Annotated in this window: 174 protein-coding genes and 3 pseudogenes (1 of these 177 cut by a window edge); 76 read left to right on the top strand and 101 right to left on the bottom strand. The window is 73.3% G+C overall.

Annotated elements, in window-relative coordinates:
• Window positions 1-542 carry the 5' portion of a lysophospholipid acyltransferase family protein gene (locus tag ACZ7GX_RS06150; protein WP_498773473.1) on the bottom strand. 160 nt of this gene lie to the left of the window's left edge, so only the first 542 of its 702 coding nucleotides appear in the window; the start codon lies at window positions 540-542; the stop codon falls past the left edge of the window.
• Window positions 543-652: 110 nt separating this feature from the next.
• On the opposite strand from ACZ7GX_RS06150, the gene ACZ7GX_RS06145 reads away from it, so the two are divergent.
• Genes ACZ7GX_RS06145 through ACZ7GX_RS06130 form a run of 4 tightly spaced genes read left to right on the top strand, consistent with a single transcriptional unit; the run spans window position 653 to window position 4,553 of the window.
• Entirely contained in the window at window positions 653-1,843 is a 1,191-nt protein-coding gene (locus tag ACZ7GX_RS06145; RefSeq protein ID WP_498773400.1) for a PP2C family protein-serine/threonine phosphatase, read from the top strand.
• Window positions 1,843-3,336 (top strand): sensor histidine kinase, encoded by a 1,494-nt coding sequence (locus tag ACZ7GX_RS06140; RefSeq protein WP_498773398.1) that lies wholly within the window; start codon window positions 1,843-1,845, stop codon window positions 3,334-3,336. The genes ACZ7GX_RS06145 and ACZ7GX_RS06140 overlap by 1 nt, the downstream gene beginning before the upstream one ends.
• Window positions 3,333-3,770, top strand: a complete 438-nt coding sequence (locus tag ACZ7GX_RS06135; protein WP_498773396.1) for a response regulator — start codon at window positions 3,333-3,335, stop codon at window positions 3,768-3,770. The genes ACZ7GX_RS06140 and ACZ7GX_RS06135 overlap by 4 nt, the downstream gene beginning before the upstream one ends.
• Window positions 3,771-3,797: 27 nt before the next feature.
• Window positions 3,798-4,553: an alpha/beta fold hydrolase gene (locus tag ACZ7GX_RS06130; protein WP_498773394.1), complete on the top strand. Its 756-nt coding sequence runs from the start codon at window positions 3,798-3,800 to the stop codon at window positions 4,551-4,553.
• Here ACZ7GX_RS06130 and ACZ7GX_RS06125 read toward each other — a convergent pair.
• The 5 genes from ACZ7GX_RS06125 to ACZ7GX_RS06105 form a co-directional block, all read right to left on the bottom strand.
• On the bottom strand, window positions 4,546-5,544 hold the full coding sequence (locus ACZ7GX_RS06125; RefSeq protein ID WP_498773392.1) for an MBL fold metallo-hydrolase: 999 nt from the start codon (window positions 5,542-5,544) through the stop codon (window positions 4,546-4,548). The two genes, ACZ7GX_RS06130 and ACZ7GX_RS06125, sit on opposite strands and share 8 nt — an antisense overlap.
• Window positions 5,545-5,553: 9 nt before the next feature.
• Window positions 5,554-6,828 carry a glycosyltransferase 87 family protein gene (locus ACZ7GX_RS06120; RefSeq protein ID WP_498773391.1) on the bottom strand — a complete coding sequence of 425 codons (1,275 nt, stop codon included), beginning with the start codon at window positions 6,826-6,828 and terminating at the stop codon, window positions 5,554-5,556.
• A complete protein-coding gene (locus tag ACZ7GX_RS06115; RefSeq protein WP_498773389.1) occupies window positions 6,818-8,062 on the bottom strand; it encodes a glycosyltransferase 87 family protein in 1,245 nt (414 codons plus the stop codon). Before ACZ7GX_RS06115 ends, ACZ7GX_RS06120 begins: the two co-directional genes overlap by 11 nt.
• A complete protein-coding gene (gene mptB, locus ACZ7GX_RS06110; protein ID WP_498773387.1) occupies window positions 8,055-9,647 on the bottom strand; it encodes a polyprenol phosphomannose-dependent alpha 1,6 mannosyltransferase MptB in 1,593 nt (530 codons plus the stop codon). Before mptB ends, ACZ7GX_RS06115 begins: the two co-directional genes overlap by 8 nt.
• A gap of 379 nt (window positions 9,648-10,026) precedes the next feature.
• Window positions 10,027-10,296 (bottom strand): GNAT family N-acetyltransferase, encoded by a 270-nt coding sequence (locus ACZ7GX_RS06105; RefSeq protein WP_498773385.1) that lies wholly within the window; start codon window positions 10,294-10,296, stop codon window positions 10,027-10,029.
• A 63-nt stretch (window positions 10,297-10,359) separates the two neighbouring features.
• Between ACZ7GX_RS06105 and ACZ7GX_RS06100 the strand changes: the two genes are divergently transcribed.
• The gene (locus ACZ7GX_RS06100) at window positions 10,360-11,376 is read left to right on the top strand and encodes an LLM class flavin-dependent oxidoreductase (RefSeq protein ID WP_498773383.1); all 1,017 of its coding nucleotides are present in this window, start codon (window positions 10,360-10,362) and stop codon (window positions 11,374-11,376) included.
• A gap of 714 nt (window positions 11,377-12,090) precedes the next feature.
• Here ACZ7GX_RS06100 and ACZ7GX_RS06095 read toward each other — a convergent pair.
• The 3 genes and pseudogenes from ACZ7GX_RS06095 to ACZ7GX_RS06085 all read right to left on the bottom strand — a co-directional run.
• Window positions 12,091-18,291: pseudogene (locus tag ACZ7GX_RS06095) on the bottom strand (type I polyketide synthase); the annotation flags it as partial.
• A gap of 22 nt (window positions 18,292-18,313) precedes the next feature.
• Window positions 18,314-28,066, bottom strand: a pseudogene (locus ACZ7GX_RS06090) (SDR family NAD(P)-dependent oxidoreductase); the annotation flags it as partial.
• Window positions 28,067-28,150: 84 nt separating this feature from the next.
• On the bottom strand, window positions 28,151-41,248 hold the full coding sequence (locus ACZ7GX_RS06085) for an SDR family NAD(P)-dependent oxidoreductase (RefSeq protein ID WP_498773381.1): 13,098 nt from the start codon (window positions 41,246-41,248) through the stop codon (window positions 28,151-28,153).
• A 427-nt stretch (window positions 41,249-41,675) separates the two neighbouring features.
• Here ACZ7GX_RS06085 and ACZ7GX_RS06080 point away from each other — a divergent pair, with 427 nt between their 5' ends.
• Together ACZ7GX_RS06080 and ACZ7GX_RS06075 are read left to right on the top strand one after the other, a co-directional pair.
• Complete coding sequence (locus ACZ7GX_RS06080) at window positions 41,676-42,074, top strand: YybH family protein (protein WP_498773379.1); 399 nt, start codon at window positions 41,676-41,678, stop codon at window positions 42,072-42,074.
• Between the two features lie 192 nt (window positions 42,075-42,266).
• Window positions 42,267-43,841, top strand: coding sequence for an aspartate aminotransferase family protein (locus ACZ7GX_RS06075; RefSeq protein ID WP_498773377.1), 1,575 nt, complete (start codon window positions 42,267-42,269; stop codon window positions 43,839-43,841).
• A 217-nt stretch (window positions 43,842-44,058) separates the two neighbouring features.
• Here ACZ7GX_RS06075 and ACZ7GX_RS06070 read toward each other — a convergent pair whose 3' ends face one another.
• The 7 genes from ACZ7GX_RS06070 to ACZ7GX_RS06040 form a co-directional block, all read right to left on the bottom strand.
• Complete coding sequence (locus ACZ7GX_RS06070; RefSeq protein WP_498773375.1) at window positions 44,059-45,543, bottom strand: MFS transporter; 1,485 nt, start codon at window positions 45,541-45,543, stop codon at window positions 44,059-44,061.
• 100 nt (window positions 45,544-45,643) lie between these two features.
• The gene (locus tag ACZ7GX_RS06065) at window positions 45,644-46,129 is read right to left on the bottom strand and encodes a pyridoxamine 5'-phosphate oxidase family protein (protein WP_498773373.1); all 486 of its coding nucleotides are present in this window, start codon (window positions 46,127-46,129) and stop codon (window positions 45,644-45,646) included.
• Window positions 46,130-46,228: 99 nt separating this feature from the next.
• Complete coding sequence (locus tag ACZ7GX_RS06060; protein ID WP_498773371.1) at window positions 46,229-46,990, bottom strand: SDR family oxidoreductase; 762 nt, start codon at window positions 46,988-46,990, stop codon at window positions 46,229-46,231.
• Between the two features lie 386 nt (window positions 46,991-47,376).
• Window positions 47,377-48,687 carry a flavin monoamine oxidase family protein gene (locus ACZ7GX_RS06055; protein WP_498773369.1) on the bottom strand — a complete coding sequence of 437 codons (1,311 nt, stop codon included), beginning with the start codon at window positions 48,685-48,687 and terminating at the stop codon, window positions 47,377-47,379.
• Between the two features lie 240 nt (window positions 48,688-48,927).
• Window positions 48,928-49,371 carry a nitroreductase family deazaflavin-dependent oxidoreductase gene (locus ACZ7GX_RS06050; protein WP_498773367.1) on the bottom strand — a complete coding sequence of 148 codons (444 nt, stop codon included), beginning with the start codon at window positions 49,369-49,371 and terminating at the stop codon, window positions 48,928-48,930.
• Between the two features lie 200 nt (window positions 49,372-49,571).
• Window positions 49,572-50,123, bottom strand: a complete 552-nt coding sequence (locus ACZ7GX_RS06045; protein ID WP_498773365.1) for a flavin reductase family protein — start codon at window positions 50,121-50,123, stop codon at window positions 49,572-49,574.
• Between the two features lie 101 nt (window positions 50,124-50,224).
• A complete protein-coding gene (locus tag ACZ7GX_RS06040) occupies window positions 50,225-51,070 on the bottom strand; it encodes an NAD(P)H-binding protein (protein WP_498773363.1) in 846 nt (281 codons plus the stop codon).
• 328 nt (window positions 51,071-51,398) lie between these two features.
• Here ACZ7GX_RS06040 and ACZ7GX_RS06035 point away from each other — a divergent pair, with 328 nt between their 5' ends.
• On the top strand, window positions 51,399-52,577 hold the full coding sequence (locus tag ACZ7GX_RS06035; RefSeq protein WP_498773361.1) for an acyl-CoA dehydrogenase family protein: 1,179 nt from the start codon (window positions 51,399-51,401) through the stop codon (window positions 52,575-52,577).
• Between the two features lie 62 nt (window positions 52,578-52,639).
• The gene (locus ACZ7GX_RS06030; RefSeq protein ID WP_498773359.1) at window positions 52,640-53,053 is read left to right on the top strand and encodes a YybH family protein; all 414 of its coding nucleotides are present in this window, start codon (window positions 52,640-52,642) and stop codon (window positions 53,051-53,053) included.
• Window positions 53,054-53,234: 181 nt separating this feature from the next.
• Here ACZ7GX_RS06030 and ACZ7GX_RS06025 read toward each other — a convergent pair whose 3' ends face one another.
• Window positions 53,235-55,328, bottom strand: coding sequence for an ATP-binding protein (locus ACZ7GX_RS06025; protein WP_498773358.1), 2,094 nt, complete (start codon window positions 55,326-55,328; stop codon window positions 53,235-53,237).
• Between the two features lie 853 nt (window positions 55,329-56,181).
• Between ACZ7GX_RS06025 and ACZ7GX_RS06020 the strand changes: the two genes are divergently transcribed.
• On the top strand, window positions 56,182-56,616 hold the full coding sequence (locus ACZ7GX_RS06020) for a winged helix-turn-helix transcriptional regulator (protein ID WP_498773356.1): 435 nt from the start codon (window positions 56,182-56,184) through the stop codon (window positions 56,614-56,616).
• A gap of 386 nt (window positions 56,617-57,002) precedes the next feature.
• On the opposite strand, the gene ACZ7GX_RS06015 is transcribed toward ACZ7GX_RS06020, so the two are convergent.
• A complete protein-coding gene (locus ACZ7GX_RS06015; protein WP_498773354.1) occupies window positions 57,003-59,075 on the bottom strand; it encodes a UvrD-helicase domain-containing protein in 2,073 nt (690 codons plus the stop codon).
• Window positions 59,076-59,214: 139 nt separating this feature from the next.
• On the opposite strand from ACZ7GX_RS06015, the gene ACZ7GX_RS06010 reads away from it, so the two are divergent.
• Both ACZ7GX_RS06010 and ACZ7GX_RS06005 read left to right on the top strand, forming a co-directional pair.
• The gene (locus ACZ7GX_RS06010) at window positions 59,215-59,985 is read left to right on the top strand and encodes a carbon-nitrogen hydrolase family protein (protein WP_498773352.1); all 771 of its coding nucleotides are present in this window, start codon (window positions 59,215-59,217) and stop codon (window positions 59,983-59,985) included.
• Window positions 59,986-59,987: 2 nt separating this feature from the next.
• The gene (locus ACZ7GX_RS06005) at window positions 59,988-60,812 is read left to right on the top strand and encodes an SDR family NAD(P)-dependent oxidoreductase (protein WP_498773350.1); all 825 of its coding nucleotides are present in this window, start codon (window positions 59,988-59,990) and stop codon (window positions 60,810-60,812) included.
• Between the two features lie 12 nt (window positions 60,813-60,824).
• On the opposite strand, the gene ACZ7GX_RS06000 is transcribed toward ACZ7GX_RS06005, so the two are convergent.
• From ACZ7GX_RS06000 to ACZ7GX_RS05990, 3 genes are read right to left on the bottom strand one after another with little or no spacing between them, the layout of a single operon-like run.
• The gene (locus ACZ7GX_RS06000) at window positions 60,825-61,658 is read right to left on the bottom strand and encodes an ABC transporter ATP-binding protein (RefSeq protein ID WP_498773348.1); all 834 of its coding nucleotides are present in this window, start codon (window positions 61,656-61,658) and stop codon (window positions 60,825-60,827) included.
• Window positions 61,655-62,683: a FecCD family ABC transporter permease gene (locus tag ACZ7GX_RS05995; RefSeq protein WP_498773346.1), complete on the bottom strand. Its 1,029-nt coding sequence runs from the start codon at window positions 62,681-62,683 to the stop codon at window positions 61,655-61,657. Before ACZ7GX_RS05995 ends, ACZ7GX_RS06000 begins: the two co-directional genes overlap by 4 nt.
• Window positions 62,680-63,681: a FecCD family ABC transporter permease gene (locus ACZ7GX_RS05990; protein WP_498773471.1), complete on the bottom strand. Its 1,002-nt coding sequence runs from the start codon at window positions 63,679-63,681 to the stop codon at window positions 62,680-62,682. Before ACZ7GX_RS05990 ends, ACZ7GX_RS05995 begins: the two co-directional genes overlap by 4 nt.
• Window positions 63,682-63,755: 74 nt before the next feature.
• Here ACZ7GX_RS05990 and ACZ7GX_RS05985 point away from each other — a divergent pair, with 74 nt between their 5' ends.
• On the top strand, window positions 63,756-64,235 hold the full coding sequence (locus ACZ7GX_RS05985; protein ID WP_498773344.1) for a hypothetical protein: 480 nt from the start codon (window positions 63,756-63,758) through the stop codon (window positions 64,233-64,235).
• Here ACZ7GX_RS05985 and ACZ7GX_RS05980 read toward each other — a convergent pair.
• Window positions 64,154-64,657: a DUF1304 domain-containing protein gene (locus ACZ7GX_RS05980; RefSeq protein WP_498773342.1), complete on the bottom strand. Its 504-nt coding sequence runs from the start codon at window positions 64,655-64,657 to the stop codon at window positions 64,154-64,156. The two genes, ACZ7GX_RS05985 and ACZ7GX_RS05980, sit on opposite strands and share 82 nt — an antisense overlap.
• 140 nt (window positions 64,658-64,797) lie before the next feature.
• Here ACZ7GX_RS05980 and ACZ7GX_RS05975 point away from each other — a divergent pair, with 140 nt between their 5' ends.
• The 3 genes from ACZ7GX_RS05975 (at window position 64,798) to ACZ7GX_RS05965 (ending at window position 68,309) form a co-directional block, all read left to right on the top strand.
• Complete coding sequence (locus tag ACZ7GX_RS05975; RefSeq protein ID WP_498773340.1) at window positions 64,798-65,832, top strand: helix-turn-helix transcriptional regulator; 1,035 nt, start codon at window positions 64,798-64,800, stop codon at window positions 65,830-65,832.
• Window positions 65,829-66,737, top strand: coding sequence for an NADP-dependent oxidoreductase (locus ACZ7GX_RS05970; RefSeq protein WP_498773338.1), 909 nt, complete (start codon window positions 65,829-65,831; stop codon window positions 66,735-66,737). Before ACZ7GX_RS05975 ends, ACZ7GX_RS05970 begins: the two co-directional genes overlap by 4 nt.
• Window positions 66,738-66,809: 72 nt before the next feature.
• Entirely contained in the window at window positions 66,810-68,309 is a 1,500-nt protein-coding gene (locus ACZ7GX_RS05965; RefSeq protein ID WP_498773336.1) for a hypothetical protein, read from the top strand.
• Between the two features lie 19 nt (window positions 68,310-68,328).
• On the opposite strand, the gene ACZ7GX_RS05960 is transcribed toward ACZ7GX_RS05965, so the two are convergent.
• Window positions 68,329-69,690 carry a hypothetical protein gene (locus ACZ7GX_RS05960; RefSeq protein WP_498773334.1) on the bottom strand — a complete coding sequence of 454 codons (1,362 nt, stop codon included), beginning with the start codon at window positions 69,688-69,690 and terminating at the stop codon, window positions 68,329-68,331.
• A complete protein-coding gene (locus ACZ7GX_RS05955) occupies window positions 69,690-70,541 on the bottom strand; it encodes a WXG100 family type VII secretion target (RefSeq protein ID WP_498773332.1) in 852 nt (283 codons plus the stop codon). Before ACZ7GX_RS05955 ends, ACZ7GX_RS05960 begins: the two co-directional genes overlap by 1 nt.
• 165 nt (window positions 70,542-70,706) lie before the next feature.
• Here ACZ7GX_RS05955 and ACZ7GX_RS05950 point away from each other — a divergent pair, with 165 nt between their 5' ends.
• Window positions 70,707-71,600: a class I SAM-dependent methyltransferase gene (locus ACZ7GX_RS05950; RefSeq protein WP_498773330.1), complete on the top strand. Its 894-nt coding sequence runs from the start codon at window positions 70,707-70,709 to the stop codon at window positions 71,598-71,600.
• Here the strand turns inward: ACZ7GX_RS05950 and ACZ7GX_RS05945 are convergent.
• On the bottom strand, window positions 71,542-71,940 hold the full coding sequence (locus ACZ7GX_RS05945) for a DUF4267 domain-containing protein (RefSeq protein ID WP_498773328.1): 399 nt from the start codon (window positions 71,938-71,940) through the stop codon (window positions 71,542-71,544). The two genes, ACZ7GX_RS05950 and ACZ7GX_RS05945, sit on opposite strands and share 59 nt — an antisense overlap.
• Window positions 71,941-72,030: 90 nt before the next feature.
• Here ACZ7GX_RS05945 and ACZ7GX_RS05940 point away from each other — a divergent pair, with 90 nt between their 5' ends.
• The gene (locus ACZ7GX_RS05940; RefSeq protein ID WP_498773327.1) at window positions 72,031-72,600 is read left to right on the top strand and encodes a TetR/AcrR family transcriptional regulator; all 570 of its coding nucleotides are present in this window, start codon (window positions 72,031-72,033) and stop codon (window positions 72,598-72,600) included.
• Here ACZ7GX_RS05940 and ACZ7GX_RS05935 read toward each other — a convergent pair.
• On the bottom strand, window positions 72,597-73,004 hold the full coding sequence (locus ACZ7GX_RS05935; protein ID WP_498773325.1) for a PPOX class F420-dependent oxidoreductase: 408 nt from the start codon (window positions 73,002-73,004) through the stop codon (window positions 72,597-72,599). The two genes, ACZ7GX_RS05940 and ACZ7GX_RS05935, sit on opposite strands and share 4 nt — an antisense overlap.
• 133 nt (window positions 73,005-73,137) lie before the next feature.
• Here ACZ7GX_RS05935 and ACZ7GX_RS05930 point away from each other — a divergent pair, with 133 nt between their 5' ends.
• The 3 genes from ACZ7GX_RS05930 to ACZ7GX_RS05920 all read left to right on the top strand — a co-directional run bounded on the left by ACZ7GX_RS05930 (window position 73,138) and on the right by ACZ7GX_RS05920 (window position 75,693).
• Window positions 73,138-73,893, top strand: a complete 756-nt coding sequence (locus ACZ7GX_RS05930; RefSeq protein ID WP_498773323.1) for an SDR family NAD(P)-dependent oxidoreductase — start codon at window positions 73,138-73,140, stop codon at window positions 73,891-73,893.
• A complete protein-coding gene (locus ACZ7GX_RS05925; RefSeq protein WP_498773322.1) occupies window positions 73,890-74,846 on the top strand; it encodes an RNA polymerase sigma-70 factor in 957 nt (318 codons plus the stop codon). Before ACZ7GX_RS05930 ends, ACZ7GX_RS05925 begins: the two co-directional genes overlap by 4 nt.
• Window positions 74,847-75,084: 238 nt before the next feature.
• On the top strand, window positions 75,085-75,693 hold the full coding sequence (locus tag ACZ7GX_RS05920) for a hypothetical protein (RefSeq protein ID WP_498773320.1): 609 nt from the start codon (window positions 75,085-75,087) through the stop codon (window positions 75,691-75,693).
• 24 nt (window positions 75,694-75,717) lie between these two features.
• On the opposite strand, the gene ACZ7GX_RS05915 is transcribed toward ACZ7GX_RS05920, so the two are convergent.
• The 3 genes from ACZ7GX_RS05915 to ACZ7GX_RS05905 are packed head-to-tail and all read right to left on the bottom strand — an operon-like array spanning window position 75,718 to window position 78,002.
• Complete coding sequence (locus ACZ7GX_RS05915) at window positions 75,718-76,893, bottom strand: FAD-dependent oxidoreductase (RefSeq protein ID WP_498773318.1); 1,176 nt, start codon at window positions 76,891-76,893, stop codon at window positions 75,718-75,720.
• Entirely contained in the window at window positions 76,890-77,471 is a 582-nt protein-coding gene (locus ACZ7GX_RS05910; protein WP_498773316.1) for a PadR family transcriptional regulator, read from the bottom strand. The genes ACZ7GX_RS05915 and ACZ7GX_RS05910 overlap by 4 nt, the downstream gene beginning before the upstream one ends.
• A 51-nt stretch (window positions 77,472-77,522) precedes the next feature.
• Window positions 77,523-78,002: a GNAT family N-acetyltransferase gene (locus ACZ7GX_RS05905; protein ID WP_498773314.1), complete on the bottom strand. Its 480-nt coding sequence runs from the start codon at window positions 78,000-78,002 to the stop codon at window positions 77,523-77,525.
• A gap of 150 nt (window positions 78,003-78,152) precedes the next feature.
• On the opposite strand from ACZ7GX_RS05905, the gene ACZ7GX_RS05900 reads away from it, so the two are divergent.
• Together ACZ7GX_RS05900 and ACZ7GX_RS05895 are read left to right on the top strand one after the other, a co-directional pair.
• Entirely contained in the window at window positions 78,153-78,725 is a 573-nt protein-coding gene (locus ACZ7GX_RS05900) for a snapalysin family zinc-dependent metalloprotease (RefSeq protein WP_498773312.1), read from the top strand.
• 89 nt (window positions 78,726-78,814) lie between these two features.
• Complete coding sequence (locus ACZ7GX_RS05895; protein ID WP_498773310.1) at window positions 78,815-79,189, top strand: DUF6191 domain-containing protein; 375 nt, start codon at window positions 78,815-78,817, stop codon at window positions 79,187-79,189.
• Window positions 79,190-79,326: 137 nt separating this feature from the next.
• Here ACZ7GX_RS05895 and ACZ7GX_RS05890 read toward each other — a convergent pair whose 3' ends face one another.
• From ACZ7GX_RS05890 to ACZ7GX_RS05875, 4 genes are all read right to left on the bottom strand, one after another.
• The gene (locus tag ACZ7GX_RS05890) at window positions 79,327-79,521 is read right to left on the bottom strand and encodes an MbtH family protein (protein WP_498773308.1); all 195 of its coding nucleotides are present in this window, start codon (window positions 79,519-79,521) and stop codon (window positions 79,327-79,329) included.
• A complete protein-coding gene (locus tag ACZ7GX_RS05885) occupies window positions 79,518-92,705 on the bottom strand; it encodes an amino acid adenylation domain-containing protein (RefSeq protein ID WP_498773306.1) in 13,188 nt (4,395 codons plus the stop codon). Before ACZ7GX_RS05885 ends, ACZ7GX_RS05890 begins: the two co-directional genes overlap by 4 nt.
• A gap of 93 nt (window positions 92,706-92,798) precedes the next feature.
• Entirely contained in the window at window positions 92,799-93,809 is a 1,011-nt protein-coding gene (locus tag ACZ7GX_RS05880) for an iron-siderophore ABC transporter substrate-binding protein (protein ID WP_498773304.1), read from the bottom strand.
• Window positions 93,810-93,891: 82 nt separating this feature from the next.
• A complete protein-coding gene (locus ACZ7GX_RS05875; RefSeq protein ID WP_498773302.1) occupies window positions 93,892-95,220 on the bottom strand; it encodes a lysine N(6)-hydroxylase/L-ornithine N(5)-oxygenase family protein in 1,329 nt (442 codons plus the stop codon).
• A 140-nt stretch (window positions 95,221-95,360) separates the two neighbouring features.
• Between ACZ7GX_RS05875 and ACZ7GX_RS05870 the strand changes: the two genes are divergently transcribed.
• A complete protein-coding gene (locus tag ACZ7GX_RS05870; protein WP_498773300.1) occupies window positions 95,361-97,037 on the top strand; it encodes an ABC transporter ATP-binding protein in 1,677 nt (558 codons plus the stop codon).
• Window positions 97,034-98,761 carry an ABC transporter ATP-binding protein gene (locus ACZ7GX_RS05865; protein WP_498773468.1) on the top strand — a complete coding sequence of 576 codons (1,728 nt, stop codon included), beginning with the start codon at window positions 97,034-97,036 and terminating at the stop codon, window positions 98,759-98,761. The genes ACZ7GX_RS05870 and ACZ7GX_RS05865 overlap by 4 nt, the downstream gene beginning before the upstream one ends.
• Window positions 98,762-98,948: 187 nt before the next feature.
• On the opposite strand, the gene ACZ7GX_RS05860 is transcribed toward ACZ7GX_RS05865, so the two are convergent.
• The 5 genes and pseudogenes from ACZ7GX_RS05860 to ACZ7GX_RS05840 form a co-directional block, all read right to left on the bottom strand.
• On the bottom strand, window positions 98,949-99,137 hold the full coding sequence (locus ACZ7GX_RS05860) for a hypothetical protein (protein WP_498773298.1): 189 nt from the start codon (window positions 99,135-99,137) through the stop codon (window positions 98,949-98,951).
• A gap of 157 nt (window positions 99,138-99,294) precedes the next feature.
• Window positions 99,295-99,403: pseudogene (locus ACZ7GX_RS05855) on the bottom strand (response regulator transcription factor); the annotation flags it as partial.
• Window positions 99,402-99,551: a DUF247 domain-containing protein gene (locus ACZ7GX_RS05850; RefSeq protein WP_146173846.1), complete on the bottom strand. Its 150-nt coding sequence runs from the start codon at window positions 99,549-99,551 to the stop codon at window positions 99,402-99,404. The gene ACZ7GX_RS05850 and the pseudogene ACZ7GX_RS05855, both read right to left, overlap by 2 nt.
• 104 nt (window positions 99,552-99,655) lie before the next feature.
• Entirely contained in the window at window positions 99,656-100,642 is a 987-nt protein-coding gene (locus ACZ7GX_RS05845) for a LacI family DNA-binding transcriptional regulator (RefSeq protein WP_498773296.1), read from the bottom strand.
• 156 nt (window positions 100,643-100,798) lie between these two features.
• Complete coding sequence (locus ACZ7GX_RS05840) at window positions 100,799-101,035, bottom strand: hypothetical protein (protein ID WP_498773294.1); 237 nt, start codon at window positions 101,033-101,035, stop codon at window positions 100,799-100,801.
• 84 nt (window positions 101,036-101,119) lie between these two features.
• Here ACZ7GX_RS05840 and ACZ7GX_RS05835 point away from each other — a divergent pair, with 84 nt between their 5' ends.
• The gene (locus tag ACZ7GX_RS05835; protein ID WP_498773292.1) at window positions 101,120-101,659 is read left to right on the top strand and encodes an MOSC domain-containing protein; all 540 of its coding nucleotides are present in this window, start codon (window positions 101,120-101,122) and stop codon (window positions 101,657-101,659) included.
• Between the two features lie 10 nt (window positions 101,660-101,669).
• Here ACZ7GX_RS05835 and ACZ7GX_RS05830 read toward each other — a convergent pair whose 3' ends face one another.
• Window positions 101,670-101,810 carry a DUF6928 family protein gene (locus ACZ7GX_RS05830; protein WP_498773466.1) on the bottom strand — a complete coding sequence of 47 codons (141 nt, stop codon included), beginning with the start codon at window positions 101,808-101,810 and terminating at the stop codon, window positions 101,670-101,672.
• A gap of 122 nt (window positions 101,811-101,932) precedes the next feature.
• Between ACZ7GX_RS05830 and ACZ7GX_RS05825 the strand changes: the two genes are divergently transcribed.
• From ACZ7GX_RS05825 to ACZ7GX_RS05805, 5 genes are all read left to right on the top strand, one after another.
• Entirely contained in the window at window positions 101,933-102,682 is a 750-nt protein-coding gene (locus tag ACZ7GX_RS05825) for an SDR family NAD(P)-dependent oxidoreductase (protein WP_498773290.1), read from the top strand.
• A 124-nt stretch (window positions 102,683-102,806) separates the two neighbouring features.
• A complete protein-coding gene (locus ACZ7GX_RS05820; RefSeq protein ID WP_498773288.1) occupies window positions 102,807-103,181 on the top strand; it encodes an SSI family serine proteinase inhibitor in 375 nt (124 codons plus the stop codon).
• 205 nt (window positions 103,182-103,386) lie between these two features.
• The gene (locus ACZ7GX_RS05815; protein WP_498773286.1) at window positions 103,387-104,046 is read left to right on the top strand and encodes a hypothetical protein; all 660 of its coding nucleotides are present in this window, start codon (window positions 103,387-103,389) and stop codon (window positions 104,044-104,046) included.
• Window positions 104,033-104,545 carry a phage holin family protein gene (locus tag ACZ7GX_RS05810; RefSeq protein ID WP_498773284.1) on the top strand — a complete coding sequence of 171 codons (513 nt, stop codon included), beginning with the start codon at window positions 104,033-104,035 and terminating at the stop codon, window positions 104,543-104,545. The genes ACZ7GX_RS05815 and ACZ7GX_RS05810 overlap by 14 nt, the downstream gene beginning before the upstream one ends.
• Entirely contained in the window at window positions 104,521-105,219 is a 699-nt protein-coding gene (locus ACZ7GX_RS05805; RefSeq protein ID WP_498773282.1) for a DUF3618 domain-containing protein, read from the top strand. Before ACZ7GX_RS05810 ends, ACZ7GX_RS05805 begins: the two co-directional genes overlap by 25 nt.
• 48 nt (window positions 105,220-105,267) lie before the next feature.
• On the opposite strand, the gene pcaC is transcribed toward ACZ7GX_RS05805, so the two are convergent.
• From pcaC to ACZ7GX_RS05770, 7 genes are read right to left on the bottom strand one after another with little or no spacing between them, the layout of a single operon-like run.
• Entirely contained in the window at window positions 105,268-105,630 is a 363-nt protein-coding gene (pcaC, locus tag ACZ7GX_RS05800; RefSeq protein ID WP_498773280.1) for a 4-carboxymuconolactone decarboxylase, read from the bottom strand.
• Window positions 105,627-106,376, bottom strand: coding sequence for a 3-oxoadipate enol-lactonase (gene pcaD / locus ACZ7GX_RS05795; protein ID WP_498773278.1), 750 nt, complete (start codon window positions 106,374-106,376; stop codon window positions 105,627-105,629). Before pcaD ends, pcaC begins: the two co-directional genes overlap by 4 nt.
• Window positions 106,373-107,761 carry a 3-carboxy-cis,cis-muconate cycloisomerase gene (gene pcaB, locus ACZ7GX_RS05790; RefSeq protein ID WP_498773276.1) on the bottom strand — a complete coding sequence of 463 codons (1,389 nt, stop codon included), beginning with the start codon at window positions 107,759-107,761 and terminating at the stop codon, window positions 106,373-106,375. The genes pcaD and pcaB overlap by 4 nt, the downstream gene beginning before the upstream one ends.
• Entirely contained in the window at window positions 107,736-108,311 is a 576-nt protein-coding gene (gene pcaG, locus ACZ7GX_RS05785) for a protocatechuate 3,4-dioxygenase subunit alpha (RefSeq protein ID WP_498773274.1), read from the bottom strand. Before pcaG ends, pcaB begins: the two co-directional genes overlap by 26 nt.
• Entirely contained in the window at window positions 108,304-109,026 is a 723-nt protein-coding gene (gene pcaH, locus ACZ7GX_RS05780; RefSeq protein ID WP_498773272.1) for a protocatechuate 3,4-dioxygenase subunit beta, read from the bottom strand. Before pcaH ends, pcaG begins: the two co-directional genes overlap by 8 nt.
• 31 nt (window positions 109,027-109,057) lie before the next feature.
• Window positions 109,058-109,780 (bottom strand): CoA-transferase subunit beta, encoded by a 723-nt coding sequence (locus ACZ7GX_RS05775; protein ID WP_498773464.1) that lies wholly within the window; start codon window positions 109,778-109,780, stop codon window positions 109,058-109,060.
• Window positions 109,781-109,803: 23 nt separating this feature from the next.
• Window positions 109,804-110,601 carry a CoA transferase subunit A gene (locus ACZ7GX_RS05770; RefSeq protein ID WP_498773270.1) on the bottom strand — a complete coding sequence of 266 codons (798 nt, stop codon included), beginning with the start codon at window positions 110,599-110,601 and terminating at the stop codon, window positions 109,804-109,806.
• 196 nt (window positions 110,602-110,797) lie between these two features.
• Between ACZ7GX_RS05770 and ACZ7GX_RS05765 the strand changes: the two genes are divergently transcribed.
• Genes ACZ7GX_RS05765 through ACZ7GX_RS05750 form a run of 4 tightly spaced genes read left to right on the top strand, consistent with a single transcriptional unit; the run spans window position 110,798 to window position 115,358 of the window.
• A complete protein-coding gene (locus ACZ7GX_RS05765; protein ID WP_498773268.1) occupies window positions 110,798-112,366 on the top strand; it encodes a DUF4331 domain-containing protein in 1,569 nt (522 codons plus the stop codon).
• Between the two features lie 21 nt (window positions 112,367-112,387).
• On the top strand, window positions 112,388-113,650 hold the full coding sequence (locus ACZ7GX_RS05760; RefSeq protein ID WP_498773266.1) for a tetratricopeptide repeat protein: 1,263 nt from the start codon (window positions 112,388-112,390) through the stop codon (window positions 113,648-113,650).
• A complete protein-coding gene (locus ACZ7GX_RS05755; RefSeq protein ID WP_498773264.1) occupies window positions 113,647-114,990 on the top strand; it encodes a nickel/cobalt transporter in 1,344 nt (447 codons plus the stop codon). The genes ACZ7GX_RS05760 and ACZ7GX_RS05755 overlap by 4 nt, the downstream gene beginning before the upstream one ends.
• Window positions 114,987-115,358, top strand: a complete 372-nt coding sequence (locus tag ACZ7GX_RS05750; protein ID WP_498773262.1) for a hypothetical protein — start codon at window positions 114,987-114,989, stop codon at window positions 115,356-115,358. Before ACZ7GX_RS05755 ends, ACZ7GX_RS05750 begins: the two co-directional genes overlap by 4 nt.
• Here the strand turns inward: ACZ7GX_RS05750 and ACZ7GX_RS05745 are convergent.
• Entirely contained in the window at window positions 115,340-116,026 is a 687-nt protein-coding gene (locus ACZ7GX_RS05745; protein WP_498773260.1) for a maleylpyruvate isomerase family mycothiol-dependent enzyme, read from the bottom strand. The two genes, ACZ7GX_RS05750 and ACZ7GX_RS05745, sit on opposite strands and share 19 nt — an antisense overlap.
• A gap of 102 nt (window positions 116,027-116,128) precedes the next feature.
• Between ACZ7GX_RS05745 and ACZ7GX_RS05740 the strand changes: the two genes are divergently transcribed.
• Complete coding sequence (locus ACZ7GX_RS05740) at window positions 116,129-116,962, top strand: septum formation family protein (protein ID WP_498773258.1); 834 nt, start codon at window positions 116,129-116,131, stop codon at window positions 116,960-116,962.
• Window positions 116,963-116,970: 8 nt separating this feature from the next.
• On the opposite strand, the gene ACZ7GX_RS05735 is transcribed toward ACZ7GX_RS05740, so the two are convergent.
• On the bottom strand, window positions 116,971-118,371 hold the full coding sequence (locus tag ACZ7GX_RS05735; RefSeq protein ID WP_498773256.1) for a PP2C family protein-serine/threonine phosphatase: 1,401 nt from the start codon (window positions 118,369-118,371) through the stop codon (window positions 116,971-116,973).
• 95 nt (window positions 118,372-118,466) lie between these two features.
• On the opposite strand from ACZ7GX_RS05735, the gene ACZ7GX_RS05730 reads away from it, so the two are divergent.
• Entirely contained in the window at window positions 118,467-122,927 is a 4,461-nt protein-coding gene (locus ACZ7GX_RS05730) for a hybrid sensor histidine kinase/response regulator (protein ID WP_498773254.1), read from the top strand.
• Between the two features lie 303 nt (window positions 122,928-123,230).
• Here the strand turns inward: ACZ7GX_RS05730 and ACZ7GX_RS05725 are convergent, their stop codons facing one another.
• Together ACZ7GX_RS05725 and ACZ7GX_RS05720 are read right to left on the bottom strand one after the other, a co-directional pair.
• Complete coding sequence (locus tag ACZ7GX_RS05725; RefSeq protein ID WP_498773252.1) at window positions 123,231-124,094, bottom strand: aminoglycoside phosphotransferase family protein; 864 nt, start codon at window positions 124,092-124,094, stop codon at window positions 123,231-123,233.
• Window positions 124,091-124,420, bottom strand: a complete 330-nt coding sequence (locus ACZ7GX_RS05720; RefSeq protein ID WP_498773250.1) for an STAS domain-containing protein — start codon at window positions 124,418-124,420, stop codon at window positions 124,091-124,093. The genes ACZ7GX_RS05725 and ACZ7GX_RS05720 overlap by 4 nt, the downstream gene beginning before the upstream one ends.
• Here ACZ7GX_RS05720 and ACZ7GX_RS05715 point away from each other — a divergent pair.
• Together ACZ7GX_RS05715 and ACZ7GX_RS05710 are read left to right on the top strand one after the other, a co-directional pair.
• A complete protein-coding gene (locus ACZ7GX_RS05715) occupies window positions 124,419-124,976 on the top strand; it encodes an ATP-binding protein (RefSeq protein ID WP_498773248.1) in 558 nt (185 codons plus the stop codon). The genes ACZ7GX_RS05720 and ACZ7GX_RS05715 overlap by 2 nt on opposite strands.
• 149 nt (window positions 124,977-125,125) lie before the next feature.
• Complete coding sequence (locus ACZ7GX_RS05710) at window positions 125,126-125,362, top strand: hypothetical protein (RefSeq protein ID WP_498773246.1); 237 nt, start codon at window positions 125,126-125,128, stop codon at window positions 125,360-125,362.
• A 55-nt stretch (window positions 125,363-125,417) separates the two neighbouring features.
• On the opposite strand, the gene ACZ7GX_RS05705 is transcribed toward ACZ7GX_RS05710, so the two are convergent.
• Together ACZ7GX_RS05705 and ACZ7GX_RS05700 are read right to left on the bottom strand one after the other, a co-directional pair.
• On the bottom strand, window positions 125,418-125,618 hold the full coding sequence (locus ACZ7GX_RS05705) for an antitoxin (RefSeq protein ID WP_498773244.1): 201 nt from the start codon (window positions 125,616-125,618) through the stop codon (window positions 125,418-125,420).
• A 156-nt stretch (window positions 125,619-125,774) separates the two neighbouring features.
• Window positions 125,775-126,041, bottom strand: coding sequence for a hypothetical protein (locus ACZ7GX_RS05700; RefSeq protein WP_498773242.1), 267 nt, complete (start codon window positions 126,039-126,041; stop codon window positions 125,775-125,777).
• Window positions 126,042-126,384: 343 nt separating this feature from the next.
• On the opposite strand from ACZ7GX_RS05700, the gene ACZ7GX_RS05695 reads away from it, so the two are divergent.
• The gene (locus ACZ7GX_RS05695; RefSeq protein ID WP_498773240.1) at window positions 126,385-127,221 is read left to right on the top strand and encodes a peptidoglycan-binding domain-containing protein; all 837 of its coding nucleotides are present in this window, start codon (window positions 126,385-126,387) and stop codon (window positions 127,219-127,221) included.
• A gap of 42 nt (window positions 127,222-127,263) precedes the next feature.
• A complete protein-coding gene (locus ACZ7GX_RS05690) occupies window positions 127,264-128,232 on the top strand; it encodes a pirin family protein (RefSeq protein WP_498773238.1) in 969 nt (322 codons plus the stop codon).
• Between the two features lie 194 nt (window positions 128,233-128,426).
• Here ACZ7GX_RS05690 and ACZ7GX_RS05685 read toward each other — a convergent pair whose 3' ends face one another.
• Complete coding sequence (locus ACZ7GX_RS05685) at window positions 128,427-128,759, bottom strand: YnfA family protein (protein ID WP_498773236.1); 333 nt, start codon at window positions 128,757-128,759, stop codon at window positions 128,427-128,429.
• A 94-nt stretch (window positions 128,760-128,853) separates the two neighbouring features.
• Between ACZ7GX_RS05685 and ACZ7GX_RS05680 the strand changes: the two genes are divergently transcribed.
• Genes ACZ7GX_RS05680 through ACZ7GX_RS05670 form a run of 3 tightly spaced genes read left to right on the top strand, consistent with a single transcriptional unit; the run spans window position 128,854 to window position 131,205 of the window.
• On the top strand, window positions 128,854-129,663 hold the full coding sequence (locus tag ACZ7GX_RS05680; protein ID WP_498773233.1) for a class I SAM-dependent methyltransferase: 810 nt from the start codon (window positions 128,854-128,856) through the stop codon (window positions 129,661-129,663).
• The gene (locus tag ACZ7GX_RS05675) at window positions 129,660-130,616 is read left to right on the top strand and encodes a saccharopine dehydrogenase family protein (protein ID WP_498773231.1); all 957 of its coding nucleotides are present in this window, start codon (window positions 129,660-129,662) and stop codon (window positions 130,614-130,616) included. Before ACZ7GX_RS05680 ends, ACZ7GX_RS05675 begins: the two co-directional genes overlap by 4 nt.
• On the top strand, window positions 130,585-131,205 hold the full coding sequence (locus tag ACZ7GX_RS05670) for a TetR/AcrR family transcriptional regulator (protein WP_498773229.1): 621 nt from the start codon (window positions 130,585-130,587) through the stop codon (window positions 131,203-131,205). Before ACZ7GX_RS05675 ends, ACZ7GX_RS05670 begins: the two co-directional genes overlap by 32 nt.
• Here ACZ7GX_RS05670 and ACZ7GX_RS05665 read toward each other — a convergent pair.
• Together ACZ7GX_RS05665 and ACZ7GX_RS05660 are read right to left on the bottom strand one after the other, a co-directional pair.
• Window positions 131,192-132,133, bottom strand: coding sequence for a hypothetical protein (locus ACZ7GX_RS05665; protein ID WP_498773227.1), 942 nt, complete (start codon window positions 132,131-132,133; stop codon window positions 131,192-131,194). The genes ACZ7GX_RS05670 and ACZ7GX_RS05665 overlap by 14 nt on opposite strands.
• Entirely contained in the window at window positions 132,130-132,531 is a 402-nt protein-coding gene (locus ACZ7GX_RS05660; RefSeq protein WP_498773226.1) for a hypothetical protein, read from the bottom strand. The genes ACZ7GX_RS05665 and ACZ7GX_RS05660 overlap by 4 nt, the downstream gene beginning before the upstream one ends.
• Window positions 132,532-132,597: 66 nt before the next feature.
• On the opposite strand from ACZ7GX_RS05660, the gene ACZ7GX_RS05655 reads away from it, so the two are divergent.
• From ACZ7GX_RS05655 to ACZ7GX_RS05645, 3 genes are all read left to right on the top strand, one after another.
• A complete protein-coding gene (locus ACZ7GX_RS05655; protein ID WP_498773224.1) occupies window positions 132,598-136,554 on the top strand; it encodes a CHAT domain-containing protein in 3,957 nt (1,318 codons plus the stop codon).
• A 287-nt stretch (window positions 136,555-136,841) separates the two neighbouring features.
• Entirely contained in the window at window positions 136,842-139,124 is a 2,283-nt protein-coding gene (locus tag ACZ7GX_RS05650) for an ATP-binding protein (RefSeq protein WP_498773222.1), read from the top strand.
• A gap of 62 nt (window positions 139,125-139,186) precedes the next feature.
• The gene (locus ACZ7GX_RS05645; RefSeq protein WP_498773220.1) at window positions 139,187-139,684 is read left to right on the top strand and encodes a hypothetical protein; all 498 of its coding nucleotides are present in this window, start codon (window positions 139,187-139,189) and stop codon (window positions 139,682-139,684) included.
• On the opposite strand, the gene ACZ7GX_RS05640 is transcribed toward ACZ7GX_RS05645, so the two are convergent.
• Together ACZ7GX_RS05640 and ACZ7GX_RS05635 are read right to left on the bottom strand one after the other, a co-directional pair.
• The gene (locus tag ACZ7GX_RS05640) at window positions 139,674-140,744 is read right to left on the bottom strand and encodes an acetate/propionate family kinase (protein ID WP_498773218.1); all 1,071 of its coding nucleotides are present in this window, start codon (window positions 140,742-140,744) and stop codon (window positions 139,674-139,676) included. The genes ACZ7GX_RS05645 and ACZ7GX_RS05640 overlap by 11 nt on opposite strands.
• A 1-nt stretch (window position 140,745) precedes the next feature.
• Window positions 140,746-143,079, bottom strand: coding sequence for a phosphoketolase family protein (locus tag ACZ7GX_RS05635; RefSeq protein WP_498773216.1), 2,334 nt, complete (start codon window positions 143,077-143,079; stop codon window positions 140,746-140,748).
• A gap of 100 nt (window positions 143,080-143,179) precedes the next feature.
• Here ACZ7GX_RS05635 and ACZ7GX_RS05630 point away from each other — a divergent pair, with 100 nt between their 5' ends.
• Window positions 143,180-145,522 carry an HAD-IC family P-type ATPase gene (locus tag ACZ7GX_RS05630; RefSeq protein ID WP_498773214.1) on the top strand — a complete coding sequence of 781 codons (2,343 nt, stop codon included), beginning with the start codon at window positions 143,180-143,182 and terminating at the stop codon, window positions 145,520-145,522.
• 17 nt (window positions 145,523-145,539) lie between these two features.
• Here the strand turns inward: ACZ7GX_RS05630 and ACZ7GX_RS05625 are convergent, their stop codons facing one another.
• Window positions 145,540-146,046 (bottom strand): DinB family protein, encoded by a 507-nt coding sequence (locus ACZ7GX_RS05625; RefSeq protein ID WP_498773212.1) that lies wholly within the window; start codon window positions 146,044-146,046, stop codon window positions 145,540-145,542.
• Window positions 146,047-146,082: 36 nt separating this feature from the next.
• Here ACZ7GX_RS05625 and ACZ7GX_RS05620 point away from each other — a divergent pair, with 36 nt between their 5' ends.
• A complete protein-coding gene (locus ACZ7GX_RS05620) occupies window positions 146,083-147,213 on the top strand; it encodes an alkaline phosphatase family protein (protein ID WP_498773210.1) in 1,131 nt (376 codons plus the stop codon).
• A gap of 147 nt (window positions 147,214-147,360) precedes the next feature.
• Here ACZ7GX_RS05620 and ACZ7GX_RS05615 read toward each other — a convergent pair whose 3' ends face one another.
• A complete protein-coding gene (locus ACZ7GX_RS05615; RefSeq protein WP_498773208.1) occupies window positions 147,361-148,227 on the bottom strand; it encodes an SDR family NAD(P)-dependent oxidoreductase in 867 nt (288 codons plus the stop codon).
• A 90-nt stretch (window positions 148,228-148,317) separates the two neighbouring features.
• On the opposite strand from ACZ7GX_RS05615, the gene ACZ7GX_RS05610 reads away from it, so the two are divergent.
• Both ACZ7GX_RS05610 and ACZ7GX_RS05605 read left to right on the top strand, forming a co-directional pair.
• Window positions 148,318-148,899, top strand: coding sequence for a TetR family transcriptional regulator (locus tag ACZ7GX_RS05610; protein WP_498773206.1), 582 nt, complete (start codon window positions 148,318-148,320; stop codon window positions 148,897-148,899).
• Window positions 148,900-149,060: 161 nt separating this feature from the next.
• Window positions 149,061-152,645 (top strand): DEAD/DEAH box helicase, encoded by a 3,585-nt coding sequence (locus tag ACZ7GX_RS05605; protein ID WP_498773205.1) that lies wholly within the window; start codon window positions 149,061-149,063, stop codon window positions 152,643-152,645.
• Here ACZ7GX_RS05605 and ACZ7GX_RS05600 read toward each other — a convergent pair whose 3' ends face one another.
• Together ACZ7GX_RS05600 and ACZ7GX_RS05595 are read right to left on the bottom strand one after the other, a co-directional pair.
• Window positions 152,646-154,682, bottom strand: a complete 2,037-nt coding sequence (locus tag ACZ7GX_RS05600) for an acyltransferase family protein (RefSeq protein WP_498773203.1) — start codon at window positions 154,680-154,682, stop codon at window positions 152,646-152,648.
• A 197-nt stretch (window positions 154,683-154,879) separates the two neighbouring features.
• Entirely contained in the window at window positions 154,880-155,044 is a 165-nt protein-coding gene (locus ACZ7GX_RS05595) for a hypothetical protein (RefSeq protein ID WP_498773201.1), read from the bottom strand.
• Between the two features lie 56 nt (window positions 155,045-155,100).
• On the opposite strand from ACZ7GX_RS05595, the gene ACZ7GX_RS05590 reads away from it, so the two are divergent.
• A complete protein-coding gene (locus ACZ7GX_RS05590; RefSeq protein WP_498773199.1) occupies window positions 155,101-155,406 on the top strand; it encodes a substrate-binding domain-containing protein in 306 nt (101 codons plus the stop codon).
• Here ACZ7GX_RS05590 and ACZ7GX_RS05585 read toward each other — a convergent pair.
• Entirely contained in the window at window positions 155,379-156,410 is a 1,032-nt protein-coding gene (locus tag ACZ7GX_RS05585) for an AraC family transcriptional regulator (protein ID WP_498773197.1), read from the bottom strand. The two genes, ACZ7GX_RS05590 and ACZ7GX_RS05585, sit on opposite strands and share 28 nt — an antisense overlap.
• Before the next feature lie 72 nt (window positions 156,411-156,482).
• Here ACZ7GX_RS05585 and ACZ7GX_RS05580 point away from each other — a divergent pair, with 72 nt between their 5' ends.
• The 3 genes from ACZ7GX_RS05580 to ACZ7GX_RS05570 are packed head-to-tail and all read left to right on the top strand — an operon-like array spanning window position 156,483 to window position 160,134.
• Window positions 156,483-157,889 (top strand): flavin-containing monooxygenase, encoded by a 1,407-nt coding sequence (locus tag ACZ7GX_RS05580; protein WP_498773195.1) that lies wholly within the window; start codon window positions 156,483-156,485, stop codon window positions 157,887-157,889.
• 2 nt (window positions 157,890-157,891) lie between these two features.
• Entirely contained in the window at window positions 157,892-159,538 is a 1,647-nt protein-coding gene (locus ACZ7GX_RS05575) for an FAD-dependent oxidoreductase (RefSeq protein ID WP_498773462.1), read from the top strand.
• Window positions 159,535-160,134 (top strand): acetoacetate decarboxylase family protein, encoded by a 600-nt coding sequence (locus ACZ7GX_RS05570; RefSeq protein WP_498773193.1) that lies wholly within the window; start codon window positions 159,535-159,537, stop codon window positions 160,132-160,134. The genes ACZ7GX_RS05575 and ACZ7GX_RS05570 overlap by 4 nt, the downstream gene beginning before the upstream one ends.
• On the opposite strand, the gene ACZ7GX_RS05565 is transcribed toward ACZ7GX_RS05570, so the two are convergent.
• Window positions 160,131-161,705 (bottom strand): ABC-F family ATP-binding cassette domain-containing protein, encoded by a 1,575-nt coding sequence (locus ACZ7GX_RS05565; protein ID WP_498773191.1) that lies wholly within the window; start codon window positions 161,703-161,705, stop codon window positions 160,131-160,133. The genes ACZ7GX_RS05570 and ACZ7GX_RS05565 overlap by 4 nt on opposite strands.
• A 56-nt stretch (window positions 161,706-161,761) precedes the next feature.
• Here ACZ7GX_RS05565 and ACZ7GX_RS05560 point away from each other — a divergent pair, with 56 nt between their 5' ends.
• Window positions 161,762-162,421 (top strand): TetR/AcrR family transcriptional regulator, encoded by a 660-nt coding sequence (locus tag ACZ7GX_RS05560; RefSeq protein ID WP_498773189.1) that lies wholly within the window; start codon window positions 161,762-161,764, stop codon window positions 162,419-162,421.
• A 78-nt stretch (window positions 162,422-162,499) separates the two neighbouring features.
• Here ACZ7GX_RS05560 and ACZ7GX_RS05555 read toward each other — a convergent pair whose 3' ends face one another.
• Complete coding sequence (locus ACZ7GX_RS05555; RefSeq protein WP_498773187.1) at window positions 162,500-163,705, bottom strand: cysteine desulfurase-like protein; 1,206 nt, start codon at window positions 163,703-163,705, stop codon at window positions 162,500-162,502.
• A 197-nt stretch (window positions 163,706-163,902) separates the two neighbouring features.
• Here ACZ7GX_RS05555 and ACZ7GX_RS05550 point away from each other — a divergent pair, with 197 nt between their 5' ends.
• Window positions 163,903-165,495, top strand: coding sequence for a glycoside hydrolase family 64 protein (locus ACZ7GX_RS05550; protein WP_498773185.1), 1,593 nt, complete (start codon window positions 163,903-163,905; stop codon window positions 165,493-165,495).
• 582 nt (window positions 165,496-166,077) lie between these two features.
• On the opposite strand, the gene ACZ7GX_RS05545 is transcribed toward ACZ7GX_RS05550, so the two are convergent.
• Window positions 166,078-166,725 (bottom strand): dienelactone hydrolase family protein, encoded by a 648-nt coding sequence (locus tag ACZ7GX_RS05545; RefSeq protein ID WP_498773183.1) that lies wholly within the window; start codon window positions 166,723-166,725, stop codon window positions 166,078-166,080.
• Window positions 166,726-166,867: 142 nt separating this feature from the next.
• On the opposite strand from ACZ7GX_RS05545, the gene ACZ7GX_RS05540 reads away from it, so the two are divergent.
• A complete protein-coding gene (locus ACZ7GX_RS05540) occupies window positions 166,868-167,098 on the top strand; it encodes a hypothetical protein (protein ID WP_498773181.1) in 231 nt (76 codons plus the stop codon).
• A gap of 162 nt (window positions 167,099-167,260) precedes the next feature.
• Here the strand turns inward: ACZ7GX_RS05540 and ACZ7GX_RS05535 are convergent, their stop codons facing one another.
• Window positions 167,261-168,178 (bottom strand): aminoglycoside phosphotransferase family protein, encoded by a 918-nt coding sequence (locus tag ACZ7GX_RS05535; RefSeq protein WP_498773179.1) that lies wholly within the window; start codon window positions 168,176-168,178, stop codon window positions 167,261-167,263.
• Between the two features lie 32 nt (window positions 168,179-168,210).
• Here ACZ7GX_RS05535 and ACZ7GX_RS05530 point away from each other — a divergent pair, with 32 nt between their 5' ends.
• Window positions 168,211-169,281 (top strand): DUF2332 domain-containing protein, encoded by a 1,071-nt coding sequence (locus ACZ7GX_RS05530; protein ID WP_498773177.1) that lies wholly within the window; start codon window positions 168,211-168,213, stop codon window positions 169,279-169,281.
• Here the strand turns inward: ACZ7GX_RS05530 and ACZ7GX_RS05525 are convergent.
• Both ACZ7GX_RS05525 and ACZ7GX_RS05520 read right to left on the bottom strand, forming a co-directional pair.
• Window positions 169,278-170,258, bottom strand: a complete 981-nt coding sequence (locus ACZ7GX_RS05525) for a squalene cyclase (protein WP_498773175.1) — start codon at window positions 170,256-170,258, stop codon at window positions 169,278-169,280. The two genes, ACZ7GX_RS05530 and ACZ7GX_RS05525, sit on opposite strands and share 4 nt — an antisense overlap.
• Window positions 170,259-170,267: 9 nt before the next feature.
• Entirely contained in the window at window positions 170,268-171,581 is a 1,314-nt protein-coding gene (locus ACZ7GX_RS05520) for an aminotransferase-like domain-containing protein (protein WP_498773173.1), read from the bottom strand.
• A 96-nt stretch (window positions 171,582-171,677) separates the two neighbouring features.
• On the opposite strand from ACZ7GX_RS05520, the gene ACZ7GX_RS05515 reads away from it, so the two are divergent.
• On the top strand, window positions 171,678-172,460 hold the full coding sequence (locus tag ACZ7GX_RS05515; RefSeq protein ID WP_498773171.1) for an alpha/beta fold hydrolase: 783 nt from the start codon (window positions 171,678-171,680) through the stop codon (window positions 172,458-172,460).
• On the opposite strand, the gene ACZ7GX_RS05510 is transcribed toward ACZ7GX_RS05515, so the two are convergent.
• Together ACZ7GX_RS05510 and ACZ7GX_RS05505 are read right to left on the bottom strand one after the other, a co-directional pair.
• Complete coding sequence (locus ACZ7GX_RS05510; protein WP_498773169.1) at window positions 172,457-173,305, bottom strand: serine/threonine-protein kinase; 849 nt, start codon at window positions 173,303-173,305, stop codon at window positions 172,457-172,459. The two genes, ACZ7GX_RS05515 and ACZ7GX_RS05510, sit on opposite strands and share 4 nt — an antisense overlap.
• A 394-nt stretch (window positions 173,306-173,699) precedes the next feature.
• Window positions 173,700-174,650, bottom strand: coding sequence for a lysyl oxidase family protein (locus tag ACZ7GX_RS05505; protein WP_498773167.1), 951 nt, complete (start codon window positions 174,648-174,650; stop codon window positions 173,700-173,702).
• 214 nt (window positions 174,651-174,864) lie between these two features.
• On the opposite strand from ACZ7GX_RS05505, the gene wecB reads away from it, so the two are divergent.
• A complete protein-coding gene (gene wecB, locus ACZ7GX_RS05500; protein WP_498773460.1) occupies window positions 174,865-176,037 on the top strand; it encodes a non-hydrolyzing UDP-N-acetylglucosamine 2-epimerase in 1,173 nt (390 codons plus the stop codon).
• Here wecB and ACZ7GX_RS05495 read toward each other — a convergent pair.
• Both ACZ7GX_RS05495 and ACZ7GX_RS05490 read right to left on the bottom strand, forming a co-directional pair.
• The gene (locus ACZ7GX_RS05495; RefSeq protein ID WP_498773165.1) at window positions 175,955-177,265 is read right to left on the bottom strand and encodes an FAD-dependent oxidoreductase; all 1,311 of its coding nucleotides are present in this window, start codon (window positions 177,263-177,265) and stop codon (window positions 175,955-175,957) included. The two genes, wecB and ACZ7GX_RS05495, sit on opposite strands and share 83 nt — an antisense overlap.
• The gene (locus tag ACZ7GX_RS05490) at window positions 177,265-178,071 is read right to left on the bottom strand and encodes a glycosyltransferase (protein ID WP_498773163.1); all 807 of its coding nucleotides are present in this window, start codon (window positions 178,069-178,071) and stop codon (window positions 177,265-177,267) included. Before ACZ7GX_RS05490 ends, ACZ7GX_RS05495 begins: the two co-directional genes overlap by 1 nt.
• Window positions 178,072-178,427: 356 nt before the next feature.
• Between ACZ7GX_RS05490 and ACZ7GX_RS05485 the strand changes: the two genes are divergently transcribed.
• Entirely contained in the window at window positions 178,428-179,843 is a 1,416-nt protein-coding gene (locus tag ACZ7GX_RS05485) for a sugar transferase (protein ID WP_498773161.1), read from the top strand.
• A complete protein-coding gene (locus tag ACZ7GX_RS05480; RefSeq protein WP_498773159.1) occupies window positions 179,825-181,324 on the top strand; it encodes a putative glycoside hydrolase family 15 protein in 1,500 nt (499 codons plus the stop codon). Before ACZ7GX_RS05485 ends, ACZ7GX_RS05480 begins: the two co-directional genes overlap by 19 nt.
• Before the next feature lie 94 nt (window positions 181,325-181,418).
• Here the strand turns inward: ACZ7GX_RS05480 and ACZ7GX_RS05475 are convergent, their stop codons facing one another.
• The 11 genes from ACZ7GX_RS05475 to ACZ7GX_RS05425 form a co-directional block, all read right to left on the bottom strand.
• Entirely contained in the window at window positions 181,419-182,492 is a 1,074-nt protein-coding gene (locus ACZ7GX_RS05475; protein ID WP_498773157.1) for a glycosyltransferase family 4 protein, read from the bottom strand.
• Between the two features lie 365 nt (window positions 182,493-182,857).
• Complete coding sequence (locus ACZ7GX_RS05470) at window positions 182,858-183,946, bottom strand: glycosyltransferase (protein WP_498773155.1); 1,089 nt, start codon at window positions 183,944-183,946, stop codon at window positions 182,858-182,860.
• Window positions 183,943-185,388 carry an oligosaccharide flippase family protein gene (locus ACZ7GX_RS05465; protein WP_498773153.1) on the bottom strand — a complete coding sequence of 482 codons (1,446 nt, stop codon included), beginning with the start codon at window positions 185,386-185,388 and terminating at the stop codon, window positions 183,943-183,945. Before ACZ7GX_RS05465 ends, ACZ7GX_RS05470 begins: the two co-directional genes overlap by 4 nt.
• 149 nt (window positions 185,389-185,537) lie before the next feature.
• The gene (locus ACZ7GX_RS05460) at window positions 185,538-186,845 is read right to left on the bottom strand and encodes a glycosyltransferase 87 family protein (protein WP_498773151.1); all 1,308 of its coding nucleotides are present in this window, start codon (window positions 186,843-186,845) and stop codon (window positions 185,538-185,540) included.
• Window positions 186,839-187,762: a YveK family protein gene (locus ACZ7GX_RS05455; protein ID WP_498773149.1), complete on the bottom strand. Its 924-nt coding sequence runs from the start codon at window positions 187,760-187,762 to the stop codon at window positions 186,839-186,841. Before ACZ7GX_RS05455 ends, ACZ7GX_RS05460 begins: the two co-directional genes overlap by 7 nt.
• Window positions 187,759-188,814, bottom strand: a complete 1,056-nt coding sequence (locus ACZ7GX_RS05450) for a glycosyltransferase (protein WP_498773147.1) — start codon at window positions 188,812-188,814, stop codon at window positions 187,759-187,761. Before ACZ7GX_RS05450 ends, ACZ7GX_RS05455 begins: the two co-directional genes overlap by 4 nt.
• Window positions 188,804-190,081, bottom strand: a complete 1,278-nt coding sequence (locus ACZ7GX_RS05445; RefSeq protein ID WP_498773145.1) for an O-antigen ligase family protein — start codon at window positions 190,079-190,081, stop codon at window positions 188,804-188,806. The genes ACZ7GX_RS05450 and ACZ7GX_RS05445 overlap by 11 nt, the downstream gene beginning before the upstream one ends.
• 35 nt (window positions 190,082-190,116) lie before the next feature.
• Window positions 190,117-191,070 (bottom strand): polysaccharide deacetylase family protein, encoded by a 954-nt coding sequence (locus tag ACZ7GX_RS05440; RefSeq protein ID WP_498773143.1) that lies wholly within the window; start codon window positions 191,068-191,070, stop codon window positions 190,117-190,119.
• Window positions 191,067-191,891: a DMT family protein gene (locus ACZ7GX_RS05435; protein ID WP_498773141.1), complete on the bottom strand. Its 825-nt coding sequence runs from the start codon at window positions 191,889-191,891 to the stop codon at window positions 191,067-191,069. The genes ACZ7GX_RS05440 and ACZ7GX_RS05435 overlap by 4 nt, the downstream gene beginning before the upstream one ends.
• A gap of 309 nt (window positions 191,892-192,200) precedes the next feature.
• Window positions 192,201-193,151, bottom strand: a complete 951-nt coding sequence (locus ACZ7GX_RS05430) for a hypothetical protein (protein ID WP_498773139.1) — start codon at window positions 193,149-193,151, stop codon at window positions 192,201-192,203.
• A 10-nt stretch (window positions 193,152-193,161) separates the two neighbouring features.
• The gene (locus ACZ7GX_RS05425) at window positions 193,162-193,656 is read right to left on the bottom strand and encodes a SigE family RNA polymerase sigma factor (RefSeq protein WP_498773137.1); all 495 of its coding nucleotides are present in this window, start codon (window positions 193,654-193,656) and stop codon (window positions 193,162-193,164) included.
• A 133-nt stretch (window positions 193,657-193,789) separates the two neighbouring features.
• Here ACZ7GX_RS05425 and ACZ7GX_RS05420 point away from each other — a divergent pair, with 133 nt between their 5' ends.
• Window positions 193,790-194,413: an SAM-dependent methyltransferase gene (locus tag ACZ7GX_RS05420; RefSeq protein WP_498773136.1), complete on the top strand. Its 624-nt coding sequence runs from the start codon at window positions 193,790-193,792 to the stop codon at window positions 194,411-194,413.
• A gap of 19 nt (window positions 194,414-194,432) precedes the next feature.
• Here the strand turns inward: ACZ7GX_RS05420 and ACZ7GX_RS05415 are convergent, their stop codons facing one another.
• The 3 genes from ACZ7GX_RS05415 to ACZ7GX_RS05405 all read right to left on the bottom strand — a co-directional run bounded on the left by ACZ7GX_RS05415 (window position 194,433) and on the right by ACZ7GX_RS05405 (window position 197,351).
• Window positions 194,433-195,338, bottom strand: a complete 906-nt coding sequence (locus tag ACZ7GX_RS05415) for a phenylalanine 4-monooxygenase (protein ID WP_498773134.1) — start codon at window positions 195,336-195,338, stop codon at window positions 194,433-194,435.
• Between the two features lie 95 nt (window positions 195,339-195,433).
• Entirely contained in the window at window positions 195,434-196,306 is an 873-nt protein-coding gene (locus tag ACZ7GX_RS05410; protein ID WP_498773132.1) for an NAD-dependent protein deacetylase, read from the bottom strand.
• A 10-nt stretch (window positions 196,307-196,316) separates the two neighbouring features.
• Window positions 196,317-197,351, bottom strand: a complete 1,035-nt coding sequence (locus tag ACZ7GX_RS05405) for a LacI family DNA-binding transcriptional regulator (protein WP_498773130.1) — start codon at window positions 197,349-197,351, stop codon at window positions 196,317-196,319.
• Between the two features lie 69 nt (window positions 197,352-197,420).
• Between ACZ7GX_RS05405 and ACZ7GX_RS05400 the strand changes: the two genes are divergently transcribed.
• From ACZ7GX_RS05400 to ACZ7GX_RS05390, 3 genes are read left to right on the top strand one after another with little or no spacing between them, the layout of a single operon-like run.
• On the top strand, window positions 197,421-199,364 hold the full coding sequence (locus ACZ7GX_RS05400) for a glycoside hydrolase 5 family protein (RefSeq protein WP_498773128.1): 1,944 nt from the start codon (window positions 197,421-197,423) through the stop codon (window positions 199,362-199,364).
• The gene (gene manD / locus ACZ7GX_RS05395) at window positions 199,361-200,590 is read left to right on the top strand and encodes a D-mannonate dehydratase ManD (protein ID WP_498773126.1); all 1,230 of its coding nucleotides are present in this window, start codon (window positions 199,361-199,363) and stop codon (window positions 200,588-200,590) included. The genes ACZ7GX_RS05400 and manD overlap by 4 nt, the downstream gene beginning before the upstream one ends.
• 7 nt (window positions 200,591-200,597) lie before the next feature.
• Window positions 200,598-201,161, top strand: a complete 564-nt coding sequence (locus ACZ7GX_RS05390) for a dihydrofolate reductase family protein (RefSeq protein ID WP_498773124.1) — start codon at window positions 200,598-200,600, stop codon at window positions 201,159-201,161.
• A 3-nt stretch (window positions 201,162-201,164) separates the two neighbouring features.
• On the opposite strand, the gene ACZ7GX_RS05385 is transcribed toward ACZ7GX_RS05390, so the two are convergent.
• A complete protein-coding gene (locus ACZ7GX_RS05385) occupies window positions 201,165-202,307 on the bottom strand; it encodes a Dyp-type peroxidase (RefSeq protein ID WP_498773122.1) in 1,143 nt (380 codons plus the stop codon).
• A 64-nt stretch (window positions 202,308-202,371) separates the two neighbouring features.
• Between ACZ7GX_RS05385 and ACZ7GX_RS05380 the strand changes: the two genes are divergently transcribed.
• The 3 genes from ACZ7GX_RS05380 (at window position 202,372) to ACZ7GX_RS05370 (ending at window position 205,723) form a co-directional block, all read left to right on the top strand.
• Complete coding sequence (locus ACZ7GX_RS05380; RefSeq protein WP_498773120.1) at window positions 202,372-203,694, top strand: right-handed parallel beta-helix repeat-containing protein; 1,323 nt, start codon at window positions 202,372-202,374, stop codon at window positions 203,692-203,694.
• 81 nt (window positions 203,695-203,775) lie between these two features.
• Window positions 203,776-204,351, top strand: coding sequence for a TetR/AcrR family transcriptional regulator (locus ACZ7GX_RS05375; RefSeq protein ID WP_498773118.1), 576 nt, complete (start codon window positions 203,776-203,778; stop codon window positions 204,349-204,351).
• The gene (locus tag ACZ7GX_RS05370) at window positions 204,335-205,723 is read left to right on the top strand and encodes a nitrilase-related carbon-nitrogen hydrolase (RefSeq protein ID WP_498773116.1); all 1,389 of its coding nucleotides are present in this window, start codon (window positions 204,335-204,337) and stop codon (window positions 205,721-205,723) included. Before ACZ7GX_RS05375 ends, ACZ7GX_RS05370 begins: the two co-directional genes overlap by 17 nt.
• Window positions 205,724-205,730: 7 nt before the next feature.
• Here the strand turns inward: ACZ7GX_RS05370 and ACZ7GX_RS05365 are convergent, their stop codons facing one another.
• Entirely contained in the window at window positions 205,731-207,929 is a 2,199-nt protein-coding gene (locus ACZ7GX_RS05365) for a M20/M25/M40 family metallo-hydrolase (RefSeq protein ID WP_498773114.1), read from the bottom strand.
• A gap of 29 nt (window positions 207,930-207,958) precedes the next feature.
• The gene (locus ACZ7GX_RS05360) at window positions 207,959-209,320 is read right to left on the bottom strand and encodes an IS4 family transposase (protein ID WP_498773112.1); all 1,362 of its coding nucleotides are present in this window, start codon (window positions 209,318-209,320) and stop codon (window positions 207,959-207,961) included.
• 169 nt (window positions 209,321-209,489) lie between these two features.
• On the opposite strand from ACZ7GX_RS05360, the gene ACZ7GX_RS05355 reads away from it, so the two are divergent.
• A complete protein-coding gene (locus ACZ7GX_RS05355; protein WP_498773110.1) occupies window positions 209,490-210,431 on the top strand; it encodes a GNAT family N-acetyltransferase in 942 nt (313 codons plus the stop codon).
• 28 nt (window positions 210,432-210,459) lie between these two features.
• Here the strand turns inward: ACZ7GX_RS05355 and ACZ7GX_RS05350 are convergent, their stop codons facing one another.
• From ACZ7GX_RS05350 to ACZ7GX_RS05340, 3 genes are all read right to left on the bottom strand, one after another.
• Window positions 210,460-212,079 carry a protein kinase domain-containing protein gene (locus ACZ7GX_RS05350; RefSeq protein WP_498773108.1) on the bottom strand — a complete coding sequence of 540 codons (1,620 nt, stop codon included), beginning with the start codon at window positions 212,077-212,079 and terminating at the stop codon, window positions 210,460-210,462.
• 181 nt (window positions 212,080-212,260) lie between these two features.
• The gene (locus ACZ7GX_RS05345) at window positions 212,261-213,304 is read right to left on the bottom strand and encodes a hypothetical protein (protein WP_498773106.1); all 1,044 of its coding nucleotides are present in this window, start codon (window positions 213,302-213,304) and stop codon (window positions 212,261-212,263) included.
• Between the two features lie 15 nt (window positions 213,305-213,319).
• A complete protein-coding gene (locus ACZ7GX_RS05340; RefSeq protein ID WP_498773104.1) occupies window positions 213,320-214,615 on the bottom strand; it encodes a CoA transferase in 1,296 nt (431 codons plus the stop codon).
• A gap of 62 nt (window positions 214,616-214,677) precedes the next feature.
• On the opposite strand from ACZ7GX_RS05340, the gene ACZ7GX_RS05335 reads away from it, so the two are divergent.
• Entirely contained in the window at window positions 214,678-215,847 is a 1,170-nt protein-coding gene (locus ACZ7GX_RS05335; RefSeq protein ID WP_498773102.1) for a cytochrome P450, read from the top strand.
• Between the two features lie 23 nt (window positions 215,848-215,870).
• Complete coding sequence (locus ACZ7GX_RS05330; RefSeq protein ID WP_498773100.1) at window positions 215,871-216,812, top strand: phosphotransferase; 942 nt, start codon at window positions 215,871-215,873, stop codon at window positions 216,810-216,812.
• 74 nt (window positions 216,813-216,886) lie between these two features.
• On the opposite strand, the gene ACZ7GX_RS05325 is transcribed toward ACZ7GX_RS05330, so the two are convergent.
• The 9 genes from ACZ7GX_RS05325 to ACZ7GX_RS05285 form a co-directional block, all read right to left on the bottom strand.
• Window positions 216,887-217,891 (bottom strand): sugar phosphate isomerase/epimerase family protein, encoded by a 1,005-nt coding sequence (locus ACZ7GX_RS05325; protein WP_498773098.1) that lies wholly within the window; start codon window positions 217,889-217,891, stop codon window positions 216,887-216,889.
• Window positions 217,888-219,027, bottom strand: coding sequence for a Gfo/Idh/MocA family protein (locus tag ACZ7GX_RS05320; protein WP_498773096.1), 1,140 nt, complete (start codon window positions 219,025-219,027; stop codon window positions 217,888-217,890). The genes ACZ7GX_RS05325 and ACZ7GX_RS05320 overlap by 4 nt, the downstream gene beginning before the upstream one ends.
• A 55-nt stretch (window positions 219,028-219,082) precedes the next feature.
• Window positions 219,083-220,129, bottom strand: coding sequence for a substrate-binding domain-containing protein (locus tag ACZ7GX_RS05315; protein WP_498773094.1), 1,047 nt, complete (start codon window positions 220,127-220,129; stop codon window positions 219,083-219,085).
• Window positions 220,130-220,182: 53 nt separating this feature from the next.
• Window positions 220,183-221,190 carry an ABC transporter permease gene (locus ACZ7GX_RS05310; protein ID WP_498773092.1) on the bottom strand — a complete coding sequence of 336 codons (1,008 nt, stop codon included), beginning with the start codon at window positions 221,188-221,190 and terminating at the stop codon, window positions 220,183-220,185.
• Window positions 221,187-222,737: a sugar ABC transporter ATP-binding protein gene (locus ACZ7GX_RS05305; protein ID WP_498773090.1), complete on the bottom strand. Its 1,551-nt coding sequence runs from the start codon at window positions 222,735-222,737 to the stop codon at window positions 221,187-221,189. Before ACZ7GX_RS05305 ends, ACZ7GX_RS05310 begins: the two co-directional genes overlap by 4 nt.
• Window positions 222,734-223,981 carry an ROK family protein gene (locus tag ACZ7GX_RS05300; RefSeq protein WP_498773088.1) on the bottom strand — a complete coding sequence of 416 codons (1,248 nt, stop codon included), beginning with the start codon at window positions 223,979-223,981 and terminating at the stop codon, window positions 222,734-222,736. The genes ACZ7GX_RS05305 and ACZ7GX_RS05300 overlap by 4 nt, the downstream gene beginning before the upstream one ends.
• Before the next feature lie 300 nt (window positions 223,982-224,281).
• Window positions 224,282-225,517 carry an epoxide hydrolase family protein gene (locus ACZ7GX_RS05295; protein ID WP_498773087.1) on the bottom strand — a complete coding sequence of 412 codons (1,236 nt, stop codon included), beginning with the start codon at window positions 225,515-225,517 and terminating at the stop codon, window positions 224,282-224,284.
• A gap of 134 nt (window positions 225,518-225,651) precedes the next feature.
• Window positions 225,652-226,854: an ROK family transcriptional regulator gene (locus ACZ7GX_RS05290; RefSeq protein ID WP_230569628.1), complete on the bottom strand. Its 1,203-nt coding sequence runs from the start codon at window positions 226,852-226,854 to the stop codon at window positions 225,652-225,654.
• A 9-nt stretch (window positions 226,855-226,863) separates the two neighbouring features.
• Window positions 226,864-227,412, bottom strand: a complete 549-nt coding sequence (locus ACZ7GX_RS05285) for a DUF6939 family protein (RefSeq protein ID WP_498773084.1) — start codon at window positions 227,410-227,412, stop codon at window positions 226,864-226,866.
• Window positions 227,413-227,633: 221 nt separating this feature from the next.
• Between ACZ7GX_RS05285 and ACZ7GX_RS05280 the strand changes: the two genes are divergently transcribed.
• The 3 genes from ACZ7GX_RS05280 to ACZ7GX_RS05270 all read left to right on the top strand — a co-directional run bounded on the left by ACZ7GX_RS05280 (window position 227,634) and on the right by ACZ7GX_RS05270 (window position 230,503).
• Window positions 227,634-228,263, top strand: coding sequence for a LysE family translocator (locus ACZ7GX_RS05280; RefSeq protein WP_498773082.1), 630 nt, complete (start codon window positions 227,634-227,636; stop codon window positions 228,261-228,263).
• Window positions 228,264-228,791: 528 nt separating this feature from the next.
• Complete coding sequence (locus ACZ7GX_RS05275; RefSeq protein WP_498773080.1) at window positions 228,792-229,877, top strand: S-(hydroxymethyl)mycothiol dehydrogenase; 1,086 nt, start codon at window positions 228,792-228,794, stop codon at window positions 229,875-229,877.
• Complete coding sequence (locus tag ACZ7GX_RS05270; RefSeq protein WP_498773458.1) at window positions 229,874-230,503, top strand: MBL fold metallo-hydrolase; 630 nt, start codon at window positions 229,874-229,876, stop codon at window positions 230,501-230,503. Before ACZ7GX_RS05275 ends, ACZ7GX_RS05270 begins: the two co-directional genes overlap by 4 nt.
• Window positions 230,504-230,686 lie beyond the last annotated feature (183 nt).

The following is a 230,686-nucleotide window of genomic DNA, read 5'->3' as shown; positions in this document are numbered from 1 at the left end:
CGCCACGGCCGCGGCACGAACTTCCCCGGCGGCAGCAGCTCCCGGGTGCCCCACTGCGCCACCGGCACGACCGGCGTGCGGGTCGTCAACGCCAGCCGCGCCACGCCGTTCTTGCCGCGCATGGGCCAGCCGTCGGGGTCGTTGGTGAAGGTGCCCTCCGGGTAGACGATCACGCACTCGCCCTCGTCCAACGACGTGCGCGCGTTGTCCAGCGCCTTGCCGGCGCGCACGCTGTCGCGGTCGACCGGGATGTGCCGCCCCGACGACATCACCCACCCGAGCACCGGCGCCTTCCACAGGCTCGCCTTGGCCAGGTACCGGGGCACCCGGCCGGAGGCGAGCGCGAACGCGGTCAACGTGACCGGGTCGGCGAAGGACAGGTGGTTGGAGGCCAGCAGCACCGCGCCCTCGCGCGGGATGTTGGTCCGGCCCGCCATCCGCATCCGCACGAACAGCACGACCAGCGGCCACAGCACGTCAATGGCCACGGAGTACCAGAAACCCCGGCCCCGCCGGGGCAGGCGGGTCGTCAGCGCCACCATCTGGGAGAACGTCACCCCACGATCTTCGGTCATGGCCGCGGGCGCCGTCACCGCGCCCCACCGCACCGCCGTCACCCCGTCCTGATCGAGTTCGACTAATCTCCTCCCCCGTGGCAGGGCTCCCCGCACCGCGGACCGCGGTGAACCGGATCAACGTGCTCCTCGTGGAAGACGACGAGGGCGACGCCGTGCTGGTCGAAGCCCTGCTGGACGAGGTCGAGGCGGACGTCGCCCTGCACCGGGCGCGGACGCTGCGGGAGGCGGAGGGCCTGCTGGCCAAGGCGGACTGCGTGCTGCTCGACCTCGGCCTGCCGGACACGACCGGGCTCGACGGCCTGACCAGGCTGCTCGCCCACCCGGCGCCGGTGGCGATCATCGTGCTCACCGGCCTCAACGACGAGCACCAGGGCACCCAGGCGGTGGCCCAGGGCGCGGAGGACTACCTGGTCAAGGGCCAGGTGGACGGCGTGGGCCTGGCCCGCAGCATCCGCTACGCGGTCGGCCGCAAGCGGGTCGAGGAGACCCAGCGCCAGCTGCGCGACGAGAAGCTGCTCGCGGCGGAGAAGACCCGCCTCGAACGCGGCCTGCTGCCGTCGCCGATCATCCACGGCGACGACATCGGCTGGGAGGTCAGCTACCGCCCCGGCGGCAGCCGGATGCTGCTGGGCGGCGACTTCTACGACGTCGTGCGCACCTCCGACGGCACGCTCCAACTGCTGATCGGCGACGTGTGCGGGCACGGCCCGGACGAGGCCGCGATCGGCGTGTTCCTGCGCATCGCCTGGCGGGCGCTGGTGCTGGCGGGCCAGGAGCCGTCCCGGGTGCTGCGCACGCTGCACGAGATCCTGGAGCACGAACGCCACCAGCCCGGCCTGTTCACCACGGCGTGCATGGTGACGATCTCGCCGGACCGCCGGTGGGCGCGGGTCTACCTGGCCGGGCACCCGGAACCGATGCTGCTGGTCGGCGACCGGGTGGTGGAGCTGCCGCGCGACCGCGCCGGGCTGCCGCTCGGCGTGCTGCCGGACAGCACGTGGAGCGGGCTCGACGTGCCGTTGCCGCCGGGGTGGTCGATGCTGCTCTACACCGACGGCCTGGTCGAGGGCCGCGTGCACGGCGACACCGAGCGGTTGGGCTCGGAGCGGCTGATCGACCTGATCGGCGAGATCACCAGGGAGCGACCGGACTGGACGCGCACACCGGCGACGCTGCTGGACGACCTCATCAGCCGGGTGAAGGAACTCAACGGCGGGGAGCTGGACGACGACATGGCCGTGCTGCTGATCTCGGACCGCGCCTGATGGACTACCGCAAGCGCTGGCCCGCGAGCAAGCTCCTGGTCGCGGCCGTCGTGGTCCTGGTCGTCATCTGCGCGGGCGCCATCGGCAGCCTCCTGATCGCGCTGAACGGGCTGACCTCCGCCCGCACCGAGCTGCTGGAGCGGATCGACCCGGCCGGCCGCGAGGTGCTCGAGATGCAGACGGCGCTGGTCAACCAGGAGACCGGTGTGCGCGGGTACGTGCTCACCGCCAACCAGGCGTTCCTCGCCCCCTACACCGACGGGCGGCAGGACGAGCTGGACGCGGTGGAGTCCGCCCGCTCCCTGCTGTCGGCCTCGCGACCCGACCTGCTCGGCGACCTGGAGGAGGTGCGGCGGCTGGCGGACGACTGGCGGCAGAGCTACGCCGACCCCCTGGTCGACCTGGTCTACGTGTCGGGCATCCCGCAGACCACCCTGGTCGACGCCGAACGCGGCAAGGCGCTGTTCGACCGGGCGGCCGAGGCGATGGCGGCGTTGAAGACCAAGGTCGAGGAGGCGTCCGCCGCCGGCCGGGCGAACGTGTCGAACGTCGCCACGCAGGCGTTCTTGCTGGTCATCGGGCTCGGTCTGCTGCTGGTGCTGAGCATCGCCGGGGTGGCGGTGATGCTGTACCGGATCGTGATCGCGCCGCTGACGGGGCTCGCCGCGGACGTGCGGCAGGTGTCGTCGGGCGACTTCGCGCACGCGGTCGAGGCGGGCGGGCCCCGCGAGACGGTGATGCTCGGCCAGGACGTCGAGGCCATGCGGGTGCGCATCCTGTCCGACCTGGAGGAGCTGCGGCGGTCGAACTCGGAGCTGGAGCAGTTCGCCTACGTCGCCTCGCACGACCTGCAGGAGCCGTTGCGCAAGGTGGCGAGCTTCTGCCAGCTGCTGGAGCGGCGCTACTCGGGCCAGCTCGACGAGCGCGGCGAGCAGTACCTGCGGTTCGCCGTGGACGGCGCGAAGCGGATGCAGGTGCTGATCAACGACCTGCTGGCGTTCTCCCGGGTCGGCAGGCTCACCCGCGAGCAGACCCTGGTGGACTGCGACGAGCTGGTCGCCCAGGTGCTGGACAACTACTCCGAGGTCGTCGAGCGGACCGGGGCGACGGTCGAGGTGGCGGACCTGCCCACGGTGCGCGGCGAGGCGTCGTTGCTCGGCGGGGTGTTCGGCAACCTGATCAGCAACGCGCTGAAGTTCCACGGCGAGGAGCCGCCGCACGTGCGCGTGGACGTGGACCGCACGGGCGATTCCTGGACGTTCACCATCAGCGATCAGGGCATCGGCATCGACCCCGAGTACGCTGAGCGGATCTTCGTGATCTTCCAGCGCCTGCACCACAAGGACGACTACCCCGGCACCGGCATCGGGCTGGCGATGTGCCGGAAGATCGTGGAGTACCACGGTGGCACGATCTGGCTGGACACCAGCGAGGGCGACACCGGGACCACCTTCAAGTTCACGCTGCCGGCTGTAGAGGACGACGAGCAATGAGCAACCCGTTGAACGTGATCGACGTCCTGCTGGTGGAAGACGACCCCGGCGACGCCCTGATGACGCAGGAGGCGTTCGAGCACCACAAGATCCGCAACCAGCTGCACGTGGTGCGCGACGGCGTGGAGGCGCTGGAGTTCCTGCGCCGCCAGGGCCCGTACGAGGACGCGCCGCGGCCGGGGCTGATCCTGCTCGACCTGAACCTGCCGAAGATGGACGGCCGCGAGGTGCTGGCCGAGATCAAGGCGGACGAGGCGCTGCGGCCCATCCCGGTGGTGGTGCTGACCACGTCGGAGGCGGAGGAGGACATCCTGCGCAGCTACAACCTGCACGCCAACGCCTACGTCACCAAGCCGGTCGACTTCGACCGGTTCATCGAGGTCGTCCGGCAGATCGACGACTTCTTCGTGACCGTGGTGAAGCTGCCCCGCTAGGCCGGGCCTGGTCCTGGAGGAGTCGTGATGGGCACCGTGACCTCGAAGGACGGCACGACGATCGGGTTCTCGCGGGTCGGTGACGGTCCCGCGGTGGTGCTGGTGGACGCCGCGTGCTGCTTCCGGGGCGGCGGCCCGATGCCCGACGTCGCGGCGGCGTTGCGGGGGTACACGGCCTACACCTACGACCGCCGGGGCCGCGGCGAGAGCACGGACCGCGGACCGTACGCGATCGACCGCGAGGTGGAGGACCTGGCGGCGGTCGTGGCGGCCGCAGGCGGCTCGGCCTTCGCCTACGGCTTCTCGTCGGGCGCGGTGCTGGCCCTGCACGCCGCGGCGGCCGGGGTGCCGATCACCGCGTTGGCGCTGCTGGAGCCGCCGCTGTCGTTCGAGGAGCCGACCGGACCCGACGTGCGGGACGAGATCAACGCCCTGGTGGCGGCCGGGCGGCGCGGTGACGCGGTGGTCCGGTTCCAGGTCGCGTGCGGCATCCCGGAGGAGTTCACCGCCGGGATGCGGCGGTCACCGGGCTGGCCGGCGCTGGAGGCGATGGCCCACACCACCGCCTACGACCTGACCATCACCGGCACTCCCCCGGACCTGGCCTCGATCACCACGCCGACGCTGGTGCTCGACAGCGCGGGCAGCGACGAGCGGCTGCGCGGGTGGGCCGACGGCGTGGCCGAACGCCTGCCGAACGCCCGGCGCCGCACGGTGGCCGGCGACTGGCACGGCGTGGCGCCGGACGTGCTCGCGACCGTGCTGGCCGAGCACTTCAGCTGAGCGCGTACCGCACCGCGCCGTCGGCCTCCTCGGCGGTCAGCAGGCCGCGGTGGACCAGCACGTCGAGGTGCGCGGCCGTCTCGCCGGTGGCCAGCACCTGGTTGAACAGGTCGAGCTCGGCGAACCGCCGACCACGCCTGGTCCAGCCGAGCTTGCGCGCGGTCTCGAAGGCGGTGCCGGTGCCCGCGCGCACGGCGTCCAGCGTGGCCGTGAGCCGGTCCTCGTGGTGGGCGAGCAGTTGGTCCACCCTGGCGTGGCTCGACTCGGTCACGGGGCCGTGCGCGGGCAGCAGCCGCAGGTCCGGGTGTTCGCGGACGAGGCGCAGCGAGTCGAGGTAATCGCCCAGCGGCAGCGCGGGCCGGGCGGGCTCGAAGCCGATCGACGGCGTGATGTGCGGCAGCACGTGGTCGCCGGCGAACAGCAGCGACGACTCGACGTCGACGAACACCACGTGCCCGCGGGTGTGGCCGGGCGTCGGCAGGACCCGCAGCACCCGCTTCTCCAGGGCCAGGTCGCTCTCGCGGAGCCACTCGTCGGGCTCCTCGTAGTCGCGCAGCTCGGCCTCGCCGACCGACTCCACCACGGCCCGCCACCGCTCGGCCAGGTGTGGCGCGCCCCACTTCGCCAGGTCGCGGTAGCCGTCCCGGCGCCGGGCGGTGATCTTGGCCAGCGAGGGCTGCTCCCCCGCGCCGAGCGCGATCTTCGTGCCGAACCGGCGGCGCAGGGCCACGGCCATCGTGTAGTGGTCGCGGTGGACGTGCGTGACCAGGAAGCGGCGGACGTCCTCGAAACCACGCCCGAGCTCGCCCAGCGCCGATTCCAGCGCCGTCTCGCCCGCGTCCAGGGCCCAGCCGGAGTCGATCAGGACCAGGCCGTCACCGTCGTCGATCGCGTACACGTTGACGGTGTGCAGCCCGTCGTTGGGCAGGGGCAGCGGGATGCGGTAGACACCGGGCGCGACCTCGAAGACTCCGGGTTCGGTCCACTCCATCCCCGGATCCTACTTGCCGGTAACCTCGGCTCGGTCCGCCAGTGGCGCGTTCGCCGGCGCGCGCCGCGCCACCGCCTTCACCACGAACGGGATCACGGCCAGCGTGAGCAGCGCCAACGCCGGGTACGCCCACCCGATCGCGGACAGGTAGCCGGGCCTGGGGATGGTCCAGATGGTGGGCTGCCGGTCGAGCTGGAACGCGATCACGTCCCAGAACATGATCGGGCACCACAGGACCAGCAGCACGCCACGGGCCCACGGCGCGATCCTGGTGTGCACCAGCCAGATCAGCAGCGGCGCGATCCACACCCAGTGGTGGTCCCACGAGATCGGCGACAGCAGCAGGCCGAGGACCTGCACGACCAGCACGCCGATCAGCACGTCACCCGCCCGCACCGCGGCGCGCAGCGCGAACCCGGCGAGCACGACCGACACCACGACCGCGAGCACCCACGGCCACGTCATCTCGACGTCGTAGCCGAGCGTCCGCGACAACGCGCCGCGCAACGACTGGTTGTGCGCGGTGGCGATCGGGCCGACCCGGTCGGCCGCGCCGAGCAGCTCGAACCAGTAGTGCTTGGCCTGCGCCGGGTCCACCAGGAAGCCGAGGCCGACGCTCGCCGCGAACGCGACGACCGACCACACCGCCGCCGAGAACCGGCGCGTGGCCAGGTAGTACAGCCCGGAGATCGCCGGCACGAGCTTCACGCCCGCCGCCAGGCCGATCCCGATGCCCGCGAGCCGCGAGTCCCGGGCCGTCATGGCGCCGAGCACGACCGCCGCCAGCAGCAGGTTGACCTGGCCGAAGTCGAACGTGTGCACCACGGGCTGCATCCACAGCAGCACGGCGGTCCACAGCAGCGCCCGGCGCCGCCACAACGCCGCGTCCGCCGTCCAGCCCTCGCCCGCCACGAAGCGCAGGGCGACGCGCACCATCCAGTACAGGCACAGCCCGGAGAGCAGCCGCAGCGCCCACTGGGCGACGACCCACGGCAGCCACGTCATCGGCAGGAACACCAGCGCGCCGAACGGCGGGTAGGTGAACGGCAGCGGGAAGTCGGGCGGCGAGTTCGGCGAGGTGACGTCGTAGAGGTCGCCGGAGAGCACGTGCGGCGCCAGCGCCCAGTACACGTACAGGTCGATCGTCTCGTTGCCGAACCCGGTGACGATCGTCCAGCCGCGGCCCACGACGGACGCCACCAGCAGCAGGGGTGCGGCGACCAGCAGCCACCGCTCCGCCTTCACGAGCACGCGCGCCGCGGGCGACGTGGGTTCAGCTGACACTGGGCTCGACCTTCGACGTGGTGGCGGACGGCGTCGCGCCGACCGGCTCGCGGGTGTCGGCGCGCAGCGCCGTCGGCATCACCGCGAGGGTGAGCAGCCCGAGCAGCGGGTAGCACCACCCGAGCGCGGCCAGCGGCCACGGCCGGGGGATCTCCCAGATGGTGGGCTGCTGGTCGATCAGGAAGGTGATCAGGTCCGCGCCGGTCACCACGACCCACGCCGCGGCGACCGCCAGCACGGGCCACGTGCGGCGCGCCCCGTAGACGGCCCACAGCACCAGGGGGATCACCCACACCCAGTGGTGGCTCCACGAGATCGGCGAGAGCAGCAGCCCGAACAGCTGCACGGCGACCACGGTGGCCAACGCGTCCCCGGCCTTCACCGCCGCGCGCAGCGCGAATCCGGTCAGCACCGCCGACACCACCACCGCGAGCAGCCACGGCCACGTCATCTCGACGTCGTGGCCGAGCGTCCGCGACAACGCGCCGCGCAACGACTGGTTGATCGCCGACCCGACCGGGCCGACCCGGTCGGCCGCGCCGAGCAGCTCGAACCAGTAGCGCCACGAGTCGGCGGCCGAGGCGGCGAAGCCGACGGCCACGGTGAACGCGAAGCCGACCGCCGTCCACACCGCGGCCTTGAACCGGCGCGTGACCAGGAAGTACAGCACCGAGATCGCCGGGGTGAGCTTCAGCCCGGCCGCGACGCCGACGCCGACGCCCGCCACCAGGTGCCGGGTGGCGACCATGGCGGCGAAGGTGCCGGCGATCAGAACCAGGTTGATCTGCCCGAAGTCGAGCGTCTTGCGCACCGGCTCGCACCAGAGCGCCAGCGCCGTCCACAGCAGCGCCCGGCGCGACCAGCCGGCGTCGAACGGCCGACCCGACCTCGCGGCGATCAGCGCCAACGCCGTGCGGACCAGCCACCACAGGCAGACCAGCGACAACACCTGCCACGCGATCCGCGCGGCCACCCACGGCAGCCAGGACAGCGGGAGGAACAGCACGGCCGCGAACGGCGGGTAGGTGAACGGCAGCGGGAAGTCCGCCGTGAACGGCATGTCGATCGTGTAGAGCTGATCGGTGAGCAGGTTCGGGGCGAGGCTCCAGTAGACCTTGAGGTCGATCATCCCCCAGCCGCTCGGCACGCCCAAGCGCCAGAAGTACCAGCCCAGCGACAAGCACAACACCAGCGGCGCGAACCTCAGCACCCGCTGTTCGACCCGTTCAACCACCCGTGCTCCCGCGCTGCTTCCCGGCCCCGTCCGGCTCGCCCGCCACGTCGTCGTCCTCGGCGGACGGCGACTGCTCGACGGCGGGCGGCGGCGCCTGCTCGACGACCCGCGTCGGCTGGTCGACCTCGCTCGACCGCGCCCGCAGCTCGGTCAGCAGCGACCACACGGGTTGGCGTTCCAGCAGCGACCGGCCGACCCACACGCCGATCAGGACGGTGACGGCCAGGTAGGACCACCACACGACGGGGTTCGCCGAACCATAGTGCCAGCGGGCGACGATCGTGCCGTCGGGCAGCGTGATGAGGACCATCCAGACCGAGAAGCCCGCGGCGAACGCGAGCCACCGGTCCTTCCAGGCGAACGCCGCGGCGAGCGCCAGGACCCAGGTGAAGTACCACGGGAGCACGGACGGCGCGAGCACGGAAGCGGCGAGCAGGGCGATCGCGGCCCGCCGCACGGCGTCCACGCCGCCCGCGCGGGCGAGCCACCACTGGCGGACCAGCACGGCGGCGAGGACGTACACGCCCACCGACCGGAAGAAGCCGAGGAAGCCCTCGTAGGTCGCACCCGGGATGTGCCTGCCGACCGAGTAGTAGAGCAGCTCCGCGACGGCGCAGGGCAGCGACATCCAGGTCAGCAGCGGCGTCTGGCTCTGCAGCACGTTGACCCAGCCGAGGTCGACCCCGGCGATGATCGTGGACAGCGCGAAGACGCCGGCGAACGTGATGCCGCCCACCGCGCACGCCTGGAAGAACCGCTGGCGGGCCGGGCCGGACATCCGCGCCACCCAGACCCAGACGAGGAACGGGATCACCAGCACCGCGGTGGCCTTGACCGCGGTCGCCAGGGCGATCACCGCGATGCCGCGCACGTGCTTGCCGTCCAGCACCATCAGCACGCCGACGGCCATCAGGCCGACCATCAGGATGTCGTTGTGCGCGCCGCCGATGCCGACGGCGATCACGAACGGGTTCGCCACGGTCAGCCACAGCGCGATCGACGTGCGCCCGCCGAGGTGCCGGACCAGGCCGGGCATCGCCCACGCGAGCATCGCCAGCCCGCTGAGCACGGCGAGCCGCATGAGGACCGCGCCGATGATGACGTTGTCGCCGGTGACCGCGACCACGGCCTTGGCCACCAGGAGGAACAGCGGCCCGTACGGCGAGGGTGTGTTCTGCCACAACGACGCCACGTTGCCGCCCAGCGACAAGGGCAGCACGGACGCGCCGGTCGTGTAGGGGTCGAACCCGTGCAGCGCGACCGCGCCCTGGGCGAGGTAGCTGTAGACGTCCCGGCTGTACAGCGACGGGCCGATGAGCAGCGGAGCGGTCCAGACGGCGGCGGCCAGCACCACGCCGCGCCCGTCGACCTGGCCGGCGCGCACCATCCGCCCGAGCCGGACCCACGAGTAGACCAGCAGCGCCACGCCGACGAACACCACGGCGGTGGCGAGGTCGCGGCCGTGGCCGTACCGCACCGCGTTGAGGATCGTGCCGGTCAGCAGCGGGTCCCGGCGGAGCACCGCGCCCGCGCCGACGCCGCCGAGCGCGATCAGCAGCCCGCCGAGCGCGCCGAGCCTCAGCACCCGCGGTGGGACCTGCCGGAGAACCACCGACCACGTGCCCGTCCGGCGGGTCGGGCCATCCGTCCGTGCGCCACTTCCGCTCACCTCAGCGGTCACAGCCAGGCCCACCTCATCGGTCTCGTGATCGGTCCTCGTCCCCGTCGACCGCATCTGCTGTCGACGACATCACCATCATGGCGGGGATCAAAGACGAGTGAGGCCACGATCAGTAATGTTGACACGATCAGCTACCACTGTTGACCAAAAGCCGCCTACTTAGCCGTGTTGTTACCCCCCTTTGTGATGATTCACACGAAGAAGCAACCCTGGCGGGGTATGCGCTGGTGAGCCGGGTCCACTGTGCGTCGGCGCGGCGTGCGCGCCCGGAGCGGGGAAAACGTCACCCGGTCCGCAGTTCGGGGTGCTTCTCCAGGTAGCCGCGCACGAAGGAGCATTCGGCCACGACGGTCCGGCCCTTGGCGCGCACGTCCTCGAGCGCGTGCCGGACGAGCTTGCCGCCCAGGCCCTTGCCCTCGACGGCGACCTCCGTGTGGGTGAACGTGACGACGCCGTCCGCCGAGGTGTACTCGGCGAAACCGCCGAGCTCGCCGTCCAGGTGGACCTCGTAGCGGGACAGCTCCGGGTTGTCGGACACGGACACAGCGGTCACGGGTGCTCCTCCACGTTCCGGTTCGGTGGGTGCCACCGTAGTCGCAGCGGGCAAGATTGTCGGATGGACGTGTACCTGCTGATCCTGGGCGATCACCTGCCCAACCCGTACACCGGTCGGGCCGTGACCGAGTGCGAACGGCTGCGGGCGATGGTCGAGCAGGCCGTCGTGGCGGAGGAGTCCGGCTTCACCGGGGTGGCGATCGGCGAGCACCACTTCACCCGGTACATCGTGTCGGCGCCGGAGCTGCTGCTGGCCACGATCGCCGACCGGACGTCGACGTTGCGGCTGTCCACCGGGGTGACGCTGCTGGCGCACCACGACCCGGTGCGGGTGGCGGAGACCCTGGCCACGCTGGACGTGCTGTCGGGCGGCCGGGCGGAGCTGATCGTGGCGCGGGGTGTGTCGCAGCGCACGGACGTGGCGTTCGGGGTGCAGGACGACCTGCGGGCGCGGTTCGACGAGAACCTGCGGCTGCTGCTGCGGCTGCTGGAGGAGAAGCACGTCACGTGGGAGGGCAAGTACCGCAGTCCGCTGGTGGACGTCACGACGACGCCGCGCCCGGTGCAGCAGCCCCGGCCGCTGGTGTGGATCGGCAGCGGGTCGGCGGTGTCGGCGGACCTGGCGGTGGAGCTGGAGCTGCCGTTGATGCTGCCGAGCACGTTGCGCGACCCGAGCACGCACCGGCCGGTGGTGGAGCGCTACCGGGCGGCGATGGGCGGTGGTGGGCGGGTGGCGTTGCCGAGCCACGTGTTCGTCGCGCCGACGGCGGCGGAGGCGCGGGCGACGTGGCGGCCCCACCTGGCGGCGTACGCGGAGTTCGCCGACCCGTGGCGCGGTGACGGCGAGGCGGACGTCGACGTGCTGATGGAGGGCGCGGCGGTGTGCGGCGACCCGGCGGAGGTGACGGAGCGGCTGAACCGGGTGACCGAGCTGCTCGGCCTGGACGCGCAGCTGGTGATGGTCGACATAGGCGGTCTCCCGCACCAGGCGGTGCTGGACACGATCCGCCTGTTCGGCCGGGAGGTCCTGCCGAACCTGACGCCGGCGCCGGCCCGAGCCGCGGACCGCGCGTCCTGAGCGGTGATTGTGGGTAGCCCGGGTGGGAAGGAGGTTGCCATGGTCCAGCCACAACCGCCCCCCGGGCGGCCCGTGCCCACGCCGCCCCCGATGCCGCAGCCGCCCCGGGAGCCGTCGCCGAGCACCGAGCCGCCGATCCCGCCCACGCCGGAGCCGCCACCGCCCAACAAGCCGGCGCCGAACGAGACCCCGCCAACGGGGTGAGGGACGGCTAGGGGACCAGGAGGTCCGGCTCCGCGCCGTCGGTCCGGCCCCGGTCATTAGCCCTGGTGAAGGGCTCGGCGTCCAGGGCTGACCGGGTGGTGGCGGTGATCCGATGCACGTCGCCGCGTTCGCCCTGCGGGGGCGGTGCGCCTGCCCGTTCCCTCAGGGTGGCGGCGGTGCGCCAGGCGCGGTCCGAGACCGGACGCCACGCCCAGGAGCAGCCTGAACGCGGTGTGCCACACCCGCACCGTGCCTGTCACGTCCTCCGGGTCCACCGGCCGGCGCCACCGTCACCTCTCGACGCCGCTCGCCGAGCCTGCCGCGCAGTACCCGGCACCAGGCAGGCGCGCCGACCAGCGGCAACGCCTCGGCGTCCCGGCCGCGTCGTCGATCGCCGAACCACGCCCGGCGCGAGCCGGGTCTTGCCCACACCGCCGGGCCCGGTCGGGGTGACGAGCCGCGGTCCAGCCGCTCGTGAACGGTGGGCGTCGGGGGTGCTGTCGGTGGTCGTCATGCTCCCTCGCTCCGGGTGGGAGGTGGGAAGTGGCCGGCGTCGACGAAGAACTCCACGTAGGCGCGGAACAGCTCCTCGGTCACCGGAGGGCAGTCGATGCCGCTCCCGTCGAGCGCGACCGCGGTGTCGGTGACGTCGATGGGCGGGTAGAAGGACGCGCTGTCGGCGGTCATCACCCGGAAGGCGTCGAGCAGCGGGACGAGCGCGTTGTCCCGGTCGGCGCCGACCTCGGCGAACCACTCGTCCGGGTTCCGGTCCGCGACGGTGTAGCCGAGGGACCGCAGCCGGCGCACCAGCTCGGGCAGTTCGACCCGGTGCTCGCTGTGGAGGTGGAAGGTGCGGCCCGCCCTCCGGCGGGACAGCTCGACGATCGCCGTGCTGACGTAGTCCACCGGCGCCAGGTGGAAGTAGCCGCCGACGCCCGCGGGGGCGGAGCGGGCCTGGATGATGCCCTTGAGACTGAGCCAGACGAAGTCCCGCGTCTGGCAGGCGCCGTTGGCCCGGTCACCGGAGATCACGTCGACCCGGTACACCGACACCGGGATACCGCGGTCCCGCGCCAGTTCCACGACCTGCTCGGACACCCACTTGGTACGCAGGTAGCCGCTGGGCAGGGCCTCGGCGGGGCCCGTCGGGTCGGTGGTCCTCAGCGCCCCGCCGCCCGGCGCCGCACCGGCGAAGACGCCGACCGTGGAGACGTGGTGCACCGGCACGGTGCGGTGCCGGGCGGCCAGCCGCAGCACCTCCCGGGTGCCGCCGACGTTGGCGTCCTTGAGGTCGCCGTACGGCCGCAGCCAGTGCACGGTCGCGCCGGCGTGGTAGACCACGTCCACCACGCGGGCCAGCTCGTCGAACAGCTCCTCCCCCAGCCCCAGGCGCGGCTGCGCCAGATCGCCCGCGTGGACGGCGAGCCTGACCGGGTCGACCTCGTCCCAGACCCGGTAGTACTCCAGGTTCTCCCGCACCCGGCGCAGCCCGTCCGCGTCGTCGGTGGCGCGCACCAGGCAGTGCACGATCGCCTTCGTGGTGCGCAGCAGGTCGCGCAGCAGGAACGCGCCGAGGAAGCCGGTGGCGCCGGTGAGGAAGACGTGCTCCGGGTCGTCGACCGTGGTCGACACCACCTCCGCGGCACGGATGTCGTCGTCCAGCACCACGTCGGCGGTGCAGTCCTCCCGATCGGCGCTGTCGGACCGGACCAACTCGGCGTGCAGGAACGCGGCGAGCGCGCCGGGCGACGGGTGGTCGAACACGAGCGTGGGCGGCAGGGCGGTGGCGCACCTCGTGGCGAGCCGGTTGCGCAGCTCGACCGACACCAGCGAGTCGAAGCCCAGGTCGCCGAACGCCTGGTCCGCGCCGATGCCCTCCGGCGAGGCGTGGCCGAGCACGGCGGCGGTCTCGGCGAGCACGACGTCGAGCACGACGCGCCGCTGCTCGTCGTGGCCCAGGCCGTCGAGCAGGTCGGCCAGCGCGTCGTCGGCGGTCTCCTCGTTGCGAGCGGTCCCGCGCGGCGGGGTGCGGACCAGGCCGGACAGCAGTGGCGACGTGCCCTGCCCGCGCAGCGCGGCCAGGTCCAGCGGCGTGGCGACGACCGCGGGCAGGCCGGTGCCCAGCGCGCGGTCGAGCATGGCCGGGCCGACGTCCTGGGTGATCGGCAGGAACCCGCCGCGGGCGATGCGCCTGCGGTCGGTTTCGTCGAGGTGGCCGCTGATGCCGCCCTCCTGCTCCCACAGGCCCCACGCGACGGAGGTCGCAGGCAGGCCGAGGGTGGCGCGGTGCTCGGCGAGGGCGTCGAGGAAGGTGTTGGCGGCGGCGTAGTTGGACTGGCCGGGGCCGCCGATCACGCCCGCGATCGACGAGAACAGCACGAACGCGGTCAGCTCGCGGTCGCGGGTCAGCTCGTGCAGGTGCCAGGCGGCGTCGACCTTCGGCCGCAGCACGGCCGAGAGCCGCTCCGGGGTCATCGAGTCCAGCAGGCCGTCGTCGGCGACGCCCGCGGTGTGCACGACCGCCGTCACCGGGTGCGTGTCGAGCAGCGCGGCCAGCGCGGCGCGGTCGGCCACGTCGCACGCCGCCACGGTCACGTGCGCGCCGAGGCCGGTCAGCTCCTCGACCAGCTCGGTCGCGCCGTGGCTGTCCGGGCCGCGCCGGCCGGCGAGCAGCAACCGGGTCACGCCGTGCTCGGCGACCAGGTGCCGGGCGAACGTCGCGCCCAGCGATCCGGTGCCGCCGGTGATCAGCACGGTGCCGGCCGGGTCCCACGCCGGGTCCGCCACGGGTGCCGGCGCCCGGTCCAGCCGCGGTGCGAACACGCGCCCGTCGCGCACGACCAGCTGTGGCTCGCCGGCGTCGACCACGCCGCCCAGCGCCTCGAGAGACGCCTGCTGGTCGTCCACGTCGACCAGCACGACCCGGCCCGGCGCCTCGGACTGGGCGGAGCGCACCAGGCCCCACACGGCCGCCGCGCCGAGGTCGGCGACCGTCGTGGTGGGCGCGATGGCACCCCGGGTCAGCACGACCAGCGGTGTGCCGGTGAGCCGGCCGTCGGCCAGCCAGTGGCGCACCACGTCCAGGACACGTGCGGCCACCTCGTGCGCCGCGGTCACGGTGTCCGCGCCGGGTGCCGACGCAAACGGCGCGAGCACCGCGTCCACCGGCTTGTCCGCGACCGCCACGGCGGCTGGGTCGGCGAACCGGTGCGGGTCGAGGACATCCACGTCGAACGGTCCGGATTCCAGCACTCCCCACCGCACCGCGCGCCCCGGTAACGACACGGGCCGCCAGGCCACCCGGAACAGGGCGTCCTGGCCGCGTCCGCGGGCCCTGGCCAGGACGTCGGCCGCAGGGGGGCGGGCCAGCACGCCGCCGACCGCCGCCACCGGCCGGCCGGTGCGGTCGGACAGCAGCAGCGCCACCTCACCGTCCGCGCCGGGGACCTGCCGGACGCGCAGCGCCGTCGCCCCCGTCGCGAGCAGCCGCACGGCCCGCCAGCGGATCGGCTCGCCGTCCACGCCGACCCGCAGCGCGGCCTCCAGCAGCACCGGGTGCAGGCCGTACGCGCCAGCCTCTCCGACCAGGTGCGCCGGCAACGCCACCTCGGTCGCCGGGGCGTCCGGGTCGAACGACGCCGCAGTGGCGCCCGTGCTCACCCGGCCGGAGGCGTGCAGGGTCCAGGGGCCGTCCGAGTCGCCGGGCCGGGCGTGCACGGACAGCGGGTGCGAGCCGTCGTCGCCCGCCAGTCCCACCCGCACCTGGAGTTGCGCGTCGGCCTTGCCGTCGAGCACCAAGGGCACGTGCGCGACCAACTCGTCGACCACCGTGCAGCCGACCTCGTCACCCGCGCGGATCGCCAGTTCGAGCAGCACGACGCCGGGCACGACGTCGTGGTCGGCCAGCCACGGCTGCGCCTTGACCGACAGCAGGCCGGTGAGCAGCACGTCCCCGGCGTCGGCGAGCGTGACCGCCGCGCCCAGCAGCGGGTGCTCGGCCGCGCGCAGGCCAAGCCGGGCCGGGTCCGCGGACTCCTCGGCCTTCACCCAGTAGCGAGACCGTTGGAACGCGTAGGTCGGCAGGTCCACCCGGCGGGCGCCGCTGCCCTCGAAGAACGCGGACCAGTCGACGGCGACACCGTGGGCGTGCAGTCGCCCGATCCCGGAGACCAGCGCCTCGGCGTCAGGCACGGCGCGACGCAGCAGCGGCACCGCGGCCTGTGCCCGGTCGCCGAGCACCTCGCCGACCAGGGCGGTGAGCACCGCGTCCGGCCCGACCTCGACGAACGCCGTCACGCCCGCGTCGGCCAGGGTGCGCACCGCGTCGGCGAAGCGGACCGGCTCGCGGACGTGCCGCACCCAGTACTCCGCGGTGTTCAGCTTCTCAGCCGGTTCCCCCGTCACCGTGGAAATCACCGGAACCACAGGCTCGTGATAAGTCAGCGACTCCGCCACCTCACGGAAATCCGCGAGCATCGGCTCCATCAAAGCCGAATGGAACGCATGACTGACCGTGAGCCGCTTCGTCACCCGACCCCGCCCGGCCAACACCGCGGCAACCGCAAGAACCGCCTCCTCCACACCCGAAAGCACCACCGAGTCCGGACCATTGACCGCCGCCACATCCACACCCGGCACCAACAGCGGCACCACCTCCCCCTCACCCGCACCCACCGCCACCATCGCACCACCCGCCGGCAACCCCGCCATCAACCGACCACGCGCCACCACCAACCGCACCGCATCCCCAAGATCCAACACCCCCGCCACATGCGCCGCAGCGATCTCCCCGATCGAATGCCCAACCACGAAATCCGGCCGCACACCCCACTGCCCCAACAACCGGAACAACGCCACCTCAACCGCGAAAATCGCCGGCTGCGCCCACCCCGTCCCATCCAACCCCACACCCGAAGCGATCACACCCCGCAACGACCCACCCACCAACCCGTCCACCACACCACACACCTCCTCCAACACCGCACCGAACACCGGAAACGACTCCGCCAACCCCAACCCCATCCCCACCCGCTGCGACCCCTGACCCGCGAACACGAACCCGGTACGACCGGTCACGCGGGTGGCCGAGGCGACCACGGCCAAGCCCGCCAGCAGCGCCTCCCGGTCCGCGCCGACGACCGCGGTCCGCAGGTCCAGCGCGGCGCGCGTGGTGGCCAGCGAGAAGGCCACGTCCAGCGGGTCGAGGTCCGGTCGGGCGGCGACGAAGTCCCGCAAGCGGTCGGCCTGCGCCCGCAGCGCCTCGGGCGACCGGGCGGACAACACCCACGGCACCACCGGGAGACGCGCCTCGCGGTCCGCCCGCTCGGGCTCCGCCACCGGCGGGGCCTGCTCCAGGATGACGTGGGCGTTGGTGCCGCTCACGCCGAACGACGACACGCCCGCGCGGCGCGGCCGGCCGGTCTCCGGCCAGGGCCGGTTCTCGGTCAGCAGCTCCACCGACCCGGCCGACCAGTCCACGAACGGCGTGGGCTCGCCGACGTGCAGGGTCTTGGGCAGGATGGCGTGGCGGACCGCCATGACCGCCTTGATCACGCCGCCGATGCCGGCCGCAGCGACCGAGTGGCCGATGTTCGACTTCAACGACCCGAGGTAGAGCGGCGTCGGGCGGTCCTTGCCGTAGGCGTTGAGCAGCGCGGTGGCCTCGATCGGGTCACCGAGGCGCGTGCCCGTGCCGTGCGCCTCCACCACGTCGATGTCCACCGGGGACAGCCGGGAGTTCGCCAGCGCGGCGCGGATGACTCGCTCCTGGGACGGGCCGTTCGGCGCGGTCAGGCCGTTGGACGCCCCGTCCTGGTTCACCGCGCTGCCCCGCAGCACCGCCAACACCGGGTGCCCGTTGCGACGCGCGTCCGACAACCGCTCCAACAACACCAGCCCCACACCCTCCGACCAGCCCGTCCCGTCCGCGTCGGCGGAGAAGGACTTGCACCGACCGTCCGGAGCGAGGCCGCGCTGGCGGGAGAAGTCGACGTAGCCGCCGGGGTGGCCGTACACGGTGGATCCGCCCGCCAGCACCAGGTCGCACTCGCCCTGGCGCAACGACTGGGCCGCCAGGTGCAACGCCACCAACGACGACGAGCACGCCGTGTCCACCGTGACCGCCGGACCCTCGAACCCGAACGTGTACGACACCCGACCCGACGCGACACTGCTCAACTTGCCCGTCATGAGGTAGCCCTCCAGCTCCTCCGGGCCGTCCAGACCGAGGTAGGTCTGCTCGCCCACCCCGGCGAACACGCCGGTCGAGCTGCCCCGCAGGGCCGTCGGGTCGAGGCCGGCCCGCTCGAACAACTCCCAGGCGGTCTCCAGCAGAACCCGCTGCTGGGGGTCCATCGACAGCGCCTCGCGCGGCGAGATGCCGAAGAACCCGGCGTCGAACCTCGTCGCGTCGACGATGAACCCGCCCTGGTCGGTGTAGGAGGTGCCGGTGCGCGACGGGTCCGGATCGTAGCGGGCCTCCACGTCCCAGCCGCGGTCGTCCGGCCAGGCGGTGATGCCGTCCCGGCCCTCCAGCACCAGCCGCCACAGGTCCTCGGGCGAGGACACGCCGCCCGGGTACCGGCACGCCATGGCGACGATCGCGATCGGCTCCGTGCCGCCGGCCTCCAGCTCCGTGATGCGCTGCCGCGCCTTCTTCAGATCGGCCGTGACCCACTTGAGGTACTCGACCATCTTCTCTTCGTTGGACATCGCCGATTTCTCCCGGTGGCGCTCAGGCGGACCGGTCGACGCCGCGACCGAGTTCGTTGTCGATGAAGTCGAACAGCTCGTCGGCGGACGCCGATTCGAGCACGACCGCGGAACCCTCGTCGGCAGGCGGCGCGCCCAACTCGGCGGTCCAGCGGGACAAGATCGTGCGCAGCCGCCCGGTGATCTCCTCGCGCCGGTCGTCCTGCCGGTCGACACCGTCGAGCAGGGCCTCCAACCGGTCCAGTTCGGACAGCACCGACTCGTCCGCCGCGGGCGCGAGCACGCCGATCACGTGGTCGGTGAGCGCGGCGGGCGTCGGGTGGTCGAACACCAACGTCGCCTGGAGAGCCACACCCGTGGCCGCGGTCAGCCGGTTGCGCAGCTCCACGGCGGTCAGCGAGTCGAAGCCCAGGTCCTGGAACGGCCGCTGCTCCTCGATCCCCGCCGAGACCTTGTGGCCGAGCACGGCGGCCACCTCGCGGCGGACCAGTTCCAGCACCGCATCGCGGCGCTCGTCGGCCTCCAGGCCGACCAGCAGCGCCACCATGGACGCCGCCTGCCCGTCATCGGCCGTGCGCCGCCGCGGCGCCCTCCCCCCGCGCAGCGGGACCGGCACGCGGTCCGCCGCGCGCAGGGCAGCCTCGTCGAGCGGCGCGGCCACGACCGCCGGGTGGCCGGCGGCCACCGCGACGTCGAGCAGGCGCAGCAGTTCCTCGTCGGGCACCACGGGGAAGCCGGGTGCGCCGGCGCGTGGACCGAAAGCGACCGCGACCGCGGGGAGTCCGCGCGCCGCGCGATACCGGGCCAAGGCGTCGGTGAACGACGCGGCGGCGGCGTACCCGGCCCGACCGGGCGCGCCGAGCACCCCGGCGGTCGAGGAGAACAGCACGAACGCGGTGGCGTCGGGGAGCAGCTCGTGCAGCCGCCAGGCGCGGTCCACGCCCGGTTCGAGCGCCGCGGCCAGGGCATCGGGCGTGATGTTCGCGAGCGGGGCGTCATCCGGCTCGCCGGTCGTGTGCACCACCACGGTCGGCCGGTGCTCGGCCACCACCGCGGCCAGGTCGTCCCACGTCGCCGGCACGGTGCCGGCGGCCACCCCCGGCGCCTCCGCGTCGACGAGCACGACCTTCCGCACGCCGTGCGCCTCGACCAGGTGCCGGGCGACCAGGCCACCCAGGGGGCCGGTGACCAGCGCCGTGGCGCCCCAGTCGGTCGCGCGTGCCGCGGGCTGCACCGCGGTCAGGCGCGGGGCGAGTACCCGGCCACCGCGCACCGCCACCTGGGTCTCGCCGGCGGGCACCACCACGTCGCCGTCGGTGTCCACCAGGACCAGGCGGCCCTCGGGCAGCTCGGACTGGGCCGAGCGCAGCAGGCCCCAGGCCGCCGCGGCGGCGAGGTCGACCTCCTCGTCGGCCACCGCGACCGCACCGCTCGTCGCCACGACCACCGGGGCGGACCGCTCGCGCACCAGCTCCAGCGCCCGGGCCACCGCGGCGTGCGCGGCCGCGACCGGATCGCCCGTAGAGACCTCCAGGCGCACCACCTCGGCCGGGGTGACGGGTTCGGCGGTGACCTCGGTCCAGGTCAGCGCGCGCAGCGGTGACCTGGCGGCGAACCGCTCGACCGGGAGGTCGCGGAACCCGATCGCCTCGGCGGTGAGCACCGGTCGGCCGGCCGTGTCGGCGAGCACCAGGGACGTGGTGCCACCGGCGACCTGCCGCGCGTGGACCTCGACGGCCGCGGCGTGCGCGGCGTGCAGCCGCACCCCGCGCCACGTCGCGGGCACCCGGACGGTCGCCGCACCGACGGCTGTCGGCACCGCCAGGTCCAGCAGCACCGGGTGCAGGCCGTACGCGCCGGCCTCGCCCGCGATCGCGTCGGGCAGCCGCACGGTCGTGCCGGCGTCCGTGACGGCGGGTCCGTCGCCACCGTGCGTGGCGAGGACACCACTGGCGTGCGCCGTCCACGCCGCGTCCTCGTCGTCCGGCCGGGCGTAGACGGTGAACGCGCGCCGGCCGTCCTGGTCGGGTGCGTCCACGGACATCTGCACCCAGGCCGGGAGGGTCAGTGGCAGGTCGGTGTCCAGCTCCGCCAGCACCGGCGTGCCGAGCTGGTCGCCCGCCCGGATCGCCATCTCCACGAACGCCGCGGGCGGCACCGCGAGGTGGTCGGCGAGCCACGACCGGACTTCGAGCAGCCCGGTGAACAGCACCCGCGACGAACCCGCGACCGCGGTGGCCGGCCCGAGCAGCGGGTGCCCGGAGACGTGCCCGGAGACGTGCCCCGTGGCGGGCGCGGACTCCAGCCAGTACCGCTCGTGCTGGAACGGGTAGGTCGGCAGGTCGACCCGCCGCGCGCCCGAGCCGCGGAAGTACGCCGCCCAGTCCACTGCCACGCCGCGGGTGTGCAGCGCGCCCAGGGCCGCGGCGACCGCCTCGTGCTCGGGTCGGCCGCGGCGCAACAGCGGCACGGCGACCACGTCACCGGTGATGGCGGGGATCATGGCCGACAGCACGGCGTTCGGTCCCAACTCGACCAGCGTGGTGACGTCCTCGTCGGCCAGGGCGCGCACCGCGTCGGCGAAGCGGACCGGCTCGCGGACGTGCCGCACCCAGTACTCCGCGGTGTTCAACTTCTCAGCCGGTTCCCCCGTCACCGTGGAAATCACCGGAACCACAGGCTCGTGATAAGTCAGCGACTCCGCCACCTCACGGAAATCCGCGAGCATCGGCTCCATCAAAGCCGAATGGAACGCATGACTGACCGTGAGCCGCTTCGTCACCCGACCCCGCCCGGCCAACACCGCGGCAACCGCAAGAACCGCCTCCTCCACACCCGAAAGCACCACCGAGTCCGGACCGTTGACCGCCGCCACATCCACACCCGGCACCAACAGCGGCACCACCTCCTCCTCACCCGCACCCACCGCCACCATCGCCCCACCCGCCGGCAACCCCGCCATCAACCGACCACGCGCCACCACCAACCGCACCGCATCCCCAAGATCCAACACCCCCGCCACATGCGCCGCCGCGATCTCCCCGATCGAATGCCCAACCACGAAATCCGGCCGCACACCCCACTGCCCCAACAACCGGAACAACGCCACCTCAACCGCGAAAATCGCAGGCTGCGCCCACCCCGTCCCATCCAACCCCACACCCGAAGCGATCACACCCCGCAACGACCCACCCACCAACCCGTCCACCACACCACACACCTCCTCCAACACCGCACCGAACACCGGAAACGACTCCGCCAACCCCAACCCCATCCCCACCCGCTGCGACCCCTGACCCGCGAACACGAACCCGGTACGACCGTCGGCGGCGAGCACCGGCTCGACCGCGGCCAGGTCGTCGCGGCGCACCACCGAAGCCCGGTGCGGCAGCGCGGAGCGCGCGGTGGCGAGGGTGAAGGCGACGTCGAGGTCGGCCGCGTCCACCGCGGCCAGCCGGCGGGCCGACTCGCGCACCGCCTCGGGGGTCCGGCCGGACAGCACCCACGGGGCGATCGGCAGCTCGACCTCGGCGACCAGCTCCGGCTCAGCCGGCGGCTGCTCGATGACGACGTGCGCGTTGGTGCCGCTGATGCCGAACGAAGACACGCCCGCCCGGCGCGGCCGGTCGACCTCGGGCCACTCACGGGCCTCGGTGAGCAGCTCCACCGCGCCCGACTCCCAGTCGACGTGCGGCGTCGGCTCGTCCACGTGGAGGGTGCGGGGCAGCACGCCGTGCCGCATCGCCTCGACCATCTTGATCACGCCGCCGACACCCGCCGCCGCCTGGGCGTGACCGATGTTGGACTTCAACGATCCCAGGTACAGCGGGGTCTTCCGGTCCTCGCCGTAGGTGGCCAGCAGCGCCTGCGCCTCGATCGGATCACCCAACCGCGTACCCGTCCCGTGCGCCTCCACCACGTCCACATCGGACGGACGCAGGCCGGCATTGGCCAGCGCTTGCCGGATGACGCGCTCCTGGGACGGGCCGTTCGGCGCGGTCAGGCCGTTGGACGCCCCGTCCTGGTTCACCGCGCTGCCCCGCAGCACCGCCAACACCGGGTGCCCGTTGCGACGCGCGTCCGACAACCGCTCCAACAACACCAGCCCCACACCCTCCGACCAGCCCGTCCCGTCCGCGTCGGCGGAGAAGGACTTGCACCGACCGTCCGGAGCGAGGCCGCGCTGGCGTGAGAACTCGACGAAGGCGGTCTGCGTGGACATCACCGTCACGCCGCCCGCCAGCACCAGGTCGGACTCGCCCTGGCGCAACGACTGCGCCGCCAGGTGCAACGCCACCAACGACGACGAGCACGCCGTGTCCACCGTGACCGCCGGACCCTCGAACCCGAACGTGTAGGACACCCGACCCGACGCGACACTGCCGAGCGTGCCGCCGGCCAGGTAGCCCTCCAGGTCCCGAGGGACCTCGACCAGGCCCGAGCCGTAGTCGTGGTACATCACGCCGGTGAACACGCCGGTGCGCGAACCGCGCAGCCCGGCCGGGTCCACCCCGGCGTTCTCCAGGGTCTCCCAGGCCGTCTCCAGCAGCAGCCGTTGCTGGGGGTCGGTGGCCAGCGCCTCGCGCGGCGACATGCCGAAGAACTCCGCGTCGAACAGGTCGGCGTCGTGCAGGAAGCCGCCTTCGCGCGAGTAGGACCGGCCCACCCGCTCCGGGTCCGGGTCGTACAGGTCGGGCCAGCCCCGGTTGGTCGGGAACGGCGAGATCGCGTCCACGCCACTGGCGACGAGGTCCCACAGCTCGCCCGGCGAGCGCACGCCGCCCGGGTAGCGGCACGCCATGCCGACGATGGCGATCGGGCTGTCGTCCCCGCTCATCGCCGTCGCGGCGACCGCTTCGCGGGCGCCGCCGAACAGCTCGCCGGACAGGTGCGCGGCCAGCGCGGCGGGTGACGGGTGGTCGAACACCAGCGTGGTCGGCAGCCTCAGGCCAGTGGCGGCGCCGAGCTGGTTGCGCAGCTCGACCGCGGTCAGCGAGTCGAAGCCCAGTTCCTGGAACGGCCGGTCGGCCGGGACCGCGTCCGCGTGGGCGTGCCCGAGCACCGCGGCCACCGCGGCGCGGACCAGGCCCACCAGCACCCGGTCCCGCTCGGCGCCGGTCAGGCCGGCCAGCCGCTCGGCGAGGGAGCCGTCGGCGCGCCGGGGCCGACGGGCCGGAGGCACGAGCCCCCGCAGGACTACCGGGGCGTCCTCCCCCAGCGCCGCCAGCGTCGCCGGGTCGACGCCGGTGATCGCGACCACCGGCACGTCGAGTGCGAGCGCGGCGTCGAACGAGATCAGGGCGTCCTGTGTGGACAGCGCCAGGAGACCGGCCTTCGCCATCCGCTTGACGTCCACGTCGGCCAGGTGGCCGGTGATGTCGCTGGCCCGCTCCCACAGGCCCCACGCCAGTGACACGGCGGGCAGCCCCAGCGCGCGCCGGTGCTCGGCGAGCCCGTCGAGGAAGGTGTTGGCCGCCGAGTAGTTGGCCTGCCCGGCGTTGCCGAGCTGGCCTGCCAGCGACGAGTACAGCACGAACGCGGACAGGTCGAGGTCGCGGGTGACCTCGTGCAGGTTCCAGGCCGCTTCCACCTTGGGCCGCAGCACGGCGGTGACCTGCTCGTCGGTCAGCGACCCGAGCACGCCGTCGGCCAGCACCCCCGCGGTGTGCACGACGGCCTTGACCGGGCGCCGCGCCACCAGCTCGGCGAGCGCCGTGCGGTCGGCCACGTCGCAGGCGGCGAAGGTGACCGCCGCGCCCAACTCGGTCAGCTCGGCCTCCAGCTCCGCCGCGCCGGGGGCCGTCGCGCCACGTCGGCTGACCAGCAGCAGGTCGGTGGCGCCGTGCGCGACCACCAGGTGCCGGGCGATGACGGCGCCCAGCGCGCCGGTGGCGCCGGTGACGAGCACCGTGCCGTCGGCGAACGGCGTCCCGGCCGGCGCGTCCACCGGTTCCGGCCTGGACAGGCGGGGCACCCGGACATCGCCGTCGCGCAACGAGATCTGCGGCTCGCCGGTCGCGAGCGCGGCGTCCAGGACGGCGGTGGACGCGTCCGTGCCGTCGGTCTCCACCAGCACCACCCGGCCGGGTTGCTCGGTCTGCGCGGTGCGCACCAGACCGCGCACCGCGGCGTGCGCGGGCACGTCCGCGCGAATCACCACGACCAGTTGCCCGTCGCGGTCCTCGGCGAGCCAACCGCGCACCAGCTCCAGGGCCTGCCGGGTGGCGGCGTGGGTGGCGGCCACCACGTCGTCGGTGCCGGGCAGGGCGATCGGGACGACGTCGAACGCCGCGGCGGACGGCGTGCCGGCGGCGATCGGGGTCCAGCGTGGCTCGAACAGCGTGTCGAGGGTGGTCGGTCCGAGCTTGAACGGCCGCAGCGCCAACGACTCCACTGCCGCCACCGGCGAGCCGAGGCCGTCCGCGAGCACCATCGAGGCCGACTCGGCGCCGGTCTGGGTGATGCGGGCGCGCAGGGCGGTCGCGCCGGGCGCCACCACGGTCACGCCGGACCACGAGAACGGCAGCAGCGCGGGCCGGTCGGGGTCGGTCACGCCGGGCAGCAGCGGGTGCGCGGCGGCGTCGAGCAGCGCCGGGTGCACGGCGAACCCGGCGGCCTCCGCGTGGGCCGAGTCGGGCAGTGCCAGCTCGGCGAACAGGTCGCCGTCGTGCCGCCACAACCGGCGCAGGCCGCGGAACACGGGGCCGTAGGCGTAGCCGTCCTCGGCCACGCGGTCGTAGAGGTCGGTCAGGTCCACCTCGGTCGCGCCCTCGGGCGGCCACGCCAGCAGGTCGGCCGACACCGGGACGCCGGCCGGAGCCAGCGCGCCCGTCGCGTGCCGCTGCCAGGCCCGGCCGGTCGATCGCGCGTGCACCTCCAGGGGTCGTCTGCCTCGATCGTCGGCCTCGCCCACGAGCAGTTGCACCTGCACGGCCCCGCCCTCGGGCAGCACCAAGGGCGCCGTGACGGTCAGTTCCTCGACGCGATCCAGCTCCACCTCGGCGGCGGCGCGCAGCGCCAGTTCGAGCAGCGCCGTGCCGGGCACGACGACCGCGCCCGCGACCCTGTGGTCGCCCAGCCAGCCGTCGGCGCTGAGCCGGCCGGTGAGCACGACGGAGCCACCGTCGGCGACCTCGACGACCGCGCCCAGCAGCGGGTGGTCGGCCGCGTCGAGTCCCGCCGCCGCCACGTCCCCGCCGCCGGAACCCGGGCGCAGCCAGTAGCTTTCGCGTTGGAACGGGTAGGTGGGCAGCGGCACGCGGGTGGCTCCGGTGCCCGCGAAGAACGCCTCCCAGTCCACGGCCGTGCCGCGGGCGTGCACCTCGGCGAGCGCCGCGATGGCGGTCTCGGCCTCGGGACGGCCCGCGCGCAGCATCGGCACGCCGTCGCCGACCATGGCGGACAGCACGCCGTCCGGCCCCAACTCGACCAGCGTGGTCACGCCCAACGCGCGTACGGCGTCCACGGCGTCCGCGAAGCGGACCTCGCGACGGACCTGCTCGACCCAGTAGCCGGGCTCGGTCAGCCGCTCTGCGATCGCGCCGGTCACGGTGGAGACCACCGGCACCTCCGGCCGGTGGTAGGTCAAGCCCTCGGCGACCGAGCGGAACTCCGGCAGCATCGGGTCCATCTCGGCGGAGTGGAACGCGTGGCTGACCCGCAGCCGCTTGGTGCGGCGGCCCTGCTCCCCGAGTGTCGCGGCGGCCGCGAGGACGGCGTCCTCGTCACCGGACAGCACGACGGAGGCGGGGCCGTTGATCGCGGCGATGGAGACCCGGTCACCCAGCAGCGGCCGGACTTCGCCCTCCTCGGCCTGGACGGCGACCATCGCGCCGCGCTCCGGCAGTGCCTGCATCAGCCGGCCCCGGGCGGCGACCAGCGTGGCCGCGTCGTCGAGGGACAGCACGCCCGCCACGTGCGCGGCGGCCAACTCGCCGATGGAGTGCCCGACCAGGACGTCCGGCCGCACGCCCCAGTGCTCCAGCAACCGGAACAGCGCCACCTCGACGGCGAACAGCGCGGGCTGGGCGGCACCGGTTCTGTCCAAGCCCTCGCCGGACGCGATCACCTCCCGCAGCGACGGGTCGAAGCGGGCCAGCACGTCGTCCAGGGCCGCGGCGAACACGGGGAAGGTCCGGGCCAGCTCCAGACCCATGCCCACCCGCTGCGAACCCTGGCCGGTGAACAGCAACGCCGTGCCGCCCCCGGCGACGACCGCCGGCTCGCCGACCGCACGGTCCACGCCGGCGGCCCGCCAGGCAGCCGGCTGCCGGGTGGCGGCCAGCGAGTACGCCACGTCGAGGTCGGAGCCCTCCGCGGTGGCCTGCGCCGCGGCCTGGGCGCGGGCGGCGGCCTCGGTCCGGCCGGACACCACGAACGGCACCACAGGCAGCACGATGGACACCGACTCCGCCTCGACCGGTTCGGGGTCCGGTGGCTGCTCGACGATCACGTGCGCGTTGGTGCCGCCGAAGCCGAACGAGGACACGCCCGCCCGGCGGGGGCGACCGGTCTCCGGCCACGGCCGGGCCTCGGTGAGCAGCTCCACCGCGCCCGACTCCCAGTCGACGTGAGGCGTCGGCTCATCGACGTGCAGCGTGCGGGGCAGCACACCACGCCGCATCGCCTCCACCATCTTGATCACACCACCCACACCCGCCGCCGCCTGCGCGTGACCGATGTTCGACTTCAACGAACCCAGGTACAGCGGCCTCTCCCGCCCCTGCCCATAAGCCGCCAACAACGCCTGCGCCTCGATCGGGTCACCGAGGCGCGTGCCCGTCCCGTGCGCCTCCACCGCGTCCACATCGGACGGACCCAGACCCGCACCCTCCAACGCGGCACGAATCACCCGCTCCTGCGCCGGACCATTCGGAGCAGTCAAACCATTCGACGCCCCGTCCTGGTTCACCGCGCTGCCCCGCAGCACCGCCAACACCGCGTGCCCATGACGACGCGCATCCGACAACCGCTCCAACAACAGCAGACCCACACCCTCCGACCAACCCGTACCAGACGCACCAGCGGAGAACGAACGACACCTACCGTCAGCCGACAAACCACCCAACCGCGAGAACTCGACGAAGGCGGTCGGCGTGGACATCACCGTCACACCGCCCGCGAGCGCGAGGTCGCACTCACCGCGGCGCAGTGCCGTCGCCGCCAGGTGCATCGCCACCAACGACGACGAGCACGCCGTGTCCACCGCGACCGCCGGCCCCTCCAGGCCGAACGTGTAGGCCAGCCGGCCCGCCGCGATGCTGCCCGCGCTGCCGCTGAACAAGTAGCCCTCGAAGTCCGACGAGGACAGCCGGGGTCGCGAGCCGTAGTCGTTGTACATCACGCCGGTGAACACGCCGGTGCGCGAGCCGCGCAGGGACCCCGGCCACAGTCCCGCCGTCTCCAAGGCCTCCCACGCGGTCTCCAACAGCAGCCGCTGCTGCGGGTCGGTCGCCAGGGCCTCGCGCGGCGACATGCCGAAGAAGTCGGCGTCGAACTGGTCCGCGTCGTGCAGGAACCCACCGTGCCGCGTGTAGGAGGTGCCGGTCCGCTCCGGGTCGGGGTCGTAGAGCGCGTCGACGTCCCAGCCGCGGTTGGTCGGGAACCCGCTGACGGCGTCCACGCCGTCGGCGACGAGCCGCCACAGGTCCTCCGGCGACCGCACGCCGCCCGGGTACCGGCAAGCCATGCCCACGATGGCGATCGGCTCGCTGTCCTTGTCCTCCAACTCACGCAGCTTCCTGCGCGCGTCCCGGGCATCCGCGATCGCCCGCTTGAGGTACTCGCGAAGCTTCGCCTCGTCAGCCACGTGTTCTCGCTCCCCAGTCGTGTCCGGGCCGGTCGTGTCCGGGCGGAATACTCAGTCGAAGTCGTCGACCAGCGCGAAGAGGTCCTCGTCGCTGGCCACGTCCAGGTCGTCCGTCTCCTCGTCGCGCGGGTGGCCCGCGACGAGGTCGAGCAGCTCGCGCAACCGGTCGGCGATGGCGCCGGAGCGCTCCGCGTCGTCGCCGGCCGAGCGCAGCGCGATGCGCAGCCGGTCGAGGTCGGCCAGCACGTCGGGCTCGTCGTCGACCCCGAGCCGGCTGTGCAGGTGGTCGGCCAGCGCGGCGGGTGACGGGTAGTCGAACACGAGCGTGGTGGGCAGCCGCAGCCCGGACGCCGAGGCGACCTGGTTGCGCAGCTCGACCGCCGTCAGCGAGTCGAAGCCCAACTCCTGGAACGCGCGGTCCGGGTCGACCGCGCTCGCGTCGGCGTGGCCGAGCACCGCGGCGACCCTGGACCGCACGAGGTCCGTCAGCACCCGCAGCCGCTCGACCCGGTCCAGGCCGGCCAGGCGCTGCGGCAGCGCGGGTTCGCCGCCGGTCGCGGTCGAGGCGGCGGTCCGCTGCCGCGGCGCCCGTACCAGGCCACGAAGCAGCACGGGCTGCTCGTCACCCAAGGCGCGCAGGGCCGCGGTGTCCAGCCTGGTCACCGCGAGCACCGGCTCGGACGACGCGAGCGCGGCGTCGAACAGCGCCATCGCCTCGGCACTGCCCAGCGGCTTCAGCCCCGACCGGGCGAGCCGACGTCGGTCCACTTCGGACAGATGGCCGCTCAGCTCGCTGGCCTCCGCCCACAGGCCCCACGCCAGCGACGTGCCGGGCAGGCCCAGCGCGCGTCGGTGCTCGGCCAAGCCGTCGAGCCAGGTGTTGGCGGCGGCGTAGTTGGCCTGCCCCGCCGTGCCCAGCAGGCCGGCGACCGACGAGTACACGACGAACGCGGACAGGTCGTGGTCGCGGGTCAGCTCGTGCAGGTGCCAGGCCGCGTCCACCTTCGGCCGCAGCACCCGGTCGACCTGCACCGCCTCCAGGGCGGTGAGCACGCCGTCGTCGGTGAGCCCGGCGGTGTGCACGACGGCGCCCAACCGCCGGCTTCCGATGGCCGCCGCCAGGGAGTCCCGGTCGGTGACGTCGCACGCCACCACGTCGACCGCCGCGCCGAGCGAGGTCAGCTCGGCTGCCAGCCGCTCCGCGCCGGGTGCCGCCGGACCGCGCCTGCTGAGCAGCACCAGGTCGGTGGCCCCGTGCTCGACCACGAGGTGCCGGGCCAGTACCGCGCCCAGCGCACCGGTGCCACCGGTGATCAACACCGTTCCCCGGCGCCAGTCCGGAGCTCGTCCCGGGTCGCCGGCCGCCCGCACCACCCGCGGCACGACCACATCGCCGGCACGGACGGCCACCTGAGGCTCACCGGTGCGCAGCGCCGTGTCCAGCAGCGCCGCCGAGCGCGGGTCGTCGTCGATCTCGACCAGCACGAAGCGGCCGGGGTGCTCGGTCTGGGCGGTCCGCACCAGGCCACGCGCCGCCGCGTGGGACAGGTCGTCGGACCGCAGCACCACCGCCAGTTGCCCGGACTGCTCGGCCAACCACCGCCGCAGGGTGGCCAGCAGGCCGTGCACGACCTCGCCCGGGGTGCCGGACGGCACCCGCTCGACGGTCATCCCCGCGCCCGCGGTCGCGTCCGGCACGGGAACCCATCGGGACACGAACAGGCCGTCGGCGGCCCGCGCCACGCCCGACACCGGGCGCAGCACCAGCGAGTCGACCGCCGCGACCGGCGCGCCGACACCGTCGGCCACCACCAGCGACACGGTCTGCGAGTCCTCGGCGGACGCGGTGATCGACAGTCGCACCCGCAGCGCCGACGTGCCCGAGGCGGCCACCCGCACGCCGCTCCAGGCGAAGGGCAGCCACGCCGGGGTGGCCTCGGCCGCGACACCGGGCAGCAGGGTGTGCAACGCGGCGTCCAGCAAGGCGGGGTGCAGGACGAACGCGTCACCGTGGCGGTCCCGGGCGGGCCCGACCTCGGCGAACAGTTCGCCCTCGCCCCGCCACACCCGGCGCAGGCCTCGGAAAGCCGGCCCGTAGTCGTAGCCGTGCTCGCGGAGGCGGTCGTAGACGCCGTCGAGGTTCACCTCGTCCGCGGCGGGCGGCCACTGCGCCAAGCCCTCTACCACCGGTTCGGAGGCCGGGGCGAGCACGGCGGTCGCGTGCGCGGTCCACAACTCGTCGTCGTCCACCCGTGAGTGGACCCGCGCCTCCCGGCGGCCGGCTGCGTCGGGCGCGCCGACCACCAGTTGCACCCACACGCCGCCGCGCCCGGGCAGCGGCAGCGGCGCGGCCAGGGTCAGGTCCTCCACCTCGTGGCACCCGACCTGCTCGCCCGCTCGCAACAGCATCTCGACGAACCCGGTGCCGGGCATCAGGACCGAGCCGCGCACGACGTGGTCCGCCAGCCACGGGTGGGTGCGGCGGGACAGCCGCGCGGTGAACACCACCTCGTCCCGGCCGGCCAGTCCGACCACCGCGCCCAGCAAGGGGTGTTCCGCGCCGGTCAGGCCGAGGTCGGTGGCGTCGCCCGCCGCGGCCGGGGCTTCCAACCAGTAGCGCTCGCCCCGGAACGGGTAGGTGGGCAGGTCGACCCGCCGGCCGCCGGGGAACAGCCGCGCCGGGTCGGCCGCACGACCGCGCACGTGCAGCGCGGTGATCGCGGTCAGCGCGGTCAGGCCCTCCGGGCGGCCCGAGCGCAGCACCGGGACCAGTGCGCCCACCGGGCCGGTGACGGTCTCGCGGACCAGTGCGGACAGCACGCCGTCCGGTCCGACCTCCAGGTAGTCGGTGACGCCCTCGGCCTCCAGGAACCGCACGCCGTCGGAGAACCGCACCGCGGCGCGCACGTGCCGGACCCAGTGGTCGGGCGACGTGAGCTGCCCGGTGGTCGCGAGCGCCCCGGTCAGGTTGGACACGACCGGGATGCGCGGCTCGTGGAAAGTCAGGTCCGCGATCGCGGCGCGGAACTCGTCGAGCACGTCGTCCATGTGCGGGGAGTGGAACGCGTGGCTCACCGGCAGGCGCTTGACCCTGCAGCCCGCGGCCCGCCAGCCCGCCGAGACCTCCTCCACGGCGTCCTCGTCGCCGGAGATCACCGTGGCCGAGGGGCCGTTGACCGCGGCGACGACCGCGGTGCCGTCACGCCCGGCCAGCGAGGCGAGCACCTCCTCCTCGCCCGCTTGGAGGGCGACCATCGCCCCGCCGTCGCGGGCGGCCTGCATGAGGCGGCCCCGGGCGGCGACCAGCTTCGCGGCGTCGGCCAGGTCGAGCACGCCCGCCACGTGGGCGGCGATCACCTCGCCGATGGAGTGGCCGAGCAGGTAGTCCGGGCGCACGCCCCAGTGCTCCAGCAACCGGAACAGCGCCACCTCGACGGCGAACAGCGCGGCCTGGGCGAACGACGTCTGGTCCAGCAGCGCCGAGTCCGCCGAGTCCACCGGCGCGAACAGCACGTCCTTGAGCGGGCGGGCCAGGACCGGGTCCAGGTGCTCGCACACGGCGTCGAGCGCGGCGGCGAACACCGGCGAGGTCTCGTACAGCTCGCGGCCCATGCCGAGCCGCTGGCTGCCCTGGCCGGTGAAGAGGAACGCGACCTTCCCGGGCCGCGGTCCGTCGCCGCGCAGCACCGCCGGGGACACTTCGCCCCGGGCGAGCACGTCCAGCGCGCGCAGCAGGCCGTCCCGGTCGCCGACGACCGCGGCCCGGTGCTCCAGCACCGCCCGGCCGGTGGCCAGCGAGAAGCCGACGTCCACAGGCTCCGGGGCCGCAGCCGCCGCGGCGAACTCGCGCAACGCCGCGGCCTGCGCCCGCAGGCCAGCCTCGTCCTTGGCGGACAGCACCCACGCCACCGGCCCGTCGACCGGCTCCCGCTCGGGCACGGGCTCGGTTGGCGGCTGCTCGATGACAACGTGCGCGTTGGTGCCGCTGATGCCGAACGAGGACACGCCCGCCCGGCGCGGGCGACCGGTCTCCGGCCACGGCCGGGCCTCGGTGAGCAACTCGACCGAGCCCGACGACCAGTCGACGTGCGGCGTCGGCTCGTCCACGTGCAGCGTGCGGGGCAGCACACCGTGCCGCATCGCCTCGACCATCTTGATCACCCCGCCGACACCCGCCGCCGCCTGGGCGTGACCGATGTTCGACTTCAACGAACCCAGGTACAGCGGGGTCTTCCGGTCCTCGCCGTAGGTGGCCAGCAGCGCCTGCGCCTCGATCGGGTCACCGAGGCGCGTGCCCGTCCCGTGCGCCTCCACCGCGTCCACATCGGACGGACCCAGACCCGCACCCTCCAACGCGGCACGAATCACACGCTCCTGCGCCGGACCATTCGGAGCAGTCAAACCATTCGACGCACCATCCTGATTCACCGCACTGCCACGCACCACCGCCAACACCTGGTGCCCGTTGCGACGCGCATCCGACAACCGCTCCAACAACAGCAGACCCACACCCTCCGACCAACCCGTACCAGACGCACCAGCGGAGAACGAACGACACCTACCGTCAGCCGACAAACCACCCAACCGCGAGAACCCGACGAACGTGCTGGGCCCGGCCATCACGGTCACGCCGCCCGCCAACGCCAAGTCGGCCTCGCCGTCGCGCAGCGCCTTGGCCGCCAGGTGCATCGCCACCAACGACGACGAGCACGCCGTGTCCACAGTGACCGAGGGCCCCTCCAGGCCGTAGGCGTAGGACAGCCGGCCGGAGACGACGCTGGACAGGTTGCCCGCCAACACGAGGCCCTCGAACTCGGCGGGCACGGCGGGCAGCCGCGAGGCGTAGTCGTCGTACATCACGCCCGCGTACACACCGGTGCGGGAACCGCGCAGCGTTTCCGGGTCGATGGCGGCCGACTCGAAGGTCTCCCAGGCGGTCTCCAGCAGCAGCCGCTGCTGCGGGTCGGTGGCCGTGGCCTCGCGCGGCGACATGGCGAAGAAGTCGGCGTCGAACTTGTCCGCGTCGTGCAGGAACCCACCGTGCCGGGTGTAGGAGGTGCCGGTCCGCTCCGGGTCGGGGTCGTAGAGCGCGTCGAGGTCCCAGCCGCGGTTGGTCGGGAACCCGCTGACGGCGTCGACTCCTTCCTCGACGAGCCGCCACAGGTCCCCCGGCGACCGCACGCCGCCCGGGTACCGGCAAGCCATGCCCACGATGGCGATCGGCTCGTCGGTCCGGACCTGCCTGGTGGCCCGCACCGCGACCGCGCTCGCACCCGCCACGTGCTGCTGCACGTGCGCGGCGAGCGCGGAGGGGGACGGGTGGTCGAACACCACCGTGGTGGACAGCCGCAACCCGGTCGCGGCGATGAGCTTGTTGCGCAGCTCCACGCCGGCCAGCGAGTCGAAGCCCTGCTCGCGGAACGCCTTGGCCGGGTCGATGCCGGCCGCGTCCGCGTGGCCCACGGCCGCCGCGCTGAGTGAGCGGACCAGGTCCAGCACCGCGCCGGCTCGCTCGGCCTCGGGCAGCGCCGCGATCCGCCGGGTCCAGTTCGACTCCGCCTTCGCGGCCTTCCTCGAGCGGGCGGGCACCAGGGCGCGCGCCACGGCGGGCGGGTCCTCGCGCAGCGCGGCCAGGTCCAGTCGAGCCGGCACCAGCAAGGCCTCGCCGGTGGCCAGTGCCGCGTCGAACAGGGCGGTGCCCTGCTCCGGGGTCAGCGGCACGACACCCAGCCGCGTCCACCGGGCCACGTCGGACTCGGTGAGCGTGCCGCCCATGCCGCCCGTGCCGCCCGTGCCGGCCCACAGGCCCCAGGCCAACGAGGTGGCGGCCAGGCCGAGGGAGCGACGGTGCCCGGCGAGGGCGTCGAGGTAGGTGTTGGCGGCGGCGTAGTTGGCCTGGCCCGCCATGCCGACGACGCCGGAAATGGAGGAGAACAGCACGAACGCGGCGAGCGGCCGGTCCTTCGTCAGCTCGTGCAGGAGGTGGGCCGCGTCGACCTTGGGCGTGAGCACCCGGTCGATCCGCTCGGCGGTGAGCTGCTCCACGGTGCCGTCGGCCAGTACGCCCGCCGTGTGCACGACCGCGGTGAGCGGGTGGGCGTCGGGGATGCCGGCCAGCAACCCGCCCATCGCCACCGGGTCCGCCGCGTCGGCCGCCACCACCTCCACGCTCGCGCCGCGGGCGGTCAGGTCGGCGACGAGTCGGTCGACACCGGGCGTCGCGGGACCCCGTCGGCTGGTGAGCACCAGGCGGCGGGCGCCGTGCGTGGTGACGAGGTGGCGCGCGAACAGCGCGCCGAGGCCGCCGGTGCCGCCGGTGATCAGCACCGTGCCGCCGGGGTCGAGGGCGGGCGCGGCGGTGGTCGAGGCACGGGTCAGGCGCGGGGCGTGCAGTCCGCCGTCGCGCACGGCCAGCTGCGGCTCGGCCGAACCCGCCACCAGCGGCAGCCAGCGGTCTGGATCCTCGTCGACGGGGACGTCCAGCAGCACGACCCGGCCGGGGTGCTCCGCCTGCACCACGCGGCCGAAGCCCCACACCGGGGCGTTGGCCAGATCGGCGACGCCCTCGTCCGGCCGCACGGCCACCGCGCCGCGCGTGACGAGCACCAGGCGGTCGCGCGCGTCCTGCCGCGCCATCCACTCCCGCACGGCCGCCGCGACGCGGTGGGTGGCGTCGTGCGCGGCGGCGGCGTCCGGACCCCCTGCGGGCAGCACCACCACGTCGAGGTCGGCGACGTCGCCCGGCGCGGGCCGCTCGACGCGCGGCCAGGTCAGCGCGTACACCGGGTCGACCCCGCCCACCTTGTCCCGGGCCACCGGCCGCAGCGCGAGCTCGCCGACCGTCGCGACGGCCGCGCCGGCGGAGTCGGTGAGGGTGATGGCGACGGTGTCCGGCCCGGTCGGGGACAGCCTGGCCCGCAGGGCGGTCGCCCCGGCGGTGTGCAGGGTGACGTTGCCCCACGAGTAGGGCAGCCGGATCTCGCCGGCCGCGCCGCGCCCGGCGGCGACCAACACCAGCGGGTGCAGCACGGCGTCCAGCAGCGCCGGGTGCAGGCTCAACCGGGGTCCCTCGACGGGCAGCCGCACTTCGGCCAGCAGGTCCGTGCCGTCGCGCCACCACGCGGTCAGTCCCTGGAATGCCGGGCCGTACTCGTAGCCCAGTTCGGCGAGCCGGTCGTAGACGTCGTCCAGCGGCTGCTCCTCCGCGCCGGCGGGCGGCCAGTCGAGCAGGTCTTCCCCCGCCACCTGCTCGCCCGCGGCGAGGTGGCCCGAGGCGTGCCGGACCCAGTCGGAGGCGCCGTCGACGCGCGAGTGCACGGTGAACGGCCGGCCCGCGGCGGTGTCCTCCCCCAGCGCCACTTGTACGGTCACCGGCTCGTCGAGCTGCAGCGGCGCCTCCAGGACCAGCTCCTCGACCCGGCCCGCGCCGACCCGCTCACCGGCGGCCAGCGCCAGCTCCAGGAACGCGGTACCGGGCAGGAGCACCGACCCGCTGATCCGGTGGTCGACCAGCCAGGGGTGCTCGCGGGCGGAGATGCGGCCGGTGAGCACGACCTCGTCACGGTCGGCGAGGTCCACGGACCCGGTGAGCAACGGGTGGCCGGAGTCGGCGCGGCGCGGGGTGGCGGCGAGCCAGTAGCGGCTGCGCTGGAACGCGTAGGTCGGCAGCTCGACGTGCGGCGCCGGGCCGAAGAACGTCCCGGGTGCGACCGGCGCGCCGTTGGCGAACGCGGTGGCCAGGCCCGCCCGGAACGTCTCCTGCTCGGACCGGCCGGACCGCAGCAGCGACACGGCGACCACCTCGCCCGCGGCCGATTCCCGCGCCATCGCCGTCAGCACCGGGTCGGGACCGATCTCGACGAACACCGCCGCCCCCTCCGCCTCCAGGAACCGGACGACGTCGAGGAACCGCACCGTGCCGCGGAGGTGCCGGACCCAGTAGTCCGCCGAGCCCACGTCGGTGAGGTCGCCGGTGCTCCCGGCGACGATCGGGACGACCGGCTCGCGGTACTCGACGGTCTCGGCGACGGCGCGGAACTCGTCGAGCACGTCGTCCATGTGGGGCGAGTGGAACGCGTGGCTGACGCGCAGCGCGCGGGTGCGCCGGCCGCGTTCCCGCCACGTCGCGACGATGGCCTCGACCACCTCGGCGTCACCGGCGAGCACCACGGCCGACGGCCCGTTGACGGCGGCGACGGCGGCCCGGTCCTCGTGCCCGGCCACGGACTCCGCGGCCTCTTCCGCGGTCGCCTCGACCGCGATCATCACGCCGCCGGCGCGCGCCTGGTGCATCAGCCGGCCGCGGGCGGCGACCAGCTTGGCCGCGTCGTCCAGGGACAGCACGCCCGCCACGTGCGCTGCGGCCAGCTCGCCGATCGAGTGGCCCGCCACCAGATCGGGGACGAGGCCGTGGTGCTCGGCCAGCCGGTACAGCGCCACCTCGACGGCGAACAGCGCGGGCTGCGTGTAGCGGGTCTCGTGCAGCTCGTCGCCCTCGCCGAAGACCAGCTCGCGCAGCGGCCGGTCCAGGTGGGGGTCGAAGGCGGCGAACACCTCGTCCAGGGCGGCGGCGAACACGGACGACGTCTCGTGCAGCTCGCGGCCCATGCCGAGACGTTGCGCGCCCTGGCCGGTGAACAGGAACGCCGTCTTGCCCCGACCCGCCGTGCCGATCACCACGCCGGGCGCGTCGGCGCCGTCGCGCACCGCGTCCAGCCCGGCCAGCAGGTCGTCCCGGTCCTGGCCGAGCACCACGGCGCGCTCGGGCAGCGCGGTCCGGGCGGCCAGGGCTCGGCCGACGGCGGCCGAGGACAGTTCCGGGCGCTCGGCGAGGAAGGACCGGAGTCGCCCGGCCTGGGCGCGCAGCGCGGCGCGGTCCAGGCCGGAGACCACCCACGGCACCGGCGCGGTCACCGGCTGGGCGACCGGCTCGTCCTCGGCGGGCGCCTGCTCGACGATGACGTGCGCGTTGGTGCCGCTGATGCCGAAGGACGACACGGCGGCCCGCCGGGGGCGGTCGACCTCGGGCCACTCACGGGCCTCGGTGAGCAGCTCCACCGCGCCCGACGACCAGTCGACGTGCGGCGTCGGCTCGTCCACGTGCAGCGTGCGGGGAAGCACACCGTGCCGCATCGCCTCCACCATCTTGATCACCCCACCCACACCCGCCGCCGCCTGCGCGTGACCGATGTTCGACTTCAACGAACCCAGGTACAGCGGCGTCTCCCGCTCCTGCCCGTAGGCCGCCAGCAACGCCTCGGCCTCGATCGGGTCGCCCAGCGCGGTGCCCGTGCCGTGCGCCTCGACGGCATCCACATCGGACGGACGCAGCCCCGCGTCGGCCAGCGCCTGGCGGATGACGCGGCGCTGCGACCGGCCGTTGGGCGCGGTCAGGCCGTTGGACGCGCCGTCCTGGTTGATCGCCGTGCCGCGGATGATGCCCAGCACCGGGTGCCCGTTGCGGTGGGCGTCGGACAGCCGCTCGACGACGAGCACGCCCACCCCCTCCGACCAGGCGGTGCCGTCGGCGGAGGCGGCGAAGGACTTGCACCGGCCGTCCGGGGCCAGCCCCCGCTGCCGGGAGAACTCGACGAACATGCCCGGGTTGGACATCACCGCCACGCCGCCCGCGATGGCCAGCGTCGACTCGCCCGAGCGCAGCGACCGCACCGCCAGGTGCAGCGCCACGAGCGACGACGAACAGGCCGTGTCCACCGTGAGCGCCGGGCCCACCAGGCCCAACTGGTAGGCGATGCGGCCCGACATCACGCTCGGCGAGGTGCCGGTGAGGAGGTAGCCGTCCACGCCTTCGGCGGCCTCGTGCATGCGCGGGCCGTAGTCCATCGTGGTCGCGCCGACGAACACGCCGGTGCGGGAGCCGCGCAGCGCGGTCGGATCCACGCCCGCGCGCTCCAAGCCCTCCCAGGTCGCCTCCAGCAGCAGGCGCTGCTGCGGGTCCATGCCGAGCGCCTCGCGCGGGGAGATCCCGAAGAACCCGGCGTCGAAGGAGGCCGCGTCGTGCAGGAACCCGCCGCTGCGGACGTAGCTCTTGCCGCCGCGGCTCGCGTCGGCGTCGAACAGGTCCTCGTCCCAGGCGCGGTCGGTCGGGAACGCGGAGATCGCGTCGCCGCCGGACTCGACGAGCCGCCACAGGTCCTCGGGCCCCGCGATGCCGCCGGGGTAGCGGCACGCGATGCCGACGATGGCGATCGGCTCGTCCGCGTCGGTGGCGGCGACCTCGTCGTCGTGCTCACCGTCACCGGTCAGGAACTCGATCAGCGCGGCCGGGGTCGGGTGGTCGAACAGCACGCCGCCGGGCAGTCGCCGTCCGGTGGCCGCGGCCAGCGCGTCCCGCAACTCGACGCCCGTCAGCGAGTCGAAGCCGAGGTCGCCGAACGTGCTCCGCGGGTCCACCTGCCGGTGGTCGTCGTGCCCGAGGACGGCGGCGACGTGCGCGAGGACCAACGCGGCGAGGTCGCGGTCGACCGGGGTGCGCGGCGCCGGCACGGGGGCCGTCGCCGCGGTGCCGGCCGGCGACGCGGTCACGGCGGGCGTACGGGTGGTGTCCGGCCAGTACCGCTCCCGTTGGAACGCGTAGGTCGGCAGGTCCACCCGCTCCGCCCCGAGGCCGCCGTGCGCCGCCACCCAGTCGACGCCGCCGCCGCGCACGTGCACGGCGGCGAGGGCGGTCAGCAGCGACTTCACCTCGGGGCGGCCCTTGCGCAGCGCGGACACGGCGCGAACCGCGGTCGGGTCGAGCACCGAGTCGGCGACCATGCCGGACAGCACGCCGTCCGGGCCCAGCTCCAGCACGGTGCGCACGCCCCGCGTCTCCAGCGTCCGGGCCGCGTCGAGGAAGCGCACCGGACGGCGCAGGTTGTCGACCCAGTACCCCGGTGCGGTCCAGTCGGCCCCGGCGTCGCCGGTGACCGTGGAGACGAGGTCGAGGGCGGGCTCGTGGTAGGTGAGCGTGGACGCGACGGCGAGGAACTCGTCCAGTATCGGCTCCACGCGCTCGGAGTGCGACGCGAGGCTGATCTTCAGGTGCTTGGTCTTGCGCCCCTGCCCGGCGAACCGGGCGGCGACGGCGAGCGCGATCTCCTCGTCGCCGGAGAGCACGACCGCGCGGGGTCCGTTGATCCCGGCGATGGAGAGGCCGTCGACCACGTACGGCAGCACCTCGGCCTCGGAGGCCTCCACGGCGACCATCGCGCCGCCCTCGGGCAGCGCCTGCATCAGGGCGCCGCGGCTGACGACGAGCTTGGCCGCGTCCGACAGGGACAGCACCCCGGCGACGTGCGCGGCGGCCAACTCGCCGACGGAGTGGCCGGCCACGACGGCCGGCCGCACGCCCCACGACTCGACCAACCGGAAGAGCGCGACCTCCACGGCGAAAAGGGCGGGCTGCGTGTACTCGGTCCGGTCGAGGCCCTCGCCGGAGGCGATCACCTCGCGCAGCGCGCGACCCAGCAGCGGGTCGACGTGGGAGCAGATCTCGTCGAAGGCGGCGGCGAACGCCGGGAGTTCGGCGTACAGCTCCAGGCCCATGCCCACGCGCTGCGCACCCTGTCCGGTGAACACCACGGCGAGCGGGCCGTCCTGTGCCTCGTCGACGACCACGTCGGCGGACGGCAGGCCGGCGGCGACCTGGTCCAGGGACGCGAGCAGCGCTTCGCGGTCCCTGCCGAGCACGACGGCGCGGTGGTCGAACGCGGTGCGGGTGGCCGCCAGCGAGTGCGCCACGTCGAGGGGGTGGAGGTCGACGGCGGCTGCGCGCAGCCGTTCGGCCTGTGCCCGCAGAGCCTCCGGCGACCGGGCCGAGAGCACCCACGGCAGCACGGAGCGGGTGCCCTTGTCGTCGTTCGCGGCGGTGACCGGCGCCTCGGCGACCACGACGTGCCCGTTGGTGCCGCCCACGCCGAACGAGCTGACGCCGGCGACGAGGGTGCGCTCCGGGTGTGGCCACGGCGTGAGTTCGCGCTGCACGGCCAGGTTGAGCGCGGCGAAGTCGATGTCCGGGTTGGGGTGCTCGAAGTTGAGGCTCGGCGGCAGCTCCCGGTGGCGCAGCGCCAGCAGCACCTTGAGCAGGCCGACGATGCCCGCCGCGCCCTCCAGGTGGCCGACGTTGGTCTTGGCCGAGCCGATGCGCAGCGGCGAGGTGCGGTCCGCGCCGAGCGCCGCACCCAGGGCGGCGGCCTCGATCGGGTCGCCGACGGGGGTGCCGGCGCCGTGCGCCTCGACGTACTGGACGTCGTCCGCGGTCACCCCGGCGCGCTGCCAGGCCTCGCGCAGGACCTGTTCCTGGGCGCTGCGGCCGGGCACGGTGAGGCCGGGCGTCGCGCCGTCGTTGTTCACCGCGGTGCCCAGGATGACGCCGTGCACGCGGTCGCCGTCCGCGAGGGCCTTCGCCAGCGGCTTGAGCACGACGACGCCCCCGCCCTCGCCCCGCACGAAACCGTTGGCGCGCGCGTCGAAGACGTAGGCGGTGCCGTCCGGGGACAGCCCGCGGAACCGCTCGGTGGCGATGGCGCCCTCGGTGGACAGGTTGAGGTGGACGCCGGCCACCAGCGCCGCGTCGGACTCGCCGGACAGGATGCTGCGGACTGCCAGGTGCACGGCGACGAGCGACGACGACTGGGCCGAGTCCACGGTGAGGCTTGGACCGCGCAGCCCCAGGAAGTAGGAGACGCGGTTGGCGATGACACCCCGGTTGAGGCCGGGCAGGGAGTGTCGCGTGATCGCCTGGTCTCCGAGCAGCCCCGCGTAGTCGTCGCGCAGCGTGCCGACGAACACCGAGGTGCGGCTGCCGCTCAGGGTTGCCGGTCGTATGCCCGCGTCCTCCAACGCCTCCCAGGCCAGCTCGAGCACCAACCGCTGCCGGGGGTCCATGGCCGTCGCCTCGCGCGGCGAGATGCCGAAGAACCGGGCGTCGAACGCGTCCGGCTCGGCCAGGAACCCACCTCGGCGGATGTCGCCGCCGCCTTCGCCGCGGTGGTCGTCCCACCGCCCCTCGGGAGCGTCGGTGATGGCACTGCCACCGTTGGTCAACAACCGCCAGAAAGCCGACGGGTCCGCCGCCGACGGGAGCCGGCAGGACAGTCCGACGACGGCGATCGCCTCGTCCGCAACCCTGTCGTGCTGTGTCGTCATCGCGCTCGGCCACCTCTTCATGCGAAATGTGGAAGGTTGGCGAATACCAACGGACCCGCTCCTGCGATCGTCCCGAAATCGACCATAACGGCGTTGCCGGCGCAAAGGTCCAACGCGCACTCACCGCTCGGCAATCGCTCCACGTACCTGCACGTGCACCGTCCCTGCCCGTCCCGTGGACCAACGGTGACCGCGGGCCGGAGGGAGGTGCTGGGCAGCACTCGGAAGAGTGATGACCGTCCGGTTACCGGTCGCAGACCGCGCGCCGACCGAGAACCATCCACAAAGGACATACCCGTTCCGCGCGCCCACCGCGGCGCGCGGCGGTTACCCGAGCGTGGATTCGCAGTGGGAAGTCCTGGCTACGTTGGGCGCGACCGGGAGTGCGGTCCCGGCACAGCTCACCGACGAGGGAGTAGACCGGCAGATGACGAGCATCGTGGACGAGATCGGCCCAGTGACGGACCCCCGCGAGATGACCGCGACCTACGTGCGCGCGATGAACTCCGGCGCGGTCGAGGCCGTGCTGGGCCTCTACACCGAGGACGCGGTCTCGGTGTGGGAGCCGGGCAACCCGGTCAGCGGCAAGGAACACGAGGACGGCCTCCGCGCCTACCTGGCCCGCAAGCCGTCGATGAAGGCCGAGCTGCGCGAGTCCTTCGTCACCGACGACACCGCGCTGCTGGTGGTCGACTGGGAGCTGGACATCCCGGCGGGCCAGGGCTTCGAGGCCGAGCACCACACCGGTATCGGCCTGGACGTGCTGCGCCTGGGCGAGGACGGGCGCTGGCGCTACGTCGTGGACAACCCGTTCGGCGAGGCCTGAGCGACACGAGCGACACCGCGGGGCGCGACGGCGGGGGCGGGCTCGGGCCCTCCCCCGCCCGCACGCGTCCACCGGCCCCGGCGCCGGCCGGGCAGACAGGACGACCACACGCAACGCGGTCATCGGCGGGTAATCGTCCGCCCGCCCCGCCCCGGACGGCGATGACCCGAGCGAGCACGACGGAGAGGGCACATGGCTGCTCCCACGATGGAACCGGAACTCGCCGAGGCCCACATGCGGAGGCTGCTCGCCGGCCTCGGCCTCGACCGGGAGTACGTGCGCGGTGAGGGCGACACCCTCTACTACCGCGACCACAATGGTGATGAGGTCGCCGTACTGGACCTGGTCGGCGGCTACGGCACGCTGGTGTTCGGCCACAATCACCCCGAACTGGTGGCACTGGCGCGTGATCTGCTCGCGAAGCGAGTGCCCCTGCACGCGCAGCTCTCCTACCACCCCTACGCCAACGAGCTGGCCGCCGCGCTGAACCGGGTGCTGCACCGCGAGTTCGGCATCGACGAGCCCTACTCGGCGGTGTTCGCCAACAGCGGCGCCGAAGGCATCGAGACGGCGATGAAGCACGCCGAGCTGGACCGGGTGATCCGCGTCGGCGAGCTGCACGCGGCGGTGGAGGCCGACATCGCGACCGCCCGCGCCGCAGTCGCCGACGGCACGGCCACCGTGTCCGCCGAGGCGCGTGCCCGACTCGGCCTGGCCGAGGGCTCGGACTTCGACGCCCTGGTGGCCGAGCTCGGCCGCCGCCACGGCGAGATCCTGGGCCGAGGCCCGGTCTTCCTGACGCTGGAGGGCTCCTTCCACGGCAAGCTGGCGGGCAGCGTGCAGCTCACCCACCACGCGGGTTACCGGGCGCCGTTCCGCGCGCTCGCCGCGCAGGCCAGGTTCGTCGCGGTCGGCGAGCCGGGCGCGCTCGCCGAGGTGCTGGCCGAGGAGCGCACGGTCCTGCCGTCCCCGGTCGTGGTCGACGGGCAGGTGACACTGGTCGAGCGCGAGTACCCGGCGATCGGCGCGTTCTTCGTCGAGCCGGTGCAGGGTGAGGGCGGCATCCACGTGCTGTCGCCGGAGTCGGCGGCGGAGATCCGCGCCGCGGCCGACACCGTGGGCTTCCCCTTGGTCGTCGACGAGGTGCAGAGCGGCATGGGGCGCACCGGGCGGCTGTTCTCCGCCTCCGGCGTCGGTCTGCTCGGCGACTACTTCGTGCTGGCCAAGGGCCTCGGCGGCGGCATCGCCAAGACCGCGGCGCTGCTGGTGCGGCAGAGCCGCTACCGCAGCGACTTCGAGCTGGTGCACAGCTCGACGTTCGCCAAGGACGCGCTGTCCTGCCACATCGGCATCAAGGTCGTGGAGATGCTGGAGGCGGACGGCGGCGCGGCGTACGAGCGGGCCGTCGCGCGGGGGGCGCGGCTGCGCGCGGAGCTGGACGCCGTGGCCGCGGAGTTCCCCGACGTCGTCTCGCAGGTCCGGGGCAAGGGCCTCATGCTGGGCATCGAGTTCCACGACCTGTCCGAGTCGACCTCGGAGGTGCTGCGGGACAACGCCCGTGCGGGCCTGATCGGCTACGTGGCGGCCGGGTACCTGCTGCGCGAGCACGCCATCCGGGTCTTCCCCACCGCCAGCGCGGCGCACACCCTGCGGGTGGAGCCCTCACTGGGTATCACCGACGAGGCGATCGAGCGGTTCGGCCAGGCCCTGCGAGGGTTGTGTGCGATCCTGGGCAAAGCCGACGGGATGGCGCTGCTGCCGGGCTGACCCGCACGCACGGAGGAGGCCGCCGACTGGATTGTCGGCGGCCTCCTTGGTTGCGCGGGAACGGCCTCCAGCGAGTGCCCACGAGCCGGCACGGCTCCATCAGGGGACACGGACGATCCGTGCCGGCGGCGACCGTGCGAGCCGCCGTCGGCGCTCCCGTGCGACCAATGCGCGGGCAGCCGGGGGAAGCCGGACACCCGCGCACGGGAGGGAGCCGCTAGTTCTCGGCGGTCGCGGTGGGCTTCGGCGCCTTGAACAGCACCAGGCCGACCAGGAGGCTGGCCACGGCGAGGAAGGTCATCGCCCAGAAGCCCGCCTGGAAGCCTTCGTTCAGGGCCACCTTCTGGTCACCACCGCGGGTGAAGGTCACCGCCACCGAGGTCGCCACGGCGACACCGAGCGCGCCACCCATCTGGAAGCCCGCGGTGTTGATGCCGGAGGCCACACCGGAGTGCTCCCCCGGGACGTCGGCCAGCGCGGCGATCGTGACGCCGACGAAGCCCATGCCCAGACCGAGGCCGAAGAGCAGCAGGCCCCAGAACAGGTCGGCGAAGTAGGTGCCGTCCACGTCGACCTGGGTCAGCAGCAGGGTGCCGATCGCCATGAGGGCCATCGCGATCACCGCCAGGGTGCGGAACCCGATCTTGGCGACGACCCGGGCGCCGATCTGGGAGCCGATAGTCGACATCACCGTGTAGATGACGGTGCTGACGCCGAAGGCGAGCGCGGTGTAGCCCAGCACCTGCTGCGCGTACAGCGAGATGATCAGCACCGCGCCGAAGGTCACCATGCCGACGAGCAGCATGACCACGTTGCCGCCGACCAGGTTGCGGTTGCGGAACAGGCTCAGCGGCACCATCGGCGCGGAGACCCGCTTCTCGATGACGACGAACAACCCGAACAGCACGACGGTCGCGGCCAGCAGGCCGAGGGTCTGCCCGCTCAGCCAGCCCGCGACCGGCGTCTCCACGACGGCGTAGATGAAGGCGACCATCGCCAGGGTGATCGTGAGCGCGCCGAGCGGGTCGAAGCCCTTGCCCTGGTCCGCAACCCTGCTCTCGGGCAGCAGCTTGGGGGTCAACGCCAGCACCAGCAGCGCCACCGGCACGTTGATGAAGAAGATCCACTCCCAGCCGAGGAGGTCGTTGATCGGACCACCGATCAACAGCGCGGCCATGGCGCCCGCGGCGCCGTTGGCAGCCCAGATCGCCAGCGCCTTGCCCAGTTCGGTCTTGTCGGTGAAGGTGACCATCACCAGGGACAGCGCCGTCGGCGAGATGATGGCGGCCGAGATGCCCTGGCCGACCCGCGCCGCGATCAGGATGGTGGGGTCCCAGGCCAGACCGGCGATCAGGGAGGCGACCAGGAAGAGCGCCATGCCGACGGCGAACATGCGGCGCCGGCCGAAGACGTCGGCGGCGCGACCGCCCAGCAGCAGCAAGCCACCGAAGGTCAGCAGGTAGGAGCTCATGACCCACTGCGCGCCCGCGGCGGTGAGGCCGATCTCGGCCTGCATCGACGGCAGCGCCAACAGGACGATCTGCGCGTCGAGCTGGACCATGAAGAAGGCCGCGCACAGCACCACGAGCGCCTTCCAGCGCAACGGGTTCTTCGGGGCCTCGACGGCCTCCTCCGCGCCGACGGCACCCGCCGGTTCGTTCGTCGCCGCGGTGCCCGCGGCCGAGCGGTTGTCCCCTGACATCACTTGTCCTTCCGGTGGTTCACGGTGTTGCTGCTCTCGATGCGACGTCCGCTGGTCGGGTCGCCTGCCGACCTTCGAACCAGAGCCGTCGGCGGGACGGTCACGCGGTGTCCGACTGCCAGATACGTGCGAACAAGTCCGTCCCGCGGACGACCTGCACCCGGTACGGCTCCATGCGGAGCAGGTGGTACTCGGGGTCTTCGGGGCCACCTCGCCAGTACCTGATCGGGTCGTACCCGACGGTGGCGGGCGAGCCCTTGCGGTACAGGTCCCAGATCTCGCGTTTGACCTCCGGGTCGTCGACCCACGTCGACGCGGTGTCGATGTGGACCACGTTCTGGCGCGGGGACCAGTACGAGAAGGTGGCGTGCGGGTTGCGCGCCAGGTGCGCCGCCTTCACCGGCGTCTTGTAGGCGGCCAGCCACCCCACCGGCTGGTCGTCCACCACCTCCCAGATGGGCAGCAGAACCCTGGCCCTGGGCCGGTTCCTCTTGTCCACCGTGATCATCGTGCAGTACTTGATGTCCGCGATGTACTCGAAGAATTTGCCCTGGATTTCGGTGAATGAGGTGACTGTCGTCGCCATCGTCGTTCCTGTTTCCCGCGCACGGCGAGTCCAGCCGCGTGATACCGGACCACTGGTGAGGCCCGGCATTCCACGGCAATTTGTATTGTCGATCCGGGCTTACTCGGCGCCGAGCGGGACCAGACCCTGGGCGATGCCGCCGTCGACCGGCAGCTCGATCCCGGTGGTGAAGGTCGCGCCGAACGCCAGGAACAGCGATGCCTGCGCCACCTCCTCCGGCGTGCCGATGCGACCGAGCGGGGTCAGCGCCGCGCCCGCCGTCTCGAACTCCTCGCGGTACTCCGGGCTCGCGGTGGCCACACCCATGGTCGGGGTCCTGATGAACCCGGGGCTGACCACGTTGACCCGGATGCGCCTCGGCAGCAGTTCGGCCGCGAGCACCTGCGCGAACGCCCGCACCGCCGCCTTCGCGCCGGAGAACGTCGACATGCCGGGGGTACCCGTGCCGTCCGCGACCGCGGTCGTGAAGACCACAGCGCCGCCGTCGGAGATCAAGGGCAGCAGTCGCTGCACGGTGAAGAAGGCGCCCTTGGTGTTGATGGCGAAGGTCTTGTCGAAGCCGGCCTCGGTGACCGAGTCGAACGGTTCGATCTCGGCGAACCCGGCGTTGATGTGCAGGTAGTCGACCGTGCCCAACTTCTCCTCGACCAGCTTGGCCAGGACCTCGATGTCGGCCAGGTCCGTGGTGTCGGAGCGCACCACGTGCGCCTTCGACCCCAGTTCGCGCTGCGCCGCCTCGACGTTGCGCTCGTTGTAGCCGGTCGTCAGCACCTCGGCACCACCCGCGAGCAGCGCCTTCACGATGGCCAGCCCCATCCCGTGGGTGCCACCGGTGATCACGGCCCTCTTGCCAGTGAACATGTGCGGAATCTCCTGTTCAGCTCCGCTGAGCGAATGATGCGCGTGCTTCGGGCAAGAATCACACGCGGCAGACGATTGATCAACTACTGATAAAAAAGTCAGTACTTACCAATTGGTCAGTGTGCGTTTTTCATCGTGGATGACGGCGGGTCCCGACGTGGTGCAGGACGAGGACGGCTGCGGTGATCGCGGTGGCCCGGTGTGGGCGCCCGGTCGACCGCCTTCCGGTCGCGTGGCAGTCGAGGGCGTGGCGCTTGAGCGGAGTGCGCACTGTCGCGCCTCGCGTACGTAGCGCCAGGCGACTGGGATCGAGCCGCCGCCGACGCGACCGTCGCTTTCCGGTCAGCGGAGCACAACTCCGGGACCGGTCGTCCCGGAGCCGCTGCTCAGTCCCGGCCGAGCAGGCCGGCGACGTGGCGGGCGGCCACGATGCCGGACTCGATCGCGCCGTCGACGCAGCCGCTCCAGCCGTTGGCCATGTCACCCGACGCGAACGCCACCCGGCCCTGCGGCCGCTGGATCTCGTGCATGGTGGTGAGCTGGCCCGGCTGGCGGTAGGCCCAGCCACCCCCGCTGAACTCGTCGCGGCCCCAGTCGTGGAGCTTGTAGTCGATGACCTCGGCCCGCGGCTCCAAGTGGCGCACGGCGTCTTCGACCTGCTTGCGGTCGTTGACGTCCACCCCTTCCTCGACGCAGAAGCCCACGACGAGGTGGGTGCCGTCGGGCAGCACGCGGTGCGGGAAGAGCCCGATGAACGCCGCGCCCTCTTCGCCCTGCGCGTAGAACGCGCCCTCGAAGTCGCCGCGGAGGTGCAGTGCGAGCTTGACCGCGTTCGGCACGCCGATGGTCTCGGTGCTGGCCCGCAGGTGGGGCTCGGGCAGCGCCGGGCTGAACTCGATGTTCTTCCACACGTTGACCGGGACCGTCACCACGGCGGTCGACGCGGTGAAGACCTCGCCGGACGCCGCCGTCACGGTCACCGCGGCGCCGTCGGCGTGCACGGCCTTGACCGCGGTGTTCAGCCGTAACTCGCTCCCGGCGACGTCGGAGGCCATCAGCTCCGCGAGCTTCTGCATGCCCACCTCCAACCGGAGGTTGAAGATGGCGTCGAAGCCGATCAGCTGGAGCCCGCCCATGGCCCACCAGTGGCCGGGCATGGTCAGCGCGCCGCGGGAGCTGCGGCCACCGGACTCGCCCGACGCCCAGCCCCACAGCAGGTTCTCGTCCTCGGGCGACAGCTCCAGCTCCAGGATGCGGTCGCGGAGCGAGAGCTTGTCGACCTCGGCCAGCTTCTCCGCCCGGAACCACGGGTCGTGGGGACGCTCGAAGTACTCCTCCCAGCCCGCGAAGAGCCGCTCCAGCAGCTCCTGCTGCCGCGCCAGGACCTCCTCACCCGGGTAGGTCTTCATCCGGCCGTCGGCGCCGGGGAAGTTGGCGAACACGGCCTTCTCGTCGGGCACGATACCGAGGCCGTAACGGGTGATCTCGGTCCACACGTGGGGCTGGGTCCAGTGGACCCACGCGCCGCCGAGCTCGACGAGGTGACCGGCCAGCGTCTCGGTGTAGGCGCGACCACCCACCCGGTCCTTGGCCTCCAGCACCAGTGTGCGCTTGCCCTGCGAGCCGAGTTCACGCGCTGCGGTTATGCCGGCGAAGCCGGCTCCGATGACTATGGTGTCGTAGTGCGCGGTGGTCACGCGTTCCTCCTGAGGTACTCGAAGTGGGACCGGTCAGTCCACGGTGGACATCACGCCGCGATGCCCGGACCCCCTGTCCTCACACCGGACCCCGAGACCGTAACCAGGTGCCGACCACCGGCCGCTCATCGTCGGTAATGGACCGTCCACTTTCGACTCAGAGCCGCTCCCTCCCGGGAACGCCGCAGGGGGCGGACGGCAGCTGCCGTCCGCCCCCTGCGGGACGTTCCCCCTCGGTCGCTAAACGCGCTCCAGGACCACCACGGGGATATCCCTGGACGCGGTGGCCTGGTAGGTGTCGTACGCGGGCCACAGCTTCGTCATCAGGGCCCACAGCCGCGGCTTCTCCCCCGCGTCCGCCGTGCGCGCACGCGCGGTGAACTTGTCCGAACCGACCTGGACGAGCACCTCCGGGTTGGCGACCAGGTTGAGGTACCAGTCGGGGTGCTTCGGGCCGCCGCTCATGTGGGAGGCGACGATGACGTAGCGCTCACCGTCCTTCGTGTAGAACATGGCGGTCCTGCGGAGCTTGCCGCTCTTGCGCCCCGTGGTGGTCAGGACGAGGTTCGGGACACCCGCTTCCAGGTGACCGTCGCGCCCGTCGCTGGCGAGGTACCGCGCGACGTGCTCGGCGACCGCCGCGTACGGGCTGTCGGTGACCGGCTCCGCGCCGGGCTCGTTCATCTGTGCTCCTCATGGGTAACCGGGGACGGGGGTGGAACGCAACTCCGGGTAACCGGTTGTGCGACCACTGTAGCGATATCCGGCCGGCGGAGGACGCCACCACCGCGCGTTGGCCCGGCGGCGCGCGGTCCGATCCTCAGTGGACTGCGACGTGCGGGCGGCTGGGCGGGGGCGCCGACCGCGCGACGGCCGTGCCGTCGTCAGCCGGCGCCGAACGCCTCCAAGGGGGCCACCCGCCGGAACGCGCCCTCGAAGAACAGCAGCCCGGAGCCCTCCGCGGCGGTCTCGGCGTCCAGCACGGTCCCGACGATCACCGAGTGGTCGCCCGCCGGGTGGACGGCGCTGACCTCGCACTCGAGCCACGCCAGCGCGCCGCCGATCAGCGGTGCCCCGGTGCGGGGTCCGGGACGCCAGGTGAGCGGATCGAACTGCGCGTGGCCGTCCGGTCGGCGCTTGTCCGCGAAGTGGCGGGCGACCTGCTCCTGGTCCGCGCCCATCACCGACACCCCGAACGCGCCGGTGGCGGTGAGCGCGCCGTGCATCACCGCGGACTGCGCGACGCAGCACAGCACGAGCGGGGGTGTCAGCGACACCGAGCCGAACGCGTTCGCCGTCATGCCGCGGAGGTGCTCACCGCCGACGGTGAGCACGACCACGCCGGTGGCGAACCGGGACATGACGCGACGCAGGACGTCGGGCGCCACGGCGCCGCCGACCGTGCGGGACGGCACCGGGGAGGTGTGCGCGGACATGCCTTGCCTTCCTGTGCGTACTCGGTCTGCCGGCCGGCCCGCTTGGCGCAGGAGTTCGACGAGCAGGCCGGGCGCGGTGGGGAACGTGCGGCCCGCCGGGCTCACACCTGCCAGGCGCCGTTGGCGACGGCGTTCTTGGCGTACTCGGCGAAGCTGATCGGTTCGCGACCGAGAGCGCGCTGCACACCGTCGGACAGGTGGGCGTTCTTGCCCTCGCGGATCTGGCCGATCAGGTCGGCCAGCAGCTGGGCGTACTCGCGCGGTGCGCCGACGGCGACCAGGTCGTCGACGTACTGCTCGTGCGTGACGGCCTCGTAGCGGATCTCGCGGCCGGTGGCGCGGGCGATCTCCGCGACCGCTTGGCCGAAGGTGATCGCCTCGGGACCGGTCAGCTCGTAGACCTGGCCCGCGTGACCCTCCTGGGTCAGCGACGCCACGGCGACCTCGGCGATGTCGTCGCAGTCGATGAACGGCTCCAGGCCGTCACCCGCGGGCACTCGCAGGTGACCGGCCATGATGCTGTCGAGCAACACGCCCTCGTCGAAGTTCTGCGTGAACCACGTCGGCCGCAGGATGGTCCACTCGAGACCGGACGCGCGGACGATGTCCTCGCTGCCGGTCAGCGACTTGCCACCCGCCTCCTCATCGGTCCGGGCCTGGAGCAGGGTCACGCGCTCGACGCCGGTGGCGACGGCCTTCTCGCAGAACGACCGCACCGAGACCGCCGGGTTCCACTCCACCGCCTCGTCGACCAGGTCGACCATGTAGACGGCCCCGACCCCGTCGAGGGCCGCGTCCCAGGTGCTCTCGTCGTGCCAGTCGAAGGTCGTCTCGCCGCTGCGGCTCGCGGCGCGCGCGGTGAACCCGCGGGCACGGAGCCGTGCGACAACCCGCTTTCCGGTCTTGCCTGTTCCACCGAGCACCAGGATGGGTTTGTTGGTCGTCATGACCATCAGTGAAGCAGCGCTGCGGTACTCGTTCGAGATGGTGGGAAAAGTATTCTCCACCGTTTGGTCATCGACGGTCGCGGGCGGGTCGGAGATCGGTAACCGGCTGCTCATCGGCTGGTCAGCGCCTCCGCGGGGAGTCGCGCGACCTGCGGGGTTACCGCGCAGTGATTGCGTGTTGGACACCTTCGCAACGTGCCTCGGTAGCTTTGGCGGCAAGCGTCGACAACCCGCCGGTGAACGGCCCGGGGGTGGGACGCGTTCGGCGCCGGCGACCAAGCCGGGCGACCTCGCCGTCATACCCGTGCGAAAGCGCGAAGGAGGCATGGTGACCACGACCGACACCGCCCGTCCGGCGGTTCTGGAAGCGGTGCGGGACCTCGTTTCCACACTGCGCGCCAACGGCGCGGAGGCGGACGCGAACGGCTGGATCCCCCAGGAGAACATCGACCTGCTGGGGCGGGCCGGTGTCTTCGCCATGGCCGTGCCGAGTCGGTTCGGGGGCTTGGACCTGCCGCTGGCCGAGAAGGCCGCGGTGCTGGCCGAGATCGCGCGCGGGTGCCCCTCCACCGGCTGGGTGTCGATGGTGTGGGTGAGCACCGCGTGGATGGTGTCGCTGTTCCCGGACAAGGCGCAGGAAGAGGTCTACGGCTCGGGCGCGGTCCGCGTCTCCGGTGGGTTCACGCCGGGCGGCACGCTGACCCCGGTCGACGGCGGCTACCGGCTCAGCGGCACGTGGCGGTTCAACACCGGCGCCAAGGCCGCCGACTGGAACATGATGGCCGCCATCGTGGAGGGCCCGGACGGCCCGGTGGGCGAGTCCGTGGCGCTGGTGCCGCTGTCGGACATGACCCTCGCCGACGACTGGGACGTGTCGGCAGCACGCGGCACTGGCAGCGTGAGCAGCACCGCCACGGACGTCTTCGTCCCGGCGCACCGGGTCGCGGACGCCGAGAAGGCCGTGCTGGGGACGCTGGACGACCGGTCGAACACCGGCGCCACCGGCCGCGACTACTGCCTCTACCCGTTGGTGCTGGCCGAGTCGCTCGCCGCGTTCGTCGGCATGGCGCGCGGCGCGTACGAGCTGTTCGTCGACCGGCTGAACGGTCGCGGCATCTCCTACTCGAGCTGGACCGACCAAAGCGACCACCCGCTGACCCACGTCCAGGTCGCCACCGCGGCGAACAAGATCACCGCCGCCGAGGCGATGCTCGACCGCATGGTCGGCCTGGTCCAGCGCCGCGCCGACGAAGGCGTGCAGCCCACGTGGGAGGAACGCGCGGACATCCGCGGCCAGAGCGCGTTCGCCATCGAGCTGGCCAAGGAGGCCGTGGACCTGCTCTACAGCGCCAGCGGTGCCACGGTGATCGCGCGCAACGTCCCCCTCCAGCGGTTCCAGCGCGACGTGCGGGGCATGGCCCAGCACGGCCTGCTGAACGCGACCACCAGCCTGGAGGTGCAGGGCCGCGTCCTGCTCGGGTTGGACCCCCGGAACTACTTCCTCTGATCCGGCCCCGTCCGGCGGGACCGGGCAAGAGTCACCGACCGAGAGAAAGCGAGCAGCCGCTCATGACGGCGCAACTGGATCTGGACAACCTGGAACTGACCGACGACCCGGAGGTGCAGAACGCGGTCTTCCTGGCCGCCTTCAACTCCGGCAAGGGCGCCATCTTCGACAGCCTCTACCGCGACGACGCCATCTCGAACCTGACCGGCGCCCCGCGCACGGGCGCCGACCGGACCGCCGCGATCACAGAGCTCCTGGCGCGCAACCCCAAGCTGGACTCCACGGTGAAGTACGCCTACGTGGCGGGCGGGCACACGTCGTTGATCGTGGTGGACTTCCGGCTGGAGGTCACCGACGACGACGGCAAGCCGGTGCGCATCAACGGCATCTGCACCGACGTCCTGATCCGCAAGCCCGACGGCAAGTGGATCATGGCGGTCGACCGCCCCGTCGCCCTGGAGACCATCCCGCTGTGAGGGTTGCCCGGTAAGGGTTCTCTGACGGCACCGCGTGTCCGGGCCGCTGCGGCCCGGACACGCGGTGTCGTCGTACCCGGGCGGTGCGGTGGTCCCGTCTCCGAGCGGAACGGTGCCGTGCCGGCCCTGTCGGCAGGGCGGAGAACGGTGGTGGTGGCACGATCACCACCACCACCGCGGGTCAGCGGGCCAGGTAGTCCAACTCCGGCTCGATCATGGGCGCAGGGGTGACGAGGCGCGACGCCTTGCCGCCCCTGCGCGGTTCGACCGCCCGCTCTCCGCCGTCGCCGAAGAGCGGGTCCAGGGTGATGGTCGTGGCTTGCCGCTTCCCACTGCCCCAGGCCGGCCTGCGGTCCAGCAGGCGCGGCTGCGCGGTGGCGACCACGAGGAGCGGCACCGTGCGAGGGGTCTCGACGAGGGCCTCCACCGCGTCCATCACGGCGGGGTGGGCCAGGTGCAGGTCGTCCACCGCCATCATCACCGGTTTGGTGAGCGCGATGTCCTCCACGAACAGCCGCCACGCTCGCAGGACCTCGCCGACGTTCGACCCGGCGGCGCCGTCGCGCTCCGGATCGACGCAGTGGCGCAACCAGTAGCGCAGCGACCGGAACTCCTCGTCGTCGGCCACCACCTGGTCGAGCACGTACGACAGCTTGGCCGACACCGTGGCCGAGGAGTCCCCCGGGTTGATGCCGCAGTACTCCACGACGATCTGGCTGGGCAGGGCCAGCGGGTCGTGCCCGCACCGCACCGACGGCCGTCCGACCAGGACGGTGGCGTCTTCACCCTTCTCCAGTCGGCGCACGAACTCCATGAGGAAGTGCGTCTTGCCGATGCCCTCCTCGCCCAGGATGGTCGCCATGTCCGGACGGGCACGGTGGCGGACCCGGTCGAACATCCCGGCCAGCAGGTCCATCTCGCGCTCGCGGTCCGCGAACGGCAGGGCGTTACCCGCCGGCGGGTCGCCGAGGGTGGCCGACTCGCCGTTGCGAGCGACCCGGTACGTGAACAGCGATCTGGTCATCCACAACGTCCGCCCGCACACCCGGACCTCGCCCGCCGGCACGTCGGCCAGCAGGCACTGCGCCTGCTCGACGAGCGTGCCCGCGACCACCACGGCCTCGCCGGAGCGCGAGTACCTGACCGTGGCCTCGCCCGTCACGATCGCGGCGGTGACCTCGGGCCGGAGCCCCGGTGCGACGCGGCTGCCGAGGATTTCGGCCAACCCGTCCACGGCGCGGACCGCGCGTTCGGCGTGCCCGCCGCCGTGCGGGGCGTCGAACAGCACGGCGGTGACCGAGCCGATCGACGCCAGGATGAGGCCGCCCTTCGCCTGCACGGCCCGGCGCACGTCGACGGCGATGATGTCGAAGTGGACGTCCATGCGCTGGGCGGGGACGACATCGTCCGCCACCGCCGGGCGCGCCCGGACCAGCAGCACGCTCACGGTCTGCCGTGCCGGCCTACTGTCGGGGCGATCCGGCTCGGCGGGCTCGTCCGCGACCTGGACGCGGCCCGGTTCGAGCGCGGGCGGCGCGGGCGGAACCGGTTCGGTGGCGGGCGCCACCGACTCCGCCTCGGTCGACACCACCGCGATCCGCTCAGCCGGGGTGAGCGCCGGGTCGTGCGTGAGAATGGCCTGCTGCAGCGCCCGCAAGCCGTGGCCGGGTTCCAGACCGAGATCGGCCAGCGCGGCTCGCGTCCTGGTGAAGACGGTGAGCGCGTCGGCGTGCCGCCCGCAGCGGTAGAGGGCGAGCATGAGCTGGCCGCACGAGCGCTCGCGCAGCAGCTCGGTCTCCACCATGGTCTGCAGCGGCCCCAGCACCGCGTGGTGACGCCCGCAGGCCAGCTCGGCTTCGAACAGGTTCTCCATGGCGTCGAGCCGCGACTGCTGCACCGCGGTGAGTTCCGGCCAGTTGACGCCGGACTCGACCAGATCCGCCAGCACCGAACCGCGCCACATCGACAGCGCCTCGCGCAACACCTCCGTCGCCCTGGCGGGTTCACCGCTCGTGAGCAGCGCCTGGCCCTCGGAAGCCTGACGCGTGAAGCGGTGCAGGTCCACCTGGTCGACGTCGAGCCGGAGCACGTAGCCCGGCGGCTGCGTCACCAGGCTGGGCGCTCCCTCCCCACCGCCGTAGGCGGAGAGGACGGTCCGCAGTCCCCAGACCGCGTTCTGCAGGATTTTCCGCGCCGAGGTCGGCGCGTCATCACCGGGCCACAGCGCCCGCAACAACTGGCTGGTGGCCAGCACCTGGTTGGCCTGCAGCAGCAACAGGCCGAGGGTGGCGCGCTGCCGAGCGCCTCCCAGCGGGATCGGGTGGCCATCGTCGTCTAACGCCGTCAGCGGGCCTAACATCTGAAACCGCATCGTGTCCCCCAGCCTACGATTCGTCTTCAGGCAGTCGTGTCCGACCACCAAGCGGCCTCGTGGTCGCCCGGCTGCCGGACCGACCCCACCGATCCGATATGCGCGTGGACGACGCCCCAAATAAGGCCATTACGGTTGCGGCACAAATCCGTTGATGTCAACGACCATCGACCTCCACCGGAGTGCAAATTCAGCTTACCACGCCGGAAGTGCACGCCCCGGCTAACGCCACAAGGCTCCGACGAGACGCTTCGGTGTCGGATATCGCAATTCCCGGAGTCCGCACCGGCGATTAGGACGTGAAGACCGGCGCGAATGACACTACACACCCGGACACGCTGAGTCACCTGTTTCGGCCCCATTGATCCGAACAGGTGAAACCCGAAGCGGCGCCCCTCGGCTGCGCCGAGCCGCCGCTCGTATGCACGATCCCGACCTGCGGACAACCTTGCTAACATCAGTCGGGATAGACCTGATAGGTGTGGTCCCGAAGCCGGAAATCGGGGTGGTGTCGGCGACGAGGGTCTCTCGCGGCCCGCCGTGCGGACCGGCGGGATGGCGCCACTACCAGCACAGGGGTCGCCACTGCGGAAGTCCGCGCCACGGGGTTCGCGACCTCGTCCGCCCTGCGGGCCCGATCCGGGTCACCCCCACGACAGAGGTGCCCCGGCGACGAAGACTGCCGGCATCTGGCGCTGGTCCCGCTCATCGATCCTCCGTCCGGCATCCTCGACATCACCGCAGCAACCGTTACACAATGCTCCGCACGCTCGTTACAGTATCCGGTGTTCAGGTGCGGACAAGTACTTACGGGAAGGTAAGCACTTACCAAGTCGTCAGGGGGATGAACATGAAGACCAAGAGTTACGTCTGCGGATTGGACGCCGCAGTGGACCTTATTGCGGGCAAGTGGAAGGTACTCATAATCTGGGCCATCGCCGACGAGAGCAAGCGGTTCGGCCAATTGAGGCGACTCATTCCGGGAATCAGCGAGAAAATGCTCTACCAGCACCTGCGGGAAATGGAGGCGGACAACCTGGTCCGCCGCGAGGAGTTCGACGAGGTACCCGCCCGGGTCGAGTACTCCCTGACGCCACTGGGGCACTCGCTGAACGCCGCACTGGAGCCGCTGAACGAGTGGGGCGCCCGCAACATGGCCTCCGGCGACCCCGCCGCCTGCGGTTACCGCTGACCACACGACCGCTTGGCCGCCATGACCCCCTCGGTCACGGCCCGTGAGCCAGAACGACCCGCGGGGCGGGGACTCCGGCGCCCACCCCGCGGGGGCACGTCAGCAGACGACCCCGGACCGCTTGGCGGAAACTTCCTCACCAACTGCAACTGTCGCAATTAACTGCCCGAACTGTCGAGGGCTACCGCTTTGGCGCACGACACCGATCCACCGGGACGCTCGACCGCCGAGAATAGGGCAATCCTGACATATCGCCGGACGGAAGTGACCTACTTCCGCAGGTTGCGCGAAGCGGGCCCGGCCATTGCCGCGCGTTGGGCCCACCACCGATCGGCACGAGCTGGTGATCCAGTACGCGGACGGCAGGTGCCTGACGAGTGTCCTGATCACCACGCCCGGTCCGCTTGACACCCGACCGCGGTCTCCGTCGCCGCCCCACCGGGGAGCGGTGCGCACCGCTCCTCCGCAGACGTGCGCACGACGACCAGGCGTCGGGTGGCGCGGGTCAGGGCGACGTACCGCTCGGCCGGTGTCATGCGGTCGGGGTCGACCACGACGACGGTGTCGAACTCCAGGCCCTTGGCCGCGCGCGGCGTGAGGGGGCCGGCCGGTGCGATCACGGCGAACGTGCCGGTGGGCGGGCGGAACGACTCCGGGTCGGCGCCGGTGACTTCGAGCGGCGCTTCGCCGTGCCGCACGGACGTCGGCGGGACGGCGGTCGGGTCCACTTCGGCCAGCGCGCCCGCGGCGTAGGCCATGATCTCGGCGGGAGTGCGGTAGTTGACCGTGAGCCGGCGGTACTGCCAGCGGTCGCGGGCGAGGGGTTCGAGCACCGTCCGCCAGTCGCGGGCGCCCGCGGCGGACTGGCGTTGGGCCAGGTCGCCGACGACGGTCATGGACCGGTTCGGCCCGCGCCTGGCCAGCAGCCGCCAGTCCATTTCGGACAGTTCCTGCGCCTCGTCGACCACGATGTGGCCGTAGGTCCACTCCCGGTCGACGGCGGCGCGCTCGGCGAGGACGCGGTGGTCGACGGCGGTGTGGCGGTCGGCCAGCCACTCGGCGTCGACCAGGTCGACGGCCCGCAGCTCGTCCTCGTGCATGGCCTGGTCGGTGTCGATGACGTGCAGCACGCCCTGCGCGTACTCGACGGCCCGCCTGCGCTCCCACGCCGCGCGTCGTTCGGCCCGGCCGTCGGAGCCGAGCAGTTCGGCGGCCTCGTCCAGCAGCGGCACGTCGGAGACCGTCCACGCGTGCGGGTCGTCGCGGTGCAGTTCGGGGTGGCCGAGGGCGGAGCAGCGGCCCGCGTAGAGGTCGGCGAGGAGTTGCTGAGGGGTGAGGATCGGCCACAGCGCGGTGGCGGCCCGCCGCACGTCCGGGTGGCCGGCGAGTTCGCGGCGCACGTCGGCCGCGAGTTCGGGCCAGTCCTCGCCGATGAGGTCGAGCGCCGGTGCGACCAGCGCGTCCACGAGGGCCTCGTGGAACAAGGGCTGGGCCTCGTTGTGCTTGAGCCCGGCGGCGCGCGCCCGTTCCCTCGCCCGGGCGGCGATCTCGGCGGTGAGCGGAACGGTGACGTCCTCGAGTTCGACCGGGATCGGCTCGACGGGCGTCTCCTGCCGGTCGGCGATGGCCGCCACCAGCAGGTCGACGGCCGCGAGGCCGCCCTTGAGGGCTTGGAGCTCCGGGGTGTCCTCCCGTTCGGTCCGCACGCCGGGGAACAGCTCGCCCGGCGTGGCGAACACGACGTCGGTCTCGCCGAGGGACGGCAGCACGTCGCCGATGTACCGCAGGAAGCCCGGGTTCGGGCCGACCACCAGCACGCCGTGGCGGGAGAGCCGGTCGCGCTGCGCGTAGAGCAGGTAGGCCACGCGGTGCAGCGCCACCGCCGTCTTGCCCGTGCCCGGCCCGCCCTCGATCACCAGCACGCCCCGGTGCGGGAGGCGGATCACCTCGTCCTGCTCGGCCTGGATGGTCGCCACGATGTCGCGCATGGTGTCGGAGCGGGGTGCGTTCAACGCGTCGAGCAGCGCTTTCGAGGTGAGCTGGAGCTCGTCGTCGTAGAAGCTCTCCAGGTGCTTGCCCTTGGTGCGGAAATGGCGGCGCAGCGTCACTCCTTCCGGGTTCGCCGCGGTCGCGGTGTAGAACGGGCGGGCGGCCGGCGCGCGCCAGTCGGTCAACAACGGCTCGTAGTCGCGCTCGGTGTCGAACAAGCCGATCCGGCCGACGTAGACGCGGTCCTCGGTGGTGTCGATGCGGCCGAAGCACAGGTTCTCCTCCGCCACGCCCAGGCGGCTGACCTGCTCGGACAGCGTCCGGACGGCCACTTCGCGGTGCCAGCGCTGCTCGTGGCCGTCCTTGAGCGCGGCATCCAGCTCCGCTCGCGCGGCGGCCCGCTCCAGCTCCAGTCGGTCGTGCAGGAAGGCGATCCGCCGCTGTTCGGCCGACAATTCACCGGTGGTCACGCTTGCCCCCTGTGATATACTCGAACCAACTCCAATTCCGCCATTTCCGGCGAAGTCAACCTTTATGTTTACCACGTTTTCGTGAGCGTTTCGCGGGGACCTGTCCCGCGTCGCCCGATCGCGTGAAATGATCGGTGATGTGGAATCCGACGAGTTGGTGGTCGCCGTCGCGCAGCACGCGCCCGTGCCCGGTGACGTGGCGGAGAACGCGCGCCGTGCGGCCGTCACGGTCGCCGAGGCGGACGGCGCGGGCCTGGTGCTGTTCCCGCTGCTGTCGCTGACCGGCTACGACCTGGACCGGCTCGCCGATCCGGCGTGCTGGGTGACGGCCGACGACCCGAGGCTGGACGTGGTCCGCGAGGCGTGCCGGGCGCACGGGGCGACGGCGGTGGTCGGCGCGGCGTGGCTCGGGCCGGACGGTCGCCGGTTGCTGGCGTCGGTGGCGCTGGCCCCGGACGGTTCGGTCGAGGTGGTCGGCAAGCAGTACCCGAGCCGGGCGGAGCGGGAGCTGTTCGAGCCGGGTGAGCCCGCGCCGCCGCTGGACGTCCGCGGGTGGCGGGTCGCGCTCGCGGTCTGCTACGACGCGGCGGCGCCCGAGCACGCGCTGGAGGTGGCGCGGCGGGGCGCGGACGTCTACGCGGTGTCGGCGCTGTACACCGAGGGCCAGGAACGGCGGCTCGACGTGCACCCCGCCGCCCGTGCGATGGACCACCGGATGTACGCGCTGGTGGCGAACCTGGCGGGCGCGGGCCCCGGTTGGCGCTCGTGCGGCGGCAGCGGGGTGTGGCACCCGGACGGGCGGCGGGTGGTCGAGGCGGGCACGGGCCCGCGGGTCGTGACGGCGCGGTTGGACCGCGCCGAACTCGACCGGGTGCGGGCGGACGACGCGAAGGCCGGTTATCGGGGGTAGGCATGGGGATCCTGGACGGCAAGGCCGTGATCGTGACCGGCGCGGGTCGCGGGTTGGGCGAGGCGTACGCGCGGCACGCGGCGGCGGGCGCGCGGGTCGTGGTGAACGACGTCGAGGGTGCTCCGTCGGTCGTCGCCTCGATCGTGGACGCGGGCGGCGAGGCCGTGGCGCACACCGGGTCGGTGACCGATCCGGCGGTCGCGCAGGCGCTCGTGGACTTGTGCGCGTCGTCGTTCGGGCGGGTCGACGGGCTGGTGAACAACGCGGGCGTCACGCACTTCGCCGAGCCGTGGGAGGACGAGCCGGACGTGCTGCGCTCGGTGGTCGAGGTGAACGTGCTCGGCACGATGTACTGCGGCACGGCGGCGGCGAAGGTGATGCGCGGCGGCTCGATCGTGAACGTCGTGTCGGGCGCGATGCTGGGCCGCGCCGGCGCCGCGGCCTACTCGGCGTCGAAGGGCGCGGTGGCGTCGTTGACCCTGTCGTGGGCCGGTTCGCTGGCCGCGCGGGACGTCCGCGTCAACGCCGTCGCGCCGCTCGCGTGGACCCCGATGATGGACCTCGACCCCCGCGCCGAGGAGATCAGCTCGCGGGACCAGACGCCGGACAGGATGGCGCCTTTGGTGACGTACCTGCTCAGCGACCTGGCCGGCGGCGTGACCAGCCAGCTGATCCGCTTCCTGCCGGACAAGCTGCACGTGATCTCGCAGTACGCCGTGAAGCAGCCCGTGCTGACCCGCGACTCGTGGGACGTGGACGCCATCGCCGCCGCCTTCGACTCCGACCTGACCCCCGAACCCCCGGGCCGCGCGAGGTGGCGGGTCTGAGCCGAGGGCTCGCTACGCGGTGGACGGTTGGGCGACGCGCTGCCGCCGCAACGGCACGATCAGCGGGGTGTCGGTCTCCGGGTCGGCGATCACCCGGCACGGCAGGCCGAACACGTCCTCCACCAGCTCGGCGGTCACGATGTCGGCCGGCCTGCCCTGCGCCACCACGCCGACGCCGGGCTTCATCGCGATCAGGTGGGTGGCGTAGCGGCACGCCTGGTTCAGGTCGTGCAGCACGGCGACGAGGGTGTGGTTGCCGTCCTCGTGCAGGTCGGCGCACAGGTCGAGCACCTCGACCTGGTGGGCGATGTCGAGGAACGTGGTCGGCTCGTCCAGCAGCAGGATCGACGTCTGCTGCGCCAGCACCATGGCCAGCCACACGCGTTGCCGCTGCCCGCCCGACAGCTCGTCCACCAGGCGGTCGGCCAGGTCGTGCACGCCGGTCATCCGCATCGCGCCCGCGGTGACCTCCTCGTCCTCGACGGACCACTGCCGCAGCAGCCGCTGGTGCGGGTAGCGGCCCCGGGCCACGAGTTCGCCGACGGTGATGCCGCCGGGCGCGATGGAGGTCTGCGGCAGCAGGCCCAACCGGCGGGCGACCTCCTTGGAGCGGTACGTCGAGATCGCCTGGCCGTCGAGGTACACGGCGCCGGCGCGCGGCTTGAGCATCCGCGCCAACGCCTTGAGCACGGTGGACTTGCCGCAGGCGTTGGGGCCCACGATGACGGTGAACGAGCCGTCCGGGATCTCGACGTCCAACCCGGACACGACGACGCGCTCGTCGTAGGACAGCGTCAGTCGCGCACCGCGCAGTCGTCCGGTCGGCTCCGCCTCGGGCACGGTCACGTCGCGCTCCCCTTCCGCCACTCGTGGGCCAGCAGCCACACCAGGTAGAGCCCGCCGATCGCGCCGGTGGCGATGCCGACCGGCAGCTGGGTCGTCGGGAACAGCCGTTGCACCGCGAAGTCGCTGACGACCAGCAGCAGACCCCCGGTGAGCGCCGAGGCGGCCAGACCGGGTCCGGACGCGCCGGTGAGCCGTCGGGCGACCTGCGGCGCGGCCAGGGCCACGAAGCTGATCGGCCCGGCGGCGGCCGTGGCGACGGCGGCCAGGCCGACGCTCACCGCGAGCAGCGCCAGGCGGGTCCGCTCGGCGTTCACCCCGAGGCCGGTCGCGGCGCTGTCGCCCATCTCCAGCAGCGCCAGCCGCCGGCCGAGCGCCAGCGCGCACGGCAGCAGCACGGCCAGCACCGCGGCGACCACCTGGGCCTGGTCCCAGCCCCGGTTGTTCAGGCCGCCGACCAGCCACGCCTGCGCGGCCAGCGCGCTCTCCAGCGTGGCCCGCGTGAGCAGGTAGGAGTTGGCCGCGAGCAGCATCGCGCTCACGCCGATGCCGATGAGCACCAGCCGGAAGCCCTGCACGCCCTGCTTGAGCGCCAGCAGGTAGACGGCGGTGGACGTGAGCAGGCCCGCGACGGTCGCGCCGAGCGCGGTGGCCGCCATGCTGCCCTGCGCGAGCACGAGGACCGCGATCGCGCCGGTGGCCGCGCCCTGGGTGAAGCCGATGATGTCGGGGCTGGCCAGCGGGTTGCGGGACAGGCTCTGCAGGATCGCGCCGCTGAGCGCGAGCGCCGCGCCGACCAGCAGGCCGGTGATCAGGCGTGGCAGGCGCAGCGTGAAGACGACGAAGTCGGCGTAGCCGTCGCCCTGCCCGACGACCGTGGCCAGCACCTCGCCGACGGTGAGCGGGAAGTCGCCGGTGACCATGGTGGCGACGGCGGCGGCCGCGGTCAGCAGCACGATGGCCGTGCTGACGAGCAGGGCGCGTTCGCTGATCCGCAGCGAGACGGCGGGGGTGCGGATGGTCTTCACAGCGTGGCCAACTTCCGACGCCGGCACAGCGCGATGAACACCGGCGCGCCGATGAACGCGGTGATGATGCCGACCTCCATCTCCTGCGGCGCGATGACGACGCGGCCGACGATGTCCGAGCCGAGCAGCAGGACGGGCGAGAGCACCGCGGAGTACGCGAGCACCCAGCGCTGGTCGCTGCCGCCGATCATGCGGGCCACGTGCGGCACGGTCAGCCCGACGAACGCGATCGGCCCGGCGGCGGCGGTCGCGGCGCCCGCCATGAGCGTGACGGCGAGGACGCTGAACGCGCGCGTGCGGTGGACGTTCGCACCGAGCGCCTTGCCGGTGTGGTCGCCGAGCGCCAGCACGTTGAGGTTCCGGGCGAGCAGGAACGCGATCAGGATGCCGGGCAGCACGAACGGCGAGACCTGGCCGATCAGCTCGAAGTCGCGGCCGGCGAGCGAGCCGACGTTCCAGAACCGGAACGAGTCGAACGTGTGCGTGAACAGCAGCAGGATCGCCGAGACGTAGGCGTAGAGCACGGCGGTCATCGCCGCGCCGCTGAGCACCAGCCGGTCGGGGGTGGCCGTGCCGCGGCCCGCCGCGCCCAGGACGTAGACGACGGTCGCCGTGCCCGCCGCGCCGAGCAGCGCGAACCACACGTACCCGGTGGGGCTGGTGATCCCGAAGAACGCGATGGCGGACACGATCGCCGCCGCCGCGCCCATGTTCACACCGAGCAGGCCGGGGTCGGCCAGCGGGTTGCGGGTCAACGCCTGCATCACCGCGCCGGACAGGCCGAGCGCCGCGCCGACCAGCAGGCCGAGCACGGCCCGCGGCACGCGGACGTCGCGCACGATGGCCGCGTCGCCGGTGCCGTCGTCGGCCAGCAGCAGGGCGAAGGTGTCGGCGAACGGGATGCTCTTGGTGCCGATCCACAGGCTGAGCAGCACGATCAGGCCCAGCACGCCGATCGACACCAGCAGGCCGACCCCTCGCACCGCGTCGCGCGACACCCGCACCTCCCCGAAGTTTAGGTAAGGCTAACCGACACATCGCGTGAGTCGATCGTCCGGTTAGCCTCGGCGACGTGGACGAGGACGAGGCAGCCGCGTGGCGCGGGCTGGCGGCGCTGCTGCCGCCCGACCGGGCGAGGGACGTGCTCGAGTGCCGGGACATCGGCGAGCAGGAGGCCGGGATCGACCTGCTCGTCACCGGCCTGGTCGACGGCGACGTGGCGATCAGCGGGGACGAGCGGGCGGGCATCGCCGTCATCGCCGAGGTCTGGGGCGTGCGCGAGTCGGTGGAACCGACCCTGCGCCGCTGCCGGTCCCGCGACGGCGGCCGGGTCCGGGTGGTCGACGGCGAGCCGGTCGCGGAGGACGGCCTCGTCGTGGTCCCGTGGCTCGCGTGCACCGGCTGCGATCGCGTCCTGGGCCGCGTGCACCGGCGTGAGCCGTGGGGCGACCTGTCGTACGAGGCGGTGCGCTACGTGCTGCCGCCGCGGCTGTTCGGTCCCGAGGAGGCCTGGGCGGCGTTCACCGCGCTGGTCTCCTGCGTCCACCGGTGATCGGCCGGCGACGGGTGGTCAGCTGAGGGCGAGCGCGACGATCGCGACGAGTGCCGGGTGATCTGCGCGATCGTGCCGCCGACCCCGGCGCCCTTGGGGCGGCTCAGCGCGAGCCGGTCCGACACGCCGAGGCCGATGCCGGCCAGGACCATGAACCCGCACGTGTAGAACACGAGCGCGCGGCCGACCGCTTCGTCGCCCGTGTTCAGCGCGATCAGGCCGGCGATCGTCCCGGAGCCGAGGAACAGGTTGTACAGGCCGACGTTGAACGACCACAGCCGGACCGGTTCGACGTCCTCGGTGGGCACCTTGAACACGCCCCAGTGGACGCCGGGCCGCCGGAACAGCAGCGTCTCCCACACGAACACCAGCACGTGGATCCCCGCCGCCACCCCGGCGGCGACCTGGGCGACGGCGTTCACGACGACCACTCCCCCTCGAAGCCCTGGCGGGCGGTGCGCAGGCGTGCCTCCATGGCCCGACGGTAGGAGCGGTCCGCGACCGGCCGCCATCCCGGAAATGTGGGATGGAAGCGCGGCCGTCACCGGCGCATACTCCGAGCATGTGGGAAGGCCGGGCAGTCGGCGCGCGGCGCGAGATCGCCGCGCTGGCCGCGGCGGGCCTCGGGGTCGCCGAGCTGCACCGGGCCGCGATCGACGTGGTCGAGCGGGTCGTGCCGACCGACCTGACCTGCTGGGCGTCGCTCGACCCGGACACCGCCGTGATCAGCACGATGACCAGCGGCCCGAACGCCATCCCCGCCGAGTACGAGCCGCTGCTGGCGGCCTGCGAGTACGGCGGCGACGAGCCGCACACGTTCGCCGAGCTGGCCCGCCGCCCGGAGCCGGTGGCGCGGCTGTCGGACGTGCCGCGCCGCGACGTCGCCCGCAGCGGCAGGCTCAACGAGGTGTGGCGACCGCTCGGCCTGAGCCACGAGCTGCGCGTGGTGTTCCGGGTGGACGGCACGTGCTGGGGCGCGGCGGGCCTGGTGCGGCGCGGCGAGTTCACCGACCGGGAGGTCGACTTCGTCGCCTCCGTCGCGCCCGCGCTGGCCGCCGCGACGAGGGTGGCGGCGCGGGGCGGGAACCCCCGGGCCGGTGGCGAGCCGGCGATCGTGGTGGTCGGCCCGGACGGCGAGCCGCGTGCGGCCACGGCGGCCGCCCGGACCTGGCGGGAGGAGCTGGACGCGATCGCGCCCGGCCGGTTCGCGCTGATGCTGCGTGCCGTGGTGACCGGGGCGCGGGCGGCGCCGTCCGGCACGTTCCGGGCGCGCGTGCGCGACGCGTCCGGCGGCTGGGTCCTGCTGCAGGCCTGCCGGTTGATCGCGGAGGACGACCGCGAGACGGTGGTGACCGTCGAACGGGCGTCCGGCGCCGAGCTGCTCGGCCTGCTCCTCGCCGCCTACGGCCTCACCGCCCGGGAGCGCGAGGTGTGCCACGAGGTCATCGCCGGGCGGTCCACTTCGGACATCGCGGCCCGGCTCGTCATCTCCGCGCACACCGTGCAGGACCACTTGAAGTCGGTGTTCGGCAAGGTCGACGTGCGCAGCCGCGGTGAACTGGTCGCCAAGCTCCGCCCCGCAGAGGAGACACCGTGAAAGCCGTTGTGCTGAGCCGCTTCGGCGGGCCCGAGAGCCTGCGCCTGGACGAGGTCGAACAGCCCGGGCCGGGGCCCGGCCAGGTGCGCCTGCGGGTGCGGGCGGTCGGGGTGAACCCGTACGACGCGAAGGTCCGCGCCGGCGCCATGGAAGCGTTCTTCAGCACGCCGCTGCCCACGATCCTCGGCGTCGAGGTCGCGGGCGTGGTCGACGCGGTCGGCTCGGAGGTCGACGGCTGGTCGGTCGGCGACGAGGTGCTCGGCTGGTCCGACACCGGCGCGTACGCCGAGTACGCGCTGGCCACCACGGTCGCGCGCAAGCCGGAAGGGCTGTCGTGGGAGCACGCCGTGACGCTGCCCGTGGCCGTCGAGACCACCGACCGCGTGTTCGGCCTGCTCGGCGTCGAGCCGGGCGAGACGCTGCTGGTGCACGGCGCGGCGGGCGGTGTCGGCACGATCGCCGTGCAGCTGGGCGTGCTGGCGGGGCTGCGGGTCATCGGCACCGCCGGCCCGGCCAACCAGGAGCACGTCGCCGCGCTCGGCGCCACGCCGACGACGTACGGCGAGGGCCTGGTGCGGCGGGTGCGCGCGTTGGCGCCCGAGGGTGTCGACGCGGTGTTCGACGTCGCGGGCAAGGGCGCGCTGCCCGCCTCGATCGAGCTGCGCGGCGGCACGGACCGCATCGTCACCATCGCCGACGGGGCGGCCGCCGCCGAGCTGGGCGTGGTGTTCACCGAAGGGCCGCCGCGGCGGTCCGCCGAACGCCTGGCCGAAGTGGCGGATCTCGCCGCGAAGGGCGAGCTCGTCACCACCGTCGGCCGGGCGTTCCCGCTGGCCGACGCCGCCGCGGCGCACCGGGCCGCCGCCGAGGGGCACGGGCGCGGGAAGCTCGTGCTGACCGCCTGAGCCCTGGACACTTGGTCACACCTGCCTGTAACACATGGTTGACAAGTACCGGCAGGAGTCCGAGGAGGTCCGATGGCGGCACGGGACATGGATCGACGCGCGTTGCTGCGCCACGCCGGGGCGGCGGGTGCGGTCGGGGCGCTCTCGACGCTGTTCGGTAACGTGCCCGCGATGGGTCAGCCGGCGACGACTCCGTTCGACCTGCACTTCGCGGTGGCGCACAAGCACCGCCCGTTCGACCTGGTCGCGCCGCGGTTCGTGCAGTACGACAGCGCGATCACACCACCGGTCACCACGGCGGACACGCTGGTCGGCACCGGTGTCCGGCCCCGTGCGCCGTTCGGGTCGGTGCTGGTGGAGGTGCAGCGCGCCGAGGGCGTGGTGGTGGCGGGCCTGGCCGGCGGCGGCACGTCCGTGCTCGGCACGCTCGACGCGACCACCGGCAAGGCGACGATCGAGGTGACCACCGGCGGCGCGACGACCACGCTGAAGTCCGCCGACGTGCGCGTGACCGGCGCGTTCCGGTTCGCCGTCGTGGTCAACGAGAACGCGGTCACCGTCCTGGTCGACACCACCGGCACGGGCACCGGCTGGCAGCCCGTGCTGACCGAGCGGGACGGCGTGCGCGCGCTGGTCGACCTGCGGGTGCCCGCGGTGCTGGGCGGCCTGGACTACGCCTACGGCGGGCGCGGCGGCGACGTGCGGCTGGGCCGGGTGCGCGCGGGCTACTTCGGCCAGGCCGGCGTCCGCGACCCGCACGTGGTGCAGCACGCCGACGGCAGGCCGTTCATCCGCGACGGCAAGCTGTACCTGACCATGACCAACGCCGGGCTGGGCTTCTTCCAGCAGGCGCACTGGGCGGTGTGGACGATCGACCTGGCCGACCCGTCCCGCCTGGAGCAGGTCGCGATCCTGTTCTTCGAGCGCGACGGCGTGGTGCTGGGCGACCACGCCGGGCAGGTCGTGTACGACGACCGCACCGGCCGGTTCATCCTGCTCATGAGCTCGTGGGGCGACTTCGCGTTCCGGGGCGTGCACATCCGGCACGCCGCGACCACCGCGAACGTGCTGCGCGGCGTGCACGTGCTGCGCACCGAGCGGCTGCCGCTGCCGACCTCCGTCAGCTCGTGGGACCCGGCGCTGACCCGCGTGAACGACCGCTGGCACCTCGCGTTCGTGGAGAGCGAGGCGCAGCAGCCCGCGTTCGTCTTCCACCCGGCGCTCGCCGTCGCCGCCCCCGGCGCGGACTACACGCGGACGCGGCTGGTCGGCGCGGACACCGCCGTGGACCAGACCGAGGGCACGATCATCCAGCGGGTCGGCCGCGAGTGGTACCTCTTCGCCAGCGACGGCGACGCGCGCAACTACCCCGTGTACGACCTGGCGATGCGCAAGCTGGGCACGCTCGACGCGCCGTACGGCACGAACATCCCGCACCCGATGCTGCTGCCGGTCGGCCGCGAGTGGTGGCTGATCACGTTCGACGGCACGCAGTACGCCGAGCACGTGCTGGGGTACGGCGGTCACGGCGACCTGATCGTGATGCGCAGCCCGGCCCCCGGCCGCGGCTAGCCGGGGGCGGGCGCGCGCACTACCCCTGCAACTGCTTCTCCTTGGCGAAGAACTCCTTGATCAGGTTGTCGCGCACCCGTGCGCCGTCCGCGGCGTACGGGCCGCCGGGTCCGGTGAGCTGCTCGATCTGGTCGAGCAGGACCAGGTTCTGGTCCCGGTGGGCGGGGTTCGGGGTGAGCTGCTGCCCGTTGAGGGTCACCGGGTTGCCCTGGACGTAGTCGCGCAGGCCGTTCCAGTCGGTCGGGGGTTGGCCCGGCGGCGGCTGGTAGGCCAGTCGCGGCGGGTTGCCGTTGGCGTCGTGGTGGGCGTTCTCGTTGACCAGCACGTTCTGGTACTCCAGCAACGTGTTGTGCGAGTTGTGGTGGTTGAAGCCGTGCTCGTTCTGCCTGGCGTGCCCGACCTCGTGCACCAGCGTCGCGTTGTCGTTGTGCTGGTCGTCGAGCATGAGCAGGTTGCTGTCGCCGTTGTAGGCGCCGCCGCCCTGCATGTCGAGGGCGTCCTTGGCCGGGGTGCCGGCGAAGTCCGGGTCGGCCATGAGGTCCGGCGGGAAGCCCATCATCTCGCCGAGGGTCATCCCCTGCTGCTCGGGGGTGAGGCCGTGGCGGTTGCCCGGCGGCAGGTCCATGACCGGCGTGTCGAGGGTGTACGGGCGGCCGTCCGGCCGGTTGCCCGTGGGCACGACGACCGCGCCGACGTCGTTGTTCACGCCGAGCTGCTGCCGGATGTCGCCGATGCGGTCGCCGATCGGCCTGGGGTCCGGGTTCGGCATCGGCGTGGCGTTCGGCGGTGGCGACATCGGGCCGTCACCGGTCACCTCGGGAGGCGGCGGCACGGTGCCGTTGTCGCCGTCGGCGCGGTCGCCCTGACCGCCCGTGCCGCCGTCGGAACGCCCGCCCGACGAGCCGGGCGGTCCCTGGTAGACGTCGTTGTCCTGCCCGATGCTGTTCAGGTCGTCGGTGATGTCGCTGTCGGTCGTGCGCATCGTCTCGGCCGAGTCGCGGACCTTCTGGGCGGCGTTGGCGGCGGCGTCCGCGGCGGCCTTGGTCGTGTCCGCGCCCTGGCTGATCGTCGTGTTCAGCGGTGACGCGATCATGCTGCCGAACGCGCCGTACGCGTCGGCCGTGGCCTGGTGCGAGCCGAGGTTCTGGCTCGTCGTGGTGAGGCCGGCGCCCAGGTTGTCGAGGTTCTGCGCCTGCCAGTCCAGGTTGTCCAGGCTCATCGCGCTGCCGTTGTCGCTGATCTGGTAGAAGTCCGAGAACGGGTTGGGCGAGGGCGGCGGGCTGACCTCGTACCGGTCGCTGAACGGGTTGCTGGTCGTGCTGGTGGTGCTGTCCGGGCTGCCGGGCGGCGGCGTGGAGCCACCGCCTCCGTGGCGGGCCATCAGACGGCCGCCTTCGACTGGTCCGGCGCGCCGCTCTTGCCGTCGCCGTAGAAGTCGCCGTACCCGCCGCCCGCCTTGACCGACTCGTGCACGATGCCGCCCGCGTCGCCGAACCGCGAGAAGCCCTGCGCGATCGAGCCCATCGAACCGCCGAGCTTGCCCAGCCGCGCGGCCTGCCTGCCCAGCGCGGCGATCAGCTTGGCGATCCGGGCGCCGATCTGCACGGCCAGCGCGGTGGCCGCCCCGACCGCGTACCCGATGAACCCGACGATGGACGCGCCCAGGGTGAACACCGCGGCCGCCGCCGCGATCAACGCGCCCTTGACGAGCTGGGCGAGCAGGCCGGCGATCAGGTCGCGCACGATGTCGCGCAGGATGATGATCAGCGTGCCGGTCACCGCCGTGACGCGCGCCGTGCCGTCCACGACCTCGGCCAGCGAGTCCAGCTCGCCGCCGAGCCGGTCCATGCTCTGCCTGAACGCCTCGGCCGCCTTGCCCTCCCAGCCGGTGAACTGGTCCATCGCGGTCTTGTGCAGCTCGGCCTGGTCGCGGATCTGCTTGGCGTCGGCCTTCACCAGCTCGATGTGCGCCTGGATGGCGTCGCGGTCGCCCATCAGCATGTCCAGCGGCTCGCGCAGGAAGCTGACGTGCTCGATCAGCCACCCGATCCCGGCCGCGAGCAGCGTGCCGATCGGGTCGATCGCCAGCGCCACCGTCGAGGCGACCACGTCGATCGCGCCGAACGTGATGTCCAGCACGCGTTCGGTCTCGCTCTGCGCGTCACCCTCGATCGTCTTGACGAAGCTCGCGTAGCTCTCGAAGATCCCGGCTCCGGTCCACTGGTCGGTCATCGCCGGCCCTCCCCGGCCGCGTCGCCGCCGTGCCCTCGCGTTCCCACGGAAATCTCTCCCCCTGCTCGGATTCGTTCAGGTGACAGTGCAGCGCGACACGCCAACGACTGACCAACGTCCGGCCAACTCCCGGTGACGACCTGCGGCGTTTGGCATGCTCGGAGCGTGACGAACCACAGCGAGGAAGCTCTGCGGGCACTGGCGGGCGGCGACGTCGACGGCGCGAGGGAGGCGCTGCGCGGTGGGGGCACACCGCTGGCGGCGGCGTTGGCCGAGCACCTGGCGGCGGCGCGGACCGGCTCGGTGTACGACCAGCCCGCGGCGTTCGAGGCGTTCATCGACGGTGGCGGCAACGTGGGCCTGTACCGGGCGGTCACCGAGGCGTTGGCGCGGGTGTACGCGCGGGCGCGGCCGTCGAGCCTGCTGGACGTCGGCTGCGGTGACGGGCGGGCGCTGCGGCCCGTCCTGGCCTCGGAGCACGCGCCGGCCTCGGTGACGCTGGTCGAGCCGTCCGCGGCGCTGCTCGACGAGGCGGTGCGGGCGCTGGCCGGGTACGACGTCGACGCCCGGCGCACGAGGGTGGAGCCGTTCGCGGCGGCGTTGCCGGCGGACGCGGTGTTCGACGTGGCGCAGTCGACGTTCGCCCTGCACACGCTGCCGCACGAGGTGCGCGACGGCGTGCTGGCCGACCTGGTCGGGCACGTCGGGGTGCTCGCCGTGGTCGAGTTCGACGTGCCGGACCTGCCGCCCGCGAGCCCGGAGCACCTCAGGTTCCTGGCCGAGGCCTACGAACGCGGGCTGGCCGAGTACGAGGAGGACCGGGACCTGGTGGCGCAGGGGTTCCTGATGCCGGTGCTGACCGGCCAGCTGGTGCCGGGCGCGACCCGGGCCACCTGGGAGCAGCCCGCGGCGCGGTGGGCGGAGCAGGTCGAGCGGGCCGGGTTCACCGAGGTCCGGGTCACCCGGCTGCACGACTACTGGTGGTCCCCCGCGTTCCTGCTCACGGCCGCGGGGTCGCCCGCTTCCGGGTCTCCCACAGCAGCGACGCCGCCACGATGAGCACCAGCACGGCCGCCGAGCCGTGCACGGCCAGCGCGTAGGCCACCGTGCCGCCGTTGGTGAACACGGCGACGCAGTCTCCGATCGGGATGACCGCGTCGGCCAGCACCACCCAGCCGAGGGCGCGGCGGTGCCGGAACAGCAGCAGGATCAGCGCGGTGAGCGCGTAGGCGATGTCGCGGACGCCCTTGACCACGAAGTACCCCGGTTCCCGCGGCCAGGGGTCGATGCCGAACCCCGCCGCCGCGCTCTGCGGGTCGAGCAGGAAGCCGAGGCCGAAGTAGAGGCCGGCGAGGACGACGAGCGCGGCGAGGACCGTGTTGATCCGGTGGTGGGACATGTCCCGACTCCTGGTGCTAGCAGTGCTAGGTACAAGAGCGACACTAGCTCGCCGTGCGCTCGAATGTCTAGCGCTGCTAGCATCCGGGGTGTGTCCATCCAGGAGCGCCGTGAGCGCGAACGCGCCGAGCGCGGGCGGCTGATCGTCGACGCGGCCAGGGAGCTGGCCGAGGCCGAGGGGTGGGACGCGGTCACCACCCGTCGGCTGGCCGAGCGCGTCGAGTACAGCCAGCCGGTGCTCTACAGCCACTTCAAGGGCAAGGACGCGATCGTGCGCGCGGTGGCCGTGCAGGGTTTCGCCGACCTGACCGAGCGCCTGCGCGCCGCCCGCACGGCCCACCGCTCGCCCGCGCGTGCGCTACGCGCCCTGGCGATGGCCTACCTGGACTTCGCCGCCGAGCGGCCCGCGCTGTACGAGGCGATGTTCGTGCGCGAGGTCGACCTGTCGTTCGGCACCGCCGAGTCGCCGCCCGAGCTGCGGGCCGCGTTCGGCGAGTTCGTGGCCGCCGTCGGGCCCCTGGCCGGTGACGACGACGTGGAGACCAGGACCGAGGTGTTCTGGAGCGCGCTGCACGGCCAGGCCACCCTCGACCACGGTCGCCGCCTGCGCCCCGGCCACCGCCGGGCCCGCCTGGACCTGCTGCTGGGCCGCTTCTCCTAGTGCACGGTCTTCCGCGCCGCGTACCACTCGTCACCGACGGGCTCGCCCGCGAGGTTCCAGCTCCAGGACACGGTCGGCGTGATGCGCAGGTAGGTGCCGGGCCCGACCATGCCGACCCGGTCGAACGGCTGGGCCGCGTCGCCGTACACGCGGATGCCGCGAGCCACGAACGGTTCGAGTGACACCAGGTCGTCGACCACCAGCGCCACCTTGTGGTTCCCGGCGGCGACGTTGCGGAACTTCCGGGTGTCGCGCACGGTCGCGCCGCCGCCGACCCACAGGACCTCGCCGTCGAACTCGACGGCCACCGGCACCACGTCGGGCTGCCCGCCCGCGCCGAGGGTCGCCAACCGACCGAGCGGCTGCGACCGCAGGTACGCGATCTCCTCATCGGTGAAGGCCATACCGCAAGCTACCGACCTGCTGCGGGCACCGCACGCCGTCGCAGCCCCGGTGTTGCCCGGCCGGATGTCACAGGTGCCGGTGCTGTCTCGTCTCGGGTTGCGACAAGGATTCGACGCGGGACAGGAGCAGGTCATGGGCGAGCACGGGGTCGCGCTGGTCACCGGGGCGAACAAGGGGATCGGGCGCGGGGTCGCGGGGCGGCTCGCGGCGCTGGGCTTCACGGTCCTGGTCGGCGCGCGGGACCGGCGGCGCGGCGAGGAGGCCGCCGAGGCGTTGCGCGCGGCGGGTGGCGACGCGCACGCGGTCACGTTGGACGTCACCGACCAGGCCACCGTCGATGAGGTCGCGAGGCAGGTCGAGGAGCGCTTCGGCCGCCTCGACGTGCTGGTCAACAACGCGGGCATCACCGGTTCCGGGCAGGTCTCGCCCGCGGACGCGCACGACCAGGTGCCGAGCACCGTCGACCTGGACATGGTCCGGGCGGTGTTCGAGACCAACGTCTTCGGGGTGATCGCGGTGACCAACGCCGTGCTGCCGCTGCTGCGGCGCTCACCCGCGCCGCGCGTGGTGAACGTCAGCAGCCACGCCGCGTCCCTGACCCTCACCAGCGACCCCGCCGGCCCGTTCGCCGCGCTGCTGCCGTCGGCGGCGTACTCGCCGTCCAAGTCCGCGTTGAACGCGCTGACCGTGCAGTACGCCAACGAGCTGCGAAAGGACGGCGTGCTCGTCAACGCGGTCGCGCCCGGCTACGTCGACACCGACAGCAACAACCACACCGGGTTCCTCACCGTCGAGCAGGGCGCCTCGGTCGTGGTGCAGCTGGCCACGCTCGGCGCGGACGGACCGACCGGTGGGTTCTTCGGCGCGGAAGGCCCGGTGTCCTGGTGACCCGTGACGAGGAGTTCGAGCAGCTGCGGCCGCTGCTGTTCTCGATCGCCTACCGGATCCTGGGCAGCGTCGCCGAGGCCGAGGACGCGGTCCAGGAGACCTGGTTGCGCCACGACGCCTCCCCGACCCGACCGGCGTCGACCAAGGCGTTCCTCGCCGCGGTGGTCACCCGGATCTCGATCGACGTGCTGCGCTCGGCCCGCGTCCGGCGCGAGCGGTACGTCGGGCCGTGGTTCCCCGAACCGCTGCTCACCGACCCGTACCAGGACCCGGAGCGGTCGGCGGAGCTGGCGGACTCGCTGTCCATGGCGGCGCTGCTCCTGCTGGAGCGGCTCTCCCCGCTCGAACGGGCGGTGTTCGTGCTGCGGGAGGTGTTCGGGTTCGGCTTCCCCGAGGTCGCGGCGGCGGTGGGTCGGTCGGAGGCGGCGTGCCGCCAGCTCGCGGTGCGGGCGCGCCGGCACATGGACGCGGGCCGGCCCCGGTTCGAGGCCGACCGGCGGGAGCGCGAGGAACTCGCCGGGCGGTTCTTCGACGCCTTCCGGGAAGGGGACGTGGACGGCGTGCGCGAGCTGCTCGCCGCCGACGTGCACCTGGTCGGCGACGCCGGCGGCAAGGCGCCGCAGTGGGCCGGGCGGTTCGTCGGCGCGGAGAAGGTGGCCCGGGTGCTCACCGCGCTCGTGCCGCCGTTCGTCCGGATCGGCGGTGTGGTCGAGCCGCGGCAGGTCAACGGCGAGCCGGGCGCGGTGTTCCGCGACCGGGACGGCAAGGTGGTCAACACCTGGGCGCTCGACATCCTCGACGGCCGGGTCCGGACGATCCGCACGGTGATCAACCCCGACAAGCTCGGGCACGTCGGCCCGGTGGCGGACGCGTGGGCGGTGCTCCGCGAGACGACGGCGGCCGGTGTCGGGTGTTCGCCGGACACCGGCGGAACCGCTGGTCCCCTAACGTGACGATCAGCTGTCGCACCGGCGCGCGGGCACCCGCCGCCAAGACGACGGACTCCCCGATCGACACCCACCCCGGAGGACGCGCGCCGTGACCACCCCATCGACACCCGGTCGTCGGCGACGGCCGGGCAAGGGCTTCGTGGCGGTCCTCGCCACCGGTCTCCTGCTCGCCGCGTGCGGAGGTGGCGGCGGCAACGGGGGCACGCCTCCGGCTCCTCCGACCGCTCCCAGCGTCCGGTCGATGGAAGAGGTGAAGGCGGGCACCATCGAGGGCTGGGACGCCTGCGAGATGTTCGCCGACCACGTGCGCGAGCTCGCCGAGTTCCTCGACCACCAGAAGTTCGCCGACGACCTGCTCAGCACGAACGGCACGAACACGGCCGGGGTCAAGCTCTGCGAGGGGCGTGCCCTCTTCTACGACGACCCCAGGCACGCGAGCAGCGACGCCGAGGGGAGGATCTCCATCGGGTTCGGCAACGCCAACATGGAGGGCCACCTCTACCACGAAGAGAAGTACAAGACGCCGACCGGGCGCTACGACCTGAAGTTGCAGCTCATGCGCGACGTCTACGCGAAATCGGGCGGCAACGCGGCCGAGCGCACCGCGGACGGTCCGTGGGACAAGGCGACCGTCCTGCTGGGGGACACCGGCACCGGCACGACTCTCAGCGCCTTCATCGTGGACACCAAGCGCGACTTCATGCTCGAGCTGACCTTCAGCGGCCTGGACATGAAGTACCACGGGGACAAGCTGACGTGGGACTGGGACAAGGCCGCGAAGCACTTCCGCGAGGTCACGGCGGTGAACGCCTACCAGGCGATGGCCGATCGCTACGACAAGACGCACTGAGACCGGAAGGGCTCGCCTCAGGCACTAGGCGTGGCTGAGGGTGTCGTCCCACTCGATCCGGTGGTCGAACTGCCAGGTGAACTTCGCCGGGTCGACGAACTTGAACGCCAGCGGCATCAGGGCGTCCCGAAGCAGGCGGCCGACGGGACCGGCGGCCTTGTCGCGGTTGGTCCGCGCGGCCTGGGCGATGATCCGCTCCACCCGGCCGCGGCGCAGCGCCTCGTAGGCCCGGAACGCCTCGTCGTACGGGAGGTCGCGCAGGCAGCGGGCCAGTTGCACGGCGCTCTCGAACGCCAGCGAGGCGCCCTGGCCCGAGCTCGGCGACGTGGCGTGCGCGGCGTCGCCGACCAGGACCAGCCTGCCGCGGCTCCACTTCGGCACGCTCGGCACGTCCTCCAACGCGCCCGTCACGACCAGGTCGGCCGGGTCGGTGGCGGCGATCATCCGCGCGGCGGGCGTGCGGTCGGCGGCGAAGGCCTCGCCCAGCACGGCCAGCCACCGCCGCGGGCTCGTGGCCCTGGCCTCGGCCGTGGTCAGCGGTGTCCGGCGGGGCAGGTTGGCGAACCAGCCGCCGGAGCCGTCGTCGTCGACCTGGTAGCCGAAGAACGCGCGCTTGCCCGACACGAGCCGCATCGCGCCGCCGGAGGACGGCTCACCGGTCCGCGCCAGCCGCGCGCCGAAGCCGAGCAGGCCGGTGTGCCGCGGGCCCGGCGCGCCCGGGTCGATGACCCGCCGCACGGTCGACCGGATGCCGTCCGCGCCGACCAGCAGGTCGGCGTCCACCTCGGAGCCGTCGGCGAAGCGCGCCGTGACGTGCGTGCCGCGGTCGACGGCGTCGACGAGGTCCCGGCCGTGCTCGATGGCGATCCCGCGCCGGACCGTCTCGTCGCGCAGCACGCGGTAGAGGTCGTAGCGCCACACCAACAGCTGCGGCGGCTCGCTGCCGAACCGGCCGAGCGTCTTGCCCGTCCAGCTCTGCAACTCCATCGCGGTGATCGGCGTGCCGATCTCGCGCACCGCGTCGGCCAGGCCCACCACCTCCAGGGCCTGCAAGCCGTTGGGCGCGATGCTGAGCGCGCCGCCCGAGCCGTCGGCCGTCCGGTCGTACCGCTCGTGGACGGTCGCCTCGATCCCGGCCTTGCGCAGGGCCAGCGCGGCCACGGGCCCGCCGATGCCGCCGCCGATGACGGTCGCTCTCATCGTTCCTCCTCGTGGAAGCCCGCCCACAGCGGGCGCCAGTCGTCGATGCGCTCCAGGAAGTGCCGGACGAACGCCACCTCGGCGTTCAGCAGCGCGATGCGGTACTCCTCCTCGACCAGGAAGAGCGGGTGCGCGTCGGCGCCGGCCAGGATCGCCTCGGCCTCGTCCAGCTGCCGGCGCAGCCCGTCCAGCCGGTCGCGCAGGAGGACGACGACCTCGTCCGGGTGCAGGGCCGCGATCATGGACAGGGCCGCGACGAACCGCGGGTGCTCGTGCACCGGTTCGGCGACGAGCTCGCGCATCCAGTCCTTCAGCTCGGCGCGGCCGGCGTCGGTCAACGCGTAGACCGTGCGCTCCGGCCGCTGCCCCTCGCGGGACGTCCCGTGCTCCACGATGAACCCGGCCTTCGCGAGCTGCCCGAACACCATGTAGAGCGAGCCGTGGGTGAACTTGATGCTGCGATCGTCACCGTGCGCCCGCATGAGCCGGCTCAGCTCGTAGGGGTGCAGGGGCTCGCGGACGAGATAGCCGAGCACCGCCAACCCGAGCAGGTTGCCGACCTTCCGCTTGGACTTCACCGCCACCTCCTAGTCAACTCTGACTATGCATGAGCAACTAGTCAGCGTCAACTATTCCTGCCGGCGTTCCATGCACACCAGGCCGGGCCGGTCGTCCCACGAGCCGACCCGGGTGAAGCCGAGGCGTTCGTAGAGGCCGATGGCGCCCTGCCGCCAGTGCCACACGGACAAGCGCACCGAGGCCGCACCGATGTCGGCGGCGTGTCCGAGCACCGCGCCGACCAGCGCCTTCGCCGCCCCCTTGCCCCGACGGGCCGGGTCCACCCACAGCCGCTTGACCTCCAGCGAGCCGCCGGTCGAAGGGGACGCCACCACGCAGCCCACCGCGTTCCCGCCGGTCTCGGCCACCCACACGGTGTCGGCGGCGAACGCGGCCCGCGGGTCGAGCACCTCGGCCCGGTAGCGCGGCGGCAGGTCGCCGACGGCGGACACCGCGACGCCCTTCTCGGCCTCGGTCCGCAGGTGGTAGGCGAGCAGGAGGGGCGCGAGCGCCTGGTCACGCCACTGGGAAACGGTGGTCTCGGCTGTCATGGCCGCAGCTTCACACGGCGGACGCACCCGACCACAGCCGAACAACCCTACGTATGGGGCTGGTGACAACCCGCTACGCACTGGTTCGTTGGGTAGCGGGAGCCTCCCCTGTCACACGGCTCCCCTTCCCTGTACCCCAAGGAGACCACCATGCTCGTACGAAAGGCCGTCGGCGTCCTCGCCGGCGTGCTGGGCCTGCTGCTGCCGCTGGTCGCGGTGGCGGCGCCCGCCGCGTCGGCGGAGCCGCAGGCCCTGGTGCGCACCCTGTACTACGACGTGAGCCAGGCCCAGGAGTTCACCGCGGACTGGGATCTCGCCGCGACGAACTGGAACAACTCGGTGTCCAACGTCAGGCTGGCCCGCCGGACCTCCACCTCCGGCGTCAACATCCGCATCCTCGCGGACAACGGCTGGCCGCGGGCCTACGTGTCGTCGCTCGGCAACGGCACCGTCTACATGGGACGCCAGGCCGTCCAGCAGGGCTACTACCGGCCGCGGATCTCGACGCACGAGATCGGGCACATCCTCGGCCTGCCGGACCGGCGGACCGGCCTGTGCGCCGACCTGATGTCCGGCTCCAGCGCGCCGGTGTCGTGCCGCAACGACCTGCCGAACGCCGCCGAGCGCGCCGAGGTCGACCGCCGGTTCGCCGGCTCGTTCGCCCCGGCCGACGTGCGTGCGGCGGGCTACACGGGCAGCAGCACGGAGTGCTTCGTGTACTGACCCGCGCGCCTCGTGGGGTGGCTTCGCGCCACCCCACGAGGCACCCGGAACCGCGACGCTCCCCCGCCCGTTCGGGTGGTGTGGACGCGGTGGAGACGGTGTTGGCGTGGAGCATCCCCGGCGGGACGTTGTCGGTGGTCGGGATCGCGGTCTACGAACTGCTGCGCCAACGCCGCCGCAAGCGCGCCGGCACACCGCTGGCCACGACGACCGTCAACGAGATCACGGCGATGTTCTACGGCTCCAAGCGGATGGAACTCGACCACCGCGACTCCGTGGCCGTGATGCGCGAGGAAGACGCCCAGGGCGCACCACCGCTCGCGGTCGACCTCGACCACGGCGTGGTGAGGCTGTCCCCGCACCACTCGACCTCGCCGCTACCCCGATCCGACGTCGACCGTGACCGGCGTCGTGGGAGGGCGCAGGACGCGGCGCAGGAAGACGAGCACGACCGTCTGTCCTGAGAGCAGGACGCACACGGCGAACCACGTGATCGCGGTGGATGTTTCCGGGCGCGCCGCGCGGAACCTCGCCCGGTGGAGCGAGGTGTTCCGCGAGGACGCCCGTCAGTTGCCGCGCAGCCTGTCGGAGCAGCAGGAGATCAGCGGAGGGACAGCGGGCGCAGGTCGGTCCAGTGCTCCTCCACGTACGCCACGCAGGCGTCGCGCGTGTCGGGGCCGAAGCGCGTGGTCCAGCCGGCGGGGACGTCGGCGAACGACGGCCACAGCGAGTGCTGGCCCTCGTCGTTGACCAGGACGTGGAAACGGCCTTCGGGGTCTTCGAACGGGTTGGTCACGGCTCGATCCTCCGGTCGGGGTCGGTCGTCGCGCGGTGCAGGTGGTGCAGCACCGCGTCGACCAGGTGTTGGGCGGTGGTCGGGGTGTACAGGTCGGTCGCGTAGACGAGGTAGCACGGCACCGGGCCGTCGTCCCGCGGTTCGTAGAAGCTGACGGTCAGCTCGGCGGGTGTGGCGCCGGTCGGCACGGCTTCGAGCGAGCCCGTGCCGCCCTCCAGGGTCGACAGGACCGCCTTCTCGTGGTGGATGATCATCACCTGCGGTTCCGCGGGCACCGGCACGTCCGCGTGGTCGAACGCGGCCAGGTCGGTGGCGCGGACGCGGGCCAGCAGCTCGGTGTAGCTCGGGCGGCCGGCGGTGTCGGTGCGCAGCACGATCCGGTTGGCGAAGCAGCCGACCAGGTCGGCCAGCGCCTCCTCGGTCCGCCCGGCGACCATCGTGCCGATCGGGAGGTCCGTGCCGTACGGCGTGAGCGCGGCGGCCACGGCGGCCTGCACCACCATGAACATGCTGGTGCCGGTCCGGGTGGCCAGTCGGTCGACGGCCGCGTGCAGCGACGCGGGCAGCGAGAACGGGACCACCGCGGCGGGGTGGCGGCCGGGCCGCCGGTCACCGGAGCGGGGCAGGGCCAGGTCGGGCAGGTCGCGCAGCGCGTCGCGCCAGAACGCGTGCTGCTTCTCCCCCACCGCCGCCACGACCTCCGCCGACCACAGCGCGTAGTCGGCGTAGGTCACGGGCAGGTCGGTCCACTGTGGAGCTTCGCCGCGCCGGCGTGCCGCGTAGGCCCGCTGGAGGTCCCGGAACAGCGGCACCACCGACCACTCGTCCACCGCGAGGTAGCTCATGGTCAGCAGCAACGCCTGCGCGCCGGACGCGTCCACGACCAGCCGGGCCCGCACGGGCGGGCGGCCGGGATCCACGGGCCCGGCGGCGAACGCGGGCAGCGCCTCGTCCAGCGCCACCACCGGCTCGACCTCCAGCGGCGGCACCGCGACGGCGCGCTGCACGTCACCGTCCAGCACCGTGCGCAGCGGCTCGTGCCGCTCGACCACGTCCGCGTAGGCGGCGACGAGCGCCGGCACGTCGAACGGCGTCGAGGCCTTCAACGCCAGCGCGTGGTCCCAGGAGACCGGACCCCGCTGCACCGGGGCCGTCGGCAGGTCCACCGGCCGGTCGAAGCGGCGCAGCCGCGGCCGGGCCGACGTGGCGCCGGTCAGCCGCCCGGCCAGCCCGGCGACGGTGGGCGAGTCGAACACGTCGCGCAACGCGATGTCGACCCCGAACACCGACCGGATCTTGCCGACCAGCCGCATGGACGCCATCGAGTGGCCGCCGAGGGTGAAGAAGTTGTCGTGGACACCCGGCGACACACCGAGGATCTCGGCGAACAGCTCCGCGATCGCCTTCTGCTCCGGCGTGACCGGCCGGTCGTCGCCGGTCAGCGCGGACCAGTCGGGTCGCGGCAGCGCGCGGCGGTCGAGCTTGCCGTTGGGCGTCAACGGCAGCGGGCCGTCCAGGAAGATCACCGTGGCCGGGACCATGTACTCGGGCAGCCGTTCGGCGACGAGCGCGCGCAGGTCGTCCTCCGTCGAGCCGACCACGTACCCGACGAGCCGGGTCACGTCACCCGTGCGGTCGGCGACGACGGCCGCCTGCGCCACGGCCGGGTGCCTGGTCAGGGCGGCTTCGATCTCGCCGAGCTCGATCCGGAAGCCGCGGATCTTGACCTGGGTGTCGACGCGGCCGAGGAAGTCCAGGTTGCCGTCCGCACGCCAGCGCGCGCGGTCGCCGGTGCGGTACATGCGGGCTCCCGGCGGGCCGAACGGCGAGGCGACGAACCGCGACGCCGTCAGCGCGGCCTGGCCGATGTACCCGCGGGCCAGGCCGCGACCGGACACGTACAGCTCGCCGACCACGCCGGGCGGCACCGGCCGCAGCCGGTCGTCCAGCACGTACACGGTGGTGTTGGGGTCGGGGACGCCGATCGGCACGGCCGAGTCCCACTCCGGCACGGCCCTCCACAGCGTGGAGTTGACCGTGGCCTCGGTGAGGCCGTACGCGGCGAGCAGGTTCAGCCGCCCGGCCCAGCGGCCGATCACGTCCGGCGGCACGGTCTCGGTGCCGACCAGGATGGTGGAGCCCTCGGGCAGCTCGCAGTCGGCGGGCAGCGCGGACACCAGCGACGGCGGCAGGATCATGTGCGTGATCCGCCGGTCGCGCAGGAAGTCGGTCAGCTCCGGGCCCGCCACGCGCACCTCGTCCGGCGCGAACACCAGCCGTCCGCCCACGCAGAGCGCCATGGTCAGCTCGAACACCGCCACGTCGAAGCCGACCGAGGCGAACTGCAGCACCCGGCTCTCGGCGGTGAGCCCCATCCGGTCGATGGCGGTCGCGGCGAGGCTGGAGATGCCCTCGTGCGGCACCACCACGCCCTTGGGCCGACCGGTCGAGCCGGACGTGTAGATCACGTACATCGCCGAGTCGAGCCCGAGCGGCCCGTCCCCCACCGCGGTCGCGTCCAGCGCGGCCAGCTCCTCGACCACGTCCGGGGCATCCAGCAGCACGGCGGGCGCCGGCACCGGGGCGTCGGACGTGGTCACGACGACCGAGGCCGCCGAGTCCTCGATCAGGTACGCGATCCGGTCGGCCGGGTGCGAGAGGTCGAGCGGGAGGTAGGCCGCGCCGAGCTTCAGCACCGCCAGCACGGTGGCGACCATGTCCGCCGACTTGGGCACCGCGATGCCGACCACGGACTCGCGGCCGACCCCGCGTGCCGCGAGCAGGCGGGCGATCCGGTTGGACCGGGCGTCCAGCCAGGCGTAGTCGACCGAGCGGTGGCGGTCGACCACGGCGACCGCGTCCGGCTTCTCGGCGACGCACCGGGCGAACATCGTCGTGAACGCCTCCTCCGGCACCGCCCTGGCGGTCCGGTTGAACTCGTCGACCACGCGCCGGCGCTCGTCGGGCGCGAGCAGGTCCACCGCGCTCACCGGCGCGGACGGCGCGGCCAGCACGGCGTCGACCAGCGTGGTCAGCCGCGCGCCGAGCCGTTCGACGGTCACCCGGTCGAACAGGTCGGTCGCGTACTCCAGCCGGCACACCACCGGGCCGTCGACCACCTCGGTGAAGCTGAACACCAGGTCGAACTTCGCGGTCGTGGTCTCGTGGCCGACCCACGTCACCGGCAGGCCGTCGAACGAGCCCGCGTCGCCGCCGCGGCTGTGGTAGCCGACCATCACCTGGAACAGCGGGTTGCGCGCCGCCGAACGGGTCGGGTTCAGCCGGTCGACCACGGCCTCGAACGGCACGTCCTGGTGCGAGAACGCCGCCAGCGACGTCTCCTTCACCCGCCCGACGAGCTCGGCGAAGCCCGGGTCGCCGGACAGGTCGGCCCGCAGCACGAGCGTGTTGACGAAGAAGCCGACCAGGTCGTCCAGCGCCTCGTCGGTGCGGCCCGCGATCGGCGCGCCCAACGGGATGTCCTCGCCCGCGCCCAACCTGCTCAGCAGGGCGGCGACGGCGGCCTGCAGCACCATGAACATCGACGCGCCGGACGTCTGCGCGAACGCCCGCAGCCGATCGGCCGCGGCCTGCTCGAACACCACTTCCAGGTCCGAGCCGCGGAACGTGGGGCGTCCCGGCCGCGGCCGGTCCACCGGGAGCTCCAGCTCCTCCGGCGCGCCGGCCAGCGCCCGCGCCCAGAAGTCCAGCTGCTGCTCGCCGACGACGTCCAGCACGTCCCGCTGCCACACGGTGTAGTCCGCGTACTGCACGGGCAGCGGCTCCCACCCGGGAGCCTCACCGGCCCGCCGCGCCCGGTACGCCGTCGCGAGGTCGCGCAGGAACGGCCGGTCGGACCACTCGTCGGTGGTGATGTGGTGCAGCAGGATGACGATCAGGTGCTCGTCGTGCGCCAACGACGCGATCGTCACCCGCAGCGGCAGCTCGGTGCGCAGGTCGAACGGTCGCTCGACCTCGGCGCGCACGATGTCCGGCACGTCCTCGCGGGACGCCTCCCGGACCGCTACGACCGGCGTGGCGTCGGTCAGCACCCGTTGGAACGGCGTGCCCTCGTGCTCGCCGAACACCGTCCGCAGCGCCTCGTGCCGGTCGACCACGTCGCCGACGGCGGCGGTGAACGCGGCCACGTCCAGCGCGCCGTGCAGCGTGAACACCAGCGGGAAGTTGTAAGCGGCGGACGTGCCCTCCATCTGCTGGATCAGCCACAACCGCTGCTGCGCCGACGACAGCGGCAGCTCGGCGGGCCGCTCGACCGGCGCCAGCGGCGGCCGAACCGACCCACCACCGGCCCGCAGGGCCAGTTCCGCGACCGTGGGCGCGTCGAACAGGTCGCGGATCGCCAGGTCCACGCCCAGCGCCGAGCGCGCCCGGCTGACCAACCGGGTGGCGAGCAGCGAGTGGCCGCCGAGGTCGAAGAAGTTGTCGTCCACGCCGACCGACGGCACCCCGAGCACGTCGGCGAACAAGCCGCACAGCACTTCCTCTTCACGGGTGGCGGCGGCACGCGACGAGGCCGCGCCAGCGACCACCGGCTTCGGCAGGGCGCGCACGTCGAGCTTGCCGTTCACGGTGAGCGGCAGCGCGTCCACCGGCATGATCGCGGCGGGCACCATGTAGTCGGGCAGGCCGCGCTTCAGGTTCTCCCGCAGCGCCGCGGGATCGGTGTCGGCGACCACGTACCCGACGAGGCGCTTCACCCCGCCCGGACCCGCGTCCACGACGACCGCCGCGTGCGTCACGCCCGGCTGGGCGGCCAGGGCCGACTCGACCTCGCCGAGCTCGACCCGGTAGCCGCGGATCTTGACCTGGTCGTCGGTGCGGCCGAGGAAGTCCAGGTTGCCGTCGGCCCGCGCGCGCACCAGGTCACCCGTGCGGTACATGCGGGTCCCGGGCGGCCCGTACGGGTCGGCGACGAACCGCTCGGCGGTCAGGCCGAACCGGTCGTGGTAGCCGCGGGCCAGGCCGACACCCGCGATGTAGAGCTCGCCGGGCGAGCCGGGCGGCACCGGCCGCAGGCGCGCGTCCAGCACGTAGGCCCTGGTGTTCCAGATCGCCTTGCCGACGGTCGCCGTCTCGCTGTCCTCGGTGGACGCGCCGAGCGTGTTGATCGTGTACTCGGTGGGCCCGTACAGGTTGTAGCCGTACGTGCCGGGCGTCTCGCGCAGCCGCTGCCACACCGATTCCGGCACGGCCTCGCCGCCGAGCAGCACCAGCGCGGGCACGTGGCCCTCCAGCAGGCCCTCCTCGATCAGCAGCTGGGCGTAGGTCGGGGTCACGTTGACCACGTCGACCAGGTGCTCGTCGCAGTACGCCACCAGGGCCGCCGCGTCCCGGCGCAGCTCCTCGTCGCACACGTGCACCTCGTGGCCCTCGACCAGCCACAGCAGCTCTTCCCACGACATGTCGAACGCGAACGACACGGTGTGCGCGATGCGCAGCCGCCGACCGCCGGCCGCCGCGATGGCGGGCGCGAAGATCGCCTGCTGGTGGTTGAGCTGCATGTTCGTCAGGCCGCGGTACGGCGTGACGACACCCTTCGGCCGGCCGGTGGAGCCGGAGGTGTAGATCACGTACGCCGGGTGGTCCAGCGAGAACGTGGGCCACTCGACGTCCCGCGGGCCCTCCGGCAGGTCGTCGAGGCACAGCGCGTCCGGCACCAGCCCGACCGCCGTGGTCGAGAGCACGCACAGCGGCGCGGTGTCCTCGATCATCAGCAGCAGCCGGTCGGCCGGGTGGTCGAGGTCCAGCGGCAGGTAGGCGGCCCCGGTGCGGAGCACCGCGAACAACGCCACCACCATCTCGATCGTGCGCGGCAATGCCAGCGCGACCACCCGCTCCGGCCCCGCGCCCCGGCTGATCAGCAGCCGGGCCAGGGCGTCGATCCGGTCCTGCAGTTCGGCGTAGGTCAGCCGCTGGTCGCCGAACACGAGCGCGGTCGCGTCCGGGGTCTTGCGGGCCTGGGCGACGAGCAGGTCGGCGATGGTCTCGGACACCATGGGGTTGGCGCTGCCGTCCCACTCGGCCTCCAGCGCGCGCCGTTCGCGGTCGGGCAGCACGTCGAGCGCGCCGAGCAGCGCGTCCGGCGACTCGACCAGCCGGCGCAGCACGGTGGTGTACCGGGCGAGCAGGGCCTCGGCGGCGTCGGCGGTGAAGACGTCCGGCCGGGACGCCAGCGTGACGCGGGTGCGCGCGCCGGGCGTGATGATGAGCGTCAGCGGGAAGTGCGTTCCATCCACATTGGACACTTCGAGCACGCCGTGCCGGGCCGCGAACCCGTCCTGGCGGTCGTCGCCGTCTCCGGTGCGCAGCACGAACAGCGTGTCGAACAGCTGCCGGTGGCCCGCCTCCTGCTGGATCTCGCCGAGGCCGACGTGCTCGTAGGACATGAGCGCGGTCCGCTCGGCCTGGACGCGCCGCAGCAGCTCCAGCACGGTCTCGCGCGGGTCGATCGCGATGCGGGTGGGGATGGTGTTGAGGAACATGCCGATGACGTGCTCGACGCCGTCGACCTCGACCGGGCGGCCCGCGACGGCGGTGCCGAACACCACGTCGTCGCGGCCGACCTGGCTCGCCAGCACCATCGCCCACGCGGCGTTGAACACGGCGTTCGCGGTCAGGCCGTGCCGCCGGGCCTGCGCCCGGATGCGCTCGGTCAGCTCCTCGGTCAGCTCCTGGTGGAACTCGGCCGGGATGACCGGCTCGCGCGACCGGTCGACGGGCGCGACCAGGGTCGGCTCGCGCAGGCCGGACAGCGCGGTGCGCCACGCCCGCAGGGCCGCGTCGTGGTCCTGCCGGGCCAGCCAGGCCAGGTAGTCGCGGTAGCTGCCGGGCGGCGGGAGCTCGGCGTCGACGTCGCGGTACAGCTCCAGCAGCTGCTCCAGGAACAGCCACGCCGACCAGCCGTCCCACAGGATCAGGTGGTGCGTGATGACGAGCCGGTCGCGGCCGTCGGGCAGCCGCAGCACCAGGAACCGGCACAGCGGCGGCGCGGCCAGGTCGAACCGCTCGCGCCGGTCGGCGGCCAGCAGGTCCGGCACGTCGGCGTCCTCGGCCTCGACCACGCGCACCGGGATCTCCAGGCCGGGCGCGATGAACTGCACGGGTGACGGCACGCCGTCGCTGGTGAACCCGGCGCGCAGGCTCGGGTTGCGGTCCAGCAGCGCGGCGCCCGCGCGGCGCAGGCGTTCGACGTCCAGCCGGCCGGCGAAGTCCATCGTCTCCTGGGAGAGGTAGACGTCGAGCGCGCCGGTGTCGTAGCTGGCGTGGAAGTACAGGCCTTCCTGCAACGGCGAGAGCGGCCAGACGTCCTCCGCCTCGGGCAGGGCGGCGCGCTGCTCGTCGGTCAGCACGAGCAGCGGCGCGTCGTCGGCGGTGTCCGCGGTGGTCTCGACAGCGGCCAGCGCGGCGACCGTGCGGTGCTCGAACACGTCGCGCGGGCTGATCTCGACGCCCAGCCTCCGGGCCCGGCTGGACACCGCGATGGACGTGATGCTGTCGCCGCCCAGCACGAAGAAGTCGTCGTCCACGCCGAGGTCGGCCAGGCCGAGCACGTCGGCGAACACCTCGCACAGCAGGCGTTCGCGGTCGTTGCGCGGCGCACGGCGTTCGGCCTTGGCGAGGGTGGGCGAGGGCAGCGCGTTCTGGTCGAGCTTGCCGCTGGGGGTGAGCGGGAGGTCGGGCAGCGCCACGATCGCGTGCGGCGCCATCGCGGCGGGCAGGGCGTCGGCGACGCCGGCCCGCACCGCGTCGAGGTCGACGTCGGCCGGTGTCACGTAGGCGAGGAGCTGGTTGTCCCGGGCGATGACCGCGGCCCGCCGGACGCCGGGCTGCCTGACCAGCGCGGACTCGACCTCGCCCAGCTCGATCCGGTTGCCGCGCACCTTGACCTGGCGGTCCGTGCGGCCGAGGTAGACGAGCACGCCGTCCGGGCGGCGCACCACCAGGTCGCCCGTGCGGTACATGCGGTCGCCGGGCGCGCCGAACGGGTCGGCGACGAACCGCTCGGCGGTGAGCGCGAACCGGCCGTGGTAGCCGAGGGCGAGCTGGACGCCCGCCAGGTACAGCTCACCCGGCACGCCGGCGGGGACGGGCCGCAGGAACGGGTCGAGCACGTGCAGCCGCGTGTTCCAGACCGGGCGGCCGATCGGCACGGCCGGATCCGGTGCGGCGTCGTACTCGAAGTAGGTGACGTCGACGGCGGCTTCGGTGGGGCCGTAGAGGTTGTGCAGCGGCACGGCGGTGAGCGCGAGCCACCGGGCGGCCACGTCGCCGGTCAACGCCTCGCCGCTGCTGAACGCGCGGCGCAGGCTCGCCGACCACGCCGCGTCCTCGTGCACCTCGGGGACGCCGAGGAACGCGGCCAGCATCGACGGCACGAAGTGCAGCGTGGTGATCCGCTCGCGGCGGATCAGGTCGGCGAGGTAGGCGGGGTCGCGGTGACCGTCCGGCTTGGCGAGCACGACGGCCGCGCCCTCGCACAGGGCCCAGAAGAACTCCCACACCGAGACGTCGAAGCTGGAGGGCGTCTTCTGCAGCACGCGGTCGTCGGCGGTGAGGCCGTACTCGTGCTGCATCCAGGCCAGCCGGTTCACGATCGCGCGGTGCGTGACGACGACGCCCTTGGGCCGCCCGGTCGAGCCGGAGGTGTAGATCAGGTACGCGGGCTGGTCCGGGTGCGGCGCGGGGAGGTCGACCTCGGGCGCTTCGGCGTCGACGCAGTCCTCGGGCCGAACGACGGTGGTCGCGCCGGAGTCGGCCAGCATGAACTCGACGCGCTCGGCCGGGTAGTCGAGGTCGAGGGGCAGGTACGCGGCGCCGGCCTTGAGCACGCCCAGCAGCGCCACCAGCAGCTCGGCGGACCTCGGCACGGCCACGCCGACGACGCGGTGGCCGCGCAGCCTGCGGGCCAGCGCGGTGGAGCGCCGGTCGAGTTCGGCGTAGGTGAGGGTGACGTCGTCGTAGACGACCGCGACGGCGTCCGGGGTGCGGGCGCTCTGGTCGGCGATCCGGCTGACGAGCGTGCCTTCCGGCACGTCGACGGCGGTCGCGTTGAGCCGCGCCAGCCACTCGGCTTCGGCGTCGGAGACGAGGTCGAAGCTCGCCACCGGCCGGTCGGGGGTGGTGGCGAACGCGGACAGCAGCCGGACCAGCCGCTGGGCGAGGGCGGCCGCCTCGGCGTCGGGGAGGCGGTGCTTGAGGCGCAGTTCGATGCGGTCGCCGGGCAGGGCGATCAGGGCCAGCGGGTAGTGCACCTGGTCGCGGATCTCGACGTCGTCGACCAGGTCGGGGAAGTTCTCGACCACGACGAGGGTGTCGAACAGCTCGCCGTGCCCGGTGACGCGCTGGATCTCGGCGAGGCCGAGGTGCTGGTGGTCCAGCAGCCGCGCCTGCTCGCTCTGCAGGTGCTGGAAGGTGGTCGCCAGGCTGTCCGCGCCCCGCCAGCGCTGGCGGACGGGGACGGTGTTGATGAACAGGCCGACCGCGTTCTCGATGCCGGGCACCTCGGCCGGCCGCCCGGCCACGGTGGTGCCGTAGACGACGTCCGACCGTCCGGTGAGGCCGCCGAGCAGCAGGCCCCACGCGCCGTGCAGGACCGTGCTCAGGGTGAGGCCGCGCCGCCGCGCCTGGCCCGACAACGCCGCGCTCAGCTCGGCGGGGAGCCGCACGCGGTGCTGCCCGTGGCGCGGCGAGACCGTGCCGACCACCTTCGTCGGTTCGTCCACATCGGACAGTGCCGCGCGCCAGGCCTCGTGCGCCGCGTCGCGGTCGCGGCTCGCCAGCCACGCGAAGTAGCGCCGGTGGTCGACCGGCTCCAGCCGGCCGCCGACCAGCTCACGCCGCAGCAGCCCGACCGACCACCCGTCCAGCAGGATGTGGTGCAGCGTCAGCACCAGCCGGTCGCCGTGCCGGGCCGCGCGCATCAACGGCGGCCGGGACAGGTCGAAGGGCTCCGCCCGTTCCGCGGCCAGCACGGCCTCGACGTCGTCGGTGGCCGGGTACTCGCGCCACGGCAGCGTCGACGCCTCCGCGATCACCTGCTCCACGCGCCCGCGGTCGGTCTGGCGGAAACCCGCCCGCAGCAACGGGTGCCGGTCCAGCAGCCCCTGCACGGCGTCCCGGTCGACGTCCAGGCTCAGCACTTCCTGCACCACGTACGAGTCGTCGGCGTCGTACCGCGCGTGGAAGAAGAAGCCCTCCTGCAACGGCGACGCCGGCAGCACGTCCGAGGAGAACCCGTCCAGCGAGACCTCGTCGGCCCCGGCCACCCGCGCGACCCGCGCCAACCCGGCCACGGTCCGGTGCTCGAACACCTCGCGCGGGGTGAACTCCAGGCCCGCGTCACGCGCCCGCGACACCAACTGCATCGTGACGATGCTGTCGCCGCCCAGCTCGAAGAAGTTGTCGTGGATCCCGGGCGTCAGCCCCAGCACCGCCTCGACCAGCTCCACCAACGTCCGCTCGACCGGGTTCGTGGCCGGCGCGTCACCGGCCAGGGCGGTCCAGTCCGGCTCCGGCAGCGCCGCGCGGTCCAGCTTGCCGTTCGGGGTCAGCGGCAGCGGCCCGGCCATCGGCACCACGACCGACGGCACCATGTACTCCGGCAACGCCGAGGAGACGTGCTCGCGCGCGTCCGCCGGCGACGCCGTGCCGACCACGTACGCGACCAGCCGCTTCACCCGCCGGTGGTCCTCCCGCACCAGCACGGCGGCCTGCGCGATCTCCGGGTGCGCCATGAGGACGCTCTCGACCTCGCCCGGCTCGATCCGGAAACCCCGGATCTTCACCTGGCCGTCGGACCGGCCCAGGAAGTCGAGGTTCCCGTCGGCGCGCCACTTCGCCCGGTCGCCCGTCCGGTACATGCGGGAACCGGGTCCGGCGAAGGGATCGGCGACGAACCGGGACGCGGTCAGCGCCGCCTGTCCCCGGTACCCCCGCGCGAGCCCGCGCCCGCCGACGTACAGCTCGCCCTCGACGCCCACCGGCACCGGCCGCAGCGCCGAGTCGAGGACGTAGCAGCGGGTGTTCGGGTCCGGCACGCCGATCGGCACGGGCCCGGTCCAGTCGGGCTGGGCGGCCCACAGCGTGGAGTTCACCGTGGCCTCGGTCAGGCCGTACGCGGCGACGACGCGCAACCGCCGCGCCCACCGGGCGATCAGCTCGGTCGGCACGGTCTCCGTGCCGACGACCAGCACCGCGCCCTCGGGCAGCTCGCACTCCGGCGGCAGCGCGGCGACCAGCGACGGCGGCAGGATCATGTGCGTGGCCTCGTGCGCGGCGATGTAGGAGGTCAACTCCCGACCCGCGACCCGCCGGTGCGACGGCACGACGACCGCGCGCCCGCCGACGCCGAGCGACATGCACAGGTCCCACACGGCCACGTCGAACCCGACGGACGCGAACTGCACGACCCGGCTGTCCGGCGTGATGCCGATCCGGTCCAGCGCGGTCGCGATGAGGCTGCCGATGCCCTCGTGCGTCACCACGACGCCCTTGGGCCGCCCGGTCGAGCCGGACGTGTAGATCACGTACGCGGCCTGGTCCAGCGCGATGGGAAGGCCCAGGTCGGAGCCGTCCGCGGGCAGGTCGAACCGGGTCTCCGGCGTGATGACGAGCCGGGCGCCCGCGTCGGCGACCATGTAGTCGACCCGGTCGCGCGGGTGGTCGAGGTCCAGCGGCAGGTACGCCGCGCCCGCCTTCATCACCGCGAGCAGCGTGACGACCAGGTCGACCGACCGGGGCAGGGCCACGCCCACGACGTCCTCGGCCCGCGCCCCCGAGGCGACGAGCGCGCGGGCGAGCCGGTTCGCGGCGGCGTTCAGCTCGGCGTAGGTCAGCGACACGTCCTCGCACACCACCGCCACGGCGTCCGGGCGCAGCTCGGCCTGGCGTTCGACCGCGCCGGGCCACGTCACCTCGTCCACCTCGCGCGGCGACGTGCCGAAGTCCAGCAGCCGCGAGCGTTCCGCGTCGTCCACCAGGTCGATCGACGCCACGGGCCGGTCCGGGTCGGCGTCGAGCACGCGCAGGAAGCGGCGCTGGTGGTCGGCCAGCTCCTGCGGCGTGCACATGGCGGCGTTCGCCTCGAACGTGACGACCAGCCTGCCGTCGGCGCGTTGCAGGAACGAGGTGGTCAGGTCGTTGACGGGGCCCAGCGACAGCGTGTGGAACGCCGGGTCGAGGTCGGCGAAGCCCATCTCCCGGCCGAAGCCCAGGTAGTTGACCGTCGGCCCGACCAGCTCCGGGATGCCGTCGCGCAGGCCGAGCTCGCGGGCCAGGTCCTCGCCGCGGTAGGCGCTGCGCGGGACGACCTCGCGGATCTCGCGGTCGACGTCGGCGATCAGGCCGGTGATGGTGCTGTCCGGCCGCACGGTGACGCGCAGCGGCAGCACGGTGGACGCCATGCCGGGCGTGACCCGGCTGACCGCGTCGCGCCGACCGGTCACCGGCATGGCCAGCACCAGGTCCGACGCGCCGGTCACGCGGTGGGTGTAGGCGGCGACGGCGGCGATGACCTGCCGCGAGGTCAACGGGTCCGGCAGCTCGACGGTGCGGCGGACGACCTCGCGCACCTGCCCGGCGGCCCGCGGCACGAGCCGCACCGGCTCGGGGTGGTCGGCCATCTTCGCGTGCCAGAACGCCCGGTCCTCCTCGCGGGCCGCCGAGTCGCGGTAGGCGAGGTCGGCGTCGACCAGCGCCTGGATCGGCTTGGGCCGCGGCTCCGCGGCGCCCTCGTACAGCTCGCCGGCGCGGCGGGTGATCAGCACGCAGCCGTAGGCGTCGACCGCGAGGTGGTGGTAGCGCTGGTACCAGAGCACGTGGTCGTCGGCGATGCGCAGCAGCGCGTGGTGGAACAGCGGTCCGGCGGTGATGTCCGTCAGCCGCGCCAGGTCGTCGTCCATCCACGCCCGCGCGTCGGCGAGCGAGTCGAACGACAGGAGCGTGACGCCGGTGGTCGGCGGCGTCGGCACCTGGCCGTCCTCGGTGAACCGCACGTGCAGCGCGCCGGTCTCCCCGATCACCTGCCGGACGGCCGCCTCCAGCCGGTCGTGGTCGACCGGTCCGCGCAGCTCCAGGTACCACGCCACGTTGTAGACGGGGTTGTCGGGCTCCAGCTGCTGTGCCAACCAGACACCGGTCTGCGCACCGGTCAAGGGCAGCGCCATGGTCACGACCTTCCCGTTCCTTCCCGACTTCCCCGCACGCACACCGCGGGTGGGGGTGCACGCCGGCACCCCCACCCGCGGTGGATCCGCCGACTAGTTCTTGATCGCTTCGAGCAGCGGCACGACCTGCTCGATGCCGTAGGGCACGCTCAGCACCGTGTTGAACGACATGGCCGCGCCGATCGGCGGGTCCATGTAGGTGAGGAACAGGTCGCGCTTCTCGCTGACGACCTTGAGCCGCTGGTAGGCGGGCACGGACTTGACCCGCTCCCACGCGCTCTGGTCGAACATGAGCCACACCAGGCGGTCGGCGTCGAGCAGGTCGAACCGCTCCTCGCTGAACTCGGCCACGTTCAGCTGGCCGGCGAGCTTGCCGATCTCGTCCACGAGGGTGAAGCCCAGCTCCTTCATGAAGATGGCCTTCGGGTCGGTCGGCGCGAACGCGGAGTACTGGCCGGGCTTGAAGCTGTCGGCCACCACCATCTTCTTGCCGGCCCACTCGGGGTGCGCGGCCTTGGCCTCGCCGAACTTCTTCGCGACGCCGTCGATCAGCGCCTGCGCCTCCTTCGCCTTGCCCAGCGCCTTGCCGATGTGCAGGGTCTGGTCCTGCCACGGCGCGGCGTAGTCCGGGAACGCCTTGGGCTGCGCGACCACGGGCGCGATCTTGGACAGCGTGTCGTACTGCTCCTGCTTCATGCCGGAGTAGACCGCGAGGATCAGGTCGGGCTTGAGCGCGGCGACCTTCTCCAGGTTGTACTCGTCGCGCTCGCCGACGACCTCCGGCTGGGTGGAGCCCCAGAGTTCCTTGGTCCACGGCCAGTTGCCGTAGGGCCGCTCCTTGAACCAGTCCACGACCCCGACCGGCTTGACCCCGAGGGCCAGCACGGGCTCCTGGTCGGACAGGCCGAGCGTGACGACCTTCTTCGGCTCGGCCTTGATCTCGGTGGTGCCGTACTTGTGCTCGACCGAGACCGGGAACGCGCCGGTGGAGGCCGCGTTGGTCTGGCTCGTCCCGCCGGAGCCGGCGTCGCCGCCGCCCCCGCAGGCGGCCAGCGCCAGCGCTGCGGCCGAGACGGCCGCGACCAGCTTGAACTTCGTGGACATCACAGGGTTTCCCTTTCGGAGGCGCGGCGGCGCGCCGCTGTACCAGGTTAGGTTTGCGTAACCTAACAAACTGCGGGGCGTTTCAGCTCACCCGTGAGACGCTGATCGCGTATTCGGGCGGCGAGGGCACTGCCGGCGTGCGGCGGCCGAGCACGGACTGGAGGATCTCCCCCACCCGCACGGAGGTGTTGGACAGCAACGACGACGAGATGCCGTGGGTGTGCTCGGTGCCGCCCTGGAGGTAGAGGCCGGCCAGCAGGTCGTCGTCGGTGTCCAGGCGGTAGTCGCGGCCGACGCCGAGCCTGCCGTGCGCGTCGCGGGCGCAGCGGCCGGCCAGCTCGCCGAGCAGCCCGGTCGGGTCGGCCTCGCGGTAGCCGGTGGCGTAGACGATCGCGTCCGCGTCGAGCACCTCGCGCGCGCCGGTGCTCAGCGACTCGACGGTCACCACCACGCCGTCCCCGCGGTCGTCCAGCTCGGCCACGCGGGAGAGGTTGAGCAGCCGCAGCCGCTGCTCGCCCAGCACCTTCTCCCGGTACACCCGCCGATACAGCTCGGCGATCAGCTCGTTGTCGACCACCGCGTAGTTGGTGTTGCCGTGGTAGTCCATCAGCTTGCGCTTGACCTGCTCGGGCGCGGCGAAGTAGTCGTCGACGGCGGCGGGGTCGAAGATCCGGTTCGCGAACGAGCTGTCGTCGGCCGGGCTGTAGCCGTAGCGGGCGAACACCGCGCACACCTCGGCGGCCGGGAACCTCTCGTGCAGGAACGCGGTGACCTCGGCGCCGCTCTGCCCGGCGCCGACCACGACGAGGCGGCGCGGGTCGGCCAGCGACTCGACGCGGTGCAGGAAGTCCCGGTTGTGCCAGACCCGCTCGGACGGCCGGACGCCCTCGGGCAGGGCCGGGCGCAGGCCGGTGGCCAGCACCAGGTTGCGGGCGCGGCGCACCTCCACCTCGCCCGTCGACGTGCGCGAGACGACGTCGAAGTGCGTGATCACGCCGTCCTCGACCACCGGCCGCACCTCCACCACGTCGTGGTCGTAGGACACCAGGTCGTCGACGCGGCCGGCGGCCCACTCGAAGTAGTCGTGGAACTCGACCCGCAGCGGGAACAGGTTCTTGTGGTTGATGAAGTCGACCAGCCTGCCCTTGCTGTGCAGGTAGCTCAGGAAGGTGAAGGTGCTGTGGGGGTTCCGCAGCGTCACCAGGTCCTTGAGGAACGAGACCTGCATGGTCGCGTCGTCGATCAGCATCCCGCGGTGCCAGCCGAAACGCGGCTGGCGTTCCAGGAAGTGGGCGGTCACCACGTCTTCGGCACGCGCGGTGGCGTTGTACTCGGTGACGGCGATCGCGAGGGCCAGGTTGGAGGGCCCGAAGCCGACGCCGAGGACGTCGAAGACCGGTGGCTGTGGCATGGCTGTCCCATCGGTGCGAGAACAGGGCGTGATCAAACTTTGGTTACCCTAACCTAAGTTGATCCTCCGCGGGAGTGATCCAGGCCTCTCTTCTGATTAGGGTAGCCTCACCTAGCACTCAGCGGAAGGCGGGCACAGGGGTGAAAACCGACCTCAGGACCGATGTCCTCAAGGGTGCGGTGACCGGGCAGTGGAAGTCGGTGACCGTCGCGTCGGCGCTCGGCGCGGCGCACCAGGCCGGCGAGGCCGCGGTGCCCCTCCTGATCGGCGTGGTGATCGACGAAGCGGTGCGCACCGGCGCGAGCGGGCGGCTGGTGCTCTGGATCGGCGTGCTGGCCGCGGTGTTCGTGGCGCTGTCGTTGAGCTTCCGCTTCTCCTTGCGCAGCGGGGAGAACGCGTCGCACCAGGCCGCGCACGAGGTGCGGTCGACGTTGGCCGCGCGGGTGCTCTCGGCGGACGGCGGCGCGGCGCACGGCAGGCTGTCCGGGGAGCTGGCGAACATCGCGACCAGCGACGCGCAGCGCGTCGGGCAGGTGAACCTGGCGCTGCCCATCGCGTTCTCGGCGGTGATCGGCGTGCTGGTGGGCGCGGTGGCGTTGCTGCGGGTGTCGTGGGTGCTCGGGCTGCTGGTGCTGGTGGCCGCGCCGGTCCTGCTCGGCCTGGCGCACGTGCTCGGCAAACCACTCGAACGGCGCAGCGACGCCGAGCAGGACCGGGCCGCGCTGGCGTCCGGGGTCGCGGCCGACCTGGTCGCCGGGCTGCGGGCGTTGAAGGGCATCGGCGCGGAGGCCACGGCGGCGCGGCGGTACCGGGTGACCAGCCGGTCGTCCATGGAGGCCGCGATCCGCGCGGCCAAGTCGCGGGCCTGGCTGGACGGCTCGATGCTGGCGATGACCGGCGTGTTCCTGGCGATCGTGGCGCTGGTCGGCGGGCACCTGGCCGCGGCGGGGACGATCACCGTCGGCCAGTTGGTGGCCGCGGTCGGGTTGGCGCAGTTCCTGCTGTGGCCGCTGTCGATCTTCTCCTGGGTCAACGGGCTGCTGGCGCAGGGCCGGGCGTCGGCGGCGCGGGTCGCCGAGGTGCTGGCGGCTCCCCCGGACGTGCCGCCGGGTTCGTCGCCCCTGCCGTCACCGGTGGCCGGGCGGGTCGAGCTGACCGACGTGGTGTCCGGGTCGTTGCGCGGTGTGTCGTTGACCGCGTCGCCCGGCGAGCTGCTCGGTGTGGTCGCCCGTGATCCGGCGGACGCGGTGTCGTTGCTGGCCGTGCTGGCGCGGGAGGTGGACCCCGCGGCCGGCGCGGTGGCGGTGGACGGCGTGCCGCTGTCCACTGTGGAGGGTTCGGCGCTGCGGGCGGCGGTGCTGGTCGCGGCGCACGACGCGGACCTGTTCGAGGGGTCGGTGCGGGACAACGTGGCGGCCGGCGGGGCGAGGCTGGGCGAGGCGTTGGAGGCGGCACGGGTGGACGACGTGGCGCGGGCGTTGCCCGACGGGTTGGACACGGTGATCTCGGCACGCGGCCGGTCGCTGTCGGGCGGGCAGCGGCAGCGGGTGGCACTCGCGCGCGCCCTGGCCGCCGCTCCCCCGGTGCTGGTGGTGCACGACCCGACGACCGCGGTGGACGCGGTGACGGAGGTGTCGCTGGCCGCCGGGATCAAGCGGATGCGGGCCGGGTCGACGACGATCGTGGTGGCCACGAGCCCGGCGCTGCTGGCCGCCGCGGACCGCGTGGTGTTCCTGGCCGACGGCGCCGTCGTCTCGTCCGGCGCGCACGCGGACCTGGTGGCGGACGAGGACTACCGACTGGTGGTGTTGGGCTGATGCGCGAGTTGCTGGCGACCGCTTCCGCCGCCCGGACGTGGGCGGCGGTCGGCGACCTGGTCCGGCCGCGCCGCGCGTTGGCGTGGGCGGCGCTGCTGGTGCTGCTGGCGGGCACGGCGGTGGGGCTGCTCACCGCGCCGGTGCTCGGCCGGATCGTGGACCTGGTGGGCGCGGGGTCCTCCGCCATCGCCTGGCCCGTGGTGGTGTTGGTGCTGGTCGCGGTCGTCCAGGGCGTGTCGACGGCGTTCGGCACGTCGTTGGTGGCGCGGCTGGGCGAGGGGATGCTCGCCGACCTGCGCGAGAAGTTCGTGGAACGGGCGCTGCACCTGCCGCTGGAGCGGGTGGAGAAGGCGGGCTCCGGCGACCTGACCTCGCGGGTGACGCGGGACGTGCAGGTGATCGCCGACGCGGTGCGCAACGCGTTGCCGGTGATGGCGCGCTCCGCGCTGACCATCGGGCTGACCGTCGTCGGCATCGCGGTGCTGGACTGGCGGTTCCTGATCCCCGTGCTGCTGGCGATGCCGATCCACGTGCACACCGTGCGGTGGTACGGCGGGCGCGCGGTGAAGCTGTACGCGGCGCAGCGCGTCGCCGTGGGCGTGCAGCAACAGCAGTTGCTGGACTCCATCGGCGGTGCGGCGACCGTGCGGACGTTCGGGTTGGCCCCGGCGCACGTGGCGCAGGTCCGGTCGCGGTCGCAGCAGGCGGTGGACCTCGCGTTGCGCGGCATCCGGCTGCTGACCCGGTTCTACGGTCGGCTCAACGCGGCCGAGTTCATCGGGCTGGCGGGCGTGCTGGTGACCGGGTTCTGGCTGGTCGGCGCCGGTACGGCGTCGGTGGGCACGGCGACCGCCGCGGCGCTGTACTTCCACAGCCTGTTCAACCCGATCAACGCCGCCCTGGCGCTGGCCGACGACGCGCAGGCCGCCACCGCGTCGCTGTCCCGGCTGGTGGGCGTGACCGACGAGCCGATGCCCGTGCTGGAGGGCCGGGTGCGGCCCGCGGACACCACGATCAAGCTGGCCGGCGTCTCGTACTCCTACGTGGACGGTCACCCGGTGCTGCGGGACGTCGACCTGGAGCTGGCCGCGGGCGAGCGGGTGGCGCTGGTCGGGGCCTCCGGCGCGGGCAAGACCACGTTGGCGAAGCTGATCGCGGGGGTGCACGAGCCGACTACGGGGTGCATCAGCATCGGCGGGGTGGAGCTGGCGTCCGCCGAGCGGTCGGTCGCGTTGATCACGCAGGAGGTGCACGTCTTCGCCGGTCCGCTGGCCGAGGACCTGCGGCTGGCCCGTCCGGGGGCCACCGACGACGAGATCGGGGCGGCGTTGGCGCGGGTCGGGGCGCTCGGCTGGGCCTCCGCGCTGCCGTCGGGCCTGGCGACCGTGGTCGGCGAGGGCGGGCACCGGTTGACCGTGGCGCAGGCGCAGCAGCTGGCGCTGGCACGGCTCGTGCTGGCCGATCCGCCGGTGGCGATCCTCGACGAGGCGACCGCCGACGCGGGCAGCGCGGGCGCGCGCGAGCTGGAGGAGGCGGCGGCGCGGGCGTTGGACGGGCGGACCGGCCTGCTGGTGGCGCACCGCCTGACCCAGGCCGTGACGGCGGACCGCGTGGTGGTGATGGAGGCGGGCCGGGTGGTGGAGAGCGGCACGCACGAGGAGCTGCTGGCCGCCGGCGGTCGGTACGCCGAGCTGTGGGCGGCCTGGTCGGGCACCCGGTCCTGACGCCGCCGGTTGGCCGGGACGCCTGGTGCGTGGAGCCGCTGTGCGCGAACGGGTCGGCGTGCCGCCGCCCGGCGGGGTTGTTCGACCAGCAGGACCGGCCGCGTCAGCTCGACGGGCTCCCGGCCGTTCCCAGAACTGGAACAGCCGGGAGCCCTCGGAGGATCGGGAACAGCGGGGCGAAGTGCTGCTAGCTCACTAGTCGTCCTCGGCGCCGTGGATGATGACGCGCCGCGCCGCCCGCCTTGCCACCCGGCGTGTTGATCGCGGTGACGCGGTCGCCCTGCGCGATCTCCGAGGCCGACACCCGCTCGCCGCGCTTGAGCACCGCCGTGCCGCCGGTCGCGACCCACGGCACGGTGCGGTTCTCGTCGGTCATGCGGGTCCTCGGCGACGGCGCTCGCCGGCAGGGCGAAGCCGGCGACACCGACATCAACAGGACTTCGGCGAAAACCCCTCCGTAGCAACGATCCCGCCACCCACACGCGGCGACAGCACCAGCGAACTCAACACCCGCACCGAGCCCTGCCACCGTCGCAAGACGGCCCGGCACACGTCGTCACCGTGCACCTCGGGCAGGTCCCGGTCCAGCACCACCACGTCGTACCGGGTCATCGCGACCCGCTCCAGCGCGGCGTCGCCGTCAGAACAGCACGATCAGCAGGATGATCGCGAGGACCACCGCGATCACGGTCGGGATGGTGGCGGGCGACCTGCGGTAGTGCCGCTCCACCGACGTGGTGCGGAACCAGCTGTGCGGCAGGCGGCGGCGATGGCGTTCAACCCAAGGCATTGTCGACTCCCAACGTCGTTCCGTCCCCCTGACGATCACCCGGGTGGTACCCGGGACGGACCGCCGTCAAGCCGAAACGTGTCGTCGGCGACGAAAAGCGCCGATCAGCCCGTGCGGCGGGCGACGAAGGTCGTCGGCAGCACGACCGGTTCCCGCGTCGGCGCCGCGCCTTCCAGCCGGGACAGCAGCAGGCGCGCGGCGGCCTCGCCCATCTCCCGCATCGGCTGGCGCACCGTGGTCAGCTCGGCGTGCGCGGCGATCGGTATGTCGTCGAAGCCGACCACGGCGACGTCGTCGGGCACCTTCCGCCCGGCGGCGTTGAGCGCCCGGATCACCCCGAGCGCGGACAGGTCGTTCTGCGCGAAGACGGCGTCGAAGCGCAACCCGGTGGCCATCAGGTTCTCGGTCGCCACCGCGCCGCGGTCGGTGCCGAAGTCGCCCTCCACCACCAGCCGCGGGTCGACGTGCACGCCCGCGGCCCCGAGCGCGTCCAGGAACCCGTCCAACCGCTCGCGCACGCACCCGAAGTTCGCCGGCCCGGTCACCACGGCGAACCCCGTGCGGCCGGCCGCCACCAGGTGCTGCGCCGCCGCCTGCGCGCCCTCCCGGTTCGTCGTGCACACCGACGGGAACCCGGGCCGGCTGCCCCGGTCGTCGATCATCACGACGGGCAGCCCCTGGTCGTGCAGGGTCTCGATGTAGCTCAACGTGTCCGGCGGCTCGATCACCAGCAGCCCGTCGAACGCCTTCGCGGACACGTGGCTGGCGAACTGCGCCAACGACTCGGCACCCCGGTTCACGGTGTAGAGCAGCAGCCCGTAGCCCTCGGCCTCCAGCTCGTCCACCGCGCCCTGCACCACCTCACCGGCCCACGGCCAGGTCAACGACGGGACCAGCATCCCCACCGTCCTCGCCCGCCCGCGCGCCAGCCCGACCGCACGCGCGCTGGGCACGTACCCGACGTCCGCGATCACCTGGCGCACGCGTGCCGCGGTCGCCGCGTCGACGTCCGGCTTGCCGTTGAGGACGCGGGACACGGTCGCCTTGCTCACCTGGGCGCGTTGGGCGACTTCGGCGATCGTGACTCGCACAGTGCACTCCTCGACTACGGTCAACGGCGACCCGGAACCGGTACCGAAACCGGTTACGGACACGCAGTCAACCGCTCCGTGCACGCAGCGTCAAGAGTCGGGAAGCCGAGGACGACCCGGACAGGCGCGCCCCGTTCGTGCGTCGGCCGGCACGGGTCAGGCGAGCACCGCGCGGCCCGCGGGCGTCAGCTCGGCCGGGACCCACGGCCCGGAGTCGTCGCGTTGCGCCGGACGGAGCAGCCCGGCGTGCGCCAGCTCCCGCGCCGCGCCCTGGTCGCAGCACAGCAGGCCGTCGACCTTCAGGTCGGGCTCGCTGCTGCGGGTCACCTCGGCGCGTCCCGCGGCGACCGCGCGCAGCAAGGCGCGTGCCCGGTGGTTCAACTCGTCATCCATGATCTTCACCGTCGTCCCCAGAAAGATGTGCACTGCTCATATCGCCGCCGGGCCCGAAAGTCTTACTTCGGTAGGGTCGGGCGCATGGGGACGATCACGGCCGTGAGCCGGAGCGGGGAGTACACGTTCACCAAGCCCAACCAGGACTCGATCACCCTGCTCGCCGGGCTCGGCGTCGAGGGCGACGTGCACCAGGGCGTCACGGTGAAGCACCGGTCGCGCGTCAAGCGCGACCCCACGCAGCCGAACCTGCGCCAGGTCCACCTGATGCACGCCGAGCTGCACGACGAGCTGAACGCCTCGGGCTTCCCCGTCGAACCGGGCCAACTGGGCGAGAACGTGACGACGCGCGGTGTCGACCTGCTCGCGCTGCCGACCGGCACCCGCCTGCACCTGGGCGCCGAGGCCGTGGTCGAGGTGACGGGCCTGCGCAACCCGTGCCCGCAGATCGACGGGTTCCAGGACGGCCTGCTCAAGCAGGTCGTCGGCCGCGACGAGCACGGCAACGTGGTCCGCAAGGCGGGCATCATGTCGGTCGTCCTCGTGGGCGGCGAGATCCGCCCCGGCGACGAGATCCGGGTCGAGCTCCCCAGCGAACCCCACAGCCCCCTCGCACCGGTCTGAGACCCGGTCTTCACCTCGGGTCGGTCACCCGGAACCCGTGCAGGAGCACCTGGTCCGCGTCGACGTCCGCCGCGTCGGGCAGCCCTTCCAGGACGAAGCCGAACAAGGCCCGCAACGCGTCCTCGCCCAGGTCGAGCGGATGGCAGGGCAGAGCAAGAACCCGGACGGTACCGCTCGGCCCGGTGACCGGACCGGGAACCCTTGGCGAGCACCCGAACTCGGGTTCGGCCGGCGCGAAGGGCGCGCGCCCTTGTGGCGCTACCCTCCGTGCCCGTGACAGGACTTCTCGTCAACACGGTCGCGCTCGTCACCGGGGCCGGTGGGCTCATCGGGCACGGGATCGCGGCGCGGTTCGCGCGGGCCGGTGCGGCGGTGGTGGCGCACAGCCGGCGCAGTGACGTGTCGGAGCTCGTCGCGCGGATCACCGAGAGCGGCGGCCGGGCGATCGGGATCCGGGCCGACCTCGCCGACGAGGACGAGTGCCGTCGGCTGGTGCGTGAAGCGGCGGAGTGGGGTGGCCGGCTGGACGCGGTGGTCAACAACGCGGGCGTGCAGCCGGTGCAGGACCTGCCGGGCATGACGGCCGCGCAGTGGCGCGCGGTGGTGGACGTGAACCTCACCAGCGCGTTCTCCTGCACGCAGGCCGCCGCCGAGGTGTTGCCGGCGGGCGGTTCGGTCACCCACATCGCCTCGGTCGAGGGCTCGCGTCCCGCCGCCGGGCACGCGCACTACAGCGCGTCCAAGGCCGCCCTGATCATGCACGCGCGGTCGGCCGCGCTGGAGTACGGGCCGCGCGGCATCCGCGTCAACACCGTCTCACCCGGCCTCGTCGACCGGCCCGGGCTGGCCGAGGACTGGCCCGACGGGGTCGACCGGTGGATGAGGGCCGCGCCGCTCGGCCGGCTCGGTCGACCCGAGGACGTTGGTGACGCCTGCGTCTTCCTCGCCTCCCCGATGGCGTCCTGGATCACCGGAAATGACCTGGTGGTGGACGGCGGGATCAGCGCGCGACCCACTTGGTGAGCTATTCCGGACGAATTGGAAACGTTAATTCACAGATTACGACATCCCGGTGAGATGGGAATCCGTCCGAATACGTGCCACCCGATCGGGTCACCCCGGGGCCATGCGACGAACACGAACCCTCATGGCTTCCCTGTTCGCGTCCGGCCTGCTGGCCGCTCCGCTGATCGCCACCGGGACGGCGGCCGCCGCGCCGCCGGAGACGGACCTCGTGCTGGCGGTCTACCAGGAGGAGACCGGTGTCGAGAGCACCCGGCTGACCTGCGACCCTGCGGCGGGCGACCACCGCGCGGCGCAGGCCGCGTGCGGTGAGATCGCGGCCGCCGACGGTGACTTCACGCAGTTGGCGGGCACCGAGCCGCAGGTGTGCACGTTCGACTACCGGCCGGTGACCGTGGTCGCGTTCGGCTCCTGGCGCGGCACTCCCGTGCAGTACGTGGAGGAATTCCCGAACGAGTGCGTGATGGAGCAGGAGACGGGCACCGTCTTCTCGTTCTGACCGACTGACCGGATAATCAACCGACTACCCACGACGACCCTGCGGCCGAAACACCGGCCGCAGGGTCGTCACACATTTTTCGACTATTCCGCGGCAGCGCGCGAACGGCGGCGCGCGCCGGGACCGCCGTCATCGCGAAGGAGATTAGGCGTCGGCCACGGGGGTAGCTGGGTAGGGAGAGCACGCCGACCTTGAGGAGTCAGTCGTGGACGAGAACCAGGTGGGTGCGGTCCGCGAGACCGCCGGACAGGAGGGCGCGGCCGTGGCGCAGCACGCCAGGCAGGCGGCCGGTGACGTGCGTTCGACCGCGCGCGAGCAGGTCGGGCAGGTGGCCCACGAGGCGACGGGCCAGGCCAAGCACGTGGTGCACGACATGCGGGAGCGGGTCGCGACAGAGGCCGAGGAGCAGGCGCGGCGCGTGTCGCGGCAGATCGACCGGATCGCCGACGAGCTGGGCACGATGGCCGACGGCTCGGGCCCCGACTCGCTGACCGCGGGCGCGTTGCGCCAGGTCTCCGACGCCGGTCGGCAGGCTGCGCGGTACCTCGACGAACGGGGTGCGCGCGGGCTGCTCGACTCCGCCCAGGACTTCGCGCGGCGCAAGCCGGGGACGTTCCTGATCGGCGCGGCGGTGGCCGGTTTCCTGGTCGCCCGCGCCGCGAAGAGCATGAGCGCCTCCGACCAGCCGCAGCAGGTGCAGCGCGGCTACACCGACCAGGTGCCGACGACGCCGGTGACCACGCCGACCGCCGTGCCGCCGCCGAGCGCGACGCCGTCGTCACCGTCGCCGGTGCCGTCCGAGTACGGCGCGCCGACGCCGCGCGCCCCTTACCAGCCGGAGGGATCGCCGTATGTCCAGCGCTGAGACGACCCGCTTGGCCGGTGGGCGGGTACCGCGGGGGCAGGTGCCGGAGAGCCGCGTGCCGAGCGGCGCGGTACCGGCGACCGGAGCGACACCGCCTCCCGGAGCCGTGCCGCCGGTCGAGGAGGAGCCCTCGCTGGGCCGGCTCGTCGGCGACCTGGCCGAAGACCTGTCCCGGCTGATGCGCCAGGAGCTCGAGCTCGCCAAGGCCGAGATCCGGCAGGAGGCGACCAAGGCGGGCAAGGCCGCCGGGATGCTCGGGGCGGCCGGTTTCGCGGGCTACATGACCGCGGTGCTGCTCAGCCTCGCGCTGGCGTTCGGCCTGGCGACGTTCATGGGCCTGGGCTGGGCGACGCTCGTCGTCGCCGTGCTGTGGGCCGTCGCCGGGTTCGCCCTGTTCTCCACCGGCCGCGCTCGGCTGCGGAAGGTCAACCCCAAGCCGGAGCGCACCATCGAGACCTTGAAGGAGGACGCGGAATGGGCCCGTCACCCGACCAAATAAGGCACGACATCGACCGCACCCGCGCCGAGTTGGTGGCGGACGCCAACCGGATCGTCGACCATGCCAGGCCGCGCAACATCGCGCACCGCCGGGCCGACCGGGTCCGACACCGCATGAGCACGTTGAAGGAGCGAGTCATGGGCACGGTTCCGGAGACCGCCGCCACGGTGCAGGACCGGACGGCGGGCATGGCCACCACCGTCGGCGAGCGCGCGCAGGACGCCGCCTCAACCGTCGGGGACAAGGCCCAGCAGGCCGCGTCCACCGTCGGCGAGAAGGCACAAGAGGCCGCGCACGCCGTGCAGCAGGCGCCCCACCAGGCACGGCAACAGGCCCGCGGCAACCCGCTGGCGGCGGGGCTGATCGCGTTCGGCGCGGGTGCGCTGGTCGCGACGCTGATCCCGGCGACGCGGGCCGAGCAGGACGCCGTCCGACAGCTCAGCGAACGCGCCAGTGGCGCCGTCGAGCCGGTGAAGGAGGCGCTGACGGAGTCCGCGCAGAAGCTGAAGGACGACGCCGGCACGATGGTCGGCGAGGCCGCCGACCAGGTCAAGCAGGTCGCCCAGGAGGCCACGCAGACGACCGTCGAGCAGGCCAAGGGCTCGGCCCAGGAGGTCGGCCAGCACGCCCGCCAGTCCGGGCAGCAGGTGAAGTCCGAGGTCCGCGGTCAGTGATCGACTCGCCGACGGCGCCGGCCCCGTGCCGGCGCCGTCGGCCGCAGGTCAGTCCGACGCCAGGATCGGTTGGGCCACGGCGAACGCGCGGTTCGCGGCCGGGACGCCCGCGTAGACGCCCACCTGCAGCAGCACTTCCTTGATCTCCTCCGCCGTCACGCCGTTGCGCAACGCCGCGCGCACGTGCATCGCCAGCTCGTGCTCGTGCCCCAGCGCGGCCAGCACCGCCAGCGTGACGCAGGACCGCGCCCGCCGGTCCAGGCCGGGCCGGGTCCACACCTCGCCCCACGCGTAGCGGGTGATGAAGTCCTGGAAATCCGCGGTGAACGCGTCGGTGTTCGCGACCGCCCGGTCGACGTGCTCGTCGCCGAGCACCTCCCGCCGCACGCGCATGCCCTCGTCGAAGCTCACAGGTGCGCCTCCAGGATCGCCGACACCTCGTCGGCCGCCTCCACGTTCGCCAGGTGCGCCCCGGGCACGACGTGGAACGACGCGCCCGGCACCGAGTCGGCGATGAAACGACCCCAGTCCGGTGGCGTGGCCTCGTCGTCCGCACCCGCGACGACCACCGTCGGCGCCTCGATCACCGGCAGCACGGACCGCAGGTCCATCGCCGCCAACGCCTCGCAGCACGCCGCGTACCCCTCGTCGTCCACTTCGGACAGACCGGCCTCGAACGCGGCCACCACCTCGGGCGAGCGGGAGCGGAACGCCGGGGTGAACCAGCGACCGGCGGCCGCGGCCGCGATCGAACCGGTGCCCGACGACCGCACGGCCGCCGCGCGGTCCAGCCAGGGGCGCGCGCACGGGAACCCGGCCGCCGTGCAGCACAGCACCAGCCGCTCGATCCGCTCCGGCGCGTGCCCGGCCAGCCACATGCCGACCATGCCGCCCATCGACACGCCGCAGTACGACACCTTGGCCAGCCCCAGCGCGTCCAGCAGCTCCAGCACGTCGTCGGCGAGGTCGTCGATCCGGTACGGGCCGGGCCCCGCCGGGGAACCACCGTGGCCCCGGTGGTCGTAGCGCAGCACCCGGAACCGCCGGTGCAGCACGGGCAGCTGCCGGTCCCACAACGCGGTCGTGGTGCCCAGCGAGTTGCCCAGGACGAGGACCGGCGCGTCCGGCGGCCCGCTCAACTCGTAGTGCGGCTTCACGGCCGGCTCCTCCCCCGGTGCGCCGCGAGGGCGCGGTCGGTGAACTCGCCCGCGGCGCCGGTGTACCCGGCCGGGTCGAGCGCGTCGTCTATCTCCTTCTCCGACAAGCCGATCCGCAGGTCGGCCAGCAGCGCGTCGCGCAGCGAAAGCCCGGCCGCCACCGCGGTCCGGCACACCTCGGCGACCAGCTCCTGCGCCTCCGACCGGCCGATCCGCCTCGCCAGCCGCACGGCCACGTTCTCGGCCATCAGCAGCCCGCCGGTCAGGTCCAGGTTGCGGCGCATCCGCTCCGGGTCGACCCGCAACCGCGACAGCAGCTCACGGGTGCCGCGCACCGCGCCGCCGACCAGCCGCAGCAGCTCGGTGACGGTCTGCCACTCGCTGTGCCACGCGCCGGCCGCGCGTTCGTGCTCCTGCGCCATCGCCGACAGCACCGTGGCCACCAGCCCCGGCACGCGGCGGGTGCACGCGGTCACCAGCACCGCGCGCACCGGGTTGTGCTTGTGCGGCATCGCCGACGACGTGCCGCCGTCGGCCTCGGCCACCTCGGCGACCTCGGTCTGCGCCAGCAGCACCACGTCCTGCGCGATCTTGGCCAGCACCCCGGACGCCTCGCCGAGCGCGCCCGCCAGCTCGGCCACCCTGGTCCGGTTGGTGTGCCACGGGATCAGCGGCGCGGTCAGGCCGAGCTGGGCGGCCAGCTCCGCGGTCAGGTCGCCGCCCGGGCCGACCGCGGCCAGCGTGCCCGCCGCGCCGCCGAACTGCACGGCCAGCCGCTGCGTGCGCACGCGGGTCAGGGCGGTCTCGGCCTCGTCCACCGCGACCAGCCAGCCCGCGCACTTGAGCCCGAACGTGGTCGGCAGGGCGTGCTGGGTCAGCGTGCGGCCGGCGATCAGGGTGTCCCGGTGCCGTCGCGCGAGCCGTTCGCACTCGGCGGCCACGCCGCGCAGCCCTTCCAGGATCGGCCCGAGCGCGCGGAACGCGACCAGCGACAACGCCGTGTCGAGCACGTCCTGGCTGGTGGCGCCGTTGTGCACGGCCGCACGCCCCTCGGGGGTGACGTGCGCGCCGATCGCCCGGACCAGCGGCACGACGGGCGTGCCCGACGTGAGGGCGCCCTCGCCGAGGGCGACCGGGTCGTAGTGGCCGACGTCGATGGCCGTGACGACCATCCGGGCGGCCTCCTCGGACACGATGCCCGCCCTGGCCTGCACGATCGCCAGCGCGCGCTCGAAGTCCAGCATGGCGCGCAGCCACGCCCGGTCGCAGGTCTCGTCGTCCACGTCCGGGTCGGTGAACAGCGTGCCCCAGAGCGAGCGCGTGCCCGGTTCGCGCGGCCCGGACGACCGGCCGCCGTGCTCAGAGGTCGAAGAAGACGGTTTCATGCTCCCCTTGCAGGTGGATGTCGAAGCGGTAGCCAGGTGGCTCCGTCTCGGCGATGAGCGTGGGCCGCCTGGCCGGGTCGATCGAGGTGAGCACCGGGTCGTCGGCGTTGGCCTCCTCGTCGGGGAAGTAGATCCGGGTGACCAGTCGCACCAGCATGCCCCGGCAGAACACCGACACGTCGAGGTGGGGTGCCTGCACGCCGTCCGCCGCCGCACCGCCGCCGGTCGCGGGCAGCGGGCCGGGCTTGACGGTCAGCAGCGAGTACCGCCCCTCGGGGTCCGTGGCGCTGCGGCCGAAGCCGCGGAAATCCTTCCAGCGCACCGCGCCGCGCGGGTCGTCGGGGTGGTCGAACCGGCCCTCGGGGTCGGCCTGCCAGGTCTCGACCACCGCATCGGGCACCGGCACGCCCGCGCCGTCGTACACCGTCCCGGCGATCCGGAACGCGCCCGGCGTGCCCTCGGGCACCACGTACGGGCCGTCGGGCCACACCAGGCCGAACGAGAAGAACGGGCCGACGGTCTGCGACGGGGTCGTCCGGAGCTCACTCATCGTCGTCCTCCTCGTCCAGCGGCGTGGGGTTCTTGCCGCGCAGCACGATGTCCCACCGGTAGCCGAGCGCCCACTCGGGCACGGTGGTGTCCAGGTCGAACCGGGCCACCATCGCCTCGCGGGCCTTCGGGTCGCGGACCGAGTTGAAGATCGGGTCGTGGGCGCACAGCGGGTCGCCCGGGAAGTACATCTGGGTGATCAGCCGCTGGGTGAACGCGGTGCCGAACAGCGAGAAGTGGATGTGCGCGGGCCGCCAGGCGTTGTCGTGGTTGCGCCACGGGTACGCGCCCGGCTGGATGGTGGTGAACGAGTACCGGCCCTCGGCGTCGGTGACGACGCGGCCGACGCCGGTGAAGTTCGGGTCCAGCGGCGCGGGGTGCCGGTCGGCGTCGTGCCGGTACCGGCCGCCCGCGTTGGCCTGCCACACCTCCAGCAGGGTGCCCGCGACCGGCCGGCCGTCGCCGTCGAGCACGCGGCCGGCGACGATGATGCGCTGGCCCTGCGGCTCGCCGTCGTGGCCGAGGGTCAGGTCGTTGTCGTGCGGACCGACGCGGCCCTCGCCGAGCAGCGGCCCGGTGATCTCGCCGAGCCGCTGCGGCAGCAGCTCGAAGGGCCGGTGCGGCGCCCGCAGCACGTTGGACCGGTACTCGGGGAAGGCCACCGGCGGGTGTGACGGCGTGTCCGGCCGGTAGGTGTGCGGCAGGTGGGTCGGCACCGTTCTCCTGTTCGTCGTGCCGAGGGGTGGTCTAGCGGGTCAGCTCGCGGAGCACGGCGAGTTCGCGGTCGGTGGGTGGTTCGCCGCGGTCCAGCTCGTCGGCGACCTTGAGGTCCCACCCGGTGCGCTCGCGCGCGGTCGCCAGGTCGACGCCGGGGTGCAACGAGGTCAGCACCAGCTCGCAGGTGCGCGGGTCGGGCCGCAGCACGCCGAGGTCGGTGATCACCAGTCGCGGCCCGGCGCCGGTCAGGCCGAGCTCCTCGCGCCCGCCCGGCCCGGAGCCGAAGCCGAACGAGGTGACGAAGTCGACCCGCTCCACGAACGCGCGTTCGGTCTGCCGCACCACCACGACCACCTCGCGGCACGACGCGGCGATCTCCGGGGCGCCGCCCGCGCCGGGCAGCCGCACGCCGGGGTTGCGGTAGTCGCCGCCGATCACGGTCGTGTTGATGTTGCCGAACCGGTCCAGCTGGGCCGCGCCGAGGAAGCCGACGTCGATCCGGCCCGGTTGCAGCCAGTAGTTGAAGATCTCCGGCACGCCGACCACGCTGACCGCGGTGTCGGCCAGCACGCCGTCGCCGATCGACAGCGGCAGCCGGTCCGGCTTCGCGCCGATCGTGCCGGACTCGTAGACCAGCACGAGGTCCGGCGCGTGCGTGCGGCGGGCCAGGTTGGCCGCGGTGCTGGGCAGGCCGATGCCGACGAAGCACACCGCTCCGTCGCGCAGCGCCCGCGCCGCCGCGACCGTCATCATCTCGTCGGGCGTGTACCGCGCGCTCACGCGACGCTCTCCAACCACTGCGCGAACCGGTCCCGGTCGCGGCTGATCTCGTCCCACGCCACGTAGAAGTCGTTGTCCCGCACCGAGTAGTCGTGCGCGTAGGACGGGTGCGCGCCGCCCGGCGCCTCGGCGACGTAGTCCACCACCCAGGACGGCAGCACCACCGCGCCCGGCCGTGGCTCCAGCTCGTCCACGACCTCCTCGACGGTGACGAGCGAGCGGGTCGCGGCCAGCACCGCCTCCTTCTGCACGCCCGTGATGCCCCAGAGCTGCACGTTGCCGTGCCGGTCGGCGCGTTGGGCGTGCACGACGGCGGCGTCCAGCCGGAGCGCGGCGACCGCGGTCAGCACCTCCCCGGTGAACGGGCAGGTCACCGAGGCGATGTTGGCGGTCTGGGCGGGCAGGTCGGTGCCGGTGTAGCCGCGCAGCACGGCGAACGGCAGCCCGGACGCCGCGGCGACGTACCGGTTGGCCATGCCCGCGTGGCTGTGCTCCTCCAGCTCCAGCGGGCGCGGCCAGCCGTGCTGCACGGCGTCGCGGAACCGGTGCAGCGAGCCGACGCCGGGGTTGCCGCCCCACGAGAACACCAGCTTGCGCGCGCAGCCCGCGCCGATGAGCTGGTCGTAGAGCACGTCGGGGGTCATCCGGACCAGGGTCAGGTCGCGCCTGCCCTGCCGGATCACCTCGTGCCCGGCGGCGAACGGGATCAAGTGCGTGAACCCCTCGAAAGCCACGGTGTCGCCGTCGCGCACGACCTGCGCGACGGCCTCCGCGAGGGGTGCGATGGTGGCCAATCCGACCTCCGGGGCGCGCGGCCGGAACCGGCGGTTGTCGTGCGGCTGACGTGGGCGAACGCTAGGGAGCGCGCCGGCGGCGGGTCAACGGGATCTTCCACTCACCGGAAGCCCCGACCCCCTACCTTCTGAACCGGACGTGCCCGCGGGCCGAACTGCCTCATGTCAGCTCGCGCATCCGATGAAGGGATCGAGCATGTCCACACCGCTCACCGGCCGCCGCGCCGCCAAGGCGGTCGCGCTGGCCGCGGTCGGCGCCACGGCCCTGGCCACCGGTCTGCTCGGCGCGTCCGGTGCGGCCGCGTCGAGCCACCGCGAGGCGCCGCTGATCGCGGGCGACCCGGCGGTCGACAACACCGACGTCTACGCGTTCGTCAGCCCCGACCACCCGGACACCGTGACGCTGATCGCGAACTTCTCCCCGTTCCAGGAGCCGAACGGCGGCCCGAACTTCTACCCCTTCGCGACCGACGCGCGCTACGACCTGAACGTCGACAACGACGGCGACGCGCGGGCCGACCTCACCTACCGCTTCACGTTCCAGAACGACGACCGGCGCGGCAAGTCGACGTTCCTCTACAACAACGGCGCCGTGACGTCGCTGGACGACGAGAACCTGCTGTTCCGGCAGACCTACGCGCTGGAACTGGTCGACCGGCGGGGCGCGTCCACGAAGCTGGTCAGCAAGGGCAGGGTCGCACCGTCCGACACCGGGCCGAAGTCGATGCCGGACTACCGCGCGTTGCGCGACCAGGCCATCACACCGATCCGGGGCGGCGCGAAGGCCTACGTGGGGCAGGCGGACGACTCGTTCTTCCTCGACCTGCGGGTGTTCGACCTGCTCTACGGCGGCGACCTGTCCGAGGTCGGGCAGGACACGCTGCGCGGTTTCAACGCCAACACCATCGCGTTGCAGGTGCCGAAGGCGTGGCTGGCGTTGAAGGGCGACGCGAAGCGCAACCCGGTGATCGGGGTGTGGGGCGACACCGAGCGCCGCTCGATGGAGCTCAGCCCCGGCCGCTACCGGGCGCACGGCGACTGGGTGCAGGTGTCCCGGCTGGGGAACCCGCTGGTCAACGAGGTGGTGGTGCCGGCGGGGCTGAAGGACAGGTTCAACTCGCTGACACCGGACCAGGACGGCAGGGTCGAGGAGCTCGTGGACCGGGTGGCGAACCCGGAACTGCCCGCGCTGGTGGAGGCGATCTACCGGGTCCCCGCGCCGAAGGGCCGCCGCGACGACCTGGTGGAGATCTTCCTGACCGGCATCACCACCGAGCTCGGCGGTCCGATCAAGGCCGACCTGAACTCGCAGGTCCTGAACGCCGACGTGGACGAGCGCGAGTTCGTGCCGTCCGAGCAGCTGCGGCTGAACATGGCGGTCCCGCCGGCGGCCGAGCCGAACCGCCTCGGCGTGCTCGTCAAGGACAACCAGGGCTTCCCCAACGGGCGCAGGCTGTCCGACGACGTGCTGGACATCGGGTTGCAGGCGCTGGAGGGCGCGGCGGTGAACGGCGTGGTCGAGGCACTGGCCGCCGGCGACAAGGTGGACGCGAACGAGAACGCGTTCGAGAAGCGGTTCCCGTACGTGGCCCTGCCGAACAACACCGCGGTCAACGCGGGCGGCACGGAGGTCGCGATCAAGCCGACCGCGGGCGGCGGCGTCCCGACCGCGCCCCTGTTGAGCGGGCTGCTCGCCATCCTGCTGATCGGCGCCGGGGCCTGGGTCCTGCGCCACCGCGTCCAGCAGGACCCCCCGACCGAGTAGTCCCCGTCCTGGGAGAACGCCATGCTCCGGCTCGTCGCCGTCACCGCCGTCGTCGGCGGGATCGCCCTGCTCGTCACGACCGTGACCTCCTTGTCCACTTCGGACGCTCCGGCGCCGCCGGCCGGCGCGGTGGCGGAGGTCGCCGCGCACCGGACCGTCTCGGCGTTGCAGGACAAGCTGCGCCGCACGCCGTCGGACGCGGGCGCGTGGGCCGCGTTGGGCTCGGCGTACGTCGAGCAGGCGCGGATCACCGGCGACCCGTCGTACTACGAGAAGGCGCGGGGCGCGCTGGACACGTCGTTGCGGCACCAGCCGGAGGGCAACGGGTTCGCGTCGATCGGGTTGGGCGCGCTGGCGAACGCGCGGCACGACTTCGCGGCGGCCCGCGACCACGCGTCACGGGCGCAGGCGGTGCTGCCGGACACCGCGGAGGTGTACGGGGTGCTGGCCGACGCGTTGACGCAGCTCGGGATGCCGGCCGAGGCCACCGCCGCGGTGCAGCGGATGCTGGACCTGGAGCCCGGCGTCCCGTCGTTCACGCGGGCCGCCTACGACCTGGAGCAACGCGGGGACGTGCCGGGCGCGCGCGAGGCGCTGGAGCGGGCGTTGGCCGCGGCGGGCGCCGCGCCGGACGTGGTGTTCTGCCGCTACCACCTGGGTGAGCTGGCGTTCGACAACGGTGACCTGGACGAGGCGCTGTCGCAGTACTCGCAAGGGCTGGTGGTGGACCCGCGCGACGTGATGTCGTCGCAGGGCAAGGCGAAGGTCCTGTTCGCGCGCGGTTCGGTGGACGAGGCGCTGCGGCTGTACTCGGAACTGGTGCAGCGCGCGCCGTTGCCGCAGCTCGTGCACGAGCACGCCACCATGCTGCGTGCGGCGGGACGTGACCCCGCGCCGCAGTTCGCCGTGCTGGAACGGCAGTTCGCCCTGGCGCCGGACGACCTGGCGGCGTCCGCGGTGGCGGCGGACCGGGGTGACGCGGTGTCGGCGTTGCGGCTGGCGGAGGCCGAGTGGGGACGGCGGCAGCACGTGCTGGTGGCCGACGCGCTGGCGTGGGCGCTGCACCTGAACGGTCGGCACGAGGAGGCGTTGGCGTTCGCCGACCGCGCGGTCTCGACCGGGTGGCACAACGCCGGGTTCCTGTACCACCGGGGCATGATCCTGGCCGCGCTGGGACGTGGTGACGAGGCGGCGGGGGTGTTGGACGAGGCGTTGCGGATCAACCCGCACTTCTCGTTCGTGGACGCGCCGCGGGCGCGGGCGGCGCTGGACGGTCTGCGGTGAAGGTGCTCGGCCTGGTGTTGCTGGGGTTGCTGCTGTTCCCGGCGCAGGCGGGCGCGCACCCGTTGGGCAACTTCACGGTCAACCACTACCACGGGATCACCGTGCACCCGGATCGCGTGACCGTGCGCGCGGTGGTGGACACCGCCGAGATCCCCACGGTGCAGGAGCGGCCGGCGGAGGTGGTCGGCTACGCGGCACGCGAGTGCGCCGCCCTGTCGCGGGCCACGGCGGTGGAGGTGGACGGCCGGGCCGTGCCGGTCGAGGTGCGGTCGAGCGCGGTCGAGTTCCCGCCCGGTGACGCGGGGCTGCCGACCACCCGGCTGACCTGCGTGGTGGAGGCCGGCGCGTCGGGGGCGACGGTGGCGGTGCGGGCCGGGTACCGGGACGACCGCGTCGGCTGGCGGGAGATGACGGCGGTGGGCGACGGCGTGGCGCTGCTCGACCCGCCGGTGCCGGCGGTGAGCGTGACGGGTGAGTTGCGCGAGTACCCGGACGACCTGCTGGCGGACCCGGTGGACGTGCGTTCGGTGGTGTTGCGGGTCGGGGCGGGGTCGTCCGCGCCGGTGGTCGGCACGGCGGTGGGTGGGCCGTCGTGGGTGGGCGCGGCCACGCGGGCGTTCACGTCGTTCGCCGGCGTTCGGGACCCGACGCCGTGGGTCGGGGTGTTGGCGGTGCTGTTGTCGCTGGTCCTGGGCGCGGGGCACGCGGCGTTGCCGGGGCACGGGAAGACCGTGATCGCGGCGTACCTGGCCGGGCGGGCGGGCACGCCGCGTGACGCCCTGGTGGTGGGTGCGGCGGTGACGGTGACGCACACGGCCGGGGTGTTGGTGGTGGGGTTGCTGATCAGCGCGACCAGTGCGGTGGCGGGTGACGCGGTGCTGCGGTGGTTGGGGGTGGTGAGCGGCCTGCTGGTGGCGGTGATCGGTGTCGGGCTGCTGCGCACGTCGCTGAGGGAACGCCGGTCCGCGCTCGTCGGACACGGACATGGGCATGGGCATGGGCACGGGCATCGTGTCGGGAGGAGCGGTCTGGTCGGGATGGGCGTGGCGGGTGGTCTGGTGCCGAGCCCGTCCGCGCTGGTCGTGCTGCTCGGCGCGGTGGCGCTGGGCCGGACCTGGTTCGGCGTGCTGCTCGTCCTCGGCTACGGCGTCGGCCTGGCCGTCACGCTGACCGCCGTCGGCCTCGTCCTGGTCCGCCTGCGGGACCGCCTGGCCGCCGTCGAACGCCTGCGCGACCGCTTCACCGCCCTGCCCGTGATCACCGCGGCCCTCGTGCTGACCGTCGGCCTGGGACTCGCCTTGCGGGCGGCCTCGGGGCTGTGGGTATCTTGCGCACTGTGACGACGCCGGTGGTACGCGTGACCGAGTGGTCGGGGAAGTCCTGGGACGAGCCGTCCGAGGCCGACCTGCACGACCTCCTCGCCGACCTGGACCTGACCCAGCGACACCTGACCGTGCACCGGCTCGACCTGGAGCCGGCCGGGCAGCACTACCTGCGGGTGCACCTGAACGACGACCTCAGCCACCTCGTGGAGCACCACGCGGGCGGCCCGGACCGCCAGTTCCGGGCGCAGGTGCCCCGGCAGCCCGACGTGATCGGGGTCGGCCCCGTCGCGGCGGTGCTCGCGGACTGGGCGTTCGGCCGAGAGGGGTGGCGCGAGGCCCTGCACTGGGTGCCGCTGTCGCTGGATCAGTCCGGCAGGTCCTGACGGCGCGCCGGGTACGACGGCCACGGGCCGAGCTCCGGCAGCGGCGCGGCGGAGGTGGGCGGCTCGTCGGGCTCGCGGCCGGCGAGCCAGGCGGCGAGGTCGCGCACCCCGCCGACGACCTCCGTGCCCGTGCCCCACGTCCTCGGCACGTCGGTCGCCCGCAGGGACACGCCGGCGGGCAACCGCGCTCGCAGCACGCCGATGGTGTGCACGGCGAAGTCCGCGCTCCACTCGGCGGGCCGGACGCCGAGGTCGAGGTCCAGCAGGTGGATCCACACCTCGCGCCAGCGCGTGAACACCGGCGGGACCTGGTCGGCCTCGTCGGGGTCGACCGGCTCCGACCAGTCGGCGACGCCCGCCCACGCCCGTTCCAGGCGTTCGGACTGCTCCGCGGTCGCGGCCCGGTGCTCAGCCGCGCCGCGGTGCGCGGTGGCCTCGATGATCGCGTCCCGTTCGCCGGGCTCCCACATCGCCACCCGCTCGCCGCGCGACCAGTGCTCGACCACCCGGCTGCGGGCGCGGGCCGCGTCGGCGAGGTGGGCCAGCACGTGCCCCCGCGTCCAGCCCGGCAGCCGCGACGGCGCCGCGACCTGCGCGTCGGTCAGGTCGGCGATCGCGTCGAGCAGCCGGCGGTGCGCTCGCGCGACCTCGGCGAGAGGTGGCTCCACAGCACCCGATCCTAGGGACCGGGGACGTCGGGTGCGCCGTCCCGCGGGCAGGTTGCTGCCATCGCGGCACCGGCGCGGGTGATCGAACTTTACGGTGGCCCGGTGGTTGATTCCCTGTGGTGGCGCGGCGTTGCCGGGGTGCTCGCGCTCGTGCTGACGAGTGCCTGCGGCGGCACCTCGGTGCCCGGCACGCCGCGAGCGGCGGCGCCGGTGGTGACCACGACCTCCGCCGAGCCACCGCCGAAGCGGGTGGGTTCCCACGGACCCGGCGACTGCCTGGCCATCGTGGACAACGCCTTCCAGCCCGTCGGCTGCGAGCGGGAGCACCAGGCGGAGGTGGCGCTGTCCGACCACCTGCCGACCGGGTTCCCGGCCGGCTACCCACCGGTCGGCACGACGATCTCGCCCACGTGCCGCGACGCGATGGCCGCGTACCTGGGCGGTCCGGACGCCGAGGCCACGCGGCTGGAACACCGGGTCCTGTGGCCGACGCCGGAGCAGTGGGCCGCCGGTGAGCGGTGGTTCGCCTGCGCGATGCTGGAACGCGGGCCGGACAACAAGGCGGCGACGCGGACCGGGAGCGTCAAGGGCGCGCTCGCCGCGGGTCTCGGCGCGCTGCGGCGGTGCTACGCCGGCGAGCCGCTGGACGAGCCGACGCGGGTCGTGCCCTGCGACCAGCCGCACCGCAGCGAAGCCGTGCCCGGGGTCGTCCGGCTGGGGTCCCACACCGATCCCGCGCCGGGCTACGGGACGATGATGGAGCTGTCGATGGACCGCTGCATCCGCGCGGTCGAGGCGTACCTGGGCGGGTCACGGCCGGGCGTCACGGCGAGGTCGGTCATGCCGGCCCAGGAGTACTGGCCCTCCGGCGCCACGACCGCGGTCTGCTACGCCATCAGCACCGAACCGGTGACCGGCACGCTCGGCGCCCGCTAGCCGCTGCCTCAGGACGCCGCTTGCAGCACGAGCAGGGTCAGGTCGTCGTGCTCCGCCTGCCCCAGCCAGTCGAACACGACGCGCCGCAGGTGGTCCGACACCGCCTCGGCCGACAGGCCGGCGCAGTCCGCCAGCGCCGCCTTCAGCCGCACGTCGCCGAACAGCTCCTGCCGGTCGTCGTGCTTGCGCGCCTCGGTCAACCCGTCGCTGTAGAGCAGCAACGTCTCCCCCGACCCGAGGGCGACGGTCGTCTGGTTGAACCGCACCTCCGGCAGCACGCCGACGATCCCGCCGTGCACGGCGACCTCGTCCACCCGACCGTCGGCCCGCAGCACGAGCGGCGCGGGGTGGCCGCCGGCGGCCAGGGTCAGCCGCAGGCCGCCGGTCTGGACCGGCATCATCGTGCCGACGACGAGCGTGGTGAACAGGCGGCTGCCCGCGGCCCGCAGAGCCGCGTTGAGCAGGTACAGCAGCTGCGCGGGCCGCTGCTCGACCACGAGCAGGGTGTGCAGGCTGCGCCGCACCCGGCTGCTGTGCACGGCGGCCTCCAACCCGTTGCCCGCCACGTCGCCGAGCACGAACGCCGCGCTGCCGTCCTCACGGGGGTGGACGTCGTAGAAGTCGCCGCCGACCAGGACCCGCCGGTGCGCCGGCTCGTAGACGCCGGCCAGGTGGACGCCCGGGACCTCCGGCAGGGGCAGGGGCAGCAGGTCGGCCTTCAGCGCCTCCACGGTCTGCTGCTGCTCGCTGAACCGGGTGCTCGCCTCGACCGACGCGGCGGCCCGCGCCGCGTACCGCTTGAGCAGGTCGACGTGCCACGTGCCGCCGAAGCAGACCAGCGCGCCGCCCTCGGTCAGCGGCACGGCCACGCCGACACCGGACGCGCCCCACGGGCCCTCGCCCAGCTCGGCCAGCTCGGCGTGGTCGACCCGCCGTTCCAGCACGGCGGTGAGGCCGGGCGCGGTGCCGGCGACCTGGCGGGTGGTGCGGGCCACGGCCACGTCGCCGGCGGGCGTGCGCCGCCACCATTCGAGACGGCCGCGGACGCCGGGCAGCACCACGACGGCGTGCTCGGCGGGCGCGAGCTCGACCACGGCGCGCAGCGTCGCCGCACGCTCCGTGAGCGAGGTCATCCGGCGGGCGGCGTCGTCGAGGAAGTCGTCCACGCCCCGGTACAAGGCCACCCAGCCGTCGCCGAGGTCCTGCCGCCGGCCGCGACCGGTGCCGCCGTCCGGCAGCATCGAGCCCGTCCGGACCTGCGGGAACAGCGCGGGTGCGAGAGGGTTGGCCAACCGGACGACACCTTCCGGGTCCAGCACGACGACGGCCTCGTGGAAGCCGTCGACCACGCGACGCCACGCGTCGAGGTCGAGGCCCGTGTCGGCGCCTTGCCGGTAGCCCTGGGCCATCACGGCTCCTGTGTGTCGGGTCGACCCAACCTATCGGACAAGTTGCCTCCAACAGTGGCAGGCTTGGCGCAGTTCCGCTGACATCGGAGGCTCGTGTGACGACCGCCCAGGACGACACGGACGTGACCCTGTCCCGACTGCTGACCGCGATGCGTGAGATGAAGGACGGCAATTTCCGCCGTCGTCTCGTGGTGCCCAAAAGGGGCGGAGACCGCGACGGGGTGACAGCCGAGCTGGCCGAGGTCTTCAACGAGATCGCGGAGCGCAACCAGTGGCTGGTGGGCGAGCTGGTCCGGGTGCGGCAGTCGGTCGGTCAGGAGGGCAGGCTCGGCGAGCGGCTGGCCCCGAGCACCTCGACCGGTGGCTGGGCCACGGCGGCGGACTCGGTGAACGGCCTGATCGACGACCTGACCAGGCCGACCGCCGAGCTGAGCCGCGTGCTCGCCGCGGTCGCCGAGGGCGACCTGTCGCAGGAGATCGTGGTGGACGCGCGCGGCGAGGTCGCGGTGCTGGTGGAGAGCTTCAACTCGATGACGGCCACGCTGCGCACGTTCGCGGGCGAGGTCACGCGGGTGGCGCGCGAGATCGGCACCGACGGGCGGCTCGGCGGCACGGCGGTCGTGCCGGGGGTGGCGGGCACGTGGAAGGACCTGACCGACTCGGTCAACTTCATGTCCGACAACCTGACCAAGCAGGTCCGCGACATCGCGCAGGTGGCGACGGCGGTGGCGCAGGGCGACCTGTCGCAGAAGATCACCGTGACGGTGGCGGGCGAGATGCTGGAGTTGAAGGACACCGTCAACACGATGGTGGACCAGCTGTCGTCGTTCGCGGATGAGGTCACGCGTGTGGCGCGCGAGGTCGGCACGGACGGGCGGTTGGGCGGTCAAGCCCAGGTGCCCGGGGTGGCCGGGACCTGGCGCGACCTGACCGACAACGTGAACTTCATGGCGAACAACCTGACCTCGCAGGTGCGGAACATCGCGCAGGTCGCCACGGCGGTGGCGCAGGGCGACCTGTCGCAGAAGATCACGGTCGACGCGCGGGGCGAGATCCTGGAGCTCAAGTCGACCATCAACACGATGGTCGACCAGCTGTCCTCGTTCGCGGATGAAGTGACGCGCGTGGCCCGCGAGGTCGGCACGGACGGACGGCTGGGAGGTCAGGCCCAGGTGCCCGGCGTGGCCGGGACCTGGCGCGACCTCACCGACTCCGTGAACTTCATGGCCGGCAACCTGACCTCCCAGGTCCGCAACATCGCGCAGGTCACGACGGCGGTCGCGCAGGGCGACCTGTCGCAGAAGATCGACGTCGACGCGCGCGGCGAGATCCTGCAGCTCAAGACCACCATCAACACGATGGTCGACCAGCTGTCGTCGTTCGCGGCCGAGGTCACCCGGGTGGCGCGCGAGGTCGGCAGCGACGGGCGGCTGGGCGGTCAAGCCCAGGTGCCGGGCGTGGCGGGCACCTGGCGCGACCTCACCGACTCCGTGAACTTCATGGCCGGCAACCTGACCTCCCAGGTCCGCAACATCGCGCAGGTCGCGACGGCGGTCGCGCGCGGCGACCTCTCGCAGAAGATCACGGTCAACGCGCGCGGCGAGATCCTGGAGCTGAAGGACACCATCAACACGATGGTCGACCAGCTGTCCTCCTTCGCCGACGAAGTCACGCGCGTGGCCCGCGAGGTGGGCACGGACGGGCGGTTGGGCGGTCAGGCGCAGGTGCCCGGGGTCGCCGGGACCTGGCGCGACCTCACCGACTCGGTCAACTTCATGGCGAACAACCTCACGGCCCAGGTCCGGTCGATCGCCCAGGTGACGACGGCGGTCGCCGGTGGCGACCTGTCCCAGAAGATCACGGTCGACGCGCGGGGCGAGATCCTGGAGCTGAAGTCGACCATCAACACGATGGTCGACCAGCTGTCCTCGTTCGCGGATGAAGTGACGCGGGTGGCGAGGGAGGTCGGCACGGACGGGCGGTTGGGTGGTCAGGCCAGGGTGCCGGGGGTCGCCGGCACGTGGAAGGACCTCACCGACAACGTCAACGTCATGGCCGACAACCTGTCCACGCAGGTCAGGTCGATCGCGGCGGTGGCGACGGCGGTCGCGGGCGGCGACCTGTCCAAGAAGATCGCGGTCGAGGCCAAGGGCGAGGTCGCGGCGCTGGCGGACACCATCAACGGCATGGTGGACACGCTGCGCGCGTTCGCCGACGAGGTCACCCGGGTGTCGCGCGAGGTCGGCACCGAGGGGATCCTCGGTGGCCAGGCCCGCGTGCCGAACGTGGCGGGCACGTGGAAGGACCTCACCGAGAACGTCAACTTCATGGCGAACAACCTCACGTCGCAGGTGCGCAACATCGCCCAGGTGACGACGGCGGTGGCGTTGGGCGACCTGTCGAAGAAGATCGACGTCGACGCGCGCGGCGAGATCCTGGAGCTGAAGACCACCATCAACACGATGGTCGACCAGCTGTCCTCCTTCGCCCAGGAGGTCACGCGCGTGGCGAGGGAGGTCGGCACCGAGGGCAAGCTCGGCGGCCAGGCCGAGGTGGAAGGCGTCTCGGGCACCTGGAAGCGGCTGACCGAGAACGTCAACGAGCTGGCCGGGAACCTGACCCGGCAGGTCCGCGCGATCGCGGTGGTGGCGACGGCGGTGACGGCGGGCGACCTGACCCGGCAGATCACCGTGGAGGCGTCCGGCGAGGTCGCCGAGCTGAAGGACAACATCAACCGGATGATCGGCAACCTGAGGGTGTCGACCCGGGCCAACCAGGAGCAGGACTGGCTGAAGACGAACCTGGCCAGGCTGTCCGGCCAGATGCAGGGGCACCGCGACCTCAACGCCATGGCGTCGCTGGTGATCAGCGAGCTGACGCCGCTGGTGTCGGCGCAGCACGGCGCGTTCTTCCTGGCGGACCCCGAGTCGAACGCCCTGGACCTGACCGCGTCCTACGGGTACACGCCGCGCGGCGGCCGGCCCACGCGGTTCACGCGCGGCGAGTCGCTGGTCGGGCAGGTCGCGGTGGAGAAGAAGACGGTGCTGGTCACCGACGTGCCGCCGGGGTACATCGAGATCGGCTCCGGGCTCGGCTCGGCGCCGCCCGCGAACCTGGTGATACTGCCGATCGTGTTCCAGGGCGAGACGCTCGGCGTGATCGAGCTGGGGTCGTTCGGCGAGTTCACCGAGGTGCACCTGGACCTGTTGGACCAGCTCAAGGAGAACATCGGCGTCAACCTGAACACGATGCTCGCGAACGCGCGGACCGACACGCTGCTGGTGGAGTCGCAGCGGCTGACCGAGGAGCTGCGGGCCGGTTCGGTCGAGCTGGAGGCGCGGGCGCGGCAGCTGTCGTCGGCGTCGAAGTACAAGTCGGAGTTCATGGCGAACATGTCGCACGAGCTGCGCACGCCGTTGAACAGCCTGCTGATCCTGGCGAAGCTGCTGGCGGACAACCTGGACGGGAACCTGAACCCGAAGCAGGTGGAGTTCGCCAAGACCATCCACTCGTCGGGCACGGACCTGCTGCAGCTGATCGACGACATCCTGGACCTGACCAAGGTCGAGGCCGGGCACATGCAGGTGCAGACGGACCCGGTGCACGTGTCCGACGTCGTCGGGTACGTCGAGGCGATGACCTCGCCGCTGGCCGCGGAGAAGGGGCTGGCGTTCGAGGTCGTGGTGGAGCCGGACGTGCCGCCCACCCTGCACACCGACGAGCACCGGTTGCAGCAGATCCTGCGGAACCTGTTGTCGAACGCGGTGAAGTTCACGCACGACGGCGAGATCAAGCTGCGGATCCGGGTGGTCGAGGGCTCGGTCGCGTTCGACGTGCAGGACACCGGCATCGGCATCCCGTCGGACAAGTTGTCGGTGATCTTCGAGGCGTTCCAGCAGGCGGACGGCACGACGTCGCGGAAGTACGGCGGCACCGGGTTGGGCCTGTCGATCAGCCGGGAGCTGGCGACGTTGCTCGACGGTCGGTTGGACGTGCGGTCCGAGCCGGGCGTCGGGTCGACGTTCACGCTGTACCTGCCGCTGGCGGAGCAGGGCCTGGTGCCGCCGGTCCCGGTGGAGCCGGAGGTCGTGCCGGAGCTGCTGACGCCCGCCGACGACGCCACGCAGGCGCTCATCGCGCCGTCGGAGCTGCCGCCCGCGCCGATGCGGTTCCACGGCGAGAAGGTGTTGATCGTCGACGACGACCTGCGGAACGTGTTCGCGTTGACGAGCGTGCTGGAGCTGCACGGGTTGCAGGTGATCTACGCGGACAACGGGATCACCGGGGTGCGGGCGTTGGAGCAGTACGACGACGTGACGCTGGTGCTGATGGACATCATGATGCCGGAGTTGGACGGGAACGCCACCATGGCCGCGATCCGGGCGATGTCGCGGTACGCCGACCTGCCGGTGATCGCGGTGACGGCCAAGGCGATGAAGGGTGACCGGGAGAAGTCCCTGGCTTCGGGGGCGACCGATTACGTGACCAAGCCGGTGGACACGGAGCACCTGCTGCGCCTGATCGCCTTCTACCTGGGCGTGGACCAGACCGACTGACCCGACGTCGCGCGTGTCCTGCGTTCAGGTCGGGTGTGTCGAACGTTCCTGTGGCGAGTTGAGTGTTCGGGTGCGGCGAGTTGAGTCTTCGGGGTGGTGGTTGGGGCCGGCTCGATTTGACATGGGGCCCTTACGGGCACCCCAGGCAGGCCAAAGCCGGGCAGGCCTGGCGGGAAAAGCGTCCGCCAAGCCTGCCCGGCTTCGACCAGCCTATGGCACCCGAACCCATGTCAAATCGGGCCTAGGTGGGGATGCTGCGGGTCCGTTGTGGGCGGGTGGGGGGTGGTGGACCGGTGGGTGGGGTCAGGTCAGGGCGGTGATCAGGCGGTGGCAGCGGATGGGGTCTTCGGTCAGACCCGCGTCCAGGCCCCACAGCCAGTAGTCGATGGCGCGGAAGACGACCCAGTTCCTGGCTTGGTCGCGGTTCAGGTTGGCGGCGTTGACGACGATGTCCAGGTGGGCGGTGATCGCGGTGTCGTCGGGCATGTCGTCGAGCCTCGTCCAGAGGACTCTGGCCAGGTCGTAGGCGATGTCGCCGCGCAGCAGGATCGGGTCGACGGTCAGCCAGGGTTCGCGGGTGCCGGCCAGGACTTGGGCCGAGTGCAGGTCGCCGTTGACGGCGAGCGTGGACGCGGTGGTGACCAGGGTTGCCACCGCCTCCTCCCCCGCGCGGAGGATGGCGCGGTCGAAGGGTTTGCCTTGGCGCAGCCAGTCCGGTTCCAGGCTCTCGGCGCGGGCGAGGGCCAGGTCGGCCGTCGAACGGGCGGTCGGTGGGGCCGGGACGGCCAGTCGTCGGGCCATCACGCCCAGTACCGCCATGGCTTCCTCGGACGGGAGGTCCAGGGCGCTGCGGTGCAGGTCGAGGCGTTCCAGGAGCATGACGCCGGCGGTCGGGTCGGCGTCGACGAGGTGGACGGTGCCCCTTCCCTGCCAGAAGCGCAGGGCTTCGATGTGCGCCCTCACGTCCTCGCTCGGCGCGTTCACCCGCAGCACGAGTGGTGTGCCCTCGCGGGTCACCGGGATGACCAGGGCGTGCGAGCCGTGCCTCACCGGGCCGTCCGGACGCAGGTCCCAGACCTCCAGGCGGTGCTCGATGGCGGTGGGGAGGGTGGCCAGCCAGTCCTGGTCGCGGGGTATCGGCGAGTTGCGGAAGGTCTCGGGGATCACGTGGTGGTCGTGGCCGATTCGACGGTGTCGTGGATGTGCATGACCTCGGTCAACTCGGTCAGCCGGAACAGCTTGTGCACGGAGGGTTGCATCGACGCCATCCGGAACTCCCCGCCCGAGCCGTCCAGTCTGCGGTGCCAGTCGAGCATCAGGGACAGGCCCGTCGTGTCCATGAACGGCACCCCGCTCAGGTCCACCACGACGTTGGCGCCCCTGCTCTCCTCGAGGCGGTCGGACAGCACGGGGACCGTGTCGGCGTCCAGTTCGCCCGACACCGCGACGACCGTCCAGTCGCCCCGCACCTCACTGCGCACCTGCAACTCCATGGTGCACGAGCCTAGCCACCGGATGGGCCCCGTGCCGATACCGCGTCCCGACGGACTGGTCACCGACGTGCCGCCGGACGCCGCCAGGACGCCGGTCGGCGCGACCGCCCGGTGCCACGACCGGTGGATGTGCGACCATGCCGTGACGGCCGATCAACGGGGAGCGGATGTGCGCAACGAGCCAGCAGCGCCGGTGGCCGTGACGCTGCCCGCGTCAGCGGGCTCATCGGCGCGGGCCCGCCAGGTGGTGGGCGACGCGGCGGCGGCCTGGGGGCTGTCGGAGGACGCGGGCGACGACGCCGCCTTGGTGGTGACCGAGCTGGTGTCCAACGCGGTGGACCACGCGACCGGGCCGGTGGGCCTCACCGTCTCGCGGACGGAGTCCGGGCTGCGGATCGAGGTGGCCGACGGGTCGTCCGCCCTGCCCCAGCCCAGACCCGTGCAGGTCGACTCGGCACGGGGGCGCGGGCTGATCATCGTGGCCGCCCTGAGCCGGGCGTGGGGCACCGACCCGACCGCCGACGGCAAGGTCGTGTGGGCCGAGCTCGACGGCTGACGCGACGGCGGGGTCACGGTCGCCGCGGTCCCACGGTCGGGTGACGGCCGGACGGGGACGAGCGGCGAAGTCGTCCGCAGGGGCGCCGGTTCCGCGTTCAGGGTACGGAAAACGGGTATCCCCGGTGCGTCGACTAGTGAGGAGGTCATGTGTCCACCACGACCGAAACCGGTCAGGTGACCGGAACGCAGGACAAGGACTACAACATCATCTGGTTCGTCGAGGCGTGCCTGAGCAACGCGCTGCGGCTGGAGACCTACGTCGCCGACGCCGAGCGCGCGGGCGACCGCGAGCTGGCGGACTTCTTCCGCCGCGCCCAGGGCGAGAGCCGCAAGGGCGCCGAGCAGGGCAAGGCGCTGCTCGCCTCGCGCCTCACGCGCTCCTGAGCGCACGCGGAAGGGCCGCCCTCGATCGTGAGGGCGGCCCTCGGTCGTCTTCGGGCTACTGGCCTTCGCGGAATCGGTCCAGGCCTTCCTTGGCCTTGTCCGTCCCCTTCTGGATGTGCTCGGAGTGCTCACCGCCGGTGCGTTCGTCGACGAACTGGCCGGCCTTGTCGATGCCCTCGTCGGCCTTGTCGCCGTGCTGGCCGAGAGCGTCCTTGGCCTTGCCCTTGAGGTCGTCGAACTTGTCGCCAATGCCCATCTGCGCTCGAACCTCCTCCGGGTGTCCCTCGTGGACACACCACAGGTGGGCTACCGCCGTCGTCGGCCGTTGATGCGCTCGGGCCGAGAACTCACCCGGTCGAGTTAGGTCGATGGTCGACGCGTCCGTCCACTTGCGACGGAGGCGCCGGCTCGCTCAGTCGCGGGCTTGGAGCGGGTACTCGGCCGTGCGCTGGTCCTGCGCCCGCTCGTTGCGGGTGCGCACCGGCGCGTCGTCCGCGGGCGGGTCGGGCAGGCCGAGCATCAGCAGCAGCTCGCGGCAGTCGTTCGCGTCGACCGAGTTGTCGGCGACGGTGCGCGCGGCCTGGTTGCGCTGAACGGTCTCGGCCCGGTCGGCCGCGGCCCTCGCGTCGGCGAAACCGACCGCGGCACCCTGTGATCGACCAGGTCTGGTCTGCGTCATGACGACCCCGCCTCCCCTGCCGACAGGGCCGCGCCACGCATGGGGAGAGCGTGGTGGATCGGACCGGCGTGCCTGCGGGCCGTAGGGGTAGATGATGTGAACGGATGGTCCGGCGACAAGCCGGTGCTCCCGTCCCCGGCCCTGAGGTGCGGCCGGACTGGATCGGGGACCGCGCCGGCCGAGTGCCGACAGCTCGTGCCCCAACTCGCCGGACTCTACTCCACGACCCTCGTCGGACGAAGCGCGCCGCCTGTTGTCAACAACCAACCAACTACGGCGAGGTGTTGCCAAGAACCGCCGATCCGCGCTTGACTGGCTGCGCTTCGTCGGAGGTGGACCGGAGGTGGACGTGGTCAACGTCAGAGTCGCGGTGGTCGGTGCGCTGATCGGGTTGGCCGGCCTGGCGGCGCCCGCCGCCGCCGAGCCCCAGGCCGTCGCACTGCCCGTGGTCGACATGGAGTCCGTGCTCAAGGCCGCGCAGATCGACCCGCGCCGGGCCGACTCGGCGATCACGCCGGGCAGCGGCGACAGCGTGCGGCTGGTGGAACGGGCGCTCGCCGCGAAGGGGCACCTCGCCTCGACCTACGTGGACGGGCACTTCGGCACCCGGACGATCGACGCCTACGCGGCCTACCAGCGCTCGCTCGGCTACACCGGGCTCGACGCGTCCGGCATGCCCGGACCGACGTCGTTGCGGCTGCTCGGCGAGACGACCTACACCGTCACCCGCGTGGTGTCGGCGGGCAGCCGGGTGACCTACCACAGCGCGCTGATGAACACCCGCACGAAGGCCATGCTGGTCGAGGCGGAACGGCTGCTGGGCCGGACGCTCGGCATCACGCAGGGCTCGTACAACCCGGGCGGCGTGCCCGGCTCGGCGGGCACCCACGACGGCGGCGGCGCGCTGGACATCTCGGTGTCGGGCATGACCGCGACGACCCGCACGAACGTGGCCAGGGTGTTGCGCCAAGTGGGGTTCGCCGCGTGGATCCGCACGCCCGCGCAGGGCTTCGACTACCACATCCACGCGATCGCGTTGGGCGACCCGGACCTGTCCACGGGCGCGCGGAACCAGGCAGGCGACTACTACCTCGGCTTCAACGGGCTGGCCAACCGCGGTCCGGACGACGGGCCGGTGGTGACCCCGAAGCGGACGTGGGAGGAGTACCAGCGCCTCTGAGCGCCCCTAGGATGGGCTGATGGCCGTCCGAACGGGGTCGCGATGAGCAACGTGGAGACCCACCCGTCCGAGTTGATCTGCGAGAGCACGTCCGGCGTCGCGGCGGTCGAGGTCCTCGACCCCCGCGACGTGCCGCTGGGCGGGCCGCGGGCGATGACCGTGCGCCGCACGTTGCCGCAGCGGTCGCGGTCCCTGATCGGCGCGTGGTGCTTCGCCGACCACTACGGGCCCGACGACGTGTCGGTCAGCGGCGGGATGGACGTCGCGCCGCACCCGCACACCGGGCTGCAGACCGCGAGCTGGCTGTTCAGCGGCGAGATCGAGCACCGCGACAGCCTCGGGGTGCACGCGGTGGTGCGGCCGGGCGAGCTGAACCTGATGACCGCCGGGCACGGCATCTGCCACTCCGAGGTGTCGACGCCGGAGACGACCGTGCTGCACGGCGTGCAGCTGTGGATCGCGCTGCCCGACGCCCACCGCGACGCGCCGCGCGACTTCCAGCACTACGTGCCCGAGGCGGTGGCGCTGGACGGCGCGTCGGCGAGGGTGTTCCTGGGCACGGTCGCCGGCCGGACGTCGCCGGTGCGCACGTTCACGCCGTTGCTGGGCGCGGAACTCGTGCTCGAACCCGGCGCGCGGGTGGCGCTCGACGTGGACGCGGCGTTCGAGCACGGGGTGCTCGTCGACCTCGGCGCGGTGGAGCTCGGCGGCACGGCGCTGGCGAGCGGAGCGCTCGGCTACGTCGGCCCGGGCGCGGCGGTGCTCCACCTGGCCAACGTCACCGGGACCCCGGCGCGGGTGGTCCTGCTCGGCGGCGAGCCGCTGGGCGAGGACCTGGTGATGTGGTGGAACTTCGTGGGCCGCAGCCACGAGGAGATCGCCCGCTACCGCGAGCAGTGGCAGGCGGAGTCGGAGCGCTTCGGCCGGGTCGAGGGCTACCCGGGCGACCGCCTCCCCGCCCCGCCGCTGCCGATGGGCCGCCTCCGCCCGCGCGGCAACCCACCGGCCTGACCTGCTCAGCGTCCGCGCACGGGAGACGGGCAACCACCTGGCCTGACGGTCAGGACGGCGTTCCTCCAGGTGACCACGACCGGCAACGAGCGGTGCGGCTTCAACCGGCGGCGGGCACGGCGACCCCCGCGCACGACCGGCACGACGAGCGACGCCATGCCGCTGCCGACCGGCCCGTCAGGCCTCCGGGACCTTCACGGGCGCGGCGCGTACATGATCACGGCCACGCCGAGCAGGCAGATCGCCGCGCCGACGTAGTCCCACCGGTCGGGCCGGAACTTGTCCACCACCACGCCCCAGGCCAGCGACCCGGCCACGAACACCCCGCCGTACGCGGCCAGGATGCGGCCGAAGTGCGCGTCCGGCTGCAACGTCGCCACGAACCCGTACAGGCCGAGCGCCGCCACGCCCGCGCCGATCCACAGCAGGCCGCGGTGCTCGCGCACGCCCTGCCACACCAGCCACGCGCCACCGATCTCGGCCAACGCGGCCAGCACGAACAACAGCAACGAGCGGACCACGGTCATGGCCGCGACGATAGCCGGCGTCCCGCTCTTGACAACACCGGGTTCCGTTGTGAACAGTTGTTCATGAACAGACGTTCACAACCAGGGAGGCACCATGCCGAAGATCGTCAACACCCACCAGGCCGAGGCGTGGAACGGGTACGAAGGCGAGCACTGGGCCGAGAACCACGACCGCTACGACGCCGTGAACGCCGGTTTCAACGACCTGCTGATCGCCGCGGCCCGCCTCTCGCCCGACGACCGGGTGCTCGACATCGGCTGCGGCAACGGCCGGATCAGTTGGCTGATCGCGCCCCACGTCGCCCACGTCACCGGCGTCGACCTGTCCGGACCGATGCTGGCCCGCGCGCGAATGACGGCCACGGGCGTGCCGAACCTGACGTTCGAGCAGGGCGACGCGCAGGTCTTCCCGTTCCCGCCGCACGCGTTCGACGTGGCGGTCAGCCGGTTCGGGGTCATGTTCTTCGCCGACCCGGTCGCCGCGTTCGCCAACATCCGCGGCGCGCTGCGGCCCGGCGGGCGGCTGGCGTTCCTGTCGATGCGCGACCTCGGCGACCTGGCCGAGGTGTTCGCGGCGTTCGGCGGCTCGCCGATGTCCACGTCCACCGAGACCGGACCGCTGTCGCTGTCCGACCCGGCCGTGGTCGACCGGGTGCTCACCGGCGCGGGCTTCACCGACGTGACGGCCGAGGCGGTGGAGGCGGAGCAGGTGTGGGGCCGCGACGTCGCCGACGCGACGGAGTTCATCATGGGCTGGGGCCCGGTGCGGTTCGCCCTGCGCGACGCCTCACCGTCCACTGTGGACCGCATCCGCGATTCCGTCGCCGAGGCGCTGCGACCGCACGCCGACGGTGACGCGGTGCGGCTGCGCGGCACGGCCCGGCTCGTCACCGCGAGGGCGTGACCGTGGCCCGGGTGGTGGTCTTCGGCGGGTACGGCGCGGTGGGCCGGGAGGCGGCGGCCGTGCTGTCCTCGTCGCACGACGTGGTGGTGGCCGGGCGCAACCCGCCGGCGACGGTCCCGGGCGCCACTGCGGTGCGCGTGGACCTCCGAGGCGACGTGACCGGCGTGCTGGACGGCGCCGACGCCGTGCTGATGTGCGCGGAGGTCGACAACGCCCGGATCGCCCGTGCCTGCCTGGACCGCGGTGTGCACTACCTGGACGTGACGGCGTCGCACGGCGCCGTCGCCGCGATCGGGGCGCTGGAGGGTGACGCGACCGCGTTGCTCAGCGTCGGCCTCGCGCCCGGCGTCACGAACCTGCTGGCCCGGCACTGCGTGGAGCTGACCGGCGCTCGGGACGTCGAGATCGGCGTGCTGCTGGGCGGCGGCGAGCGGCACGGCGCGGCGGCGGTCGCGTGGACGCTCGACGGGCTCGCCGACCTGGGCCCGTCCTGGCGGGTGGAGTTCCCCGCGCCCTACGGCACGCGGACCGTGCACGGGTTCCCGTTCTCCGACCAGCGCACGTTGCCGGACACGCTCGGCGTGGACCGGGTGCGCACGGGGTTGTGCCTGGACTCCCGGCTGGTGACCGCGCTGCTGCCCGCCGCCGCGCGGTTCGCGCACCGGCTGGGGCCACTGGCGAAGGCGCACGTCGGCGGTGACGGGTTCGCGGTGGCGGTGTCGGCGGGCGGGGTGACGTGCGCGTTCAGCGGGAGGCGGCAGAGCCGGGCCACCGGTGTGGTCGCGGCGCTGCTCGTCGACCGGCTGCCCGCCCTTCCGCCCGGCGTGTGGCACGTGGACCAGGTCGTCGACCCGGTGCCGTTCCTGACCGAGGTCGCGGCCCACGGCTTCGACCTCCACCTACCGCCTACGATGCACCCCGATGGCACCGCGACGAGCAGCAGCACTGCGTGACGGCGACGTGAGCCTGCGCGACCACCTGATCGCCGCGGCCACGCGCCTCATCGCCGAACGCGGCACCGCCGGGCTCACGGTCCGCGACATCGCCCGCGCGGCCGACGTCGCGGTCGGCGTGCTCTACAACCACTTCGCGGACAAGGAGGAGCTGCTCGCGCTGGCCCTGCACGAGCACGTCCGCGAGGTGGAGCGGCGCGTCGGCCGGCCGGCCACCGACGGCACGCTGGCGGAGAACCTGCACGCCTTCGTGACGCACGCGCTGGCCGTGCACGCGGCGTTCCTGCCCGCGTTCGCCGGGCTGATCGGCCACCCCGAGGTGTTCGCCCGGTTCGACGCCCTGCCCAACCCGATGGCCGATGGACGCGGCCTGCACGCCGCCCTGGCCGACTACCTGCGCACCGAACGGGACCGCGGCCGGATCGCCCCGGGCACCGACCTCCACGCCGTGGCCACGCTCGTCGTCGGCGCGTGCCACGAACTGGTCCTCCCCCGCCTCTACCGGGGCCTGACCGAGCCGGTGGACGTGCCGGCGGACCAGGTCGACGCGCTGGTCGCCACCGTCCTGAACGGCATCACGCCGCGCTAGGCGGGTCGTCGCCGTGGTCGTACTCGTCCGGCAGCTGGACGCCCTGCCGCCACTGCAGGCACAGTCCCTCGGCCAGGCGCCGCTCGTCGGCCCTGGTCCGGGGCAGCGGCAGGTGCAGGGCGGTCAGCAGGGCGAACCGACCCAGGTCGAACGCCACGGTGATCGCCTCGCCGTACGCGACCGCGGCGCGCACCGCGCCGGCGTAGGCGAGCCACCCGACGCCCAACGGGGCCAGCGCCAGCAGCCACCACCACCCGCTGCGGGCCAGCAGGCCGGCGGAGGCGACCGCGGTGATCACGCCGGTCAACGCGAGCCGCGCGGTGCTGTCGAGGCTGTCGCGCCGGGCGTCCACCACGGCCCGCACCTGGTCGGTCAGCACGGGGTACAGGCGCGGCCACGCGACGACCGCGTCCCAGCCGTAGTTCGCGCCCGCCCGCTGTTCGGCGGCGGCCAGCACGTTGCCGAGCGTCGTGGCGCGCACGTGCTCCTCGTCGGGGTAGCGCCGTTCGAGCCGCGTGCCCGCCAGGCCGGCGGCGAGGACCTGAGCCGGCGTCGGTTCGGCGTCGCCGGGCAGCTCGGTCTTCTTCACGAGCCTGCCGCGCCGCCACCGCTGCACCACCCGCAGCAGGAAATCCACCGGCGTGAGGAGCCGCGGCCAGTACCCCTCCAGCAGCCGCACCATCGACAGCTGCAACGGCATCAGCGCCACCGCGAGCAGCGTCAGCGCCACCGCGAGAACGACGACCTCGCCCGCGCCGAGCCCGGCGGCGGTCTTCCAGGCGCGCGAGAACGTCAGCGGACCGGGCGCGCCCGCCCAGACCAGCAGGAGCAGGAACACCGCCGCCGCGAGCGAAGGCAGGTAGCTCACGACCACGAAGCGCGGCGAGAACCCCTCGCCCGCCGGTTTGGCCAGTCCGGCGAGCGTCACGGCGCGGCCTCCATCGGACCGTGGCCGTTCGGGCACCCCGGCGCGCCGGACATGCCGACGTGCACGCGGTAGGCCGTGCTCTCGCACGTGCCGCAGGCGAAGCGCAGCAGCGCGTACCGCGTCGACTCGCCGGGCAGGGTCGCGCCGTCGCCCTCGCCCAGCCCGCGCACGGCCGATCGCCCCAGCCGGTCCAGGTGTTCCCGGGTGGTCACGCCGACCTCGCCGTCCTCGACGCGCAGCACCAGCGCCGGCACCGCGGCGTCCGCGGCGAAGACGGTCGCGGCGGCGCGGGCGGCGTCCGCCGGCTCCGTCCCGGGCGGCAGGTCCAGGCACGGCGCGTCCGATCGGGTGGCGCCGGGGTCGACGAGGACTCGGTAGAGCCAGGGCTGACCGGTCATGCACCGGGACGATACCGGGAGTAACGAGCGGTCAGCGGCGTGCGACCCCCATTCAGGGAGGTCGGTGTGGACGTCGGGCAACTGGTCGAGTCGCTGTTCCGGAGGGTCGACGCCTTCCTCGATCACGGGGACGCGGACCCGGTCCTCGCGCCCGAGGCGATCGAGGAAGCCGGCGCGCTCGGGGACGTGGGAGACCCGGACGCGCTCGCGGCCGTGGCGTGGTTGTGCTGGTGCCGGTACTTCGCCGGCGATCCGGGCCCCGACGTCGTGTCCGCCTACCTGGACCGGTTCCTCGCCTTGCGGCCGGAACACCCCGACGCGGTGCCGGACCACCTGGTGGCCGCGCTCGACCTGCTGGACGGCGACGACACCAGCGGCGACGAGTTCGACCCGCACTTCCTCTACAGCCTGGGCGGCGCCTTCTTCCGGCGGTTCGACGCGACCGAGGACCGGCTCGACCTCGATCGCGCGGTGGCGGCGATGACGGCGGCCGCCGCGCGGTTGCCCGCGGACCAGGAGTTCCACGGCGCGGTGCTGTGCCAACTCGGGGCGTTCCTGACCCGGCGAGGTCAGTCGGACGCGCCCGACAACCCGGACCACGCCGAAGCCGAACGGGTGCTCACCGCGTCCCTCGCGGCGGCGCGGCCCGAGTGGCGCTACCGGCCGGTGGCGCTGATGAACCTGGTCAACCTGCGGGTCGTGCGGTACGGGAACAGTCCCGGCCCCGAGACCGCCCGCCGGCTGATCGAGGAGATGGCGCGGACGTTGCGCGAACTCGATCCGGGCGACGAGATCCGAGTGCTCACCACCGACCTGGCCGCCGACCTGCTCGTCGACTTGGGCGAGCACGTGCGGCTGGAGGAGCCGGACACCATGATCGCCCTGTACCGCCTCGGGGTCGAGGCCACGGAGCCCGGTCAGCCGCTGCACTTCCACGCGCTGAGCGAACTGGGCGGCGCGCTCACCTTCCGCGGCGGCAACGGCGCCGCGACCGCCGACTTCGACGAGGCGATCGAGGTGCTGCGACGCGCCGCGGACTTGGCCGAAGGACCGCTGCTCGCCTTGGCGCGCACCAAGTTGTGCCTCGCCCACCTGGGCCGGTTCGAACGGCTCGAAGACCCGCGTGACATCGCGGACGGCGTCGCGGCGGGGCGTGCCGCCCTCGGTCCGGCGCGCGGCGAGCGGATGTTGACCGACTTCTGCGTGACGAATTTGGCGAGCGTGCTCATCTCGGCGCACGACTCCGGCACGGCCGGCGCGCTGGCCGAGGCCATCGAGCTGCTGCTGACCGCGGTGGACACCGAGGACGCGAGCGTGCGCGCGAGGGCGCGGTCGATGCTCGGCAACGCCTACCGCAAGTCGTTCGGCGAGACGAGCGACCGCACGACCCTCGACGAGGCGATCCGCCGCCACCGGTCGGCGATGGAGGCGTTCCCGCCGGAGCAGTTCGGCTACGCCGACCACCTCAACAGCCTGGCCGCCGCGCTCGTCGAGCGGGCGCGGCGGTTCGGTGGCGACGAGGACCTGGACGAAGCGATCGAGCTGTTCACCGCGGCCGCCGCCCTCATGCCGGACCGGCACCCCGAGCGCTTGATGTACCTGGCGAACCTCGTGCAGGCGCACCTCGACCGGTACGACCGGGACGGTGACCCGGAGTCCGCCGCGCGGGCGTCGGCCATCGCCCGCGAGATCACCGGCGCCGAGGCGCCCGTGGGGATGGCGGCCACCCAGCTCGGGGCGGTCGGCAGCGCGCTGATCACCGCCTACGACTTCGGCGGCGCCCCCGGCGACCTGGACGAGGCGGTGGCGGTGCTGCGGCGCGGCGTCGCGGTCACGTCCGGCCGGAACCCGGCGACGCTGAACCAGCTCGGCAGCGCGTTGATCCGCCGGCACGAGCGGACGGGCGCCGTGGCCGACGTCGTGGAGGCCGTCGAGGCCCATCGCGGCGCGCTGGCGGCGGTCGCGACGACGGACTCGCACCGGGGCGAGTACCTGACGAACCTGTCCAACGCGTTGGAGCACCTCTACCACGTCACCGGCGACCTCGGACACCTGGACGAGGCCGTGCGCGCGGGCATCGAGTCGACCGCGGTGGACGCGGGGTCGCCCACCCGCGTCTCGTCCCTGACGAACCTCGCGAAGGCCTCCGCGGCGCGCTACCACGCCCGCCACGACCCGGCCGACCTCGACCGCGCCATCGAGGTGGAGCGCGAGGCGCTGGCGCTCGTCGTGCCGGGCAACCCGCGGCGGGTGCGGTACCTGTCGAACCTCGGCGGCTCGCTCGCCGACCGCTTCCTGGTCACCGGCGAGGCGGCGGACCTGGACGAGGCCGTCGCCCTGCTGCGGGAGTGCGCCGAGCGCACGACGGCGGGCGACACGAGGCACGCGACGCACCTGTACAACCTCGGTCTCGTGCTGCTCCGCCGCCACCGGGCCGGGCACGACCCGGCCGACCTCGCGGAGGCCGTCGAAGCGCTGTCGGCGGCGGCCTCGGGCACGTCGCCCGCGATCGTGCGGGTGCAGGCGGCGCGGTTGTGGGCCGTGTCGGTCGCCGAGCACGACGTCGCGTCGTCGCTGGCGGGCTACGAGCAGGCCGTGGCGTTGTTCCCGGTGCTCGCGTGGCACGGCCTGCACCGCCAGGACCAGGAACGGCACCTGCTCGACCTGGTGGGCGTCGCCTCCGACGCCGCCGCGACCGCGCTGGCGGCCGGTCGGCCGGAACGCGCCGTCGAACTGCTGGAGCAGGGCCGGTCCGTGCTCTGGTCGCAACTGCTGGACCTGCGCACGGACTTCCTCGCGCTGCGAGGTGTGCGGCCGGACCTCGCACAGCGGCTGGAGGAGTTGCGCGACGGCCTGGAGGAGCCCGCGGCGAAGGGCGACGTCGATCCCACGCCCGCCACCCTCGACCGTCGCATGGCGCTGGCCCGGCAGTGGGACGAGACCGTGGCCGAGGTCCGCGGGCTGCCGGGACTGGCGGACTTCCTGCGGCCCCGCCCGTGCGCCGAACTGCTCGGGGCCGCGGCCGAGGGGCCGATCGTGGTCGTCAACGTGAGCACGGTGCGCTGCGACGCCCTCGTCATGACGCCCGAGGGGGTCGACGTGGTGCCGCTGCCGGGCCTGACCGCGCAGGACACCGCCGAGCGCGCGGACGAACTGGCCGCGGCGGCGCACGCCGCGCACGACCTCGCCGGTGTCATCGCGCACAACGCGGTGCTGGACGACGTGCGGGCGTGGCTGTGGCGGGTGGTGGCCGAGCCGGTGCTCGCGCACGTCGGCCCGGCGCCCCGGCTGTGGTGGTGCCCGACCGGCGCCCTGACCCGGCTGCCGGTGCACGCCGCGGGCATCCCCGGCGGCCCGGCGTCCGTACCCGACCTCACGGTGTCGTCGTACACGCCGACGGTCCGGGCGCTTTCCCTGGCGCGCGAGGCGAAAGCGACCCGGGGCGACGGGGTGCTCGTCGTCGCGGTCCCCGAGGTGGAGGGCGCCGTGCCGCTGGACGTCGAGCCGGAGGTCGCCGCGCTCACCGAGCTGTCCCGCGGTCGGTGCACCGTGCGCCGCTCCGCCGACGCGGTGCGCGACCGGGTGCTCGCCGACCTGCCCCGGCACGGCCACGTGCACTTCGCCTGCCACGGCATCGTGGACTCCGCCCGGCCGTCCGCCTCGGGCCTCCTGCTGCACGACGAGCGGCTGACGGTCGCCGACGTGTCGCGGCTGCGACTGGGCGCGGAGCTGGCCTACCTGTCGGCGTGCGACACCGCGAGCGGCGGCGACCTGCCCGACGAGTCGCTGCACCTGGGCGCTGGGCTCAACCTGGCCGGGTACCGGCACGTGGTGGCGACCCTGTGGCCGATCCACGACGCCACCGCCGGCGAGGTCGCCCGCGGTTTCTACGAGCACCTCGGCGCGTCGGCCGCGCCCGACCGCGCCGCGTTCGCGCTGCACGAGGCCGTGCGGGACCTCCGGGCCAAGGGCTGGGACACGCTGCCCGCCATCTGGGCCCCGTACGTGCACGTGGGGCCGTGACCCCAGCGGGTGTCGGGCCGCGTGGCTCACCCGTCCGACCGCGTCGCGTTCGTCGACGCGGCCGGACGCCCCCCTTCCGACACCCGCCGCAGGGTGTCGGCGACGAGCGGCGACCCCGCGTCCCCCTGGAGCACCGGGTCGGCCGGTCCGTCGTCGACGACGATGGCGGAGCGGCGGGCGGCGGCGCGAGTGGAACGGGACGCTGGGACACCGCGGATCCGTTGACCTGCAAAGACGTGGACCGGCGGGACGGCCTGTGGGACGCTGGGTGATCGAGGGGGCGGGGAATGTCGTTATCGGGGCACGTGGGCGCGTTCGCGCGCGCTCTCGCCGAGCTGAAGCGGCGCAGCGGGCGCAGCTACCGGACGTTGGGCGAGCGCACCGGGCTGAGCAGCTCCGGGTTGCACCGCTTCTGCCAGGGCCTCGCCGTGCCGGAGCACTTCGAGGTGGTGGCCAGGATCGCGCGGGCCTGCGGCGCGACCAAGGCCGAACTGGTCGAGCTGCACCGGCTGTGGGCGATGGCGACGTCGGAGACCGCAGGCGCCCACGACGAGCCGGTGGCGCGGCAGCTGCCCGCTCCCCCGGCCAGGTTCGCCGGGCGGGAACGGGAGTTGGCGCACGTCACGGCCGCGCTCGCGGCACAGCCCGCCGCCGTGGTGATCTCGGCGATCAGCGGCGCCGGGGGCATCGGCAAGACCTGGTTGGCGCTGCACTGGGCGCACCGCAACCTGCACCTGTTCCCGGACGGTCAGCTGCACGTCGACCTGCGCGGCTTCGACCCCACCGGCTCGCCGGTGCCACCGGAGGCGGCCGTGCGCGGCTTCCTGGAGGCCATGGGCGTCGCGCCCGCGACCATCCCCACCGACCCGCAGGCGCAGGCCGGCCTGTACCGCAGCGTGATCGCCGGTCGGCGGATGCTCGTGGTGCTCGACAACGCCCGGGACACGGCGCAGGTGGTGCCGCTGCTGCCGGGCAGCCCGACGTGCACGGTGCTGATCACCAGCCGCCGCCGGCTGACCCGCCTGGTCACCGCGCACGGCGCCCGCCACGTCGACCTGGACGTGCTGCCGGTCCACGAGGCGCACAACCTGCTCGCCCGGCACCTCGGCGCGGACCGGCTGGCCGCCGACCCCCGCGCGGTGGACGACCTGATCGCGTTCTGCGCCGGCCTGCCGCTGGCGCTGGGCATCGTGGCGGCCCGCGCGACCAGCCACCCCGAGTTCTCGCTGTCCGCCCTGGCCGACGAGCTGCGCGACCACGCGGGCCGGTTGGACGCGCTCAACATCGACGACGCCGAGGCCAACCTGCGGGCCGTGTTCTCCTGGTCCTACCGGGCGTTGGCGGAGCGGACGGCGACCGCGTTCGGGCTGCTCGGCCTCGCACCGGGGCCGGACATCGGGCTGCCGGCGGCCGCGGCGCTGATCGGCACGTCCACCGCCGAGGCCCGGGTGCGGCTGCGCGACCTGGAGGCGGAGAGCCTGGTGCAGGAGCACACGCCGGGCCGGTACCGGATGCACGACCTGGTGCGGCTGTACGCGGCGGAGCAGGCGGCGCGCGACCTGGCCGGGCCGGTGCGCGACGAGGCGTCGACCCGGCTGCTCGACTTCTACCTGCACACCGCGTACTCCGGGGAACGCCTGCTCGACCCGCACCGGCCGCCGATCGTGATCGGGCGCCCGGTAGCCGGCGTGGCGCCGCACCCGCTGCCGGACCTGGCCCGCGCGGTGACGTGGTTCGAGGTCGAGCACGCCAACCTGATGGAGGCGCAGCAGCTGGCCGCGCGGGAGGGCAGGCACCCGACGACGTGGCGGCTCGGCTGGGTGATGCACACGTTCCACTACCGGCAGCGGCACCGCCGGGACAACCTCGTCACGTGGCGCACCGCCGTCGCCGCCGTCGAGCAGCTGGACGACCCGGGCGACCAGGCCCGCGCGCACCGGCGGCTCGGCGTGGCGCTGCTGGACGTCGGCGAGCACCGCGACGGGCTGGCGAACCTGCACCGGGCGCTGGAGGAGTTCCACCGGGCGGGCGACGTCGCGGGCCAGGCGCGCACGCACGAGGCGTTCGCCGCCGCGTGGGACCAGCAGGGCGACAGCGAACGCGGGCTGACGCACGCCTACGAGGCGTTGGAGCTCTACCGGGGGCTGGACGACCGGACCCGTGAGGCGAACATGCTCAACTCGGTCGGCTGGTACCACGCGGTGCTCGGCGACCTGGCCCGTGCGGCGGAGTACTGCACGGCGGCGTTGGCGCTGCACCGGCGGGTCGGCTACGCCGACGGCGAGGCGTACACGTTGAGCAGCCTGGGCCACATCGCCCACCGCACCGGCGACCACGCGCGGGCGGTCGACCACTTCCGCGAGGCGATCGCCGTGCTGCGCAGCCTGAACGACCGCGGCGAGGAGGCGAGCACGCTGGACCTGCTGGCGCAGGCGCATTCCGCGTTGGGGCAGCACGACCAGGCCCGCGAGGCCTGGTCGCAGGCGCTGGAGCTGTACCACTCGCAGCACCGCACCGCCGAGGTCCTGGAGGTCCGCTCACGACTGGCCGCGATCGACACCGTCGCCTGAGCACCGGGGAGCCGCCGGGTAATCCGCCTGACATCCCGGACCGGACACCCCACCCTGTGTCCATGGCACCGGGGATCGACCTGTCCACCATGCGCGACGCGGTCGCACTCTGGAACGTCGACCAGGGCAGCGCCGCCGACGTCGTCCGCGCGGCGTGCGACCTGCTGGTCGCGGGACTGGACGGCCCTGCGCTGTGCACGCTCGCGGCCGTGTCGATCCACCACGCCGGCGAGGACGTGCCACGACTGCTCGAAGCGGCGTTGGCGGACGTGGGCCTCGAGCACCACCCGAAAGGCTCGGCGGCGGCCGGCGAAGCCGTGCTGAAGGCGATGGCGTCGCGCGTCCTGTCGGGGGTCCTCGCACCCCGCGCTCTCGCCGAGTGGGCGCACTCGAGCTTCGGTCACGAGACGCTGCCCTCGGCGGAGCGCCTGGCGGAACTGGACGACGCCTACGACCTGTTCGGGTATCCCCCGGGCCTGACCTTCGAGCAGCTGGACACCGAGATCACCGCCGAGGTACGGCGCATCGTGGCGTCCGACTCCACGGCGGTCAGCGGCTGAGCGCGCTTCGGGTGCCGTGCGCGATCTCCAGGTCTTCCCGCGCGGTCACGACGAGGGTCCGGGCCCTCGCGTCCGGCCCGGTGATGTCGGTGTCGCCGTCGGCGCGCTCGTTGCGCTCCGGGTCGACCGCCACCCCGAGGAACGCCAACCGCTCGGCGGCACGGCGGCGCACCGCGGCCGAGTTCTCGCCGACACCGCCGGTGAACGCGAGGACGTCCAGACCGCCGAGCGCCGCGGCCATCGAGGCGATGCCGCCGACCAGCCGGTGGGTGTAGACGTCCAGCGCCAGCACGGCGTCCGGGTCGCCGCCGGCCGCCGCCGCGTCGATCTCGCGCAGGTCGCCGGTGCCGGCCAGCGCGGTGAGCCCGGACTGCTCCTCCAACGCGGTCGCGACCTCGTGCGGGGTCAGCTCCTCGTGCTCCTCCAGCCACAGCACCAGACCGGGGTCGACCGTGCCCGACCTGGTCGCCATCACCAGGCCCTCCAACGGGGTGAAGCCCATGGTGGTGTCGAAGCAGCGGCCGTCGGCGATCGCCGCCAGCGACGCGCCCGCGCCCAGGTGGCAGCTGACGAGCCGCCGGCCGTGCGGCACGAGTTCGGCCACCCGGCGCGCGCAGTGTGCGTGGGACAGGCCGTGGAAGCCGTAGCGGCGGATCGCGTACCGGTCCCGCCACTCCCGGGGCACGGCGTACGTGGCCGCCGCCGCGGGGATCGTGGTGTGGAACGCGGTGTCGAAGCACGCGACCGCCGGCACCTCCGGCAGCAGCCGGTGCACCGCGTCCAGGCCCGCCAACGACTTCGGCTGGTGCAGCGGCGCGAGCGAGGTCAGGTCGACCAACGCCTGCCGCACCAGGTCGTCCAGCACGACGGGATCGGTGAACCGCGTGCCGCCGTGCACCACGCGGTGCCCGACGGCGTCCGGTGCGGGCCAGTCCTCCAGCACGTCGGCGAGCCGCTCCGGGTCCGGCTCGACGTCGGCGGTGCGCTCCACCTCGTCGTCGGCCGCGAGCAGGCGCAGCTTCAGGCTGGACGAGCCCGCGTTGACCACCAGGACCCGCACGTCAGCCCCACGTCCAGTCGGCGATCGCCGGGTCGTCCTCGCCGTGCTCGCGGGTGTGCTGCCGGGCGGCGAGCCGGGCGTCCGCCATCCGCTGCCGCAGCGACGCCGCCGCGCCGCCCAGCGACGGCACCCGGTCGATCACGTCCATGACCAGGTGGAACCGGTCCAGGTCGTTGAGCATCACCATGTCGAACGGCGTGGTCGTGGTGCCTTCCTCCTTGTAGCCGCGCACGTGCAGGTTGGCGTGGTTCGTGCGCCGGTAGGTGAGGCGGTGGATGAGCCACGGGTAGCCGTGGAACGCGAAGATCACCGGCTTGTCCTCGGTGAACAGCGCGTCGAAGTCGCGGTCCGGCAGGCCGTGCGGGTGCTCGGTGTCCGGTTGCAGGCGCATGAGGTCCACCACGTTGACCACGCGCACCTTCAGGTCGGGCAGGTGCTCGCGCAGCAGCTTCGCGGCGGCCAGGGTCTCCAGCGTCGGGATGTCGCCCGCGCACGCCAGCACCACGTCCGGCTCGCCCTCGGTGGTGCCCGCCCAGTCCCAGATGCCGAGGCCACGCGCGCAGTGCGCGACCGCGTCCGGCATGTCCAGGTACGTCAGCGCCGGTTGCTTGCCCGCCACGATCACGTTCACGTAGTGCCTGCTGCGCAGGCAGTGGTCCGCGACCGACAGCAGCGTGTTGGTGTCGGGCGGCAGGTAGACGCGGACGATCTCGGCCTTCTTGTTCACCACGTGGTCGAGGAAACCGGGGTCCTGGTGGCTGAACCCGTTGTGGTCCTGCCGCCAGACGTGCGACGAGAGCAGGTAGTTCAACGACGCCAGCGGCGCGCGCCACGGGATCGCCCGCGTCGTCTTGAGCCACTTGGCGTGCTGGTTGAGCATCGAGTCGACGATGTGGATGAACGCCTCGTAGCTGGTGAACAGGCCGTGCCTGCCGGTGAGCAGGTAGCCCTCCAGCCAGCCCTGGCACAGGTGCTCCGAGAGCACCTCCAGCACCCGGCCGTCCGGCGCGAGGTGGTCGTCGCCGGGCACGGTGTCCGCCCGCCACTTGCGGCCGGTCACCTCGAACAGGGCCGACAGCCGGTTGGACGCGACCTCGTCCGGGCCCATGACGAGGAAGTTGTCCGGGTTGAGGCGCACCACGTCGCGCAGGAACCCGCCGAGGACCCTGGTCGCCTCGCTGCTCCCGACGGCGGGCCGTTCGACGGTCACCGCGTGGTCGCGGAAGTCGGGCATCCGCAGGTCGCGCAGCAACCGACCGCCGTTGGTGTGCGGGTTGGCGCTCATCCGCCGGTCGCCGGTGGGCGCGAGGGCGCGCAGTTCGGGCACGAGCCTGCCGTCGTCGTCGAACAGCTCCTCGGGCCGGTAGCCGCGCAGCCACTCCTCCAGTTGCGCGCGGTGCCCGTCGTCGGTGCGGGTGGCGGCGAGCGGGACCTGGTGGGCGTGGAACGTGCCCTCGACCCGCTGCCCGTCCACTTCGCGCGGTCCGGTCCAGCCCTTCGGGGTGCGCAGCACGATCATCGGCCACGGCGGGCGCCGTCGCGACTGCTTCATCTCGGCGATGTCGTCCAACACGGTGTCCAATGTGGACGCGAGCTGCTCGTGCACGGCCTTGGGCTCGTCGCCGACGACGAAGTGCGGCGTGTGGCCGTAGCCGCGCAGCAGGGAGGCCAGTTCGTCGTCCGGGATGCGCGCCAGCACTGTCGGGTTGGCGATCTTGTAGCCGTTGAGGTGCAGCACGGGCAGCACGACGCCGTCCCGGGCGGGGTCGAGGAACTTGTTCGAGTGCCAGCTCGCGGCCAAGGGCCCGGTCTCCGCCTCGCCGTCGCCGACCACGCACAGCGCCAGCAGGTCGGGGTTGTCGAACACCGCGCCGTAGGCGTGCAGCAGGGCGTACCCGAGCTCGCCGCCTTCGTGGATCGAGCCGGGGGTCTCCGGTGCGACGTGGCTGGGGATGCCGCCGGGGAAGGAGAACTGGCGGAACAACGCGCGCAGGCCGTCGAGGTCCTCCCCGACGCCCGAGTAGACCTCGCTGTAGGTGCCCTCCAGGTAGGCGTTGGCGACGAGCCCCGGGCCGCCGTGGCCGGGCCCGGCGACGTAGAGGGCGTTCAGGTCGCGTTGCCGGATGGCGCGGTTCATGTGCGCGTAGAGGAGGTTGAGGCCGGGTGTCGTGCCCCAGTGGCCGAGCAGGCGGGGCTTGACGTGCTCGGGGCGCAGGGGTTCGCGCAGCAGCGGGTTGTCGAGCAGGTAGATCTGCCCGACGGACAGGTAGTTGGCCGCACGCCAGTAGGCGTCCAGCAGGTCCAAGTCGTCCGCGGTCCGCTCGGTCGACGGCATCCTCCGACGCTAGCTCTGATCACGGGGGTCCGAAACTCGGCGCGGGGCGTGGACGGGCGGGAACGAAGGCCTCGGGTGACGATGGGGCCCGGAGGTGGGGATGTCCGAGGTCGCCGGCACTCGGCAGGCGGGGTTGACCTCGGCGGAGGTCGCGGAGCGGGTCGCGGACGGGCGGACCAACGCCGTCGCGTCCCGCACCAGCCGCGGTGCCGGGCAGATCGCGCGGGCGAACGTGATCACGCCGTTCAACGGGCTGCTGACCGCGTTGTTCCTGGTCGTCCTGACCACCGGGCGTTGGCAGAACGGCCTGTTCGGGCTCGTCGTGGTGGCCAACACGGCGATCGGCGTGGTCCAGGAGCTGCGGGCCAAGCGCACCCTCGACCGCCTCGCCGTGCTCAACGCGCCACACGCCCGGGTGACGCGCGACGGTGTGACGTCCGAGATCGGGGTCGAGGAGGTGGTGGCCGACGACCTGATCGTCCTCCGCACCGGGGACCAGGTCGTGGCCGACGGCGTGGTCACCGACGCCGACGGCCTGGAGGTGGACGAGTCGCTGCTCACCGGCGAGTCCGACCCGGTGCACAAGGCCGTGGGCGACGAGGTGCGCTCCGGGTCGGTCGTGGTCGCCGGATCGGGCCGGTTCCAGGCCACGGCGGTCGGCGCGGACGCCTACGCGACCCGCCTCACCGCCGACGCGCGCCGGTTCACGGTGGTGCGGTCGGAGCTGGTCGCGGGCACGAACAAGCTGCTGCGGTGGATCTCGCTGATGATGCTGGTGGTCGGCCCGCTGCTGCTGTGGGGCCAGCTGCGCAGCCCGGACACCGACGACTGGCAGGAGGCGATGACCGGCGCGGTCGCGGCGCTGGTCGGCATGGTCCCCGAAGGCCTGGTGCTGCTGACCAGCCTGGCGTTCATGGTGGCCGCGGTGTCCCTCGCGCGGAAGCGGACGCTGGTGCAGGAGCTGCCCGCCGTGGAGGTGCTGGCCCGGGTCGACGTCGTCTGCCTGGACAAGACCGGCACGCTCACGCACGGCGACATCGTCTTCGACCGGCTGATCGCGGACGGCCCGCAGGACGACGTGCCGGAGGCGCTGGCGTTGCTGGCGACGGCTCCCGACGCGAACGCGACCTCCGCCGCGTTGGCCGACGCGTTCTCCTCCACCACCTGGCGGCGCACGGGCGGCGTGCCGTTCTCGTCGGCCCGGAAGTGGTCCTCCGTGGACACCGACGGGCACGGCACGTGGGTGCTCGGCGCGCCGGAAGTGGTGTTCCCCGGAGGCGGTCGGTTGTCCGAACGCGCCGCCGGCATCGCCGCGCAGGGCAGGCGCGTGCTGGTGCTCGCCTCCGCCCACTCCCCCGCCCGGGACTCGGCGCTGCCCGCCGACCTCGACGGACGGGCGCTCGTCGTGCTCGCCGAGCGGATCCGCGACGACGCCGCCGACGCGGTCCGGTACTTCGCCGAGCAGGGCGTCACGCTGCGGGTGATCTCCGGCGACAACCCGCGCACGGTCGGCGCGGTCGCGGTGTCGGTCGGCGTGCCCGGCATCTCCGACGCGGGCGAGGCGGTGGACGCGCGCACGTTGCCCGACGACCCCGACGCGCTCGCCGACGTGCTGGAGACCTCCGCCGTGTACGGGAGGGTCACGCCGCAGCAGAAGCGGGCGGTCGTGGGCGCGTTGCAGCGGCGCGGGCACGTGGTCGCGATGACCGGTGACGGGGTCAACGACGCGATGGCGTTGAAGGACGCCGACATCGGCGTGGCGATGGGCAACGGGGCCGCCGCGACCAGGGCGGTGGCGCAGCTCGTGCTGCTGGACAGCCGGTTCGCGCACCTGCCGGACGTGGTCGCGGAGGGTCGGCGGGTGATCGCCAACATCGAGCGCGCGGCGAACCTGTTCCTGGTAAAGAACGTGTACTCGCTGGTGCTGGCGCTGGTCGTGCTGGCGAGCGGGCTCGCCTACCCGTTGGCCCCGATCCAGCTCACCATGATCTCGACGTTGACGATCGGCGTCCCGGGCTTCGTGCTCGCCCTCGCCCCGAACCGGCGTCGTTACGTGCCAGGGTTCCTGGGGCGCGTGCTGCGGCTGGCCGTGCCGATCGGTGTGGTGATCGGGCTGGCGGCGTTCGGCGGCGACCTCGCGATCCGCTCGCTCGACCCGGGCGGTGGCCGGGTGGCCGGTCAGACGGTGGCGACGGTCGTGGTGCTGGTGGCGTCGTTGTGGACGTTGTCGCTGCTGGCGCGGCCGTTGACGGGGTGGAAGGTGGCACTGCTGGCGGGCTTGACGACGGCGGCGGCGGTGATCCTCACCGTGCCGGTGCTGGCGACGGACGTGTTCCTGCTGCACGTGACGCCGCAGCGGCTGTTCGTGGGCGTGGTCGTCGGCGCGGTGGCGGCGTGCTCGGTGGAACTGGTGGGCCTGATCAGCCGCCCAACCGCATCTTGACCTGCGCAGTGGTGCCGTTACGCGCCGACCGTGCCGTCGATGCCCTCGCGCAGGAAGTCGGCGTGGCCGTTGTGCCGGGCGTACTCGTGGATCACGTGGAGCATGACCAGGCGCAGCGACACGTCCTCGCCCCAGCGCTCGTGGTGGCCCGTGACGTCGAGCGACTCGGCCTCCCGCTCGATGCGGCGGGCGTGCTCGACCTCGGCCTGCCAGGCCTCGAACGCCTCGGACCTGGTCGCGGTCGAGGCGTCGTAGGCCACCTGGAAGTCGCCGTCGGGCGACCACACCAGCGGGACGTCCTCGTGGTCGATCACGCGCCGGAACCAGGTCCGCTCGACCTCGGCCAGGTGCCGGACCAGGCCGAGCAGGGTGAGCGTGGACGGCGGCATGGAGCGGCGGCGCAGGTCCTCGGTGGACAGGCCGTCGCACTTCATGGCCAGGGTGGCGCGGTGGTAGTCGAGGAACGCGCGCAGGGTCTCGCGTTCGCCGGCGCGCAGGGGTGGGCCGACGCGTTCGGTGGTCATGGGCCCATCGTGCCCGCAGGGCTAAGGTCGCCTGCCATGGACCCGCTCGTGCCCCGGTACGGGGGCGGATCGCTGGCCGACGTCGTGCCGTCGTTGCTGGCCGGGCTCGGTGTGCCGGGGATGGTGGACGTGCTCGGCATCTCCGGCCCGTCCCGGGTGTGCGTGCTGCTCGTGGACGGTCTCGGGTGGCGGTTGTTGCGGGAGCACGAGGCGGACGCGCCGTTCCTGTCGTCGTTGGCGGGTCCGCCGATCACGGCCGGGTTCCCGTCGACCACGGCGACCAGCCTGGCCGCGTTGGGCACCGGGGTGCCGACCGGTGAGCACGGGCTGGTCGGGTACTCGTTCGCCGACGGTGGCGAGGTGCTCAACGCGCTGCGGTGGTCGCGGTACGGGGCGACCCCGCACGTCGACTTGCGGGACGTGCTCGTGCCGGAGGAGGTGCAGCCGCGGCGGACGGCGTTCGAGGCGGCGGCCGAGGCCGGGGTGGCGGTGCGGCTCGTGCTGCCGCGCGAGCAGAAGGGCAGCGGGCTGACGCGGGCCGTGCTGCGGGGTGGGCGGTTCCAGGGCGTGCTGGGGTTCGGCGACCTGGTGGCGCGGGTGGCGGAGGCGATGCGGTCGGACGACCGGGTGCTCTGCTACGCCTACCACGCCGACCTGGACGCGCTCGGGCACGTGTACGGGCCGGGCAGCCAGGCGTGGCGGTGGCAGTTGCGGTTCGTCGACCGGTTGGCGGCGGCGGTGGCCGACGGGTTGCCGGCCGGCGGGGCGTTGGTCGTGACGGCGGACCACGGGATGGTGGCGGCGGACGACCGGGTCGACTTCGACACCGACGACGTGCTGCGGGACGGTGTGCGGGTGCTCGGCGGCGAGGCCCGGGTGCGGCACGTCTACACGTCCAAGGCGGAGGCGGTGCGGGCGCGGTGGGCCGAGCGGTTGGGTGATCGCGCGTGGATCGCGACGCGCGCGGAGGCCGTGGCGGCGGGGTGGTTCGGGCCTCGGGTGGAGGACCACGTGCTGCCGCGGATCGGCGACCTGGTGGTGGCGGCGAAGGGGTCTCTGGCGGTGGTGCGTTCGACAGTGGAGCCGGGACTCACTACCTTCATCGGGCACCACGGCTCGCTGACGGAGGAGGAGCAGCACATCCCGGTCCTGAACACGATCGGGTGATCATGGCCGGAAAATGTACGGAAACAGTGTTCTCGTACATCGGTTGGATAGACCGAGCGCCGACCAGCCCCGCCCCGTCACCACAGGGCCCCGGCGAGGTCGCCGTCACGTGAGCTCCTCGCGCCGTCACGTGAGCTCCTCGCGCCGTCACGTGAGCTCCTCGCACAGGGCCCAGATGGCGTCCCGGTTGCGTTGGTCGAGGACCACGTCGGGCCACGACGCGCGCCGGCAGCGGCTGGTGAAGTAGGCCCCGTGCACGCCCTGCGCCTGCGGGCTGGAGGCGAGGTAGATGCTGGATCTCGACGCCTTGACCACCGCCCGGTGTCCGTACAGGACCGGCATGGCCAGCCGCAGCAGCGGCACGATCGGTCGGGCCGGCGGCGGGTAGGCGCCGATGGTCAGGCTCTTGTTCATCGAGGTGTAGGCGTGGCCGGGGTAGGCCACGTTGAGGGTCACGGCGGTCCCGGCCAGGCGTTCGGCGAAGGTGTGGCTCATCGCCATCAGCGCCAGCTTGGTCTGGTTGTAGAACGACAGCCCGACGTATGACTTCTCGCCCTGCAGGTTGTCCAGGTCGATCCGTCCACGTGGGACACCACCGGTGATGTTGACGATTCGGCCGGATGCGGCGGTCAGGGCCGGCAGCAGGAGTCGGGTGAGCGCGTAGGGGGCCAGGACGTTGGCGGCGAAGGCGGTCTCGATGCCGTCTTCGGTCAGCTCCCGCCGCTCCTTGGTCACCCCCGCGTTGTTGATCAGCACGTCCACGCGGTCGCACCGGGTGGTGACCTGCTCGGCGAGTCGGCGCAGGTCGCGCTGCCGGGTCAGGTCGGCGGTCAGCACGTCGACGTCGCCGTTGCCGGTGTCGCGGCGAAGTTCGTCGGCGGCCGCGTCGGCTCGGCCCCGGTCGCGGCCGACCAGGATCACCCGGGCGTTCAGCCGGGCCAGCCCGCGGGCGGTTTCCTTGCCGATCCCGCCGGTGCTGCCGGTCACCACGACGGTCTTGCCGGTCAGGGTCATCGCTGCCTTCTCCCCTCGTGCGGGTCGGTCCAACTATATGTCACCCGGTGACAAGTTTGCCACCCGATGTCGCGAAGTAAACTCCGGTGCATGGCAGCAGGGCTACGGGAACGCGCCCGACGGGCGGTACGGGCCGAACTCGCGCAGATCGCGTTGGGCCTGTTCGCCGAACGCGGGTTCGACGAGACCACCGTCGGCGAGATCGCCGAGTCCGCGGGGCTGACCAAACGGAGCTTCTTCCGGTACTTCCCGGCCAAGGAGGACGTCGTCTTCGCCGGCATCGACGTCACCGGCGAACAGGTCGTCCAGGACATCCGCGCCCGGCCCGCCGACGAGGACCCGTGGCAGTCCCTGCACCAGGTGCTGCGCCAGTGGCAACAGCAGATCCGCGCGTCCGAGCAGGCGCTGGCGAGCCTCCGCCTGATCGAGTCGACCCCGTCGCTGCGCGCCCGCCTCCACCAGAAGCGGGCGCAGTGGCGCCAACAGGTCAGCGACGCGCTGCGCGACCGGCCCGGCGCCGACCTCGACCCCTTCACCGCCGACCTGCTCACCAACGCCGCGACCGCGGTCCTGGACACCGTCTCGCAGGAATGGCTGCGCACCGGCGGCGCCGCCGACCGGGCCGCACTGCTCGACCGCGCCTTCGCCACCCTGCGGCCAACGCGGCCGTGAGCGACGACCGGCCACCCCGCCCGTCACCGCGACAGCCGCTCGGAGCGGGCTCGGCATAGCATCACGTGTCGGCCGCCAGGGGACGCCGGGCGCTCCAGGGGGGCGCCGGGCCGTGCCGGGAGGCCGCCGACACGACCGCGGCCGGGGACGGGAGGCGACGAGTGGAGCACGGGTCGCCGGTGGTGGACACGTCGGTCGCCGGGGTCGTGGAGGCCAGGTGGGGTGTCCGCCCGGAGCCCGCGATCGCGCGGTACGCCGAGCCGGGCTGGCAGCTCTCGCCCCTGCCCATCGACCGGCGGTGCCCGAAGTGCGAAGGCGAACTGCACGGCCTCTACCGCGCCCACCCGGATCGCGGCAGGCAGCAGCTCCAGGCCGCCGTCGTGTGCCCCGCGTGCCCCGCGTCGTTCACGCTGCGGGAGTTGAAGCTCGCGCAACGCTCGGTGCTCGGCGACCTGCGCCCGGCCGCCGTCTCGCGCCGCCTCGCGGAGGACGCCCAGCTCGAAGCCCTGGCCCGCAACTCGCGGGCCGTCCGCCCACCGGCCGCCGATCGGCCCCGGAGCGCGCCGGCCGAGCCCGACGGACCACCACGGAACCCGTCGACTCGCCCCGCAGCCTCGGAGCCGGGTTCGCGGCGACCGGAATCCGGTGCAGGGTCGCCGGAGGACGGTTCGCGACGGCCGGGGGCGGCGGGTTCCGGGCGACGGCGGGCGGAGTCGCGGCGGGCGGAGCGGGCGCGGGACGACGCGGATCCGCGGCGGGCGGGCGGATCAAGCGGAGAGGCGGAGGCCGAGTCGCCTGCGGCCGAGGGTGGTGCGCGGGGCGGGGCGGTTGCGGACGCCGAGGTGGAGGCGGCGGACGGGGCGGCGGCGAGCGCGGACGGCACGGCCGACAGCGCGGGTCAGGCGCGGGTTCGGGTGGGGCGGCGGGTGTCCACCGTGGCGATGGCGGCTCGGATCCGGTCGATCCTCAGCGGGGCGGAGGTTGCGCCGGCGGCCCGTTCGGCGGCGGTGCCCGTGTTGCCGCCGGCGTTGGCGGCGTTGGAGTCGCGGCCCGTCTGGTGGTGCAAGACGGTCGACCCGGCGTTCGACCTGACCGACGGGCCGGCCGGCGTGGACGCTCGGGTCGTTTTGCCCGATTCATCCGAATTCACCCCTGTGAAGGAACGACTCGAAGCGGCCGGGGTGCCGTTCCGCGCCATCCGCCACTGGCTGGAGCAGGAAGAAGTGTCCGCGACCGCCGCCACCGCCTGGCTGTCCGATGTCGGCGGTGTCGTGCCCGAACGGTGCGAGTCGGTCGTCGGCGACGGAGCCCGAGCGGCTCGCCTGGCCTTCGAGATGCTGTGGGACCTGCACGAACCGACCGACGCCGACGTGCCCGACCCCGTTCCCGTCGCACGGCACGTGCCCGCCGACTGGGCGCGGTTCCTGCCCTTCCCCGTGCTCAACCCCGCCCAGGCCCAAGCCGCGCCCCACCTGGTGGACGGCGACTCCCACCTGCTGATCACCGCACCGACCGGCGCGGGCAAGACCGCGATGGGCATGCTGGCCGTGCTGAAGGCGATCCTGCACGAGGGCCGCAAGGCCGCCTGGCTCGTCCCCCAGCGCTCGCTCACCGACGAACTCGACCGAGAACTGGAGACCTGGCGCGACGAGGGCCTCCGCGTCGAACGCCTCTCCGGCGAGTACGCCGTCGACGTCGAGGCCGTCAAAGCGGCCGACCTCTGGGTCGCCACCACCGAGAAGTTCGAGGCGATCTGCCGCGCGTCGTCCCTGCAGGCCGCGCTCGGCGAGGTCGGCTGCCTCGTCGTGGACGAGGTCCACCTGCTCGGCAGCCCCAACCGCGGCGCGTTGCTGGAAGCCCTGCTGGCCCGGGTCCGCGGCATCGACTCGCCGGTCCGGATCGTGGGGCTCTCGGCGACCGTGTCCAACGCCGCCGAGGTCGCCGAATGGCTGGAGGCCGACCTCGTGGCCACGACCTGGCGGCCGTCCAAGGTGACCTGGCAGCTCCCGACGATCCCGGCGGCCTCCGGCTTCACCGCGAACAACCGCCTGCGCGAACAGGTCGTGCTCGACCTGACCCGGCGGCACACCGCCGAGGGCGGCAGCGTGCTGGTGTTCTGCGGCTCCAAGCGCAACGTCCGCTCCACCGCGATGGCGATCGCCGCCGACCGGGGCGCGCCCGTGCACACCGTCGCCCCCGACGACGTCGACGGCCTGACCAAGGCGTGCGCGGAGGTCGGCGTCCGCCTGCACTACGCCGACTACGAGCACAAGCACGCCGCGGAACGTGCCTTCCGCGCACGTGAGGCGGACGTCCTGGTCGCCACGTCCACCGTCGCCGCCGGCGTGAACCTGCCCGCACGGGCGGTGATCGTGCGCGACGTCTCCATCGGCGGCGAGCCGATCGACACCTCCACCGTGCTGCAGATGTTCGGCCGGGCCGGGCGCATCGGCGCGGGCGAGACCGAGGGCTGGTCGTACCTGGTCGTCGACGAGACGCAGCGCGCCGACTGGCAGACCAGGCTGGTGGCCGGCTACTCGGTCTACTCGCGGATCCGCGACTCCCTGCCCGACCACGTGCTGGCCGAGGTGCTCCAGGGCCGGATCGGCACGACGGACGACGCGCAGGCGTGGTGGGTCGAGACGCTCGCGCACGCGCAGGGCGACGACGACCTGGAGCCGGTGCAGGAGGCCGTGGCGTTCCTGGTGGACGAGGGCCACCTGACGGCGACCGGCGACCGGCTCGACATCACCGAGCTGGGCCGGCTGACCGCGCGGATGATGGTGTCCACCCACACCGGCCACCGGTTGCGCCGCACGCTCGGCCTGCTGCCCGTGCCGCACGACCCGGACGAGGCGGAGAACGCGCTGAGCCTGGTCCTGTCGGTCGCCGTGCGCGACCTGGCGGGCATCCCGGTGCCGGAGCCGGTGCGGCCGGCCGTGGCCACGGTGATCAAGGCGGGCGGCAAGACGTCGCAGATCACCAACACGACGTCGGTCAAGGGCCTCGGCTCGCAGACGACCACCGCGCCGGGCGACCTGGCGTGGGCGGCGCTGCTGCTCGCGGCACGGTCGCCGCACCTGTTCGACTCGCCCGGACGGCGGGTGGCCGGCGGCATCCCGCTGGCCACCCTGCACCCGGTGTACGAGCAGGCGCCGAGGTTCCTGGCGTGGCTGGCCGCGCAGGGCGTGCTGGGCACCGTGCACCCGTGGATCGCCGTGGTGGCCGCCGACCTCGACCACCGCGTCCGCTGGCGGAGCCTCGCCCCGGGCCGCGGCGCGGGCAGGCTGCTGTGGATGTGCGAGGAGATGGCCACCCGCGCCCACCTCAGGGACGTGGTGCCGGGCCTGTGGCGCTCGGCGGTCGCACGGGGTCTGCGCGCGCCGGACTGGCCACCGGGGCGTTCGCCGGCGGGCTGCGTCCTGGACCACGCCGGCTACACCGCGCTGCTGCGCGAACGCACCACCAACCACACCCTGACCGCGCACGCAGACCACGCCACCGTCACCGGCGGCACAGGCGCGACCGCGATCGCCTGGCGCGGCCGGACCTGGACCACACCGACGACCTCCGCGACCGTCCCCTACCCACCGGCGGACGACGACGACCCGAGCGAAACCGGGGTAGCCGTCTTCACCCGCCGCGGCGACTACCGCGCCACCGGCTGGCTCGCCGCCTACACCGGCCTCTCCACCGAAGACACCCCACCACCACCGGCACGCCCCCGCCGTGGACTCGGCCGCTGACTACCCGCGATCGAGCGCCTCGGCCAACACCGGCGTGAGGCTCCGGCTGAACGCGGCGTTGAGGTGGTCGGGGTCGTAGTACACGGCGATGTTGCCGACCACCCCGTGGCACTTGTGCTCGTCGCAGAAGTAGTCGGTGAAGTCCGCCAACGACACCATCGCGTTGTCGCTGGTCCGCGCGACCTCCGACAACGGGTCCGGGGGCTGCGCCGTCACGCGGTCCACCGCGCACACCCCCGGATCACCGGGGTTCAGCGCCACGCACTGGTGGTCGCGCACCTCGCCGTTCAACGGCGGGTCGCCCAGCACGACCACGCGCGCACCCGCGTCGGTCCACCGCTTCCAACGCGGTTCGAGCCCGTCCCGGTACTGCTCGGTCTGCGAACGGCCGCTGCCGTCGTCCACGAGCTCCTTGCGCGCGTAGAACGAGGTCAGCACCAGCGACGGCGAGTCCTCCGCGATCTCGTCGGTCATCCGCGCGGACCAGTCGGCGCACTTGCGCCTGGCCTCGTCGGTCGCGGTGCCTCGGTAGCCGACGAAGTCGACCTCCGCGAACGGGCACCCGCCCAGGTAGGCGTACTTGAGCACCCAGCCCCGCTCACGTGCCAGGTCGACCACCGGTGGCTGCCACTGCTGGGCGTGCGAATCGCCGACGAGCCAGAGGACCCGCGCCGACGCCGACCCACCGCTGTAGTCGCACACCGAGACGTCGGCCACGCCCTCGACACCGCCACAGCCGGGCGGCGTCTTGAAGTACTCGTTGGCGGGCCCCATGTGCACGACCTCCGCCGGGCCCAACGGGTTCGGGCAGCCGTTGGTGGGGATCAGGGCCTGGCCGCCGACGCACACCCCGACGCCGTGCTCCTCGGCTTCCCGCTCCGCCTGCGCGACGTGCCGCCCGTACGTCCAGTTCAACCCGGCCGCGGCCGCGGAAACGACGAGGAGGCCGACCACCATCGCGGCGAACGTGCGCCCGGTCCCGAGGCGGACCGCGATGCCCTTGTCCTCGACCAGGACCTTCGACAGGTACGCCGCCACGAGCGACACCCCGAGCACCGCGAGCAGCAGTGGCGTGGTCATCCGGCCCGCCTGCAACGCGTCGGCGAACACGAACGGCGCGACCATGATCAACGGCCAGTGCCACAGGTACAGCGAGTAGCTGATGCCGCCCAGGAACTGCACCGGCGACGACGCCGTGACCGCCGCGTGCCACTGCCGCCCGGGGCGCTGCCCCGCCGCGATGACGAGTGCCGTGCCGACGGTCGGCACCAACGCGAGGTAACCGGGGAACGGCGTTGCGTGGTCGTAGTGGAACGCCGACGCGAGGATCATGGCGAACCCGATCGCCGAGGCCGCCCCGGCCAGCCGCTTCGACAGCTCGACGCCGGTCAGCGCGATGAGCGCGCCCAGCGCGAACTCCCACACGCGGCCCTGGGTGACGAAGTACGCCTGGTTCGGCTCGACCTGCGTGTAGTGGACGCTGAACGCCAACGACGCCGCGCCGACCAACGCGATGCCGACGACCTGCGCCCGCCGTCGCCGGACCTTGAACAACACCACCAGGAGCAACGGCCAGACCAGGTAGAACTGCTCCTCCACCGACAGCGACCAGTAGTGCTGCACGAGGCTGGCGGCCGTGTTGGCCGCCGAGTAGTCGACCGACTTCGCCGCGAGGAGCCAGTTCTCCCAGTACAGGGCGGCGGCGACCGACTCGGCCGCGGTCGCCTCCCAGCGCGGGTACGGCAACAGGAGGTACGCGGCGACGACGCTCACGCCGAGCACGAGCAACGCGGCGGGCAACAGCCGGCGGATGCGGCGGGCGTAGAAGCGGCCGAGGCGGACGCGGCCGGTCGAGGTGATCTCGCGGTCGAGGTGCGAGCTGATCAGGTAGCCGGAGATGACGAAGAACACGTCGACGCCGACGTAGCCGCCGGTGAGACCGCTCGGCCAGAGGTGGTTCACCACCACGGCGAGCACCGCGACGGCGCGCAACGACTGGATGTCGGTGCGGAACGCCGACTGTCTTCGCGCCTCCACGGGGGCGTGTTCCTCGACGACTGTACTCACTCTTCAGCCTGTCCCTCGAACGTGTCGCCTGGCTACAGGCTGATTGGCGCAGGAGAGTACCTGATCAGCTGCGCCGACCAGCCACTTGTGCCGGAAGCCCGAGTTCACGGCCCCTTGGACGAGCGGGTAGCCGCCGGGGTTGGTCAGGCCTCCCGCCGCGGCACGGGTCACGGTCGTGTGATGCCCAGGTCCTCCACGGTGATCGGCTCGGCGATGTCGGCGCTGTCCGCGTAGATCCACAGCGCGCCCAGGTCGGTCTGCCAGTTCGGCTCCCGGCTGCCCGTGCGCAGCAACGTGTTCCGGCGGATCGAGGTGGTGCCGGCCAGGGGCACCGGGTCGACCTCGTGCCGACCGCGATACCCGCCGCCGAGGTCACGGTGTCCGCGACGTGGTCGCCCTCCGCGCGGTTGCCGGTGCCGCGCTGCGGTCGTGGAGCCTGGACGGCGCGGCGGTGCCCGACGACGTGTCTGTGGTGGGGTTCGACGACCTCGACCTGTGCGAGTACGTGACGCCCGGGTTGACGACGGTCGCGCAGGACGTCGCGGGCAAGGCGATCACGGCGATGCGGATGCTGCTGGACTCGGTGGAGACGGGCGAGTTGCCCGAGGAGCCGGTGACGATGGGCGTCCGGCTGGTGGAGCGCGAGTCCACCGCGCCCGTGGGCGGTCAGCCGGCGCGGCGGCGTCGGCCGTAGTCGCCCGGGGTGGTGCCGCGCCAGCGGCGGAAGGCGTGGATGAAGGCCGCCGCCTCGGCGTAGCCCAGGCGTGCCGCGATCCGTTCCACCGGCAGGTCGGTCGTGGTCAGCAGCTCCTCCGCGCGCGCCGCGCGCGCCTCGTCCAACAGCTCCTGGTAGCCGGTGCCGCGGGCGGCCAGCCTGCGCCGCAACGTCCGCGCGCTCATCCCCAACTCCCCCGCCACCTCCGCCACCGTGACGTCGAAGGCGTCCGACCCGGCCAACCGCGACCGCACCGCCGCCACCACCCCGAGCCGGTCCCGGCGGCGGGCCACCAGGTCCCGGAGCTGCGCCTCGCACATCGCGCTGGTCTCGGGGCTCGCCAGCGGCAGGTCCCGCCCCAGCAACGAGATGTCGAACGACGACCCGCACCGCGCCGCCCCGAACGTCGGCCGCACCCCGAACACGGCCTCGTGACCGTGATCGGCGGGCTCGGGGAACCGGAAGTCCACCTCCAGCACGGGCACCCCGCCGGGCACCAGCTCGCCGATCACCGTGTGGATCGCGGCCAGGTCCCGTTCGGCCAGGAACCGGGCCACCCCGGCGGGCAGCGCGGTGTCGTCCAGCTCCACCCGCACCCGGTCGCCGTCGACCGACGCGGTCGGGTTGGTGAACGCGAAGCTCAGGTCCAGGTAGCGCAGCGCGGTGTCGACGGCGTCCCGCACGGTGGCGCAGCTGAGGAACGCGTAGCCGAGGATGCCGAACGTGGTCGCGTGGTACCGGCGGCCGACGTCCACCCCGCTGTCCGGCAGCACGGCGACGAGGTTGCGCACGACCCGCAGCTCCTGGCGCGCCTCGACCTCCGCGGCCGGCTCGGCCAGGTGCGCGGCGTCCAGCCCGCTGCCCGCGAGCAGCCGGTCCGCGCCGATGCCGTGGTCGGCCCCGAAGCGCACCAGCAGCGCCACGCTCGCGATGCCCCGGCGGAAGTCCCAGTGCCGCACCGCCGGCTCGGTCAACGTCGCCATGGCCACCATTGTCAATTACCCGGCCGGTGATGTCCTGGTGCGTTCGAGGGGTTCCTCCCTACCGTCGCCGGGGTGACGGCGGTCGTGGTGATCGGGGCGGGGTTCGCGGGCATCGGCATGGCGCTGGGCCTGCGCCGGGCCGGGTTCACCGACGTCACCGTGCTGGAACGCGCGGACGACGTCGGCGGCGTGTGGCGGGACAACACCTATCCCGGCGCGGCGTGCGACGTGCCGTCGTCGTTGTACTCGTACTCGTTCGCGCCCAACGCCTCCTGGCCGCGCCGGTACGCCGCGCAGCCCGACATCCTCGCCTACCTGCGCGACGCCGCGGCCCCGGTGCGCGACCTCGTGCGGCTGGGCTGCGACGTGACCGGCGCCGCGCGCGAGGGCGGTCGGTGGCGGGTCGAGCTGGCGGGCGGCGAGGTGGTCGAGTGCGACGTGCTGATCAGCGCGGTCGGGCAGCTGTCCCGGCCGGCCGTGCCCGACCTGCCGGGGCGCTTCGGCGGGCCGGCGTTCCACAGCGCGCGCTGGCGGCACGACGTGGACCTGCGCGGACGGCGAGTGGCGGTGATCGGCACGGGCGCCAGCGCGGTGCAGTTCGTGCCGCACGTGCGGCAGGTCGCGGAACGCGTGACGGTGTTCCAGCGCACCGCGCCGCACGTGCTGCCGAAGCCCGATCGCGCCCGCCCGTCGCGGTTGCTCGGCGGACGGGTCGGCCGCGTGGCGACGTGGCTGACCGGCGAGCTGCTGACCGCCGCGCTGACGTCGGGCCCCGGCTCGCGCAAGGCGGTGGAGGCGTTGACCGCGCTGCACCGGTTCTGGCGGGTGCGCGACCCGGTGTTGCGGGCGCAGCTGACCCCGGGCGCTCCGGCCGGCTGCCAGCGGCTGCTGTTCTCCAACGACTGGTACCCGGCGTTGACCCGCCCGGACGTCGACGTCGTCACCTCGCCGGTCACCGGGCTCACCGAGCACGGCGTGCGCACCGCCGACGGCGTCGAGCACCCCGCCGACGTGCTGGTCTACGGCACGGGCTTCGCGGCGGCCGACTTCCTCGCGCCGCTGCGCGTCCGCGGCCGGGACGGGCGGGAACTGGCCGACGCGTGGGCCGGCGGCGCCCGCGCGCACCTGGGCGTCACCGTGCCCGGCTTCCCGAACCTGTTCCTGCTCTACGGCCCCAACACGAACCTGGGCGGCAACTCGGTGCTGACCATGATCGAGGCGCAGATCCGGTACGTGCTGCGCGTGCTCGACCGGCTCGTCCACGCGGGCGTGGCCGGGGTGGAGGTGCGACCGGAGGTGGCGGAGGCGTTCGACGCCGAGGTGCAACGCCGCCTGCGGCACAGCGTGTGGAGCCTGTGCTCCAGCTGGTACCGCGCGGACGGCGGCCGGATCACCACCAACTGGCCCGGCCTGGTGTGGGAGTACCGGCGGCGCACGGCACGGGCGGACCTGGCCGACTTCCGAGCGGTGGGAGGGTGAGGGTGGACTACGACGTGCTGGTGATCGGGTCCGGGTTCGGCGGCGGCGCCACCGCGTTGCGGCTGAGCGAGAAGGGCTACCGCGTCGGGGTGCTGGAGGCCGGCCGCCGGTTCGCCGACGAGGACTTCCCGCGCACGTCCTGGCAGGTGCGCGACTACCTGTTCGCGCCGTCGCTGGGCTGCCTGGGCATCCAGCGGGTCGACCTCCTGCGCGACGTGCTGGTGCTCAGCGGCGCGGGCGTGGGCGGCGGGTCGCTGGTGTACGCGAACACGTTGTACGAGCCGCCGGAGGCGTTCTACCGCGACCGGCAGTGGGCGCACATCACCGACTGGCGGTCCGAGCTGGCGCCGCACTACGACCAGGCGTCGCGGATGCTCGGCGTGACCGGGAACCCTCGAACCACGGCGGCGGACCGCGTCCTGCGTGCGGTCGCCGAGGAGATGGGCGTCGGCGAGACCTACCACCGGTCGCGGGTCGGCGTGCACTTCGGCGCGCCGGGCGACCCGTTCTTCGGCGGTGTCGGGCCGACCCGGTCGCCGTGCACGCACTGCGGGCAGTGCATGACCGGCTGTCGGCACAACGCCAAGAACACCCTGGTGAAGAACTACCTCCACCTCGCCGAGCTCGCGGGCGCGCGGGTGCACCCGCTGACCACGGCGGTCGACGTGCGGCCGGCGCCCGGCGGTTTCACGGTCGCGACGCGGCGCACGGGCGGTCGGCGCGGACGGGACTTCACCGCGCGGCAGGTCGTGTTCGCGGCGGCGTCGCTGGGCACGCAACGACTGCTGCACCGGCTGCGGCGCACCAGCCTGCCGCGCCTCTCGCCGAGGCTGGGCACGTTGTGCCGCACCAACTCCGAGGCGGTGCTGGGCGTGCGGGTGCGCGACGGCGAGGCGGACCACTCGCTGGGCGTGGCGATCACCTCGTCGTTCCACCCGGACGAGCACACGCACGTGGAACCGGTGCGGTACGGGCGGGGCAGCAACCTGATGGGCCTGCTGATGACCGTGCTGGTCGGCGGCGGACCGCGGCGGTTGCGACGCGGCGCGCGCGAGCTGGCGCGCGGGTGGCGCGACTTCGGGTGGCTGCACGACCCGCGCCGGTGGTCGGAGGAGACGATCGCGTTGCTGGTGATGCAGAGCCTGGACAACTCGCTGACCACGGTCGAGCGCCGGGGCGTGCTCGGCAGGCGGATGACCACGCGGCAGGGCGACGTGCCGAACCCGACGTGGATCCCGCTCGGGCACGAGGTGGCGCGGCGGATCGCGGCCCGCGTCGGCGGCGTCGCGCGCGGGGCCTGGCCGGACCTGGCGGACGTGCCGCTGACCGGTCACCTGATCGGCGGGTGCGTGATCGGCGACTCGCCGGCCACCGGCGTGGTCGACCCGTACCACCGGGTGCACGGCTACCCGGGCCTGCACGTGGTCGACGGTTCCACGATCCCGGCGAACCTCGGCGTGAACCCGGCGCTGACCATCACCGCGCTCGCCGAGCGCGCGATGTCGTTGTGGCCCAACAATGGTGACCGCGACCCGCGTCCGGAGCCCGGTGCGGCGTACGTCCGGCTGAACGCGGTCGCGCCGCGGAGCCCGGTCGTGCCGCCGACCGCTCCCGGGGCGCTGCGCCTGACCGTGAGGGGTGATCGATGAGCTATCCGCCGGAGCCGTGGCAGCTGCACGGCCGCGCGTGCGTGTCGGTGTGGCTGGTCCGGGCGACGGCGCTGCCACCGCTGCCGGTGCGGCCGGTGACCGTGTTCGGGCGGGCCGTGGTCGGCACGGCGTTCGTGGACTACCGGCCGCCGGGCATGGCCTACCACGAGGTGCTGGCCGCCGTGCTGGTGCGGCGTGGCCTGCGGTTCGGGGTGTCGATCCCGCGCATCTGGGTGGACAGCCCGGCGTCGCTGGCGGGTGGCCGCGAGCTGTGGGGCATCCCGAAGGAGCCGGCGGAGTTCGAGTGGGGTCGGGACCTCGCCGCGTCGGCCCGGGACGAGCACGGTCCCCTCGCCTCGGTCCGCGCGCGGACGCCCCGGTTCGACGTGTGGCTGCCGGCGGCGGGGTCGACGTGGCAGGCGTTCGGCGACGGCCTGGCCCGCACACCCCTGCGCGCCACCGGTCGGGTCGCCCCGGTCCGCGCCCGCTGGCACGTCGACCCGGCGGGCCCGCTGGCGTGGCTGCTCCCGCACCGGCCGCTGGTCGGCGTCGCCGTCCGCCGGCTGCGCATGACGTTCGGGCCGCGCCGCCGCTAGGACCAGACCGGCTCGGGCACCTCCTCGACCCGGCCGTCCCGGTCGACGTGCAGGAACCGGTCGAAGTCGGCGGCGAACCAGCGGTCGTGGGTGATGGCCAGGACGGTGCCGGTGAACGCGCGCAAGCCCTCCTGCAAGGCGTCCGCGGCGGCCACGTCGAGGTTGTCGGTCGGCTCGTCCAGCAGCAGCAGCGTCTCGCCGGCCAGCTCCAGCAGCAGGATCTGCAACCGCGCCTGCTGGCCGCCCGACAACGTCTCGAACGGCTGCCGCCACGCGGGGGCGAGCTCGTAGCGGGCGAGGGCGGCCATCGCGTCGTCGCGCTCGATCCCGTGGTCCCGCGTGACGATGTCGGCCACCGCCCGTCCGACCAGGTCGGGGCGGGCGTGGGTCTGGGCGAAGTGGCCGGGCACGACCCGCGCGCCGAAGGAGATCCGGCCCGAGTGCCGGGTCGCGGACGGGTCGGCGAGCACGCGCAGGAGCCAGGACTTCCCGGTGCCGTTCGCGCCGAGGACGGCGATCCGCTCGCCGAACCACACGTCGAGGTCGAACGGCTCGATCAGACCGGACACCGCCAAACCCTTGCAGCTCAACGCCTGCTTGCCGGTGCGACCACCCTGCAGGCGCATGCGGACGGTGCGCCGCTTCGGCGGCCGTTGCGGCGGGCCGGCCTCCTCGAACCTGGCCAGCCGGGCGCTCGCGGCGCGGTAGGCCGAGGACACGGCGTCGTTGCGGGCGGCGTTCCGGCGCAGGGCGTGCACGGTGGTCTTCAGCCTGCGGTGCTCGTCGCGCCACCGCTTGCGCCGCTCGTCCAGCCGGTCGATCCGGTCGTGCCTGGCCTGGGCGAACGTGGCGAAGCCGCCGCCGTGCACCCAGACGTCGCGGTCCTCGACGGCGACGATCCGGTCGGCGGCGTCGGCGAGCAGCTGCCGGTCGTGCGAGACCAGCAGGATCGTCTTGCGGCTCGCGGCCAGCTCCCGCGCCAGCCACTGCTTGCCGGGCACGTCCAGGTAGTTGTCCGGCTCGTCCAGCAGCAGCACGTCGTCCGGGCCGCGCAGCAGGGCTTCCAGGACCAGGCGCTTCTGCTCGCCGCCGGACAGCGTGGCCACGGGCCGGTCGGCGGCCCGGGCGAACGGCAGGCCGAGCGCGACGGTCGTGCAGGTGTCCCAGACGACCTCGATGTCGTAGCCGCCCGCGTCAACGTGCTCGGCGATGGCGTCCGCGAGGGCCAGTTGGGTGTCCTCCTCGTCGCGCCCGGCCACCGCGGCTTCGGCTTCGGCCAGGGCCTTCGCGCTCGCCCGGACGCGGTCGGGCGCGACGGCGAGCAGCAGGTCGCGGACCGCGTCGCCGGTGATGAACTGCCGCATCACCCCGACGCCGCCGCTGGTGGCGATCTCGCCGGCCGCGGGCCGCAGCTCACCGGCCACGAGCCGCAGCAACGTCGTCTTGCCCGCGCCGTTCGGCCCGACCAGCCCTGCGGTGACGCCCTCGCCGACGCGGAACGACACGCGGTCCAGCAGCACGCGCCCGTCGGCCAGGGCGTAGGTCAGGTCGGACACCTCGACGTGAGCCATCGGCCACCCTCTCGAACGTTGGTCGAGAACCCGACCAACGTACTAGAGTCCCGATCGTGGACGCGACGGGTTATCAGGGCGGGGTGTGGTTGAGGCCGGCCAGGGGACGGCGGGACGTGCCGCTCACGGTGGACCGGATCGTCGTGGCGGCGGTGGCGCTGCTGGACGCCGAAGGCCCGGCCCGGCTCACCATGCGCAGGCTCGCCGAACGCCTCGACGTCGCCCCGCCCACCCTGTACTGGCACGTGAAGACCAAGGACGACGTGCTCGACCTGGCCGTGGACGCGATCTTCGCCGAGGTGCGGGTGCCGGACGGCGGCGAGTGGGCGGACGCGGTCCGGGCGCTGGTGCTGGCGTGGCGGGCGACGATGCTGCGCCACCCGTGGTCACCGCCGTTGCTGGGTCGGCCGACGCTGGGCCCGAACGTGCTCCGGCGCACCGAGTTCCTCCAGGCGACGCTGGCCGGCGCGGGCTTCCGGGGCGTCGACCTGGCCGCCGCGACGCACGGCCTGGCCAACTTCGCCATCGGCTCCGCGCTGACCCAGTCCACGTGGCGCAACGCGGCCGTCCGGGACGCCGCCAACACGCACGTCCGGGCGAACGCCGACGCCTACCCCACCCTGGCCGCCAACGACCACCTCGACGACCCCGACTGGGATGCCCTGTTCAGCCAGGGCCTCGACCGCTTCCTGACCGGCCTGGCCGGCTCCCTCTGACCCGGCGGAGGCCGGTCCGGGCGCACACCCGGACCGGCCTCCGCCGATCGCGCGTCCGTTCGTCCAGGGTTCGCCGGCTCACGCCCGACCGGAGCGCACGAACCCGGCCACCCCGTCGAGCAGCCGGTCCACCTCGGCCTCCGTCGAGTACGGCGCGAGCCCGACCCTCAGCCCGCCGGTGTCGCCGAGCCCCAGCCACCGGGACGCCTCGATCGCGTAGAACGAGCCCGCCGGCGCGTTCACGCCCAACCCGGCCAGGTGCCGGTACACGTCCGCCGCCGCGTGCTCGGCGAACGTCGCCAGCACGGTCGGGGTGCGCAGCCGGGCCCGCGACCACACCGTCACGCCGGGCAGCGCCGCCAGCCCCGCCTCGACCTTCTCCCGCAACCGGTCCTCGTGCTCGGCCACCGCCGCCAACGACGCCGTGATCCGCTCACGGCGGGTCCCGGCCGACGGCGCCAGGTCGGCGATGAAGTCCACCGCGGCCGTGCAGCCGGCCAGCACCTCGTACGGCAGCGTGCCCAGCTCGAACCGCTCCGGCACCGCGTCCGTCGACGGCAGCAGCTTGTCCGGCCGCAGCTCCGCCAGCACCTCCGGCCGCCCCACCACCACACCGCAGTGCGGCCCGAAGAACTTGTACGGCGAGCACGCGAAGAAGTCCGCCCCGATCGCCTCCACGTCCACCGGGTGGTGCGCGGCGAAGTGCACTCCGTCCACGTAGAACAGCGCGCCGGCCTCGTGCGCCGAAGCGGCGATCCCGGCCAACGCGGGCCGCGTGCCGATCAGGTTCGACGCCGCCGTGACGGCCACCAGCCGGGTCCGCTCCGACAGCACGCCGGCGACGTCGTCCAGCTCGCCGGTCGCCGGGTCGAACCCGACCCACCGCACCACCGCGCCCACCGCCTCGGCCGCCTGCACCCACGGCCGCACGTTCGCGTCGTGGTCGAGCCTGGTCACCACCACCTCGTCGCCGGGCGCCCAGGTCCGCGCCAGCGTGCGGGCGAAGTCGTAGGTCAGCTGCGTCATGCTGCGCCCGAACACCACGCCCTCCGGCGGCGCGCCGAGCAGGTCGGCCACGGCGCGCCGGGCGTCCAGCACGATCGCGTCGGCCGCCCGTTCGGCGTCGGTCACCACGCCGCGGTTGGCCAGGGACGAGGTCATCGCGTCGCGCACGGCGTCCGCGACGGCGGCGGGCACCTGCGAGCCGCCCGGACCGTCGAAGTGGGCGGTGCCGGTGGCGAGGGAGGGGAAGCGGGCGCGGACGGAGTCGACGTCGTAGGTCATGCCACCACTCTGGCCGCCGATCCACATCGGACTCCAGTGGTGCGGGTCACGTTCTGCCCTTGACATTGGTCCAACCATCGCACAACGCTATGGAAGCGCTCTCACGGACCCGTCCGCGTCGGCGTCCGACCGCTTGGCCGCCCTGGAACCGGCCGGGAGGTCGGGACAACCTTGCCCTGCACCGAGGAGTCGCAACCATGCGCACCCTGACGAAGTGGTTGAGCGCGTTCGCCGCGCTCGCCACGTCGGCGTCACTGGCCGCCGCCACACCGGCCGCGGCCGTCGGACCGGACCTGCTGCCGATCACGATCACCAACAACAGCGGCCGTGCCGAGGCCGTCCACCTGTACGTGCTCGGCACCGACATCCGGCCCGGCGGCCGGCTCGGGTACGTCAACCAGTCGGGCACGTTCACGCCGTGGCCGGTCGGGGCCAACCCGCCCTCGCCCGCGCCGGACGTGTCGATCGCGGGCCCGCCCAACGGCGGCTCCGTCACCCTGCGCGTGCCGCGGTTCATCTCCGGCCGCGTCTACATGTCGTTCGGGGAGAAGCTCAAGTTCTTCCTCACGCCGGACGGCCTGGTGCAGCCCGCGCCGTGGTCGCCGAGCGACCCGAACCGGGACATCCTGTTCGACTGGAGCGAGTTCACCTACAACGACGCCGGCCTGTGGTTGAACAGCTCGCAGGTGGACATGTTCGCCGTACCGCACGCGGTCACCGTGACCGGGGCGAGCGGCGTGACGAAGAAGACCGGCGAGCTGGTCGCGAACGGCCGCGACAACGTGATCAACGGCGTGCGCAACCAGGCCGGCTGGGCGAACTCGGTCCGCACCCGCGCCGACGGCACGGTGGTGCGCGTGCTCGCGCCGGGCAAGGCGGCGGACGCGGGCCTGTTCGACCGCGCCTACCTCGACCCGTACATCACGCAGGCGTGGAACGCCTACACCACCAAGACGTTGACCGTGGTGCCGTTCGGCGACCGGCCGGACATCCGCTACTTCGGCCGCACGTCGGGCACCACCATGAACTTCACCGACTCGTCGGGACGTCAGGTGGCGTCGTTCGCCAAGCCGTCCACGTCGAACGTGTGGGGGTGCGACGGGGCGCTGCACGCGCCCAACGACCAGGTCGTCGGGCCGATCGCGCGCACCCTGTGCGCCGCGCTGCACCGCTCCACGCTCGGCAGGATCGACACGCAGCCCGGCGGCGGGCCGGCCGACTTCTACCAGGGTGCGCTCACCAACCACTACTCGCGGCTCGTGCACCAGAACATGGTGGACGGCAAGGCTTACGGCTTCGCGTTCGACGACGTGCAGGCGCAGGAGTCGTTGGTGCACGACGGCGACCCGCGTTCGGCGGGGATCATCCTGACGCCGTTCACGGGTGGTGGCGGCACCCCGCCGCCGGGGCCCGCGGGCGGCATCGTCAGCGCGTGGCACGGCAAGTGCGTCGACGTGCCGAACTGGAACTTCACCGACGGTCAGCGCCTGATCGTGTGGGACTGCACGGGCGGCACGAACCAGCAGTGGGAGTCGACCGGCGGCACGTTCCGCACGCAGAACAACATGTGCATGGACGTGGCCTGGGGCTCGACCTCGAACGGCGCCGCCGTCCAGGTCGCGAGGTGCAGCGGGAACCCGGCCCAGCAGTTCGTCCTGACCGCCGCGGGTGACCTCGTCAACCCGCAGGCGAACAAGTGCGTGGACATCGCCGACTGGAACCCGAACAACGACGCGGTCCTGCAGATGTGGGACTGCGCGGGCACGGCGAACCAGAAGTGGCGTCGCTAGCACTGACCTGGCGGCCGTGACCGCTTGAGCCGGTGTGACCGGCTTGACGTGACCGGCTTGACGGCCGTGCTGGTGGTGGACGGCCGGGCGCCGCACTCGCCGGCGCTATCACCGGCCGGCCGGTGGGCCGTCCACTACCTGTCGGACGCGGCGTGACGCGGGTGCCCGCGTTTGCGCCGCGTCCGGTGGGACGACGGCGGGGTCGAGGAGCTGACCGCGAGCCCTCGGGGCTGACCGACCACCGGCCGCTCGTCGGTCGGCCTTCCAGCTCCGGGCTCACACTTGGGTCGCACGCACGTCGAGGCGCATTCTCCGGTGTGGTGGCATGATGATCAGGGATGGCGACTGGCCTACCTGGCCACGACCCCTCCGAGCCTGGAACGGAGGCCGAGCGATCTTCCACCTCCCACCCCGAACCAGGTCCCCCAATGGGGTGATCCTGAAAATGCCCTCAAAGAAAACACCGTTATCGCCAACCTCGAACGTCGGTTGAAACAACGAGGCCGGCAACCAACCGCCGCACCGCCGACCAGACCCTCGGACCGCGCTGATCCTGCAAGGCTCACATCAGCGGACCCGGGATCAGAGGAAGTCCCGGAACCACGAACCCGCCAGCTGCGCGACCTGGTCCAACGCCCCCGGCTCCTCGAACAGGTGTGTCGCGCCCTCCACCACCTCGAGCCGCCACAGCACCGCCAACTCCTCCGCCGCCGCACGGTTCAGCTCCAGGACCTCCTCGTCACGACCGCCGACCACCAGCAACGTCGGCGCGCGCACCCGCGACAACGCCCGCCCAGCCAAGTCCGGCCGACCGCCCCGCGACACGACCGCCCTCACCAGGTACGTCCCGGCCGCCGCGACCAACGCCGCCGCCGCGCCCGTGCTCGCACCGAACAGCCCGATCGGCAACCCCCGCGTCGCCGGCGCCCGCGAAGTCCACTCCACCGACGCCGCCACCCGCTCCGCCAGCAACCCGATGTCGAACCGCAGCCGCCCGGTGACCCGGTCCTCCCGCTCCTCGCGCTCCGTCAGCAGGTCGAGCAGCAGCGTCGCGTAGCCGTCCCGCCGCAACGACTCCGCCACGGCCTGGTTGCGCCCGCTGTGCCGCGAGCTGCCCGAACCGTGCGCGAACACCACCACCCCGGCCGGATCGGACGGCACGCCGAGGTCAGCGGCCAGGTCGACACCCCAGGCGTCGACCGACACCGCCATCGTGCCGCTCCTCGTCATGCCCTCGAGGTTTCACCGGCGCACGCGCGAGCAAACGAGCAGTGTCCGATCGGGGCACACGGGTAACCCGTCTGTGTGCCCCCTGCCCGGCACGGGAGGAGCGACCATGGCCGACGAACGAGCGCACGCCCGAGGAGGACCGATGTCCGAGCAACAAGAGGCGATCGAGCCGCGATGGGGCACGGGCGAGGGCCACGGCCTGCGACGCGACTCCGAAACACCCGGCCCGCAGTTCTCCGCGCCCGACGACGACGGCGACTTCATCGACGAGGAACCGACCTCGATCGCCGACGAAGCCGGGTCGAACTACCTGCGCGGCCCCGAGGACGCGGCCATGCACATCGAGGACGAGGACGGCCGCCCTCTCGAATGACCTGATCAGGTGACCGCGCCACGATCAAGTGATCCCCGATCGGGCACGCTCAACGCATCGGGCGCCCGCGTGCCCCCGCGTGCCACGGACCCGACGGCGCGCGCGAACTGCTCGGCGCCGCCCTGTGTACCTGCTCGCGGTGGTGGGCGCGTACTCGTTGGTTCATGCCACCAGAACGCGGTCCAGCGCGGCGTGACCCGCGGGTTCCCAGGTCGGTTTGCCGCCGGCGAGGCCGAGCCGGCCGTTGCGCCCGATCCCGATCAGGACCAGGGCGCGCAGGACGGCCCAACCGCGGGCCCGGGTGACGGTCGCTTCGTCGGCCTGCCCGTAGGCGTCGAAGAACCGGCCCGCCGCGCCGGCGGGCAGCAGGACCCAAGCGGCGGCGAGGTCGGTGGCGGGGTCGCCCGCGCACAGCTCGCCGAAGTCGATCACCCCGGTGAGCGTCCCGTCGCGGACGACGACGTTCGCCGGGTGCAGGTCACCGTGCAGCCACCGCGGCGCGCCCGGCCAGTCGGGCGCCGCCACGGCCTTCTCCCACACCTCACGCGCGCGGTCGGCGCCCGGGTGGTCGGCGATCAGCTCGAACCAGCCGTCGATCCCGTCGCGCAACCCGACCAGGGGGATGCCGCGGGTGGGGTTGACCGGCGCGTCGGCGGGCGCGGGTTCGTGCAGCGCGCGGAGGAACTCCGCGAGGACGTCGGCCGCCTCGACGCGGGTGATCGGCGTGTGGTCGGCAGGCTCGCCCTCGACCCAGCGCGCGACCGTCCAGGTGTCCCCGAACAGGTTCGAAGGTCTGCCGAGGCGCACCGGGACGGGCGTGGGCAGCGGCAGGCGGTCGGCCAGCACCGGCAGCCACGTCTGCTCGGCGTGCAGCATGGCGGGCCCGCGATCGGTGCGCGGCAAGCGCACGGCCAGCTCGTCCCCGAGCCGCCACACCTGGTTGCCCCAGCCCCCGTCGACGTCCCGGAGTTCGAGGTCCGCGAGGTCCGGGTGCTGATCCCGCAGCAGCGCCCGGACCAGGTCCTGGTCGAACGTGACGTCCCCCATCACCGAGGCCCCGATCGCCGCATGGCCGGGCACGCTAGCACCGGCCGACCGGTAAGATCGCCGGGATGCCAGGTCGAGCGCGGGCCCGCACGCTCGCCGAGGTGTACCGGCGGTTCGGCGACGCCGACGCCGGGACTTCGCCGTTGCACGGGCGCGTCGCCGTCGCCCTGAGCGGGTCCGACGCGGCGTTGCGCGCCATCGAGTCGGCGCCGGCGCGCAAGCGGCACCCCGCGGTGATCCTCGCCGCGCTGCACGACCTCGCCCTCGCCGGCCACGCCCCGGCGCTCGCCGCCGCCTATGCCGCCGGGGACGGCGACGCCGCCGCCGACGCCGCGATCGACGCGCTGCTGCGCCTGACCGGCCCGGTCGTGGACCTCGCCGTGCACCGGCGGCCCCGCACCGACGAAACCGGGCGCGGCGCGGTGCTGTACCCGGCCATCGCCGAGGCGGCACGGCGGGTGGGCGCGAACGCGGTCGGGCTGATCGACGTGGGCTGCTCGGCCGGCCTCAACCTCACCGTCGACCGCGTCGGCATCACCTACGACAACGGGGACCTGCTGGGCGACCCGTCATCTCCTGTGCAGGTGTCGGCCTCGACCGTGGGCGGCCGGCCCGTCCCGACACAGGCGCTACCCGAGGTCGTCGCCAAGGTGGGCGTCGACCTCGATCCGCTCGACGTGACGGACCCGGACGACGCCCGCTGGTTGCGCGCCTGCCTGCCACCCGACGAGCCGGCGCGGCTCGCGAGGCTCGAAGCGGAGATCGCGTTGGCGGCGACGGACCCTCCGCTGCTGCTGCGCGGTGACGCCGTCGACGTGCTGCCCGACGCCGTCGCCCTGGTACCGGCGGACGCGCTGCCGGTCGTCACCACGACGTGGGCGCTGTCGCGGTTCCCGCCGGAGAGCCGGACGCGCTTCCTGCACCGCCTCCACGAAGCGGCGGCGGACCGGCCGGTGGCGTGGGTGTCGGTGGAAGGGGTCGGGGTCGCACCGTCGGTACCGACCCTCGGCGATCGGCGCGCCTCCGGCCACAGCATCATCGGCGTGGCGGTGTCCCACGGGTCGACCCGGCACGCCGAGGCCGTCGGCCGCTGCTGGTCGCGCGGCCGGCTGCTGGCGTGGCTGGCGGAGCCCTAGTGCGCTGACCCGCCGTGGGCGTCCCACCAGTCCAGCACGCGGGTCCCGTACAGGGTCAGCCACTTCGACGGCTCCCCCGCCGGCACGTCGCCCTCGAACCACACGCGTCCGGGGTGCCTGCGGGCCTGGAGCCACGTGCCGTCGGGCTGCCGCTCGGCGCGGACGAGCTCGATCGCGTCGGCCAGGCGCGGGTCCGGCGGGGTGCCGTCGAGCAGCCAGACCTGGCGGAAGTACTCGGCCGCGTTGAGCACGTTGTAGTACCAGCGGAACGGGTAGGAGAAGCGGTTCACCCACGGCGCCACCGGCTCGCCCGTGGACAGCCGGCGGAACAGCCCGCGGGCCAGCAGGTACTCCTCCCCGGCACGGCGGGCGGCACGCGTCGCTTCCGTGCCGCCGGTCGCGGCGTCGTAGGCGAGCAGTCCCTTGAGGGAGTTGAGGGTCGAGTGGAACGACGACCGCGTCGAGCCCTCGACCCACTCGCAGTTCCAGCCGCCGTCGGGCAGGCGGTGCTCGACGAACCAGTCCACGATGCCGGTGACGTCCGCGCCCAGCCACAGGCCGTTCTGGACCGTCCACGCGTTGATGCAGCAGTCGACCTCGCCGCCCCAGTACGGCAGGTCGTCGTACTCCCAGCGGCAGTTGCGCTCCAGCAGCTCGGCCGTGCGGCGTTCGCGCAGGACCGCGGCGTCCAGGCCCCACTCCCGCAACGAGCACAGCGTCCACGTCGTCGCGGTCCACGGCTGGCCGGCGCCCTCGGCGGCTTCCGGGCCGTGGAAGTCGAAGCCGGCGGGGAAGAACGCGCCGCCCGCCCACTGGCCGTCCGGGTCTTGGAGCGCGAGCAGGCGTGCGCCGAAGCCCTCGGTCGCGATCCTGGCCCGCGTCGCCTCCCAGACCTCGGGCGGTTCGCCGACGAGGTCGCGCTCGACCTGCCAGCGCAGCGCCGGATCGGCGTCGAGCAGCCAAGGCACCCTGGTCATGGCGTGACCCTAGTCGACCTGCTCGTCCTCGGGGCTGCCTTCGGCGAGCGCGGCGAGCACGTCCAGCGCGGCGGCCAGGGTCGGCGTCGACGCGGAGGCGAGGGCGAGGCGGACTGCGTTGGGCGCGTGGCCGGGCCCGACCGCGAACGCGGCGGCGGGCGTGATGGCGATGCCCCGCCGTGCCGCGGCGGCGACGAACGTCTCGGCCCGCCACCGGTCCGGCAGCCGCCACCAGCAGTGGTAGGAGCCGGGGTCGGCGCTGATGTCGAAGCCCGCCAGGCGGGCGCGCACGAGCTGCTGCCGTTCGTGCGCGAGGGCGCGTTTGCGGTCCACTACGGACTCCACGGTGCCGTCGACGAGCCACTCGGTCGCGGCGGCGAGCGCGAAGTGGCCGACGGCCCAGCCGCCGGAGCGCGCGGCGGCGGCGACCCGGTCGACCAGGTGTCCGGGCGGCACGGCGAACCCGACCGTCAGGCCGGGCGCGAGGCGCTTGGACAGGCTGTCCACCACGGTGGTGCGCTCGGGCGCGAGCGGCGGCAGGTCGGGGCCCAGGAAGGCGTAGATGGCGTCCTCGATCACCTGGACGTCCAGGTCGCGCACGGTGTCGGCGAGCTCGGCGCGGCGTCGTTCGGGCATCGTGGTGCCGAGCGGGTTGTGCAGGGTCGGCTGGAGGTAGACCGCGCGCACGTCGGCCGCGCGCACGGCCTTCGGCAGCACGCCCGCGTCGTCCACCGGCAGCGGCACGAGCGTGACGCCCAGCCTGGTCGCGATCGCCTTCACCACCGGGTAGGTGACGGCCTCCACCCCGAGCCGCCCGCCGACCGGCACCAGCGCCGACACCGCGGCCGCGATCGCCTGCCTGCCGTTGCCGGTGAACAGGATGCGGCGCTCGTCCGGCGCCCACCCGCCCCGTGCCAGCGTGCGTGCGACGGCCGCGCGTGCTTCGGGCGTGCCGCGGACACCGACCGGCCCGAGCGCGTCGCCGAGGCCGTGCCGGACGAGCCGGTCGAGGCCGGGAGCCAGCAGGGCCGGCTGGTCGGGCAGCACGCAGAAGTTCAGCTCCAGGTCGACCCGCGCGCCGCCCGGCTCGGCCAGCGCGGGCTCGACCGGTGGCCGGGTGGCCCTCACGAACGTGCCGCGGCCGACCTCGCCGACCGCGAGCCCGCGTCGGATCAGCTCGCCGTACACGCGGGCGGCCGTGGAGCCCGCGATGCGGTGCCTGCGGGCGAACGCGCGTTGCGGGGGCAGGCGGTCACCCGGCTTGAGCCGGCCGGCCGCCACCTCGGCGGCGAGCCGGTCGGCGATCAGGCGGTAGTCCGCCACGCGGGCACCCCACATTGCACCGAGAGCATTGTTTTCATTGCACCGGCCATGGTGGCCTTCCTAGGCTGCTGCCGTCAACCGGCGCAAGGGGAGGTCATGCGGGTCAACGACATCGACATCGCTTACGACGACGAGGGCGACGGCGTCCCGGTGCTGCTCGTGCACGGCCACCCGTTCAACCGGACGATGTGGCGGCCGCAGGTGGAACGGCTCCGCTCCCGTTACCGGGTCATCGCACCCGACCTGCGGGGATATGGCGAGACGACGGTCGTGCCGGGCACGACGCCGTGGGGCGTGTTCGCCGACGACCTGATCGGCCTGCTCGACCGCCTCGACCTGGACCGGGTGGTGGTGTGCGGGCTGTCGATGGGCGGCCAGATCGCCATGGAATTGCACCGATCGCACCCGTCACGGGTCCGTGCGCTCGTGCTGGCGGACACGTTCCCCGAGGCGGACACGACGGCGAGCGCTGACTTGAAGCGCGAGCTGGCGTCACGCGTGCTGCGCGAGGGCATGGGCCCCTACGCCGACGAGGTGCTGGACAAGATGATCTCGCCGCACAACGTCGTCGCCCTGCCGGCCGTCGCCGAGCACGTGCTGGGGATGATGCGCGGCACGTCGCCGGAAGGCGCGGCGGCGGGGTGGCGCGGGCGTGCGGAACGGCCCGACTACCTCGAGTCGCTGGCCCGCGTCGCCGTGCCCGCGCTCGTGGTCGTCGGCGAGGAGGACGAGTACACGCCGGTCGCCGTGGCCGAGCGGATGCACGCGACCATCCCCGGTTCGGCGCTCGCGGTGATCCCCGGGGCGGGCCACCTGCCCAACCTCGAACGGCCGGCGGAGTTCACCGACGCGGTCGAGCGGTTCCTGGCGGCGCTCTAGGCGGGGCGGGCGGGCGTCCGGACACCGCAGAGGAGCCGGTCGCGCGGCAGGGCGGCCGGTGCGGGGCGCAGCTTGTCGGCGACCTGGGCGGCCGTGGGGCGGCGACGGGGGGACAGCGAGGTCATCTGCGCGAGCAGGCGGGCCAGGCCGGCGGGCACGTCGTGCGGCACGTGGGGCGGGCGGTGCAGGCGGGCGACGGCGGCCTCGACCCGGTCGCCCTGGTACTCGCGGTAGCCGGTCAGGCACTCCAGCAGGAGCAGGCCGAGCGCGTAGACGTCCGCGGGCGGGCCGACCTCGTCGCCGCGCACCTGCTCCGGCGCCAGGTAGGCGGCGGTGCCGACGACCTCGCTGGTCTTGGTGATGCGGGTCGAGCCGAGCGAGCGGGCCAGGCCGAAGTCGGCGAGGTAGGCGGTGTCGGAGCCGTCGAGCAGGACGTTCGACGGCTTCACGTCGCGGTGCACGACCTGCTGTTCGTGCACGTGGGCGAGGGTGTCGGCGAGCTGGTGGCCGAGGGCGCGCACCTGCGCGGGCGTGAACGTGCCGTCCAGCAGCCGGTCGCGCACCGTCGTGCCTTCGACCAACTGCATGACCACGAACGACGTCCCCTCGCACGTGCCGACGTCGTAGACCGACAGCAGCCCGGGGTGCGACAGCCCGGCCAGCGTGCGGACCTCGTTGTCGAACCGACGCCCGTCCACCTCGTCGCCGTCGAACACCTTGACCGCCACGAACCGCCGGAGCAGCAGGTCCCACCCCCGGTGCACCTCGGCCGCGCCACCCGCGCCGAGCCTGCCCGCCAACCGGTAGCGACCTTCGAGCACTCGGTTCTCGGTGGCCAACGACATGGCCCCACCCTTCGGTCGCCGATCCGGACGTCTGGCGAATTCCCGCACGGCGACGACGCCAAACGCCGGCGTCACCGGGCAGAGATTTCTCCTCAGAGGACATCCAGGCGAGGCGCGGCGCCGGCCCGTTCGAGGGCTTGTGCCACGTCGGGCCGCGGGGTCGGGGCGGGCGACGGCTGGACCGGTGGCGGCGGAGCGGCCGGCCGCACAAGCCGCTCGCACGCCACCCACCAACTCGACGGCCCGGGGGTGCTCGGCGCATCGGCCGTGCACGTGCCTCAGCGGGCCCTCCGACAGCCCTCTCGGCAAGTCCCTCAGCCGACCCCCGAACAGCCCCCGCGGCAAGTCCCTCAGCCGATCACCCCACCGACCGGTCAGCCGGGCGCTCGGCACCTCAGTCGCGCAGGGTGGCGCACTGTTCCGTTCCGACGCAGTTCCGCAGCAGCCGCACCTGCGGCGGGAGGGTGATCGTGGCCGGCGGGTCGATGGCGTTGCCCGGCCAGCGGATCGAGACGGTCATGGCCGAGGCGTTGTTCGCGTACGACTTCTCGACCAGGGTGCGGTCGCCGTTGACGATGTTCACCACGTCGTAGACCCCCGACGGCACCTTGCTGATGTCCAGCCACTGGAAGTCGACCGTGTGCGGGTAGTCGTCGCCCGATCCGACCGAGATGCCCTGCACCACGCTCAACGCCTCCGGCTCGTGGTGGCCGCACCGGTTCTTCCGCAACAACGCCGCCAACTTCCCCTGCGGGGTGTCGTCCAGGGCCGGCCGGTTCGGCACGCGGCCGTCGACCCCGTACCGGTCGCCGAGGCAGAAGCCGTTCTTCCGGTCGGTCACCACCGTGTCACCCGAGAGCGTGCGGAGTTGGAAGTGCTCGAAGCCGAGCAGGTGCCAGTGCTCGTGCGTCGCCGCCGGCTCGTAGTACATGGTGGCGGGGATCGGGTGCTGCGCCCGCGCGTAGTCCATCGGGATCGAACCGTCCACAGCGGACTGGAACGCCTGCCGCGCCGCCATCTCCCGCTGCCCGACGCCACCCCGGCTGCCGTGGATCAGCAGCGGCCCGTCGCCGATGTTGTCCGCCGATGTGGTGAACCTCAACCGGACTGCCCCGATCGGGCCCACCTGCACGCACTCGCCGTTCGGCGCGGCCGGGTCGGCCACCGGGCACACGTCCCAGTCGACGCACCGCGACGGGTCGCCGGAGAACCCGCCGGCGCACCCCACCGGCGCCTGCCGGAGGTCGGGCAGCAGCACGGTCCGGGACGCCTGAGCGTGCGCAGGGCCCACCAACCCCGCGACGAGCAACGCCGTGGTGATCAAGGCCGCGTGTCTTCGCAACATCGGAAATCCGTCCACTCCAGAATGATCCACTCACCAATCTACTGAGCCACACCGACAACTCGGCCCCTACCACCGCCAGGTTCACTCGATCGACTGAGCCACAACGGAAATCGGCCCCTGGGACTCTAACCTTCACCGCGATCGCGCCCCGGGCGCGCGTCATCCGCGACTGGAGGTGGGTCCGATAGACCAGGGAGTTCCCGGCACCGTCACGATGGTGTGCGGCACCAGGCCGGAGCTGATCAAGCTCGCGCCGCTGATCCGCGTGATGGGGGCCGACGCCACCGTCGTCTACACCGGACAGCACTACGACACCGCGATGTACCACCGGATCCGGCAGGACATCGGCCGCCCGGGCCGGTTCCACGAGCTGGCCGTCGGCGGCGGCAGCCGCGGCGGCCAGCTCGGCGCGGCCATCGCGGCGGTGGACGAGCTGCTGGCGCAGCACCCGACCAGGGCGGTGATCGTGCAGGGCGACACGACCTCCGCGCTCGCGGGCGCGTTGGCCGCCAACGCCAACGACGTGCCGCTGGTGCACGTCGAGGCGGGTCTGCGCAGCTACGACCGGGCGATGCCCGAGGAGCACAACCGGGTCGCCATCGACCACCTCGCCGACCTGTGCTGCGCGCCGACCTCGCTCAACCACGCCAACCTGCTGGCCGAGAGCGTCCCCGAGGAGCGCATCGCGATCACCGGCAACACCGTGGTCGAGGCCCTCCAGACCGCTTTGCCCGGGCATGACGAGGAGGCCGTCGTCCTGGCCGCGCACGAGCTCGAGCGCGACGGCTACGTGCTGGCCACGGTCCACCGGCCGGAGAACGTGGACGACCCGGCCAACCTGGAGACGATCCTGCGCGAGCTGAACCGCCTGCCGCTGCCGGTGGTGCTGCCCCTGCACCCGCGCACGGCCAAGCGGGTCGAGGCGTTCGGCCTCACCGCCCTGCTGCGCCGGCTCAAGGTCGTCGAGCCCCAGGCGTACCCGGCGTTCCTGGCGCTGGCCCGGTGCGCCGCCGTGGTCGTGTCCGACTCCGGCGGCATCCAGGAGGAGGTCAGCGTCCTCAAGCGGCCGGTGGTCGTGGTGCGCCGCAGCACGGAACGCCCCGAGATCGAGGGCACGTTCGGCACCCTGGTGCCGCCGGGGCCGCGGGTGTGCGCGGAAGTGCTGCGGTGGCTGGACGACGTGGCGGGCCACCGGGAACGCCTGGAGCACATCCCGTCGCCCTACGGCACCGGCTCGCCGTCCGCCCGGATCGCCGACGCGCTCCGGCAGCTGGTCCGCGGCGAACCGGTGCACGCCCGGCGGCTCAGCCCGGAACAGGTTGTGGTGCCTCCGCCAGCCTCGCGGCGACCCGTCGCGCGAGTCCCGCACTCGAGTTCCAGCTCGTGACGTCCGGGTAGACGTGCGCGGTGGTCGCCAGCAGCAGCGGGGTGCCGGCGACCACCACGGGCGGCCGGCGCGCCAGGTACCCGAGCGGGTACACCGGTTCCACGAACGGTGCCTTGAACACCCGCACGTCGTCCACGTCCTCGCGGCACAACGCGGGGTGCAGGGCCAGCAGCTGCGAGGTCCACCGCGCCGCGATCGCCGCGTCGTCCTCCTGGAACAGCGCGGACTCCCGGTCGGTGTACCGCATCGCGTAGACGAGGTGCCGCCCGTCGTACCGCTCCACGCCCGCGAGCGACGTCATCTGGATCAGGCCGTCGAACTCCGTGCCGGACCGCACCACCGGCGTCCAGTAGTGCCCGGACAACGGTCGCCGCAAGAAGAACAGCGCGTTCACCACGCCCTGGTACGGCAACCGCACGTCGGGCAGCCGCGCGGCCAGGTCCTCGTCGGCGAGCCGCCGCAGCAGCGGCAGGGGCAGCGTCGACACGACGTGGTCCGCCGACACCGACTCGCCGCCGTCCAGGGTGATCCGCATCCGCCCGCCGGTCACGCCCATCCGCCGCACCGGCGCGTCCAGCCGCACCACGCCGCCACCGGCCTCGATCGAGGCCCTGAGCGCGTCGATCACGGCCCGGTAGCCGCCTTCGGGGTACCCGCGCACCGACACGGCGCCTTCACGCCCCAGGCGCTGCCACAGGTACAGCGCGGGCACGTCGCCGAAGCGCGCGCCGAACTTCGCGCCGAACAGCGGCGCGAGCAGCAGCTCCCACACCCGGTCGCCGTACAGGCCGCGCAACCAGTCCTCGGTGCGCGTGCGGTCGAGGTCCTTGCCCTTGCCCAACCGCCGCAGCAGCACCGAGACCGCGCCGAACCTCAGCCGGTCGGGAACGCCCAACGGGGTGAACTTGAGCAGGTCCAGCGCCGTGTTGAACGGGAACGCGCGACCGTCCACGACCATGCCCATCCGGGTCGGCCGCCAGCTGATCGAGTCGCGCAGCCCGAGCTCGCCGAGCAGGTCGAGCAGGTGGTCGTCGGTCGGCATCACGCAGTGGTAGAAGCGCTCCACCCAGCGGTCGCGCCACGCGAAGAACGTGCCGAGCCCGCCGAGCTGGTCGCTGCCCTCCAGCAACGTCACCCGCGTGCCGGCGCGCACCAGCCGGTGCGCGGTGGCCAGGCCGCAGATGCCGCCGCCGACCACCACGACGTGCCCGCGCTCCGCCCGCCGCATCACAGCGCCCGGTACGGCGCGGGCGTGAGCCGGTCGCGGACCAGCAGCTTCGCGTACTGCCCGACGGTGCGGGCGATCCGGATCTTGCTGGGGCCGTGCTTGCGGTCGTAGCGCAGGGCCAGCGGCACCTCGGTGACGACCGGCCGGCAGTGCCGCAGCTTGAGCAGCAGCTCGACCATGCAGGCGAACCCGCGCTCCTCGATCAGCCGCTCGCCCCAGTGCCGCTCGGCGCGGGCCAGCAGGCTGACCCGGTAGGCGCGGAAGCCGCTGGTGCAGTCGCGGACGCCGTCGAGGCGCAGCACGCGGCGGAACAGCACGGCCGCGCCGCGCGACAGCAGCCGGCGCAGCGGTGGGGCGGTCGCGTCGTCGCCGCCGTCGACGAACCGGGAGCAGATCACCACGTCCGCGCCGGCCGCGATCTCCCGCTCCATCCGGTCGATGAGGGCCGGGTCGTGGGTGTCGTCGGCGTCCATCACCACGACGACGTCCTCGTCGCCCGCCTCGGACAGCACGGCGCGCAGCCCCGATCGGACGGCCTGGCCGAGGCCGAGGTTGACCGGGTGGCTGACCAGCCGCACGTCCAGGCCGGGCCACCCCTCGGCGACGACCTCGGCGGTGCCGTCGGACGAGCCGTCGTCGACGACCCAGGCGGTGATCTTGCCGGCGAGGGTCGCGTCGGCGAGCCGGGTCAGCAGCGGCGGCAGCGAGGCCGCCTCGTTGTAGGCGGGCAGCACGACGTGGGCGCGGGCGTGGGTGCGCGCGCCGTCGGAAAGGGCCCGTCCGCCCTGTTCCGACGTGGCGCGCACGTCTTCTTCATCGACGCTCAATGGGCCCCATTTCACTGGATGGCGGATGACGGTCCAGAATTATTCGCCTCCGGACCGCGACGGGATTCGACCACCCCGGGGGCATCTCGTCGCGCGTCTGGCTGAATTACCGCAGAAGCCGAGCCCGACCGTCACCAGAAAGGAGAACGGTGATCACCGAAAGAGTGAATTAGGTCCTCAAAATCACGCTTGATACACACCGAGTGAGCAGAGAGGCCCGTTCGGATGGTCTCGAACGGGTGACCAAATAATCGGGTTCATGGTGGGAAGGACGTCGTCCGAATGTGGTGTGGCGTGGACGGGACGCGCTCGGTCCCTGGCAAGGGCGGTCCGAGGTGAACGGGGTCGGCTCGGCGACCACCCCGACCCTGGTGTCGCGGTGGCGGCAGCAGAGGCCCCGCGAGGCCGCGGGGTCGGACCTGCTGCGGCGGGTGAACGCGGTGGCGGTGCTGCTGGTCGCGGTGGACGCGACCGCGGTGGCCGCGGTGGCGGCCCGGTACTCGCCGGGTGCGGGGTGGACCGCGGTGGTGGCGGCGGCGCTGCTCGGCGTGCGGGCCGCGTGCCGGCTGTACCGGCGGCGGCTGTGGCTGTCCTGGTTCCACGACCTGCCGCGCTCGGTCGGCGCGACGGCCGTGGCGTTCGCCCTGGTCACGCTGGCCGGCCTGGTCAGCGGCGCGCCGCCGGCCACCACCCTGGCCACGCAGTGGGCGGTGCTGGCGTTCGCCGCGCTGAGCGAACCGGCGCGGCTGCTCGTGTTCGCGTTCGGCCGCTGGTGCCGGCGCAAGTACGACCGCTGCGACCGCACGATCGTGGTCGGCGCCGGGAAGGTCGGCGTCGACCTGGTCGGCGCGATGCTGGCGCACCCGGAGTTCGGCCTGCGCCCCGTCGGGTTCGTCGACCCGGAGCCGGCGCTGGACCGCACGGCCCTGCCGGTCGCGCTGATGGACGAGGCCCTGGCCGACGCGATCACCCGGTTGGGTGTCGGCACGGTCGTGCTGGCGTTCTCGCACGCCCGCGAGTCGTCGGTGGTCGACTCGGCCATCACCGCGCACCGGCTCGGCTGCACCACCCTGGTCGTGCCCCGGATGTTCGAGCTGTACCAGGACGGGCCGGACATCGAACGGCTGCGCAGCTACCCGCTGATGCGGCTGGGCACCGCGCCGACCAGCAGGCCGAGCTGGTGGGTCAAGCGCGCCATGGACGTGCTGCTGGCCGCCGTGGCGCTGGTCGTGCTGTCCCCGGTGATCGCGCTGTGCGCGCTGGCCGTGCTGCTGGAGAGCGGCCGGCCGGTGATCTTCCGACAGGTCCGGGTCGGGATGGATGATCAGCCGTTCGTGCTCTACAAGCTGCGCAGCGTGAGAATGAACGGCGAAGACGATTCCCAAGTCACCTGGTCGGTGGTCGGAGATCGCCGGGTCGGGCCAGTCGGACGTTTTCTGCGTAGCAGTTCGCTGGACGAACTCCCCCAGTTGTGGAACATCATCAAGGGCGACATGTCCATCGTCGGACCACGCCCGGAGCGACCCGGTTTCGTCCGCGAATTCTCGGCCATCCACGAGCTATACTGGGCCCGGCACCGAGTTCCGACGGGGCTGACCGGGCTCGCGCAAGTGCACGGGCTGCGGGGTGACACGTCGATTGTCGACAGGTCTCGATACGACAACTACTACATAGCCAACTGGTCGTTGTGGCTGGACGTGAAAATCCTGTTGCAGACGGTGGGTGAGCTGTTGTGCCGAAGGAATCGCTGAACCGGCGACGATCCCGCCGCGTCCTCGGCCTGGTGTGCGCGGTCGCGCTCCTGGTGCCGAGCGCGGCGTGCACGACGACCGCCGCCGCGGGCAGACCGACGCCACCGCACGCCCCGCTCGGTCCCGTGCCGAAGCCGCTCGCGCCGTGCGGCTGGTGGTACGGCATCGGCGAGCCGCCGACCGGCCGGGACATCACGTTCGCCGCGCAGCACTACAGCCTGGTCGTGCTCAACGCGACCGAGACGTCGTCGCTGCGCCGGCTCAAGCAGCTCAACCCGAAGATCAAGGTGCTGGTCTACAAGGACTTCTCCAGCGCGCGCAACTACCCCGGCGCGGTCAACGGCGAGGTGGACGCGCCGTTCCTGCCGACCGGCATCGGCTACTTCAAGGCCCACCGCGAGAACCCGAACTGGTTCGCGGTGGACACCAAGGACAACCGGATCGAGTGGAACTCCTACCCGAAGCACTGGCAGATGACCGTGTGGGACCCGGCCTACCAGAAGGCGTGGAGCGAGGCGGTCACCGCCGAGGTGGTGCGCGAGGGCTGGGACGGCGTGCTGGCCGACAACGACTTCAGCTCCCTGAAGTACTACTCCTCGGCCGTGCTCAAGGGCGCGGAGGACGCGGCCGAGTCCGACCGGATGATCCGCGAGGGCATGGACACGTTCCTCACCACGGCCGGTGACGCCCTGCACAAGGCCGGGAAGATGCTGATCCCGAACGTGTCCGAATCCCACCTGACCGCGGGAAGGTGGACGGCGCACTCGCGCTACGACGGCGCGATGGAGGAGAACTTCGGCCTGCGCGACACCGGCACGGGTGAACTGCTCACCTTCAAGGGCAACGAGTGGAAGGAGCTGCGGTCGCAAGCCGCCCTCGGCGAGACGTGGCTCCTGCTGATCACCCACACCAAGGGCGCCAGGGAGGAACGAGTCGGCTACGCCACCGCGGCCCTGCTGGCGAGCCCGCACACGTGCTGGTCCGGCGCGACCACCAAGGACTACCGCAACCCCGACTGGTCGCGCTACCAGGACGCCCCCTTGGGCGAGGCGACGGAAACCGCGAACCGCCTCCCCTCCGGCGTGTGGGACCGACGCTTCACCGGCGGCTACGTGGCCGTGAACCCGACCGGACAACCCGCGAGGGTCACACCCCCACCGGGCCTGGTCAACATCGACGGCGGCGCCGCCGCCCCGGCCACGATCGAGATCGCCGCCGGCGACGCCATCGTCCTCGTCAACCCAACCCACATCACCACCACCGCCGCAACAGCCACCACCAGCTCAACCACCACCACCAACCCCGCCACCACCAACCCCGCCACCACAAACCCAAGCACCACCAACCCATCCACCACCAACCCGTCGACCACCAGCCCACCCACCACGAACCCATCCACCACCACCAACCCAACTACCACCAACCCCGTCGTCACCACCCCGACCACCTCACCACCCGACCCATCACCCCCTCCCTCCTAACCACCCCTCCCTCTAACCACCGCCTCACAACCGCCTCACAACCGCCATCACCCCTCACCCGACCTCACCGACTCACTTCATCGTCGGCACCGACTCACTTCATCATCGGCTCAACCCACGAGCTGCCCATGACCTCGCGGTAGAGGGCGAGGTGGCGGCGCGCGCACACGTCCGGCGCAAACCGCTCCCGCGCCCGCTCAGCGAGCTCCAACCCGATCCGCCCGGGATCGGGCTCCGCGAACAACTCCCGCAACCGAGCGGCCAACCCCTCGACATCACCCGGCACCGCCAACGCCCCAGCCGCCGCCCGGTCCCCCAGCATGTCCGCCACCCCACCGGTGTCCGTCGCCACCACCGGCTTGCCCGCCGCCATCGCCTCGGCCACCACCAACGGCTGCTGCTCCATCGTGGACGGCAGCACGAGCGCGTCGTGGTGCCGCAGCAAGTCGGGCACATCGCTCCGGAAACCCAAGAACTCCACCCTGCCGCCCAACTCGCGCGCCAACGCCTCCGACTTCCCCCGCTCCGGCCCGTCCCCCACCACCGTCAACCTGGCGTCCGCCGGCATCACCCCGGGCAACGCCAAGGCCGCCAACAGGGTGGCCAACCCCTTGCGCTCCACCAACAACCCGACGAACACCAACCGCCGCACCCGTCCCGCCGGCGGCTGCACGTGCGCGGGCTCCACGCAGTTGTCGATGTGCGCCAACCTCGACGCGGGCACCGCCAACCGCGCCGACAGGAACCGCCCCATCGCCCGCGCCGGCACCACCGTCCGATGCACCACCCGCGCCACCACGGCATCCGCCGCCAACACCACCCGCGTGTAAGCCGAAGGCCCCACCGCCCCCGGCACACCCCGGAACCACTCCTCACCCACATCGTCCGGCACACCGTGATAGGTCTGGATCACCTTGTGCCGCAACCGCAAGCCGGCACTCACCAACCCGGCACGCCGATCCTGCGCGTGCACCACGTCCGGCCGCCACTCCCGCACCACCGCCCGCGCCCGCCGCCCGGCCCGGACATCAGCCTTGTCGCCCACCTCGACAACCTCGTGGTGCCCGCTCAACACCTCCGCACCCCTCCGGGGCAAGGGCCCGAACACCCGCACCTCCGCCTGCCCGGACCCGATCACCGCCCGCGCCAACCGAACCGTGACGTCCACCGGCCCCCCGCTGTCCTGGGTCAACAGATACGCAACCCGCAACCGACCGCTCACACCCACCACCAATCCTCTCAACCACAACGGACCCGAGACACGACCCACCGAGGCCCGATTTGACATGGGTTCGGGTGCTTTAGGCTGGTCGAAGCCGGCAGGCCTGGCGGGACGCTCTTCCCCGCCGGGCCTGCCGGCTTTGGCCTGCCTGGAGTGCCCGTAAGGGCCCCATGTCAAATCGAGCCGGACCCAACCCGAGCAGTCACACCGAACGGGACTTGACCTGAGCGAGCAGTCACCGAACGGGACTCAACCCGCCCCACCCTCAACCACCGAGCGGAACTCGAACTTCACCACCCCTCTCCGCGCCTTCACCGCGCCCCCACCAACAACTTGTCCACCAACGTCGCGATCTGATCCGCCACCTGCCGCCGATCGAACAGCAGCTCCACCCGCCGCCGCCCGTGCGCACCCTCCAGGTCAGCCGCCGACGGATCGGCCAGCCGCACGGCCACCGCCTCCGCCAACCCCTCGACGTCACCGGCCGGCAGCACCGCCCCCGCCTCCCCCACGCTCTGCCGCACCCCGCTGACGTCGAACGCCACCACGGACCGCCCGCACGCCATCGCCTCCAACGGCACCAACGCCATGCCCTCGGCCCGCGACGGCAGCACGACCACATCCGCGGCGGCGTAGAACTCCGCGACCGAATCGTCGTGCCCCCACCACCACACGGACTCGTCCTCGCACGCCGTCCGCCATCTCTCCGCCATCGGGCCGTCCCCGACCAGCACGAGCAGCGCGTCCGGCACCTGCTCCCGCACCACCGGCCACGCCGCGAGCAACTGGTCCTGCCCCTTGTACGGCACCAGCCTCCCCACGCACACCGCCGTCGGCACGTCCGGCAGCCCCAACCGCCGCCGCGCGGCCGCCCGGTCGCCCGGTCGGAACCGCTCGACGTCCACGCCGTTGCACACGACCTCCGCCGGCCCCCGCACGCCGACCGCACGCCCGGCGGCCAATTCGTCGTCGCTCACGCACACCAACTGGTGCGTCCACCGCGCACCGACCCGCTCCCAGATCCGGGCCGCCCACGCCACCACCCCGCCGGCGCTCTGGAACGACCACATGTGCGGCTGGAACAACGTCGGCCGCCGGCCGCGCACCACCAGCCGCCCGACCAACCCGGCCTTGGAGCTGTGCAGGTGCACGACATCCGCCTCCAGGCCGCGCAACACGCGCCGGAGTCGCACCGCCTCCCCCACCGTCCCGATCCCCGGCTGCCGACGGGCCCGCCACGCCCGCACACCCACGCCCAGCCCGCGCGCCCGTTCGGCGAGCGGCCCCGGCGGGGACACGACGGTCACCGACCACCCGAGGTCCCGTTGCGCACGGGCCAGTTCCAGCACCACCGCCGCCACACCCGCTGTGACGGGTTGGCTCACGTGCACGACCCTCACCGGCGCACCACCTCCCGGTTCGCGCCCAGCACGACCACGACGCACACCACCGCCAACACGACTCCCTCGCCCAACGCGGCCACCACGGAACCGGGTGGCCCGAACACGTCACCGACTCCGAACGCCACCGCCGCGCAACACCCGGCCGCCGCGACCACCCCGGCGACGCCGCGCGCCACCGAGGCCAACGGCGGGCCGATCCCCCGCCGCGCCAACGCCCACCACGTGCACGGCACCACCAGCCACGCCGCCGCGACCTGCACCAGCGCGACCGCCACCACCCCGTGCCGGGTGAAGACCACCAGCCCGCCGGTCAGCAGCACGAGGTGGCTCACCTCCAGCGCCAGGTAGCGACGCGCGTGCCCGGCGGCCTTGAGCACCTGGTACCACAGGTGCAGCAGGCTGATCCCCAAGCCGTACAGGCACAACAGGGCCAGCGGCACGGCCGCCTCCGCCCACCTCGCCCCGAAGACCACGACCCGGTCGGCCAACGCCGCCGTCACCGCGTACAGGCCGCCGGTCACCACCAGCACGGCCGACGTGAACCGCCCGACCACGGCGGACAGCCCTTCACCGGCGCGGATCAGCTTGGCGCACAACGGCAGCACCACGCCGCCCAGCACCACCGCCACCAGGATGTACGGCACCCACGCGATCCGGTAGGCCAACGAGTACACACCGACCGCCTCCGGCCCGTGCACCCTGGCGATCGCCAGGTAGTCCACGTTGATCAGCAGCACGGCCACCAGCGCGCCGGGCCCGACCACCGCGATCCAGCGCGTCGCCTCACCCGCCGCGCCCGCGTCCCACACCGGCCGCACCCGCACTCCGACGACCACACCGAGCACGGGCTGCGCCACCGCCGTGCACAGCAACCCGACGACCAGCGAGTACGGTCCAGCGCCGGTCACCGCCAGCACCACCGTGACCACCGCGCCGAGCACCGCGCCGCCCGCGTCCGGCAGCAGCCGACGGCGGAAGTCCAGGTCCCGGTGCAGCAGCCCCATCTGCACCCCGGCCACCGCCGAGAACGGCAGGCTCACCGCCGCGAGCCGCACCAGCGGCGCGACCGACGGGGCGTCCAGCGCGTGCGCGATCCCGTCGGCCGCGAGCACCAGCGCTAACGCCAGCACCACCCCCGTGCCCGCGCTGAGCACGAGCAACGTGCCCGCCACCCGGCGCGGGTCGCGGTCGGTGCGGCTGACCACGTCGTACACGCCCATCGACTGGACGACCTGGCCGATGTTGACCAGCGCGACGGCCAGCGCCACCAGCCCGAGCCCTTCCTCGGTGAGGAACGCGGCCAGCACCAGCGTGACGGCCATCTGGCTGCCCTTGCTGAGGAGGTTGACCAGGAACAACCAGAGCGACCCCCGCACCGCCCGCCGCCCGACCGACCCCGCCGCCTCACCCGACCTCGGCGCCTGACCCGGACCCGACACCAAACCGGACGCCACCTCCGAACCAGGCACCACACCCGAACTCGACACCACCTCCGAACCTGCCCCCGACCCCGACCTCGACCCCGCCCCCAAACCCAAACCCGGGCCCAACCCCGGACCCGACCCCGACCCCGCCTCCGAATCGGGCGTCACGTCCGAACCGTGCCCACGGCCGAACACCGGCGGGTCGCCGCGAACACCGCCGCCAGCACCCACGCGACCACGACGGCCACACCGTCGACCGTCACGTCCACCCGCGCGCCCGTCACCGCCCGGATCGCCAGGCTGACGAAGTGCAAGTGCGCGAACGGGACCAGCAGCAGCACCACCGACAGCCCGAGCCGCCAGTCCCGCTCACACCGACCCCGCCACAGCACGACGCCCACCGCCACCAACGACGGCACAGCGATCAGCACGTCACCCGGCTGGTGCACCATGGCCGCCACCACCGCGAGGCACGTGAGCAGGTCCGCCGCGGCGGGCTGTCCCATCCGGTCCAGTCGCCGCACCAGCACCGCGCTCACCACCAGCACACCCGCCAGCGCGACCGGTTCCGCGCCGCCGGGCAGCCAGCCCGTGACCCGGTACAGCACCGCCGCGAGGTCGATCCGCTGCGCCGTCATGGAGTCCACCGCTCCGTACGCCGTCTCACCGGCGTGCGCCAGGTTCGCCGCGATCACGTCCAGGAACGGCCCGACGCCACCTCCCCGCACCACCAGCGGCACCACCACGACCATGCTCGCCACCGCCGCGACCGCCGTCCCGGTCACCGCCACCCGCTGCGACCCGCGCACGAACAGCAGCACCGCCAGCGGCAGGCCGAACTGCGGCTTGAGCCACGCCAGCGCCAACGCGACCGCCGCCCACCTCGGCGCGTCCCGCCGGGCCAGCAACGCGCCCGCCGCGCCGAGCGCGATCAGCGGGTTCACCTGGCCGACGTACAGCTGCGCCTTGCCCACCTGGCTGAGCACGAGCAGCGTCGCGATCACCCCCGTGCCCAGCGCCAGCGGCACGTGCGGGCGCAACCGGCCGGCCGCCAGCACCGCGAGCGCGACCAGCAGCACCAGCGACGCCAACGCGAACGCCACGGCGCCCACCCGGTACCCCGGCAGCGCGAACGGCGCGTGCAGCAGCAGGTGGTAGGGCTGGTAGAGGTTGAACGTCTGCCGCACCGGCCAGTGCTCGACCATCGTGGCCGGGTCGTACGGGTTGCCGCCCGCCAGGAACTCGCGGATCGGGAAGTACAGCGCGTCCCGGAAGTCCTGCATCCGCTCCTCGGGCCGGGTGGCCCAGGTCGGCAGCGGCACCTGCCACGACGGCCGCAGCGCACGCCACGACGCCAGCGCCCCGACCAACACCACCAGCGCGGTGAGCACCCGCACCTTGTCCTTCGACGCAAGAGCCTTCAACGCCGCGGTCTTCACCACAGCCGCCTTCAGCGCCACGGTCTTCAGCACGTCACCACCGCCACCAGGGTCGCCGCGGCCGGCAACGCGCCGACCACGGTCGCCAGCTCGTCCTGCCGCCCGCCGTGGGGCACGACCGCGATCACCGCGTCGCCGTCGGCGGGCTCGCCGGTCTTCTCCGGCAGCTCACCGGCCAGGGCCTCGGCGCGGTCGGCCAGCTCCGGGACCACCGCCACGACGCGCGCGGGCCGTGCCGACGCCTCGCACAGCAAGGCCAGCCGCTGCGCCAAGTCGGGGTCGTCGTCGGGCAGCACGGCCACCGGCCGCCGCACGCCACCGGCGGTGAGCGCCGCGCGCACCTGGTCACGCGGCCGGGTCCGGCGCAGGTGGCCGACGGCGTGCGCGGCCAGGCCGGCCAGCACACCGGCGATCAGCGCCAGGCCGTAGGCCAGCGGCCGGTCCGGGGCGACCTGCGTGGTCTCGGGCCGGTCGAGCAGGCGCAGCCGGGCGGCGGGCGCGAACAGGTCGGCCTCCACCACGGTCTGCGCGATCCGGGTCGCGGCCTGCGCGGCCCGGTCGGCGCTGTCGGCCCGCACCGACAGCCGGGCCAGGCCGGAGGCCGGCACCAGCTCCACCGACACCCGGCCGGCCAGGTCGTCGATCGTGGTGCCCAGCTCGCCGGCCGGACCCCGCAGCACGGACGGGCTGCGCGACACCTCGACCAGCGCGGGCAGCGACAGCGCGACCACCTCGCCGAAGCTGGCCTCGGGCGGTTGGTCGGGATCGCCGACGGCCGGCACCGCGAGCACGCCGACTCGGCTCTCGTACTCCTTGCCCGCCACCTCCACCGCGACCACCACGGCGGTCGCGACCAGCAGCGCGATCGCGAGGCTGACCGCCAGCGGACGCTTCAGGACCGCGGGCACCTCCGGGACGCGCACGTCCCACAACACGCTCAGACCCCTCATGACGCTCCGATCGCGGTGCGCAGCAGTTCGTCGTAGGACCGCATCAGCAGACGCGGGTCGTGCTCGCGCCGCACGGACGCACGGCCCGCCTCGGCCAGGTCGGCCCTGGCCCGCGGGTCGAACAGCAGTGACCGCAACGCCTCGGCCGTCGCGCCGGGATCGCGGCGCGGCACCACCACTCCCCCGCCACCGGCCAACGCCTGCCGCACGCCGTCCACATCGGTCGCCACCACGGGACGTCCGGCGGCCAGCGACTCCAGCACCGCGATCGGCATGCCCTCCCAGTCGCTGGTGAGCACGGTGACGTCGGCGGCGGCCAGCAGGTCGGGCACGTCGCAGCGGTTGCCCAGGAACCGCACCCGGTCCGCGACGCCCAGCTCGGCGGCGCGCACGCGCAGCACGTCGCGGAGGCTGCCGTCACCGGCCAGCCACAGCACCGCATCGCCGTCGAGCTTCGCCCACGCCTCCAGCAGCACGTCGTGCCGCTTCTGCGGTTCCAGCCGGGCCGGGCACAGCGCGACCGGCGCGTCCGGCGCGACGCCGTGCACCGCCCGGACCGCGTTCCGGTCCACCCGTTCGGGTTGCGGGAACACCGCGTTCGGGATCACCACCGGGTCGGGCACGCCCGCCGCGCGCAGCCGGTCGGCCGTGGCGTCGGCGACCGCGACGACCGTGCGCGAGGTCCGCTTGAGGATGCGGGCCGCGCCGGTGTAGTCGGTCTCCGCGACGCCGTGGAACACGGTCAGCAGCGGCAGCTTCCCCGGCAGCACGGCCAGGCGCGCGACGAGGCTGGCCGACACGTTGTGCGCCAGCACCACCTGCGGCCGGAAGCTGCGGATCGCGGCCTTGGTGGCGGTGGTCGCGCGCAGCACGCCGGTCGCCCTGCGCCGGGCGACGGGCACGGTGAACGTCGGCACGCCGCACGCGCGCAACGCCTCGGCCCGGTGCCCGCCGCCGCTGGCCACGGCCGACTGCCAGCCGAACTGCCCGCCCGACCTGGCCATCCCGGCGACGAGCGCTTCGGCGCCGCCGGTACCCATCTCACTGATCACGTGGAGCACACGCAACGTCGCTCGCTCTCCTCAGACGCAGGTCGGCCGCGGCCACGACCGCGACCAGCGACCACAACGGCAGGTAGTACTGCTGGGACAGGAAGGTGGAGGCGACCACGACCGCGATCAGGGACGCCTGGACGGCGACGATCGGCAGCGGGTCGTCGGTGGTGCGGCGCACGCGTGCGCACGTGACCGCGGTGAGCACCAGCAGCCCGGCGAACAGCGCGAAACCGGGCGCCCCGAGTTCGGCGGCGATCTCCAGGTACATGTTGTGCGCCACCGGGGTCTGCTCGTCGATCTCGGCGTTGTTCGAGGCAGCGGGGTAGCCCTCGCGGAACCCGCCCGGCCCCACGCCGAGCGTGGGGTGTTCGGCGACCATGCGCGCGGCGGCCTGCCAGCGCAGTTCGCGGGTGTCCACGTTGGTCCCGGCGACGTGGGTCTTCTCCCGCACCGCCCGGTCCAGCTCCGGTCCGGCGAACAGGACGGCGGCCACGCCGAGCACGGCCAGCGCCGCCACGCCGCCCGCCAACGCCTTGAGCGGCACCGCGCGGCGGGCCAGCAGCCACGCGACGGCGGCGGTGAGGGCGAGCGCGCCGCCCCGGGAGAACGTCGCCGCCGCGCCCGCCGCCAGCACGACGGCCGCCGCCGCGGTCAGGACCGAGCGGCGCAGCGCGACCAGCAGCGGCAGGGCGGCGACCAGGAAGTAGGCCAGGTCGTTCGGGTCCTCCAGCGGCCCGGCGGCCCGGGTCTGCCCCTCGGCGACCATGCCGAGCAGCGCGCCGACGGCCGACACCACGGCTCCGGCCACGGTCGCGGCGAGCACCGCCCGCAGCGGCACCTCACGGGAGACGACGTCGATCAGCACCACCGTGACCAGCAGGAACGGCAGCCAGCGCAGGGCGTACCCGGTCGCGAACGGGCCTCCCGCGTGCACCGCCCAGGACGCCAGCAGCACGACGGCGAGCGCGGCGAGGACCACGTGGACCGGGTGCGGCTCGGGCGCGCGGCGTTGCCGCACCCGCAGGACGGCCCAGACGAGCACCAGCAGGGCGGACGGCGCCTTGGCCAGGTGGCCGTGCACGTGCAGGAGGTAGCCCTCCAGCGGCGCGGCGAACACCGTCGCGCACGCCAGGGCCCGCACCAGCCACGTCATCCCGCCCACCGCGCCCGCCACGTCACCGCCCACACCACGCCACGCCGCATCACCGGCCGCACCACGCCACGCCACGTCACCGCCCGCACCACGCGACGCGGCATCATCCACCGCACCACGCCACGCCCTCCCCCGCATCCGCGACGTCATCCCCCGCACCGCGCCAGCAGCCCGGTGTCGTGCTCGCGCAGGCCCGCGTCGAGCCGGTCGACGTGGGCGCCGGTGCCGATCACCTCGAAGTGGTGCTCGCGCAGCGCGCCCAGCACCCAGCCGAGGAACTCGACCTTCCGCGCGCCGGGCACCGCCATGCCGGGGAAGAACTCCATGCCGGGCGCCTCGGCCGCGCCGAGCACGTCGGTGGGGTGCAGCAGCAGCGACGGCTGAACGCCGCGTGCCCGGCACAAATGCAACGCTGCGGTGAAGTACGCACGGGCCAACCGCGGCGAGACTTGGTGCAGTTGCAGCAGGTACGAGCCGTGGATCGGGACGCGCAGCAGCGGCATGGTGGTGACCGGCAGCTCGACCAGGCCCGTGCCGACGCGCCAGCGGTAGGCGGCGTTGGGCGCGCGGACGCGGGAGAAGCCGCCGAACAGGTCGCGTTCGCCGCCGGTCGGCGCGGTGCGGTTGTGGTAGGCGCGGGCGAGCGGGCCGATCCAGGTGGGCAGGGTGCTGGCGTCGTAGCGGTAGCCGCGTTCGGCGAGCAGTTCCAGCAGGTCGCGGGTGACGCTGTAGCCGGGACCGCGGAAGCCGGTCGGTCGAGGCGCGCCCGCGGCGACGATGGCCGCCTCGGTGCGGGCGAGCTCGGCTTCGAGCCGGTCGCGGGTGTAGCGGTGCAGCCAGGGTTCGTGGCCGTAGGAGTGGTTGCCGATCTCGTGCCCGGCGGCGGTGATGTCGGCGACGGCCTGGGCGCCGTCGTCGCGTTCGGCGTCCGCGCCGACGACGAAGACGGTCGTGGTGAGGCCGTGCGTGCCGAAGGCTTCGAGCAGTCGTGGCACGGCGGTGGGCAGGAAGCTGGGGCGGCGTTCCCACCCGGGGTCGCCGTGGGTCTTGAGGTAGGCCCAGAGGTTGTCGAGGTCGAGGGAGACGCTGGCGGTGCTCACCCGGCCACCTCCGCCGGCGCCTTGGCGAAGCGGTCGGCGAAGCCGAGCAGCAGCACGCCGGACACGACGAGCGCGACGCCGAGCGCCACCCACCACTCGCGGCCGGGTGTGATCCGGTCGCCGAGGGCGGCGATGCCGATGATCGAGGTGAGCACGACGGTGGTGGCGTCCATGGTGGCGACCGTCGAGGTGGCCGAGCCGCGGCGCAGGGACAGCGCGAGGTAGGACTGGCCGACCAGGGCTGCGGCGATCATCAACCACGCCAGCGGGTACAGCGGGAGGGTGAGGAACGGTTCGTCGGCGAGCGTCCGGCTCGTCATGGCGACCACCGCGAACGCCAGGCCGGCGGACGCGGCCAGCGGCACCACTCCGCCGATCCGGCGCTGCACCAGCACGAGCGCGACCAGGGGCAGTCCGAACAGGACGATGCCGAGGCCTTGGGGCACGTCGTGCGCGGCCGACGGCGTGGCCGCCGCGACGAGCAGCACCAGCCCCGTCGCCATCACGACGAGCACCACGACCTCGATCACGCGGACCCGCCAGCCGAGCACGGCGATGCCGAAGAGCGTGGCCAGGCCCACCGCGCACGACGAGCCGGCCTGGACGAGGTACAGCGGCAGTTCGGCGCGGGCCAGGAACGCCAGCGCGAACCCGCCCACCTGGCCCGCGAAGCCGAGCAGGTAGAGCCGGTCGCGGGCGAGCCTGGCGAGCAGCCCGAGCCCGCCGCCGCCTTCGTCGGCGCGCCGGGAGGCGATCGACTGGGCGACGATGCCCAGCGCGTACAGCACCGCCGACGCGGAGAGTTCGAGGTAGCCAGTCACGCGACCTTCCCCTGGAGATAACGGCCCGTGGAGACAGCCGGCACGCGGACGCGGTCGGTGTGATCCCGATATCGGAAGGGGAGCGTAGAACCCGAAAGACCTCGACTCGTTCGAGCGATAGGTGACTACACGATCGAGCTAACCCGCCGACTACACAACGACTTCACGCCTCGGGCAGCCGGCGCGAACACACCGACGCTCGGAGCACGCCGCGCCAGCCGGCGCATGGGCGGGCGAATGGCAGGCTCGCGGGCCGTGGGTGGCCGGTGTCCGGGCGGGCCGACGGCAGACGTGTCGCGGCGACCGTGGTTACGCGGCGTCGGCGACAGCCAGGCCGATCCTGGTCAGCTGCTCCTCGGTCAACGGCAGCGTCCCGCGTCCCGCGCCCGTGCGGTCGAACGAGCTGTCCTCCTCCCGCCACGAGAAGTCCGGGCTGCCGAAGTTCGCCACGGTGATCGCGTAGGTCGCGCCGGTCGTCGTGTAGACGCGCAGCACCTGCGCCAGCGACTGGAACGGCTCGCTCACCCGGATCGGGTAGAACTGGAGCACCGTCCCGTCCGAGCGGACCAGTCGTCGCGGCGGGACGCAGTTGCCTTCCGCGAACACCTCCTCGTCGGCCGCCGCGACCGGGTCGACGGTGGTGTGGCCGGCCTTCAGGTCGACGCTGCCGGTGCCGTGCTCGTCGGTGACGTCGAGCCACTGGACGTGCCCGTCCACCGAGTCGGGGTGCTTCTCCTTGTTGGCGGGGATCACACGGGTGTGCAGCTCGCTCACCTTCGCGGGTGACGCGACCTGCGCCACCGCGAGTTCCCACGCGTTCAGCACGGGCAGGGGCGGGCGTGGCGAGGTCCACGTGGTGAACCGGCTGCCGGCGCCCATGTCGCACTGCGGGATGGCCAGGATCTCGCGGCCGGCCGGCGGTGGCGCGGTCGACGCGGGGGTGAAGGTGCCGTAGGCGATGCGCGTCGGCCGGTCCACGGTCGTCCACTCCGGACCCGGGGTCGCGGGCGACGTCGTCACCACCGGCCCGTCGCTACCGGGTCGCGCGTCCGGCGGCGCGGCGAGCTCGCCCAGCGCGGCCGTGCCGAAGCCGACCGCGCCGACGACCGCCAGCACGCCCGCCGACGCGCCGACGCGACGCGCCAGCAACCTGCGACGGCCCCGTTTGAGCACGTCCGCCAAGTCCGTCCGCACGGCGGGCGCCGGTCCGTCCACTTCGGACTTCAGCCGGCCGCTCAACTCCTGCTCGTCCCACATCACGCACCCTCCGTCAGGCCTTGTCCGAGGTGACCGCGCCGCGATAGGCCTCGCGGAGCGCCTGCAACCCGCGGGCGGTCTGGCTCTTCACCGTGCCGGTGGAGCACCGCAGCGCCTCCGCCGCCTGCTCGACCGAGAGGTCGTGCACGTACCGCAGCACGAGCACGGCCCGCTGCCGCGGCGGCACGTGCCGCAACGCGGCCAGCAACGGCTGGCGCTCGTCGCTGGAGGTGTCCGCCTCGACGGCCGACTCCGGCGGCGAGGCCACGCTCTGCTCACGTCGCCTGCCCCGGCGCCGCGAGTCGAGGAACAGCCTGGTCACGATGGTGCGCAGGTACGCTTCCGCGCTCTCCCGCCGCACCTTGGGCCAGTGGGCGTACAGGCGGACGAACGCGCCCTGCGCGATCTCCTCGGCCTCGCCCCAGTCGCCGCACAGCGCGTACGCAGTGCGTCGAGCCTGGTCGAACCGGCTCGCGAAGAACCGGGAGAACTCGTCGTCGCGCCCCACCCGTCGCCCTCCCCTGATGTCCTGCGGTCACCACACCTACGCACTTGCGCCCCGCGGGGTTGCACCGGCCGCCGAGTTGCCGGATCGGCAACTTTCTTTGCCGGTCTGCCGGGGTGGTCCGCACTATCGGGGCATGGACGCAACTGAGGAGTACTGGGAGACGTTCTACCGCGACCGCGACCAGGTGTGGACCGGCAAGGCCAACGAGCTGCTGGTGCGCGAGGTCGCCCACCTCGACCCGGGCGCCGCGCTCGACCTGGGCTGCGGCGAGGGGGGTGACGCGTTGTGGCTGGCCGAGCAGGGCTGGCAGGTGACCGCGGTCGACGTGTCCGCCGTCGCCCTGGCCAGGGGTGCGGCCCGGGCCACCGAGCTGGGGCTGGCCGCGCGCATCGACTGGCAGCGGCACGACCTGGCGCGCTCGTTCCCGACCGGGAGGTTCGACCTGGTCTCGGCGCAGTTCCTGCACTCGTCGGTGGCCGCGGAGGGCGAGCGGGAGGGCATCCTGGCGCGGGCGGCCGAGGCGGTGGCGCCCGGCGGGAGGCTGCTGGTCGTGGGGCACGCCGGCTGGCCCACGTGGCTGGCGGACAACCCGCCGGTGGACTACCGGTTCCCGACGAACGCCGAGGTGCTGGACTCCCTCGCCCTGGGCCCCGAGTGGGTGGTGGAGGTGGACGAGTCGGTCGAGCGCGTGGTGATCAGCCCGGAGCAGGTGCACGGCACGCGGTCGGACGTCGTGCTGCGCTTGAGGCGCGGCTGAGGACGGGCGAGCGGCGACGTCAGGCGACGGCGCCGCGCTCGGCCCGCGAGGGCAGGCCCAGGCGGTCGCGGGTGCCCTCGTCGAAGTCGTCCAGGAAGTCGTGCAGGGCGTCGGCGACGTGGTCCAGCGAGCGCGTCGCGTACAGCACCGGCTGGTACCCGGCCGCGACGTACGGCGTGTCCACGACCCGTTCGACGGCCCACGGCCGGATGTCGGCGCGGTGCAGCTGCCCGAGCTCGCCGTAGGAGGACAGCAGCGCCGCCCCGTACGCCTTGACCCGCCCCTGCTCGAACGTGACGCCGTACTCCAGGGTGAACCAGTACACGCGGCTGATCAGGTCCAGGGCATCCTCGCTGGACACCCGGGACGCCGCCGCGCCGACCAGCCGGTAGAGGTCGGCGAACCACGGCGCGGACAGGTGCGTGCCGTGGCCGAACACGTCGTGCACGACGTCGGGCTCGGGCGTGTACAGGGGCATCGCCGGGTGCCGCACGTACTGCACGGCGTGGAAGTACCCGCGCGCCATGGAGCCCAGGAACCGCTCGTCCGGCACGAGCCCGCCGGCGAGGGTGAACCGGAACCCGGTCAGCTCGTGGAGGCGGTCGCCGACCTCGGCGTGCTGCGGCACGTGGTCGGCGGGTACGGGTGCGGCGTCCCGGGCGCGCAACACCGCCCGGCACACCGTGTCCCGCTGGGCCGCAGTCAGCGCGGCGTGGACCTGCCGCCAGGTCTCGTGCTCCCGCTCGGTGTAGGCGACCGGAGGTGAGGGCGCGCCCACCTCGTGGTCCTCGGCCAGGGCCGCGATCGCGTCACGGCGGCGGACGTACGCGGGATCGCTCAGGCCGGGGTGCAGCGGGGCGGCGCCGAGCCTCCCGTCCGGCGCCACCGGCGTCCGTGCGCGCACGTCGACGGTTTCGCTCGTCATGTCCCGGGGCGTACCCGGCTGTTCCGCCGGCACGCGGCCGAAGGACACCGCTCACCCCGTCGGGTGACATCGGGGCCGCCTTCGGGGACGGAGCGCTACAACCGGGCGAGCAGCTCGGTCAGGGCCGGGCCGAGGTGCCGGTCGACGCGGACGGTCGCGTGGACGTCGCCCCTGGTCTCGCCCTTGTTGACGATGAGGACCGGCTTGCCGGCGGCCGCGGCGCGCCGGACGAACCGCAGGCCGGACATGACGGTCAGCGAGGAGCCGAGCACGAGCAGCGCGTCGGCGCCGTCCACCAGGCGGTAGCACTGCTCGACGCGCGGTCGCGGCACGTTCTCGCCGAAGAACACCACGTCCGGTTTCAGCACGCCGCTCGCGCAGTCGGCGCACCCGACCAGCCGGAACGACCGCACCTCGTGCTCGGCCAGGTCGACGTCGCCGTCCGGGTTGATCCTGGTGGAGGTGGCCTCGAACGCCGGGTTGGCGGCGCGGAACCGGCGGTCGAGGTCCTCGCGGGGGCTCACCGCCCGGCAGCCCAGGCACACGACCCGGTCCAGGCCGCCGTGCAGCTCGACCACGTCGGGCGTGCCGGCGGCCTGGTGCAGGCCGTCGACGTTCTGCGTGATCACGCCGGACAGGTGGCCGCGGGCGCGCAGCTCGGCCACGGCGCGGTGGCCGGCGTTGGGCGCGGCGCGGGCGATGGTCCGCCAGCCGAGGTGGCTGCGCGCCCAGTACCGGCGCCTGCCCTCGGCGCTGCCGACGAACTCGTCGTAGGTCATCGGGGTGTGCTTGCGCAGGCTGCCCGCCGCGCCCCGGTAGTCCGGGATGCCGGACTCGGTGGACAGGCCCGCGCCGCTGAGCACCAGCACCCGACCGTCCGCGACCACCCGCACGACCTCGTCCAGGCTGGTGGTGCGCGGCAACGGCGCGCCGGTCGGCGTCCAGCTCAACGTCGGCCGTGTGCGCATGCGCTCCACTTTACGTGCGGTCGGGGGCCGGGCCCGTGGACTCGCGGACCACCAGTTCGGGCGGTCGGACCTCGACCGAGGCGTCCTCGATCTCGTCCAGGGACGCGAGCAGCACGCGCGCCGCCGCACGGCCGAGGCCGACGAGGTCCTGGCGCACGGTGGTGAGCTGCGGGTAGACCAGCTCGCCGAGCGGCAGGTCGTCGTGGCCGATCACCGACAGCTCGCCGGGCACGTCGACGCCGAGCCGGCGGGCCGCGCTCATCCCGGCCACGGCCATGGAGTCGTTGGCGAACAGCACGGCGGTGGGGCGTCGGCGGTCGGCGAGGAGCCTGGCGGTGGCGTCGACCGCGCCGGCGGCGGTGAAGTCGGAGACGATCGAGTGGCTGGGCGCGAGGTCGTGCGCGGCCAGCGCGTCCTCGACCACGCGCCGCCGGTAGAGCGTGTGGACGCGGTCCTCGGGGCCGGAGACGTAGGCGACGCGCCGGTGCCCGTGCGCGACGAGGTGCTCGACGGCCGCGCGGAGGCCGCTGTCGAGCCCGGTCGCCTGCACCGACGGCACGGGGTCGTCCCGCCACGGCGTGCCGATCAGCACGGCGTTCACGCCGAGGGTCCGCAGCAGCTCGAACCGGGTGTCGCCAATCCGGCTCTCGGTGAGCACGACGCCGTCCACCCGGCGTTCGTCGGCCAGCCTGCGGTAGGCGGCCTCCTCCGCGCTCGGCTCCTCGCCGACGATGTGCAGCAGCAGGCCGTACCCGAGCGGGGACAGCTCGCTCTCGATGCCGGAGATCAGCAGGGTGAAGTGCGGGTCGGCGCTGAGCAGGTCCGGCGACCGCTTGGCGACCATGCCGATCGCGCGGGTCTTCGCCGAGCGCAGCGCGACGGCGGCGGCGGACGGCGTCCACCGGAGCTTGCTCGCGGCGGTGAGGACGCGTTCGCGGGTGGCCGCGGAGATGCTGCCCTTGCCGTTGACGACCTTCGACACGGCCGCCACCGACACCCCGGCGAGGGCGGCGACGTCGGTGATCGTCGGCTTGCGACTCGGCACCCGGTGAACGTTACACCGTTCGGCCCCAGTGCCTCGACAGACGTCAGGTTAAACGATATACCTGTGGCCATGCAGCGCAACTCCGCCAAGCTCGCCGGCCCCGACACCTGGGTGGGGGTCAACTACTGGTCGCGGACCGGTGGCCCGTTGATGTGGCGCGACTACGACCCGGCGGTCGTGGACGAGGAGCTGCTGGTGATGCGCGACCACGGGATCGGCCTGACCCGCAGCTTCTTCTACTGGCCGGACTTCATGCCGACCGAGGACGCGCTGGACGCGGAACTGCTCGCCAGGTACGACGACTTCCTCGACCGGCACCACGCGCTGGGCATGCGGACCATCCCGACGTTCGTCGTGGGGCACATGTCAGGTCAGAACTGGGACCCGCCGTGGCGCGACGGCCGGGACGTCTTCGCCGACGCGTCGTTCCTGGACCGGCAGCGCTGGTACGTCCGCGAGCTGACCGGCCGGTGGCACGACCACCCGGCGGTGGCGGGGTGGCTGCTGAGCAACGAGATCCCGATCTACGCCGACTGGCGGTCGCGGGGCATCGGCACGCTGGACCCGGACGCGGTGACCGCGTGGGCGGCGGCACTGATCGGGGAGATCCGCGCGGCGGGCGCGACGCAGCCGGTGTCGGTCGGCGACGGCGCGTGGGGCGTGGAGGTCACGGGGCTGGACAACGGCTTCCGGGTGCGCGACCTGGCGCCGTTGATCGACTTCCACGGGCCGCACGTGTACCGGATGGAGGACGACCAGCTGCGGCTGCACCTCGGCGCGGCGTTCGTCTGCGAGCTGCTCGACATCGGCGGCAGGCCCGTGGTGCTGGAGGAGTTCGGCGTGACGTCCGACTACGCGTCGGAGGAGAACGCCGCCCACTACTACCGGCAGGTCCTGCACACGACGTTGCTGGCGGGCGCGACCGGCTGGATACCGTGGAACAACACCGACTACGACGACCTGGCCGACCAGGAGCCCTACCGGCACCACCCGTTCGAGATGCACTTCGGCCTCACGGACTCCTCGGGACGGCCGAAAGCGCAGCTGCGGGAGGTGCGGGCGTTCACGGAGGTGTTGCGGCGCACGGACTTCGCGCGGCTGCGGCGGCCGGACACCTCGATCGCGCTGCTGGTGTCGTCGTTCCTGGAGGCGCGGTACCCGTTCACGCAGCCCGAGGACGCGACGAGCGTGGCGAACAGCTCGCGGCAGGCGTACATCGCGGCACGGGAGGCGGACCTGCCCGTGGGCGTGGCGCGCGAGCTGGACGGCGTGCCGGACGACTGCGCGTTGTACCTGGCGCCGTCGGTCAAGCAGCTCACCGCGCCGACGTGGCGGGCGTTGGTGGAGCGCGCCGCGGCGGGCGCGGTGGTGTACGCGTCGTACTTCGTCGGCGAGCACCGGACGCAGCGCGGACCGTGGTGGCCGAAGCTGGACGAGACGTTCGGCGTGGTGAAGCAGCTGCGGTACGGGTTGGTCGACCCGATCGAGGACGACTCGCTGCGGATGGTGTTCCAGCGCGGGTTCGGCGGCATCGGCGCAGGTGAGGAGCTGGTGTTCCGGGTCGGCGGCACGGCGGAGTCCCGCGCGTTCCTGCCGGTCGTGCCGGACGGGGCGGAGGTGGTCGCGGTCGACGGGCACGGGCGGCCCGCCCTGCTGCGGCACCGGGTCGGCGACGGGTGGATGGTGCTGTGCACCTACCCGTTGGAGCACATGGCCGCTTCGACGCCGCGGGTCAACCCGGAACCGACGTGGCGGCTGTACGCGGCGCTGGCCGCGGTCGCCGGCGTGCCCCCGGCGGTCCGGGTGGACGACCCGCTGGTGATGACGGGGCTGATGGAGCACTCCTCCGACGGGCGGGTGTTCGCGTGGTTCGTCAGCCAGCACGCCTCACCGGTCACGGTGGACCCGGTCCTCGACGGGCGGTTGGTGGCGTTGGACGGCTCGCCGTTGGGCTCCGTGGAGTTGGACCCGTACGGCGTCGTGGTGGCCGAGGTGCGGGAGGTGGAGTCGTGAAGATCGCGGCGGTGGAGGTCGTGGTGACCTGTCCGGGGCGGAACTTCGTCACGCTGCGGATCACCACCGAGGACGGGATCACCGGTCTGGGCGACGCCACGCTGAACGGGCGTGAGCTGGCGGTGGAGGCGTACCTGCGCGAGCACGTCGTGCCGCTGCTGCTGGGGCGCGACGCCTCGGCCATCGAGGACACCTGGCAGTACCTGTACCGGGGCGCGTACTGGCGACGCGGTCCGGTGACGATGGCCGCGATCGCCGCCGTGGACACGGCCCTGTGGGACATCAAGGCGCGTGCGGCGGGGATGCCGCTGTACCAGCTGCTCGGCGGGGCGTGCCGGGTGGGCGCGCTGGCCTACGGGCACGCGTCGGGGCGTGACCTGCCGGAGCTGTTCGACTCGATCCGGCTGCACCTGGAGCTGGGGTTCCGGGCGATCCGGGTGCAGACCGGGATTCCCGGGCTGGAGACGGTGTACGGGGTGGCGGCGTCGGCGGCCGGCGGCGGTGACCGGTACGACTACGAGCCGGCGCGGCCGACGGCGTTGCCGGTGGAGGAGAGCTGGGACACGCGGGCCTACCTGCGGCACGTGCCCTCGGTGTTCGAGGCGGTGCGGTCGGAGTTCGGGCCGGCGTTGCCGCTGCTGCACGACGGCCACCACCGGATGACCCCGATCGAGGCGGCCCGGCTGGGGAAGGCGCTCGAGCCGTACGACCTGTTCTGGCTGGAGGACGCGACGCCCGGCGAGGACCAGGCGGCGTTGCGGCTGATCCGGCAGCACACCACCACGCCGTTGGCGATCGGCGAGGTGTTCAACTCGATCCACGACTACACGACGTTGCTGAGCGAGCGGCTGATCGACTACGTCCGTTCGGCGGTCACCCACACGGGCGGAGTGAGCGCGTTGAAGAAGGTGCTCGACTTCGCCGCCGTGTACGGGGTCAAGTCGGGGATGCACGGGCCGACGGACATCTCACCGGTCGGCATGGCCGCCGCGCTGCACCTGGACCTCGCCGTGCACAACTTCGGCATCCAGGAGTACATGCGGCACTCGGCGCGGACGCTGGAGGTCTTCCGGACGTCCTACACGTTCGCCGACGGCCTGCTGCACCCGTCCGACGCGCCGGGGTTGGGGGTCGAGCTCGACGTGGACGCGGCCGCCCGGTTCCCCTACCGTGCCGCGTACCTGCCGGTCAACCGGCTGGCGGACGGCACCCTCCACGACTGGTGAGTGACCCATGCGGAAGATCGTGTATTCCCTGTCGGTGTCCGGGGACGGCTTCTTCGAGGACCTCGACGGGTCGATCGACTGGCACCTCGTGGACGAAGAGCTGCACGAGCACTTCAACACCGTGTTCGCGGAGATGGGCGCGTTCCTGGAGGGTCGGCGGACCTACGAGCTGATGGAGGCGCACTGGCCGACGGCGGACGAGGACCCCGACGCCTCCGCGCCCGAGCGGGAGTTCGCCCGGATCTGGCGCGGCATGCCGAAGGTCGTGTACTCGCGGACGTTGGCGACGGCGGGGCCGAACGCGACGATCGTGCGCGACGTGGTGGCGGAGGAGGTGCGGGCGCTGAAGGCGTCGGCGCGCGGCGACCTGGTCGTGGGCGGCCCGGACCTGGCCGCCTCGTTCCGCCGCCTCGGCCTGGTCGACGAGTACCGGGTGTACGTCCACCCCGTGCTGCTGGGACGCGGGCGGCCGATGTTCGGGCCGGAGGACGACAAGGCGGACCTCGACCTGGTCGAGACCCGGGCGTTCGGCAACGGGGTGGTGCTGCTGCGCTACCGCGTCCGGACCTGACGTTCACCGGAAGAGCGTGGCGCCCAGCGGGTGTTGCCGGTCGAACCCGGGCAGGACCAGGAACGTCGCGGCGGCGGTGGCGGTGGTGAACGGCAGCAGGGCGTCGACGGCGTCCATCCGGGTGAGGGTGTTGGTGAACGTCCGCAGGTCGTTCTGGAAGCTGATGAACAGCAGGCCCGGCGCGGGTTCGTCGATGGTGTACGAGCGGCGCAGCATGTGGCCGACGCCGACCGCGTTGGGGTGCGCCCGGCGGACGTGGGCGTCCGCCGGGATCAGGTAGCGCCCGTCCGGCGTCTTCGCGCCGAGGTCCGGGTCGGAGGCGATGACGCCGCCCGAGAGGGGCGCGCCGGTGTCCCGACGCCGACCGAAGACCGCCTCCTGGTCGGGGACGGGCAGCGCGGCGAACTTCGGCAGGTCGAGCTCCATGCGGCGGAGCACGGCGATCGTGCCGCCCGCGACCGGGGCCGGCCCGGCCAGCCACAGGTCCCGCTGCTGTTCGGCGGTCGTGTGCGGGCCCACGATGCCGTCGATGAACCCGAACGCGTTGCGCGGCGCGGTGATGCCCTGGTCCACCGCGACGGTCGCGCCGCGGCGCCCCGACTGCCGCCACCGTTCGCGCACCCGGTCACCGGCCTGGCCCAGCAGGGCCGCGGCGACGACCGACAGGACGACCGGGTCGCCGGCGCAGACCTGCACCAGCAGGTCGCCGCCCCGTTCCCGCTCGGCGATCCGCTCGCGGGAGAACTGCGGGAGGTCCGCGCCGCCGGGCAGGGCGGGGTCGGCGAGGCGCACCAGCCGGGGGCCGATCCCGATCGTCACGGTGAGATCGCCCGGCGGCAGGCCGAGCAGTCGCGCGTCGGTCCCCTCGGCCAGCGTGCGCACCGCTTCGCCCAGCTCGGCCAGCAGCGGGCCGACCGCCACGTCGTCGACGACGTCGGCCACCACGACCAGCAGGTTGGGCTGGGCCTGCGCGGGGAGCGTGATGCCGGCCTGATGAGGACCTGTCGGCGACACCGCCGGGACGTCGTGCCGCTCGGGCGGGGCGGCGGCGCGCGGTTCGCACCCGGCGGCGAGACCGGCGGCCAGCGCGGTGGCCCCGGCGCCGAGGAACGTGCGGCGTGACGGGTGGTCTTCGGCTCGGCGCACGGTGGCGAGAGTGCCAGATTCGCCCTACCGCAGGCGAATCCGCCGGTCGTGCCAGACTGGGTCCATGCTTCGTTTCGGCCTCGTCGTGATCACCGCGGCGCTCGTCCTGGCCGGCTGCGGCGGATCAGGCGAGGGCGGCGCCGCCGAGGGCAGGCGGCCCGCCGGCACGCACGTGACGATCCGGGTGCCGGTCGACGCGCCGACGATCTCCGCCGCGGTGGCCCTCGCCCAGCCCGGTGACCTGGTCCTGGTCGCGCCCGGCGTCTACCACGAGTCGGTCGAGGTCGGCACGGACCGGATCACCCTGCGCGGCGAGTCCCGGGACGGGGTCGTGATCGACGGGCAGCTGCGGCAGCCGAACGGCATCGTCGTCACCGCGCCCGGTGTGGCCGTGGAGAACCTGACCGTCAAGAACAACACGCACAACGGGGTCCTGGTCACCGGTTCGGCGGCGGCGGCCGGCGGCACCCCGGGCGACGGCGGCTACGACACCGGCGACGAGCCCGTCACGTTCCTGAAGTCGTTCCTGGTCTCCCACGTGACCGCCACCCGCAACGGGCTCTACGGCATCTACGCGTTCTCCGCCCAGGACGGCGTCATCGAGCACTCCTACACCTCCGGCTCGGCCGACTCCGGGATCTACGTCGGGCAGTGCAAGCCGTGCCGCATCGTCGTGCGGGACAACATCGCCGAGCTCAACGCGGTCGGCTACGAGGGCACCAACGCGGGCGGCGAGCTGTACGTGGTCGGCAACCGCCTCGTCGGCAACCGGGTCGGGCTCACCAGCGGCTCCGACCACCAGGAGAAGCTGCTCCCCCAGCAGGACGCCGTCGTCGCCGGCAACCTGATCGCGGCCAACCAGCAGGACCCGACCCCCGAGCAGGCCGACGGCGGGTGGGGCATCGGCGTCGGCATCGACGGCGGCAGTGACAACCAGGTCGTCCGCAACCGGATCGCCGGCAACGCCACCGCCGGTCTGGTGATCACCGCGACCGCCGACATCCCGCCGAACGGCAACCAGGTCCTGGACAACGCGTTCGAGGCCAACGGCGTCGACGTCGGCTGGACGTTCCCCACCGCCACCCGGGGCCGGGGCAACTGCCTGCGCGGCAACGACCTCGTGACGACGGCGCCCGACGGGCTCGCGACGACCGCGGCCTGCCCGGCCGCCGACCAGTCGCCGTCCGGCACGTGGGCGAACCCGAGGCCTCCTCGCGGCATCCCGTTCACCGACGTGGCCGCACCCGCCCCGCAACCGCAGTTCCCGAACGCCACCACCGCCGGCGCCACCGCCGTGCCGGCCGTTCCGGCGCTGCCGGACATCGCGACGATCGCGCTGCCGTCCGCGTCCCTGCTCGCCGACCTCGCGCTGGTGCGGCTGCCCTGAGCGGCCCGGGCGCCGCGCCACCGCCTTCCTCGCCGCACCGGAACGTCTACGGCGTAGACCCACGCTGTGTACGGTGTAGACATGACGGAGACGGCCGACCGGATCTCGGCGGCGGCGTTGGCGATCCTGCTGGCGGAAGGCGCGCCGGCGGTGAGCATGCGGCGGGTGGCGGCGGATGCCGGGGTGACCGCCATGGCCACCTACCGCCACTTCCCCAACCGTGAAGCGCTGCTGCGCTCGGTGGCGGACGCGGCGGTGGCGGAGCTGACCGCCGACTGGGCCGGACGCGGCCGCGGGCTGGGCCTGGCCCAGCGGCTCGACGCGCTGGCCGACGCGTTCCTGGACTTCGCGCTCGGCCGGCCGAACCTCTACCGCTACCTGGTCACCGAGCACCGGCCCGACGCGCTGCGGTTCCCGGACGACTTCCGCACCGGCGGCTCGCCCGCGTTCGCGCCGGTGTTCGCGACCGTCGAGCAGGCCCTGGCGGACGGCGTGCTGCGCGACGACGACCCCCTGGAGGTCGCGTTGGCCGTCACCACACCGGTCATGGGCCTGGTCCAGCTGTACCTGGGCGGCCGGATGACCCTGTCCGAGAACGACTTCCGCGCGCTGTGCAAGCGCACGACCAGAAGGGTCCTCAATGGACTCCGAACGTGAGCTTCCGCTGGTGGTCCTGGCCGGGCTGGGCTCGGCCGCCCTGTTCTACTTCGGCACGGGACTGGCGCCGATCGCCGCGCTGGCCTGGCTCGCCCCGCTGCCCGTGCTCCTCGTCGCGCCACGCACGTCCGGGCGCGTCGCCGCGGCCCTGGCGTTCGGGGCGTGCCTGTTGGGGCTGACCAACACCTGGCCGTTCCTGGCCCACTCGCACGACCTGCCGCTGTTACCGTGGGGCGTCGCCATCGGGATCGGGATGGCGGCGACCTTCGCCCTGGTGGTGACCCTGTTCCGGGCACTGCTGAACCGCGGACGCGCGCTGCTCGCGGTGACCACGGCGCCCGCCGCCTGGGTCGCGGTGCTGTACGTGGCGGCGTCGACCAACCCCGTCGGGATCATGGGCACGCTCGCGACGACGCAGGCCGACGTGCCGCTGGTCCTGCAGACCACCGCGATCACCGGCGCGTGGGGCGTCGAGTACCTCGTCCTCTTCGCGCCGGCCGCCGTCGCCGCCGTGGTGACCAGGCGTGACGTGCGGGTCGCCGCGTTCGCCGGTGTCGTGCTCGCGGCGGTGTCGATCGGCGGTGCGGTGCGGCTGGCCCAGGACGACGGGCCGGTGCAGCGCGTCGCGCTGGTGGCGAGCAACAACCACGGCTGGGCCACCGACCTGGGCACGCCGGCCGGACCCGAGTTGGTCGCCGCGTACGCGCGGCAGGTCGAGGCGCTGCCGGACGGGGTGCGGGTCGCGGTGCTGCCGGAGGCCGCGTTCGGCGCGCGCGAGGCCCGGCCCGCGGTGCTGGTGGACACCATGACCGCGCTCGCCCGCGCGGAGGGCATCGACATCGTGGTCGGCTTCGCCCAGTGGACCGACGGGAAGAAGTACAACTACGCGGTGACGTTCCCCGCGTCCGGCGGCGAGCCCGTGAAGTACCTCAAGCACCACGACCTGGTCAGCCCGGCCGGGCGCGACCTCGCGCTCCTCGGCTCGACCGGTGTCGCGATCTGCGCCGACGTCAACCACCCCGACCCGAGCTCGGACTACGCGACGGCCGGCGCGCGGCTGCTGGCGATCCCGGCGTCCGACGAGGACGACAACGGGTGGCAGCACAGCCGCACGGCGTTGCTGCGCGGTGCCGAGAACGGGGTCGCGGTGGCGTGGGGCGGGCGCAAGACGCGGTTGATGGCGTCCGACGCCCGAGGTCGGGTGGTCGGCGAGGCGGCCACCGGCGGCGGGGGCCCGTTCACCGTGGTGGTCGCCGACGTGCCGACGGGTGAGGGGCCGACGCCGTACGCGCGGTTGGGCGACTGGTTCGCGTGGCTGTGCGCGGGACTCGCGGCGGCCGGTCTGGTCGGCGCCCGCGTCAGGGCCGGGTGACGAGCGGTCAGAGGCGGAACTCGGCGCGGACCACGGCGGCGTCGAACGCGCGGCTGCCGGACTGCACCGGCATGGCGTCGGGTGGGCGGGGGCCGACCAGGGAGGACGCCTCGGCGGGCAGCCCGGCCCACTGGTCGGCCACGGCCACCTCCAGCGGCGCGCCGAGGTCCAGGTCGCAGGTGATCTCGCGAGCGGACGGGCCGTACAGGTCCAGGGTGGCGCCGGGGAGGGGCGTGGCGCCGAGGCGGCACGCCGGCCGACCGGGGCCGGACAGCGTCACGTGCGTCCGCCACGCGCGCGCGTTCGGCGTGACGCGGAACGTCACCGTCCGCACCGCGGCCTCGGCGGTGGCCACCGGGACGACGGTGGGCGCGGGCAGGCCCAGGTCGGGCGCGGCGGCGCGCATCATCGGCCGGTCCAGCGCCGGGTACGGCAACGTCACCCGTTCCGGGTCCTCCCCCAGCACCCGCGAGGTCCACTCGTCGGGCGCGGGATCGGCGGACAGCCAGCTCGCGCCGCCCGTGTCCTGCAGGTAGATCAGCGAGTCGGGCCGCAGCTCGTCCGGTGCGAAGCCGAACCGCACCGTCCCCACCGCGATCAGCGCCACCGCGACCGCCGCCGCGCCGAGCGCCGGCCGCCACGAGCGCCACCCCGTCAGCAACGGCAGCAGCAGCACACCGGCCAGGACCGCGAACACCACCGCCACGGCGCTCAGCGGCATGCCCAGCGCCACCATCATCGTGCCGACCAACGGCGGGAAGATCGCCGCCGCGACCAGCGGCGGGAGGAAGGCCGCCCGGGTCGTCCGCAACGCGGGCAGGCCGGCCAGCAGGGTCCACTGGAACAGGAACCCGGCACCCGGCACGGCCACCGTGGTGGCCGCCAGCAGCACGCCCGTCACCACCAGAACTCCGGCGACGACCTCGGCCGGCGACCACCGCCGCACCACCCGTGCCGCCGCCAGCAGCACCGCCGCCCCGAGCAGGCAGAACCCGGCGACGAACCAGCCCCGCTCGGGCGGCTCCGACAGCGCCAGGAACCCCAACCCCGGCCGGACGGCCGCCACGAGTGCCCACACCCCGAACGCCGACGCGCCCGCCACGACCACCGCGCCGACCGCGACCCCGGCCACCGCCAGCACAGCCCGCCACCGCACCCGTCCACTTCGGACACCCAGGACCAGCAGCGACGCCAGCGCGAGGACCGTCACCGCGGCCAGCGCCACCGCGAGCCACGTCGGGTAGCGCACCAGCACCCGGGAGAACAGGTCGAAGTACACCGCGTCACCGGCGCCGGCCCGCAGGTCTCGGTCGCCCAACGCCCGCACCAGTCCCACCATCGTCTCGCCGTGGTGCTGCAGGCTGCCCCGGTCCAGCCGCTCCAGGTCGTCGTACGGCGAGTGGTAGTCGCCGACGTGCTCGATGAACGCGCTGTTCAACCCCCGTGCGCCCGCCTCCGCGAACAGGGTGAAGTCGCTGTAGTTCGGCATCCGCCGGTAGACCTCGTAGGCGAACGAGTTCGCGATGGGCCTGCTGCTCGCCTCGCCGAACGCCGACACGAGCGGCGCGTTGTCCGCACCCGTCTGGAACATCCACACCGGCCCGCCGCTGCCCCGCGCCTCCCAGTTCAGCACCGCGCCGACGCCGTCGACCCCGTGGCGTTCCACGTACGCCGCCGCGCCGAGCGCCCCGGCCTCCTCGCCGTCGGTGAACAGGAACACCACGTCGTTGCGCACACCGCCGGTCCTCAGCGCGCGCAACGCCTCCAGCATCGCCGCGACCGCCGCGCCGTCGTCGGCCGCGCCGGGACCGGTCGGCACCGAGTCGTAGTGCGCGACCAGCAGCAACGCCTTGCCGCCGCTGACCGACGGTTCCGTGCCGCGCACGCGTGCGACGACGTTGTGCGTGGTGGCCACCCGGACGCCCCGCCACGGCCGGACGACCTCGTCGGACTCCACCACCACGTCCGCGCCGAGGCCGCGGGCGGTGTCGACGAGGTACTCGCGGACGCGCTCGTTGTCCGCCGACCCGATCGGGTGCGGTCGTCGGGCGATGGCCGCCAGGTGCCGCTCGGCGCGTCCGGCGGCGAACTCGGACGGCGGCGCGTCCGCCACGGGCGCCGGCGGCCGGAACGCCAGCACGGCCGCCACACCCACCACCGCGATCACCGCGAGCAGGACCGACACCCGACGGACGCCCTCGACCATCCGGAGACCCTAACCCCAATGCCGCGTAGTTAAGGTGGTGGATCGGTTGTCAACCCGGTTGTGATCGTGATGTGGGTGGTCGTGCGGTGGTTGGTGCGGTCGATGCGGCCTTTGGCGCGGTGTTTGGAGATGGCGCGTTTGACCACGCGGGGGCAGGACCGGCTCCGGCGTGGCGGCAGCAGGTTGTCGAGCACGGCCCGACCGATGCGTCCGGCCAGGTCGACCGTGGTGTCGGTGATGATTCCGGCGGCGTGGACGACCTGGTCTCGGGCGTTGTGCAGGGCGACGGTGAACCCGGCCCGGTCCGGTGGGATCGCGGGATGGTGGGCGGTGGCGTCGGCCATGGCGATCCGCAGAGCCTGGTAGGTGACCAGTAGGGCGTGGACCTCCTGGTCGACGCCTTCGGGGGTGCGGGCGCGCAGGACCCGTCCGCCCAGGATGGTCGATTTCAGTTCCAGGTAGGCGGTCTCGATCTCCCAGCGCCGGTGGTAGAGGGCGACGAGGTCGCGGGCGGGGTGGCGGTGGTGGTCGAGCAGGGTGGTGACCAGCCGGTAGTGGCCGGTGTGCCGTGTTCCACCGGTCAGGGTGACGGTGACGTCGGCATCGACCACCCGGACCGCGATGCCGCCCAGCCTGGAGAGCCGGGAGCCGTCGGACAGCACGTCGAGGTCGGGCAGTGGGCGGCCGTTCTTGCAGCGGATCAGCAGGTCCGCCCCGGTGACGGCGATCCCGGTGACCAGGTCGGCGACGGCGAAGTTGCGGTCGGCCAACAGCAGCATCCCCGGCCGCAGGCACCGCAGCAGGCGTGGCACCTGCGTGGTCTCCCCGACCGAGATCGGTCCGAACACCGCGTCGATCACGGTGCGGGTGCCGCAGGCGACCACCGCGACCAGCCGCAGCAGCGGATAGCCCGACCCGCCGTGCGAGCCGGTCTGCCGACCGTAGACGGCCAGGTTCGCCCGACTGTCCGGTATCGACATGGTGGTGCCGTCGATCGCGCAGACCAGTAGCCCCCGCCAGCGGGCGATCCCGGCCGCCGGACCGGCCACCAGGGCGAACAACGCCCGTAACGGGGCCGCCCCGACCCGGCGGCGGGCCTGGGCCAACGCCGAGGACGTCGGCATCGCCACCGGCACCCCGTCCAGACCCGCGACCAGCCTGGCCCACACCTGCCGGTAGCCCACCTCGCCGAACAACCCGGCCGCCAACAGCAGATAGACCACCACCCGGGAGGGCAGATCACGGACCCTGGCCTGCGTTCTGCCGGTCGTGGCCAGGACGTCGTCGACCATCTCGAACGGGACCACCCGGGTCAGCTCACCCAGATGACCCGGCGCGAACCGGCCCCCCGCCACGTTGCGGACAGGGGCGATGACAGACTGGAGATCCAACGGAGTTCCTGCACTTCAGTGATCTTGGTCGACACTGTTCTAGCAGGAACTCCGTTGCCATCTCACCAGCCTTGACAGGCACACCCCGCCCTTAACTAAGCGGCATTGACCCTAACCCGCCCGAAACCCGGTCGACAGGGGCCGGACGCGCGGCGCACCATCTCCCGCCATGGACGCCCTTCCCGCCGGTCACACCGTCCGGCCGCCCCGCACCGACGACGCCGAGCTGGTCCTCGGCCTGGTGCACGCCTGCACCACGGCGGTCATCGGGTTCGCCGACTACACGCTCGAGGACATGCGCGACGAGCTGACCCGGCCGGGCTTCGACCTGGAGCGCGACGCGTGGCTGGTGCTCGACGCGGCGGGCGCGCCCGTCGGCTACGCGACCGCGAACGGCAAGAGCGGCAGCGACGAGGTCGACGTCGACGTGGTGTCGCAGGACCCGGTGCTGGTGGACTGGCTGTTCACCAGGGTGCTGGAGCGCGCGCGGGAGATCGGGCGCGCCGGCGGGCACGACGCGGTGACCGTCGACCACGGCGTCTACCGGGACGACGTGGCGTTGCGCGCCCGGGTGGCCGCGCTGGGGTTGGAGGTCGCCACCACGTTCCACCGGATGCGGGTCGACCACGTCGGCGACGTGCCGCCGCCCGCGCCCGTGCCGGGGCTGGTGCTGCGGCAGGCCGTGGACGAGGACGTGCGGCGGGTCGCGCACGAGGTGTGGAACGCGTCGTTCGCCGGTCAGTTCGGGTTCGTGCCGAAGACCTACGAGGAGTGGCACGAGCGGCAGGAGCGCAAGTCGACCTTCGACTGGTCGGGGCTGTGGCTGGCGGAGCTGGACGGGCGGCCGGCCGGGTTCCTGGAGCGCACCGACCAGTTCGCCGACGAGGACTGCGGTTACGTCGGCTTCCTGGGCGTCCTCGCCGAGGCGCGCGGGCGCGGGGTGGCGAAGCACCTGCTGGGGCACGCGTTCCACCTGGACGCGTCCACCGGGCGCGCGGGCACGATCCTGCACGTCGACTCGAACAACCCGACGCCCGCGCTCGGCCTCTACGAGTCGGTGGGCATGCGGCCGGTGCTGGTGATCGACGTGTGGCGCGGCCGGTTCGGGTGAGCCGCGCCCTCGGTCCGGCGGACGGCCGCTAGGCGTTCTGCTGCCCGTCGATCGCCCACTGCCCGTCGACCTTGACCAGCGTGTAGAGGTGCCGCTCGGTCTGGGTCCCGCCGGACTTGAACGTGTACGACACGGTGGCCGTGACCTGCTGCGGCCCGACCGCCTGCACGTTGCTCACGGTCACCGCGCTGATCCCGCCCCACCAGCCCTGGTAGTCGGCGAACGTCGGCGTCTTCTCGGCCTTGAAGCCGTCGGTGAGGCGGGCGTACGCGACTTCCAGGTTGTTCGGCAGCAGGCCGTAGTAGTCGCTCAGCGCCTGGTCCGGGCCGATGTCGGCGGGCGGCTGGGACGTGCTCGGGGTCGTCGGCTCCGGCGCCGCGGTGGTGGTGGTCGTGGCCGGCTGCTCGTCCTCGGTGGTCTGGGCGGGCTGGGTCCCGGCGGGCGCGTCGGACGTCGGCTGGGCGGTGGTGGTCTCGCTGGTGGCGCCCGATCCGGCCGACGGTGAGCCGCCGTCACCCCGGTTGACCAGCCACGCCACGAAGGCGATGGCGATCAGGGCCACGACGGCGAGCGCGACCAGCGCCTTGCGGTCGCCTCGCTTCTCCTCGTTCGACGGCGGGACCGCCGGCAGCGGCTCAGGCGGGGTCGGTTGCGAAGGGGTGGGTTGGGACGGGGTCGGCTGCGGAGGGGTGGGGTTGGCCGGAGCGGGGTTGGCCGGAGCCGCGTTGGCCGGAGCGGGGCGGATCGGCTCGGGCGTGGGTTCGGCCGGTGCCGGTTCGGGGGTGGCGATCGGTTCGAGGGGCGAGGCCAGGATCGCGGTCGGCGTCGGGGACGGTGGCGGTGACGTGCCGTCGAACCGCACGTCCCGCAGCATGTCCGCCGCCTCGGCCATGCTCGGCCGGGTCTCCGGGTTCGTGTCGAGCAGGCGCATCAGCACCGGAGCCAGCGGGCCTGCGTTGCGCGGCGGCGGGAAGCGGCCGTCGGCGACCCGGTGCAGCAGCGCGATGGTGTTGCCGTCCACGCCGAACGGCGGCGTGCCCTCCAGCGCCGCGTAGAGCGTCGCGCCGAGCGCGAACACGTCCGCCGGGAACTCGCCCTTCCCGCCGCGCGCCACCTCCGGCGCCAGGTAGGCGGGCGTGCCGACGAGCATCCCGGACGCGGTGACGGTCGCCTCGTCCGTCGCGCGCGAGGTGCCGAAGTCGGTGACCTTGACCGTGCCGAACTCGGTGACCAGCACGTTGCCCGGCTTCACGTCCCGGTGCGTGACGCCCGCCTTGTGCGCGGCGGCCAGCCCGTCCGCCAGCTGCACGCCGAGCCGGGCCACCTCGTCGGGGGGCAGGGTGCCGCGTTCGGTCATCACGGTGGCCAGGCTGCGCGACGGCAGGTACTCCATGATCAGCCACGGGTGGCCGTCGTACTCGACGACGTCGTACAGCGCGATCACGTTGGGGTGCGACAGGCGGGCCGCGATGCGCCCCTCCCGGATCGCGCGGTCGATCGACTCCTGGTCGAACCCGGTGCGGGACAGCAGTTCCTTGACCGCGACGATGCGGCGCAGCCGCTGGTCCTCGGCCCGCCACACCACCCCCATCCCACCCGTGCCGATCCGCTCGGTCAGCCGATACCGGCCTGCGATAGTGCGGTCCACCACCCGTGCTCCCAACGTCGCGCGCACGTCCGGCGACGGGGGTACCCGATCGGGTGACCCCTCGAACGTGCGTTTCAGTCGTAACACTTCCAGTGGTCGTTTGTCCCTTCACCACGCGGGTCCGCCACGCAGGTGAGCCGAGCGCCACCGAACCGCCGGTGGCGGGCGCCCACCGCACGTGTCAGTCCTTTGTGGACTCGCGCGTGCTCCGGTTCGGCGAGGTGGGGCGCTCCAGCCCCGACCACAGCCGACCGTCGACCAGTCCGGGCGGCACCTCGACGGGATCGTCGTCGAACAGCGCGTGCACCGGGCCGTCGGGCAGCAGCACGGCGTGATCGGTGACGACCGCGACGTACCCGCCCGCGCGGAAGTCACCGACGACGGTGGCCGGGAACAGGTCGTCCGGCGGCCGGCCCTCGTCCTCCGCGACCGCGATGGCGGCGTGGGCCGCGAGGACGTCAGGCGCTTCCGCGTCCGCGGACCGGTGCACGACGCGGTCGAACACCAGCCAGGCGACCTCCCGGCGGTGCTTGTCGGCGGTGAACAGGGTCGTCCGCGGTCCCGGCTCGAACCGGACCAGCACCTGCGCGCCCGGTGCGGGGCGGGACAGGAGCCGACGCGGGGCGAGCCGGGCGGCGGTCAGGCGTGCGGCCTGGACGGCGGCGATGAACGCGATCACGCCCACCACCAGCCACAAGGTGGGGTGATCGCCGCGCCACGCCCACACCGCGAGCGCCGCGCACGTCACCACCATCACGCCGATCAGCAGCTTCCGCAGCCCCGCAGGCCGCCGCGTGACCGGGTCGTCCTGCGGCAGGTCGACCGTGACGGGTGCGGCGAGTCCGGCGAACGCCCGCCGTTGCCGCCTCGGGCCGACCAGGAACCGGGCCAGGGAGTACGCGCAGTACGCGCCGTTGATCGCGAACGGGACGACGACCCACGGCGGTTCACCGGCCACGCCCAGCAGGACCGCCGAGGCGATCGCCACCGCACAGCCCAGCCTCGGCCGCGCGATGAGCACGATCGGGGTGGCCAGCACGACCAGGTAGCGCACGCTGCGCGGGACGGGGCTGTCGGCTTCGGAACCGTCCGCGATCAGCGCGATCACCAGCGCGATCAGCCACGTCGTCACCGCCGGCGCCACCCGACCGACCCGGAAGGACGCCGGGTGCCGCCACTTCCGCGCGAACGCCCAGTCCAAGACCGGCGCCGGAGGTCTAGCCATGACGTCTCGCCCCTTTCACCGCCAACGGGGTTCGTCGGTGCCCCAGAGGGTTGGCGGATGGTCCCACTTCCCATGATCGGTGAGCGGCGGGCGGGCGTGGCGGAGGACGCCGTAGGGCGACGGGGTCTCGACCAGCCAGGGGTCGGGGTCGTAGTCGCCGTGGACGGGCGAGGGCTCGATGTCGTGCAGGAGCCAGGACGCGGTGCCGGCGAGCGACAGGCTGACGTGCCGGCCGTGGGGTTCGGCGAGGGCGCGGAGGACGGCGGCGGCGAGCAGGTAGCCGGTGCCGTGGTCGAGGGCTTGGGCGGGCAGCACGCCGGGGACGCCGTCGGTGCTCTCGGCGGCGGCGATGCCGGTGGCGGCCTGGACCAGGCTGTCGAACCCGCGCCGGCCGGCCAGGGCGCCGGTGTCGCCCCAGGCCGTCAGCTGGGCGACGACCAGGTCGGGGCGTTTCGCTCGCAGCGCCTCCGGGCTCACGCCGTGGCGGTCGAGCGCGCCCGGCCGGTAGCCGGTGACCACGACGTCGGCGTGGTCGAGGAGGTCGTCGAACGTGCGCCGGTCGTGCCGGTCGGCGAGGTCGAGGAGGGTGGAGCGCTTGCCCGTGCCGGTGTCCGCGTGGGCGTCGGGGTCCTCCGGCAGGTGGGGCGGGTCGACGCGGAGGACGTCCGCGCCGAGGAACGCGAGGGTGCGGGTGGCGACCGGGCCGGCGATGACCCTGGTGAGGTCGAGGACGCGGACGCCTTCGGCGGGGCGGGAGGCCGGTGGGAGGACGCGTTTCGCGGCGTCGGTGGGGCGGGTTTCGACCAGGGGACGGCGGGTCGGGTCGGGTTCGATGGCGACCGCGACGGCCAGGCCGCCCGCGGCGTAGACGGTTTCCTGGACGTCCAGGGCCCGGCGGGTGGCCAGTTCGCGGGCCAGCGCGGCGCGGTCGTCGGTGACGCCGAGGGCGTCGAGCAGGCGTTCGCGGTGGTGGGGGTAGTTGGCGTGGGTGCGTACCCAGCCGTCGGCGGTGCGCCAGAACCCTGACAGCGGCGCGAACGCGGCGCCGGGGCGGCCGTCGACGAGGAGGTGGCGTTCGCTGGTGAAGGCGGTGGCGACGGCGGCTTCGCGCACCGTGACCGGCGGGGTCGGGGTGCGGTCGCGCGCGGCTTTCAGCTCGGCCGCGGCGAGGGCGCACACGCCGACGGTGGCCCGTGCCAGGTCCCGGACGGGCAGTCGGGCGGCGAGCACGTCGCCCGCCGGGGTGTAGTCGACGGTCAGGTCGGGTCGGCCGCCGAGGGCCGCCCAGGCTTGCGCTGTCACCGGGTCCACGGGTGCAGTCTGCTTCTTCTCGCGCCTGTGGGAGGTTGGTGGCGGCTATAAGGTCGATCACCATGGACTACCCGATCGTGCGTCGTCCCGGGTTCGATCCGCCGGCGGAGTTCGCGGCGTTGCGGGTGGAGTCGCCGGTGTGCCCGGTGTCGTTGCGGCACGGCCAGCAGGCGCACCTCGTGACGCGGTACGACGACGTGCGGGCGGTGCTGCGCGATCACGGCCGGTTCTCGTCGGACCCGAGCACGCCGGGCTTTCCGCAGCTGCGGCCGGTGGTGGACCGCAAGGCCGCGCCGGGGAGCTTCCTGGTCACCGATCCGCCCGAGCACACGCGGTACCGCCGGCTGGTGACGGGCGAGTTCACCGTGCGGCGGATGGCGGCTCTGCGTGCCGACGTGGAGCGGATCACGCGGGAACGGTTGGCCGCGTTGCGCTCGGGGCCGCGGCCCGCCGACCTGGTGACGGCGTTCGCGCTGCTCGTGCCGTCGGACGTGATCTGCCTGCTGCTCGGCGTGCCGGTGGCGGACCAGGAGTTCTTCTCCACCCGGAGCCGGGCCCACCTGGACCGGTCGTTGTCGGCGGCACGGGTGCGGGAGGCGTTGGACGAGCTGCACGGGTACCTGGCCGACCTGGTCCGGGCGCGCCGGCTCGCGCCGCGGGACGACCTGGTCAGCCGGTTGGTGCGGGAGCCGGGGCTGACCGACGAGGAGGCGGTCGGGATGACCGTGCTGCTGCTCGTCGGCGGGCACGAGACGACCGCGAACTCGATCGCGCTGTCCGTGCTGGCGCTGCAACGGGAGCGGGCGTGGTGGGAGGCGCTGGTCGCGTCGCCCGACCTGGTCGACAACGCGGTGGAGGAGCTGCTGCGGTTCTTGAGCCCCGTGCACCACGGGGTGGTGCGGGCGGTCGCGGGTGAGGCGGCCGTCGGTGGCACGGTGCTCGCGGCCGGCGAGGGCGTGATCGCGTCCCTGTTCGCCGCGAACCGCGACCCGGCCGCGTTCCCCGACCCGGACCGCCTCGACCTGCGCCGGGACGCGCGGGCGCACCTCGCGTTCGGCAGCGGGGTGCACCAGTGCGTCGGGCAGCTGTTGGCGCGCTTGGAGATGCGGGTCGCGCTGCGGGCCTTGGTGACGGAGCTACCCGACCTGCGCCTGGCCGTGCCGTTCGAGGAGGTCGAGTTCAAGTTCGACGCCCCGATCTACGGCCTCCGCTCCCTGCCGGTCACCTGGTAGCGCACGCCTGTGAGGATGCCCCGATGTCAGCTCGCGCGCGTGCCGTCGATCCCGGCCTGCTCGCCCGGTGGTGCGTGGAGCACCTGGGCAGCCCGCCGGCGGCGGAGTTGTTCAGGTCCGGGTTCCTGTCCGCCGTCATCGGGCTGCGGCTGGCCGACGGCCGTGAGGTCGTGGTCAAGGTTCGTCCGGACTCGCCGCGGACCGCGGCGTGCGTGGAGGTCCAGCGCCGCGTGTTCGAGGCCGGCTACCCGTGCCCGCGGCCGCTCACCGGCGCCGCGCCGTTGGGTGGTGACGTCGCGACCGCGGAGGCTTACGTGCCCGGCGGTGCGCTGCTCCCGAGCGCGGAGCGCGCGGCCGAGGCCTTCGCCGAGGCGTTCGCGCGGCTGATCCGGCTGGCTCCGCCGCCGGGCGAGGTGCCCGCGCTCGACCCGCCGCCGTCGTGGGCGGCCTGGAACCAGGGCGGGGACGGCCTGTGGCCGCGTCCCGAGGGCTCTGAAATCGACCTCGACGAGGTGTCCGGCGCGGAGTGGATCGACGATGCCGGGCGCCGTGCCCGTGACCGGCTGCGCGCCGGCGGGTCCGACGCCGTGATCGGCCACTGCGACTGGCTCGCCGGCAACCTGCGCTGGAGCGGCGACGCGCTGCTGGTGGTGCACGACTGGGACAGCGTGGTCGCGGAGAGCGAATCCGTCCTGGTCGGTTTCGCCGCCGCGCTGCACTCGACCGTCAGCCCGGACGACCTGGCCACCGTCGAGGAAACACAGCGGTTCCTCGACGCGTACGGCCGTGCGCGTGGCCGGGAGTTGAGCACCGAGGAACTGCGGCGGGCGTGGGCGGCAGGCGTCTGGACCAGGGCCTATGACGCCAAGTACCAGCACGCGGTCGGCAGGCCCGTCACGTCGCTGTCGCAGGACGAGGCCCGCGAGCGCCTCCGTCGTGCGGGGATCGACCCGCCGAGGCCGTAGCCGACGATCACGCGGCGACGCGACGGGACGACGCCGGCGCCCACCCGGTCAGGCGGTCGCCGGCGTCGGCGGGGTCACTCCCCCGTGCTGAAGGCGGCGTCGAACGAGGCGGCCGGGGGGTCGAAGAGGTGCCGCCGGATGAAGCCGACCGCCTCCTCCGCCCCGCGCAACCGGTCCATGCCGGCGTCTTCCCACTCCACCGAGATCGGACCCCGGTAGCCGATCGCGTTCAACGCGCGGAACGACTCCTCCCACGGCACGTCACCGTGCCCGGTCGAGACGAAGTCCCAGCCGCGGCGCGGGTCGGCCCACGCCAGGTGCGAGCCCAGCCGGCCGTTGCGGCCGTCGAAGCGCTTCTTCGTGTCCTTGCAGTCCACGTGGTAGATCCGGTCGGCGAAGTCGAGGATGAAGCCGACCGGGTCCAGGTCCTGCCACACGAAGTGCGACGGGTCCCAGTTCAGCCCGAACGCGGGCCGGTTGCCGACCGCGTCCAGCGCCTTGCGCGTCGTCCAGTAGTCGTACGCGATCTCCGACGGGTGCACCTCGTGCGCGAACCGCACCCCCACCTCGTCGAACACGTCGAGGATCGGGTTCCACCGCCGGGCGAAGTCGGCGTACCCCTCGTCGATCACGGCCTGCGAGACCGGCGGGAACATCGCCACGTACTTCCAGGTCGACGAACCCGTGAACCCGACGACCGTGTCCACGCCCAGCCGGGCCGCCGCGCGCGCGGTGTCGGCCATCTCCGCGGCGGCACGCTGCCGCACGCCCTCCGGCTCGCCGTCGCCCCAGATCCGCGCGGGCAGGATCGCCTGGTGGCGGAAGTCGATCGGGTCGTCGCACACCGCCTGCCCGACCAGGTGGTTGGAGATCGCGAACACCTCCAACCCGTACTGCTTGAGCATCGCGCGCTTGGCCGGCACGTAGTCGTCGTCCGCCAACGCCCGGTCCACCTCGAAGTGGTCACCGGAACAGGCAATCTCCAGCCCGTCGTAACCCCACCCGGACGCGAGCCGGCACACCTCCTCGAACGGCAGGTCGGCCCACTGGCCGGTGAACAACGTGACCGGTCGGCTCATCGGTGGTCTCCAATCGTGGTCCAGGTCGACTGCTGCCCGGCACTCTCCTCCACCGCCGCGAGCACCCGCTGCACCCGCAGGCCGTCGGCGAAGCTCGGCGACGGGTCGACGCCGCCGCCGATGGCCGTGAGGAAGTCCGCCGCCTCGTGCGTGAACGTGTGCTCGTACCCGAGCAGGTGACCCGGCGGCCACCACGCGCCCACGTACGGGTGATCGGCCTCGGTCACGAGGATCCGCCGGAACCCGGCCGCCGAGCCGTCGTCGGCCGAGAACACCGACAGCTCGTTCATCGACTCGAAGTCGAACGCCAGGCTGCCGCGCGTGCCGTTGACCTCCAGCCGCATCGAGTTCTTGCGGCCCAACGCGTACCGGGTCGCCTCGAACGTGCCCAGCGCGCCGGAGGAGAAGCGGGCCAGGAACACGGCCGCGTCGTCCACCGTCACGTCGGAGAACCCGTCGCCGTCGGGCCGGGAGCGGACGAAGGTCTCGGTGGTGGCGCTGACGCCGGTGATCAGGTCGCCGGTGACGTACTGGGCGGCGTCCACGATGTGCGCGCCGAGGTCGCCCAACGCGCCCGAACCGGCCTTCTCCTTCCGCATCCGCCACGTCATCGGCGACGACGGGTCGGACAGCCAGTCCTGCAGGTACACCGCGCGCACGTGCCGGACCTCGCCGATGCGGCCTTCCTCCACCAGCCTGCGGGCCAGCGCGATCGCGGGCACGCGCCGGTAGTTGAACGCGACCATCGACCGGACGCCGCGCCCGGCGGCCTCCTCGGCGGCGGCGGCCATCGCCTCGGCCTCCGCGACGGTGTTGGCCAGCGGCTTCTCGCACAGGACGTGCTTGCCGGCGGCGAGCGCGGCGAGCGCGATCTCGGCGTGCGTGTCGCCGGGGGTGCAGATGTCGACGAGGTCGACGTCGTCCCGGGCGACGAGCGCGCGCCAGTCGGTCTCCACGGCCGCCCAGCCGTACTTCGTCGCCGCGTCCTTGGTGCGCACCGGGTCACGGCCGCCGAGGACGGCCAGGCGGGGCGTCAGGGGCACGTCGAAGAACCGGTGGACGCTGCGCCAGGCGTGCGAGTGCACCGCGCCCATGAACGCGTGGCCGACCATGCCCACGCCGATCTCTTCCGTCATCAGCAGCCTTTCGCAGCAGTGTCGATCCAGCGACGGTGTCGGTCCGGCGACCCGGTCAGGAGTCGAAGCCGACGTCGAGGTACTGGTCGACGTTCTCCTTGGTCACCACGGCGGAGTAGGTGGTGATGGACGCCGGGATGTCGTGCTCGGCCATGTCGCCGATGCCCTTGGCCTGGCCGAGCAGCCTGGCCAGCGCGATCGCCGAGGACGCCATCGACGGGCTGTAGAGCACGGTCGCCTTGACCACGCCGCTGTCGGCCTTGATCAGGTCCATCATGTTGCGCGAGCCGGCGCCGCCGACCATGACGAACTCCTTGCGGCCGGCGCTGTCGATCGCCGCCATCACGCCGATGCCCTGGTCGTCGTCGTGGTTCCACAGCGCGTCCAGCTTGGGCGCCGACTGGAGCAGGTTGGCGGTCTGCTGCTCGCCGGACTCGGACGTGAACGACGCCGAGACGCGCGGCCCGACGGAGAAGCCCGCCTTCGCCAACGCGTCGCTGAAGCCCTTGCTGCGCTCCTGGGTCAGCGGCAGCGAGTCGATGCCCGCGACCTCGCCGATGATCGGGTTCGAGACGTTCTTGGCCTTGAGCTGCGCGGCGATGTACTCGCCCGCGTTGACGCCCATGCGGTAGTTGTCGCCGCCGATCCACAGCCGGTAGGCCAGCGGGGTGTCGAAGACGCGGTCCAGGTTGATCACCGGGATGCCCGCGTCCATGGCCTGGCGGCCGACCTCGGTGAGCGCCTTGCCGTCGAACGGCAGCACCACCAGCACGTCGACCTTGTCGTTGATCAGCGTCTCGACCTGGCCGATCTGCTGGTTGACGTCGTTGGTGCCCTCGGTGGCCTTGAACGTGACGTCGGAGAACTCGTCGGCCTGCGCCTTGGCGTTCTTCGTCATCGCGGCCATCCAGCCGTGGTCCGCGGCGGGCGCGGAGAAGCCGATGGTGACCTGCTTGCCCGGCTGGCTGTTCTGCCCTGAGCCGCCCGCGACGGCGTTCGGCGCGGTGTTGCCGGACTCGTTGGACGTGCACCCGGCGAGCAGGGCGGCGGTGCCGACGGCGGTGGTTCCCCAGAGGAAGCGGCGACGGTCGAGTGAGGGCATGGCTGACTCCCGGGCGGTGTGTCGGGTCGGTGTGGGTGGCTGTGCCGTGCGCGTCAGGTGGTGTGCCCGCCGCGGCGGCGGGCGGTGGTCCGCTGCAGGAGCACCGCGGCGATGATGATCACGCCCTTGGCGATGTTCTGGATGTCGGTGTCGAGGTTGTTCTGGGTGAAGATGTTGCCCACCACGGTGAAGATGAGGACGCCGATCAGCGTGCCGATCAACGAGCCCCGGCCGCCGCTGAGCAGCGTGCCGCCGATGACGACCGCGGCGATCGCGTCCAGCTCGTAGAACATTCCGTTGGTGGACGCGCCGGAGGTGGTGCGCGCGACGACCATGAGCGCGGCGATGCCGCAGCACAGGCCGGCGATGCCGTAGACGAGCGCGGTGTGCCTGCGGACGTCGATGCCGGCCAGGCGGGCGGCTTCGGCGTTGCCGCCGACGGCGAACGTGCGACGGCCGAAAGCGGTGCGGTTGAGCACCACCCAGCCGACCGCGAACACCGCGGCCAGCATCCAGATCAGCACCGGGACGCCGAGGATGTCGCCGCGGAAGAAGGTGGTGAACCCGGTCTCGGTGACGACCTGCGTGCGGCGGCCGGAGAGCCGTTCGGCCAGGCCCTTCGCCGACGCGTACATGGCGAGGGTGGCGATGAACGGCACGATCTTGCCGTAGGAGATCAGCACCCCGTTGACCAGGCCGCAGCCGAGGCCGACCAGCAGGGCGCACAGCACCATCACCACCGGCCCGTAGGACTGGGTGGCGACGGTGGTCATCCACACGCCCGACAGCGCCACGATCGAGCCGACGGACAGGTCGATGCCGCCGCTGATGATCACGAACGTCATGCCGACGCTGACCACGCCGATCGCCGCGGCCAGCCGCAGCATGGTGGAGATGTTGGCCTCGGTGAGGAAGCTGTCGGGTCGGGTGGCGTAGCCGACGACGCACAGCACCACGAGCACGCCGAGCAGCCCGGTGAGCCTCAGGTCGAGGTTGCGGCGGTGCTCGGGCGGCTCCTGGGGTGCGGCGGATTTCGGGTCGAGGACCCTTGCTTCGGTCACGGGGCCTCCTCAGGCACGACATCGGTGGTGTCGGTGGCGGCGGCTTCGGTGACGGCGCTGCCCGCCATCACCATGTCCAGCACGGCGGACTCGGTGAGCTCGTCGGCACGCCGGTCCGCGATCACCTCGCCGTCACGCAGCACCAGCACCCGGTCGGCGAGGCCGAGCACCTCGGCGACCTCGCTGGACACCAGCACCACGGCCACGCCGGCCGCGGCCAGTTCGTGGATCACCCGGTACAGCTCGGCGCGCGCGCCGACGTCCACGCCGCGCGTCGGCTCGTCCAGGAGCAGCACCTTGCAGCCGCGGACCAGCCACCGCGCCACCACGGCCTTCTGCTGGTTGCCGCCGGAGAACTCGGCGACCAGCCGGCGCGGGTCGGCGGGGCGCAGGTCGAGCCGTTCCAGGGTGGCCTTGGAGTCCTTCAGCTCGCGGGCGCGGTCGAGGAAGCCGGCGCGGCTGTAGGCGGGGAGGCTGGACAGCGTCACGTTGTGCGCGACCGTCAGGTCCAGCAGCAGGGCCTGGGCCTTGCGCTCCTCCGGGGCCAGGCCGATGCCCGCCTTCACAGCGGCGACGACGCTGCCCGGCCGCACCGGTTTCCCGTCGACCGCGATGTGCCCGGCGTCCGGTTTCCGCGCGCCGAACACGGTTTCCAGGATCTCGCTGCGGCCCGCGCCGACGAGGCCGGCGATGCCCAGGATCTCGCCCGCGTGCACGTGGAAGCCGACGTCGCTGAACTCGCCCTTGCGGCTCAGGCCGGTGACCGTCAGCACCTCGCGCGTCGTGTCCACGGTGGACGCCTCGCGGTGCGGGAAGACCGTCTCGACCTTGCGGCCGGACATCAGGTCGACCAGGTCGGCGGTCGGGGTGTCGGCGGGGAGGTTCGCGGCGACCGTGCGGCCGTCCTTGAGCACGGTGACGCGGTTGCCGATGCGCCGGATCTCTTCGAGGCGGTGGGAGATGTAGAGGACGGCGACGCCGTCCTTGGTGAGCTCGCCGACGATGCGGAACAGGTTGTCCACCTCGTCGGCGGCCAGGGCGGCGGTCGGCTCGTCCATCACGATGAGCCGGGCGTCGTGCGCGAGGGCGCGTGCCATCGACACCAGCTGCTGACCGGCGGCGGACAACCGGCCGACCTCCCGGTCGGGGCCGATCTCGGGGTGGCCGAGGCGCGCCATCAACGTCCTGGTGAGGTCGCGGGCCGCGCGGCGACGGGTGAAGCCGAACCTGGTCGGCTCGTGGCCGAGGAACACGTTCTCCGCCACCGAGATGTCCGGGACCAGGTCCAGTTCCTGGTACATGGTGGCGACGCCCAGCCGCAACGCGGCCACCGGCGACGGGAGGGTGGTCCGCGCGCCGCGCCAGGTGATCTCGCCGTCGTCGGGCTGGTGCGCGCCGGCCAGCACCTTGATCAGGGTGGACTTGCCCGCGCCGTTCTGGCCGAGCAGGCAGTGCACCTCGCCCTCGGCGACCTCCAGGTCCACCTGGTCCAGGGCGCGCACGCCGGGGAACGTCTTGCCGATGCCGGTCATCCGGAGCAGGGTCATGCCGAGGCCCCTTCGTGTGAACCGCCCGTCTTCGGGCCGCTGTCCTTGACGGGCACGACGGTCGGGTCGTCCAGCACGCGGCGCAACGCGGCCAGCGCCGCGCCCTTACCGCCCGCGGTGAAGCCGAGGGTGGAGGCGGTGACCCGGGTCCGGCCCTGCTCCTGCGGCGCGACCAGCCAGTCCTGCAGGGCGGCGAAGTAGCCGCCGAGCACGATCTTGCGCGGGTCGAGCACGGTGACGAGGATCGAGAGGCCGGACGCCAGCGCGGCGGCCGTGCGGTGCAGCGCGTCGAGGGTGCGGGCGTCACCGCGCTCGGCCCGGCCGCGCAGGATGGACATGCGCTCGGTCGGCGCGAGCTCCGGGTCGTGCACCCGGTCGTGGCGCGGCGCGCAGGCGTGCAGGAACGCGTCCAGGCCCACCTGCGTCTCCCAGCAGCCGCGGCGGCCGCACGCGCAGTACGTGCTGCCGAGCGGGTCGAGCACCATGTGGCCGACCTCGCCCGCGCGGTTGTCCGCGCCGCGCACCAGCGCGCCGTTGGCGATCACGCCCGCGGCCACGCTGTGGTCGCCGTTGAGGTAGACGAGGTCGTCGACCGGGTCGCCGTCGTGCACGGCGTAGGCGGCGAGGTTGGCCTCGTTGTCGACGTCGAGCCGGTCGAGGGGCAGGCCCGTCCGCGCGGCCAGGCCGTCGACCACGGCCACTTCGCGCCAGCGCAGCCGGGTGGCGGTGGCGGTGCCCGCGGTGCGGTCGGCGCGGCCCGGCACGGCGACCGTGACGGCTGCCCAGTCGGCCTTCGGCAGGTCCTTCAGGGCGGTGCGGGCCAGGTCGGCGAGTCGGTCGAGGGCGTGCTCGGGCGCGCTGGTGTCGCACCTGGTCTGGCGGCGCAGGCGGACGTCGCCGGTCAGGTCGGTGATGGTCGCGCCGACGTGGCCGGGGCGGATGTCGAGGCCGATGCCGCACACCGCGCCGGGGCGCAGCTGGACCAGCTGGCCGGGCCTGCCCTGGGTGGTCGTGGTGCCCGCGCGTTCGGTGAGGCCGCGTCGTTCGAGGTTCGCGAGCAGCGGGGAGAGGGTGGCCTTGGACAGGCCCGACCCGGCGGCCAGTTGGGCGCGGGTGAGGGGGCCGCGGGCGCGGAGCGTGCGCAGCAGGAGGGCGAGGTTGGCCTCACGCCTGCCTTCGGTCTGCGCCTGCATCGTGGCTCCGACTTCGTCGGGGAGTCGATCGAACGAGGTGGTCCAGCTCACGTTCGGGGGTAGGTTGCGGCAGATCCTGGCAGTTGAGCGCGCCGTCTGACAAGAACTTGGGCTCTCTTTTGTCGATTCGTTGCAAAAGTCGGCTCGGTTTTGACGGAAGCTCGCGACTGCGGCCACGCCCGACTGCTGCCGCCGAGGAGTGGAGGTGAGGGAGGTGGGGAGGGGCGCGGGGTGGAGGTCGGCGCTGCGCTCCGGGACACCGACAGGCTCAGCTGTGCGCTCCGGGACACCGATCGGCTCGGTACTGCGCTCAGGGGTGGCCTGGCGGTGGGCTCGTGCCAGGTGGGGTGGTCAGGGCCGCAGGGCGCGGAAGGTCTGGCGCAGGTCGGTGGTCCACGCGTTCGGGTTCTCCCAGGGGATGAAGTGGCCGCCCTGGTCGTGGGCGTTGACGTTCACGTGGTGGAACCAGGTCGCCGGCGGGCCGTTCTCGAACGCTCGGACGCGGTCATCCGCGGTGTGGATGCCCGGTGGGTTCTCGTAGGTGACGAAGGTGAGGCCGACCGGGGCCTGCACGACCGGGGTGCGGTGGTGGGCCGGGGTCCAGGGGTGGCGGTTGGCGTTGGCGTAGTAGCGCATCGAGGTGGCGATCGAGTTGTTCACCCAGTAGATCGTGGCGTGGGTGAGCAGGTCGTCCTTGGTGAAGACCGACTCGACGTCGCCGCCGTGGTCGCTCCACCCGTGCCAGCGCCGCAGCAGCCAGGCCAGCAGTCCCGCCGGCGAGTCGCTCAACCCGTGGGCCAGGGTGGCGCCGTCGAGCACGTGCACGGCGAGGTGGGACGCCCAGCGGTGGTCCAGTTCGACGATCCGGGCGCGGACGTCGGCGGGCTGGTCGTCGGTCAGGGGCCGGTTGCGGGCGAAGTCCCAGGCGCGGGGGCCGGTGAAGAAGTCCAGCGGCAGCCCGGAGCCGATGTGGATGCCGTACAGCTCGTCGGGGTACTTGTGGCCGAGCTGGCTGGAGACGATGCCGCCGATGTCGCAGCCGCCGGCGGCGTACTTCGCGTAGCCCAGCGTCTCGGTCATCAACGTGTGCCAGAGGTCCGCGACCTTCCAGAAGTTGACGTCCGGGAAGCCGGTGAGCGGCCCCGGGAAACCGAAGCCGGGCAGGGACGGCACGATGACGTCGAACGCGTCCGCGGGGTCGCCGCCCGACGCGGCCGGGTCGGCGAGCGGGTCGATCACCTTCGACCAGTGCCAGAACGTCCACGGCCAGCCGTGGGTGAGGATCAACGGGATCGGGTTCGGGCCCCGGCCGGGCTTGCGCATGAAGTGCACCGGGACACCGGCGACGTTCACCTGGTACTGCTCGTAGGCGTTGATGGCGGCCTCGGCCTCGCGCCAGTCGTAGCCGTCCCGCCAGTAGGCGACCAGCTCGCGCAGGTAGCTGTCCGGGACGCCGTAGGACCAGTCCTCGTTCCCCTCGTCCAACGGCGGACGGGTCGCGGCCAGGCGGGCGCGCAGGTCGTCGAGGACCCGGTCGGGCACGTGGATCGGGCTGGGTTCCAGGGGGAAGGCGTGCGAGGTGGTCACGGCGTGGTTCCTCAACGGGACGGCGGGATCCGGCGGTCGGGGGACGGCTCGACTGGGGCCGAGGCTCGGCGGTCGGGGGGCAGCTCGACGGCCGGGCTTCAGCCGGCAGCCGGGGACAGCTCGGCAGCCGGGGTTCAGCCGGCCGGGGAGAAGGCCCGGTCGGTGGCGGACCAGGCGGCGCCCGTGACGCCGGCCAGGTCGCCCAGCTCCGAGAGCACGATGGGCAGGTTGCCGGTGGCCAGCGGCAGTGAGCGGCGGTAGACGGCGCTGCGCACCTCGGCCAGCAGGGAGTGGCCCAGTCTCGACACGCCGCCGCCGATGACGACCATGCCCGGGTTCAGGAAGCTGACCAGGGAGGCGACCACGTGCCCGAGCCGCCGGCCGCCCTCGCGCACGAGGTTCGCGGCGGCGAAGTCGCCGGCCGCGGCGGCGGTGCCGACGTCCTCGGCGGTGAGCAGGCCCTTGTCGTGCAGGGCGGTGGCCAGGGCGACGGAACGACCGCTGCGGGCCAGCGTGTTGGCGTCACGGGCCAGCGCCGAGCCGCCGAAGTACGCCTCCAGGCAGCCGACCTCGCCGCACGCGCAGGCCGGGCCGAAGTCGTCCAGCCTGATGTGCCCGATGTCGCCCGCAGTGCCGGCCACGCCGCGGTAGACCTTGCCACCCAGCACGATCCCGCAGCCGATCCCGGTGCCGACCTTGACGAAGATCAGGTCTTCCAGCGACCGCGCCACGCCGGCGTGGCGTTCGCCCAGCGCCATGGCGTTCACGTCGTTGTCGACCGTCACCGGGCAGCCCCACCGGCCCGCCAGCTCGTCCCGCACGGGATAGCGGTCCCAGCCGGGCATGATCGGCGGCGCGACCGGCATGCCGTCGCGGAAGCTCACCGGACCCGGCAGGCCGATGCCCGCGCCGATGAGCCGGCCCGACGCCTTGGCGTAGACGACGTCGGCCAGCTCGGCGACCCGGCTCAGCACCGGCGCCGGCCCGCTGCGCACGTCGCACTCTTCGCTGCGGCTCTCCAGCACCTCGCACCGGCCGTCGGTGACCGCGACCGTCACCGAGGTCGCGCCCACGTCCACGCCGAGCACGCGCAGGTCGTCGGCCAGGTGGACGAGCGTCGACCGCCGCCCGCCCCGGCTCGCCGCCGGTCCACCGACCTGGACCAGGCCCACGTCCACCAGCCTCGCCAGCTCGGCGGTCAGCTTCGCCCGCGGCAGCTCCAGCCGCTCGCCCAGCGCGACCCGGGACATCGCGCCCTCGTCGCGGAGCAGTCCCAGCAGTTCGGACTGCCTGCCGGAAACCACCCGCGGCTGCTGGCCGCTGCCCGTCGCGCTCATGGCACCAATTTACGGCCAGCGGTCCTCCAGGTGCGCGGCGATCAGGGCGGCGTGGGACAGCGGGGTCCGCAAGTCCGCCACGTCGCCGTTCGTCGTGTAGTCGAGCAACACCACCTCCCCCCGTCGGCTCAACTCCTTCAGCTGCGCCACCTCGTCGGCGACCCGGTGCTCCAGGACCCAGCGGTAGGTGGGCAGGTAGATGGCGCGCCGCGCGTCCTCGTAGGCCAGCAGGCGCTCACCGGCCAGCCCTTCGCGGTGGCCCCGGACCGGGCCCGATCTCCGGACCGTGCGCTTCAACCCGGTCATGGTCTTCACGTCGAGCTTCGCCCGGTCGACGTCCTCGCCCTCGAAGACCTTCAACGCCTGCCAGACGCCCTCCACCGACTGCGCCGTCACCTCCGGCGTGAACGGCACCGGGATGCCGCCGTGCGGGAAGAACGGGCTCAGCCGCACCCACGGCGGCGGCCCCTTCGACGTCACGTCCACCACCGTCGCGCCGGGATGCGTCTTCGCCAACCACGCCGCGCCCCGCCGCCTGCTCGCCACCCGCACCGCCATCGCCGCTCCCCTCCTCGACGCCGTGATGGTGCCAAAGGGGTCCGACAATTCCGGGGGCGTCCACTCCGGACGCCCGGTGTCGCGGCGTGCAACCCGCCGGTGCGGCCCGGCGGTCAGGTGGGAGGACCACGGGTATCCCGTCCCGTCTGCGGTGACCTGCCGGCGGTCCAGTCATCGGGAATTCGCGGGCGCACCGCGCCGGGCGGGTGTTGCATACCGGCATGCCGATCGACCAGCACCTGCTCGCCCTGTTCACGCTGACCACCGTCGTCGCGATGGTCACGCCCGGTCCGGACATGCTGTTCGTCCTCGGCTGCGGGATGCGCGGCGGCCCGCGCGCCGGGCTGCTGGCCACGGCGGGCGTGGCGACCAGCGAGGCCGTCCACGTGATCGTGGCCGCCGCCGGCCTGGCGGCGTTGTTCGCCGCGGTGCCGGTGGCGTTCACGGTGGTCCGCACGATCGGCGCGGCCTACCTCGTCTACCTGGGCGTGCAGGCCATCCGCCACCGCGGGCGCACCGTGGTCGGCGAGCCGGTGGCGGGCGGCATGTCCGGTCGTCGGGCCTTCCTGACCGGGATGGCGACCAACCTGCTCAACCCGAAGATGGTCACCTTCACGATCGCGTTCCTGCCGCAGTTCATCAACCCGGACCTGGGCCGGGTGTGGCTCCAGTTCGCCATCCTGGGCGCCATCCTCATCGCGCTGGAGTTCGTGGTGGACGGCGCGGTGGGCGTGCTGGCCGGTCGCATCGGCGGCTGGCTGCGCCGCAGGCACGCCGCCCGCCGCCGGATCGACGTCGCGACCGGCGGCGTGTTCATCGGGCTGGGCGTCCGGCTGGCCGTGGAGCGCTGACCAGCGCGGGCAGGCCGGCGCGGGCGCAGGGCGGCCAGGCTGGGCCGCAGCCGCGCGGGCCCCAGCCGCGGCGACGTACGGGCGGCCAGGCGGGCGAGCACGAGCGTCGACTCCGCAGCCCGTCGGCGGCGATCACCTCGATCGCCGCGTCCACCGCGCGCTGCCTGCGACCGGCCACCACCTCACCCCCGCCTTCGTCGGGTCGGCGGGCTGGTCTACCCCACCCACCCGGACCAGTGGCAGCGGTTGCGGGCGGAGCGCCGCCTTGCCAGGGTGGCGTTCGACGAGGCCGTGCGACGGGAGGCGCCCGTGCGGGCGTTCTCCCGCACGACGACCGCCGACACCCGGATCGGCCCGACCCCCATCCCCGATGGCAGGAAGATCCCCCATGCTCCTCGGCACCGCCGACCTCGACCCACGCCGGCGAAGCGGGTGCACCACGTCGACCAGGCCGGACCTTCGGAACAGCGCCACGACGACACCTCGCGCGCAGCGACCCGTGCACGCGCACGACGACGGAGGCTCTCAGTGACTCACACGGTTCGTGGCGTGGTGGCCCGGGGCAAGGGCGCGCCGGTCGAGGTGACCGAGGTCGTGGTGCCGGATCCGGGACCGGGTGAGGCCGTGGTGGAGGTCCAGGCGTGCGGCGTGTGCCACACCGACCTGCACTACCGCGAGGGTGGCATCAACGACGAGTTCCCGTTCCTGCTCGGCCACGAGGCGGCCGGGGTGGTGTCACAGGTCGGCGACGGCGTCACCGGTGTCGCGCCGGGCGACTTCGTGGTGCTGAACTGGCGCGCGGTGTGCGGCGCGTGCCGCGCGTGCCTGAAGGGCAAGCCCTGGTACTGCTTCGACACCCACAACGCCGCTCAGCCGATGACGTTGGCCGACGGCACGCCGCTGTCGCCCGCGCTCGGCATCGGGGCGTTCGCCGAGAAGACCCTGGTGCACGCCGGGCAGTGCACCAAGGTCGACCCGAAGGCCTCCCCCGCCGTCGCCGGGCTGCTCGGCTGCGGCGTGATGGCCGGGTTCGGCGCGGCGGTCAACACCGGCGGCGTCGGCCGGGGTGACAGCGTCGCCGTGATCGGCTGCGGCGGTGTCGGCGCGGCGGCGGTGGCGGGCGCGAGCCTCGCCGGCGCGACCACGATCATCGCGGTCGACCTCGACCCGAGGAAGCTGGAGTGGGCGCGCGGCCTCGGCGCCACCCACACCGTGGACGCCGAGTCGGAGGACGTGGTGGCCCGGGTGCGGGAGCTGACCGGCGGGTTCGGCGCGGACGTGGTGATCGACGCGGTCGGTCGGCCCGAGACGTGGGAGCAGGCGTTCTACGCCCGCGACCTCGCCGGCACCGTCGTGCTGGTCGGCGTGCCGACCCCGGACCTGCGCGTCGACCTGCCGCTCATCGACTTCTTCTCGCGCGGCGGCGCGCTGAAGTCGTCCTGGTACGGCGACTGCCTGCCGTCCCGCGACTTCCCGTACCTGATCGACCTGCACCGGCAGGGCAGGCTCGACCTCGACGCGTTCGTCAGCGAGACCATCGCGCTCGACCAGGTCGAGGAGGCGTTCGCCAAGATGCGCCGCGGCGACGTGCTGCGCTCGGTGGTGGTCTTCTGATGGCACGCGTCGACCACGCCGTCACGCGCGGCACGTTCAACCTCGACGGGCAGACCTTCGCCGTGGACAACAACGTCTGGGTCATCGGCGACGACACCGAGTGCGTGGTGATCGACGCGCCGCACGACGTGGGGGCGATCCTCCGGGTCGTCGGGGGGCGGGAGGTGAAGGCGATCCTCGCCACGCACGCCCACGACGACCACGTGCGCGTGGCGCCGGAACTCGCCCGGGCGACCGGCGCGCCCGTGCTGCTGCACCCCGCCGACCGCGTGCTGTGGGACCTGACCCACCCGGACGTGGAGCCGGACGGCGACCTCGCCGACGGCCAGGTGGTGGAGGTGGCGGACGTCGCGCTGCACGTGCTGCACACGCCCGGCCACGCGCCCGGCGCGTGCTGCTTCCACGTGCCCGCGCTGGGCGTGGTCTTCACCGGCGACACGCTGTTCCACGGCGGTCCGGGGGCGACCGGGCGGTCGTACTCGGACTTCGACGTCATCGTCGGCTCGATCTCGCGGCGGCTGCTGACCCTGCCGGAGCGGACGGTCGTGCACACCGGGCACGGGGAGGACACCACCATCGGCGCGGAGGCGCCGCACCAGGGCGACTGGATGACGCGGGGCCGCTGACCGCGCCGGGCCCGCGTGCGGTCGACGACGCGGGCCCGGCGGCCGTCACCCGCGAGTCGCACCAGGAGCCTGTGGCCGGGTCGGCGGCGGCCACCCGGCTGATCGTCCGCCGCATCCGCAGGTCGCGCCACGACGCGCGGCCAGGTCGGCGGCGCCCACCGCGATGATCCAGTCGTCCCGGTC

The sequence above is a fragment of the Actinosynnema sp. NPDC037264 genome (assembly GCF_055603705.1).
The sequence above is the reverse complement of the archived record's forward strand: the minus strand, read 5'-3'. Positions and strand labels throughout refer to the sequence as shown.

What these genes read in the sequence shown, in the direction of transcription:
- ACZ7GX_RS05280 (WP_498773082.1), top strand. Translation starts at nt 227,634, where the DNA reads ATGCCGATCGACCAGCACCTGCTCGCCCTGTTCACGCTGACCACCGTC.
- ACZ7GX_RS05370 (WP_498773116.1), top strand. Translation starts at nt 204,335, where the DNA reads ATGGACTCCGAACGTGAGCTTCCGCTGGTGGTCCTGGCCGGGCTGGGC.
- ACZ7GX_RS05905 (WP_498773314.1), bottom strand. Translation starts at nt 78,002, where the DNA reads ATGACAGCCGAGACCACCGTTTCCCAGTGGCGTGACCAGGCGCTCGCG.
- ACZ7GX_RS05320 (WP_498773096.1), bottom strand. Translation starts at nt 219,027, where the DNA reads ATGACGGAAGAGATCGGCGTGGGCATGGTCGGCCACGCGTTCATGGGC.
- ACZ7GX_RS05315 (WP_498773094.1), bottom strand. Translation starts at nt 220,129, where the DNA reads ATGCCCTCACTCGACCGTCGCCGCTTCCTCTGGGGAACCACCGCCGTC.
- ACZ7GX_RS05455 (WP_498773149.1), bottom strand. Translation starts at nt 187,762, where the DNA reads ATGAGGGGTCTGAGCGTGTTGTGGGACGTGCGCGTCCCGGAGGTGCCC.
- ACZ7GX_RS05645 (WP_498773220.1), top strand. Translation starts at nt 139,187, where the DNA reads ATGGCACCGGGGATCGACCTGTCCACCATGCGCGACGCGGTCGCACTC.
- ACZ7GX_RS05880 (WP_498773304.1), bottom strand. Translation starts at nt 93,809, where the DNA reads ATGTCCACGAAGTTCAAGCTGGTCGCGGCCGTCTCGGCCGCAGCGCTG.
- ACZ7GX_RS05510 (WP_498773169.1), bottom strand. Translation starts at nt 173,305, where the DNA reads ATGTCGTTGGCCACCGAGAACCGAGTGCTCGAAGGTCGCTACCGGTTG.
- ACZ7GX_RS05400 (WP_498773128.1), top strand. Translation starts at nt 197,421, where the DNA reads ATGCAGCGCAACTCCGCCAAGCTCGCCGGCCCCGACACCTGGGTGGGG.
- ACZ7GX_RS05515 (WP_498773171.1), top strand. Translation starts at nt 171,678, where the DNA reads ATGCGGGTCAACGACATCGACATCGCTTACGACGACGAGGGCGACGGC.
- ACZ7GX_RS06070 (WP_498773375.1), bottom strand. Translation starts at nt 45,543, where the DNA reads ATGTCAGGGGACAACCGCTCGGCCGCGGGCACCGCGGCGACGAACGAA.
- ACZ7GX_RS05625 (WP_498773212.1), bottom strand. Translation starts at nt 146,046, where the DNA reads ATGACCACCGAACGCGTCGGCCCACCCCTGCGCGCCGGCGAACGCGAG.
- ACZ7GX_RS05355 (WP_498773110.1), top strand. Translation starts at nt 209,490, where the DNA reads ATGGACGCCCTTCCCGCCGGTCACACCGTCCGGCCGCCCCGCACCGAC.
- ACZ7GX_RS05390 (WP_498773124.1), top strand. Translation starts at nt 200,598, where the DNA reads ATGCGGAAGATCGTGTATTCCCTGTCGGTGTCCGGGGACGGCTTCTTC.
- ACZ7GX_RS05530 (WP_498773177.1), top strand. Translation starts at nt 168,211, where the DNA reads ATGCCAGGTCGAGCGCGGGCCCGCACGCTCGCCGAGGTGTACCGGCGG.
- ACZ7GX_RS05540 (WP_498773181.1), top strand. Translation starts at nt 166,868, where the DNA reads ATGTCCGAGCAACAAGAGGCGATCGAGCCGCGATGGGGCACGGGCGAG.
- ACZ7GX_RS05920 (WP_498773320.1), top strand. Translation starts at nt 75,085, where the DNA reads ATGGAAGAGGTGAAGGCGGGCACCATCGAGGGCTGGGACGCCTGCGAG.
- ACZ7GX_RS06075 (WP_498773377.1), top strand. Translation starts at nt 42,267, where the DNA reads ATGGCTGCTCCCACGATGGAACCGGAACTCGCCGAGGCCCACATGCGG.
- ACZ7GX_RS05495 (WP_498773165.1), bottom strand. Translation starts at nt 177,265, where the DNA reads ATGCGGCGGGCGGAGCGCGGGCACGTCGTGGTGGTCGGCGGCGGCATC.
- ACZ7GX_RS05860 (WP_498773298.1), bottom strand. Translation starts at nt 99,137, where the DNA reads ATGACCGACGAGAACCGCACCGTGCCGTGGGTCGCGACCGGCGGCACG.
- ACZ7GX_RS05850 (WP_146173846.1), bottom strand. Translation starts at nt 99,551, where the DNA reads ATGCCTTGGGTTGAACGCCATCGCCGCCGCCTGCCGCACAGCTGGTTC.
- ACZ7GX_RS05585 (WP_498773197.1), bottom strand. Translation starts at nt 156,410, where the DNA reads ATGGCGACGTTGACCGAGCCGGCGGTGCGGCACTGGGACTTCCGCCGG.
- ACZ7GX_RS05615 (WP_498773208.1), bottom strand. Translation starts at nt 148,227, where the DNA reads ATGACCCTGACCGGCAAGACCGTCGTGGTGACCGGCAGCACCGGCGGG.
- ACZ7GX_RS05955 (WP_498773332.1), bottom strand. Translation starts at nt 70,541, where the DNA reads ATGACCGACCAGTGGACCGGAGCCGGGATCTTCGAGAGCTACGCGAGC.
- ACZ7GX_RS05680 (WP_498773233.1), top strand. Translation starts at nt 128,854, where the DNA reads ATGCCGAAGATCGTCAACACCCACCAGGCCGAGGCGTGGAACGGGTAC.
- ACZ7GX_RS05610 (WP_498773206.1), top strand. Translation starts at nt 148,318, where the DNA reads ATGGCAGCAGGGCTACGGGAACGCGCCCGACGGGCGGTACGGGCCGAA.
- ACZ7GX_RS06040 (WP_498773363.1), bottom strand. Translation starts at nt 51,070, where the DNA reads ATGACGACCAACAAACCCATCCTGGTGCTCGGTGGAACAGGCAAGACC.
- ACZ7GX_RS06060 (WP_498773371.1), bottom strand. Translation starts at nt 46,990, where the DNA reads ATGTTCACTGGCAAGAGGGCCGTGATCACCGGTGGCACCCACGGGATG.
- ACZ7GX_RS05965 (WP_498773336.1), top strand. Translation starts at nt 66,810, where the DNA reads ATGGCGGCACGGGACATGGATCGACGCGCGTTGCTGCGCCACGCCGGG.
- ACZ7GX_RS05345 (WP_498773106.1), bottom strand. Translation starts at nt 213,304, where the DNA reads ATGGCTAGACCTCCGGCGCCGGTCTTGGACTGGGCGTTCGCGCGGAAG.
- ACZ7GX_RS05620 (WP_498773210.1), top strand. Translation starts at nt 146,083, where the DNA reads ATGGACCCGCTCGTGCCCCGGTACGGGGGCGGATCGCTGGCCGACGTC.
- ACZ7GX_RS05810 (WP_498773284.1), top strand. Translation starts at nt 104,033, where the DNA reads ATGTCCAGCGCTGAGACGACCCGCTTGGCCGGTGGGCGGGTACCGCGG.
- ACZ7GX_RS05660 (WP_498773226.1), bottom strand. Translation starts at nt 132,531, where the DNA reads ATGACCGGTCAGCCCTGGCTCTACCGAGTCCTCGTCGACCCCGGCGCC.
- ACZ7GX_RS05875 (WP_498773302.1), bottom strand. Translation starts at nt 95,220, where the DNA reads ATGCCACAGCCACCGGTCTTCGACGTCCTCGGCGTCGGCTTCGGGCCC.
- ACZ7GX_RS05650 (WP_498773222.1), top strand. Translation starts at nt 136,842, where the DNA reads ATGTCGTTATCGGGGCACGTGGGCGCGTTCGCGCGCGCTCTCGCCGAG.
- ACZ7GX_RS05700 (WP_498773242.1), bottom strand. Translation starts at nt 126,041, where the DNA reads ATGACGCAGACCAGACCTGGTCGATCACAGGGTGCCGCGGTCGGTTTC.
- ACZ7GX_RS05365 (WP_498773114.1), bottom strand. Translation starts at nt 207,929, where the DNA reads ATGGTCGAGGGCGTCCGTCGGGTGTCGGTCCTGCTCGCGGTGATCGCG.
- ACZ7GX_RS05305 (WP_498773090.1), bottom strand. Translation starts at nt 222,737, where the DNA reads ATGACCCTGCTCCGGATGACCGGCATCGGCAAGACGTTCCCCGGCGTG.
- ACZ7GX_RS05765 (WP_498773268.1), top strand. Translation starts at nt 110,798, where the DNA reads ATGTCCACACCGCTCACCGGCCGCCGCGCCGCCAAGGCGGTCGCGCTG.
- ACZ7GX_RS05805 (WP_498773282.1), top strand. Translation starts at nt 104,521, where the DNA reads ATGGGCCCGTCACCCGACCAAATAAGGCACGACATCGACCGCACCCGC.
- ACZ7GX_RS06080 (WP_498773379.1), top strand. Translation starts at nt 41,676, where the DNA reads ATGACGAGCATCGTGGACGAGATCGGCCCAGTGACGGACCCCCGCGAG.
- ACZ7GX_RS05685 (WP_498773236.1), bottom strand. Translation starts at nt 128,759, where the DNA reads ATGACCGTGGTCCGCTCGTTGCTGTTGTTCGTGCTGGCCGCGTTGGCC.
- ACZ7GX_RS05885 (WP_498773306.1), bottom strand. Translation starts at nt 92,705, where the DNA reads ATGGCGCTGCCCTTGACCGGTGCGCAGACCGGTGTCTGGTTGGCACAG.
- ACZ7GX_RS05330 (WP_498773100.1), top strand. Translation starts at nt 215,871, where the DNA reads ATGTCAGCTCGCGCGCGTGCCGTCGATCCCGGCCTGCTCGCCCGGTGG.
- pcaG (WP_498773274.1), bottom strand. Translation starts at nt 108,311, where the DNA reads ATGAGTGAGCTCCGGACGACCCCGTCGCAGACCGTCGGCCCGTTCTTC.
- ACZ7GX_RS05420 (WP_498773136.1), top strand. Translation starts at nt 193,790, where the DNA reads ATGGACGCAACTGAGGAGTACTGGGAGACGTTCTACCGCGACCGCGAC.
- ACZ7GX_RS05820 (WP_498773288.1), top strand. Translation starts at nt 102,807, where the DNA reads ATGGCTTCCCTGTTCGCGTCCGGCCTGCTGGCCGCTCCGCTGATCGCC.
- ACZ7GX_RS05835 (WP_498773292.1), top strand. Translation starts at nt 101,120, where the DNA reads ATGGGGACGATCACGGCCGTGAGCCGGAGCGGGGAGTACACGTTCACC.
- ACZ7GX_RS05735 (WP_498773256.1), bottom strand. Translation starts at nt 118,371, where the DNA reads ATGGCCCAGGGCTACCGGCAAGGCGCCGACACGGGCCTCGACCTCGAC.
- ACZ7GX_RS05945 (WP_498773328.1), bottom strand. Translation starts at nt 71,940, where the DNA reads ATGTCCCACCACCGGATCAACACGGTCCTCGCCGCGCTCGTCGTCCTC.
- ACZ7GX_RS05935 (WP_498773325.1), bottom strand. Translation starts at nt 73,004, where the DNA reads ATGGCCTTCACCGATGAGGAGATCGCGTACCTGCGGTCGCAGCCGCTC.
- ACZ7GX_RS05325 (WP_498773098.1), bottom strand. Translation starts at nt 217,891, where the DNA reads ATGAGCCGACCGGTCACGTTGTTCACCGGCCAGTGGGCCGACCTGCCG.
- ACZ7GX_RS05630 (WP_498773214.1), top strand. Translation starts at nt 143,180, where the DNA reads ATGTCCGAGGTCGCCGGCACTCGGCAGGCGGGGTTGACCTCGGCGGAG.
- ACZ7GX_RS05840 (WP_498773294.1), bottom strand. Translation starts at nt 101,035, where the DNA reads ATGGATGACGAGTTGAACCACCGGGCACGCGCCTTGCTGCGCGCGGTC.
- ACZ7GX_RS05505 (WP_498773167.1), bottom strand. Translation starts at nt 174,650, where the DNA reads ATGTTGCGAAGACACGCGGCCTTGATCACCACGGCGTTGCTCGTCGCG.
- ACZ7GX_RS05290 (WP_230569628.1), bottom strand. Translation starts at nt 226,854, where the DNA reads ATGAGCGCGACGGGCAGCGGCCAGCAGCCGCGGGTGGTTTCCGGCAGG.
- ACZ7GX_RS05335 (WP_498773102.1), top strand. Translation starts at nt 214,678, where the DNA reads ATGGACTACCCGATCGTGCGTCGTCCCGGGTTCGATCCGCCGGCGGAG.
- ACZ7GX_RS06005 (WP_498773350.1), top strand. Translation starts at nt 59,988, where the DNA reads ATGGGGATCCTGGACGGCAAGGCCGTGATCGTGACCGGCGCGGGTCGC.
- ACZ7GX_RS05900 (WP_498773312.1), top strand. Translation starts at nt 78,153, where the DNA reads ATGCTCGTACGAAAGGCCGTCGGCGTCCTCGCCGGCGTGCTGGGCCTG.
- ACZ7GX_RS05760 (WP_498773266.1), top strand. Translation starts at nt 112,388, where the DNA reads ATGCTCCGGCTCGTCGCCGTCACCGCCGTCGTCGGCGGGATCGCCCTG.
- ACZ7GX_RS05720 (WP_498773250.1), bottom strand. Translation starts at nt 124,420, where the DNA reads ATGGAGTTGCAGGTGCGCAGTGAGGTGCGGGGCGACTGGACGGTCGTC.
- ACZ7GX_RS05565 (WP_498773191.1), bottom strand. Translation starts at nt 161,705, where the DNA reads ATGGCTCACGTCGAGGTGTCCGACCTGACCTACGCCCTGGCCGACGGG.
- ACZ7GX_RS05375 (WP_498773118.1), top strand. Translation starts at nt 203,776, where the DNA reads ATGACGGAGACGGCCGACCGGATCTCGGCGGCGGCGTTGGCGATCCTG.
- ACZ7GX_RS05545 (WP_498773183.1), bottom strand. Translation starts at nt 166,725, where the DNA reads ATGACGAGGAGCGGCACGATGGCGGTGTCGGTCGACGCCTGGGGTGTC.
- ACZ7GX_RS06065 (WP_498773373.1), bottom strand. Translation starts at nt 46,129, where the DNA reads ATGGCGACGACAGTCACCTCATTCACCGAAATCCAGGGCAAATTCTTC.
- ACZ7GX_RS05670 (WP_498773229.1), top strand. Translation starts at nt 130,585, where the DNA reads ATGGCACCGCGACGAGCAGCAGCACTGCGTGACGGCGACGTGAGCCTG.
- ACZ7GX_RS06050 (WP_498773367.1), bottom strand. Translation starts at nt 49,371, where the DNA reads ATGAACGAGCCCGGCGCGGAGCCGGTCACCGACAGCCCGTACGCGGCG.
- ACZ7GX_RS06020 (WP_498773356.1), top strand. Translation starts at nt 56,182, where the DNA reads ATGCTCCGCACGCTCGTTACAGTATCCGGTGTTCAGGTGCGGACAAGT.
- wecB (WP_498773460.1), top strand. Translation starts at nt 174,865, where the DNA reads ATGGTGTGCGGCACCAGGCCGGAGCTGATCAAGCTCGCGCCGCTGATC.
- ACZ7GX_RS05285 (WP_498773084.1), bottom strand. Translation starts at nt 227,412, where the DNA reads ATGGCGGTGCGGGTGGCGAGCAGGCGGCGGGGCGCGGCGTGGTTGGCG.
- ACZ7GX_RS06140 (WP_498773398.1), top strand. Translation starts at nt 1,843, where the DNA reads ATGGACTACCGCAAGCGCTGGCCCGCGAGCAAGCTCCTGGTCGCGGCC.
- ACZ7GX_RS05705 (WP_498773244.1), bottom strand. Translation starts at nt 125,618, where the DNA reads ATGGGCATTGGCGACAAGTTCGACGACCTCAAGGGCAAGGCCAAGGAC.
- ACZ7GX_RS05380 (WP_498773120.1), top strand. Translation starts at nt 202,372, where the DNA reads ATGCTTCGTTTCGGCCTCGTCGTGATCACCGCGGCGCTCGTCCTGGCC.
- ACZ7GX_RS05915 (WP_498773318.1), bottom strand. Translation starts at nt 76,893, where the DNA reads ATGAGAGCGACCGTCATCGGCGGCGGCATCGGCGGGCCCGTGGCCGCG.
- ACZ7GX_RS06125 (WP_498773392.1), bottom strand. Translation starts at nt 5,544, where the DNA reads ATGGAGTGGACCGAACCCGGAGTCTTCGAGGTCGCGCCCGGTGTCTAC.
- ACZ7GX_RS06085 (WP_498773381.1), bottom strand. Translation starts at nt 41,248, where the DNA reads ATGACGACACAGCACGACAGGGTTGCGGACGAGGCGATCGCCGTCGTC.
- ACZ7GX_RS05930 (WP_498773323.1), top strand. Translation starts at nt 73,138, where the DNA reads ATGGGCGAGCACGGGGTCGCGCTGGTCACCGGGGCGAACAAGGGGATC.
- ACZ7GX_RS05550 (WP_498773185.1), top strand. Translation starts at nt 163,903, where the DNA reads ATGCGCACCCTGACGAAGTGGTTGAGCGCGTTCGCCGCGCTCGCCACG.
- ACZ7GX_RS06100 (WP_498773383.1), top strand. Translation starts at nt 10,360, where the DNA reads ATGGACGTGTACCTGCTGATCCTGGGCGATCACCTGCCCAACCCGTAC.
- ACZ7GX_RS05975 (WP_498773340.1), top strand. Translation starts at nt 64,798, where the DNA reads ATGTGGGAAGGCCGGGCAGTCGGCGCGCGGCGCGAGATCGCCGCGCTG.
- ACZ7GX_RS05555 (WP_498773187.1), bottom strand. Translation starts at nt 163,705, where the DNA reads ATGACCTACGACGTCGACTCCGTCCGCGCCCGCTTCCCCTCCCTCGCC.
- ACZ7GX_RS05410 (WP_498773132.1), bottom strand. Translation starts at nt 196,306, where the DNA reads ATGCGCACACGGCCGACGTTGAGCTGGACGCCGACCGGCGCGCCGTTG.
- pcaB (WP_498773276.1), bottom strand. Translation starts at nt 107,761, where the DNA reads ATGAAACCGTCTTCTTCGACCTCTGAGCACGGCGGCCGGTCGTCCGGG.
- ACZ7GX_RS05690 (WP_498773238.1), top strand. Translation starts at nt 127,264, where the DNA reads ATGAGCAACGTGGAGACCCACCCGTCCGAGTTGATCTGCGAGAGCACG.
- ACZ7GX_RS05775 (WP_498773464.1), bottom strand. Translation starts at nt 109,780, where the DNA reads ATGATGACGGTCGCGGCGGCGCGGGCGCTGCGCGACGGAGCGGTGTGC.
- ACZ7GX_RS05570 (WP_498773193.1), top strand. Translation starts at nt 159,535, where the DNA reads ATGAGCTATCCGCCGGAGCCGTGGCAGCTGCACGGCCGCGCGTGCGTG.
- ACZ7GX_RS06130 (WP_498773394.1), top strand. Translation starts at nt 3,798, where the DNA reads ATGGGCACCGTGACCTCGAAGGACGGCACGACGATCGGGTTCTCGCGG.
- ACZ7GX_RS05715 (WP_498773248.1), top strand. Translation starts at nt 124,419, where the DNA reads ATGGTGCACGAGCCTAGCCACCGGATGGGCCCCGTGCCGATACCGCGT.
- ACZ7GX_RS06135 (WP_498773396.1), top strand. Translation starts at nt 3,333, where the DNA reads ATGAGCAACCCGTTGAACGTGATCGACGTCCTGCTGGTGGAAGACGAC.
- ACZ7GX_RS05525 (WP_498773175.1), bottom strand. Translation starts at nt 170,258, where the DNA reads ATGACCAGGGTGCCTTGGCTGCTCGACGCCGATCCGGCGCTGCGCTGG.
- ACZ7GX_RS05415 (WP_498773134.1), bottom strand. Translation starts at nt 195,338, where the DNA reads ATGACGAGCGAAACCGTCGACGTGCGCGCACGGACGCCGGTGGCGCCG.
- ACZ7GX_RS05960 (WP_498773334.1), bottom strand. Translation starts at nt 69,690, where the DNA reads ATGGCCCGCCACGGAGGCGGTGGCTCCACGCCGCCGCCCGGCAGCCCG.
- ACZ7GX_RS06045 (WP_498773365.1), bottom strand. Translation starts at nt 50,123, where the DNA reads ATGTCCGCGCACACCTCCCCGGTGCCGTCCCGCACGGTCGGCGGCGCC.
- ACZ7GX_RS05635 (WP_498773216.1), bottom strand. Translation starts at nt 143,079, where the DNA reads ATGCCGTCGACCGAGCGGACCGCGGACGACTTGGACCTGCTGGACGCC.
- ACZ7GX_RS06030 (WP_498773359.1), top strand. Translation starts at nt 52,640, where the DNA reads ATGACGGCGCAACTGGATCTGGACAACCTGGAACTGACCGACGACCCG.